183 protein-coding genes, 2 pseudogenes and 2 riboswitches are annotated in these 208,389 nt (G+C 72.0%); of the genes and pseudogenes, 76 read left to right on the top strand and 109 right to left on the bottom strand.

The window, feature by feature from the left end; all coding sequences use genetic code 11:
* Positions 1-119: 119 nt before the first annotated feature.
* From ACFYW7_RS04985 to hisI, 4 genes are all read right to left on the bottom strand, one after another.
* On the bottom strand, positions 120-365 hold the full coding sequence (locus tag ACFYW7_RS04985) for an HGxxPAAW family protein (protein ID WP_389497894.1): 246 nt from the start codon (positions 363-365) through the stop codon (positions 120-122).
* A gap of 184 nt (positions 366-549) precedes the next feature.
* Complete coding sequence (locus ACFYW7_RS04980) at positions 550-1,203, bottom strand: TIGR02234 family membrane protein (protein WP_389497892.1); 654 nt, start codon at positions 1,201-1,203, stop codon at positions 550-552.
* A gap of 103 nt (positions 1,204-1,306) precedes the next feature.
* A complete protein-coding gene (locus ACFYW7_RS04975; RefSeq protein ID WP_389497890.1) occupies positions 1,307-2,797 on the bottom strand; it encodes an anthranilate synthase component I in 1,491 nt (496 codons plus the stop codon).
* 11 nt (positions 2,798-2,808) lie between these two features.
* Positions 2,809-3,222: a phosphoribosyl-AMP cyclohydrolase gene (gene hisI / locus ACFYW7_RS04970; RefSeq protein WP_389497888.1), complete on the bottom strand. Its 414-nt coding sequence runs from the start codon at positions 3,220-3,222 to the stop codon at positions 2,809-2,811.
* A 235-nt stretch (positions 3,223-3,457) separates the two neighbouring features.
* On the opposite strand from hisI, the gene ACFYW7_RS04965 reads away from it, so the two are divergent.
* The gene (locus tag ACFYW7_RS04965; protein WP_389497886.1) at positions 3,458-4,093 is read left to right on the top strand and encodes a TIGR03085 family metal-binding protein; all 636 of its coding nucleotides are present in this window, start codon (positions 3,458-3,460) and stop codon (positions 4,091-4,093) included.
* A gap of 286 nt (positions 4,094-4,379) precedes the next feature.
* Here ACFYW7_RS04965 and ACFYW7_RS04960 read toward each other — a convergent pair whose 3' ends face one another.
* The 13 genes from ACFYW7_RS04960 to hisD all read right to left on the bottom strand — a co-directional run bounded on the left by ACFYW7_RS04960 (position 4,380) and on the right by hisD (position 18,010).
* Positions 4,380-5,534: an MFS transporter gene (locus tag ACFYW7_RS04960; protein ID WP_389498588.1), complete on the bottom strand. Its 1,155-nt coding sequence runs from the start codon at positions 5,532-5,534 to the stop codon at positions 4,380-4,382.
* A gap of 129 nt (positions 5,535-5,663) precedes the next feature.
* A complete protein-coding gene (locus ACFYW7_RS04955) occupies positions 5,664-6,266 on the bottom strand; it encodes an ArsR/SmtB family transcription factor (protein ID WP_389497884.1) in 603 nt (200 codons plus the stop codon).
* A 122-nt stretch (positions 6,267-6,388) separates the two neighbouring features.
* A complete protein-coding gene (locus ACFYW7_RS04950) occupies positions 6,389-7,855 on the bottom strand; it encodes a PucR family transcriptional regulator (protein WP_389497881.1) in 1,467 nt (488 codons plus the stop codon).
* A 115-nt stretch (positions 7,856-7,970) separates the two neighbouring features.
* Positions 7,971-10,142 carry a LuxR C-terminal-related transcriptional regulator gene (locus ACFYW7_RS04945; RefSeq protein ID WP_389497878.1) on the bottom strand — a complete coding sequence of 724 codons (2,172 nt, stop codon included), beginning with the start codon at positions 10,140-10,142 and terminating at the stop codon, positions 7,971-7,973.
* Positions 10,143-10,720: 578 nt separating this feature from the next.
* Complete coding sequence (locus tag ACFYW7_RS04940) at positions 10,721-11,698, bottom strand: alpha/beta hydrolase family protein (protein ID WP_389497876.1); 978 nt, start codon at positions 11,696-11,698, stop codon at positions 10,721-10,723.
* 544 nt (positions 11,699-12,242) lie between these two features.
* Positions 12,243-12,998 (bottom strand): imidazole glycerol phosphate synthase subunit HisF, encoded by a 756-nt coding sequence (hisF, locus tag ACFYW7_RS04935; RefSeq protein WP_389497874.1) that lies wholly within the window; start codon positions 12,996-12,998, stop codon positions 12,243-12,245.
* Complete coding sequence (locus ACFYW7_RS04930) at positions 12,995-13,417, bottom strand: RidA family protein (RefSeq protein ID WP_389497872.1); 423 nt, start codon at positions 13,415-13,417, stop codon at positions 12,995-12,997. The genes hisF and ACFYW7_RS04930 overlap by 4 nt, the downstream gene beginning before the upstream one ends.
* Positions 13,414-14,139 carry a bifunctional 1-(5-phosphoribosyl)-5-((5-phosphoribosylamino)methylideneamino)imidazole-4-carboxamide isomerase/phosphoribosylanthranilate isomerase PriA gene (gene priA, locus ACFYW7_RS04925; protein ID WP_389497870.1) on the bottom strand — a complete coding sequence of 242 codons (726 nt, stop codon included), beginning with the start codon at positions 14,137-14,139 and terminating at the stop codon, positions 13,414-13,416. The genes ACFYW7_RS04930 and priA overlap by 4 nt, the downstream gene beginning before the upstream one ends.
* Positions 14,136-14,786, bottom strand: a complete 651-nt coding sequence (gene hisH, locus ACFYW7_RS04920; RefSeq protein ID WP_389497868.1) for an imidazole glycerol phosphate synthase subunit HisH — start codon at positions 14,784-14,786, stop codon at positions 14,136-14,138. Before hisH ends, priA begins: the two co-directional genes overlap by 4 nt.
* Positions 14,777-14,941, bottom strand: coding sequence for a hypothetical protein (locus ACFYW7_RS04915; protein ID WP_326788335.1), 165 nt, complete (start codon positions 14,939-14,941; stop codon positions 14,777-14,779). The genes hisH and ACFYW7_RS04915 overlap by 10 nt, the downstream gene beginning before the upstream one ends.
* Positions 14,938-15,531 (bottom strand): imidazoleglycerol-phosphate dehydratase HisB, encoded by a 594-nt coding sequence (hisB, locus tag ACFYW7_RS04910; protein ID WP_266757720.1) that lies wholly within the window; start codon positions 15,529-15,531, stop codon positions 14,938-14,940. Before hisB ends, ACFYW7_RS04915 begins: the two co-directional genes overlap by 4 nt.
* Positions 15,528-16,664 carry a histidinol-phosphate transaminase gene (locus tag ACFYW7_RS04905; RefSeq protein WP_389497866.1) on the bottom strand — a complete coding sequence of 379 codons (1,137 nt, stop codon included), beginning with the start codon at positions 16,662-16,664 and terminating at the stop codon, positions 15,528-15,530. Before ACFYW7_RS04905 ends, hisB begins: the two co-directional genes overlap by 4 nt.
* Positions 16,661-18,010 carry a histidinol dehydrogenase gene (gene hisD, locus ACFYW7_RS04900; protein ID WP_389497864.1) on the bottom strand — a complete coding sequence of 450 codons (1,350 nt, stop codon included), beginning with the start codon at positions 18,008-18,010 and terminating at the stop codon, positions 16,661-16,663. Before hisD ends, ACFYW7_RS04905 begins: the two co-directional genes overlap by 4 nt.
* A gap of 174 nt (positions 18,011-18,184) precedes the next feature.
* Here hisD and ACFYW7_RS04895 point away from each other — a divergent pair, with 174 nt between their 5' ends.
* The 4 genes from ACFYW7_RS04895 to ybaK all read left to right on the top strand — a co-directional run bounded on the left by ACFYW7_RS04895 (position 18,185) and on the right by ybaK (position 22,348).
* Positions 18,185-19,765, top strand: a complete 1,581-nt coding sequence (locus tag ACFYW7_RS04895) for an oxidoreductase (RefSeq protein WP_389497862.1) — start codon at positions 18,185-18,187, stop codon at positions 19,763-19,765.
* A gap of 260 nt (positions 19,766-20,025) precedes the next feature.
* Positions 20,026-21,078 carry a hypothetical protein gene (locus ACFYW7_RS04890; RefSeq protein WP_389497860.1) on the top strand — a complete coding sequence of 351 codons (1,053 nt, stop codon included), beginning with the start codon at positions 20,026-20,028 and terminating at the stop codon, positions 21,076-21,078.
* 11 nt (positions 21,079-21,089) lie between these two features.
* A complete protein-coding gene (locus ACFYW7_RS04885) occupies positions 21,090-21,830 on the top strand; it encodes an LON peptidase substrate-binding domain-containing protein (protein ID WP_389497858.1) in 741 nt (246 codons plus the stop codon).
* Positions 21,831-21,847: 17 nt separating this feature from the next.
* Positions 21,848-22,348, top strand: coding sequence for a Cys-tRNA(Pro) deacylase (gene ybaK, locus ACFYW7_RS04880; protein ID WP_389497856.1), 501 nt, complete (start codon positions 21,848-21,850; stop codon positions 22,346-22,348).
* 175 nt (positions 22,349-22,523) lie between these two features.
* Here ybaK and ACFYW7_RS04875 read toward each other — a convergent pair whose 3' ends face one another.
* The 4 genes from ACFYW7_RS04875 to ACFYW7_RS04860 form a co-directional block, all read right to left on the bottom strand.
* Positions 22,524-23,231, bottom strand: coding sequence for an AAA family ATPase (locus tag ACFYW7_RS04875; RefSeq protein ID WP_389497854.1), 708 nt, complete (start codon positions 23,229-23,231; stop codon positions 22,524-22,526).
* A 34-nt stretch (positions 23,232-23,265) separates the two neighbouring features.
* Positions 23,266-24,114: an ABC transporter permease gene (locus tag ACFYW7_RS04870; RefSeq protein ID WP_389498586.1), complete on the bottom strand. Its 849-nt coding sequence runs from the start codon at positions 24,112-24,114 to the stop codon at positions 23,266-23,268.
* Positions 24,115-24,203: 89 nt separating this feature from the next.
* Positions 24,204-25,178 carry an ABC transporter ATP-binding protein gene (locus tag ACFYW7_RS04865; protein ID WP_389498584.1) on the bottom strand — a complete coding sequence of 325 codons (975 nt, stop codon included), beginning with the start codon at positions 25,176-25,178 and terminating at the stop codon, positions 24,204-24,206.
* Positions 25,179-25,327: 149 nt separating this feature from the next.
* Entirely contained in the window at positions 25,328-26,545 is a 1,218-nt protein-coding gene (locus tag ACFYW7_RS04860) for an NYN domain-containing protein (RefSeq protein WP_389497852.1), read from the bottom strand.
* A gap of 224 nt (positions 26,546-26,769) precedes the next feature.
* Between ACFYW7_RS04860 and ACFYW7_RS04855 the strand changes: the two genes are divergently transcribed.
* Positions 26,770-26,949 carry a hypothetical protein gene (locus tag ACFYW7_RS04855; RefSeq protein ID WP_389497850.1) on the top strand — a complete coding sequence of 60 codons (180 nt, stop codon included), beginning with the start codon at positions 26,770-26,772 and terminating at the stop codon, positions 26,947-26,949.
* A 147-nt stretch (positions 26,950-27,096) separates the two neighbouring features.
* On the opposite strand, the gene dnaE is transcribed toward ACFYW7_RS04855, so the two are convergent.
* Positions 27,097-30,636 (bottom strand): DNA polymerase III subunit alpha, encoded by a 3,540-nt coding sequence (gene dnaE, locus ACFYW7_RS04850; RefSeq protein WP_389497848.1) that lies wholly within the window; start codon positions 30,634-30,636, stop codon positions 27,097-27,099.
* 266 nt (positions 30,637-30,902) lie between these two features.
* Here dnaE and ACFYW7_RS04845 point away from each other — a divergent pair, with 266 nt between their 5' ends.
* The 4 genes from ACFYW7_RS04845 (at position 30,903) to ACFYW7_RS04830 (ending at position 35,818) form a co-directional block, all read left to right on the top strand.
* Positions 30,903-32,231 carry a DUF2252 domain-containing protein gene (locus tag ACFYW7_RS04845; protein ID WP_389497846.1) on the top strand — a complete coding sequence of 443 codons (1,329 nt, stop codon included), beginning with the start codon at positions 30,903-30,905 and terminating at the stop codon, positions 32,229-32,231.
* Between the two features lie 95 nt (positions 32,232-32,326).
* The gene (locus ACFYW7_RS04840; protein WP_389497844.1) at positions 32,327-33,010 is read left to right on the top strand and encodes a hypothetical protein; all 684 of its coding nucleotides are present in this window, start codon (positions 32,327-32,329) and stop codon (positions 33,008-33,010) included.
* 165 nt (positions 33,011-33,175) lie between these two features.
* Positions 33,176-33,991 (top strand): thioredoxin domain-containing protein, encoded by an 816-nt coding sequence (locus tag ACFYW7_RS04835; RefSeq protein WP_389497842.1) that lies wholly within the window; start codon positions 33,176-33,178, stop codon positions 33,989-33,991.
* Positions 33,992-34,150: 159 nt separating this feature from the next.
* Positions 34,151-35,818 (top strand): alkaline phosphatase D family protein, encoded by a 1,668-nt coding sequence (locus ACFYW7_RS04830; RefSeq protein WP_389497840.1) that lies wholly within the window; start codon positions 34,151-34,153, stop codon positions 35,816-35,818.
* Between the two features lie 43 nt (positions 35,819-35,861).
* Here ACFYW7_RS04830 and ACFYW7_RS04825 read toward each other — a convergent pair whose 3' ends face one another.
* Positions 35,862-36,437 carry a dienelactone hydrolase family protein gene (locus tag ACFYW7_RS04825; RefSeq protein ID WP_389497838.1) on the bottom strand — a complete coding sequence of 192 codons (576 nt, stop codon included), beginning with the start codon at positions 36,435-36,437 and terminating at the stop codon, positions 35,862-35,864.
* A gap of 131 nt (positions 36,438-36,568) precedes the next feature.
* Between ACFYW7_RS04825 and ACFYW7_RS04820 the strand changes: the two genes are divergently transcribed.
* Positions 36,569-37,720: a mechanosensitive ion channel family protein gene (locus tag ACFYW7_RS04820; protein ID WP_389497836.1), complete on the top strand. Its 1,152-nt coding sequence runs from the start codon at positions 36,569-36,571 to the stop codon at positions 37,718-37,720.
* Positions 37,721-37,885: 165 nt separating this feature from the next.
* On the opposite strand, the gene ACFYW7_RS04815 is transcribed toward ACFYW7_RS04820, so the two are convergent.
* The 5 genes from ACFYW7_RS04815 to ACFYW7_RS04795 form a co-directional block, all read right to left on the bottom strand.
* The gene (locus ACFYW7_RS04815) at positions 37,886-39,472 is read right to left on the bottom strand and encodes a Na+/H+ antiporter (protein WP_389497834.1); all 1,587 of its coding nucleotides are present in this window, start codon (positions 39,470-39,472) and stop codon (positions 37,886-37,888) included.
* Between the two features lie 78 nt (positions 39,473-39,550).
* The gene (locus ACFYW7_RS04810; RefSeq protein ID WP_389498582.1) at positions 39,551-40,024 is read right to left on the bottom strand and encodes a GNAT family N-acetyltransferase; all 474 of its coding nucleotides are present in this window, start codon (positions 40,022-40,024) and stop codon (positions 39,551-39,553) included.
* 38 nt (positions 40,025-40,062) lie between these two features.
* The gene (locus ACFYW7_RS04805) at positions 40,063-41,007 is read right to left on the bottom strand and encodes an RluA family pseudouridine synthase (protein WP_389497832.1); all 945 of its coding nucleotides are present in this window, start codon (positions 41,005-41,007) and stop codon (positions 40,063-40,065) included.
* A gap of 139 nt (positions 41,008-41,146) precedes the next feature.
* On the bottom strand, positions 41,147-41,773 hold the full coding sequence (lspA, locus tag ACFYW7_RS04800; protein ID WP_389497830.1) for a signal peptidase II: 627 nt from the start codon (positions 41,771-41,773) through the stop codon (positions 41,147-41,149).
* A 157-nt stretch (positions 41,774-41,930) separates the two neighbouring features.
* Complete coding sequence (locus ACFYW7_RS04795; RefSeq protein ID WP_389497828.1) at positions 41,931-42,980, bottom strand: TraR/DksA family transcriptional regulator; 1,050 nt, start codon at positions 42,978-42,980, stop codon at positions 41,931-41,933.
* A gap of 582 nt (positions 42,981-43,562) precedes the next feature.
* Between ACFYW7_RS04795 and ileS the strand changes: the two genes are divergently transcribed.
* Positions 43,563-46,706 carry an isoleucine--tRNA ligase gene (gene ileS, locus ACFYW7_RS04790; protein WP_389497826.1) on the top strand — a complete coding sequence of 1,048 codons (3,144 nt, stop codon included), beginning with the start codon at positions 43,563-43,565 and terminating at the stop codon, positions 46,704-46,706.
* A 189-nt stretch (positions 46,707-46,895) separates the two neighbouring features.
* Here ileS and ACFYW7_RS04785 read toward each other — a convergent pair whose 3' ends face one another.
* The 16 genes from ACFYW7_RS04785 to rsmH form a co-directional block, all read right to left on the bottom strand.
* Complete coding sequence (locus tag ACFYW7_RS04785; protein ID WP_389497824.1) at positions 46,896-48,185, bottom strand: DivIVA domain-containing protein; 1,290 nt, start codon at positions 48,183-48,185, stop codon at positions 46,896-46,898.
* A 55-nt stretch (positions 48,186-48,240) separates the two neighbouring features.
* Positions 48,241-48,528 (bottom strand): YggT family protein, encoded by a 288-nt coding sequence (locus tag ACFYW7_RS04780; protein ID WP_389497822.1) that lies wholly within the window; start codon positions 48,526-48,528, stop codon positions 48,241-48,243.
* Positions 48,529-48,581: 53 nt separating this feature from the next.
* Entirely contained in the window at positions 48,582-49,223 is a 642-nt protein-coding gene (locus tag ACFYW7_RS04775; protein WP_389497820.1) for a cell division protein SepF, read from the bottom strand.
* 129 nt (positions 49,224-49,352) lie between these two features.
* Entirely contained in the window at positions 49,353-50,072 is a 720-nt protein-coding gene (locus tag ACFYW7_RS04770) for a YggS family pyridoxal phosphate-dependent enzyme (protein ID WP_389497818.1), read from the bottom strand.
* Between the two features lie 6 nt (positions 50,073-50,078).
* Positions 50,079-50,816: a peptidoglycan editing factor PgeF gene (gene pgeF, locus ACFYW7_RS04765; protein WP_389497816.1), complete on the bottom strand. Its 738-nt coding sequence runs from the start codon at positions 50,814-50,816 to the stop codon at positions 50,079-50,081.
* Positions 50,813-52,006: a cell division protein FtsZ gene (gene ftsZ / locus ACFYW7_RS04760; RefSeq protein WP_389497814.1), complete on the bottom strand. Its 1,194-nt coding sequence runs from the start codon at positions 52,004-52,006 to the stop codon at positions 50,813-50,815. The genes pgeF and ftsZ overlap by 4 nt, the downstream gene beginning before the upstream one ends.
* A 275-nt stretch (positions 52,007-52,281) precedes the next feature.
* Positions 52,282-53,067, bottom strand: a complete 786-nt coding sequence (locus tag ACFYW7_RS04755) for a cell division protein FtsQ/DivIB (RefSeq protein ID WP_389497812.1) — start codon at positions 53,065-53,067, stop codon at positions 52,282-52,284.
* A 25-nt stretch (positions 53,068-53,092) separates the two neighbouring features.
* Positions 53,093-54,184 (bottom strand): undecaprenyldiphospho-muramoylpentapeptide beta-N-acetylglucosaminyltransferase, encoded by a 1,092-nt coding sequence (gene murG / locus ACFYW7_RS04750; RefSeq protein WP_389497810.1) that lies wholly within the window; start codon positions 54,182-54,184, stop codon positions 53,093-53,095.
* A gap of 6 nt (positions 54,185-54,190) precedes the next feature.
* Entirely contained in the window at positions 54,191-55,552 is a 1,362-nt protein-coding gene (gene ftsW, locus ACFYW7_RS04745; protein WP_389497808.1) for a putative lipid II flippase FtsW, read from the bottom strand.
* Positions 55,553-55,620: 68 nt separating this feature from the next.
* Entirely contained in the window at positions 55,621-57,048 is a 1,428-nt protein-coding gene (murD, locus tag ACFYW7_RS04740) for a UDP-N-acetylmuramoyl-L-alanine--D-glutamate ligase (protein WP_389497805.1), read from the bottom strand.
* Positions 57,030-58,103, bottom strand: coding sequence for a phospho-N-acetylmuramoyl-pentapeptide-transferase (mraY, locus tag ACFYW7_RS04735; protein WP_389497802.1), 1,074 nt, complete (start codon positions 58,101-58,103; stop codon positions 57,030-57,032). Before mraY ends, murD begins: the two co-directional genes overlap by 19 nt.
* Complete coding sequence (murF, locus tag ACFYW7_RS04730; protein WP_389497800.1) at positions 58,100-59,506, bottom strand: UDP-N-acetylmuramoyl-tripeptide--D-alanyl-D-alanine ligase; 1,407 nt, start codon at positions 59,504-59,506, stop codon at positions 58,100-58,102. Before murF ends, mraY begins: the two co-directional genes overlap by 4 nt.
* Before the next feature lie 4 nt (positions 59,507-59,510).
* A complete protein-coding gene (locus tag ACFYW7_RS04725) occupies positions 59,511-61,178 on the bottom strand; it encodes a UDP-N-acetylmuramoyl-L-alanyl-D-glutamate--2,6-diaminopimelate ligase (RefSeq protein WP_389497798.1) in 1,668 nt (555 codons plus the stop codon).
* 57 nt (positions 61,179-61,235) lie between these two features.
* Positions 61,236-63,188, bottom strand: a complete 1,953-nt coding sequence (locus tag ACFYW7_RS04720) for a peptidoglycan D,D-transpeptidase FtsI family protein (protein ID WP_389497796.1) — start codon at positions 63,186-63,188, stop codon at positions 61,236-61,238.
* A gap of 5 nt (positions 63,189-63,193) precedes the next feature.
* The gene (locus ACFYW7_RS04715; RefSeq protein ID WP_389497794.1) at positions 63,194-63,730 is read right to left on the bottom strand and encodes a septum formation initiator family protein; all 537 of its coding nucleotides are present in this window, start codon (positions 63,728-63,730) and stop codon (positions 63,194-63,196) included.
* Between the two features lie 22 nt (positions 63,731-63,752).
* Positions 63,753-64,760, bottom strand: a complete 1,008-nt coding sequence (rsmH, locus tag ACFYW7_RS04710) for a 16S rRNA (cytosine(1402)-N(4))-methyltransferase RsmH (protein ID WP_389497792.1) — start codon at positions 64,758-64,760, stop codon at positions 63,753-63,755.
* Between the two features lie 426 nt (positions 64,761-65,186).
* On the opposite strand from rsmH, the gene ACFYW7_RS04705 reads away from it, so the two are divergent.
* From ACFYW7_RS04705 to ACFYW7_RS04690, 4 genes are all read left to right on the top strand, one after another.
* On the top strand, positions 65,187-65,735 hold the full coding sequence (locus ACFYW7_RS04705) for a beta-class carbonic anhydrase (RefSeq protein ID WP_389497790.1): 549 nt from the start codon (positions 65,187-65,189) through the stop codon (positions 65,733-65,735).
* Positions 65,736-65,999: 264 nt separating this feature from the next.
* Positions 66,000-67,037 (top strand): AAA family ATPase, encoded by a 1,038-nt coding sequence (locus ACFYW7_RS04700; RefSeq protein ID WP_389497788.1) that lies wholly within the window; start codon positions 66,000-66,002, stop codon positions 67,035-67,037.
* On the top strand, positions 67,037-68,398 hold the full coding sequence (locus tag ACFYW7_RS04695) for a DUF58 domain-containing protein (RefSeq protein WP_389497785.1): 1,362 nt from the start codon (positions 67,037-67,039) through the stop codon (positions 68,396-68,398). The genes ACFYW7_RS04700 and ACFYW7_RS04695 overlap by 1 nt, the downstream gene beginning before the upstream one ends.
* Positions 68,395-70,791, top strand: coding sequence for a DUF3488 and DUF4129 domain-containing transglutaminase family protein (locus ACFYW7_RS04690; protein ID WP_389497783.1), 2,397 nt, complete (start codon positions 68,395-68,397; stop codon positions 70,789-70,791). Before ACFYW7_RS04695 ends, ACFYW7_RS04690 begins: the two co-directional genes overlap by 4 nt.
* A 441-nt stretch (positions 70,792-71,232) precedes the next feature.
* On the opposite strand, the gene ACFYW7_RS04685 is transcribed toward ACFYW7_RS04690, so the two are convergent.
* From ACFYW7_RS04685 to ACFYW7_RS04675, 3 genes are all read right to left on the bottom strand, one after another.
* Positions 71,233-71,634, bottom strand: a complete 402-nt coding sequence (locus ACFYW7_RS04685; protein WP_389497781.1) for a DUF3040 domain-containing protein — start codon at positions 71,632-71,634, stop codon at positions 71,233-71,235.
* A gap of 273 nt (positions 71,635-71,907) precedes the next feature.
* The gene (locus tag ACFYW7_RS04680; protein ID WP_389497779.1) at positions 71,908-72,678 is read right to left on the bottom strand and encodes a methyltransferase; all 771 of its coding nucleotides are present in this window, start codon (positions 72,676-72,678) and stop codon (positions 71,908-71,910) included.
* A 174-nt stretch (positions 72,679-72,852) separates the two neighbouring features.
* The gene (locus ACFYW7_RS04675) at positions 72,853-73,461 is read right to left on the bottom strand and encodes an SAV_6107 family HEPN domain-containing protein (RefSeq protein ID WP_389497777.1); all 609 of its coding nucleotides are present in this window, start codon (positions 73,459-73,461) and stop codon (positions 72,853-72,855) included.
* 150 nt (positions 73,462-73,611) lie between these two features.
* Here ACFYW7_RS04675 and ACFYW7_RS04670 point away from each other — a divergent pair.
* From ACFYW7_RS04670 to ACFYW7_RS04650, 5 genes and pseudogenes are all read left to right on the top strand, one after another.
* Positions 73,612-74,344 (top strand): annotated as a pseudogene (locus ACFYW7_RS04670) (ATP-binding cassette domain-containing protein); the annotation flags it as partial.
* Between the two features lie 378 nt (positions 74,345-74,722).
* Complete coding sequence (locus ACFYW7_RS04665; RefSeq protein ID WP_389497775.1) at positions 74,723-76,807, top strand: YhgE/Pip family protein; 2,085 nt, start codon at positions 74,723-74,725, stop codon at positions 76,805-76,807.
* A 35-nt stretch (positions 76,808-76,842) separates the two neighbouring features.
* Positions 76,843-77,466 carry a TetR/AcrR family transcriptional regulator gene (locus ACFYW7_RS04660; RefSeq protein WP_389497773.1) on the top strand — a complete coding sequence of 208 codons (624 nt, stop codon included), beginning with the start codon at positions 76,843-76,845 and terminating at the stop codon, positions 77,464-77,466.
* A 463-nt stretch (positions 77,467-77,929) separates the two neighbouring features.
* Positions 77,930-78,568, top strand: a complete 639-nt coding sequence (locus ACFYW7_RS04655; protein ID WP_389497771.1) for a DUF4126 domain-containing protein — start codon at positions 77,930-77,932, stop codon at positions 78,566-78,568.
* 106 nt (positions 78,569-78,674) lie between these two features.
* A complete protein-coding gene (locus ACFYW7_RS04650) occupies positions 78,675-80,198 on the top strand; it encodes a phytoene desaturase family protein (protein ID WP_389497769.1) in 1,524 nt (507 codons plus the stop codon).
* A 51-nt stretch (positions 80,199-80,249) separates the two neighbouring features.
* Here the strand turns inward: ACFYW7_RS04650 and ACFYW7_RS04645 are convergent, their stop codons facing one another.
* The 6 genes from ACFYW7_RS04645 to ACFYW7_RS04620 all read right to left on the bottom strand — a co-directional run bounded on the left by ACFYW7_RS04645 (position 80,250) and on the right by ACFYW7_RS04620 (position 85,204).
* Positions 80,250-81,281, bottom strand: coding sequence for a hypothetical protein (locus ACFYW7_RS04645; protein WP_389497767.1), 1,032 nt, complete (start codon positions 81,279-81,281; stop codon positions 80,250-80,252).
* A 56-nt stretch (positions 81,282-81,337) separates the two neighbouring features.
* Positions 81,338-82,261, bottom strand: a complete 924-nt coding sequence (metF, locus tag ACFYW7_RS04640) for a methylenetetrahydrofolate reductase [NAD(P)H] (protein ID WP_389497765.1) — start codon at positions 82,259-82,261, stop codon at positions 81,338-81,340.
* Between the two features lie 108 nt (positions 82,262-82,369).
* Positions 82,370-83,029: a thiamine phosphate synthase gene (gene thiE / locus ACFYW7_RS04635; protein WP_389497763.1), complete on the bottom strand. Its 660-nt coding sequence runs from the start codon at positions 83,027-83,029 to the stop codon at positions 82,370-82,372.
* Between the two features lie 91 nt (positions 83,030-83,120).
* Positions 83,121-83,492: an Rv2175c family DNA-binding protein gene (locus tag ACFYW7_RS04630; RefSeq protein WP_261706908.1), complete on the bottom strand. Its 372-nt coding sequence runs from the start codon at positions 83,490-83,492 to the stop codon at positions 83,121-83,123.
* A gap of 63 nt (positions 83,493-83,555) precedes the next feature.
* Positions 83,556-84,794 carry an NAD(P)/FAD-dependent oxidoreductase gene (locus ACFYW7_RS04625; protein ID WP_389497761.1) on the bottom strand — a complete coding sequence of 413 codons (1,239 nt, stop codon included), beginning with the start codon at positions 84,792-84,794 and terminating at the stop codon, positions 83,556-83,558.
* Between the two features lie 32 nt (positions 84,795-84,826).
* Positions 84,827-85,204, bottom strand: coding sequence for a hypothetical protein (locus ACFYW7_RS04620; protein WP_389497759.1), 378 nt, complete (start codon positions 85,202-85,204; stop codon positions 84,827-84,829).
* Positions 85,205-85,256: 52 nt separating this feature from the next.
* Positions 85,257-85,370: riboswitch (TPP riboswitch) on the top strand.
* Here ACFYW7_RS04620 and thiO point away from each other — a divergent pair.
* The 6 genes from thiO to ACFYW7_RS04590 all read left to right on the top strand — a co-directional run bounded on the left by thiO (position 85,368) and on the right by ACFYW7_RS04590 (position 91,270).
* On the top strand, positions 85,368-86,543 hold the full coding sequence (thiO, locus tag ACFYW7_RS04615) for a glycine oxidase ThiO (RefSeq protein WP_389497757.1): 1,176 nt from the start codon (positions 85,368-85,370) through the stop codon (positions 86,541-86,543). (Overlaps the previous riboswitch by 3 nt.)
* Positions 86,540-86,740: a sulfur carrier protein ThiS gene (thiS, locus tag ACFYW7_RS04610; protein ID WP_389497755.1), complete on the top strand. Its 201-nt coding sequence runs from the start codon at positions 86,540-86,542 to the stop codon at positions 86,738-86,740. The genes thiO and thiS overlap by 4 nt, the downstream gene beginning before the upstream one ends.
* Before the next feature lie 3 nt (positions 86,741-86,743).
* The gene (locus ACFYW7_RS04605) at positions 86,744-87,538 is read left to right on the top strand and encodes a thiazole synthase (RefSeq protein ID WP_389497753.1); all 795 of its coding nucleotides are present in this window, start codon (positions 86,744-86,746) and stop codon (positions 87,536-87,538) included.
* 221 nt (positions 87,539-87,759) lie between these two features.
* On the top strand, positions 87,760-89,703 hold the full coding sequence (gene pknB / locus ACFYW7_RS04600) for a Stk1 family PASTA domain-containing Ser/Thr kinase (RefSeq protein WP_389497751.1): 1,944 nt from the start codon (positions 87,760-87,762) through the stop codon (positions 89,701-89,703).
* Positions 89,704-89,817: 114 nt separating this feature from the next.
* Entirely contained in the window at positions 89,818-90,687 is an 870-nt protein-coding gene (locus ACFYW7_RS04595; RefSeq protein WP_389497749.1) for a deoxyribonuclease IV, read from the top strand.
* A gap of 94 nt (positions 90,688-90,781) precedes the next feature.
* The gene (locus ACFYW7_RS04590) at positions 90,782-91,270 is read left to right on the top strand and encodes a DUF4396 domain-containing protein (protein WP_389497747.1); all 489 of its coding nucleotides are present in this window, start codon (positions 90,782-90,784) and stop codon (positions 91,268-91,270) included.
* A gap of 24 nt (positions 91,271-91,294) precedes the next feature.
* Here the strand turns inward: ACFYW7_RS04590 and ACFYW7_RS04585 are convergent, their stop codons facing one another.
* Entirely contained in the window at positions 91,295-91,927 is a 633-nt protein-coding gene (locus ACFYW7_RS04585) for a sulfite oxidase-like oxidoreductase (RefSeq protein WP_389497745.1), read from the bottom strand.
* Positions 91,928-92,082: 155 nt separating this feature from the next.
* On the opposite strand from ACFYW7_RS04585, the gene bfr reads away from it, so the two are divergent.
* Positions 92,083-92,562, top strand: coding sequence for a bacterioferritin (gene bfr / locus ACFYW7_RS04580; protein ID WP_389497743.1), 480 nt, complete (start codon positions 92,083-92,085; stop codon positions 92,560-92,562).
* Here the strand turns inward: bfr and ACFYW7_RS04575 are convergent.
* The 3 genes from ACFYW7_RS04575 to ACFYW7_RS04565 form a co-directional block, all read right to left on the bottom strand.
* Positions 92,559-92,819 (bottom strand): bacterioferritin-associated ferredoxin, encoded by a 261-nt coding sequence (locus ACFYW7_RS04575; RefSeq protein ID WP_389497740.1) that lies wholly within the window; start codon positions 92,817-92,819, stop codon positions 92,559-92,561. The genes bfr and ACFYW7_RS04575 overlap by 4 nt on opposite strands.
* A gap of 170 nt (positions 92,820-92,989) precedes the next feature.
* A complete protein-coding gene (locus ACFYW7_RS04570) occupies positions 92,990-94,342 on the bottom strand; it encodes a class II 3-deoxy-7-phosphoheptulonate synthase (RefSeq protein ID WP_389497737.1) in 1,353 nt (450 codons plus the stop codon).
* Between the two features lie 142 nt (positions 94,343-94,484).
* Positions 94,485-95,717: a glycoside hydrolase domain-containing protein gene (locus ACFYW7_RS04565; RefSeq protein ID WP_389497735.1), complete on the bottom strand. Its 1,233-nt coding sequence runs from the start codon at positions 95,715-95,717 to the stop codon at positions 94,485-94,487.
* 125 nt (positions 95,718-95,842) lie between these two features.
* Between ACFYW7_RS04565 and ACFYW7_RS04560 the strand changes: the two genes are divergently transcribed.
* Both ACFYW7_RS04560 and ACFYW7_RS04555 read left to right on the top strand, forming a co-directional pair.
* The gene (locus ACFYW7_RS04560; protein WP_389498580.1) at positions 95,843-95,899 is read left to right on the top strand and encodes a trp operon leader peptide; all 57 of its coding nucleotides are present in this window, start codon (positions 95,843-95,845) and stop codon (positions 95,897-95,899) included.
* Between the two features lie 109 nt (positions 95,900-96,008).
* The gene (locus tag ACFYW7_RS04555; RefSeq protein ID WP_389497733.1) at positions 96,009-97,925 is read left to right on the top strand and encodes an anthranilate synthase family protein; all 1,917 of its coding nucleotides are present in this window, start codon (positions 96,009-96,011) and stop codon (positions 97,923-97,925) included.
* Here the strand turns inward: ACFYW7_RS04555 and ACFYW7_RS04550 are convergent.
* The 5 genes from ACFYW7_RS04550 to ACFYW7_RS04530 form a co-directional block, all read right to left on the bottom strand.
* Positions 97,877-98,872, bottom strand: a complete 996-nt coding sequence (locus ACFYW7_RS04550) for a 2-hydroxyacid dehydrogenase (protein WP_389497732.1) — start codon at positions 98,870-98,872, stop codon at positions 97,877-97,879. The two genes, ACFYW7_RS04555 and ACFYW7_RS04550, sit on opposite strands and share 49 nt — an antisense overlap.
* Before the next feature lie 72 nt (positions 98,873-98,944).
* On the bottom strand, positions 98,945-99,973 hold the full coding sequence (locus ACFYW7_RS04545) for a 6-phosphofructokinase (RefSeq protein WP_389497730.1): 1,029 nt from the start codon (positions 99,971-99,973) through the stop codon (positions 98,945-98,947).
* 142 nt (positions 99,974-100,115) lie between these two features.
* A complete protein-coding gene (locus ACFYW7_RS04540; RefSeq protein ID WP_389497728.1) occupies positions 100,116-100,823 on the bottom strand; it encodes a response regulator in 708 nt (235 codons plus the stop codon).
* Positions 100,824-100,842: 19 nt separating this feature from the next.
* Complete coding sequence (macS, locus tag ACFYW7_RS04535) at positions 100,843-102,066, bottom strand: MacS family sensor histidine kinase (RefSeq protein WP_389497726.1); 1,224 nt, start codon at positions 102,064-102,066, stop codon at positions 100,843-100,845.
* Between the two features lie 39 nt (positions 102,067-102,105).
* Positions 102,106-102,879 (bottom strand): lysophospholipid acyltransferase family protein, encoded by a 774-nt coding sequence (locus ACFYW7_RS04530; protein WP_389498578.1) that lies wholly within the window; start codon positions 102,877-102,879, stop codon positions 102,106-102,108.
* Positions 102,880-103,025: 146 nt separating this feature from the next.
* Here ACFYW7_RS04530 and ACFYW7_RS04525 point away from each other — a divergent pair, with 146 nt between their 5' ends.
* Both ACFYW7_RS04525 and ACFYW7_RS04520 read left to right on the top strand, forming a co-directional pair.
* On the top strand, positions 103,026-103,835 hold the full coding sequence (locus tag ACFYW7_RS04525; RefSeq protein ID WP_389497724.1) for an alpha/beta hydrolase: 810 nt from the start codon (positions 103,026-103,028) through the stop codon (positions 103,833-103,835).
* Entirely contained in the window at positions 103,828-104,595 is a 768-nt protein-coding gene (locus ACFYW7_RS04520) for a hypothetical protein (RefSeq protein WP_389497722.1), read from the top strand. The genes ACFYW7_RS04525 and ACFYW7_RS04520 overlap by 8 nt, the downstream gene beginning before the upstream one ends.
* Positions 104,596-104,806: 211 nt before the next feature.
* On the opposite strand, the gene ACFYW7_RS04515 is transcribed toward ACFYW7_RS04520, so the two are convergent.
* The 6 genes from ACFYW7_RS04515 to ACFYW7_RS04490 form a co-directional block, all read right to left on the bottom strand.
* Positions 104,807-105,571, bottom strand: a complete 765-nt coding sequence (locus ACFYW7_RS04515; protein ID WP_389497720.1) for an endonuclease/exonuclease/phosphatase family protein — start codon at positions 105,569-105,571, stop codon at positions 104,807-104,809.
* Between the two features lie 170 nt (positions 105,572-105,741).
* The gene (locus ACFYW7_RS04510) at positions 105,742-106,695 is read right to left on the bottom strand and encodes an ROK family glucokinase (protein WP_266757842.1); all 954 of its coding nucleotides are present in this window, start codon (positions 106,693-106,695) and stop codon (positions 105,742-105,744) included.
* Positions 106,696-106,749: 54 nt separating this feature from the next.
* Complete coding sequence (locus ACFYW7_RS04505; protein WP_389497718.1) at positions 106,750-107,235, bottom strand: DUF5304 domain-containing protein; 486 nt, start codon at positions 107,233-107,235, stop codon at positions 106,750-106,752.
* 91 nt (positions 107,236-107,326) lie between these two features.
* Positions 107,327-108,496, bottom strand: a complete 1,170-nt coding sequence (locus ACFYW7_RS04500) for an ArsA family ATPase (RefSeq protein ID WP_389498576.1) — start codon at positions 108,494-108,496, stop codon at positions 107,327-107,329.
* A gap of 561 nt (positions 108,497-109,057) precedes the next feature.
* Complete coding sequence (locus ACFYW7_RS04495) at positions 109,058-109,498, bottom strand: SRPBCC family protein (RefSeq protein WP_389497716.1); 441 nt, start codon at positions 109,496-109,498, stop codon at positions 109,058-109,060.
* 124 nt (positions 109,499-109,622) lie between these two features.
* The gene (locus ACFYW7_RS04490; protein ID WP_389497714.1) at positions 109,623-110,420 is read right to left on the bottom strand and encodes a metallophosphoesterase; all 798 of its coding nucleotides are present in this window, start codon (positions 110,418-110,420) and stop codon (positions 109,623-109,625) included.
* A 295-nt stretch (positions 110,421-110,715) separates the two neighbouring features.
* On the opposite strand from ACFYW7_RS04490, the gene ACFYW7_RS04485 reads away from it, so the two are divergent.
* Positions 110,716-112,512: an AMP-dependent synthetase/ligase gene (locus ACFYW7_RS04485; protein ID WP_389497712.1), complete on the top strand. Its 1,797-nt coding sequence runs from the start codon at positions 110,716-110,718 to the stop codon at positions 112,510-112,512.
* Between the two features lie 539 nt (positions 112,513-113,051).
* Here ACFYW7_RS04485 and ACFYW7_RS04480 read toward each other — a convergent pair.
* A complete protein-coding gene (locus ACFYW7_RS04480) occupies positions 113,052-114,194 on the bottom strand; it encodes a glycosyltransferase family 4 protein (protein WP_389498574.1) in 1,143 nt (380 codons plus the stop codon).
* A 142-nt stretch (positions 114,195-114,336) separates the two neighbouring features.
* Here ACFYW7_RS04480 and ACFYW7_RS04475 point away from each other — a divergent pair, with 142 nt between their 5' ends.
* Positions 114,337-115,578 (top strand): glycosyltransferase 87 family protein, encoded by a 1,242-nt coding sequence (locus ACFYW7_RS04475; protein ID WP_389497710.1) that lies wholly within the window; start codon positions 114,337-114,339, stop codon positions 115,576-115,578.
* On the opposite strand, the gene ACFYW7_RS04470 is transcribed toward ACFYW7_RS04475, so the two are convergent.
* Positions 115,539-116,858 carry an MATE family efflux transporter gene (locus tag ACFYW7_RS04470; RefSeq protein WP_389497708.1) on the bottom strand — a complete coding sequence of 440 codons (1,320 nt, stop codon included), beginning with the start codon at positions 116,856-116,858 and terminating at the stop codon, positions 115,539-115,541. The two genes, ACFYW7_RS04475 and ACFYW7_RS04470, sit on opposite strands and share 40 nt — an antisense overlap.
* A gap of 305 nt (positions 116,859-117,163) precedes the next feature.
* Between ACFYW7_RS04470 and ACFYW7_RS04465 the strand changes: the two genes are divergently transcribed.
* On the top strand, positions 117,164-117,688 hold the full coding sequence (locus tag ACFYW7_RS04465; RefSeq protein WP_389497706.1) for a PadR family transcriptional regulator: 525 nt from the start codon (positions 117,164-117,166) through the stop codon (positions 117,686-117,688).
* 13 nt (positions 117,689-117,701) lie between these two features.
* Here the strand turns inward: ACFYW7_RS04465 and ACFYW7_RS04460 are convergent, their stop codons facing one another.
* The 5 genes from ACFYW7_RS04460 to ACFYW7_RS04440 form a co-directional block, all read right to left on the bottom strand.
* Positions 117,702-118,937 carry a hypothetical protein gene (locus ACFYW7_RS04460; RefSeq protein WP_389497704.1) on the bottom strand — a complete coding sequence of 412 codons (1,236 nt, stop codon included), beginning with the start codon at positions 118,935-118,937 and terminating at the stop codon, positions 117,702-117,704.
* A gap of 70 nt (positions 118,938-119,007) precedes the next feature.
* Positions 119,008-120,030: an NlpC/P60 family protein gene (locus ACFYW7_RS04455; RefSeq protein ID WP_389497702.1), complete on the bottom strand. Its 1,023-nt coding sequence runs from the start codon at positions 120,028-120,030 to the stop codon at positions 119,008-119,010.
* 238 nt (positions 120,031-120,268) lie between these two features.
* Positions 120,269-121,303: an NlpC/P60 family protein gene (locus ACFYW7_RS04450; RefSeq protein WP_389497700.1), complete on the bottom strand. Its 1,035-nt coding sequence runs from the start codon at positions 121,301-121,303 to the stop codon at positions 120,269-120,271.
* A 477-nt stretch (positions 121,304-121,780) separates the two neighbouring features.
* Positions 121,781-123,130 carry an NYN domain-containing protein gene (locus ACFYW7_RS04445; protein ID WP_389497698.1) on the bottom strand — a complete coding sequence of 450 codons (1,350 nt, stop codon included), beginning with the start codon at positions 123,128-123,130 and terminating at the stop codon, positions 121,781-121,783.
* Positions 123,131-123,164: 34 nt separating this feature from the next.
* Positions 123,165-123,404, bottom strand: a complete 240-nt coding sequence (locus tag ACFYW7_RS04440) for a hypothetical protein (RefSeq protein ID WP_389497696.1) — start codon at positions 123,402-123,404, stop codon at positions 123,165-123,167.
* Positions 123,405-123,559: 155 nt separating this feature from the next.
* Here ACFYW7_RS04440 and ACFYW7_RS04435 point away from each other — a divergent pair.
* Both ACFYW7_RS04435 and ACFYW7_RS04430 read left to right on the top strand, forming a co-directional pair.
* Positions 123,560-124,361: pseudogene (locus ACFYW7_RS04435) on the top strand (rhomboid family intramembrane serine protease).
* Complete coding sequence (locus ACFYW7_RS04430) at positions 124,358-124,639, top strand: Lrp/AsnC family transcriptional regulator (RefSeq protein ID WP_389497694.1); 282 nt, start codon at positions 124,358-124,360, stop codon at positions 124,637-124,639. Before ACFYW7_RS04435 ends, ACFYW7_RS04430 begins: the two are co-directional and overlap by 4 nt.
* A gap of 39 nt (positions 124,640-124,678) precedes the next feature.
* On the opposite strand, the gene ACFYW7_RS04425 is transcribed toward ACFYW7_RS04430, so the two are convergent.
* The 6 genes from ACFYW7_RS04425 to ACFYW7_RS04400 form a co-directional block, all read right to left on the bottom strand.
* Positions 124,679-126,055 (bottom strand): aminotransferase class V-fold PLP-dependent enzyme, encoded by a 1,377-nt coding sequence (locus ACFYW7_RS04425; protein ID WP_389497692.1) that lies wholly within the window; start codon positions 126,053-126,055, stop codon positions 124,679-124,681.
* 189 nt (positions 126,056-126,244) lie between these two features.
* Positions 126,245-126,361, bottom strand: a riboswitch (SAM riboswitch).
* 84 nt (positions 126,362-126,445) lie between these two features.
* Positions 126,446-127,510, bottom strand: a complete 1,065-nt coding sequence (gene trpD / locus ACFYW7_RS04420) for an anthranilate phosphoribosyltransferase (RefSeq protein WP_389497690.1) — start codon at positions 127,508-127,510, stop codon at positions 126,446-126,448.
* Positions 127,511-127,653: 143 nt separating this feature from the next.
* Complete coding sequence (locus tag ACFYW7_RS04415) at positions 127,654-129,294, bottom strand: cytochrome bc complex cytochrome b subunit (protein ID WP_389497688.1); 1,641 nt, start codon at positions 129,292-129,294, stop codon at positions 127,654-127,656.
* Positions 129,291-130,367 carry a Rieske 2Fe-2S domain-containing protein gene (locus ACFYW7_RS04410; RefSeq protein ID WP_389497686.1) on the bottom strand — a complete coding sequence of 359 codons (1,077 nt, stop codon included), beginning with the start codon at positions 130,365-130,367 and terminating at the stop codon, positions 129,291-129,293. The genes ACFYW7_RS04415 and ACFYW7_RS04410 overlap by 4 nt, the downstream gene beginning before the upstream one ends.
* Positions 130,364-131,173 (bottom strand): c-type cytochrome, encoded by an 810-nt coding sequence (locus ACFYW7_RS04405; RefSeq protein WP_389497684.1) that lies wholly within the window; start codon positions 131,171-131,173, stop codon positions 130,364-130,366. Before ACFYW7_RS04405 ends, ACFYW7_RS04410 begins: the two co-directional genes overlap by 4 nt.
* Positions 131,174-131,236: 63 nt before the next feature.
* Positions 131,237-131,857 (bottom strand): heme-copper oxidase subunit III, encoded by a 621-nt coding sequence (locus ACFYW7_RS04400; RefSeq protein ID WP_389497681.1) that lies wholly within the window; start codon positions 131,855-131,857, stop codon positions 131,237-131,239.
* A gap of 202 nt (positions 131,858-132,059) precedes the next feature.
* Between ACFYW7_RS04400 and ACFYW7_RS04395 the strand changes: the two genes are divergently transcribed.
* Positions 132,060-132,461: a hypothetical protein gene (locus ACFYW7_RS04395; protein WP_389497679.1), complete on the top strand. Its 402-nt coding sequence runs from the start codon at positions 132,060-132,062 to the stop codon at positions 132,459-132,461.
* 28 nt (positions 132,462-132,489) lie between these two features.
* Here the strand turns inward: ACFYW7_RS04395 and ACFYW7_RS04390 are convergent, their stop codons facing one another.
* The 4 genes from ACFYW7_RS04390 to coxB all read right to left on the bottom strand — a co-directional run bounded on the left by ACFYW7_RS04390 (position 132,490) and on the right by coxB (position 136,982).
* The gene (locus tag ACFYW7_RS04390) at positions 132,490-133,761 is read right to left on the bottom strand and encodes an Ig-like domain-containing protein (protein ID WP_389497677.1); all 1,272 of its coding nucleotides are present in this window, start codon (positions 133,759-133,761) and stop codon (positions 132,490-132,492) included.
* A gap of 130 nt (positions 133,762-133,891) precedes the next feature.
* On the bottom strand, positions 133,892-134,290 hold the full coding sequence (locus ACFYW7_RS04385; RefSeq protein WP_389497675.1) for a cytochrome c oxidase subunit 4: 399 nt from the start codon (positions 134,288-134,290) through the stop codon (positions 133,892-133,894).
* On the bottom strand, positions 134,287-136,020 hold the full coding sequence (gene ctaD / locus ACFYW7_RS04380) for a cytochrome c oxidase subunit I (protein ID WP_389497673.1): 1,734 nt from the start codon (positions 136,018-136,020) through the stop codon (positions 134,287-134,289). The genes ACFYW7_RS04385 and ctaD overlap by 4 nt, the downstream gene beginning before the upstream one ends.
* Positions 136,017-136,982, bottom strand: a complete 966-nt coding sequence (gene coxB / locus ACFYW7_RS04375; protein ID WP_389497671.1) for a cytochrome c oxidase subunit II — start codon at positions 136,980-136,982, stop codon at positions 136,017-136,019. The genes ctaD and coxB overlap by 4 nt, the downstream gene beginning before the upstream one ends.
* Positions 136,983-137,251: 269 nt before the next feature.
* Here coxB and ACFYW7_RS04370 point away from each other — a divergent pair, with 269 nt between their 5' ends.
* Positions 137,252-138,634 carry a cysteine desulfurase/sulfurtransferase TusA family protein gene (locus ACFYW7_RS04370; protein ID WP_389497668.1) on the top strand — a complete coding sequence of 461 codons (1,383 nt, stop codon included), beginning with the start codon at positions 137,252-137,254 and terminating at the stop codon, positions 138,632-138,634.
* 111 nt (positions 138,635-138,745) lie between these two features.
* On the opposite strand, the gene ACFYW7_RS04365 is transcribed toward ACFYW7_RS04370, so the two are convergent.
* On the bottom strand, positions 138,746-139,720 hold the full coding sequence (locus tag ACFYW7_RS04365) for a carbohydrate kinase family protein (protein ID WP_389497666.1): 975 nt from the start codon (positions 139,718-139,720) through the stop codon (positions 138,746-138,748).
* A gap of 133 nt (positions 139,721-139,853) precedes the next feature.
* Between ACFYW7_RS04365 and ACFYW7_RS04360 the strand changes: the two genes are divergently transcribed.
* On the top strand, positions 139,854-140,075 hold the full coding sequence (locus ACFYW7_RS04360; protein WP_389497664.1) for a hypothetical protein: 222 nt from the start codon (positions 139,854-139,856) through the stop codon (positions 140,073-140,075).
* A gap of 211 nt (positions 140,076-140,286) precedes the next feature.
* On the top strand, positions 140,287-142,410 hold the full coding sequence (locus ACFYW7_RS04355; protein ID WP_389497662.1) for a hypothetical protein: 2,124 nt from the start codon (positions 140,287-140,289) through the stop codon (positions 142,408-142,410).
* Between the two features lie 244 nt (positions 142,411-142,654).
* On the opposite strand, the gene erpA is transcribed toward ACFYW7_RS04355, so the two are convergent.
* Positions 142,655-143,011, bottom strand: a complete 357-nt coding sequence (erpA, locus tag ACFYW7_RS04350) for an iron-sulfur cluster insertion protein ErpA (protein WP_389497660.1) — start codon at positions 143,009-143,011, stop codon at positions 142,655-142,657.
* Positions 143,012-143,346: 335 nt separating this feature from the next.
* Between erpA and nadA the strand changes: the two genes are divergently transcribed.
* Complete coding sequence (nadA, locus tag ACFYW7_RS04345; RefSeq protein ID WP_389497658.1) at positions 143,347-144,531, top strand: quinolinate synthase NadA; 1,185 nt, start codon at positions 143,347-143,349, stop codon at positions 144,529-144,531.
* 137 nt (positions 144,532-144,668) lie between these two features.
* Here the strand turns inward: nadA and ACFYW7_RS04340 are convergent, their stop codons facing one another.
* From ACFYW7_RS04340 to ACFYW7_RS04320, 5 genes are all read right to left on the bottom strand, one after another.
* Positions 144,669-147,827, bottom strand: coding sequence for an efflux RND transporter permease subunit (locus ACFYW7_RS04340; RefSeq protein ID WP_389497656.1), 3,159 nt, complete (start codon positions 147,825-147,827; stop codon positions 144,669-144,671).
* Positions 147,828-147,984: 157 nt separating this feature from the next.
* Complete coding sequence (locus ACFYW7_RS04335) at positions 147,985-148,668, bottom strand: response regulator (protein ID WP_389497654.1); 684 nt, start codon at positions 148,666-148,668, stop codon at positions 147,985-147,987.
* Entirely contained in the window at positions 148,665-149,903 is a 1,239-nt protein-coding gene (locus ACFYW7_RS04330; RefSeq protein WP_389497652.1) for a sensor histidine kinase, read from the bottom strand. The genes ACFYW7_RS04335 and ACFYW7_RS04330 overlap by 4 nt, the downstream gene beginning before the upstream one ends.
* A 325-nt stretch (positions 149,904-150,228) precedes the next feature.
* Positions 150,229-150,507, bottom strand: coding sequence for a hypothetical protein (locus ACFYW7_RS04325; protein ID WP_389497650.1), 279 nt, complete (start codon positions 150,505-150,507; stop codon positions 150,229-150,231).
* Between the two features lie 30 nt (positions 150,508-150,537).
* Positions 150,538-151,329, bottom strand: coding sequence for a PspA/IM30 family protein (locus ACFYW7_RS04320; protein ID WP_389498571.1), 792 nt, complete (start codon positions 151,327-151,329; stop codon positions 150,538-150,540).
* Between the two features lie 245 nt (positions 151,330-151,574).
* Between ACFYW7_RS04320 and ACFYW7_RS04315 the strand changes: the two genes are divergently transcribed.
* Positions 151,575-152,201 carry a DUF3043 domain-containing protein gene (locus ACFYW7_RS04315; protein ID WP_389497648.1) on the top strand — a complete coding sequence of 209 codons (627 nt, stop codon included), beginning with the start codon at positions 151,575-151,577 and terminating at the stop codon, positions 152,199-152,201.
* Positions 152,202-152,284: 83 nt separating this feature from the next.
* Positions 152,285-152,986, top strand: coding sequence for a class I SAM-dependent methyltransferase (locus ACFYW7_RS04310; protein ID WP_389497646.1), 702 nt, complete (start codon positions 152,285-152,287; stop codon positions 152,984-152,986).
* A 111-nt stretch (positions 152,987-153,097) separates the two neighbouring features.
* Here the strand turns inward: ACFYW7_RS04310 and ACFYW7_RS04305 are convergent, their stop codons facing one another.
* Positions 153,098-153,310: a hypothetical protein gene (locus ACFYW7_RS04305; protein ID WP_389497645.1), complete on the bottom strand. Its 213-nt coding sequence runs from the start codon at positions 153,308-153,310 to the stop codon at positions 153,098-153,100.
* Between the two features lie 112 nt (positions 153,311-153,422).
* On the opposite strand from ACFYW7_RS04305, the gene ACFYW7_RS04300 reads away from it, so the two are divergent.
* The gene (locus ACFYW7_RS04300) at positions 153,423-154,622 is read left to right on the top strand and encodes a bifunctional adenosylcobinamide kinase/adenosylcobinamide-phosphate guanylyltransferase (RefSeq protein WP_389497643.1); all 1,200 of its coding nucleotides are present in this window, start codon (positions 153,423-153,425) and stop codon (positions 154,620-154,622) included.
* A 176-nt stretch (positions 154,623-154,798) separates the two neighbouring features.
* Here the strand turns inward: ACFYW7_RS04300 and ACFYW7_RS04295 are convergent, their stop codons facing one another.
* Positions 154,799-155,866 (bottom strand): class I SAM-dependent methyltransferase, encoded by a 1,068-nt coding sequence (locus tag ACFYW7_RS04295; protein ID WP_389497641.1) that lies wholly within the window; start codon positions 155,864-155,866, stop codon positions 154,799-154,801.
* Positions 155,867-155,987: 121 nt separating this feature from the next.
* Here ACFYW7_RS04295 and cobT point away from each other — a divergent pair, with 121 nt between their 5' ends.
* The 3 genes from cobT to ACFYW7_RS04280 all read left to right on the top strand — a co-directional run bounded on the left by cobT (position 155,988) and on the right by ACFYW7_RS04280 (position 160,044).
* Positions 155,988-157,172, top strand: a complete 1,185-nt coding sequence (gene cobT, locus ACFYW7_RS04290; protein ID WP_389497639.1) for a nicotinate-nucleotide--dimethylbenzimidazole phosphoribosyltransferase — start codon at positions 155,988-155,990, stop codon at positions 157,170-157,172.
* Between the two features lie 276 nt (positions 157,173-157,448).
* Positions 157,449-159,263, top strand: coding sequence for a phosphatidylglycerol lysyltransferase domain-containing protein (locus ACFYW7_RS04285; RefSeq protein WP_389497637.1), 1,815 nt, complete (start codon positions 157,449-157,451; stop codon positions 159,261-159,263).
* Positions 159,264-159,342: 79 nt separating this feature from the next.
* A complete protein-coding gene (locus ACFYW7_RS04280) occupies positions 159,343-160,044 on the top strand; it encodes a hypothetical protein (RefSeq protein ID WP_389497635.1) in 702 nt (233 codons plus the stop codon).
* Here ACFYW7_RS04280 and ACFYW7_RS04275 read toward each other — a convergent pair.
* Positions 159,981-160,748, bottom strand: coding sequence for a hypothetical protein (locus ACFYW7_RS04275; RefSeq protein ID WP_389497633.1), 768 nt, complete (start codon positions 160,746-160,748; stop codon positions 159,981-159,983). The genes ACFYW7_RS04280 and ACFYW7_RS04275 overlap by 64 nt on opposite strands.
* Before the next feature lie 60 nt (positions 160,749-160,808).
* Between ACFYW7_RS04275 and ACFYW7_RS04270 the strand changes: the two genes are divergently transcribed.
* Positions 160,809-161,603, top strand: coding sequence for an adenosylcobinamide-GDP ribazoletransferase (locus ACFYW7_RS04270; RefSeq protein ID WP_389497631.1), 795 nt, complete (start codon positions 160,809-160,811; stop codon positions 161,601-161,603).
* 51 nt (positions 161,604-161,654) lie between these two features.
* On the opposite strand, the gene ACFYW7_RS04265 is transcribed toward ACFYW7_RS04270, so the two are convergent.
* The 4 genes from ACFYW7_RS04265 to ACFYW7_RS04250 form a co-directional block, all read right to left on the bottom strand.
* A complete protein-coding gene (locus tag ACFYW7_RS04265; protein WP_389497629.1) occupies positions 161,655-162,329 on the bottom strand; it encodes a spherulation-specific family 4 protein in 675 nt (224 codons plus the stop codon).
* Positions 162,326-163,954, bottom strand: coding sequence for a hypothetical protein (locus tag ACFYW7_RS04260; RefSeq protein ID WP_389497627.1), 1,629 nt, complete (start codon positions 163,952-163,954; stop codon positions 162,326-162,328). Before ACFYW7_RS04260 ends, ACFYW7_RS04265 begins: the two co-directional genes overlap by 4 nt.
* The gene (pelF, locus tag ACFYW7_RS04255) at positions 163,951-165,474 is read right to left on the bottom strand and encodes a GT4 family glycosyltransferase PelF (protein WP_389497625.1); all 1,524 of its coding nucleotides are present in this window, start codon (positions 165,472-165,474) and stop codon (positions 163,951-163,953) included. Before pelF ends, ACFYW7_RS04260 begins: the two co-directional genes overlap by 4 nt.
* Positions 165,475-165,593: 119 nt before the next feature.
* On the bottom strand, positions 165,594-167,621 hold the full coding sequence (locus ACFYW7_RS04250) for a hypothetical protein (protein WP_389497623.1): 2,028 nt from the start codon (positions 167,619-167,621) through the stop codon (positions 165,594-165,596).
* Between the two features lie 346 nt (positions 167,622-167,967).
* On the opposite strand from ACFYW7_RS04250, the gene ACFYW7_RS04245 reads away from it, so the two are divergent.
* The 7 genes from ACFYW7_RS04245 to ACFYW7_RS04215 all read left to right on the top strand — a co-directional run bounded on the left by ACFYW7_RS04245 (position 167,968) and on the right by ACFYW7_RS04215 (position 178,871).
* On the top strand, positions 167,968-169,494 hold the full coding sequence (locus ACFYW7_RS04245; RefSeq protein WP_389497621.1) for a leucyl aminopeptidase: 1,527 nt from the start codon (positions 167,968-167,970) through the stop codon (positions 169,492-169,494).
* Positions 169,495-169,809: 315 nt separating this feature from the next.
* Positions 169,810-171,198 (top strand): dihydrolipoyl dehydrogenase, encoded by a 1,389-nt coding sequence (gene lpdA / locus ACFYW7_RS04240; RefSeq protein ID WP_389497619.1) that lies wholly within the window; start codon positions 169,810-169,812, stop codon positions 171,196-171,198.
* A 148-nt stretch (positions 171,199-171,346) separates the two neighbouring features.
* The gene (gene sucB / locus ACFYW7_RS04235) at positions 171,347-173,155 is read left to right on the top strand and encodes a 2-oxoglutarate dehydrogenase, E2 component, dihydrolipoamide succinyltransferase (RefSeq protein ID WP_389497617.1); all 1,809 of its coding nucleotides are present in this window, start codon (positions 171,347-171,349) and stop codon (positions 173,153-173,155) included.
* A gap of 309 nt (positions 173,156-173,464) precedes the next feature.
* Positions 173,465-174,088, top strand: coding sequence for a GntR family transcriptional regulator (locus ACFYW7_RS04230; protein ID WP_389497615.1), 624 nt, complete (start codon positions 173,465-173,467; stop codon positions 174,086-174,088).
* Between the two features lie 294 nt (positions 174,089-174,382).
* Entirely contained in the window at positions 174,383-177,082 is a 2,700-nt protein-coding gene (gene aceE / locus ACFYW7_RS04225; RefSeq protein ID WP_389497613.1) for a pyruvate dehydrogenase (acetyl-transferring), homodimeric type, read from the top strand.
* A gap of 153 nt (positions 177,083-177,235) precedes the next feature.
* Entirely contained in the window at positions 177,236-178,207 is a 972-nt protein-coding gene (locus tag ACFYW7_RS04220; RefSeq protein ID WP_389497612.1) for a helix-turn-helix transcriptional regulator, read from the top strand.
* Between the two features lie 142 nt (positions 178,208-178,349).
* Complete coding sequence (locus tag ACFYW7_RS04215) at positions 178,350-178,871, top strand: DUF4240 domain-containing protein (protein ID WP_389498568.1); 522 nt, start codon at positions 178,350-178,352, stop codon at positions 178,869-178,871.
* 21 nt (positions 178,872-178,892) lie between these two features.
* Here the strand turns inward: ACFYW7_RS04215 and ACFYW7_RS04210 are convergent, their stop codons facing one another.
* Positions 178,893-179,249, bottom strand: coding sequence for a hypothetical protein (locus tag ACFYW7_RS04210; RefSeq protein WP_389497610.1), 357 nt, complete (start codon positions 179,247-179,249; stop codon positions 178,893-178,895).
* A gap of 104 nt (positions 179,250-179,353) precedes the next feature.
* Entirely contained in the window at positions 179,354-180,079 is a 726-nt protein-coding gene (locus ACFYW7_RS04205; RefSeq protein WP_389497608.1) for a peptidoglycan recognition protein, read from the bottom strand.
* Positions 180,080-180,465: 386 nt separating this feature from the next.
* Here ACFYW7_RS04205 and ACFYW7_RS04200 point away from each other — a divergent pair, with 386 nt between their 5' ends.
* Positions 180,466-181,650, top strand: a complete 1,185-nt coding sequence (locus ACFYW7_RS04200; protein ID WP_389497606.1) for a MarP family serine protease — start codon at positions 180,466-180,468, stop codon at positions 181,648-181,650.
* A gap of 91 nt (positions 181,651-181,741) precedes the next feature.
* Here the strand turns inward: ACFYW7_RS04200 and ACFYW7_RS04195 are convergent, their stop codons facing one another.
* The gene (locus ACFYW7_RS04195; protein ID WP_389497604.1) at positions 181,742-182,233 is read right to left on the bottom strand and encodes a GNAT family N-acetyltransferase; all 492 of its coding nucleotides are present in this window, start codon (positions 182,231-182,233) and stop codon (positions 181,742-181,744) included.
* Between the two features lie 74 nt (positions 182,234-182,307).
* Between ACFYW7_RS04195 and ACFYW7_RS04190 the strand changes: the two genes are divergently transcribed.
* Positions 182,308-183,225 (top strand): TIGR01777 family oxidoreductase, encoded by a 918-nt coding sequence (locus tag ACFYW7_RS04190; protein WP_389497602.1) that lies wholly within the window; start codon positions 182,308-182,310, stop codon positions 183,223-183,225.
* A 257-nt stretch (positions 183,226-183,482) separates the two neighbouring features.
* Positions 183,483-184,844, top strand: a complete 1,362-nt coding sequence (locus ACFYW7_RS04185) for an NAD(P)/FAD-dependent oxidoreductase (RefSeq protein ID WP_389498566.1) — start codon at positions 183,483-183,485, stop codon at positions 184,842-184,844.
* Positions 184,845-185,120: 276 nt separating this feature from the next.
* Here the strand turns inward: ACFYW7_RS04185 and ACFYW7_RS04180 are convergent, their stop codons facing one another.
* The gene (locus ACFYW7_RS04180; protein ID WP_389497600.1) at positions 185,121-186,596 is read right to left on the bottom strand and encodes a regulator; all 1,476 of its coding nucleotides are present in this window, start codon (positions 186,594-186,596) and stop codon (positions 185,121-185,123) included.
* A 329-nt stretch (positions 186,597-186,925) separates the two neighbouring features.
* Here ACFYW7_RS04180 and lipB point away from each other — a divergent pair, with 329 nt between their 5' ends.
* From lipB to ACFYW7_RS04160, 4 genes are all read left to right on the top strand, one after another.
* Positions 186,926-187,732 carry a lipoyl(octanoyl) transferase LipB gene (gene lipB, locus ACFYW7_RS04175; protein ID WP_389497597.1) on the top strand — a complete coding sequence of 269 codons (807 nt, stop codon included), beginning with the start codon at positions 186,926-186,928 and terminating at the stop codon, positions 187,730-187,732.
* Between the two features lie 130 nt (positions 187,733-187,862).
* On the top strand, positions 187,863-188,828 hold the full coding sequence (gene lipA / locus ACFYW7_RS04170; protein ID WP_389497594.1) for a lipoyl synthase: 966 nt from the start codon (positions 187,863-187,865) through the stop codon (positions 188,826-188,828).
* 308 nt (positions 188,829-189,136) lie between these two features.
* Entirely contained in the window at positions 189,137-189,334 is a 198-nt protein-coding gene (locus ACFYW7_RS04165; protein WP_389497592.1) for a hypothetical protein, read from the top strand.
* Between the two features lie 82 nt (positions 189,335-189,416).
* On the top strand, positions 189,417-190,115 hold the full coding sequence (locus ACFYW7_RS04160; RefSeq protein WP_389497590.1) for a DUF4191 domain-containing protein: 699 nt from the start codon (positions 189,417-189,419) through the stop codon (positions 190,113-190,115).
* A gap of 454 nt (positions 190,116-190,569) precedes the next feature.
* On the opposite strand, the gene ACFYW7_RS04155 is transcribed toward ACFYW7_RS04160, so the two are convergent.
* Positions 190,570-191,037: an RDD family protein gene (locus ACFYW7_RS04155; RefSeq protein ID WP_389497588.1), complete on the bottom strand. Its 468-nt coding sequence runs from the start codon at positions 191,035-191,037 to the stop codon at positions 190,570-190,572.
* Between the two features lie 199 nt (positions 191,038-191,236).
* Here ACFYW7_RS04155 and glnA point away from each other — a divergent pair, with 199 nt between their 5' ends.
* The 4 genes from glnA to ACFYW7_RS04135 all read left to right on the top strand — a co-directional run bounded on the left by glnA (position 191,237) and on the right by ACFYW7_RS04135 (position 195,675).
* Positions 191,237-192,646 (top strand): type I glutamate--ammonia ligase, encoded by a 1,410-nt coding sequence (glnA, locus tag ACFYW7_RS04150; protein WP_389497586.1) that lies wholly within the window; start codon positions 191,237-191,239, stop codon positions 192,644-192,646.
* A gap of 417 nt (positions 192,647-193,063) precedes the next feature.
* The gene (locus ACFYW7_RS04145) at positions 193,064-193,789 is read left to right on the top strand and encodes an SCO4225 family membrane protein (RefSeq protein ID WP_389497584.1); all 726 of its coding nucleotides are present in this window, start codon (positions 193,064-193,066) and stop codon (positions 193,787-193,789) included.
* A gap of 337 nt (positions 193,790-194,126) precedes the next feature.
* A complete protein-coding gene (gene htpX / locus ACFYW7_RS04140; protein ID WP_389497582.1) occupies positions 194,127-195,071 on the top strand; it encodes a zinc metalloprotease HtpX in 945 nt (314 codons plus the stop codon).
* A 4-nt stretch (positions 195,072-195,075) separates the two neighbouring features.
* Positions 195,076-195,675, top strand: coding sequence for a hypothetical protein (locus tag ACFYW7_RS04135; protein ID WP_389497580.1), 600 nt, complete (start codon positions 195,076-195,078; stop codon positions 195,673-195,675).
* A gap of 18 nt (positions 195,676-195,693) precedes the next feature.
* On the opposite strand, the gene ACFYW7_RS04130 is transcribed toward ACFYW7_RS04135, so the two are convergent.
* Positions 195,694-196,008 carry a hypothetical protein gene (locus ACFYW7_RS04130; RefSeq protein ID WP_389497578.1) on the bottom strand — a complete coding sequence of 105 codons (315 nt, stop codon included), beginning with the start codon at positions 196,006-196,008 and terminating at the stop codon, positions 195,694-195,696.
* 320 nt (positions 196,009-196,328) lie between these two features.
* Between ACFYW7_RS04130 and ACFYW7_RS04125 the strand changes: the two genes are divergently transcribed.
* Positions 196,329-197,144 carry an alpha/beta hydrolase gene (locus ACFYW7_RS04125; protein WP_389497576.1) on the top strand — a complete coding sequence of 272 codons (816 nt, stop codon included), beginning with the start codon at positions 196,329-196,331 and terminating at the stop codon, positions 197,142-197,144.
* A 137-nt stretch (positions 197,145-197,281) separates the two neighbouring features.
* Here ACFYW7_RS04125 and ACFYW7_RS04120 read toward each other — a convergent pair whose 3' ends face one another.
* Both ACFYW7_RS04120 and ACFYW7_RS04115 read right to left on the bottom strand, forming a co-directional pair.
* Entirely contained in the window at positions 197,282-198,640 is a 1,359-nt protein-coding gene (locus ACFYW7_RS04120; RefSeq protein ID WP_389497573.1) for a DUF2252 domain-containing protein, read from the bottom strand.
* Between the two features lie 5 nt (positions 198,641-198,645).
* Positions 198,646-199,155 carry a hypothetical protein gene (locus tag ACFYW7_RS04115; protein WP_389497571.1) on the bottom strand — a complete coding sequence of 170 codons (510 nt, stop codon included), beginning with the start codon at positions 199,153-199,155 and terminating at the stop codon, positions 198,646-198,648.
* Positions 199,156-199,335: 180 nt separating this feature from the next.
* On the opposite strand from ACFYW7_RS04115, the gene ACFYW7_RS04110 reads away from it, so the two are divergent.
* Positions 199,336-200,532 carry a winged helix DNA-binding domain-containing protein gene (locus ACFYW7_RS04110; protein WP_389497569.1) on the top strand — a complete coding sequence of 399 codons (1,197 nt, stop codon included), beginning with the start codon at positions 199,336-199,338 and terminating at the stop codon, positions 200,530-200,532.
* A gap of 409 nt (positions 200,533-200,941) precedes the next feature.
* Entirely contained in the window at positions 200,942-201,388 is a 447-nt protein-coding gene (locus tag ACFYW7_RS04105; protein WP_389497567.1) for a peptidoglycan-binding protein, read from the top strand.
* 175 nt (positions 201,389-201,563) lie between these two features.
* Here ACFYW7_RS04105 and ACFYW7_RS04100 read toward each other — a convergent pair whose 3' ends face one another.
* Positions 201,564-201,974 (bottom strand): peptidoglycan-binding protein, encoded by a 411-nt coding sequence (locus ACFYW7_RS04100; RefSeq protein WP_389497565.1) that lies wholly within the window; start codon positions 201,972-201,974, stop codon positions 201,564-201,566.
* A 336-nt stretch (positions 201,975-202,310) separates the two neighbouring features.
* On the opposite strand from ACFYW7_RS04100, the gene ACFYW7_RS04095 reads away from it, so the two are divergent.
* The 3 genes from ACFYW7_RS04095 (at position 202,311) to ACFYW7_RS04085 (ending at position 204,671) form a co-directional block, all read left to right on the top strand.
* A complete protein-coding gene (locus ACFYW7_RS04095; RefSeq protein ID WP_389497562.1) occupies positions 202,311-203,222 on the top strand; it encodes a peptidoglycan-binding protein in 912 nt (303 codons plus the stop codon).
* A 61-nt stretch (positions 203,223-203,283) separates the two neighbouring features.
* Positions 203,284-204,219 (top strand): DUF2690 domain-containing protein, encoded by a 936-nt coding sequence (locus ACFYW7_RS04090; RefSeq protein WP_389497559.1) that lies wholly within the window; start codon positions 203,284-203,286, stop codon positions 204,217-204,219.
* A 254-nt stretch (positions 204,220-204,473) separates the two neighbouring features.
* Positions 204,474-204,671, top strand: coding sequence for a hypothetical protein (locus ACFYW7_RS04085; protein WP_389497556.1), 198 nt, complete (start codon positions 204,474-204,476; stop codon positions 204,669-204,671).
* Between the two features lie 276 nt (positions 204,672-204,947).
* Here ACFYW7_RS04085 and ACFYW7_RS04080 read toward each other — a convergent pair whose 3' ends face one another.
* Positions 204,948-205,256, bottom strand: a complete 309-nt coding sequence (locus ACFYW7_RS04080) for a hypothetical protein (protein WP_389497554.1) — start codon at positions 205,254-205,256, stop codon at positions 204,948-204,950.
* A gap of 164 nt (positions 205,257-205,420) precedes the next feature.
* On the opposite strand from ACFYW7_RS04080, the gene ACFYW7_RS04075 reads away from it, so the two are divergent.
* The 3 genes from ACFYW7_RS04075 (at position 205,421) to glnII (ending at position 208,257) form a co-directional block, all read left to right on the top strand.
* Positions 205,421-205,780 carry an arsenate reductase family protein gene (locus ACFYW7_RS04075; RefSeq protein WP_389497552.1) on the top strand — a complete coding sequence of 120 codons (360 nt, stop codon included), beginning with the start codon at positions 205,421-205,423 and terminating at the stop codon, positions 205,778-205,780.
* A 206-nt stretch (positions 205,781-205,986) separates the two neighbouring features.
* The gene (locus tag ACFYW7_RS04070; protein ID WP_389497550.1) at positions 205,987-206,673 is read left to right on the top strand and encodes a hypothetical protein; all 687 of its coding nucleotides are present in this window, start codon (positions 205,987-205,989) and stop codon (positions 206,671-206,673) included.
* A gap of 555 nt (positions 206,674-207,228) precedes the next feature.
* Positions 207,229-208,257 (top strand): glutamine synthetase, encoded by a 1,029-nt coding sequence (glnII, locus tag ACFYW7_RS04065; RefSeq protein WP_389497548.1) that lies wholly within the window; start codon positions 207,229-207,231, stop codon positions 208,255-208,257.
* Positions 208,258-208,389: the final 132 nt, after the last annotated feature.

Below are 208,389 nucleotides of genomic sequence, written 5' to 3'. Positions count from 1 at the left end.
ACCCGGTCGCCCTCGATCTCGATCCGCACGCCGGTGAGCACGGGGAGCGTGTCGTGGGGGGCGGCCGCCCGGGCGCCCCGGGCGGGGGCGGGGCCCCCCTTCCGTGAAGCCCGGGTGGGTCAGGCGTCGGCGCCGACGGTCTCGCGCGTCGTGTGCGCGAGCGCGGGAGAGGTCTTCGGCTGGCCCAGTCCCATGCTCCGCATGACCATGCCCACGACGCCGCCGAGGACGACGACGACCATGCCGGCCCAGAAGCCCAGCGGTTCGGCCATCACCATGTAGGCGCCCGCGATGCAGAAACCGATGAAGGCGATTGTGACACCGGTCCAGGCGGCCGGGGTGTGACCGTGGCTGCTGCCCGCCATGACTTGCTCCTCGTTGCTGTATGCGTGTGTGAGTCGGACGCTCACCGTCCATTGTCCCGTACGCGCGGGCCCGCCGTGTGCGGGGGTCGGTCCTCGGGCGTCCGTCCGGCCCGGTGACGAGCACGGGCCCTGGGCGCGGCCCGAGGACGGCCCCCGGGGCACGACGGCGTGGGACCCGCGGGGCCTAGGTCCCCGCCGGGCCGGGACCCGTCGGGTCCTCGCCGCGGTCGAGTGCCTTCCAGATGTCCTCGGGGCGGTCCGGGTCGACCGGCTTGGCCTTGCGGGGCCGGGGCCTGCCGTCGCGTTCGTAGCGGCCGGACATGACGGGCCACAGCCGTCCGTAGCGCAGCGCGAGCAGTCCGGCGAGCAGGATGAGCGCCCCGCCCGCGGCGGCCACGTACGGCCAGCCGGTGTGACCGATCCCGGCCGCGGTGGCGGCGGTGTTGCCGGAGGCGGCGGCGGCCCGCTCGTCGAGGGCGGAGCTGTCGCTCGCGCCGAGGACGGCGGCGACGACCGCGCCGGCGCCGGAGAGCGCGAGCAGCGCGGAGACCAGCAGGCGGCCCGAGCGGCGTACGGCGAAGACGGCGACGAGGGCGGCGAGGCCCACTATCGCCAGTGCCGCGGGCACACCCGTGACATCGCTGCCCCGGGCGGTCAGCGGGAAGGCGCCGCCGGCCACGGTCGCGGTCCCCTCCATCCAGTTCTGCCGGGTGGACAGCAGGGTCACGGCCGCGCCGAGCGCGCCGCTCAGCAGGGTCACGGCGAGGGTGCGGCGGCCGGACCGGGCGGGTCCCGCGGCTTCGGATCGGGGGTGAGGTACGGCAGTCACGTCGTCCACTATCGCCTGAACCCCGGGCGAACCGTCACCCGGGGTTCACGTGAGCCTCGTCCTATCGGCCGGGTCACACCGCCCGGACGGGAGGACCGGACCGCCTGTCGTCCTACCGCCGCCCGAGCCGGTTCGCCGTGTGGACCGCGCGCAGGACCGCCGCGGCCTTGTTGCGGCATTCGTCGTCCTCCGCGGCGGGCACGGAGTCGGCGACGATGCCGGCGCCGGCCTGGACGTACGCCGTGCCGTCGCGCAGCAGGGCCGTACGGATGGCGATGGCGGTGTCGGAGTCGCCGGCGAAGTCGAGATAGCCGACGCAGCCGCCGTACAACCCGCGCCGGGAGGGCTCCAGTTCGTCGATGATCTGCATCGCGCGCGGCTTGGGCGCCCCGGAGAGGGTGCCGGCGGGGAAGCAGGCGGTGAGCACGTCGAAGGCCGTGCGGCCCGCGGCGACCCGTCCGGTCACCGTGGAGACGATGTGCATCACGTGCGAGTACCGCTCGATGGACATGAAGTCGACGACCTCGACGGAGCCGGGCTCGCAGACCCGTCCCAGGTCGTTGCGTCCCAGGTCGACGAGCATGAGGTGCTCGGCGCGCTCCTTGGGGTCGGCGAGCAGTTCGTCGGCGAGGGCCTGGTCGTCCTGGACGGTCGCGCCGCGCGGCCGGGTGCCCGCGATGGGGTGCACCATCGCCTGCCCGCCCTCGACCTTGACCAGGGCCTCCGGGGAGGATCCGACGACGTCGAAGCCGTCGAACCGGAACAGGTACATGTACGGCGAGGGGTTGGTCGCCCGCAGGACCCGGTAGACGTCCAACGCGCTGGCCGTGCAGGGGGTTTCGAAGCGCTGGGAGGGGACGACCTGGAAGGCCTCGCCGGCCCGGATGCGCTCCTTGATGTCCTCGACGGCGTCCTGGAAGTCGGGGCCGCCCCAGAGCGCGGTGTACTCGGGGAGTTCGGAGGGCGGGAGCGCCGCGGGCGGCTGGGACACCGGGCGCGAGAGGTCGGCCTCCATGGCGTCGAGGCGGGCGACGGCGTCCGCGTAGGCCTCGTCGACGCCGGTGTCGAGGTCGTTGTGGTTGATCGCGTTGGCGATCAGCTGGACCGAGCCGTCCCAGTGGTCGAGGACGGCGAGGTCGCTGGTGAGCAGCATGGTCAGCTCGGGCAGCTTCAGGTCGTCCCGCTCGCCGGGGCCGATCTTCTCCAGGCGGCGGACGATGTCGTAGCCCAGATAGCCGACCATGCCGCCGGTGAACGGGGGCAGACCCTCGCCCTGCGGGGTGTGCAGCGCCTCGATGGTGGCGCGCAGGGCCGCGAGGGGGTCGCCGTCCACGGGCACGCCGACCGGCGGGGTGCCGTGCCAGTGCGCCTGTCCGTCCCGCTCGGTGAGGGTCGCGGCGGAGCGGACGCCCACGAAGGAGTAGCGGGACCAGGACAGGGAGGTGCGGCCGTTCTCGGCGGATTCGAGCAGGAAGGTGCCGGGGCGTTCGGCGGCCAGCTTGCGGTAGAGCGCGACCGGCGTGTCGCCGTCCGCGAGCAGTTTGCGGCTGACGGGGATGACACGGCGGTCGGTGGCCAGCTTGCGGAACGTCTCGAGATCCATGGCTGCTGACCCTACTGATTCCGGGCCGGTGCGCCGGAATCGGCGTCCTCGGGGCGGTGGTCGGCGTCCTTCAGCAGGACGTCGGCGTCGAAGCAGGTGCGGTCCCCGGTGTGGCAGGCGGCGCCCACCTGGTCGACGCGCACCAGGAGCGTGTCGGCGTCGCAGTCCAGGGCCACGGACCTGACGTGCTGGAAGTGGCCGGAGGTGTCGCCCTTGACCCAGTACTCCTGGCGGCTGCGCGACCAGTAGGTGCAGCGGCCCGTGGTGAGCGTGCGGTGCAGGGCCTCGTCGTCCATCCAGCCGAGCATCAGCACCTCACCGGTGTCGTACTGCTGGGCGATGGCGGGGACGAGTCCGTCGGCGCCGCGCTTGAGGCGGGCGGCGATCGCGGGGTCCAGGCTGCTGGGCGACGGCGTGCTGGTCATGGTCGCCATTCTGCCGCCCCGGACCGTCACGTCCGGCCGTTGTCCACAGGCCGGACCCCACGGTCGTCCACGTTCCGGGTCCCGTGGTCGTCCCGGGGCGTGACCACGCGGTCACCCGGGGGCGTGGCCACGCGGCCGTCCACCTGCGGGCCGGACGGCCGTCCGGTCGGCGGACCCGCCGCGACCGGCCCGCGCTCCACTGGGCGCGGTGGCAGCCGGGTCGTAGGCTTGCCGCATGTCGACCCATGCGAAGCGTGAACGACTTCTCCTCGCCGATCTGTTGGAGGCCGTGGGCCCGGACGCCCCGACCCTGTGCGAGGGTTGGACCAGCCGGGACCTCGCCGCGCACGTGGTGGTCCGTGAGCGCCGCCCCGACGCGGCCGGGGGGCTCCTCGTCAAACAGCTGGGCCCCCGTCTGGAGCGGGTGATGACGGAGTTCGCCGGGAAGCCGTACGAGGAGCTGATCGAGCTGCTCCGGACCGGGCCGCCCCGCTTCTCGCCGTTCTCCCTGAAGCAGATCGACGAGGCGTCGAACGTGGTCGAGTTCTACGTCCACACCGAGGACGTGCGGCGCGCCGAGCCGGACTGGACGCCGCGCGAGCTGGACGCGGTGTTCCAGGAGGCCCTCTGGTCGCGCCTGGACCGCACGGCCAAGCTGATGGGCCGCCACGCCCCGACGGGTGTCGTCCTGCGCCGCCCGAACGGCCAGACGACGGTGCTGAACAAGGGCACGCCGGTCGTGACGGTGACCGGCGAGCCCTCGGAACTGCTGCTGTTCGCGTTCGGCCGCCAGGGCGTGGCGGACGTCGCTCTGGACGGCGACAAGGAAGCGGTCGCCAAGCTCCACGAGGCGAAACAACTGGGGCTCTGAGGGGACGCAGGGGCCTGGCGGGGGCACCGGAGCGGGGCACGAGGGGCCTCTGCGCGGGACACCGGAGCCGGGCACGCGAGGCTCCGGCACGGGCACCGGAGCGGGGCACGAAGGGCCCCGGCGCGGGACGCCGCAGCGCGGGGCCGCCGGACCACGCGGAGCGGCGCGCGCGGCGGGAGCGCCGGACCGTTGGAGCGGCGGCCTGGCCAGGGCGGACGGAGCGGACGGACGGCAGGACCGGGGCGACCGGATCGGCGGGCCTCCGCACCCCGCCGGCCGCTCCCCGTCAGCGGGGCAGTTCCGCGCGCCGCAGGTCCCGCACGCACAGGGCGAGGACGCCGCCGAGGCCGCACACCACGGCACTGGTGACGAAGACGGGCCCGGTGCCCCACCGGCCGATCGCGACGGCGGTCAGCGGCATGCTGAGCGGCGCGAGGCCGAGACTGACGATGCCGACGACGGCGGTGACCCGGCCCAGGTAGGCGGGGTCGGCCTGGGTCTGGAGCAGGGCACCGCACAGGGCGCCGCTGAGCCCGGCGAGCAGTCCGACGGCCAGAGCGGCGCCGACGGCCCCCGCGACGCTCGGCACGAAGGCGATCGCACCGATCGCGACGGAGCCGCCCAGGACGGCCACGGCGGCGACGCCGCCCGCGCGCGGCAGCCGTCCGCGCAGGGTCAGCAGCAGTGCGGCGGCTCCCGCGCCGAGCCCGAACCCGGCGATCACCCAGCCCATCCCGGAGGCGCCCCAGCCACGCCGGTCGGCGAGCAGGGTCAGTCCCACGTTCAGCGGTCCCACGAAGCCGAGGTCGCCGAGCGCGATGGCGGCGATGAGGGGGGCGAGGACGCGGTGGCCGCGGATGTAGCGCAGACCGTCGCCGAGGTCACGCCAGGCGGTGCGGTCCGCCGGGCCCGCCGCGTCGTCCGGCGGCAGGTCCCGCACGCGTACGCGGACCAGCAGCGGCACCGACACGGCTATGAGCGCGCCCGCCAGCGCGAACGCCGCCGCCGAACCGCCGAGGGCCACGCCCAGTCCGCCGAGCGGGGCGCCCACCACGTTGGCGAAACGGATCGCGAGACCCCGCATGCCCTGCACCCGGGCCAGCTGGTCCCGGCCGGTGATCCGGGCGGGGAGGGCCCCCACGGCCGGCATGAACACGGCGTCGACGATGCCGAAGACGACCGCGAGCAGTGCCAGCAGCCACAGTCCGGGAGAGGCCGCGAAGAGCAGTGCGGCGACCGTCAGTACCGCCACGCAGCGCACCGCGTCGCTGCCGATGACGACCTTCCTCGGCCCGTACCGGTCGGCGACCACCCCTCCGCCCAGCATCAGCAGGGCCCGCGGCACGGCGCTGACGGCCATCACCAGCCCCGCCTGGGAGGGCGTGCCGGCCTGGACGGCGGCCCAGGACAGAGCGAGGTAGAAGACGTTGTCGCCGATCATCGACGAGGTGTAGGCACCGAGCCAGCGCAGGACGTTGCCGTCGCGATGGGCGGGTGCGCCGGAGGCCCGGGCGGAGGCCTGACCGGGGGTCGGTACGACGGTCGCGGTCACGGAGCCGGTCCTCCCGGGTCAGACGCGGAACGGGAAGGCGTACAGGTGCAGCGCGACGTGCTCGCGCCCCTCGGTGTCGCCGGCCGCTTCGTCCGCGCGGCCCTTCTCGCCGTACTTCTCGATGACGGCGCGCAAGGCCTCCTGCAACTCGCCCAGTTGAGCCGCCGTCAGCCGCAGGACGTGCTCCTCGTCGGCCGCGCTGTCGTTCCACTCAGCCGGCCAGGTGGCCCGTTCGTCGAGGTAGCGCCGGTACAGCTCCGCGCGCTGGTCGTGGTGGAGCCGGGTGAAGGCGAGATGGGCGGCCTCCTTCTCCGGCGCGCCCCGGAAGTCGACGTCACGGACGCTGAGACCGCGCGACGTCGGCTGCCACCACCGCTCGCGGCCGTCCCCGCTGCGCGGCTCGGCCTCCTCGATCAGCCCGTGCTCGGCGAGCTTGCGCAGGTGGTAGCTGACCAGCGAAGGCGCCTCGTCGACCTGCTCGCCCAACTGCGAGGCGGTGGCGGCACCGGCGACGAACAAGGCCCGGTACAAGGCCATCCGCAACGGGTGCCCCAGGGCCTTGAGCGTGCCCACGTCCGTGATCCGGCGGTTCTCGTCGCCCGCCGTGTCTCGACTCACCATGACGCTCACGCTAGACGCGAAAGAAAAGTTGCGCAATAAAAATTGCGCAACTTCTCTTTCACGTATGGAGGCGTGAGGCCCGCCGGCACGACGGGCCGGGCCTCACGGCCGAAGGCTGACACTCACGGCGTGAGCAGGGAGTGGGCCGCCAGGGCGAGGGACAGTTCCACGACGTCCGCGGGACGGGTCAGGGAGCGGCCGGTGAGCTGTTCGCAGCGGCGCAGGCGGTTCAGGACCGTGTTGCGGTGGCAGTAGAGCCGGCCGGCGGCCCGCTGGGCGGAACCGTCGCAGGCGAGCCAGGCCGTCAGCGTGTCCAGCATGATGTCCCGGTCGGACAGGTCCAGCCGCAGCAGCGGCCCGAGCACCCGCTCGGAGAGCGCCGCCCCGAGCACCGGCGCGGAGACGACCAGCGCCGCGGGCAGGTGTTCCTCCAGGACGACGGTTCCCCCGGATCGCGGGCAGGCCCGCAGCGCCGTGTCCGCCAGGCGGCGGGCGTCGCCGACCGCGGCGAGACCGTCCACCACGGGGCTCACCCCGACCCGGGCCGTCGGCGGGGCGGTCAGCCGGCGGGCGATCTCCCCCGCGTCGAGGTCGAGCCCGTGCGTCCGCGGGCACTGGCCGCCACGGCCGTCCCCGCCGAAGCCCTCCCCTCCGCACGGACCGCCACCGCCCGGACCGCCGTCGGCGGCGGAGCCGGGCCGCGGCCCGGGCGCGGCGCCGAGGAGACCGCTGTCGTGGCCGTGGCCGGGCTCGTCGCCGTCGCAGGGGTGCTCGGCGCCGCAGGGGTGGTCGCCGAGCAGGACGATGCCGTAGCTGCCCCCGTCGTCGCGGCCCTGGTCGCGGTACCAGAGGACCCGCAGGCCCGAGAGGCGCACCTGGCTCCCGGCCTCCGCCGACGCCCGGCCGGCGGGCAGACGGGCCAGCACGACCGCGTAACGGCCCTGCTCGGGAAGCCCCAGGGCGGCCGCGGTGGCCGGCAGATCGGCGATCCGCGCGGTGCCGTCGAGCAGCGCGGCCGTCATCAGCCGCAGCCGGTTCTCCCTGCGCCACATCAGCTCGCGTTCCGTCTGACGGTAGGCGTCGGTGACGACGGCGCAGTGGTCGTCGACGAAGTTCCAGACGTCGGAGGCCACGTGGACGAGCAGTCGCGCGTCGGAGGGGCGGCGGCGAGTCGTCTCGTCGACCAGCTCCTGCCAGATCATGCCGCCGCCGAGCCGGAACGCGCGCAGCAGGGCGTCCAGCGGCAGGCCGCGTTCGGCGCGGGCCCTGCCGATGGCCCAGGAGCAGCGGTGGGCGGCCTCGCGCAGTTCGCCGGGCCGGATGAGGGATCCGACGTTGAGCCGCAGGGACCGCTGCACCTCGTCGCGCACGCTGTCGGCGTCGGCCTCCATGGCCGCGCGGTACGCGGGTTCGCGCTCCCGCAGCAGGACCATCAGGCGTTCCGTGAGTTCGGGCAGCCCCGCCATCAGCGCCCGGGCGGCGCGGTGCAGTACCGCGAGCGCCTCCGCGTCGACGACCGGACGGGCGGCCGCCACCGGGGGCCGCGGTCCGGGCAGGGCCCGGACATGGGCGGGTACGAGGTGCTGCATATCGCTGTCCTCCACCGGGGTCGGCTCGCTCCGGGGCGCCCGGTCGGCCGACGCGCGGCACACGGGTGCTCCGGACCTCCTGATCCCGCAGGATGGCATACCGCCCGGTCGGTACCTAGGGTTGTGCGGTGGTCTTCTCGGCCCGGTCCACCCATCGGGACAGCTCGACGCGGGAACGGACCCCCAGTGCGGCGAAGACATTGCGCAGGTGGTGGTCCACGGTGCGGGGGCTCACGGACAGCCGCAGCGCGACCTCCCGGTTGGTCGCCCCCTCGGCCACACAGCGGGCGATCCGCAGTTGCTGGGGTGTCAGGAGTCCGAGCGGACCGGCCGCCTCGCACGGTCCGGCGTCGCCGGTGGCCCGCAGTTCGGCCCTCGCCTGGGTGGCCCAGCCGAGGGCCCCGCCCCGCTCGAAGGACACCAGGGCGTCCCGCAGCCGGACCCGGGCCTCACCCGGTCTGCGCCGACGCCGCAGCCACGCGCCGTAGAGGAGTTGGGTCCGGCCGCGCTCGAAGTCCCCCGCCACGTCGTCGTGGTGGGCGAGCGCGGCGGTGAACAGCGCCTCGCACTCGTCGGGGCCGCTCAACAACGCACGGCAGCGGGCCAGTTGGGCCGGCGCCTGGGCGTCGGCGCCCTGCGCGGCCCAGCGGGTGAACTCGGCCGTCGCGACGCGGGCGGCGTCCGTCCGGCCGGTGCGGGCCGCCGCCTCCACGAAGCAGGGGACGGCGAGCATCCGTACCGCGAAGTGACCTCGGCGTGGGCCGGCGCCCACCAGGGGGCCGAGCCGCGCGGCGGCTTCGGGGAGCCGCCCGCGCGCGAGGTCGGCGCGGGCCCGCGCCCACTGGGACAGGGTGGCCGCCTGTGCGAGGCCGTGGGCGGCGGCGACGCGCTCGGCGGCCGCGGCGTGCTCCGCGACGGCCTCGGCGGACCCCTCGACCGACGCCACCAGCGCGAGGATCGCGTGGTGGTGCGCCGCGAGGTTGTCCTGACCGGCGCCGAGGGCCGTGCGCAGGCCGTCCTCGGCGTGCGCGCGGGCGCGGGCGTGCCGGCCGGCGCGCAGCTCTCCGTAGGCCAGGCGTTCCAGTGCCTGGGCGATCAGGGTGTACGGGCCCCGCGCCCTGGCGACGGCGAGCGCACGGGAGTGGACGCGGGCCGCGGCGGGGAGGTCACCGACGACGAGGGCGGCGCCCCCGGCCCGCAGGAGGACCTCCGGGCCGTCCAGGAACGCGGCCGCGCCCGCCCCGGCCATCGCCTCCCGCAACGGCGGCCGCCCGGTGTCCGGACGGCCGCGCAGCACGGCGGACAGCCCCGTCCGGTACGCCGCGAGCCGCCGGTCGGCCTCCGGGCGCGCCGGAACGATGTCCAGGGCTTCCCGGCACGCGGCCGCGTCGCCCATCGCCCAGGCCGCCTCCACGGCGGCGAACCGGGCGGTCAGGGCGCGGGGCCCGTCGGTGGGGGCCAGCAACTCGGCGGCCAGCAGCAGCGCTTCCCGCGCGTCGGCGACCGGACGGTCCTGGAGGGCCAGCTGTCCGCTCACCAGTTGGGCCGCGCCGCGCACGGCGTCGTGCGGGCTCTCGGCACCGACCTGCGCGAGCAACTCCCGTGCGCGGTGCGGAAGTCCCGCCAGCCGGGCCTGATCGGCGGCGTTGACCAGCCGTACGGCGCGCGGTCCCTCGTCGGCGGCGAGTTCGGCGGACCGGGCCCAGGCCGCCGACCGCTCCGCGTGAGCCGGTCCACCGTCCGGCTGTGCCGCCGCGGCGGCGAGCGCGTCGCCGAGGCCGGGCGCGGGCGCGGTGGCCGCCGCGGCCCGGTGGAAGAGGACGGGCAGGGCGCCCGGCCCTCCGGTGTGGGCGTCGGCCAGCAGCCGGTGGGCCGCGCGGCGGCGGGCGGGCGGGGCCGCCGCGTAGACGGTGCGGGCCAGGCCCGGATCGACGAGGTGGATACGGCCCCCGGCGAACTGGAGGAGTCCGGCGGCCTCGGCGGTGTCGAGCGCCGCCGCGCCGGCCCCGCCCGCCCCCGCCGCGCGGAGGACCACCGCCGCGTCCGCCCCGGCGGCCCGGGCGTCACGCTCCCGCTCGGCCGCCACCAGCAGCGGCAGCAGCCCCTCCGGGGCCCAGCCCGAGCCGCCCGGGCACGTGTCACCGCCCGAGCCGGCCGGGCACGTGTCACCGCCCGGCACTGCGGAAGCGGCGGGACCCGCTTGCCCGGTGCGTTCGGCGACCGACCGCCCGGAGGGACCGAGCGGTTCGACGGGCTCGGCGGTCCCGGCCTGCCCGGCAGGGTCCACGGCGAACCGCCCCGCGGGACCGGGGTGCGCCTGGCGTCGGGGCGTGGTGGGCGGTGGGGGCGGGAGATCCGGACCGGGGGGTGGTTCCGGCTCCCGCCCCGGAGCCGGAGGCCGGCCGGGACCGCGGACCCGGCCGGGCTCGTCCGGCACTCCCCGGACGCCCGGCGGTAACGTGCTCCGGCCCGCCGCCGCCCTTGGACTTCGCGCTGTCACGTTTCCCGTCACGACCAGCACGTTACTTCTGCGTAAACGAAGGCGGAAGACCCTCGTTCACTTGCCCCATCGGGCCCCGAAAACCCCTGTGAACTGGGCGGACAGGCTCTTCGCGGGACCGATGGCTGGGCGCGCTCCCAGGCTCGGCGGGCAAGGCTTGTGCACCCGCACAAGCGCCGAGGCCCTCCCCCGGGAGGCCCTCGGCGCCGCCGGGCGGCTCGTCGGCACGTCCCGCCGCGCCGGTGGGGCGGCGAGCGTCCGCGGGTGGTGCGGGGCCCCGGACACACGCGGGTGACGGCCACCGGAGGGGCGGCCGTCACCTGGGTACGGTCGGAGCGCGGAGCGTGATCGGACCGTACCGGGGGTCAGGAGGTGTGCGGGCAGTTGCCCCGGTACTCGGCGATCGTCAGCGAGGCGGCGGGCAGCGGGCAGAGGAACTGCTCGTAGCGGGTGTCATTGTCGATGAACCGCTTCAGCCACGAGATGCTGTACTTCGCGATCGTCGTGTTCGAGCTGTTGGGCGTGAAGTGGGTGGCTCCCCGGAGCTCCAGGTACGCCTTGTCGAGCGTGCTCGGAAGAGTCGCGTAGAAGGGCTTGGAGTGTGTGGCCACCGGCGCGATCGTGTCGCCGTCGGCGCCCACGATCAGGGTCGGCGTCTTGATCTCCGGCCAGGTGGTGTCCAGGTTCCAGCCGGTGAGGGGGATCGCCGCCTGGAGCGAGGGGCGGCTCTTCGCGGCCTCCAGGGTGCCGCCGCCGCCCATCGAGTGGCCCATGACACCGAGTCGGCTGCTGTCGATCCTGGTCCGCACGGAACTGCTCTGGGTCAGGTAGTCGAGCGCGGCCAGCAGTTGCCGGCCCCGGCTGTCGGGCTGGTCGAGGGTGGTGTTGGTGTCGATGGTGAACACCACGAAGCCCTGGGAGGCGAGCCGGGGCCCGAGCCAGGAGATGGACGACTGGTAGGCCGTGTACCCGGGTGAGATGACGACCGCGCCGAAGGTACCGTCCGCGGTCGAGCTCGGGTAGTAGACCGTGCCGCCGCCGAATCCGCTGACGGACAGCGAGGAGACGGTGGTCTGGGAGACGGCGTACGACCCGCGGGTGGCCTCGATGCTGGCGTTCGAGGGGGCGGGGCCACGCTCGTACGGGTTCGCGGCGGCCTGGACCGGGACGGCCTGCGTGCCGGCGGCCTGGGCTCCGCCGGCCTGCGCGGCGACGAGGCCGCCCGCGGCCAGGAGCACCGCGAGACCGGCCCGCGCGAGACGGCCCGTGAGCCGGTTCGGGCGGTGGGGGGACGGGTCGGGGCCGACGGGTGCGGCCGGGAAGGGGCGGTTCGGCTGCTGCACGGTGGGTGCGTCCTCTCGGTGAGGGAGGACGGACCCGCGCCGCGGTCGGAGCACCGCCCTGGCGTGGGTGACGAAGGCGCTCCGCGGAACGACGGGGTCCGTCTCGATGGTTGCGGTGGCAACTGTCCGCCCTGGATCCGGCCCGTACATCGGCAGAACCACCGGTCTCGGCCCGCCGGCGCCCCGCATGTGCCCCCGCCGTCCGCGCGCGACGGCCCGGCCCGGGCGCTCCGCGGGTCCTCGCGAGCGCACCGCGCCTCCGCCGGCGCGAGCGCGCCGCGGAGGCGCCCGACGCCCGCACGGACCCGGCCCCCGATGGCGTACGAACCTGCCCACGGCTCCGTGCGGACATGTCGGTGCCGTGCTGCCCCCGGGGACCCGCCCGCGTGCCGCCCACCCGTCGAGCGGCGTCCCGTCCGTCACGGTCCGCGGCGCCCGTCCCCGCCGCCCGGAGCGCCGAACCCGAACGCCCGGAACGCGGCACGGCCCGCGCCCGGCAGCGGATCGCCGCCCGGGTGCGGGCCGTGGACGGCGCGCGGGATCGTCAGCGGACGGGGTGTCCCGCCTCGCGCAGGGTCTCCTTGACCTCGCCGATCCGCAGGTCGCCGAAGTGGAAGACGGACGCGGCCAGCACCGCGTCGGCGCCCGCCCCGACGGCCGGCGGGAAGTGGTCGAGCCGGCCCGCGCCGCCGCTCGCGATCAGCGGAACGGTGACGTGCTTGCGGACGGCCTCGATCATCTCGAGGTCGTAGCCGTCCTTCGTGCCGTCCGCGTCCATCGAGTTGAGCAGGATCTCGCCCGCGCCCAGCTCGGCGGCCCGGTGGGCCCACTCGACGGCGTCGATGCCGGTGCCCTTGCGGCCGCCGTGGGTGGTCACCTCGAAGGAACCGCCCTCGGTCCTGCGCGCGTCCACCGACAGCACGAGCACCTGCCGGCCGAACCGCTCCGCGATCTCCCGGATGAGGTCCGGCCGGGCGATGGCGGCCGTGTTGACGCCGACCTTGTCGGCGCCTGCCCGCAGCAGCCTGTCGACGTCCTCGGCGGTGCGGACACCGCCGCCGACCGTCAGCGGGATGAAGACCTGCTCGGCCGTGCGCCGCACCACGTCGTACGTGGTCTCGCGGTTGCCCGAGGACGCGGTGATGTCCAGGAAGGTGAGCTCGTCGGCGCCCTCGGCGTCGTACACCTTGGCCATCTCGACGGGGTCGCCCGCGTCCCGCAGGTTCTGGAAGTTGACGCCCTTGACGACCCGGCCGTTGTCCACGTCCAGGCAGGGAATCACTCGGACCGCAAGGGTCATGACCGCTCCTCCACGGGTTCGGGGGTGTCCTCGCCGGAACGGAACGCCTCCACCTCGACCTCGACCACCAGCCGCGAGTCCACCAGACCCGCGACGATGATCATGGACGCGGCGGGACGGACGGCGTCGAACAGCATCTTGTGGGCGCGGCCGACGGCCTCCACGTCCCGGGCATGGGTGATGTACATCCGCGTGCGGACGACGTCGTCGCGGCCGAGGCCGAGCTGCTCCAGCGCGTCGAACGCGACGCGGAAGGAGTTGAGCGCCTGCTCGTAGGGGTCGCCCTCGGCGATCTGGCCGTCGACCACGGACGTGCAGCCGGACACCAGAACCAGGCCGTTCGGCAGTTCCACCGCGCGGGAGTAACCGAAGGTGTCCTCCCAGGGCGCGCCGGTCGAGACGCGGCGTACTGCGCTCACCGGGATACCGCCGCCAGCGCCTCTTCGAGGGTGAACGCCTTGGCGTACAGGGCCTTGCCGACGATGGAGCCCTCCACGCCGAGCGGCACGAGTTCGGCGATGGCGCGCAGGTCGTCCAGCGAGGACACCCCGCCGGAGGCGACCACCGGGCGGTCGGTCCGCGCGCACACGTCGCGCAGCAGCTCCAGGTTCGGGCCCTGGAGCGTGCCGTCCTTGGCGATGTCCGTCACCACGTAGCGCGCGCAGCCCTCGGAGTCGAGGCGTGCCAGCGTCTCGTAGAGGTCGCCGCCGTCGCGGGTCCAGCCGCGGCCGCGCAGGGTCGTGCCGCGGACGTCGAGACCGACCGCGATCTTGTCGCCGTGCTCAGTGATGACCTTGGCGACCCACTCGGGGGTCTCCAGGGCGGCGGTGCCGAGGTTCACCCGGGTGCAGCCGGTGGCGAGCGCGGCGGCGAGGGTGTCGTCGTCGCGGATGCCGCCGGACAGCTCGACCTTGATGTCCATCGCCCCGGTCACCTCGGCGATCAGCGCGCGGTTGTCGCCGGTGCCGAACGCGGCGTCCAGGTCGACGAGGTGCAGCCACTCGGCGCCCGCGCTCTGCCAGGCCAGGGCGGCCTCCAGCGGGGAGCCGTAGGAGGTCTCGGTCCCGGACTCGCCGTGCACGAGACGGACGGCCCGGCCGTCGCGGACATCGACGGCGGGGAGGAGTTCGAGCTTGCTCACAGTGTTCCGATCCAGTTGGTGAGGAGCTGGGCTCCGGCGTCGCCGGACTTCTCGGGGTGGAACTGGGTGGCCCACAGGGCGCCGTTCTCGACGGCCGCCACGAAGGGCTTGCCGTGCGTGGACCAGGTCACCAGGGGTGCGCGCAGCAGCGGGTTGCCGACTTCCAGCGACCAGTCGTGGACGGCGTAGGAGTGGACGAAGTAGAACCGCGCGTCGGCGTCGAGGCCGGCGAAGGCCTCGGAGCCAGCCGGGGTGTCGACGGTGTTCCAGCCCATGTGGGGGACGACGTCGGCCTCCAGCGGCCCGACCGTGCCGGGCCACTCGTCCAGGCCCTCCGTCTCCACACCGTGCTCGATGCCGCGGGTGAAGAGGATCTGCATGCCGACGCAGATGCCCATGACGGGGCGTCCGCCGGACAGCCGGCGGCCGATGATCCAGTCGCCGCGCGCCTCCTTGAGCCCGCGCATGCAGGCGGCGAAGGCACCGACGCCCGGAACCAGCAGCCCGTCCGCGTTCATCGCGGTGTCGAAGTCGCGGGTGATCTCGACCTCGGCGCCCGCGCGCGCGAGGGCGCGCTCGGCGGAGCGGACGTTCCCGAATCCGTAGTCGAAGACGACGACCTTCTTGGACGCGCCGCTCAACTCCACACCTCCAGCCGCATGACGCCCGCGACGAGACACATCGCGGCGCCGATGGAGAGCAGCACGACCAGACTCCTGGGCATGTCCTGCTTGACGAACGAGTAGATCCCGCCGGCGAGGAAGAGGCCGACGACGATCAGGATGCTGGAGAGGCCTGTCACAGCGCGCCCTTCGTGGAGGGGAGGATGCCGGCGGCGCGCGGGTCGCGCTCGGAGGCGTAACGCAGGGCACGGGCCAGCGCCTTGAACTGGCACTCCACGATGTGGTGCGCGTTGCGCCCGTAGGGGACGTGCACGTGCAGCGCGATCTGGGCCTGGGCGACGAAGGACTCCAGGATGTGCCGGGTCATCGTCGTGTCGTACTCGCCGATCATCGGCGCCATCTTCTCGGGCTCGGTGTGCACGAGGTAGGGGCGGCCGGACAGGTCGACGGTCACCTGGGCGAGCGACTCGTCCAGCGGGACGGTGCAGTTGCCGAAGCGGTAGATGCCGACCTTGTCGCCGAGCGCCTGCTTGAACGCCGCCCCGAGCGCGAGGGCGGTGTCCTCGATCGTGTGGTGCGAGTCGATGTGCAGGTCGCCCTCGGTCTTCACGGTCAGGTCGAACAGACCGTGCCGGCCGAGCTGGTCGAGCATGTGGTCGTAGAAGCCGACGCCGGTGGCCACGTCGACCTTGCCGGAGCCGTCGAGATCGATCTCGACGAGGACCGACGTCTCCTTCGTCACCCGCTCCACGCGTCCTACGCGGTTCATGCGCTCTGCTCCTTCGGGGGTGTGGGGAGGTCCCGCACACAGTTCGTCAGTTCACGTGCCGCGTCGAGGAACGCGTCGTTCTCCTTGGGGGTTCCGGCGGAGACCCGCAGCCACCCCGGTACGCCGTTGTCCCGGACCAGGACGCCCCGGTCGAGGATCTTCCGCCAGACGGCGTGGGCGTCGGCGAACCGCCCGAACTGCACGAAGTTCGCGTCCGAGTCGGTCACCTCGTAGCCGAGCGCGCGCAGTTCGGCGACCAGCCGGTCCCGTTCGGCCTTCAGCTGCTCCACGTACCCGAGGAGGGTGTCGGTGTGCTCCAGGGCGGCCAGCGCGGTCGCCTGGGTCACGGCCGACAGGTGGTACGGCAGTCGTACGAGCTGCACGGCGTCGACCACCGCGGGGTGCGCGGCGAGATAGCCGAGGCGCAGCCCCGCCGCGCCGAAGGCCTTCGACATCGTCCGGGAGACGACGAGATTCGGCCGTCCTTCCAGCAGCGGGAGCAGCGAGTCGCCGTGGCTGAACTCGACGTACGCCTCGTCGACGACGACCATCGACGGCTTCGCCGCCTGCGCGGCCTCGTAGAGCGCGAGGACCGTCTCGCGCGGAACCGCGTTGCCCGTGGGGTTGTTGGGGGTGGTGATGAAGACGACGTCCGGCCGGTTCTCGGCGACGGCCCGCTCGGCGGCGGCGAGGTCGATGGTGAAGTCCTCGCCCCGGGGGCCCGAGATCCAGCCCGTTCCCGTGCCGCGCGCGATGAGCGCGTGCATCGAGTACGACGGCTCGAAACCGATCGCGGTGCGGCCGGGTCCGCCGAAGGTCTGGAGCAGTTGCTGGATGACCTCGTTGGAGCCGTTGGCCGCCCACACGTTCTCGGTGGTGACCAGGTGCCTGCCGGTCTTCGTCAGGTAGGCGGCCAGCTCGGTGCGCAGCTCCACCGCGTCCCGGTCGGGGTAGCGGTTGAGCCCGCGGGCGGCCTCGCGGACCCGCTCGGCGATCCGCTCGACGAGCGGCTCGGGCAGCGGGTAGGGGTTCTCGTTGGTGTTCAGCCGTACGGGGACGTCCAGTTGGGGCGCCCCGTAAGGCGTCTTGCCGCGCAGTTCGTCCCGTACGGGGAGATCGTCGATGCCGGTCACTTGCCCTCAGGTACCTTCCAGCCGCGCGACACGTGTTCGTCTCCGACGAATCTGGCCTTGATGGCCGCGCCGTGCGCGGGCAGGTCCTCCGCCTCCGCCAGCGTCACCACGTGGTGGGCGACGTCGGCGAGCGCGTCCTTCGTGTAGTCGACGATGTGGACGCCGCGCAGGAAGGACTGGACGGACAGGCCCGAGGAGTGGCAGGCGCAGCCGCCGGTGGGCAGGACGTGGTTGGAGCCCGCCGCGTAGTCGCCGAGGGAGACCGGGGCCCAGGGGCCGACGAAGATCGCTCCGGCGTTCCTGACCCGGTCGGCGACCGCCGCCGCGTCCGCGGTCTGGATCTCCAGGTGCTCGGCGCCGTACGCGTCGACGACCCGCAGGCCCTCGTCGATGCCGTCGACGAGGACGATCGCGGACTGCCTGCCGCGCAGGGCGGGGACGATCCGGTCCTCGATGTGCTTGGTGGCCGCGATCTGCGGCTCCAGCTCCTTCTCCACGGCGTCCGCGAGGGCCGGCGAGTCGGTGACCAGGACGGCGGCGGCCAGCGGGTCGTGCTCGGCCTGGCTGATCAGGTCGGCGGCGACGTGCGCCGGGTCGGCGGTGTCGTCGGCGAGGACCGCGATCTCGGTCGGTCCGGCCTCGGCGTCGATGCCGATCCGGCCGGTGAAGTAGCGCTTGGCGGCGGCGACCCAGATGTTGCCGGGGCCGGTGACCATGTTCGCGGCCGGGCAGGACTCGGTGCCGTAGGCGAACATCGCGACCGCTGTGGCACCGCCGGCCGCGTACACCTCGTCGACGCCGAGCAGGGCGCAGGCGGCGAGGATCGTGGGGTGGGGCAGGCCGCCGAAGCCGGCCTGGGCCGGGGAGGCGAGCGCGATGGACCCGACCCCGGCCTCCTGGGCGGGGACCACGTTCATGATCACGGACGAGGGGTAGACGGACCGGCCGCCGGGCGCGTACAGCCCGACCCGGTCGACGGGCACCCACTTCTCGGTGACCGAGCCGCCGGGGACGACCTGGGTGGTGTGGGCGGTCCGGCGCTGTGCGCGGTGGACGAGACGGGCGCGGCGGATGGACTCCTCCAGGGCCGCGCGGACGGCCGGGTCGAGTCCCTCCAGGGCCTCGGCGACGGCCCCGGCCGGAACCCGTACGGACTCCAGCCGCACTCCGTCGAACTTCTCCGCGTAGTCGATCAGCGCCGCGTCGCCCCGATGATGCACTGCCTCGCAGATCGGTCGCACCTTCTCCAGGGCGGCCGAGACGTCGAATTCGGCTCGAGGCAGCAGGTCGCGCAGGGCGGGGCCCTCGGGGAGGGCGTCACCGCGCAGATCGATTCGGGAGATCACGGACTCAATTCTCTCAGACGGCGCAGGGGCGCCGGACGCCCGTATCAATGGCTGATACAAGACACCTTCGGTTCCGCGGAAGATCCTCGTCACCAGTAGCGTTCGGGCCGTCACTGAGCGGGCATTGCACGAATGTACGAAACCCGCGAGTAGCTGGGGAGGAAGGGACGTGACGTGACCGAGGGTGCCGGCCTCCGTACCGGGGACCTGCCGGACGAACTGACCGCCGCCGAGGCCGGGATGTGGCAGGCCTTCCGCAACGGCAGCGTGTACGACCTGCGCGGCGGGGACACCACCGTCGACGATCCGCACGGCGGCCATCCCTGGGGGCCCGAGCGGAGCGTCCGGGCCCGGATAGTGGCCTGGCTGCTGCTCGACGGGCCGCCCGCCCTCCAGGGCCGGGTCGCCTCCCTGAAACTGACCGGCGTACGGATCACCGATGTGCTCGATCTCTCGGGCGGCACGGTCGTGCCGTACGTGGAGCTGAAGGGGTGCCGCTTCGAGAAGGAGGTCCTGCTGCCGGAGGCGCGGTTCAAGACCGTGCGGCTGGTGGACTGCGCGGTGCCGCGTCTGGAGGCGGCCCGGCTGCACACCGAGGGCGATCTGCATCTGCCGCGCTGCCGCTTCCACAACGGGGTCCGGCTGACCGACGCGCACATCGGCACGGATCTGCTGCTCAACCAGGCCGTGGTCTACCGGGACCGGCGGGGGCGTTCGATCACCGGCGACGGCATGACCATCGGGCAGGACCTCCAGGCCGAGATGCTCGAGTCGCACGGTGAGCTGAGTCTGCGCGGCGCCACGGTGGGAGTCTCGCTGAGCCTGCGCGGCAGCAGGCTCAGCAACCCGTACACCCGGCTCGCCCTCAACGCCCCCCAGCTGACCGTCAACCGCACGCTGTACATGACCCCCGCGGGTCTCGGCAATCCGCTGACGACCGGCGGCACCACCCCGGCGCGCGGCACGCTGGTGCAACGGTTCGAGTGCCAGGGCGGCATCCGCCTGGACGACGGGCGGTTCGGTGACGCGGTCGACTTCGACCGGGCCCGCTTCACCTTCGACGACGACCAGGAGCTGTCGCTGCTCCGGGTCCAGACACCCGAGCTGCGCTTCCTCGGCGAGCGGCCCGAGCGCGGCAAGGTCGTGCTGTCCGGCGCGCGGATCGTCAACCTCGTCGACCGGGCGTCCAGCTGGCCCGCGCCCGGCAGCCTGCACATGGGCGGCTTCACGTACGAGAACCTGGTCCCGCAGGGCGCCTTCCCGCTGGCCCGGCGCGTGGAGTGGGTGGCGGCGGCGACCGCCGAGTACAACCCGGAGCCGTACGAGCGCCTCGCGACCGTGCTGCGCAACTCCGGTGAGGACGAGGACGCCCGTGAGGTGCTGCTCGCCAAGCAGCGCCGCCGCCGCGAGACCCTGCCGCCGGCCGCGAAGCTCTGGGGCTACGCGCAGGACCTGACGGTGGCCTACGGGTACCGGCCCGGCCGGGCCGCCCTCTGGATGGCCGTGCTGTGGGCGGCGACCACGATCGCCTTCTCGCACGCCGGCCACACCCCGGTCAACGGCGACGGGGATCCCCCGTGGAACGCCTCGCTCTTCGCCCTGGACCTGCTGCTGCCGGTCATCGACCTGGGCCAGGCCGGTGTCTGGCAGCTGCACGGCGGCTGGCAGTGGCTGGCCGCGGTGGTGGTCCTCCTGGGCTGGGTCCTGGCGACGACGGTGGCGGCGGGCGCCACCCGGCTGCTGCGGCGCGGCTGACCCGGGGCACCCGGAACGGCGGGCGCCGGGGAGCGCGGCGAGGGCGAGCGCCGGGAGCGGGACGGCGGGGTACGGCGCCCGGTGCGGCCGCCGCCCGGCCCGCCCGGCCCGCTCACCGCCGCCGCGAGCCGCAGCACGACCACCGCACACAGGATCTCCACGAGCACTTTACCTTTCCTTGACCGCGAGCCGCGCAACCAATCCATGGTTACGAAAGCGTCACCATGCGCCTCTGGTACTGCTCCGACCTGCGGTTTTCAATGGTCGACACCATGGCTTTGCTGCGCGCTCTCCTCCGTACGGCCCGGATGGCACGGAACACCTCACTGCTCGCCGCCGGACTGCCGGCCGACGACGAGATACTGCTCGACGCGCCCGACGGCCGACTGGGCCCCGCCCTCGTCGCGGCGGCCCGGGGCGAGTACGCCCCGGTGGCCGAGCTGCTGGCCGCCACGCGCGAGTCCGCCGAGTGGGAGAACCGCGACCGGTACGTCATGCGCCTCGCCGCCTTCGCGCGCCACCGCGACACCTGGCTCAAGGAGTGGCGGGCCGCCGACCCGCACGATCCCGACGGCCTGCTCGTCCGGGCCGAGCTGACGATCCGCCGCGGCTGGGAGTCGCCCGCCCGGATCGAACTGCTGCGCGAGGCCGGCCCGATGATCACGTCCGCCGCCGAGGGCGACCCGCGCGACCCGGTGCCGTGGCGGATCGCGCTCGACCACGCCCGCGGCACGAACGCCGGGCACACCTGGTTCGAACGGCTGTGGGCCCAGGCCGTCCGGCGCTCCCCGCACCACTACGGCTGCCACGTGGCCGCCCTCCAGTACCTCTCGGCCGCCTGGTACGGCTCGCACAGGGAGTGCTTCGACTTCGCCGAGCCGGCCGCGCAGGACGCGCTGCCCGGCTCCCTGGTGCAGGCCCTGCCGGTGCGCGCGGCCTTCGCCTACCTGACCGAGGGCGGCGGTCCCGGGGTGCCGCGCGAACGCCTGGACGCCGCGGCCGACCTCGCGATAGCGCTCTCCGCGTCGTACGCCGCCGCCGATCCGTGGCCCGCCGAGGTGCGCAACCTGCTGACGTACGTCCTGGTCCGGCTGGAGCGCTGGCAGGACGCCCTGGAGCAACTGCGCCTCATCGGCCCCTACGCGACCTCGTTCCCCTGGGACCGGGTCTCCGACGACCCGCTCGGCCAGTTCCTGGAACTGCGCGACGGCGTCCGTCTGGAGGTCGCCTCGGGGCTTCCGCTGGGAGCTCCGGGCGCCGGTCCGCATCCGCGGAGTGGGCACGGCGGACGCGCCCGCTCCGGCGACCATTAGGCTTTCGCGTCGTGACCACCGTCCGGCTCCCGCTCTTCCCCCTGAACTCGGTGTTGTTCCCCGGGCTCGTGCTTCCTCTGAACGTGTTCGAGGAGCGCTATCGCGCGATGATGCGCGATCTGCTCAAGACCCCCGAGGACGAACCGCGCCGCTTCGCCGTCGTGGCCATCCGCGACGGCCATGAGGTCTCGCCCACCGCGCCCGGCATGCCGGACCAGACGGCCGTGCCCGAGCGCGGGCCCGCCGCCGGCTTCGGCGACGATCCGCTCAAGGCCTTCCACGAGGTGGGCTGCGTCGCGGACGCGGCGACCGTCCGCGAGCGCGCCGACGGCAGCTTCGAGGTGCTGGCGACGGGCACGACCCGGGTCCGGCTCCTGTCGGTCGACACCTCCGGCGCCTTCCTGACGGCCGAGCTGGAGGAACTCCCGGAGGATCCCGGCGACGAGGCCGGCGCGCTCGCCGAGGGCGTCCTGCGCGCCTTCCGCCAGTACCAGAAGCGGCTCGCCGGGGCGCGGGAACGCTCGCTGTCGACCGGAGCGGACCTGCCGGACGAACCGGCGGTCGTGTCCTACCTGGTCGCGGCCGCCGTGATGCTGGACGTACCGGCCAGACAACGGCTGCTGCAGGCCTCCGACACGGCGACCCGGCTGCGCGAGGAGCTGAAACTGCTGCGCGCGGAGACGGCCATCATCCGTAATCTGCCGTCGTTGCCGGCGTCGGACCTGACGCGCGGCCCGACGAGCCTGAACTGACGCATGCGAGAAGGTCGATGGCCAAGAAGCCCAAGAAGCAGCAGTCCGGCGGCACCCCGGCGACGGTGGCGCTGACGGAGGCGGGCGTCCCGTACACCGTGCACGCCTACGAGCACGACCCGTCCCACCCCTCGTACGGCGAGGAGGCCGCCGAGGCGATGGGCGTGTCGCCGGAGCGGGTCTTCAAGACGCTGGTGGCGGACGTGGACGGCGCGCTCGTGGTCGCGGTCGTCCCGGTGGCGGGCTCCCTGGACCTCAAGGCCCTCGCCACGGCGGTGGGCGGCAAGCGCGCCGCGATGGCCGACCCGGCGGCGGCCGAGCGGACGACGGGGTACGTCCGCGGGGGCATCTCGCCGCTCGGCCAGCGCCGCAGGCTCCGCACGGTGCTGGACTCCTCGGCGGCCGGCCACGCCACGATCTGTGTCTCGGCGGGCCGCCGCGGCCTGGAGGTCGAACTCTCCCCCGCCGATCTGGCGAAGCTCACGGAGGCGGTGTCCGCTCCCGTCGGGCGCGCGTGACCACTCGACGGACGCCCCGTCCTCGGTTAAGTACGAGGGACATGTCGAAGAAAACGCGGAAACGCAAGTGGCGTGTCAGGAAGGGCCGCTCGAACCACGGTCGCCGTCCGGCGTGATCCACCCCGCCCCCGCGCAGGCCGGGCGGCCGCTCCCGCGGTGCCCGGCCGGTCAGGCCCTACGCGGCGGGCGGCTCCGGCGACTTGGCCGGGTAGGCGTACTGCTCGTACGGGTCGGGGTCCCGGGGGCCGAACAGCGCCATGAGGCCGAGGTGGACCACCAGGGCGCTCAAGGACCACGCGAGCAGCGCGCCCTTGGCCCCGAGCTTCAGCGGCGCGGAGAACGTGACGCCCTTGCCCACGGCCTTGGCGTGCGCGATCACGTCCTGTGTGGGCCCGAGCCATATCCCGAGGCGCCAGGCCAGGAGCGATCCCAGCAGGCCGCCGACGGCGAGCCCGATCACCAGGGGAACACCGCCGCGCCTGCGGACGAGGAACACGACGAGGGCGCTCAGCGCCCCGAAGCCCAGCGCGAGCAGAGTGAACGTTCCATCGACACCGATGGCCTGCTCCCCCTCGGTGTCCTTGAGGTACACGGCGCTGTCGTCCGCGATCAGCGGCACGTGCGGGGCCAGCCACCACCAGAGCACCCCGAGCAGCGCCCCCGCGAGCGCGACCGCGACCGTGATCACGGCGGCCTCCCGCAGTTCGGCCTTCATCCCGGGTCCGTCCTGTGCGTAGGAGGCCTCGTACGCGGCCGGGTACACGGGGTACCCCGGTTGCCCGGAGCCGGGAGCGGGCGGAGCCGGCCGGCCGGGGTGCGGTTCCCGCCGGTCCTGCGGGGACTGTTCGTGCGGCGGCGGAGGTGGAGTCAGCGGAGCGGTCACCCTGACATCGTGCCAGGCCCCGCCGTCGGCCGCGTCACCGGACGGCCGCCCGGCGGTAGGCCCAGGCCGCGAGGGCCAGGGAGGCCACCCCGACGCCGGCGCAGACGGCCAGATCACCGAGGACGGCCATCCAGTCGGGATGCGCGCCGAAGGTGCGCGCGAAGGCCTCGACACCGTAGGTCGACGGCAGCAGGTCCCGGGCGTACCGCACCACGGCCGGCATCCGGTCGGCCGGAAGGACGCCCAGCAGCAGGGCCGCGGACATGCCCAGCTGACCGAGCAGGGTGGCGAGCTCGGGCCGCGGCGCGAGCAGCCCGAAGGCCGCCCCGAGCCCGGCGAGCGCGACGCCCGCGAGCGGGACGACCGCCGCCAGCACCCACAGATGGGCCAGCGGCAGCCCGAAGAGCAGACACCCGAACACGGCGGTCACGACGGTGCCGGGCACGGTGAAGGACGCGTACGCCGCCGCCGCGCCGAGCACGACGGCCGCCGGCGGCACCGGCAGCGTCGCGTAGTGGTCGAGCCCGCCGCTCGCCCGCAGCTGCCCGAAGTACTGCGCGAGCAGGTTGAGGGCGACGAAGGCCACGACCAGGACGGTCGACCCGGCCACCACGGCCCGTGCCTCGGCGCCGCCGTCCACCACCCCGCGCATCATGATCATGATGCCGATGGACTGGAAGGTGGCCACGAACAGCAGCGGGATGCGCGCGACACGGGCCCGGGAGAGCTGGGCCCGGTACACGGCGGCCAGCGACGGCCACAGCCGCGCCCGCGGCCCCAGCTCCGCGGCACCGCCGGCGCTCTCGGGGCCTTCGAGGCCCTCGACGTGCTCGGCCGGCGGCAGCACGCTGCCCGCCAGCATCTCAGCGGGTACGACACTCACGTCGAACTGCTCCCCTTCGGTCCGGCAGCCGTCCTGATTCCGCACACGTACGACGCCCTTCTCCCGTACGGATTCCACGCCCCGGACGCTCACGCCTTCACCAGTCCCTGCGTCGCGTGGCCGCCGAGTGCCAGGTAGACGTCCTCCAGGCTCGGCGTGGCCAGCGTGAAGTCGTCGAGCGCGGCGAAGGCGGCCCCGCCGGTGACCGTGGCCACGGCCGCGCGGGCCTCCTCGGGCGCGAGCCGCAGCGTCCAGCGGCGGCCCGCCTCGACGGCCCGGTCCCGCAGCGCGGCCACCTCGGGGACGTGCAGCGGGGCGCTCTCGCGCCAGACGAGTTCGACCCGCACCTCGCCCGCGACGCGCTCCTTGAGCCCGGCCGGGGTGTCGCAGGCGATGACCCGTCCTCGATCGAGGACGGCGACCCGGTCCAGGACCGTCTCGGCCTCGATGACGTTGTGGGTGACGAGCAGCACCGTGGCGCCGTGCTGCGCGCGGCGCCGGTCGACCGCGGCCCAGACGGCACGCCGGGCCACGGGGTCCATGCCGGTGGTGGGCTCGTCGAGGACCAGCAGCGGGCGCCGGCCGACGAGCGCGGCGGCGAGGCAGGCGAGCCTGCGCTGCCCGCCGGAGAGCTTCTTCAGGGGCCGGGAGGCGAACTGGGCCAGACCCAGCTCGTCGAGGACGGCGTCCCGCTCGGCGCGCGCCGAGCGCAGGTCGAGCCCGCGCAGCCGCCCGGTCGTCTCGGCGGCGAGGGACACGGTCAGCTCGTCCAGCGCCGTGGACTCCTGCCCGAGGTAGGCGAGGATCCGGGCCGCCCGCTCGGGATGGCGGACGATGTCGTGCCCGAGGATCTCGACAGCGCCGCCGTCGGGCCGCATCAGCCCGGTCAGCTGGCGTACGAGGGTGGACTTGCCGGCGCCGTTCGGTCCGAGGAGGCCGAAGATCTCGCCCCGGCGGATGTCCAGATCCACCGCGTCGGTGGCCCTGACCTCGGGTGTCGCCGGGGTGCCCCGGCGGCCGCGGACCGCCGGATAGGTCTTGGTGAGACCTCGCACGGCGCACACGACATCGCCCCTGTGCCCGTTCGAGACTGCCTGTGCCGTGCGCGTACTCACGAAGGACGAGAGTACGGGGTCCGATGCCCCGTTATGCGCTCGGGGCGGCGGCGGGCCCCGGGCGAAGGTCTGTGCGCGCCTTCACCGACGGCCTCGGATCAGTCCCCCACGGGGGCGTGCTCCGCCGCCGTGCGCACATCGATCTCCCGCCAGAAACCGGCCCGGATCGCGTACCGGTCGTGCTCGTCGATCTGGTCGTCCTTGTGCGCGAGCAGGCCGAAACGGGCCGCGTAGCGGAGCAGTTCGCCGTCCACCCGGTGCGGGACCCGCGGGTACATCGCCGACAGCTTCTGGATGTGGCCCGGGTCGGTGAGGCGCCCCATCCAGCGGCGTGCGAAGACCTGCCCGACCTCGAAGGGATCACCCCCGACCGTGGTGATGTCCTCCTCGCGGTCCGCCCAGCGCTGCTCCGCGGAGGTGAGCTGGGCGAGGGTGGGCAGGGCGGCGGCCTCCGGGGACTCCATGGCGCCGCCGGGCCGGTCGACCCAGCCCTTGTCCGAGGACCAGCGCAGCGTCGCGTTAGCGGGGTGCTGGGCGGCGTGGGTGCCCGGTCCGCGCAGCGCGGCCAGGTCCTTGGGGGTCGGGACACCCTTGGCGGCGGGCAGCCGCTCCTGGGTGCCGTTCTGCGATTCCGCCGCCTGGTGGTGTTCGGCCTCCTGGGCGGAGCGTTCGGCGGCCGCCGCGAGCGCGGACTCGGGCAGCGGCGCGGAGAGGATGGCGGCGATCTCCGGGCGCGGCACCGGCGAGGGCGCGCAGATCCCGCCGAGGTCCTTGGCGCGGACCGCCTTGGTGATCCAGGTCCGGTCGAGCACCCGTCGCTCGTCGGCCTCGGCCACCAGGTCCTCGGACTGGTTGTAGTCACCGTCCGCGGCCTGCACCGCCCACAGGTGTACGGCGACGCCGTGCTCCTTGGCGGCCATCATGCCCGGCAGCAGATCACCGTCCCCGGTCACGAGGACCACGTCGGAGCAGGCCCGGTTGCGCGCCAGTTCGGTCAGCTCGGCGTGCATGGCGGCGTCCACGCCCTTCTGCGCCCACCGCCCGTCGCTGCGGGTCAGCGCGCCCAGGCGCACCGTCACCCGCGGCATCACGCGCAGCCTGCGGTGCTCGGGCTGCGGGACGCGGTCGGGGGCGCCGTCGAACCAGTAGATGCGCAGCAGGGGCTGTTCCGTGTCGGACTCGGCGCGCTCGCGCAGGCCCTGGATGAGGGCCGCGTGGTCGACGGTGATCCGGGATCGCGAGGGTTCCCCGGCGAGGAGGCTCGCGGCGGCCCCGAGCAGATACCCGGCGTCCACCAGGACGATGCAGCGGTCCACGCGATCCACCCTCTTTCCGGGAGGTTTGCTTCGGGCTTCCTTGGAGTCTGCCCGACCGCACGGAGGTTAACGGCCGGAACTCGATCTTCGGCGTGGCGGATCGGGGGAACACCTGCCGACAGGTCTTGTTACGCACGGTAATTCTACGAAATGCGCCGCTTGCCAGCCTATGTGAATCTGGTCGCGGCCCTGGCCCCTAGATCCCCCTCAGGAGGCAGATCACCATGGCCAAGAACAAGAATCGCAAGCAGGGCGGCCAGCAGGACCGCTCCTCGCAGGCCGAGCGTGCGCAGGAGCAGGCACAGCGGTCGTCGGCGCAGGCACAGCAGTCGACGATGTCGCAGGCCCAGGGCAGCCCCGCTGATGTTGCCCGTAAGCACCAGAAGCGCTTCGGCCACAACTGAGGTCACGGCGCGGGCTGTTGAGCCCTTGAGAAAACCGAGGGGCGCATCCGGTACCGGATGCGCCCCTCGGTGCTGTGTGCCGTCGCCCGGCCTTCGCGGGGCCGTGCCGGTGCTGCGGGTACTGCGGGTGTGCGGCTGCTGCGGGTGTCAGCCGGCCAGGCAGGACGGGCCGAGCAGCACCTTCAGGTCGCCGAAGAGCGCCGGGTCCGGCTTCACCCGGTGCCGGTCGAGCCGCAGCACGGTGGTCCGGCTCGGGCCCTGGAGCCGGATGCGGACCTCGCTCTCGCCCTTGTGGTGGCTGAGGATCTCGCCGAGCCGGCTGACCATGGGCGGGGTGACCTTCAGGGCCGGGATGGTGAGGATCACGGGCGCGTTGGTGCCCGCGTTCGACAGGTCCGGGACCTGGAGCTCCATCGCGACCAGCCGCGGCACGTCCTCGCGCTTGTCGAGGCGCCCCTTGACGAAGACGACCGCGTCCTCGACGAGCTGGGTCGACACCAGCTGGTACGTCGCCGGGAAGAACATGCACTCGATGGAGCCCGCGAGGTCCTCCACGGTGGCGATCGCCCAGGCGTTGCCCTGCTTGGTCATCTTGCGCTGCAGGCCCGAGATGATGCCGCCGATGGTCACGACCGCGCCGTCCGCGTGCTCGCCGCCGGTGAGCTGGGAGATGCCCGCGTCCGCCTTGTCGGACAGGACGTGCTCCAGTCCGAAGAGCGGGTGGTCGGAGACGTACAGGCCGAGCATCTCGCGCTCCTGGGCGAGCAGGTAGACCTTGTCCCACTCGTCGGTGGTGAACTCCACGTCGAGTCCGAAGCCGGGCTCGCTGGTGTCCTCGTCCCCCATGCCCCCGAAGAGGTCGAACTGGCCCTCGGCCTCCTTGCGCTTGACCGCCACCACGTTGTCGATCATCGGCTCGAAGTGCGCGGTGAGGCCCTTGCGGGTGTGCCCCATCGTGTCGAAGGCGCCCGCCTTGATCAGCGATTCCGTCGTGCGCTTGTTGCAGGCGACCGCCTCGACCTTGTCGAGGTAGTCGGGGAACGAGGCGTACTTCCCCTTGGCCTTGCGGCTGCGGATGATCGACTCCACGACGTTCGTACCGACGTTGCGGACGGCCGAGAGGCCGAAGAGGATCACGTCGTCGCCCTGGGCGGCGAAGTTCTGCTCGGACTCGTTCACGTTCGGCGGCAGCACCTTGATGCCCATGCGCCGGCACTCGTTCAGGTAGACGGCCGACTTGTCCTTGTCGTCCTTGACCGAGGTGAGCAGCGCGGCCATGTACTCGGCCGGGTAGTTCGCCTTCAGGTAGCCGGTCCAGTACGAGACCAGTCCGTACGCGGCGGAGTGGGCCTTGTTGAAGGCGTAGCCGGCGAAGGGGACCAGGACGTCCCACAGGGCCTTGATCGCCTCGTCGCTGTACCCGTTCTTCTTGGCTCCGGCCTGGAAGATGGTGAAGTTCTTCGCCAGTTCCTCGGGCTTCTTCTTGCCCATCACGCGGCGCAGGATGTCGGCCTCGCCGAGCGAGTACCCGGCGATGATCTGGGCGGCCTTCTGGACCTGCTCCTGGTAGACGATCAGGCCGTAGGTGACGGCCAGCACCTCTTCGAGCGGCTTCTCCAGCTCGGGGTGGATCGGCGTGATCTCCTGGCGCTTGTTCTTGCGCTCCGCGTAGTTGATGTGCGAGTTCATGCCCATCGGGCCCGGCCGGTAGAGGGCCGAGACGGCGGAGATGTCCTCGAAGTTGTCGGGCTGCATCTGGCGGAGCAGCGAGCGCATCGGCCCGCCGTCGAACTGGAAGACGCCGAGGGTTTCACCGCGGCAGAGGAGTTCGAAGGTCTTGGGGTCGTCCAGCGGGAGGGCGAGCATCTCCAGGTCGACGCCCTTGTTGGCCTTCACCATCTTGATGGCGTCGTCCATGATCGTGAGGTTGCGCAGGCCCAGGAAGTCCATCTTCAGCAGGCCCAGCGACTCGCACTGGGGGTAGTCCCACTGGGTGATGGTCACGCCGTCGGTGTGCCGCACCCAGATGGGAGCGTGGTCGACGATGGGCTCGCTGGACATGATCACGCCCGCGGCGTGGACGCCCATCTGCCGGACCAGGCCCTCGACGCCCTTGGCGGTGTCGATGACCTTCTTCACGTCCGGCTCGTTCTCGTACATCCCGCGGATCTCGCCCGCCTCGCCGTAGCGGGGGTGCTTGGGATCGGTGATGCCGTTCAGGTCGATGCCCTTGCCGAGGACGTCGGCGGGCATCGCCTTGGTGAGCCGGTCGCCCATCGCGTACGGGTAGCCCAGTACGCGCGCGGAGTCCTTGATGGCGTTCTTCGCCTTGATCTTGCCGTACGTGCCGATCATGGCGACCTTGTCGGCGCCGTACTTCTCGGTCACGTACCTGATCACCTCGACGCGCCGACGCTCGTCGAAGTCGATGTCGACGTCGGGCATGGAGACGCGCTCGGGGTTGAGGAACCGCTCGAAGATCAGACCGTGCGGGATCGGGTCGAGGTCGGTGATGCCCATGGCGTACGCGACGATCGAGCCGGCCGCCGAGCCGCGGCCCGGGCCCACCGCGATGCCCTGGTTCTTGGCCCACATGATGAAGTCGGCGACGACGAGGAAGTACCCCGGGAACCCCATCTGGATGATGACGTCCATCTCGTACTCGACCTGCTTCTGGCGGTCTTCGGGGACGCCGCCGGGGAAGCGGCGCTCCATGCCGAGCCGGACTTCCTCCTTGAACCAGGTGACCTCGGTGAAGCCGTCGGGGATGTCGAACTTCGGCATGAGGTTCTTCGCCTCGAACATGCCGGTCGTGTCGATCTGCTCGGCCACCAGGAGGGTGTTGGCGCAGCCCTCCTGCCAGGCGTCCGAGGAGTCGACCGCGTACATCTCGTCCGTCGACTTCAGGTAGTAGCCGGTGCCGTCGAAGCGGAAGCGGTCCGGGTCGGAGAGGTTCTTGCCGGTCTGGATGCACAGCAGGGCGTCGTGGGCCGTCGCCTCGTGCGCGTACGTGTAGTGCGAGTCGTTCGTCACCAGGGGCGGGATGCCGAGCTTCTTGCCGACCCGGAGCAGGTCCTCGCGGACCCGGCGCTCGATGTCGATGCCGTGGTCCATCAGCTCCAGGAAGTACCGGTCCTTGCCGAAGATGTCCTGGTACTCCGAGGCCGCCTTCACGGCTTCGTCGAACTGGCCGAGGCGCAGCCGGGTCTGGAGCTCGCCGGAGGGGCAGCCGGTGGAGGCGATGAGCCCCTCCGACCACTGGGAGATGGTCTCCTTGTCCATCCGGGGCCACTTCTGGAGCCAGCCCTCGGCGTAGGCGTCCGAGGAGAGCTTGAAGAGGTTGTGCAGGCCCGTCCGGTTCGCCGCCCAGATCGTCTTGTGCGTGTAGCCGCCCGAACCGGACACGTCGTCGCGCTTCTGGTGCGGCTGTCCCCAGCGGATCTTGCGCTTGTTGCGACGGGACTCCGGGGCGACGTACGCCTCGATGCCGATGATCGGGGTGACCCCCGCCTTCTTCGCCGTGTGGAAGAAGTCGTAGGCCCCGTGGAGGTTGCCGTGGTCGCTCATCGCGATGTGGGACATGCCCATCTCGTTGCACGCGTCGAACATGTCCTTGAGCCGCGCGGCACCGTCCAGCATCGAGTACTGGGTGTGGACGTGCAGGTGCGTGAACGGCGGCTTCGACACGGTTTCGGCCTCCAGGAAGAACCATCGGTGACAGGCTGCGGACAGTCTGGGGGGTCAGCGTCGAAGTCTATGACGAGGGACTGACACTCGGCGGAGGATCACCCGTACCTTCGTGTGGGGGCAGGGTCCCGGGGCGACGTCCGCCGCCGGAACCCGGGCACTCCCGCGTATCTTCGTCCGTTGGAAGTGGACGGACCCCTAAGTCCCGGGGCGGCGCGCCCGTCCCGTTCATGTCACGCACCACCTGCACCAGGAGGCACCCAGCGATGTCGGTCCCGCAGCTCAGCGCCGAGCAACGCGGCGAGCAGATCCTCGCCGTCTTCGACACCGCCTTCGGCGAGCTCCTGGCCGCCGACCCGGCCGCGTTCCGTGTGAAGTTCCGCAAGATGGCGGCCTCCGCCTTCGCGTTCTACCGCGGCACCGCGGCGCTCTTCTACCACGACCTCGCCCAGGAGAGGCGGGGCGGCCCGTACCTGGACGAGCGCACCTCGCGCGTGTGGATCCACGGCGACCTGCACGCCGAGAACTTCGGCACGTACATGGACGCCCAGGGCCGCCTGATCTTCAACGTGAACGACTTCGACGAGGCCTACGTCGGCCCCTTCACCTGGGACCTCAAGCGCTTCGCCGCCTCCGTGGCCCTCATCGGCTACGCGAAGGCGCTCAGCGACGAGCAGATCACCGAGCTGGTGCGGGTGTACGCGGCCGCCTACCGCGAGCGCATCCGCGCCCTGGCCACCGGCGCCAAGAGCGACGAGGTGCCGCCCTTCACCCTGGAGACCGCCGAGGGCCCGCTCCTGGACGCGCTGCGCGACGCCCGCTCGCTGACCCGCTTCGGGCTCCTCGACTCGATGACCGAGATCCGCGACTTCGAGCGCCGCTTCGCGCCGGGCGGCGGCTCCATCGAGCTGGACGCCGCCACCCGGTACAAGGTCCTCGCGGCCTTCGACGGCTACCTGGAGACACTCCCGGAGTCCTCGCTGAGCCGCCCGGACTCGTACCGCGTGAAGGACGTCGTGGGGCGCCGCGGCATCGGCATCGGCTCGGCCGGTCTGCCGTCGTACAACATCCTTCTGGAGGGCAACAGCGACGCCCTGGAGAACGATGTCGTGATCTACATCAAGCAGGCCCAGACCCCGGCCGTCTCCCGGCACGTCACGGACTCCGCGATCCGCGGGTACTTCCAGCACGAGGGCCACCGCACGGTGATCTCGCAGCGCGCCCTCCAGGCGCACGCCGACCCGTGGCTCGGCTGGACCGAGCTGGACGGCGCCGGCCAGCTGGTCGCCGAGGTCTCGCCGTACGCGGTGGACCTGGACTGGGGAGACATCGACGACCCCGAGGAGATCGCCTCGGTCGTCGCGGACCTCGGCCGGTCCACCGCCACCATGCACGCGGCGGCGGACGACGAGAGCGGCCACTCGGAGCTCGTGCCGTTCTCCACCGAGCGGGCCATCGACGCGGCCATCGCGGCCGACGAGGACGGCTTCGCCGACCTCCTGGTGGACTTCGCGCACGAGTACGGCACCCGAGCGCGCGGCGACCACCAGATCTTCGTGGACCTGTTCCGCAACGGCCGTATCCCGGGTCTGTAGGGCCCCGCGCGACCACGCTCCTCACGACGCTCCCGTACCGCACAGGAACCCTTTAGGGGACGCTTACGGGAGCGCGTGGGAGACTCGCCTCCGCCATGGACATATCCGGGACCCAGCTCAGAGCCGTTCGCGCGGCGGTGTTCACGGCTGTCGTCGTGACCCTCTCCGCCGCGTCGCACGTGCTGCTGTCCCGGGTGCCCCTGCCGCTCTCCACGGTGGCCGCGATCGCCGCCGCCGTCTTCGCCCTCGCCTTCGCGCTGGCGGGCCGCGAGCGGGGCTTCGGCCGGATCGCGGCCCTGCTGATCCCGCTGGAACTGGCCGCCGACACCGTGTTCACCACGGGCCAGCAGGTCTGTTACGGCCGGGCCGGCGGCCCGGTCGCGGGCCCGCTGCACTCGGTCGGCCTCGACGTGCTGTGCGGCGGCGGTGTGGGCACCCCGCTGTCCCGGGTGACCGGCGGCACGCCCGACCGCGCGGCCGCCCTGCTCGCGCACGCCGGTCCGGGCGCCGCCTGGCTGCTGCTCGGCGCGCACGTCGCCGTCGGCCTGCTCGCCGCCTTCTGGCTGCGCCGCGGGGAGCGCGCCCTGGACCAGCTGCTGCGCGCCGTGGCCGCCTCGACCTTCCGGCCGCTGCTGCTCGCGGTCGCCTCGGTGACGGTGCGGCTCGCCCCGGCCCGTCCGCTGCCGCGCACCGCGCGCCGGTCGGCCGCCGCCCGCACCCACCTGTTCGTGCACTCCCTGGGACGACGCGGACCGCCCCGCCCGGCCGTTACGGCCTGAGCCGCCGCTCCCGGACCGGCTCCCGGGCGAGGACCCAGGAGCCGCGGGCGACCGGGCGCGGACACCGCGCTCGGACACGGTCCTGGGCCCAGCGCTGAGCACCGACAGTCCCCCATACGTATTCCGCGTACGACCACGTGCGCGTCCCTGATGGAGATCACCACCATGAGCAAGCGGAACAGCCAGTCGTCGAAGACGGCGGCGCGCGAGAGGCTGCGCGTCGAGCGCGAGCGGCAGGCCAAGCGCGACAAGATCAGGCGCCAGGCGATCGTGGCCGGTTCCCTCGTCGCGGTCCTCGCGATAGCGGGCGGCATCGGCTACGCCGTCGTGCAGAACAACAAGCCCACCTACTGGGAGGGCATGAAGGACGCCAAGGTCGTCGCCCCGGCGAACACCACGGGCACGAAGGGCACCACGGTCGTCATCGGCAAGGACACCGCCAAGAAGACCCTGAAGCTCTACGAGGACCCGCGCTGCCCGGTCTGCGCCCAGTTCGAGCAGACCGTCGGCCCGACCGTCAAGAAGGACCTCGACGCCGGCAAGTTCAAGATCCAGTACATCGGCGCCACGTTCATCGACAACAACGGCAGCGGCGAGGGCTCCAAGAACGCGCTCAGCGCCCTCGGCGCCGCGCTGAACGTCAGCCCGGAGGCCTTCCTCGAGTACAAGACCGCCCTGTACTCGGCGAAGTGGCACCCGGAGGAGACGAAGGACACGTTCAAGGACGACGCCTACCTGATCAAGGTCGCGAACACCGTCTCCGCCCTGAAGAGCAACGCGAAGTTCCAGGACGCGGTCAAGAAGGGCACCTACGACGCCTGGGCCATGGCCATGTCGAAGACCTTCGACGACAACAAGGACGAGGTCACCGGCACGCCGAGCCTGGTGATGGACGGCAAGAAGCTCACCGGCCCGGACGGCAACGTGACGATGACGGTCGCCGACTTCACCACGGCGATCGACGCGGCCGTCAAGGCCTGACCGGCGTCGCGGGCGCTCTCCCGGCCGTCCGGCGCGACGGTCGAGGGACCTGAGCGACCCGAGTGGTCCGAGTGACCCGAGCGGCGAAAAGCCGAAGAGCGGGCGAACTTTTCCAGTTCGCCCGCTCTTGGCTTGTACTGCTCGGTAACCTCATCGCCCGTGACCAGTCGACAGAGATCAACCGATTCCACGGGAACCCTCAACTCCCGTGCCCCCCGCCGCCGTACGGTCGTCAAGGCCGCGGCCGCCACCGTCGCCCTCGCCGGTCCGCTGACGGCCGCCCTGCCCGCCCGCGCCGCCGAGGCCCCCGCCTTCCTGCACGGCGTCGCCTCCGGCGACCCGCTGCCCGACGGCATTCTGCTGTGGACCCGGGTGACCCCCGACTCCCGGGCGATACCGGGCTCCGGGCTCGGCCCGGACACCGAGGTGAGCTGGACCGTCGCCAGGGACAAGGCGTTCACCACGATCGTCGCCAAGGGCTCCACCGTCGCGACGGCCGCCTCCGACCACACCGTCAAGGCCGACATCCGCGGCCTCCAGCCGGCCACCGACTACTGGTTCCGCTTCTCCGCCGGCGGTACCGACTCGCCCGTCGCCCGCACCCGCACCACCCCGGCCGCCGACGCCTCCGTGGCCGGCCTGCGCTTCGGCGTGGTCTCCTGCGCCAACTGGGAGGCCGGCTACTTCTCCGCGTACCGCCACCTCGCCGCGCGGAACGACCTGGACGCCTGGCTGCACCTCGGCGACTACATCTACGAGTACAAGTCCGGCGAGTACGGCACCCGCGGCACGGTCGTCCGGCCGCACGCCCCCGCGAACGAGATCCTCACCCTGGCCGACTACCGCACCCGGCACGGCCGTTACAAGACCGACCCCGACCTCCAGGCCCTGCACCACAAGGCGCCGGTCGTCGCGATCTGGGACGACCACGAGTTCGCCGACAACTCCTGGTCGGGCGGCGCGGTCAACCACACCGAGGGTGCCGAGGGCGCCTGGCCGGACCGTCAGACCGCCGCGAAGCAGGCCTACTTCGAGTGGATGCCGGTCCGCCCGGCGATCGCCGGCACCACGTACCGCAGGCTGCGCTTCGGCAGGCTCGCCGACCTCTCGCTGCTCGACCTGCGCTCCTTCAGGTCGCAGCAGGCGTCCACGGCCAGCGGCTCGGTCGACGACCCGGACCGTACGCTCACCGGCCGCGCCCAGCTCGACTGGCTCAAGTCCGGGCTCGCGTCCTCGGACACCACCTGGCGTCTGGTCGGCAACTCGGTGATGATCTCGCCGTTCGCGGTGGGCTCCCTCTCCGCCGACCTGCTCAAGCCGCTCGCCAAACTGCTCGGCCTGCCGCAGGAGGGCATCGCCCTCAACACCGACCAGTGGGACGGCTACACCGACGACCGCCGCGAACTGCTGGCGCACCTGCGCTCCAACGCCATCGGCAACACGGTGTTCCTGACCGGTGACATCCACATGGCCTGGGCCAACGACGTGCCGGTGGACGCCGGGACGTACCCGTTGTCCGCGTCCGCCGCCACGGAGTTCGTGGTCACCTCGATGACCTCCGACAACCTCGACGACATCGTCAAGGTTCCCGAGGGCGTCGTATCGGCCGTCGCCGCCCCGGTCATCCGCGCGGCCAACCGCCATGTCCACTGGGTCGACACGGACCGGCACGGCTACGGCGTCCTGGACATCACCGCCGGCCGCGCGCAGATGGACTACTACGTCCTGTCCGACCGCGCGGACGCGAACGCGACGTCGTCCTGGGCGCGTTCGTACCGCACCCGCAGCGGCACCCAGAAGGTCGAGCGGACCTACGACCCGGTGTAGCCACGAGCCCCCAGGACCCTGACCACGGGCTACGGGCTACGGGCTACGGCTGAAGACTGTCGAGGAAGCCGAGTGCCACCTTCCAGGTGGCCTCGGCCGCCTCCGCGTCGTAGTCGGGCAGGTCGGGGTCCGTGTAGACGTGCCCCGCGCCCCCGTACCGGTAGATCTCCACCTCGGCCCCGGTTCTGCGCATCTGGAGGTACCAGGCGCTCAGCCAGTCGTCCGTCTCGAACGGGTCGGGCTCGGCGACGTGCAGCTGGACCGGCAGTTCGTCCACCGACGCGCTCTCGGCGATGTCCGACGTACCGTGCAGCAGGAGCAGGCCGACGGCCTTCTCGTCGCCGAGGGCCAGGGTCTGCGCGACCGAGGCGCCGAGGGAGAATCCCGCGTAGACCAGACCGCGCTCGGAATAGGGCGCCGCCGCCAGGACCGCCCTCTTGAGCAGCTCGTCCTTGCCGATCTCGTCGTTGAAGGCCATGCCCTCCTCGACGGTCTCGAAGGTGCGCCCCTCGAAGAGGTCGGGCGTCCACACCTCGTGTCCCGCGGACCGCAGCCGGTCCGCGGCCGCGCGCACCGCCGGCCGGAGACCGTAGGTCGAGTGAAAGAGCATGATGTTCATGGATCCCATGGTGCCAGCCGGCACCGACAGCGCCGGGCCGCGACCCCACCCCGTGCAGGGCGCCAGGGATACCCAGTTCGCTCCGGAGAACACATGTTCATGACCGCCCATGGCCGGTTACGTTCTCAGGCATGGAGAACGTACTGCGTCCGGTGATCGTCGTCGGCGGCTCGGTCGTGCTCACGCTGCTCATCGAGTGGTTCGTGGACCGCCTGTTGCGGCGGGCCGCCGACCGGCACACGGAGACCTCCCTGTGGGGACTGCTCCGCCGCGGCCGCGTCCCCTTCCAGCTGGTCCTGTTCGCGGCTCTGCTCAGAGGCTCGTACGACCAGGCGGAGCTGCTGGTGGAACACCGGACCGGCATCGGCCGGACCCTGACCCTGATCCTCATCGGGGCCGCCGCGTGGCTCGTGGTGAGCATCGCGACGGCGGTCGTCGAGACCTCGTACAGCCGCTATGCGAACGCCCACCGCGATCCGGCACGGGTCCGCCGGGTCCGTACCCAGGTCACGCTGATCCAGCGGGTGGTCACCGCGGTCGTCGGGGTGGTCGCGATCGCCGCGATGCTGCTCACCTTCCCGGCGATGCGCGCGGCCGGCGCGTCACTGCTGGCCTCGGCCGGAATCCTCGGCATCGTCGCCGGTGTCGCCGCCCAGTCGACGCTCGCGAACCTCTTCGCCGGACTGCAGATCGCCTTCGGCGACATGGTGCGGCTCGGCGACACCGTGGTGGTCGACGGCGAGTGGGGCACGGTCGAGGAGATCACCCTGACGTTCCTGACCGTACGGACGTGGGACGAGCGCCGGATCACCATGCCGGTCTCGTACTTCACGTCCAAGCCGTTCGAGAACTGGTCGCGCGGCACCCCCCAGATGACCGGCATCGTCTTCCTGCACGTCGACCACTCCGCTCCGGTGGAGGCGATGCGCGAGAAACTGCGCGACATCCTGCGCGAGTGCCCCGCCTGGGACGGCCGCGACTACGGCCTCGCCGTCACCGACTCCACACCGAACACCATGCAGGTGCGCGCCCTGGTCACGGCGAAGGACGCGGACGACATCTGGACGGTACGGGTCACGGTCCGCGAGCAGCTGATCCGCTGGCTGACGGAGCGGCACCCCTACGCGCTCCCCCGCGTCAACACCGCCGAGGCCGTCCTGCCTCCCGGACGGACACGGCTCCCGGGGCAGGCGGACCCGGACGGCGCGGACGGGGTGGCGGCCCACGCGCACCACCGCCACCACCTCCACGAACCGCCCCGGACGGGCCCCGGCCGGGGCTGATCCCCGGCTGCCCCGGCCTCCTGCGCTCGCTGGCCCCCACCCTCCCCAGGCCCCGGCGGCCCCGCCTCACGGAACACCCCGAGCCGCGCGAGTCACCCGAGGCCGTCGGGACCGGGCGGGACGGCCGAGGCGGGACGACCGGGGCGAGACGGTCCGGACGGGGGATCAGCGCAGGCTGCGTACGTCGAGGTGTCTGAGGACCCGGTCCACGATCTCCGGATCGGCCCCGGGCTCGCTCCGCGCGGCCAGCACCTCGTGCCGGGCCGCGCTCATCATCTCCGCCTGGATCCGCCGCATCCGCCGGAGCCGTCGCACCCGCTGCTCGTGCGCCTCGCGCCGCTCCTCGTCCCCCATGTCGGGGCTGATCCTCACCCCGATCTCGAAGGCCCGGCGCAGCAACTGCTCGGAGAGCTCCTCCGGCAGCTCCTCCACGTCCTCGATCTCCCGCAGGCGCCGCTTCGCGGCCTTCGCGGCCCGCACCGCCAGCTCCTTCTCGAAGGCCTTCTCGACGTCCTCGTCGGCCCGTACCCCGAGCCGTCTGACCAGCCACGGCAGGGTGAGTCCCTGGAGCACCAGGGTCGCCATGATCACTCCGAAGGCGATGAACACGATCTCGTCCCGGTCCGGGAACGGCGACCCGTCGTCCATCTCCAGCGGGATCGCGAGCGCCAGGGCCACCGAGGCGACCCCGCGCATCCCGGCCCACCACATGACCACGGTCTCCCGCCACGACGTCGGGATCTCCTCGTCGTAGTCCCGCTTGGCGTGCAGCCGCTTGGTCAGCCAGGTCGCGGGCAGCAGCCACGCCAGGCGTACGAACACGACCACGACCACGATCGTGGCGGCCCAGCCGAGCATCTCGCCCCACCGCCCCTCCGCCGTACGGATCGCGTTGTGGAGTTCCAGTCCGATGAGCCCGAAGGCGACACCGGTCACGAGGGTGTCCACCACGTCCCAGACGGTCGACCCGGCGAGACGGGTCATCACGTCGTCGGCGTCGGTGGCGTACTCCGCGAGGAACAGGGCGGCGACGAGCACGGCGAGCACCCCCGAGCCGTGCAGTTCCTCGGCCATCACGTACGCGGCGTACGGCACGAGCAGGGTCAGCCCGATCTGGAGCGTGGTGTCGCCGAGCATCGTCATCAGCTTGTTCGCGGCCCAGCCGAGGGCGACGCCGACGACGAGGGCGACGACGGCGGAGAGCACGAGGTCGAGTCCGGCCCGCCAGGGCGAGAAGCTCCCGCTGACGGCGGCGGCGATCGCGACGTGGTACAGCACGATGGCCGTCACGTCGTTGAAGAGCCCCTCCCCCTCCAGGATCGAGACCAGCCGGCGCGGCAGCCCGAGCTGTCCGGCGACGGCGGTCGCCGCGACCGGGTCGGGGGGTGCCACCAGCGCGCCGAGCGCCAGGGCGGCCGCGAGCGGCAGGCCGGGCACGATCGAACTCGCGACGGCCGCCACGGCCAGGGTGGTGACGAACACCAGGGCCACCGCGAGCAGGAAGATCGGCCGTTTGTTGGCGGTGAACTGTCTCCACGAGGTGCGCCGTACCGCCGCGTAGAGCAGCGGCGGCAGCAGCGCGGGCAGGATCAGATCCGGTGGGATGTCCACGTTGGGGACGAACCGCAGCACGGCCAGCACCATGCCGAGCAAGGTCATCAGGACCGGTGCGGGAAGCCCGAACCGCTCTCCCACCGGGACACTGATCACGGCCCCGAGCAACAACACGAACAGCAGGGCCAACTGATCCACGGTCAGCGCTCCGGCGGGGTCTAGACGATCAGGGCGATCCAGACCTCAAGCGTGCCACGCCGCTGTGACGATCCCCGCTCACAGGGCCTTGCGCATCGCGCGGTGCGGCATTCCGGCGTCCGGGAACTCCGGCCCGTACGGCACGTATCCGAGCCGTTCGTAGAACCCCAGCGCGTGGGTCTGCGCGTGCAGGTCCACGGCGGCCAGACCACGTGTGCGTGCCGCGTCCTCGATGGCGCGGACGAGCGCGGCGCCGACGCCGAGCCCGCGGGCCGCGCGCGTCACGGCGAGCCGCCCGAGCGAGCCCACGGCCGGATCCCCGCCGACCTTCGCCGCGGCCGCCTCGCCCTCCAGGAGGCGTCCGGTGCCGAGCGGCACGCCGTCCTCGCGGACGGCGAGCACGTGCAGGGCACCGGGGTCGTACGCGTCGTACTCGATGTCCTCCGGGACACCCTGCTCGGCGACGAAGACGTCCTTGCGCACCGAGAAGCAGGCCTCACGGTCCGCGGTGTCCTCCGCGATCCGGACCTCGTAGGCGACGTCCCGCGCCACCGGGGAGGTGTTCGCCGCCCCGTCGCCCGGGCCGCCGCTCACGCGTTGCTCTCCTCACGGACCTTGTCGAGCGCCCGCTGGAGGTCCTCGGGGTAGTCGCTCGCCAGTTCAACCCAGCGCCCGTCCGCGGGGTGCTCGAAACCGAGCCGCACGGCGTGCAGCCACTGACGGGTGAGACCGAGGCGCTTGGAGAGCGTGGGGTCGGCACCGTAGGTCAGGTCACCGACGCAGGGGTGGCGGTGGGCGGCCATGTGGACGCGGATCTGGTGGGTGCGCCCGGTCTCCAGCTTGATGTCGAGCAGGGAGGCGGCGCGGAACGCCTCGATCAGGTCGTAGTGCGTGACGGAGGGCTTGCCCTCGGCCGTGACCGCCCACTTGTAGTCGTGGTTCGGGTGGCGTCCGATGGGCGCGTCGATGGTGCCGCTGGTCGGGTCCGGGTGGCCCTGCACGAGCGCGTGGTAGCGCTTGTCGACCGTGCGCTCCTTGAACTGGCGCTTGAGCGAGGTGTACGCGTGCTCGGACTTGGCGACCGCCATCAGACCCGAGGTGCCCACGTCGAGGCGGTGCACGATGCCCTGGCGCTCGGCGGCGCCGGAGGTCGAGATCCGGTAGCCGGCGGCCGCGAGACCGCCGATGACGGTCGGGCCGGACCAGCCGGGGCTGGGGTGCGCGGCCACGCCGACGGGCTTGACGATCACGAGCACGTCGTCGTCGTCGTACACGATCTCCATGCCCTCGACGGGCTCGGCGACGATCTGCACGGGCGCGGGGGCCTGCGGCATCTCGACCTCGAGCCAGGCGCCGCCGTGCACGCGCTCGGACTTGCCGACCACCGAGCCGTCGACCGTGACCTTCCCCGCCGCGGCGAGCTCTGCGGCCTTGGTGCGGGAGAAGCCCAACATGCGGGAGATGGCGGCGTCGACGCGCTCGCCCTCCAGGCCGTCGGGTACGGGCAGGGTGCGGATCTCGGGAACGGTGCTCACCCGTCGAGTATGCCGGACGGCTCGGACACCGCCGGACCACCGCCCGAACGCCCGTGCCCGTGGAGGGCCTCCCGGCGGGCTCCCGCACGGGTCCTGGCCGCCCGTGGGGCGACCCGCGCTACGGCCCCGAGGGCCGTCCTCAGTCCTTGTGGATCGTGCCGTCCGGGTCGAGGCCCCGGAAGGACAGCAGCACGATCAGGATGCCGCCGCAGACGATCGCCGAGTCGGCGAGGTTGAAGACGGCGAAGTGCTTGGGCGCGATGAAGTCCACGACCGCGCCCTCGAAGACGCCGGGCGAGCGGAAGATCCGGTCGGTGAGGTTGCCGAGCGCGCCACCCAGCAGCAGGCCCAGGGCGATGGCCCACGGCACGCTGTAGAGCTTGCGGGCGAGCCGGGCGATGACGACGATCACAGCAGCCGCGATCACCGTGAAGATGATCGTGAACGCCTCGCCGAATCCGAAGGCGGCGCCCGCGTTGCGGATCGCCTCGAACTTCAGCCAGTCCCCGACGATCTCGATCGAGTCGTGGTGCTCCAGCTTCGCCACCACGATCATCTTGCTGACGAGATCGAGGGCGTACGCCAGCACGGCCACCGTGAAGAGCACGGCGATCCTGCGCCTGCCCCTGGGCCGCTCGGCCCGGTCCGGCCCGTCGGCGCCGGACCGGTCGCCCGGCACCGCCGCGTTCCCGTCGGACTGCTCCGGTTCGGCCCCCGCCGCCCCCGGGATGTCCGGCGTACCGATGATGCGCTCCGCCTCTGCCACGTGAGTGAGTCCCTCGACCTAGGTTCCTGACTGAGGACGAGGGTACGGCACGCCCTCCCGGGCCCCGGTGCTCAGGAGCGCTCCGGCACCGCGGGGCGGCGCCGCTCCCGCCCCGCGCCCGCCCCCGGTGTCCGCGCTCCCGCCCGCCGCCCTCGGCTCAGTGCCTGCGTTCCTGCTTCTGCTTGCACTCGACGCACAGGGTGGCGCGGGGGAAGGCCTGCATACGTGCCTTGCCGATGGGGTCTCCGCAGTTCTCGCAGAGCCCGTAGGTGCCCGTTCCCAGGCCGTCCAGGGCGCGCTCGGTCTGCTCCAGCATCTCGCGCGCGTTGGAGTTGAGCGCCATCTCGTGCTCGCGCGTGATGTTCTTCGTGCCGGTGTCCGCCTCGTCGTCGCCGGCCCCGTCGCCGGAGTCCCGCATCAGGCCCGCGAGGGCCTCCTCGGACGACGAGATCTCGGCGCGCAGCCGCAACGCCTCGGACTGGAGTTCGGCCCGCGCCTCCCCGACCTCTTCCGGGGTCCAGGGGGCCTCTCCCGGGCGCACGGCGAGCTCACCCGGCTCCAGCGCCGCGAGCCTCGCCTTGGGGACCGCGGTGGCCTTCTTCGCGGCCGTGGCCGTGCCAGGAGTCTTCTTCGCAACCACCGTCGTGGCTCCCGTCGTCTTCGCGGCCTCGGCCGCTCCCTGGGCCGCGGAGGCGGCCGCCTTCTTGGCCGCGCCGGTGCTCTTCCCCGACGCCGACCTCCCGGACGCCGCCTTCCTGGCCGTCGCCGACTTCCCGGCGGTGGCCTTCTTGGCGGTGGTCTTCTTGGCAGCCGCCTTCGTGGCCGCCGTCCTCGTGGCCGCGGATTTCGCGGACGGGGTGCTCTCGGACGTCGTTCTCGCCGCGGCCGTCTTCGAGGACTCCGCCTCCGAAGCGGTGCCCTCCGCCGGGGCGTCCTCCGAGGCGGTGTCCTCGGCCCTCAGGGCCTTCGCGGCCTTCGAGCCGGCCGAGGTCCCGTCGGCGGTCCCCTGCGCCGCCTTCTTGTCCGCCGCCTTGGCCGGCGGTGACTTCCCGGCCGGCGCCGCGGTCCTGGACGCCGTCCTCACCGGCTTGGCCTCGCCCGTCGCGGGGGCTGCCTGCGCGTTCTTCTTCCCACCCACGTCCTTGGCCGCCGCGCTCGTGGATCTGCCGGACACCGACTGCTGTACGGCGGTCTTCTTCGCCACCATGGCCGCGGCCCCTTCACATATTGTGATCTCGCTCGCGAATCGTGCTGGGACGATAAATCGACTTCTGACCCGCGGCAACGGGGCACGCCCACGATTCGCCCGCCGCGCCGGCCCCGCGCGGCCGGTCTGCATGCGTTGTGCCCAACTCCCCGCCGGGTAATCCGCCGGGCCGGGCGTCCCGGGATCCGGACGCGCGCCCCTCGCCATTCGGGTCACCGCGCGGGCCGCGCCGGAGCCCGGGAAAACCGGTCGGCCGGCGTCCCCGTGCCGCCGTACACTGGGCGGAGCGAGAAGCGTGGATGGGGACGAGTAGCGGCGTACGCGGCCAGGAGCGACCCGGGGACGGTGGAAGCCCGGGGGCGAGCGCGACGCGAAGATCACCCCGGAGCCGCCGGCAGAACACCCCTCTGGGGCCAGTAGACCCGGTATCGCGACCCCAATGAGGGGGCTCACTGATGCGAACGGCGCATCGGGGGGCCAAGGAGGGTGGTACCGCGGGAGCGCGCCGCACATGGCGTCCGTAGCAACGAGGCTCTCGTCCCTCCGACGGAAGGCAGAAAGTCCGTTGGAGGAAGCTCGCCGATGACAGCGCCGTCGTACCGCCAGGTACCCGCCCAGGTCGACCTGCCCGCCCTCGAGCACGCCGTGCTCGACTTCTGGGACGAGCAGAAGATCTTCGCCAAGAGCCTCGAGCAGTCCGAGGGCCGCCCGGAGTGGGTGTTCTACGAGGGCCCGCCCACCGCCAATGGCATGCCGGGCGCCCACCACATCGAGGCGCGCGTCTTCAAGGACGTCTTCCCGCGCTTTCGCACCATGCGCGGCTATCACGTGGCCCGCAAGGCCGGCTGGGACTGCCACGGCCTCCCGGTGGAGCTGGCGGTCGAGAAGGAGCTCGGCTTCACCGGCAAGCAGGACATCGAGGCGTTCGGCATCGCCGAGTTCAACGACCGGTGCCGCGAGTCCGTGACCCGCCACACCGACGCGTTCACCGAGCTGACGAACCGCATGGGCTACTGGGTCGACCTCGACGACGCCTACCGGACCATGGACCCCGAGTACATCGAGTCCGTGTGGTGGTCGCTCAAGCAGATCTTCGACAAGGGCCTGCTGGTCCAGGACTACCGCGTGGCGCCCTGGTGCCCACGCGACGAGACGGGCCTGTCGGACCACGAGCTGGCCCAGGGCTACGAGACGATCGTCGACCCCTCCGTGTACGTCCGTTTCCCTCTCACCTCCGGTCCGCTGGCCGGCCGGGCCTCGCTCCTGGTGTGGACGACCACGCCGTGGACGCTGGTCTCCAACACCGCGGTCGCCGCCCACCCGGACGTCACCTACGTCGTCGTGACGAACGGCGAGGAGCAGCTCGTCGTCGCGCGGCCGCTCGTCGAGAAGTCGCTCGGCGAGGGCTGGGAGGCCACCGGCGAGTCCTTCACGGGTGCCGAGATGGAGCGCTGGACGTATCAACGTCCGTTCGAGCTCGTCGAGTTCCCGGAGGCCGCCCATTTCGTGGTCAACGCCGAGTACGTGACGACCGAGGACGGTACGGGTCTGGTCCACCAGTCCCCCGCCTTCGGCGAGGACGACCTCAAGGTCTGCCGCGCGTACGGCCTCCCGGTCGTGAACCCGGTCCGCACCGACGGCACCTTCCAGGAGGACGTCCCGCTGGTGGGCGGTGTCTTCTTCAAGAAGGCGGACGAAAAGCTCACCGAGGACCTCCAGGAACGCGGCCTGCTCTTCAAGCACGTGCCGTACGAGCACAGTTACCCGCACTGCTGGCGCTGCCACACCGCGCTCCTGTACTACGCGCAGCCGTCCTGGTACATCCGTACGACCGCCGTCAAGGACCGCCTCCTGGAGGAGAACGAGGGGACCAACTGGTTCCCCGAGTCGGTCAAGCACGGCCGCTTCGGCGACTGGCTGAACAACAACATCGACTGGGCGCTCTCGCGCAGCCGCTACTGGGGCACCCCGCTCCCGCTGTGGACCTGCGAGGAGGGCCACCTCACCTGTGTCGGCTCGCGCGCGGAACTGTCCGAGCTGACCGGCACCGACCAGTCCGAACTCGACCCGCACCGCCCGTACATCGACGCGGTCACCTTCGCGTGCCCGCAGGACGGCTGCGGCCTGAAGGCGACCCGCGTCCCCGAGGTCATCGACGCCTGGTACGACTCGGGCTCGATGCCGTTCGCGCAGTGGGGCTACCCGTACAAGAACAAGGAGATCTTCGAGAGCCGCTACCCGGCGCAGTTCATCTCCGAGGCCATCGACCAGACCCGCGGCTGGTTCTACACGCTGATGGCCGTCGGCACCCTGGTCTTCGACAAGTCCTCGTACGAGAACGTCGTGTGCCTCGGCCACATCCTCGCCGAGGACGGCCGCAAGATGTCCAAGCACCTGGGCAACATCCTCCAGCCGATCCCGCTGATGGACCAGCACGGTGCCGACGCGGTGCGGTGGTTCATGGCGGCCGGCGGTTCCCCGTGGTCGGCCCGGCGCGTGGGCCACGGCACGATCCAGGAGGTCGTCCGCAAGACGCTCCTCACCTACTGGAACACCGTCGCCTTCCAGGCGCTGTACGCCCGCACCACCAACTGGGCGCCGAGCGAGGCCGATCCGGCCCCGGCGGAGCGCCCGGTCCTGGACCGCTGGCTGCTCTCCGAACTCCACGCGCTCACCGACCAGGTGACGCAGGCTCTGGAGGCGTACGACACCCAGCGCGCCGGAAAGCTCCTGTCGGCGTTCGTCGACGACCTGTCCAACTGGTACGTCCGGCGCTCCCGCCGCCGCTTCTGGCAGGGCGACAAGGCCGCGCTGCGCACCCTGCACGAGGTCGTGGAGACGGTCACCCGGCTGATGGCCCCGCTGACCCCGTTCATCACCGAGCGGGTCTGGCAGGACCTGGTCGTCCCGGTCTCCCCGGACGCCCCCGAGTCCGTGCACCTGTCGACCTGGCCGGAGGCCGACCTCTCGGCCATCGACCCGGAGCTGTCGAAGCAGATGGTGCTCGTACGACGTCTCGTCGAGCTCGGCCGGGCCACGCGCGCGGAGTCGGGCGTCAAGACCCGTCAGCCGCTGTCCCGCGCGCTGATCGCCGCGACCGGCTTCGCGACGCTCGACCCCGAGCTGTACGCGCAGATCACCGAGGAGCTGAATGTGAGCTCGCTCGCCTCACTCTCCGAGGTCGGCGGCTCACTGGTCGACACGACGGCGAAGGCGAACTTCCGCGCGCTGGGCAAGCGCTTCGGCAAGGGCGTCCAGAGTGTGGCGAAGGCCATTGCCGAGACCGACGCCGCAGCGCTGTCCCTCGCCCTGCGCGAGGGCACCGCGTCGGTCGAGGTGGACGGCGAGACCGTGACCCTGGCCCCGGACGAGGTCATCATCACAGAGACCCCGCGCGAGGGCTGGTCGGTGGCCTCCGACTCCGGCGCGACGGTCGCCCTCGACCTGGAGATCACCGAGGAGCTGCGCCGCGCGGGCCTCGCCCGTGACGCGATCCGGCTGATCCAGGAGGCCCGCAAGAACAGCGGCCTCGACGTCGCCGACCGCATCGCGCTCCGCTGGACGTCCACCGACCCGGCGGTCGTCTCGGCGCTGGCGGAGCACGCGGCCCTCATCGCCGACGAGGTCCTCGCCACCGACTTCGCCCAGGGCGAGGCCGACGGCACCTACAGGGAGCCCTTCACCGACGAGGGCCTGTCCCTCGTGTTCCGCCTCCGCAAGGCGTAACGAGGAGCAGGAACCCGCACCGAAGGCCCGTGGCCACCAGGAGATCCTGGTGGCCACGGGCCTTCGTCGTCGGGTGGCGCGCCACCCGCCGTGCGCCGGACCCGCATGGACGACGCAAAAGGGCGGGGCCCCCGGAATCCGGGGGCCCCGCCCTGAACGCTGCCGACGCCTAAGGCGTTCCAGCGGCCGTCAGTTGTCGTCCTCGTCGATGAGGAACCCGCGCATCGGCGAGGGCGCCTGCTGCATCGGCGACGGGCCCTGGGGCCGCACCGGAGCCATCGGCTGGGTCATCGCGGGCGACATCTGCTGCTGCCCGCCGTAGGACGGCGGCGCCTGCGTCGGGCCGCCCATGCCCTGGTTTCCGTAGGACGGCGCACCGGCACCCGCGGGTGCCATGGAGGGCGCCGAGGACGACGGCAGGGACGCGGCGGCCGGGGTGCGCGGCGGGGCGAGCGAGTCGTCCGCCTGCGTCTCCAGCTGGCGCAGCTGCGACTCCAGGTAGGACTTCAGACGCGTGCGGTACTCGCGCTCGAAGCCGCGCAGGTCCTCGACCTTGCGCTCCAGCGTGGCGCGGGCGGACTCCAGGGAGCCCATCGCGACGCGGTGCTTCTCCTGCGCGTCCCGCTCCAGGGCGTCGGCCTTGGCACGGGCGTCGCGCTCCAGACCCTCGGCGCGGCTCCGGGCCTCGCCCACGATCTTGTTGGCCTCGGAGCGTGCCTCGGCGATCGCCTGGTCAGCGGTCTGCTGGGCCAGCGAGAGAACACGAGCGGCGCTGTCGCCGCCGGGACCCTGCTGGGGCATCTGCTGGCCGTGACCCATGGGACCGCCCATCGGGCCACCCATGGGACCGCCCATCGGGCCGCCCATCTGCTGCATCTGCTGCATCTGACCGCCGGGACCCTGGCCCATCGGACCCTGACCCATGGGGCCCTGGCCCATCGGACCCTGACCCATCGGGCCCTGACCCATGGGGCCGCCCTGGCCCATCGGACCCTGGCCCATGGGGCCGCCCTGGCCCATCGGACCCTGGCCCATCGGGCCGCCCTGGCCCATCGGACCCTGACCCATCGGACCGCCCTGGCCCATCTGACCCTGCGGGCCGCCCTGGCCACTGGGGCCCGCGGGCAGCGCGGGAGCACCGCTGGGCAGCTGGGGCGGACCACCCATGGGGCCACCCATGCCCTGCGGCGGACCCGATATGCCGGCGGGCACGGGAGCGCCGGGCCCACGCATACCCTGCGGCGGGCCCTGCTGGTCCTGCTCCGGCGGCTTGCGCATGCCCTGCTGCTGCTGGTTCTGCGCGGCCGCGCGCGTGGCAGCGGCCAGCTTGGCGCGCAGGTCCTCGTTCTCGCGCAGCAGGCGAGTCAGTTCGGCTTCGACCTCGTCGAGGAAGGCATCGACCTCGTCCTCGTCATAGCCTTCTCGGAGGCGGACGGTCGTGAACTGTTTGTTCCGCACGTCCTCGGGGGTCAACGGCATCTCTTCACCTCAACGTAGTCGTCGGCATTCGGCAAGACCGCATCTCTCACATCGCTCACATCATCTTCTGCGAAAGTGTGATCAAGATGTAGACGATGATCATCAGCACGAAGAAGGACAGGTCAAGCGCCACGCCCCCGAGACGCAGCGGCGGAATGAACCGCCGCAGAAGCTTGAGCGGTGGATCGGTGACAGTGTAGGTGGCCTCCAGAACGACCACCATCGGCTTGCCGGGTTGCCATGAGCGGGCGAACTGGAAGACGTAGTCCATGACCAACCGGAAAATCAGCACGATGAGGAAGCACATCAGCGCGATGTAGAAGACCTGCCCGACCACGCTCATGATCCGTGCGTCCCTCTCCCCTGTTTCCCATGCGGTGTTCCCGGTCCTGCGTCTCAGCTCTGGTTGAAGAACCCGCCCTCTGCGATGCGGGCCTTGTCCTCCGCCGTGACATCGACGTTAGCAGGCGACAACAGGAACACCTTCTGCGTCACCCGCTCGATGCTGCCGTGCAGACCGAACACCAAACCCGCCGCGAAGTCGACAAGTCGCTTCGCGTCGGTGTCATCCATCTCCGTCAGGTTCATGATCACCGGAGTGCCCTCACGGAAGTGTTCCCCGATGGTACGGGCCTCATTGTAGGTGCGGGGGTGCAGCGTGGTGATCCGGTACGGCTCTCGTTCCGACACGACCTTGGGCATGATCACCGGGGCGTTCTTCTCCATGCTTTGACGTTCTTGTGTGATGGACGCCACGGGGGCGATGCGCGCCGGACGGCCGGACTCCGCGGCGAGCGAAGCGGAATGCGGCACGGGATCGCGCGGCGCGGAGGGCTGCACCACTCGCACCGATTCGTCCCGTTGAGGCTGGTGCGTCTGATGTGCCTGGTGGGACGGCTCGTGCCGTCGCCGGTCCCGCTCGGGCTCAGGGTCGAGTTCGGGCTCGAAGTCGTCATCGGGGTCGAATCCCCTGCCGTCGTACCCATCGTCCTCCACGAGGCCGAGGTAGACCGCCATCTTGCGCATCGCGCCGGCCATGCTCTGAGTCCTCCGCTCTGTGGTGGATCGGCTGACGAACTGCCAAGTGCCCGCGATCCACGAGGTCGTTATGCCCGCCTTTGGCGGAAATGACCATATTTTCTGCTGTGGTCCGACTTCTTGGCGACGTTACCCGAGGCCGGGTCGGACTCCGAGTACCGCAGTACCGACGCGTACATGTGTCGCCCCGGCCGCCACAGCCTGTTCGAGGTCCGAGCTCATCCCTGCCGAGACCATGTTCGCAGCCGGATGAGCCCGGCGCACGGCAGTCGACAAATCCATCAGCCGCTCGAACGCGTCCCGTTGGCGCCCGGCGTACTCACCCGTGAGCGGGGCGACGGTCATCAGTCCGTCGAGCCTGAGACCCGGGGCCCCCGCGACGAGGTCGGCCAACTCCTCGATTCCGCCTACCCCCACACCGCCCCGCTCACCCCGGCCGTCCTCCTGCGCGTCCAGCGCGACCTGGACGAGGCACCCCACCTCGCGCTCCACGCGCACCGCCTCCTTCGAGAGGGCGGTGACGAGCCGGGAACGGTCGACGGACTGCACGACATCCGCGTAACCGACGACGGAGCGCACCTTATTGGTCTGCAACTGTCCGACGAAGTGCCACGACAGGGGCAGATCCGAACACTCCGCCGCCTTGGGCGCCGCGTCCTGGTCCCGGTTCTCGGCGACATGGCGCACACCGAGTTCCGACAGGATCCTCACATCGCCCGCCGGATAGGTCTTGGTGACCACGATCAAGGTCACCTCTTCGCGCTTGCGTCCGGCGGCCGCACAGGCCGCCGCGATGCGCTGTTCCACATTCGCCAGATTTGCGGCGATTTGAGCCTTATGGTCCGTCATGCCCCATCAGTCCAGCCAGACATAGCCCGCGAGCCGCCCGGTGGTGCGGTCCCGTCGGTACGAGAAGTGGTCCCCCGACTCGATCGTGCACACCGGCGACTGCTCCCGGTCCCGCACTCCGAGCCGTTCCAACTGCGCGTGCACCCCGGCGGTCACATCGACCGCGGGCGTCCCCCACCTGGTCTCGGCGTGGGCGGCGGGCTCGACGGCGGCCACTTCGGCGCGCATCGCGTCCGGCACCTCGTAGCAGCGTCCGCAGACCGCCGGCCCGGTGCGGGCGACGATCCTCGCCGGATCGGCGCCGAGCTCCACCATGGCCCGTACGGTCGCGGGCACCACCCCGGCGACCATGCCGGGCCGGCCCGCGTGGGCTGCGGCCACCACACCGGCGACGGGGTCGGCCAGCAGGACCGGCGTGCAGTCGGCGGTGAGCACGGCCAGCGCGAGTCCCCGCCGTACCGTGACGACGGCGTCGACGGACGGGGGCTCCGAGGCGCCCCACGGCCCCTCGACGACCGCCACGTCCGGCCCGTGCACCTGGTTCATCCAGACGACCCGGGCCGGGTCGAGCCCGAGCGACTTGGCGGCCAGTTCCCGGTTCGCGCGGACGGCGTCGGGGTCGTCGCCGACCGCTCCGCCGAGATTGAGCTCCTCGTACGGAACGGCGCTCACCCCGCCCCACCTGTCGGTGAAGGCGAAGTGGGCGCCGCCCGCGGTGCTCGTTTCGGAGCGCTGTCCTATCACTTCAGGAAGTCCGGCACGTCCAGTTCCTCGGCCGCGCTGTCCGAGTAGGAGCGGGACGGCGGGACCGGCGGGGAGACCGGCAGTTCGCTGACCGGTTCCGGAGCGGGCTCCGGGGCGGCCTCCTTCGGCGTGACGCTGCCGAGCGAACCGAAGGACGGACGGCTCTCGGCGGGGCGCGCCGGAGCGGGCTCCTCGCGGCGGGCCGAGGCCGAACCGAGGACGTTGTCCCGCTTGGCCGGCGGCTGGCCGCCGTCGAACCCGGCGGCGATGACGGTGACCCGCACCTCGTCGCCGAGGGCGTCGTCGATGACCGCGCCGAAGATGATGTTGGCCTCGGGGTGCGCGGCCTCGCTGACCAGCTGGGCGGCTTCGTTGATCTCGAACAGGCCGAGGTCGGAACCGCCGGAGATGGAGAGCAGGACGCCTCGGGCGCCGTCGATGGAGGCCTCGAGGAGCGGCGAGGAGATCGCCATCTCGGCCGCCGCCACCGCGCGGTCGTCGCCGCGGGCCGAACCGATGCCCATGAGCGCCGAACCGGCCTCGGACATCACGGACTTGACGTCGGCGAAGTCGAGGTTGATCAGACCGGGCGTGGTGATGAGGTCGGTGATGCCCTGGACACCGGAGAGCAGGACCTGGTCCGCCGACTTGAAGGCGTCGAGGACCGAGACCTGGCGGTCCGAGATGGACAGCAGCCGGTCGTTCGGGATGACGATGAGGGTGTCGACCTCTTCGCGGAGTTCCGCGATGCCGTCCTCGGCCTGGTTGGCGCGGCGCCGGCCCTCGAAGGTGAACGGGCGGGTGACCACGCCGATGGTGAGGGCGCCCAGCGAGCGGGCGATGTTGGCCACGACGGGCGCGCCGCCGGTGCCGGTGCCGCCTCCCTCTCCGGCCGTCACGAAGACCATGTCGGCCCCCTTGAGGACCTCCTCGATCTCCTCTCGGTGATCCTCGGCGGCCTTGCGGCCGACTGCCGGGTTGGCTCCGGCCCCGAGGCCGCGCGTGAGTTCCCGGCCGACGTCGAGCTTGACGTCGGCGTCGCTCATCAACAGCGCCTGAGCGTCGGTGTTGATGGCGATGAACTCGACGCCCTTGAGACCGACCTCGATCATCCGGTTGATGGCATTGACACCACCGCCGCCGACACCGATGACTTTGATGACTGCGAGGTAGTTCTGCGGTGCTGCCACGTCGAAGGCCTCTCGCCTCGAGTTACGTGTCGTCGCCTCGCAGGTTCGCGATCCGACGACTGATGCCGAATGGGACGGTCCGAACGCCGACCCGAACCCTAACGCTGAAGTTTAGGGTTACCAGTGTGTCTGTTCCTTGGACTCTTCCGAACAGGACACTAAGTCGACAAGTGGCGCGCGTTCAACGAACACGCCGAACCTCCCGTTTTTCTTTTCACCCTATGTGATCAGGCGCGACACTGCCCAACCAGGGTGCTGGCCTGCGCCGATACGGGTCAACTCCTCGATGAGGCGGGCGCCGTGGGGGCACTTACGTCGAAGTGCCGGGCCCCGGGATCGGCTTTCATGAGAGCAAGGAGCGTCCTGGCCTTCGCCCGGCCCTTCTCGTCGCTGCCCCACGCGACGGTCCGGCCGCCCCTCAACTCCAGTGAGACGTCGTCGTAGGAACGGACCTTGACGGTACGGGTGTCGCGGGCGACGGCGTCCGGGATGTCCCGGGCGATCCGTACCGCCTCGCGCACCAGCCGGTCGGCCGGGAAGCGGCGCAGTACGGCGGGTCGCGACACCGCCAGTTCCAGTGCGGGCACGCCTTTCGGGGCTTTCGGGACGGTGGCGAACCGTACGCCGTGGGCGTCCACTTCGATGAAGTTCGCACCCTTTTCGACAACCAGGACCGGAGTTCGTTCGGTCACCTCGAGACCGATTCCGTCCGGCCAGGACCGGACGGCCTCGACCGAGTCGATCCGGGGCAGTTCACGGCGCAGTCGCGCCGCGATCACGTCCGTGTCGACGGACACCAGCGGGGATCCGACCGGGACATCGGCCGCCTCCCGCACCTGCGCGGCCGTCAGTACGCGCGTCCCGGACACCGACACCCGCTCGACGCGCAGCCACGAGGAGCCGTAGAGGACCCACACCGCGGCGGCCCCGGCCAACACCGCGACGGCCAGGAGGACCACGAGCCCGCGAGGGCGGCGGAGCCGCCCCAGCAGGGGCGGCCGGGGCGGGCCGGACTCCAGCTTCTGCCGTTCACCGCGCTCGGCGGTCGTCGGTCCGGCCACGCTCCCTGCCTTCCCTCGTGCGGTCCTAGTGGTGGCGCGAGGCGATCGCCTCGTACACCATCCCGACGAGCAGGTCGTCGGCGTCCCGGCGGCCGAATTCACTGGCGGCACGCGACATCTCGTACAACCGGTGCGGGTCGGCGAGCACGGGCAGCACATTCTGCTGCACCCACTGCGGGGTCAGCTCCGCGTCGTCGACCAGCAGTCCGCCGCCGGCCTTGACCAGCGGCTGGGCGTTCAGCCGCTGTTCGCCGTTGCCGATGGGCAGCGGGACGTAGGCGGCGGGCAGTCCGACGGCGGAGAGTTCTGCGACGGTCATCGCGCCCGCGCGGCAGAGCATCATGTCGGCCGCGGCGTACGCGAGATCCATCCGGTCCACGTACGGTACCGGGATGTACGGGGGCATCCCCGGCATCTGGTGCACCTGCGGCAGTTCGTTCTTCGGGCCGACCGCGTGCAGGATCTGGATCCCGGCCTGCTGGAGGTACGGAGCGGCCTGCTGGACCACCTCGTTGAGGCGGCGGGCACCCTGCGAGCCGCCCGACACCAGGAGGGTCGGCAGGTTCGGGTCGAGCCCGAACGCGGCGCGCGCCTCGGGCCGTACGGCGGCCCGGTCGAGGGTGGCGATGGAGCGGCGCAGCGGGATACCGATGTAACGGGCCCCGCGGAGCTTGCTGTCGGGCGTGGAGACGGCGACCTGGGCCGCGTACCGCGATCCGATCTTGTTGGCCAGGCCCGGGCGGGCGTTGGCCTCGTGGACGATGATCGGCACGCCGAGGCGCTTGGCGGCCAGGTAGCCGGGCAGGGCCACGTAGCCGCCGAAGCCGACGACCGCGTCCGCCTTGGTGCGCTCCATGATCTGCTCGACGGCCTTGATCGTGCCGCGCAGCCGTCCCGGGACGGTGATCAGCTCGGGCGTGGGCTTGCGCGGCAGCGGAACCGCGGGGATCAGCGCGAGTTCGTAGCCGCGCTCGGGTACGAGCCGGGTCTCGAGTCCGCGTTCCGTGCCCAGGGCCGTGATTCCCACGGTCGGGTCCTGCCTGCGCAGGGCATCCGCGAGGGCGAGCGCGGGCTCGATGTGGCCGGCGGTCCCCCCGCCGGCGAGTACGACATGCACCGAAATTCACCGCTCTCCGGACGAACGCGCCGCCGAGGCACGCCGTCGCATCGTGTTCCATCTCCGGGGCCCCGCGGCCCTTGCGGACTCTCTCACCGCACCCCGCTTCTTGCCAAAGCGGGGTTGCCGCATCGCGAGTGCCGCCCGCGCAGCGGGGTCGTCACGCGCGAAGGCGATCAGCAACCCGATGGCGAACATGGCAGGCAGCAGGGCGGAACCCCCGTAGGAGAACAGCGGGAGCGGGACACCGGCGATCGGCAGCAGACCGAGCACCGCACCGATGTTGATCACGGCCTGGGCCGTGATCCAGGTGGTCACGCCTCCCGCGGCATACCTCACGAAGGGGTCCTCCGTACGTCCGGCCACGCGGATACCCGCATAGCCTAGAGCCGCGAAGAGGGCGAGCACCGACAGCGTCCCCGCGAGGCCCAGTTCCTCCCCGGTGATGGCGAAGATGAAGTCGGTGTGCGCTTCGGGCAGTTGACCCCATTTCTCCACACTCGCGCCGAGGCCCGAACCGAACAGCCCACCGGAGGCCAGGGCGTAGATGCCGTGCACGGCCTGCCAGCAGGTGTCGTGCGGTCCCGGCTCGGTGGCGCCGATGCAGGCGAGCCTGGACATCCGGTTGGGGCTCGTCTTGATGAGGGTGAAGCCGATCGCCAGGGCGACGGACAGGACGCCCACGAACAGCCGTGTGGGCGCTCCCGCCAGCCACAGCAGCCCGAACAGGATCGCCGTGAGGATGATGGCCGTGCCCATGTCGCCGCCGAGCATGATCAGGCCGAGCAGCATGAACGCGACGGGCACGAGCGGCACCAGCATGTGCTTCCACTGGGTCAGCAGCCGCTTGTCCTGTTTGCGGGCCATCAGATCGGCGCCCCACAGCACGAGGGCCAGCTTGCCGAACTCGCTGGGCTGGATCTGGAACGAGCCGCCCAGCGGGATCCAGTTCTGGTTGCCGTTGACCGCGACCCCTATCCCGGGCACCTGGACCAGGGCCATCAGGAAGACGGCGCCCGCCAGCATCGGGTAGGCCAGCGCCCGGTGCAGCTTCACCGGCATCCGGGAGGCGACCAGCATCAGCACACCGCCGATCACGGCGGCGAGGAACTGCTTGCGGAAGAAGTACGAGCCGGGCAGCGACAGCTGGAGGGCCGTGATCTGCGAGGCCGAGTAGACCATCACGAGGCCCAGCACGGTGATCAGCAGGCTGCCGCCCAGGATCAGGTAGTAGGCGGTCAGCGGCCGGTCCCAGGCCTTGCGGGCACGGGTGAGGAGGTGGCGCACGGGATTGTCGCGCGACACCCGGGCGGCGGGCCGTCGGCCGGCCCGTTGCACGGCCGGCCGGCCGGTACGGCTAGGGGGCATCGGCGTCTCCGGGCCACAGCGATGTCACGCGTCCGTCCCTCCCAGGGTCGCCCGGCCAGGCAACCGGGTCAGGCGCCGAGTTCGCGAACCGCCTCCGCGAACGCGTCACCGCGCTTGTTGTAGTTGGCGAACATGTCCATGGACGCGCAGGCCGGGGCCAACAGCACCGTGTCCCCGGGCTCCGCGAGCCGCTCGGCCTCCCGGACGGCCGCGAGCATCGCCCCAGTGTCGGTCCGGTCGAGGTCGACGACCGGTACCTCCGGGGCGTGTCGCGCCAGGGCTTCGCGGATCAGCGCGCGGTCCGCGCCGATCAGGACGACGCCCCTGAGCCTCTTCGCGGACTTGGCGACCAGCTCGTCGAAGGTCGCGCCCTTGGCGAGCCCGCCCGCGATCCACACGATGGACTCGTAGGCGGCCAAGGACGCTTCCGCGGCATGCGTGTTGGTGGCCTTGGAGTCGTCGACGTAGGCGACCCGGTCCACATCGGCGACGTGCGCGATGCGGTGCGCGTCGGGGGTGAAGTCCCGCAGCCCGTCGCGTACGGCCCGCGCGGGTACGCCGAAGGCGCGCGCCAGGGCCGCCGCGGCAAGGGCGTTGGCGATGTTGTGCGGGGCGGGCGGGCGGACGTCGGAGACCTCCGCCAGCTCCTGGGCGTTCTTCTGCCGGTTCTCGACGAAGGCGCGGTCGACCAGGATGCCGTCCACGACGCCGAGTTGGGACGGGCCGGGAGCCCCGAGGGTGAAGCCGACCGCCCGGCAGCCCTCCTCGACGTCCGCCGCGCGCACCAGGTCCTCGGTGGCGCCGTCGGCCACGTTGTAGACGCAGGCGACCCGATTGCCTTCGTAGATACGGCCCTTGTCGGCGGCGTACGCCTCCATGGAGCCGTGCCAGTCGAGGTGGTCGGGCGCGAGGTTCAGCACGGCGGCGGAGTGGGCGCGCAGCGAGGGCGCCCAGTGCAGCTGGTAGCTGGAGAGTTCGACCGCGAGGACGTCGTACTCCTCCTCGCCGAGGACCGCGTCGAGCAGGGAGACGCCGATGTTGCCGACGGCCGCCGTGCGCAGGCCCGCCGCCCTCAGGATGGAGGCGAGCATCTGGACGGTCGTGGTCTTGCCGTTGGTGCCGGTGACCGCGAGCCAGGGCGCGGCCTTCCTGCCGTCCAGTTCCCGCAGCCGCCAGGCGAGTTCGACGTCGCCCCAGACCGGGACGCCCGCCGCGGCGGCCGCGGCGAACAGCGGCTTGTCCGGCTGCCAGCCGGGCGCGGTCACGATGAGTTCGGTGCCCTCGGGCAGGGTCGCGCCGTCGCCGAGGCGCACGGTGACACCGAGCGCCTCCAGATCCGCGGCCTGCGCACGGGACCGTTCGTCGTCGCCGTCGTTGACGACCGTGACGAGCGCGCCGAGGCCGTGCAGGACCTTGGCCGCCGGAATTCCCGAGACGCCGAGACCGGCGACGGTGACGTGCTTCCCCTGCCAGTCGGTCACTTCTTGGCTGCCCATCCTGCGTAGAAGAGGCCGAGTCCGACGATCACGCAGATGCCCTGGATGATCCAGAATCGGACCACCACGAGGACCTCGGACCAGCCCTTGAGTTCGAAGTGGTGCTGCAGCGGGGCCATTCGGAAGACGCGCTTCCCGGTCAGCTTGAAGGAGCCGACCTGGATGACCACCGACATGGTGATGAGGACGAACAGGCCGCCCATGATGGCCACCAGCAGCTCCGTGCGGGAGAGGATGGCCAGGCCGGTGAGGACACCGCCGAGGGCGAGCGAACCGGTGTCGCCCATGAAGATCTTCGCGGGCGAGGTGTTCCACCACAGGAAGCCGAGGCAGGCGCCCATCAGGGCGGAGGCCACCACGGCCAGGTCGAGCGGATCGCGCACCTCGTAGCAGGCGCCCGGGTTGGTCAGGGTCGTCGCGTTGGCGCAGGACTCCTGGAACTGCCAGACGCCGATGAACGTGTAGGCGCCGAAGACGAGGACGGAGGCGCCGGTGGCGAGGCCGTCCAGACCGTCGGTCAGGTTCACGCCGTTCGACATCGCGAGGATCATGAACAGCGCCCAGAGCACGAAGAGCACCGGGCCGATCTTCCAGCCGAAGTCGGTGATGAACGACAGCTTCGTGGAGGCCGGGGTGTTGCCCCGGTTGTCGGGGAACATCAGGGCCAGCACCGCGAAGCCGATGCCGACGATCAGCTGGCCGGCCATCTTCGCCTTGGCCCGCAGACCGAGCGAACGCCTCTTGACGATCTTGATGTAGTCGTCGAGGAAGCCGACCACGCCCATGCCGAACATGAGGCCGAGGACCAGCAGACCCGAGTAGGTCGGCGGGTAGCCGGTGATGAGCTTGCTCAGGAAGTACGCGGCGATCGTCGCCAGGATGAAGGCGATACCACCCATGGTGGGCGTACCGCGCTTGCTGGCGTGCTCCCGCGGGCCGTCGTCGCGGATGTACTGGCCGTAGCCCTTGCGGGCCAGCAGCTTGATCAGCAGCGGAGTGCCGGCCAGGGTCAGGAACAGACCGAGGACTCCCGAGAAGAGGATCTGCTTCATCATCGGCCGGAAACCTCACCCTCGGTACCGTCGGCGAGCAGCGCGAGCGCCACCCGTTCCAGCCCGACGGACCTGGACGCCTTCACGAGCACGACGTCCCCTGGGCGCAGCTCACTGCGCAACAGGTCGACAGCCGCCTGTGCGTCGGACACGTGCACCGACTCCTCACCCCACGAACCCTCGTTATATGCGCCCAGTTGCAGCCAGGACGCTTCCCTGCCCCCGACCGCGACGAGCTTGCCGACATTGAGCCGGACGGCAAGCCGTCCGACCGCGTCGTGCTCGGCGAGCGCCTCGTCCCCGAGCTCGGCCATCTGACCGAGCACCGCCCACGTACGACGCCCCTTGCCCATCGACACGAGCGCGCGCAGAGCGGCTCGCATGGACTCGGGGTTCGCGTTGTAGGCGTCGTTGACGACCGTCACGCCGTCCGGACGCTCGGTGACCTCCATGCGCCAGCGGGAGAGGGTGCCCGCCTCGGAGAGCGCGCGGGCGATCTCGTCTGCGGACATGCCCAGCTCATGGGCGACGGCGGCCGCGGCGAGCGCGTTCGACACGTGGTGCTCACCGTACAGGCGCATGGTCACATCGCTGCACCCGGAGGGTGTGCGAAGGCTGAAGGCGGGCTGTCCGCCGTCCGTGAGCCGGACGTTCTCGGCCCGTACGTCCGCTTCGTCGGACTCTCCGAAGAGGATCACGCGTGCCTTGGTACGGGACGCCATCGCGCGTACGAGGGGATCGTCGGCGTTGAGGATCGCGGCGCCGTCCTCGGGGAGACTCTCCACGAGCTCGCCCTTTGCTTGCGCGATCTGCTCGCGGCCGCCGAACTCGCCGATGTGGGCGGTGCCGACGTTGAGGACGAGACCGATCCTCGGCGGGGTGAGGCCGGTGAGGTAGCGGATGTGGCCGACGCCGCGGGCGCCCATCTCCAGCACGAGGAACTTCGTCTCCTCGGTGGCGCTGAGCGCGGTGAGCGGCAGCCCGATCTCGTTGTTGAGGGAGCCGGGTGTGAAGACGGTCGGCGCCTTGCTCCGCAGCACCTGGGCGATCAGGTCCTTGGTGCTGGTCTTGCCGGCGGAACCGGTGAGCGCCACCAGGGTCGCGCCGAGCCGTTCGACGACGTGGCGGGCGAGGGCGCCGAGAGCGGTCTGCACGTCGTCGACGACGATGGCGGGCACGCCGACGGGGCGGGACGCCAGGAGGGCGGCCGCACCGGCCTCGATCACCGCCTCGGCGTAGTCGTGGCCGTCCACGCGTTCGCCGACGAAGGCGACGAAGAGGCTGCCGGGCTCCACTTCACGGGAGTCCCTGACGACCGGTCCGGTGACCTGCGCCGCCGGATCCGGTATGTCGTACGTCTGCCCGCCGACGACTGCTGCGATCTCGGCGAGGGAGAGGGCGATCACAAGTTCATCCCTGGGTCTGCTGGATAGCTTCGCGAAGCACTTGGCGGTCGTCGAAGGGACGCACCACCCCGGCGATGTCCTGCCCCTGCTCGTGGCCCTTGCCCGCGACCAGCACGGTGTCGCCCGGCTTTGCGCGAGCGACGGCGGCGGCGATCGCGGCGGCCCGGTCCTCGAAGACCTGGACCTCACCGCGCTCGTGCGCCGGCACCTCGGCGGCGCCCGCGAGCATGGTGGCGAGGATCGCCAGCGGGTCCTCGGAACGGGGGTTGTCGGAGGTGAGGACGGCGGTGTCGGCGAGCCGGGCCGCGGCCGCGCCCATCGGCATCCGCTTGGTCCTGTCACGGTCGCCGCCGCAGCCGAGCACCACGTGCAGCCGGCCCTCCGTCACCTTGCGCAGGGCGCGCAGGACGGATTCGACGGCGTCCGTCTTGTGGGCGTAGTCGACGACGGCGAGGTACGGCTGGCCCTCGTCGACCCGCTCCAGCCGGCCCGGGACCCCGGGGACGGCGGCGATACCGTCCGCGGCGGCCTGGGGGTCGATCCCGGCGACCGCGAGGGCGACGATCGCGGCGAGGGTGTTCGCCACGTTGAAGGGGCCCGCGAGCGGCGAGCGGGCGGTGATCCGCTCGCCCTTGGGACCGACCGCGGTGAACGTCGAGTCCATCGGGCCGACTTCGACGTCCGTGGCGCGCCAGTCCGCGTCCGGGTGACCCTCGGCGGAGAAGGTGACGACCGGGACGGTGGCCTCCGCCGCGAGCCGACGGCCGTACTCGTCGTCGAGGTTGACGACGCCGAGCCGGCTGCGCCTGGCCGTGAACAGCTGCGCCTTGGCCTGGAAGTAGTCCTCCATGCCGGTGTGGAACTCCATGTGTTCCGGGCTGAGGTTGTTGAAGACGGCGACGTCGAAGACGCAGCCGTCGACGCGGCCGAGGACCAGCGCGTGGCTGGAGACCTCCATCGCGACGGAGTCGACCCCGCGTTCGCGCATGACGGCGAACAGGGCCTGGAGGTCGGTGGCCTCGGGCGTGGTGCGCTCCGACTTGATGCGCTCGTCGCCGATGCGCATCTCGACCGTGCCGATCAGGCCGGTGGAGCGGATCGTTCTCAGACCGCCCTCGACGAGGTAGGCCGTCGTGGTCTTGCCGGAGGTGCCCGTGATGCCGATCTGGAGGAGATCGCGCCCCGGGTGGCCGTAGATGGTGGCCGCCAGCTCGCCCATCGATCCGCGCGGGTCCTCGACGACGAGGACCGGCAGACCGGTGGCCGCGGCGCGCTCGGCGCCGGTCGGGTCGGTGAGCACGGCGACGGCACCGAGGCCGGCCGCCTGGGTCACGAAGTCGGCGCCGTGCAGACGGGCGCCGGGCAGGGCGGCGTACACGTCACCGGGTCGCACGGCGCGGGAGTCATGGGTGATGCCCGTGACCCCGGCGTCGCCCGCCGGACTCTCGGCGCCCAGCTGATCGGCCAGCTCCGCGAGCGGGGTGGCGGAGACGTGAACCGGACGCGGCGGCCCCGGATATGTCACAGGAGCGCCCTTCTGGGTGGTTTGGGACTGATCAGCTTGTGGCACGGCGGTGAGCGTACCGGGCGCACCCCCGCCGGGGCGAAGCGAGGGCGCGGGCGGGGTGTGCGAGGAGGGACGGTTCCCGGGGTCCGGGGGGATCGTTGTCACGAGTGGTTCCTGGTCCGTTGTGCGTGGGGGCTGATCAGGGCGTACGGTCGGCGGCGGTCACGGCTTGTACTCGACGGGAAGCCGGGCGGCGCCGGCGCCGGTGGGCGGGACCTGGAGGGTCTTCAGGGCGAACTCCATCACCTGTTTGTAGACGGGTCCGCAGATCTGGCCGCCGAAGTAGTTGCCCTTCGTGGCGTTCTGGATCGCGCAGTAGACGGTGATCCGCGGTTTGTCGGCGGGGGCGAACCCGGCGAACGACGAGGTGTAGCCGTGGTACTTGCCGGTGGCCGGATCCACGCGGTTGGCCGTACCCGTCTTGCCCGCGACCCGGTAGCCGGGGATGCGCGCCTTGGCGCCGGTGCCCTGCTCGTCGTCCACCACGGACTCCAGCATCTGGGCGAGCGTCTTCGCCGTCTTCGCGCTCACGACCCGGGTCTTCCGTGGTTCGGCGGCGGGGGTGAAGCGGCCGTCGGGCCCCTTCGTGCCGCGCACCAGGGTCGGCTCGATCCGGACGCCCCCGTTGGCGATCGTCGAGTAGACGGAGGCCGCCTGCATCGCGTTGATGGACACGCCCTGGCCGAAGGGAATCGTGTACTGCTGCGAGGTCGACCATTTGTCCGGGGGCGCGAGGATGCCCGCGGTCTCCCCGGGGAAGCCCAGCCCGGTGTGACTGCCGATGCCGAACTTGCGCAGGTACGAGTAGAGGACCCGGTTCGCCTGCTTCTGGGTCTTGCCGAGCTGGCCGGTCGCCAGGATGGTGCCGATGTTGCTGGACTTGGCGAGCACCCCGTTGAGGGTGAGGTACCAGGTCTTGTGGTCGATGTCGTCCTGGAAGAGCCGGTCGCCGCGGTGCAGCCGGTTCGGCACGACGACGTGGGTGCCGGCCGTGGCCACGTTCTCCTGGAGCACCGCGGCCATGGACATCAGCTTGGCGGTGGAGCCGGGCTCGTACGCGTCCTGGAGGGCCGCGTTGCCCATGGCCGCCGCGTTGGCCTGGGTGAGGTCGTTGGGGTCGAAGCCGGGCGAGTTGGCCATGGCGAGGACCTGGCCGGTCCGGGTGTCCTGCACTATCACGTAGCCGCGGTCGGCCCTGGACTTCTCCACCTGCTCGGTGATGGCGTCCTGGGCGGCCCACTGGATGTCCCGGTCGATGGTCAGCTCGACGTCGGAGCCGGGCACGGCCGGGGTCTCGGTGGAGCCCACGGTCGGCACCTGACGGCCGCCGGACTGGGCGTAGCGGATCTTGCCGTCCTTGCCGGTGAGCTGCTTGTCCAGCTGCTGCTCGACGCCGCCGCCGCCCTTGCCGTCGGCGTTGACCCAGCCCAGTATCCCGGCGGCGAGATCGCCGTTCGGATACACGCGTTTGCTGGCCGGGACGGCGAGGACGCCCGCGAGGACGTTGACCGTGCCGCTGTCGGTCTCCGACTTGGTCGCGAGCGTGCGCTTCAGGTCCTTGATCTGCTGCCAGACCTGGGGGGTGCGGCGGTGCGCGAGGAGCGTGTAGCGGGTGCCCTCGGTCCGCAGCTTCTTGGCGACGGTGTCCACGTCCTGGCCGATGATCGGGCCGAGGAGCGCCGCGGCCTGTTCGGGAGCGTCCCCCACCTCGGTGGCCTTGCGCGTGAACATCGTCGGGTCCGCGGTGATGTCGTACGCGTCCACGCTCGTCGCGAGTTCGACGCCGTCGCGGTCGGTGATCCCGCCGCGCTCGGCGGCCAGGGTGCGTCCGACGTACCGGTTCTGCTCGGCCTTCGCCGCGTAGGTGCTCGCGTCCACGGCCTGCACCTGGAGCAGCCGTACGACGAACGCGAGCATCACCAGCGTCAGCGCGAGGCTGACCATGCGCAGGCGGGGGCGCGGACTGCCGAGCCGGATGACGCGCGGGCCCTGGGAGCGGGCGGCGGCCGGGCGGCGCACGGGCCGGCCGCCCGGGCCCGGGCGGGGCCCGCCTCCGGGGCGTGCGGGCCGGGCGGGGCCGGGCACCCTGCGGCGCGGCGGTTCCCTGTCGGACACTTCCGTCACCTGCCGGGAGTCGTGGAGGGCTGCGTGGAGGGGGCCGGGGTCCCGGTGGCGGGCGTGCCACCGGACGGCTGCCGCAGGGTCGCGGCCGCTGTCGGGGTCGCGGCCGGGGACCTGGGCGGGGCCGGGGCGAGGACTTCCGGCGGGCGGATCGCCGGGGTCCGCGCGGCGGTCCGCCCGGCGGTTCCGGGGACGCCCTTGACCGTGCCGTCGGGATCGAGGAAGGCCGGGTCGCCGCCGGGGACCATGCCGAGTTCACGGGCGCGGCGCTGGAGGGCGTCGGGCGCGGAGTAGGCGTCCACGTCCCGCTGGAGCGCCTGTTCCTCGTCGGTCAGGCTCTTGGTGTCCTTCTGGAGGTCGTCGAGGCGGAACGCCCCTTCGCTGAGCGCCGAGTTCAGCACGAGGAGCCCGATGAGGCCGCCGCCGAGGAGGAGGACGACCAGGAGGACGAAGGGGGTGCGGGCGGCCTGTCCGGCCCCGGGAAGGAGCCGCGCGAGCCGGGCGGCCCGCCCGCTGAGTTCGGGTCGGCGGCTCACGCGCCCTCCTCCTCCCCGCGCCTCACTCGGCGACGTCCTCACGGATGCGCTGCGCCCCCCGCAGCCGGGCGGGGGCCGCTCGCCGGTTCTCGGCGACCTCTTCCTCCGTGGGAAGTTCGGCACCACGGGTGAGGAGCTTGAGCCGGGGCTGGTAGCGCTCGGGCACGACCGGCAGTCCGGGGGGCGCGGTGGTGGCGGCGCCGGCCGCGAACACCTGCTTGACCAGCCGGTCCTCCAGCGAGTGATAGGACAGCACGGCGACACGGCCGCCGACGGCGAGGGTCTTCACCGCCGCGGGTACCGCCCGTTCCAGGACGCTCAGTTCACCGTTGACCTCGATGCGCAGCGCCTGGAAGGTGCGCTTGGCGGGGTTGCCGCCGGTGCGCTTGGCCGCCTGGGGCAGCGCGTCGCGGATGAGTTCGACGAGCCGCGCGCTGTTGGTGAAGGGTTCCCTGTCCCGCTCGCGCACGACCGCGGAGACGATGCGCTTGGCCTGCTTCTCCTCGCCGTACGCCCGCAGGATCCGCACCAGTTCGCCCGGCGGGTAGGTGTTGAGCACCTCGGCCGCGCTCATGCCGGTGCTCTGGTCCATGCGCATGTCGAGGGGGGCGTCCTGCGCGTACGCGAACCCCCGGTCCGCCTCGTCGAGCTGCATGGAGGAGACGCCGAGGTCGAACAGGACGCCCTGGACGCGCGGGATGTCCAGGCGGTCGAGCACGTCGGGGAGTTCGTCGTAGACGGCGTGCACGAGGGTGGCGCGGTCGCCGAAGGGGGCGAGCCGCTCCCCGGAGAGGCGCAGCGCCTCCTTGTCCCGGTCCAGGGCGACAAGGCGTGCTTCGGGGAACCGGGTGAGCAGTGCCTCGCTGTGACCGCCGAGCCCGAGCGTGCAGTCGACGACGACGGCTCCCGGCTCGGCGAGGGCGGGGGCGAGCATGTCCAGGCACCGGTGGAGCATGACGGGGACGTGCCGGTCCCGGCCTTCCGGTCGCCCGCTGCCGGCCTCGTCAGGAAGCGCTTCGCGCCCTTGCATTCCGGGCCCTCTCAGGTCCGGCGCGGCCGAACGCACCGCCGGGTCCCCACCCGCTCGGGAAGGGGAGGCCTGCTGGCGCCGGATGAGTGGCGTCAGCCGACCGGGAGCGGGAGGAGGCCGAGCCGTACGTACGCGCCGCGCACGCGGGGAAACTCCGGAAAGTCGCCGGGGCTCCAGGTGGAAAAAATTCAGCGGGGGGAGCCTCGCCTCCCGCTTCGCGTCACTTTAGTCCACGGTGTCTCGCGGTCAATCAACCGGCATGCGCGTCGCGGACACCGCTCGGAGCGAAGCCGCGGATCCGAAAGAATCACCCGAAGGGGCACGTCGTCACCGCCCGTGTGGATTAGCTCACAACAAGCCGCGATGCCGTTTTTTGTCCCTTCTCACAGCAGGACCACTTGATACGTGACCAGTAACGTCATGGCTATGACGACTTCCGCATCCGTTCCCACCGAACCCGAAGGCGCCATAGCGGCGGAGCAGACGGTCACGGACCGTCTCGTCGACGCGAACCGGAAATACGCCGCCGTCTTCGCCGACCCCGGGATGGACGCCCGCCCCGTGCTCCAGGTCGCGGTGGTCGCGTGCATGGACGCCCGGCTCGACCTGCACGCCGCGCTCGGCCTCGAACTGGGTGACTGCCACACCATCCGCAACGCGGGCGGCGTCGTCACCGACGACGTGATCCGTTCCCTCACCATCAGCCAGCGGGCGCTCGGCACCCGCAGCGTGGTCCTCATCCACCACACCGGCTGCGGCCTGGAGTCCCTCACCGAGGACTTCCGGCACGACCTGGAGATGGAGGTCGGCCAGCGCCCGGCCTGGGCGGTCGAGGCCTTCCGGGACGTCGAACAGGACGTACGGCAGTCGATGCAGCGCGTGCGCACCTCCCCCTTCCTGGTGCACACCGACGACATCCGCGGCTTCGTCTTCGACGTCACGACCGGCCTGCTGCGGGAGATCGACCCCTCCTGACCGGCGGCTCCGAACCCCCCGGTCGCCGAGCCTCGCGGGCTCGTGGGACGCTCTCCTCACCAAAAAGCCCCGGCCGCCCGCTGCCCAAAAGGCCGTAAAACCTGACATGTCGCGGCCAGTTATCCACAGGCGAGTGACACGAACCGGTAACGGCAACAAGAATGCGGGGGTGGCGTCACGCGGAACCTTTCGCGCGTGGTGCCCGTGTTTCGGGGTGGGCCGGTCCGCACAGGGCGTCGGCCCGAACGGGCCGAGGAGGGCCGGGTGACGACCTATGACGATCGAGCGAGCCTTACAGATCTGACCGCCACTGCGGAGCGTGTCCGCAGTTCGGTGGAAGGAGTGATCGAGGGCAAGCCTGAGGTCGTACGGCTTTCGCTGACCGTGCTGCTCGCCGAGGGGCATCTTCTGATCGAGGATGTCCCGGGCGTCGGCAAGACCATGCTGGCCAAGGCGCTGGCACGGTCCATCGACTGTTCGGTGCGGCGTATCCAGTTCACGCCCGACCTGCTGCCCTCGGACATCACCGGTGTCTCCATCTGGGACCAGCAGCGCCGGGACTTCGAGTTCAAGCCGGGCGCGATCTTCGCGCAGATCGTGATCGGCGACGAGATCAACCGCGCCTCGCCGAAGACGCAGTCCGCGCTCCTGGAGTCGATGGAGGAGCGGCAGGTCACCATCGACGGGCAGACCTACGAGCTGCCCAGCCCGTTCATGGTGGTGGCCACCCAGAACCCGGTCGAGATGGAGGGCACCTACCCGCTGCCGGAGGCCCAGCGCGACCGGTTCATGGCCCGCGTCTCCATCGGCTACCCCAGCGCGGAGGCCGAACTGCAGATGCTGGACGTCCACGGCGGGGTGAACCCGCTGGACGACCTCCAGCCGGTCGCCCACGCCCACGACATCGTGAAGCTGATCGACGCGGTCCGCACGGTCCACGTCGCCGACCCGGTACGGCGTTACGCGGTGGAACTGGTGGCGGCCACGCGCACCCACCCCGACCTCAGACTCGGCGCCTCGCCGCGTGCCACGCTGCACCTGCTGCGCGCGGCGAAGGCGTCCGCCGCTCTCAGCGGCCGGGACTTCGCGCTGCCGGACGACGTGCAGGAGCTCGCCGTCGCGGTCCTGGCCCACCGCCTGCTGCCCACCGCCCAGGCCCAGTTGAACCGCCGCACGGCCGAGCAGGTCGTCCAGGAGATCCTCCAGCGCACCCCGGTGCCGGCCGCTCCCCAGCAGCAGCCCGGCTTCTCCATGGGCCGGGGCGCGCCCGCGTACGGTCAGCAGCCGCCCCGGAGGCTGTGATGACGCAAGCGGGCACGGAGCACACCGCCGAGCAGGACAAGGGCGGGCTGCGCACCGCGCTCGCCGGGCTCACCACGCGCGGCCGCTCCTTCCTGGCCGCCGGGGTGGCCGCCACGATCTGCGCGTACGTCCTGGGGCAGAGCGATCTGCGCCGGGTCGGACTGCTCCTCGCGGTCCTGCCCCTGGTCTGCGCGACCGTGCTGTACCGCACCCGCTACCGGGTCGCGGGCAGCCGCCGGCTCTCCCCGGGGCGCGTGCCGGCCGGCTCCGAGGCCCGCGTCCATCTGCGCATGGACAACATCTCGCGGCTGCCCACCGGTCTGCTGATGCTCCAGGACCGGGTGCCGTACGTGCTCGGCCCGCGCCCCCGGTTCGTCCTGAACCGGGTCGAGGCGGGCGGGCGCCGCGAGGTGTCCTACCGGGTGCGTTCGGACCTGCGCGGCCGTTACCCGCTGGGCCCCCTCCAGCTGCGGCTGACCGACCCGTTCGGCATGTGCGAGCTGACCCGGTCCTTCTCCACGTACGACACCCTGACGGTCATCCCGCGTGTGGAGGCCCTGCCTCCGGTGCGGCTGACCGGCGAGGCGAAGGGGTACGGCGACGGGCGGCACCGCTCGCTGGCCCTGGCCGGCGAGGACGACATCATTCCGCGCGGCTACCGCCACGGCGACGACCTGCGGCGCGTGCACTGGCGGCTGACCGCCCGCTACGGCGAGCTGATGGTCCGCCGCGAGGAGCAGCCGCAGCGTTCCCGCTGCACGGTGCTGCTGGACACCCGGGGCGTCGCGTTCCAGGGCGCCGGCCCCGACTCGGCCTTCGAGTGGGCCGTCTCGGGCACGGCGTCGGTCCTGGTGCACATGCTCGAACGGGGCTTCTCGGTCCGCCTCCTGACGGACACCGGCAACTCGGTGCCCGGCGAGGGCGCCGACGGGTTCGCGGGCGCCAGCCAGGAGTCGGCGGACGCCGCCGGGATGATGATGGACACGCTCGCCGTCATCGACCACTCGGACGGCACGGGCCTGTCCCCGGCGTACGACGTGCTCCGCGGCGGCAACGAAGGACTGCTGATCGCCTTCCTCGGCGATCTCGACGAGGAGCAGGCGACGGTGCTCGGCAAGATGCGCCAGCGCAGCGGCGGGGCCATCGCCTTTCTGCTGGACAGCGAGTCCTGGGTGCGGGAACCGACCGAGGTCCCCGGCCCGTTGGACAGGAGCACGGACCGGCTGCGGATGCTGCGCGAGGCGGGCTGGACGGCCGTGACGGTGCCGCGGGGGGCGTCGGTCGCCGAGCTGTGGCGTGAGGCCGACCGTCAGCGCACGCACGTGGCGTCGACAGGAACCACCGCGGGGGGCGGCGTATGAGCGGGCGGGCCCGACTGACACTGTGCGCGACGGCGGCCACGCTGCTCACGTCCTTCGCCATGTTCTCACTGGTGAGCCCGGCGACCTGGATCCTCCAGTCGACGCTCCTGCTGGCCGTGCAGGCCGGTGTGGGCGCGCTGACCCGGCGGGTTCCGCTGGCCCGGCCGCTGACCGTGGCATCACAGGCGCTGGTGACGCTGATGCTGCTGACGCTGCTCTTCGCCCGGCAGCAGGCCGTCGCCGGAATCGTCCCCGGCCCGGAGGCCTTCCAGCACTTCGCGACACTGCTCCAGGCGGGCGCCGACGACGTCGGCAGGTACTCGATCCCGGCCCCGCTGTCGGACGGGATCCGGCTGATGATGGTCGGCGGCGTCCTGGTGATCGGACTCGCGGTGGACGCGCTCGCGGTGACCTACCGCAACGCCGCCCCCGCCGGCCTTCCGCTGCTCGCGCTGTACTCGGTCGCCGCGGGACTCTCCGAGGACGCGGTGACCTGGCCGTGGTTCCTGCTCGCGGCCGTCGGCTATCTGGGGCTGCTGCTGGCCGAGGGCCGGGACCGGCTCTCCCAGTGGGGCCGCGTCTTCGGCGGGGCACCCCGTCCGAGCGGCTCCGATCTCACGGGCGGCAACGCCACGTCCATCCGGACCGGCCCCACCATCGGCGCGATCGTGCTGAGCGTCGCCGTGCTGGTCCCGTACGTCCTGCCCGCGCTCGACGGCGGCCTGCTGGACAGCGCGGGACGAGGCGTGGGCAACGGCTCCGGGGACGGCGGCACGATCGCCGCGATCAATCCGGTGGTCGCCCTCCGTTCGAGTCTGAACGTGGACGAGGACCGCACGGTCATCACGTACCGCACCAACACCGCCCAGACGCAGGACCTGTATCTGCGGATCGTCTCGCTGGACAACTTCGACGGCACGGCCTGGACGCCGGCCCAGCGCCGCATCGAGGACGTCCCGCCGTCGTTCCCGGCGCCGATCGGTCTCGGAGCCCAGGTCAAGCGCGCCTCGATCCAGACCCGCATCTCGGCCGCCGACTGGTACAAGCAGAACTGGCTGCCGATGCCGTACCCGGCCAGCGAGGTCGACGTCAACGGCAACTGGCGGTACGAGCCCGTGGGGCGCAGCCTCGTCGGGGACCACGGCCAGACCACCCGCGGGGTGCGGTACCAGGTCACGAGCCTGATGCTGCAGCCGACGGCGGAACAGCTGGCGGAGGCCCCGGAGGCCTCGCCCGCGATGAAGCGGGAGTTCACCAGGATTCCGGACTCGCTGCCCGCGCTGGTGGAGAACACGGCCCGCAAGGTCACCGCGGGCGCGGCCAACCACTACGAGCAGGCCGTCAAGCTCCAGGACTACTTCGCCACCAGCGGCAGATTCCGCTACGACACCCAGGTGCAGACCGGCAGCGGCTCGGCGGCGATCGCGAACTTCCTGAGGGAGAAGGAGGGCTTCTGCGTCCACTTCGCCTTCGCGATGGCCTCGATGGCGCGGACGCTGGGCATACCGGCCCGCGTGGCGGTCGGTTTCACGCCCGGGACGCTGCGGGCGGACGGTTCGATGGCGGTGGGGCTGCGGGACGCGCACGCCTGGCCCGAGCTGTACTTCGAGGGCGTGGGCTGGACCCGCTTCGAGCCCACCCCGAGCCGGGGCACGGCGCCGGCCTACACCCGGACGGTCACGCCGGGCGACGCCGTCCCCGCCGTACCGAAGCCGACGGTCTCGACGTCCACGGCGCCCTCCGCCGAGCCGTCCGCGAGCACGAGCTGCACGCCGCAGATGCGGAAGCTGGAGGCGTGCCCGAGCGAGTCCTCGGAGATCGCCGCCGGCGGGGGCGGCGGGCCCGGGTTCTGGGACTTCTTCCTCGGGTTCTGGCTGGTGCTGGCCGGGCTCCTGCTCCTGCTCCTGCCGCTGACGCCCATGCTGTGGCGGCTACGGACGCGAAAGGTCCGGCTCGGTGGCCACGGCCGCACCGAGGCGGATGTGGCGGCGTACACGCTGGGGGCCTGGCAGGAGGTGACCGACTCGGCGTGGGACTTCGGGATCACGCCGGAGAAGTCCCAGACACCGCGGAAGGCCGCCGAGCGGATCGTGAGGATCGGGGAGCTCGGTCCGGAGGCCACGGCCTCCGTGCACCGGCTGGCGGCAGCCGTGGAGCAGGTTCTCTACGCTCCGCGCCCCCTGCCGATGGCGGGCCTCGCGAACGACGCGCGCCGGATCGAGGAGGCGCTCCGGGCCTCCGCGAGCCGTCCCGCCCGACTGCGTGCGCTCCTCGCCCCCCGTTCGGCCGTCCGGGTGATGTGGGCGGCCTCGGCGGCCTGGACCACCCTCGGCACGCGTGTTTCGGCCCGCTGGGAGATCCTGCTCCACCGCCCGTCGAACCAGAACAGCTGACCGACACCGGCCGCCTCGCCGGACCGCGGAACGGTACGACCGCCGCGGTCCGGGGGCGGCCGGGGCGGGGACGAGGTCCACCCGCCCACGGCAGGCGCCCCGCCGACAGTCGCCGACGGGGGCTACGGCGGACTGAGGCCGGCGGCTGGTTCACGGCCGTCCAATGCCGACGGCGGGTCTACGGCCGTCCGATCCCAGAGCGGCAGCGGCAGCGGCAGCGGCAGCGGGGCCACGGTCGACGAGGGTGGGTCTGTCGGCGGCGGCCGAGAATTCCCCGGCGCTGATCACGTCTCCGGGCGGGCACCCCGTCGGTGTCCTTCCAGGGCCCGGGCCCACGACGGGAATCGTCGGCCGCCCGTACGTACATACGCGTGAGGGGCGTCCACCCGGACCCGGGTGGACGCCCCTCACGCGTATGTCTGCGGCTGCGACGCCGGAGGCTCAGTTGCCGCCTTGTTCGTCGCGGCGACGCTGCCAGCGCTGTTCGATCCGGTCCATCACGGAACGGTGTTGTCGGCCCTGCTGCCTGCGGCCGGCGGGTGAGCCGGAAGCGGCCGGCTGTTCACCCGGCTTGGGAGCCTTGCGCCAACCGGTCACGGCGAGCACCGCACAGCTCAGCATGACCAGGAAGCCCACCACGCTCAGCCAGATCTGAACTGCGACCATTCCAGCCATGAGGAGCGCGATACCCACCAGGAAGCCCGCGACCGCCTGGTAAACCCGTCGCCGGGTGTACGTACGCAGCCCGCTTCCCTCAAGCGCTGTCGCGAACTTGGGATCTTCGGCGTACAGCGCTCGCTCCATCTGCTCGAGCATTCGCTGCTCGTGCTCCGAGAGCGGCACGGAGTCCTCCTCATCGTGCAGTCGCCGGGGCGACCGGGGGTCCCTTCAGGATAGGCAGGGAATCGCCCCCGTGAAACCCGCCCCTCTACGCCAATTCGCCAACCGGAACCCGCCATGGCACCCCGATGCGCTGAGGCGTGCATTCCCCAGCGAACGGTCCGTCATGCCGGACGGTCTGCATCGATCATACGGCGCCGAGCACTCGATCGGGTGGTCTGTGGCGTACTCCATCCGCCGCCAAGCCCCTGATCAGCGCCGCACCGCAGGGGCAGCTCAGCTCTCGGCGGCCCCCGGAGCCTCACCCAGCACATGGAGCTGCGTGGCCACGGAGTGGAACGCGGCGAGTTCGGCCACCGCCGCCTCCAGCTTCAGCAGGGCGTCCAGGGCGCCCGGCTCGGTGTCGACCAGGACCCCCGGCACCAGGTCCGCGAAGACCCGCACTCCGTGCACCGCGCCGACACTCAGGCCCGCTCCCGCGACCAGGGAGGTGAGCTGCTCCGCAGTGAACCGGTGCGGAACGGGATCACCCTCACCCCAGCGTCCGTCCGGGTCGTCGAGCGCGTGCCGGGCCTCCGTGAAGTGCCCGGCCAGCGCGCGGGCCAGCACGGCTCCGCCCAGCCCGGCCGCGAGGAGGCTGAGCACCCCCTCGGGGCGCAGCGCGTCCACCACGTTGCGGACGCCCTCGGCCGGGTCGTCGACGTACTCCAGGACGCCGTGGCACAGCACGGCGTCGTAGCCGCCGCGCTCGACCACGTCGAAGAGACCGTGCGCGTCACCCTGGACACCCTGCACGCGGTCGGCGACGCCGGCCTCGGCGGCGCGACGCTCCAGCGCGAACAGCGCGTTCGGGCTGGGGTCGACGACGGTGACCCGGTGGCCGAGGCGGGCGACGGGCACGGCGAAGTTGCCGCTGCCGCCACCCGTGTCCAGTACGTCGAGCGACTCCCGGCCGGCGGCCTTGACCCGGCGGTCCAGGGCGTCCTTGAGGACCTCCCAGACCACGGCGGTACGGAGAGAAGCGCGGGGGCGCATCGGGTCCGACACGGCAGTTGACTCCTCGGCGCGGCACCGCCTCTGGTACGGCGGAGCGATCTTCGCCGCCTTCCGGCGGGGAGGCGGCGGGCGCTTCCACCCTATTGCCTCCACCGCCGTGGACGATCCCCCGTCTCACGTGCGCCGGGCGGGACGGGACCCCGGCCCGGACACGGACCGCCGTGGTCACCCCGCGTCCGGAATCCCCCTGTCCGTCAGGTCGCGGTCACCGCCCCGGTCGCGGTCAGCGCTCCGGTCCCGCGCCTCGTCCCGGCCGCCGCCGTCGTCCTGGTGCGGCTGAGGAAGCACGGGTTGGAGCACCAGCATCCGCTCGACGAGGCGCAGGAACATGGCGACGTCGCGGATGAGGTCGTCGGCGTCGCGGATGGTGGCCGCACCCTGGATGCCCGCCTCCGCGCGGGCACGCCGGGTGGCCCCGGAGGCGAACAACGCGCTCCACTCGGTCAGTTCGGGCGCTATCTCCGGCAGCACCTCCCAGGCGCTGCGGATGCGGGCCCGGCGTCGGGTGGTGGGCTCCGGGCGGCCGCGTGCGGCGAGGACGGCGGCGGCGGTGCGCAGTGCGGCCAAGTGGGCCGTCGCGTAACGCTCGTTGGAGGTTTCCAGCACCGTCGCCTCGTCGAGTCCGGCGCGGGCCTGGGAGAGCAGGTCGAGGGCGGCGGGTGGGGCCGTGGCGCGACGGAGCACGGGGTGGACGTCGCCCGCCGGGCCGGTCAGTGAGGGGGCAGGGCCGGTGGCGCGGCGCCGACGGGCGGCGGCTGCGGACGAGTTGGCCATGACGAACCTCCTGTCGTCGTGTGACGGCACTGTGGCCGTATGTGCCCATCGTGCGGTATGCCACTGACAATCCGTTCCGACCTGGGCTTTTGCTTCAAACGAAGGTTCGAGATAGTTTTTGCACTGACCAGTCAGTTCAAAAACAGTGCGATGTCATGCGATGTGTCAGGGGATGGGGAATCAGTGGACGGTCCACACGGACTGGGCGTCACGGCCGAGGACTTCGGGCTCAGGGGGCCCCGTGGCTGGGCGTTCCGGGGGATCAGCCTCGACGCGGAGCCCGGATCGCTCATCGCGATCGAGGGGCCTTCGGGGTCGGGCCGCACCTGCCTGCTGCTCGCGCTCACGGGCCGGATGAAGGCCACCGAGGGGACGGCGGCCGTGGGTCCGTCGAGGCTGCCGAAGCGGATGGCCGCGGTGCGCCGGGTGAGCGCTCTCGCCCACGTGCCCGGCGTCACGGACCTCGACCCCGCCCTGACCGTCGGGGAGCACCTGCGGGAACGGGCGCTGCTGCAGCGGCGGTTCGGTGGTTCGCTGCGCGAGCTGCTGCGACCGCGAGGCGAACGGACGAGCGCGACCGAGGCGCGGATCGGCTCCGCGCTGGCGGCCGCCGGGCTCGACCCGAAGACGCTGCCCAAGGGGCTGCGGACCTCCGTACGCGATCTGGAGCGGCTCGAAGCGCTGCGGCTGTCCCTCGCGCTGGCCCTGACCGGGCGTCCGAAGCTGCTCGGCGTCGACGACACCGACCTCAAGCTGTCGGACGTCGAACGGGCCGACGTATGGGCGCTGTTGGCCTCTCTCGCCGAATCCGGCACCACCGTCTTGGCGGTGTGCGGCGACGCTCCCGAGGGCGCCGTCGTCGTATCGACGGCGCCGGGCGACACCACGGGGACCGCCGAGGGACAGGACACCGACGACGCGCGGACCGGTACCTCCGGTCCCGGGTCCGAGACCCGAGCCGAGTCCGGGGCCGAGATCGGGACCGAGATCAGGGCCGGGCAGGCAACCGCCACGGACACCGGCACCGACGCGGACACCGCCCCGGGGACAGCCCCCGTCACCGTGCACGTAGCCGCCGGAGCCGACCCCGACACCACGGCCACCGCAGCCGCCACCACCGCGGCGTCGGTGGCCGGGACGGCCCTCGACGCGGACTCCGACCCGGACGCGGACGCGGACCCGGACGCGGACGCGGACCCGGACGCGGACGCGGACACCGCCCCCGACACCGACACCGACACCGACGACAAGGAGACGGCTGATGCGCTCGCCTGAATTGGCCGCCCTCGAACTCCGCCGCTTCGCCCGGGGCCGGCTCCCGCGCGCCGCGCTGGTGGCGCTCCTGCTGCTGCCGCTGCTGTACGGCGCCCTCTACCTGTGGTCGTTCTGGGACCCGTACGGCCGTCTCGACCGGATCCCGGTGGCGCTGGTGAACGAGGACGCGGGGGCGACGGCCGGCGGCAAGAAGGTCGACGTGGGGGACGACATCACCGAGGGGCTGCGCGACAGCGACACCTTCGAGTGGCACGAGGTGACCTCCGCCGAGGCCCGCCGGGGCGTGGAGGACGGCACCTACTACCTGTCGCTGACCATGCCGGGCGACTTCAGCAAGCGGATCGCGTCCAGTTCCGGGGGCTCCCCCGAGACGAGCGCGCTCCAGGTGCGGACCAACGACGCGAACAACTACATCGTCGGGCAGATCTCCCGCACGGTGTTCAGCGAGGTGCGGACGGCCGCGTCCACGAAGGCCTCGCGTTCCTTCCTCGACAAGATCTTCATCTCCTTCTCGGACATCCACGGGGCGACCGTGCGCGCGGCCGAGGGTGCCGACCGGCTCAACGGCGGCATCGGCAGGGCGAAGAAGGGCTCCAAGAACCTCGCGAACGGCCTCCAGAAGGCCAAGAAGGGCAGTGGAGACCTCTCCGGGGGCCTGAAGAAGCTCGACAAGGGCGCCGGTGACGTGGAGGACGGGTCGCGCCGGGTCGCGGACGGCACCCAGGCGCTGGCCGACAAGGTCAACGGGATCGCGGGCAAGGTGGGCCCCTTCTTCAAGGACAACGAGAAGTCGATCGGCGACACGGCCCGGCTGGTCGCCGACTCGGCCGCCGGGATCCGCCACAACCTCGACACCCTGGTGGAGACGGCGCCGGGCGCCGCCGAGGGCGCGCGCACGGCGTCCGGCGCGCTGGACACGCTCTACGGCGCGCGGTGCGAGACCCCGCCGGTCCCCGACACCGCGTGCCCCGAGCTGAAGAAGGCGAAGGAGGCGGCCGCGGACGTCGTCGAGGTCGCCGACGACGTGAACACCCTGATCGACGACCAGGACGGCGATCTCGACAGGCTCGACAAGAACCTCGCGACGCTGGAGAAGCAGGCACAGGCCCTCGCCGAACGCTCACCGCGTCTCTCCGAGGACCTCGACGACAGCGTCTCCAGGATCAACGCGCTCAACGACGGAGCCTCCGCGGTCGCCAAGGGGGCGAAGCGGCTGCACTCCGGTCTCGGCACGGCCAGGACCGGCGCGGCGGACCTCGACACGGGTGTCGGCCTCCTGAAGACGGGCGCCAGCGACCTCGACGGCGGCCTGTACAAGCTCGTCGGCGGCTCCGGGAAGCTGGCCGGCGGACTGCACGACGGTGCCGGCCAGATCCCCGACTACGACAAGCCCGACCGCGACCAGCGCACCGAGGTCATGGCCGACCCGGTGCAACTGGCCTCCAGGGACCTGCACAAGGCACCCAACTACGGCACGGGCTTCGCCCCGTACTTCATCCCGCTGTCCCTGTGGGTCGGCGCGATGGTGGCGTACATGCTGATCCAGCCGCTGAACCGGCGCGCGCTCGCCGCGGGTGCCTCGGCCTGGCGCATCGCACTGGCGGGCTGGCTGCCGGTCGCCGCCGTGGGCGTGCTCCAGACGGCCGCGCTGATGGCGGTGCTCCACTGGGCGATCGGACTCCAGATGGTGCGGGCGGCCGGGACGGTGGGCTTCCTGTTCCTGGTGTCGGCCTGCTTCGCAGCGATCGTGCAGTGGCTGAACGCGCGCTTCGGAGCGGCGGGGCGGATCCTCGTCCTCGCGTTCCTGATGCTCCAGCTCACTTCGGCGGGCGGAACCTACCCCGTCCAGACCAGCCCGGGCTTCTTCAACGCGATCCACCCGTTCCTGCCGATGAGTTACGTCGTCGACGCCCTCCGCAGGCTCATCAGCGGCGGCGGCCTCGAACCGGTCAGGACGGCGTGCCTGGTCCTGGTGGCGTTCACCGTGGGCGCCCTCGCGCTCACCGCCCTGTCGGCGCGCCGCAAGCAGGTGTGGACCCTCGACCGGCTGCACCCGGAGCTGAGCCTGTGACGAAGCCGCAGGGCCCGCCTGTGACAATCATGACCATGGACAGCAGCAGCACGGCCGGCGGCGGCCGACGCGAGGCGACCCGGCAGAAGCTCTACGAGGCGGCCGTCACCCTGATCGCCGAGCAGGGCTTCTCCGCCACCACGGTGGACGAGATCGCCGAGCGCGCCGGGGTCGCGAAGGGCACGGTCTACTACAACTTCGCGAGCAAGTCGGTCCTCTTCGAAGAGCTGCTGCGGCACGGGGTGGGACTCCTCACCGCCTCGCTGCGGGAGGCCGCGGAGCGGACCGCCCAGGAGGGCGGCAGCAAGGTCGACGCGCTGGACGCGATGATCCGGGCGGGACTCGTCTTCATCAACCGCTATCCGGCCTTCACCCAGTTGTACGTGGCGGAGCTCTGGCGCACCAACCGCGCCTGGCAGTCCACCCTGATGGTGGTGCGGCAGCAGGCGGTCGCGGTCGTCGAGGACGTCCTGCGCGACGCGGTGGCGGGCGGGGAGCTCAGCGACGAGATCGACATCCCGCTGACGGCGGCGGCCCTGGTCGGGATGGTCCTGGTGGCCGCCCTGGACTGGCAGGCCTTCCAGTCCGAGCGCTCCCTGGACGACGTCCACGCGGCGCTGTCCCGGCTCCTCCAGGGGCGGGTGAGCGGCCACCGCTGAGCCCGGCCGTTCCCACCGCCGGCCGGGCACCCACCGGGGTGCGGGTCCGGCAGGGGACGGAGTTCCGCGGAGCGCGCGCACGCACCCGCGCGGTCACCCCGTGCGAAGGCGCCGGTCCGGACGGCCGCGTCCCCCGCGGGCCGTCCGGACCGGCGCCTTCGTCGTACTCCCCCGTGCGTTCCCCCGTACCCCGTCGGGCCACCGTTCGGTCGTCCCCCGGGTTCCCCCGTGCCTCGCTCCCGCCGAACGGGCCGGCGGAAGGAGCGGCAAAGGGCGCGAGTTCCGTTCCGCCGCCCCGTGTCGGCGGTGCCGGAGCCGCGCCCCTCTCCGTGGCCCCACTCTGCCGTTCGCGCAGGTGGCGCCCCATCCGTGCGCCTACTCATCTCATGTCGTAGGTACGGATACTCAGGCCTGCGCGCTCATGCCCAGGACGCGCCGTCGCCGACTGGCTACGATCGCGTCCGTGTCCGTACTCCCCCTGGTCTTCACCAGCGGCTGGGCCAGCGGCGTCAACGCCTACGCGGTGGTGCTGCTCCTCGGTCTCTTCGGCGCGACCGGGCTGAGCGACGACGTCCCCGAGTCCCTGCAGCGTCCTGAGATCCTGATCACAGCCGGGGTGCTCTTCCTCTGCGAGGCGGTCGCCGACAAGATCCCGTACGTGGACTCCCTGTGGGACTCCGCGCACACCGTGATCCGGCCGGCGGCGGGCGCGTGGGTCGGGGCGCTGCTCGCCGGGCAGAGCGGCTCAATCCCGGATCTGACGGCGGGTCTGATCGGCGGTTCGACGGCGCTGGCGAGCCACACGGTCAAGGCCGGGACGCGGATGGCTGTCAACACCTCGCCGGAGCCGTTCAGCAACTTCGCGATGAGCGCCGCCGAGGACCTCGGGGTCGCGGGCCTCCTCACCTTCGCGATGTTCCATCCGGGGGCCGCCGCGGTCATCGCCGGTGTCCTGCTGGCCGCCGGGCTCGTGGTGCTCTGCTTCCTGGTGTCGCGGATCAGACGCTTCCTGCGCCGCAGGGCGCAACGCCGCGAGGAGCGGCGGACGGCCGGGCGCGTGGGGCGGCCGCCCGACCGGGTGTCACGGGCGGACCGCGACTGACGGCGGCGGAGCTACGGGCGCGCGGGATACGGGCGCGGCGGGGCCGAGGCCGGGCCGGACGGCCTCCGGGACGGGACTGTCGGCGGGGGCCGATAAAGTCGCCGGCATGGGACGGATCGCGGTGATCGGCGCCGGCATGGGCGCGATGGCGGCCGCCGCCCGGCTGGCCGTGGCGGGCCACCGGGTGGTGGTGTACGAGCGGACGCAGACGTACGGCGGAGCGGTGCGCCGCTTCGAGCGGGACGGCTTCGTCTTCGACACCGGACCGGGACTGCTTCCGGTGCCCGCCGTCTACCGCGACCTGTTCGTCAAGACCGGCAAGCGGCCCCTGGAGGAGTGCGTCGAGCTGGTGCAGGTCGACCCGTCGGCCTGCCACGTCTTCGCCGACGGCACCCGGGTGTCCCTGCCGAACGCGTCCCGCGCGGGCGTGCTCACCGCGCTGGACGAGGCGCTCGGGGCGGGCGCGGGGGCGCGGTGGGGAGATTTCCTGGTGCGGGCCCGCGAGGCGTGGGACCGGGCGCGCAGACCGCTCCTGGAGGAGCCGCTGTGGCCCAACTGGCCGATGCTGGCGGAGCGCGACCCCTACCCCTCGATGCCGCACAAGAGGCTGCTGCGCACCCGCCGGGCGGGCACCCTCGCCGAGGTCGCCGCCTGGGAGCTGCGCGACGCGCGCCTCACGGCCCTCCTGGAGAGCCACGCCCTGGCGTACGGACTCGATCCGCGCGTCACTCCGGCGAGCGCCGCCGTACTGCCGTACGTGGAGCACGCCTTCGGCACCTGGTACGTGCGCGGCGGTGTCCGGGAGCTGGCCCGCGCGGTGTACGAGCGGTGTCTGGACCGCAGGGTCGAGTTCCGTCTCGGGACGTCCGTCGAGCGGATCGTCGAGAAGGACGGCCGGGTCGTCGGCGTGGAGCTCGCCGGGGGCGCCTCCCGGCCTTCCGACTCCGCGGCGGACACGTTCGAGGAGGCCGACTTCGTGGTCGCGGGCGTGGCGCCCGGCATCCTGGAGGGCCTGCTTCCCGGAGCCGCGGTCCGGGGTGGTGACGAGGTTCCGCCGCAGCCCGGCGCGGCCAGCCGGCTGACCGTGCTGCTCGCGCTGCGCGGTGGGCGGCCCGCCGGGGCGGCGCATCGGACGGTGGTCCACACGACCGACCGCGAGGGCGAGCTGGACCGGCTCTTCGGCGAGCGTCCCGGACTGCCCGAGGCGCCCACCGTCGTGGTGTCCCGCCCCGACGACCCCGCGCTCGTACCGGACCCGGAGCACGAGGCCGTCACGCTGACCGTCACGGTGCCGTCGGGCGCCGAGGTGTCCGGGGCGGACGTGGAACGGGTCCTGGACGCCGCCGGGCGGGCCCTGCCCGGTCTGCGCGACCGGCTCCTGTGGCACGAGGTCCGCACCCCGGCCGACATCGCGGAGGCGACCGGCGCCGAGGGGGGCGCGGTGCCCGCCCCCGCGCTCGCGGCGGGGGGCGGCAGGCTGCTGCACCCGTCGAACAGCACGCGGGTGGCCGGACTCTTCGCGGCCGGTGGCTGGGCGCACCCCGGCGGCGGTCTGCCGCACGCGGGCATGTCGGGCGCGCTGGTGGCCGGGCTGATCGTGGAGGGACCGGAGTTCCGGGGCTCGCAGTGAGCCGGCCGTCGGACAGGGGCGGCGGGAGACCGCCGGCCGCTGTCCGGACGGTCAGTAGCGGTACTGCTCGTCGAACCCGGCGTTGTCGGTGCCGTTGCCCTGGTACGGGTACTGCTGCTGCTCGGGCGGGAGTTCCCCGCCGTACTGCTGTTCGTCGGTGCGCTGCTGCGGCACCCAGACACCGCCGGCCGGGGTCTCCCCGCCGTACGTTCCGGTGGCGTACTGGTCCTGGCCGTAGCCCTGCTGCTGTTGCTGCGCGTACTGCTGGTCGCCGCCGTTGTAGGCGCTCTGGTCGTACGTGGCGCCCGTGTAGGTCTGCTGGCCGGTGTACGGGTCCGTGTAGGTGGCGTACTGCTGCTGGTCGTAGCCGTACTGCTGCTGTTGCTGTTGCTGTTGCTGCTGGTCGTAGCCCGTGTAGCCGTCGTACGCGTAGGCCTGCTGGTTCTGGCCCGTGTCGTACGCCTGCTGGTTCTGGCCCGTCGCGTAGGCCTGCTGGTCCTGGGAGGCGGACGCGCCGGCGTAGGACTGGTCGGTGGCGGCGGCGTACGCGCCGGAGTCGTACACACCGTAGGACCCGGTGTCCTCGGGCAGCGGCTGCGGCTCGTACACCGAGGTGGACTCGGCGGCCGTGGGCTCGGCCGGCGCCGGGGGCGTGAACCGGTCGGACGGGGCGGGCGTGAAGACGTCGTCCTCGTCCGCGTACTGGTCCTCGCGCCGGTAGGCGGCGACCTCGACCTCTTCGAGGTCGGCGTTCTCCTCCGGCGGATCCGCGTCGTCCGGCTCGCCACGGCGGCGCTTGCTGGGCTTGCCGGGCTTCTCCTCCGCGCCGGGGCCCTTGATGGCCCAGCCCTGCGCGAAGCCCTGGCGGAACGACAGCGTCACGTAGGTCTGACCGACGGTGAAGGCCGCCGCGCCCAGGCCGATGACCACGACCGAGTGCATCAGGACGCCGAGGACCACGCCGAGGAAGCCGACGAACGCGAGCAGCCGGAACCGCAGTCGCGCCTTGTACTGCAACAGCACTTCGCCGAGCAGCCACAGCGCGACGATGCCGAATGCCAGATAGAGGACCGTCAAGCCCATGTACGCCCCTCTCCCAGTGGCCGCTACGCAGTGTGTCGTACGTGGGTGCGACCGGTCTAGGCCTGCTGCGGGTGATGCAGGCCCAGATTCTCGTAGATTTCCAGCGTCGCCGTGGAGTTGTTCAGCGTGATGAAGTGCAGCCCGGGGACTCCCTCGGCCAACAGCCTCGCGCAGAACTCCGTCGCGAACTCGATCCCCATGGAGCGTACAGCCGCCGGATCGTCTTCGACTGTGAGGATCCGCTCTTTCAGGACGTCCGGGAACGAAGCGTTCGAGAGTTTGGGCAGCCGTTCCAACATCTTCACACTTGTCACAGGCATGACCTCCGGGATGACCGGCGTCGCGCAGCCCGCCGCTTCGACACGGTCGCGCAGGCGGAGGTAGGACTCCGGCTGGAAGAACATCTGCGTGATCGCGTAGTCGGCGCCGGCCCGGCACTTGTCCACGAAGTGAGACACGTCCTGGTCCCAGGTGGTGGATCGCGGATGCATCTCGGGGAAGGCCGCGACCCCGACGCAGAAGTCGCCCGACTCCTTGATGAGGCGCACGAGTTCGGCCGCGTAGGTCAGGCCCTTGGGGTGCGGGACCCACTCGCCCATGGGGTCGCCGGGCGGGTCGCCGCGCACGGCGAGCATGTTCCGGATGCCCGCGTCCGCGTACTGCCCGATGATGTTGCGCAGTTCCGCGACGGAGTGGTCGACGGCGGTGAGGTGCGCGACCGGCGTGAGGGTGGTGTCGAGGACGATCTGCTCGGTCTCCTTGACCGTGCCGGCCCGGGTGGAGCCGCCGGCCCCGTAGGTCACCGAGACGAAATCGGGCGCGACGGCCTCGACCCGCCGCAGGGCGTTCCACAGGTTCCGCTCGCCCTTGGGGGTCTTCGGCGCCGAGAACTCGAACGAACAGGTCTGTTTGCCGGTCGCGAGCATGTCGCGCACGGTGCGTGCGCGATCAGTCCTGGTGGAAGCAGATCCGAGGGCCATGTCCGCAGGTTAGCCAGCGGGCGGCGGTCCCCCAACCGAACCGCTGGGATTTGTCCCATCTGTCGATTTCTTGTCCACCCCTCGGACAGCGGCCTCGCCGGCGGGCGCTCAGGCGTCGCGCAGCCGCTTGGCGAACTCCGCCGCCGCCGCGCCCGGATCGTCCGCCTCGGTGATGGCCCGGACGACGACGACCCGGCGGGCGCCCGCTTCGAGCACCTCGTCGAGCCGGCCGAGGTCGATGCCGCCGATCGCGAACCAGGGACGGTCGGTGCCGAGGGCGGCCGTGGCGCGGACCAGGTCGAGGCCGGGGGCGTGGCGGCCGGGCTTGGTGGGGGTGGGCCAGCAGGGGCCGGTGCAGAAGTAGTCCACGCCCTCCTGGACCGCCGCGGCGGCGGCCTCGGGTCCGGAGTGCGTGGAGCGGCCGATGATCACCTGGTCCCCGAGGATCGCCCGGGCCGCGGGAACCGGGAGGTCCCCCTGGCCCAGGTGCAGGACGTCGGCCCGGGCGGCGTGGGCCACGTCCGCCCGGTCGTTGACCGCGAGGAGCTTGCCGTGGCGGGCGCAGGCGTCCGCGAGGACCTGGAGGTGTTCCAGTTCCTCGCCCGCCTCCATGCCCTTGTCCCGCAGTTGCACGATGTCGACGCCGCCCGCCAGGACCGCGTCGAGGAACTCGGCGAGGTCGCCCTGACGCCTGCGGGCGTCCGTGCACAGGTAGACGCGGGCGTCGGCGAGCCGGGCCCTCGCGGTGGCGGCGGCGTTCTCAGGCATGCGGGTGTCCCCCCTTGTCGGTGCGCGGGGAGCGCGGCGGGCGGGATGGTCCCGCCCGCCGCGCTCCCCGCGCCGGACGGTCTCGTTCAGGTCAGACGGCGAGCGCCTGGGCGCGGCGCTTCACCTCCGTGCCGCGATTCTCGCTCAGCGCCTGCGCGGGGGTGCCGGGCAGGCTCGGGTCGGGGGTGAAGAGCCACTCGAGGGCCTCTTCGTCGGAGAAGCCGTCGTCCCTCAGGAGCGTCAGGGTGCCGGCCAGGCCCTTGACGACCTTCTGTTCGTCCGCGTCGATGAAGTCGGCGGGGACGTGCAGCGCGCGGTTCTCACCACGGCGTACGGCGATCAGCTGGCCGTCCTTGACCAGCTGCCGGACGCGCGTCACCTCGACGCCGAACTGTTCGGCGATGTCGGGGAGGGTGAGCCAGGCGGGGACGAGAGCATCGATCTTTGCGTCAATCTCGGTCACGGGACAAGCCTGCCATCCCGGACCGACAGTCGGAAGCCGAGGGCGTCCGACCAGGGTGACGGATCAGGCGGTGGCGGCCTTGAGCGGCCTCGACGGGTCCTCGAGAAGCTCCGGATCCATCGGCGCACCCGCCTCGATGAGCCGGCGGCCCTGGGCGAGATCCCTGGGCCGGCCGACCGCCAGGAGGGCGACCAGACGTGTCTCGCGGAGCCAGCACACCGACCAGGAGGCGCCCGAGGGGTCACCGCGCCACACCAGGGAGTCGGCGGGCGCGTGGTGGCCGACGTACTGCACGAAGCGGCCGAACTGCTCGGACCAGAAGTACGGCACCGGGTCGTAGGCGGCGGGCGACTCTCCGATGATGTTCGCGGCGACCGTGCGCGGGCCCTGGAGGGCGTTGTCCCAGTGGTGGACGAGGAGACGGTCCTCGTAGCGTCCCGACGGGAAGGAGGCGCAGTCGCCGACCGCGTACACGTCGGGCAGGGAGGTGCGCAGGTGCTCGTCGGCGACGATCTCGCGGTGGGCGCCGAGCTCGATGCCCGAACCGGCGATCCAGGCGGTCGCGGGCCGCGCCCCGATCCCGACCACGACGGCGCCCGCGGGCAGCCGGGAGCCGTCGTCCAGGACCACCGCGCCGGGCTCGACGCGCTCCACGCGCGCGTGGGTGCGCAGCAAGGCCCCGCTGTCCGCGTACCAGGCGGTCATCGGCGCGGCCACCTCGGCGGGCAGGGCGTCGGCGAGCGGCCGGTCGGCGGCCTCCACGACGGTGACCTCGCACCCCGCCTCACGCGCGGCCGTGGCGAACTCGGCGCCGATCCAGCCCGCGCCGACGACCACGATGTCGTGCTGCCGGGCGAGGACGGGACGCAGCCGGTCGGCGTCGTCCAGGGTGCGCAGGAGATGCACTCCGGGCACGCCCTCCGCGCCGGGCAGCTGGATCGGTTCCGCGCCGGTGGCCACGACCAGGACGTCGTACGGGACGGGCCCGCCCGCCGTGTCCAGCTCGTGGTCCGCGGGGCGCACGCCGAGCGCCTCGCGGCCCAGCCTGAGATCGATGTCCAGGGCCTCGAAGTCGATGTCGAAGGCGGAGCCCTCGGCCTTGCCCAGCAGGACCGCCTTGGACAGCGGCGGCCGGTCGTACGGCTGGTGAGGCTCCGCGCCGATCAGCGTGACGGTGCCCGTGAAGCCCTGCTCGCGCAGGGCGACCGCGGTCTGCACCCCGGCCATGCCCGCGCCCACCACGACGACCCGCCGTGCCGTGGACCCCCGCGCCGGGGACTGTGCCTGCGTCTGCTCGCTCACCTGATCACCTTAGACACCTGACAGTTCATCAGTCAGCGGACGTGCTCAGTGACCTGTTCCACACGGCCGGTCCCGCGCACCTCTTCCACCACGCTCGTCCCTGTGCCCTCCCGCGACTCCCACTCCCAGGTCTCCTCCAGCCGCACCCGGCCGTCGGGCAGTTCCACCACGAGGGACACGCAGTGGCCCGACGCGGTGGTCCCGTCGTGCTTCAGCTGCACGTACCGGAAGTCGAGGCGGTCACCCTCACGGGTACCCACAAGATGGCCGCGGACCACGTCGCCGCCCGCGTAGCCGGCCCAGACCACGCCGTTCTCCTCGCGGTACGCGAACCGGGTGCGGGTCCCCACCTGCCCGGGAGCCTGGTCGGCTACGGGGGCGAGGACGAGGCCGTCGAGCGATCGGGCCATGGGCGGAGGCTCCCTTACTGGGGCGGGCGGCGGCGGGCTAGGCTGGCCAACGTAAAGCACTCGCGGGAGCCCGGACGCACCGGGCTGAGAGGGAGGCTGGAGCGGCCTCCGACCGTACGAACCTGATCCGGATCATGCCGGCGAAGGGAGGGGCTGGACGCCCATGTCGCCTGCACGTTCGTCAGACGTCCTCGTCATCGGGGGCGGAATCATCGGTCTCGTGACGGCCTGGCGGTCCGCGCAGCGCGGGTTCACCACCGCGCTCGTGGACCCCGAGCCGGGTGGCGGGGCCGCGCAGGTGGCGGCCGGGATGCTGGCCGCCGTGACCGAGCTGCACTACGGCGAGGAGACCCTGCTGGGTCTCAACCTCGCCTCCGCGCGCCGCTATCCGGACTTCGCCGCCGAGCTCACCGAGGCGACCGGCCAGGACCTCGGCTACCTCCGGTCCGGCACGCTGGCCGTCGCGCTGGACGCCGACGACCGCGCCCACCTGCGGGAACTGCACGCCCTGCAGATCCGGTCGGGGCTGGAGTCGCAGTGGCTGAGCGGCCGGGAGTGCCGCCGTCTCGAACCGATGCTGGCGCCCGGCGTACGCGGCGGCCTGCGGGTCGACGGCGACCACCAGATCGACCCGCGGCGCCTGGCGGCAGCCCTGGTCACGGCCTGCGAGCGGGCCGGGGTCGTCCTGCACCGGACGTGGGCGCAGCGGCTGACGGTCGTACGGGAGCGGGCCGCCGGGGTCGTCACCACGGACGGCACCGAGCTCGCCGCGGGCCGGGTGGTCCTCGCCGGGGGCAGCCTCAGCGGGCGCCTGGAGGGCGTCCCCGAGGACGTCCTGCCGCCCGTGCGCCCGGTGAAGGGCCAGGTGCTGAGGCTCTCCGTGCCCCAGCGGTGCGCGCCCTTCCTGAACCGCACCGTGCGCGCCGTGGTGCGTGGCAGCCACGTCTATCTGGTGCCGCGCGAGAACGGCGAGCTCGTGGTGGGCGCGACCAGCGAGGAGCTGGGCTGGGACACCACGGTGACGGCGGGAGGTGTCTACGAACTGCTGCGGGACGCCCACGAGTTGGTGCCCGGCATCACCGAACTGCCGCTGGTCGAGACCCGCGCGGGGCTGCGTCCGGGTTCGCCCGACAACGCGCCGCTGCTCGGCCCGACCGCGCTGGACGGACTGCTGCTGGCCACCGGGCACTTCCGCAACGGCGTGCTCCTGACGCCTGTCACCGGCGACGCCATGGCCCACGTCCTGACCACCGGCGAACTCCCCGCCGAGGCCCGCCCCTTCACTCCCCTGCGTTTCGGCGCCGACGCCCTCCCCACTCTCACGGAGCTGCCCGTATGAACATCGTCGTCAACGGGGAGCGGCGGCGGATCGCCGCGGGCACCGCGCTCGACACGCTCGTCGCGACCCTCACCCCCGCGCCGTCCGGAGTGGCCGCCGCCCTGAACGAGACCGTCGTCCCGCGCGCGCAGTGGCCGTCCACCTCCCTCACCGACGGCGACCGCGTGGAAGTCCTCACCGCCGTCCAGGGAGGCTGACCCATGGCCGACGACCCCTTCGTCCTCGGCGGTACGACCTACGGGTCCCGGCTGATCATGGGCACGGGCGGCGCGCCCAGCCTCGACGTCCTGGAGCGCTCCCTGGTGGCGTCCGGCACGGAGCTGACGACGGTCGCGATGCGCCGGGTGGACGCCTCCGTGCACGGTTCGGTCCTGTCGGTGCTCGACCGGCTGGGCATCCGGGTCCTGCCGAACACGGCCGGCTGCTACACCGCCGGCGAGGCCGTGCTGACCGCCCGTCTGGCGCGCGAGGCGCTGGGCACCGATCTGGTCAAGCTGGAGGTCATCGCCGACGAGCGGACCCTGCTGCCCGATCCGATCGAGCTGCTCGACGCGGCGGAGACGCTGGTGGACGACGGCTTCACCGTGCTGCCGTACACGAACGACGATCCGGTGCTGGCGCGGAAGCTGGAGGACGTCGGCTGCGCGGCGGTCATGCCGCTCGGCTCGCCCATCGGGTCCGGGCTCGGGATCCGCAACCCGCACAACTTCCAGCTGATCGTCGAGCAGGCGCGGGTGCCGGTGATCCTGGACGCGGGGGCGGGGACGGCCTCGGACGCCGCGCTCGCGATGGAACTGGGCTGCGCCGGCGTGATGCTCGCCTCGGCGGTGACCCGGGCGCAGGAGCCGGTGCTGATGGCGGAGGCCATGCGGCACGCGGTGGAGGCGGGACGCCTGGCGCGGCGGGCGGGGCGCATTCCCCGGCGGCACTTCGCCACGGCGTCCTCCCCGGCCGGGGGCATGGCGGCGCTCGACCCGGAGCGCCCGGCGTTCTGATCGACCGTCCGCGCCGTGCGTCGCCGGTCCGCCCAGCGGACGTTTCCGGCCACGCAGGTTGTCGCGTTGCGGTCTTGCGGCGACGGGACGACGCCCGATCGGACATTTGTACGAGGTCAGCGCTTTCCCGCCCCCGGTGTGCGTCACAGGTCGGCTGCAGTCGGACCCGGGAATGGGCCGAACGGGGCGGCGTGACGGTGACGGATCGTAGACTCACCTGCGTGGATACGACCCTTCAGGACCCGCTTGTCGGACACGTGCTCGACGGCCGCTACCGCGTCGAGGCACGGATCGCGGTCGGCGGCATGGCCACGGTCTACCGGGCCGTGGACACCCGCCTCGACCGCGTGCTCGCCCTCAAGGTGATGCACCCGACGCTGGCCGCCGACAGTTCGTTCGTCGAGCGGTTCATCCGCGAGGCCAAGTCGGTGGCCCGGCTCGCGCACCCCAATGTGGTGCAGGTCTTCGACCAGGGCGCGGACGGGTCGTACGTCTACCTGGCCATGGAGTACATCGCCGGGTGCACCCTGCGTGACGTGCTCCGCGAGCGCGGCGCCCTCCAGCCGCGCGCCGCGCTCGACATCCTGGAGCCGGTGCTCGCCGCCCTCGGCGCCGCGCACCGCGCCGGGTTCGTGCACCGCGACATGAAGCCGGAGAACGTCCTGATAGGGGACGACGGCCGGGTCAAGGTGGCGGATTTCGGGCTCGTCCGCGCGGTGGACACGGTGACGAGCACGACGGGCGCCGTCCTCGGCACGGTGTCGTACCTCGCCCCCGAGCAGATCGAGCACGGCACCGCCGACACCCGGGTCGACGTGTACGCCTGCGGGGTCGTCCTCTACGAGATGCTCACCGGCGCCAAGCCGTACACCGGGGACTCCCCCGCGCAGGTCCTCTACCAGCACCTCCACGAGGACGTGCCGCCTCCGTCGGCCGCCGTGCCGGGCATGGCGTACCCGCTGGACGAGCTGGTCACCACGGCCACCGCGCGCAATCCCGAGATCCGCCCGGCCGACGCGGTGGCGCTGCTCGGCCAGGTGCTCGAGGCCCGGGCCGGTCTCACCGCGGAGCAGCTCGACGCCGTCCCGCCGGGAGCCCTCTCCGTCGGCCACGACAACGCCGACGACCGTACGAGCGTGATCCCGCGGTCGCTGTCCGTCCCCCGCCCACTGCCCGTGAACGAGGACGAGGGGGACGGCCTGAACCGGACCAGCCGGTTCGAGCAGGCCAGCCCCTTCGGCGCCGTCGCGGACCCGGCGGTACGGCACCCGGGCACGCGTCCGCGGCGCGGGATGCTCATGGTCGTCGCCGCGATCGTGCTGGCGTTCGGCCTCGGCGCCGGTGTCTGGTACATCAACTCCGGCCAGTTCACCAAGGTCCCACCGGTCCTGCAGAAGACCGAGGCGCAGGCCAAGGACCGGCTCCAGGACGCCGGGCTCGAGGTCAAGCAGGTGAAGCACGCCTACAGCGACACCGTGAAGCGCGGCGCGGTCATCAGCACCGATCCCGGTGTCGGCGAGCGGATCCGCGACAACGACTCCGTGACGCTGACCGTCTCGAACGGCCCGCGGACGGTGAAGGTGCCCGACCTGGAGGGCTTCGCGCTGTTCAAGGCGAAGGACGCCCTCAAGGGCGACGGCCTCGCCCCGGGCATGGTCACCCGGGAGTACAGCGACGACGTGGCCAAGGGCTTCGTGATCGGTACCGACCCGGAGGCGGGTACACCCCGGCGCTCGGGTTCGGCGATCGCGATCATCGTCAGCAAGGGCAGCCGGGTGGAGGTTCCCGAGGTGACGGGCTCGTCCGTCGAGGACGCCACCTCGGAACTGGAGGACGCCGGCCTGAAGGTGAAGATCGCCACGACCCGGGTCACCTCGGACTTCGACAAGGGCCAGGTGGCCGAGCAGACGCCGATCGCGGGCCGTGACGCCGCGAAGGGCGACACGGTGACGCTGACGGTCTCCAAGGGCCCCCCGCTGGTCGAGGTCCCGGACGTCGTGGGCGACAGCGTGGACGACGCCAAGCAGGCTCTCGAGGGCGCCGGGTTCGAGGTCGACGAGGACCGCGGACTGCTCGGGCTGTTCGGCGACACGGTCAAGAAGCAGTCGGTGAAGGGCGGCGACACCGCGCCCAAGGGCTCGACGATCACGATCCAGATCCGCTGAGCCGGGAGGACGCACGGCCCCCGCGGAGCGACCGCCGGGGGCCACCGCCCTCCCGGGGCCGGCTCACGAGGACCGCTCTCGGGGGAGCCGGCGCCGCGTGACACCCTGACGGGTGTGACCAGCAAGCAGCTCCGCAACCCCGTCGGCGGCCATGTCCCCGTGGCCGGCGGCCTCAACTCCGTCGGCCTGGCCTACGCCCGCGACCTCGCGGCCGAGACCGTCCAGGTCTTCGTCGCCAACCCGCGCGGCTGGGCGACTCCCGCCGGCAACCCGAAGCAGGACGAGGACTTCCGCGCCGCCTGCGCCGACGCGTCGATCCCCGCGTACGTCCATGCCCCGTATCTGATCAACTTCGGTTCGCACACCGAGGCGACGGTCGAGAGATCGGTGGAGTCGCTGCGGCACTCGCTGCGGCGCGGGCGGGAGATCGGCGCCCTGGGGGTGGTCGTGCACACCGGGAGCGCGACGGGCGGACGGGACCGGTCCGTCGCCCTGAAGCAGGTGCGCGATCACCTGCTGCCACTGCTGGACGAACTGACCCATGACGACGACCCGTTCCTCCTCCTGGAGTCGACGGCCGGCCAGGGCTCCTCCCTCTGCTCCCGCACCTGGGACTTCGGCCCGTACTTCGAGGCCCTCGACGCCCACCCCAGACTGGGCGTCTGCCTCGACACCTGCCACATCTTCGCGGCGGGCCACGACCTGACCGGGCCGAGCGGCATGCACCAGACCCTCGATCTGCTGGTCGGCACCGTCGGCGAGGGGCGGCTCAAGCTGATCCACGCCAACGACTCCAAGGACGTCGTCGGCGCGCACAAGGACCGTCACGAGAACATCGGCTCCGGGCACATCGGCGAGGACCCCTTCCGCGCCCTGATGACGCATCCGGCCACCGAGGGCGTCCCCCTGATCATCGAGACGCCCGGCGGGAAGGAGGGGCACTCCGCCGACGTGGAGCGGCTGAAGAAGCTCCGCGACGCCTGAGACCGGCAACCGCCCGACCCGCCGAGGAATACCCCCGTGGGGTATATGGTTCCCGCTACGCGAAGGAACCGTCACCTGTCATCGGGGGCAACTCATGGAGCACGAGGCACACACGCACCACGGGGCACACACGGCCGCGCCGGCCGGGGCGACCTGGCCGACGGCCGCCCGGGCGACCCTGCACTGCCTCACCGGCTGCGCCATCGGCGAGGTGCTCGGCATGGTGATCGGCACGGCGCTCGGCTGGGGGAACGTGCCGACGACGGTCCTCGCGATCGCGCTGGCCTTCTTCTTCGGCTACTCGCTCACGCTGCGCGGCGTACTGAAGGCGGGGCTCGGGCTCCGGGCGGCGATCCGCGTGGCACTGGCCGCGGACACCCTGTCGATCGCCGTGATGGAACTGATCGACAACGGGGTGATCGTGCTGTGGCCGGACGCGATGGACGCCGAACTGGCCGACGCGCTGTTCTGGGTCTCGCTGGCCATCTCGCTGGTGATCGCCTTCGTGGTCACGACGCCCGTCAACAAGTGGATGATCGGCCGCGGCAAGGGGCACGCGGTGGTCCACCGGTATCACCACTGACGCGTCCGCACGACGGCGCCGGGATCAGAGCTCGGGACCGTCCCCGGGCTCCTCCTGGTAGGAGTAGCGCTGCTCCCGCCAGGGGTCACCGACGTTGTGGTAGCCGCGCTCCTCCCAGAAGCCGCGGCGGTCGGTGGTCATGTACTCGATGCCGCGCACCCACTTGGGCCCCTTCCACGCGTACAGGTGCGGGACGACCAGGCGCAGCGGGAAGCCGTGCTCCGCCGTCAGCAGCTCGCCGTCCTTGTGGGTGGCGAAGACGGTGCGCTCGGAGGCGAAGTCCGCGAGGCGCAGGTTCGAGCTGAAGCCGTACTCCGCCCAGACCATCACGTGGGTCACGGAGGGTGCGGGCGGGGCCAGCTCCAGGATCGTACGAGCCCGGACCCCGCCCCATTCGGCCCCGAGCATGCTGAACTTCGTGACGCAGTGCAGGTCGGCGACGACGGAGGCGTACGGCAGCGCGGTGAACTCCTCGTGGGCCCAGCACCGCTTCTCGCCGTCGGCGGTGGCGCCGAAGACCCTGAACTCCCAGCGTTCCGGGCGGAACTTGGGTACGGGTCCGTAGTGCGTGACGGGCCAGCCACGCTGGAGTCGCTGTCCCGGCGGAAGCTCCGGCTGTGCCGTTTCTCCAGATTCCCGCTCCACCGGCTGACCCATGACTCCATCCTGACAGACCCGGAACAGTGCCCATGACCAGCCTGGACGCGATTCGGGCAACTCCTACTAAGCATGCACTTACTGGACGGTCCCCGGTGCCGGTGCAAAGATGCGGCGCAACCTGCCCAGTCCCCCGCTTGGAAGGAGCCTCTGCGATGCAGGGCGACCCCGAGGTCATCGAATTCCTCAACGAGCAGCTGACCGGTGAGCTGACCGCGATCAACCAGTACTTCCTGCACGCGAAGATGCAGGAGAACTTCGGCTGGACGAAGCTCGCGAAGTACACCCGGCACGAGTCGTTCGACGAGATGAAGCACGCGGAGGTGCTCACCGACCGGATCCTCTTCCTGGACGGGCTGCCGAACTACCAACGGCTCTTCCACGTCCGGATCGGACAGACGGTCACCGAGATGTTCCAGGCGGACCGGCAGGTGGAGGTCGAGGCTATCGACCGCCTCAAGCGTGGGATCGAGGTGATGCGGGCGAAGGGCGACATCACGTCCGCGAACATCTTCGAGTCGATCCTCGAGGACGAGGAACACCACATCGACTACCTGGACACCCAGCTCGAACTGGTGGAGAAGCTCGGCGAGCCGCTCTACCTGGCGCAGCTCATCGAGCAGCCCGAGAGCTAGGCGGCCTCGCGCCGGACGGCGGCCTCGGCGGGTCCACCGATTCCGGAGAGCACCGGTTCACCCTGGTCGGCCGGCTCACGGCGTGGACACGAGCCCCTGCCCAGCAGTGCCTGGATGCTGCGGACGCACGAACCGCAGTCCGTGCCAGCCTTGGAGGCGGAGGCTATCTGCCGAGGAGTGCAGGCCCCGTCCGCCGCGTGCTTCTTCACCTGCTGTTCGGTGATCCCGAAGCAACTGCAGACGTACACGCGGTTCACCTCCCGCCGGAATGATGGTCGTGCCGTCCCGTTAATCGGTGAGGCTAACCTAACCTTACCCGCCGTTCAGGAACCACAAAAGTGGCGGGGGCGCGGATCGTATGTGATCCGCGCCCCACGCCACTCTGCGGCGGACACGGCCGGTGACGGCCGCGGCACCTGTCGGTCTCCTACTGGTCGCGGTACATCTCGGCGACGAGGAACGCCAGGTCGAGGGACTGGCTGCGGTTCAGACGGGGGTCGCAGGCCGTCTCGTAGCGCTGGTGCAGGTCGTCGACGAAGATCTCGTCGCCGCCGCCCACGCACTCGGTGACGTCGTCACCGGTGAGCTCGACGTGGATGCCGCCGGGGTGGGTGCCGAGACCCTTGTGGACCTCGAAGAAGCCCTTGACCTCGTCGAGCACGTCGTCGAAGCGGCGGGTCTTGTGGCCCGAGGCCGCCTCGAAGGTGTTGCCGTGCATCGGGTCGGTCACCCAGGCCACGGTCGCGCCGGAGGCGGTGACCTTCTCGACCAGCTCGGGCAGCTTGTCGCGGACCTTGTCCGCGCCCATCCGCACGATGAAGGTGAGACGGCCCGGCTCGCGGTCCGGGTCCAGGCGCTCGATGTACTGCAGCGCCTCCTCGGCCGTCGTCGTCGGACCCAGCTTGATCCCGATCGGGTTGCGGATCTTCGAGGCGAACTCGATGTGCGCGCCGTCCAGCTGACGGGTGCGCTCACCGATCCACACCATGTGGCCCGAGACGTCGTACAGGTGGCCCGTGCGCGAGTCGACGCGGGTCAGCGCCGACTCGTAGTCGAGGAGCAGCGCCTCGTGGGAGGCGTAGAACTCGACGGTCTTGAACTCCTCGGGGTCGGTCCCGCAGGCCCGCATGAAGTTCATCGCGTTGTCGATCTCGCGCGCCAGCTGCTCGTAGCGCTGGCCGGACGGGGACGACTTCACGAAGTCCTGGTTCCAGGCGTGCACCTGGCGCAGGTCGGCGTACCCGCCGGTGGCGAAGGCGCGCACCAGGTTGAGCGTGGAGGCGGAGGCGTTGTACATCCGCTTCAGGCGCTCGGGGTCCGGGACGCGGGACTTCTCGTCGAAGGCGAAGCCGTTGACCGAGTCGCCCCGGTACGTCGGCAGGGTCACGCCGTCGCGGGTCTCGGTGCCCTTGGAGCGCGGCTTCGAGTACTGGCCGGCGATCCGGCCGACCTTCACCACCGGCACCGAGGCGGCGTACGTGAGGACGGCGCCCATCTGGAGCAGGGTCTTGAGCTTGTTGCGGATCTGGTCGGCCGACACGGCATCGAAGGCCTCGGCGCAGTCGCCGCCCTGGAGAAGGAACGCCTCTCCCTTGGCGACGGACGCCATCCGGGCGCGCAGCTGGTCGCACTCGCCCGCGAAGACGAGCGGCGGATACGACGCGAGCTCCGCGACCACATCGCGCAGAGCCTCGGCATCGGGGTACTCGGGCTGCTGCGCCGCGGGAAGGTCTCGCCAGGTGTTGCCAGCGCTCGCGCTGGACTTAGCGTTCACGGTCACCTCCCCCACATTACGGGGTCGTGTCGGACGTCCCTTCACATGCTCATCAATTGAGACGAACCCCGCTCGATCGGCACCGCTCCGGGCGGCCGTACGGCACGGCGCCCGGCCGTCCGGAGCGGAGAAGGGGCCGGGACCCGCCCTAGTCCACGTCGAGCCGGTCGCGGTCGATGGAGATCTTCACGCCGCCGTGCGTCTCGGTCGTGTCGCCCACGTACTGGTGGATGCGCTTGTGCTTGGACCACATCGTCGAGGGGATCGACGCGTCGGACGTGCTCGACACCCGGTTCCAGCGGGCGAAGTGGAGCACGTCGGGCAGGGTGACCTCGTTCCGGTTGGCGACCAGGTCGGCGACCAGGGACGAGGTGTTGCCGTACGCGCCGGAGCGGTAGCCCAGCGCGTGCAGGCGCTCGGTGTAGGCGTCGACGTAGGTGAGGACCTGGTCGGTGACCTTTCCGCCGGACTCGTAGTGCTCCAGGTCGTCGTAGATGACCGTGCCCTTGCCGAAGCCGAGCGCGGCGGCCTGCTTGACGGCGTCGTCGGCGGCCGCGATGCCCTGCGAGACCGGGCTGGTGATCGCCGCGCAGCCGCCTCCGCAGCTGCCCCCGTCGGAGGACGGCTGCCGGCCGACGTAGAGCGGGAAGAACCGCCAGCCGCGCGCGTACTGGGTGCGGACCCAGCCGGCGGTGAGGTGCTGCTGGGCGCAGGCGCGGTTGATCCCGCCGATGTAGACACCGATGGCGCCGTAGACGGAGTGGTCGCGCCAGGCGTCCATCGCCGACTGGCTCGGGGCGGTGCAGGCGTCGAAGCCCTCCCCGCGGTAGGAGGTCGCGTCGGCGGGCAGCATGGCCGCCGCGGGCCGTTTCACGGGAGCCTCGACCCGTGCGGTGGCGACGGGCAGCCCGGCGCTGCGCAGGACGTCCTGGATGCGGCTCCGGTCGTATCCGTAGGCGGCGGTGACGACGATGCGGTCGCCGGTGGCCCGGTAGGTGCGGGCCGTCGGGTTCTCGGTGACGGCTTTGGGAGCGGTGGGAGCGGGCTGGATCAGGAGGGCCTCGGTCCGTCCGCTGGCGCGGGCCGGGCAGTTCTGGTGGACGCCCGGGCTGCCGAGGTAGACGGCGTGCCGGTCGAAGCGGACACAGGTGTCGGGATGTTTCTTGAGGTCGACGATCGGCCAGGAGTCGGGGACGGTGAAGACGTGGCCGCGGTAGTCGATGCGGGTCAGGTCCTCGGAGTCGGTGGTGAGGGGGGCGGAGCTCGCGGAGCCGAGCGGCCCCGCGGCGAGGGCGGCGGTCGTGAGGGCCGCGGTCGTGAGGAACGTGGTCAGGGCGCGGCCGGCGGTCCGGCGGGGCTGGGGCGAACGAACTGTGCGCATGGTTCTCGCTTCTCGGTGGGTTCGGTCCGTCTGGCCATCCATGGCCGGTGGCCGTGCGCTCGGAACGCCACGCGGGAACGGTTCACGCTGTTGCCCGCCCTTCGCCGTCGGGTAGGGTGCGGCGCATGCTCGCGCATTCGAACCAGAACTGTTGGTGGACCGCTCATCCGGCGGCCCACTGACTGCGCGTAGCCACGACTTCGCGAAGGCCGCCCGAGGGGCGGCCTTCGGTGTTCGCGGACCCGGGTCGTTCCTCTCCGAACTGCACGATTCGAGAGAAGGACCGCACCGATGAATCTGCTCGACCTGCTGGACGATCCCCGTCCCTTCGCCCTGCTGCGCCGCCGCACTCCGGGCCGCGACCACGAGGTGGTGGAGCTGCTGCGGGGGCCGGTGCGCGAGGTGGAACGCCTCGCCGACATCCCCGACGAGGCCCTCGCGCTGATCCCGTTCCGGCAGATCCGTGAGCGCGGTTTCGACGTCCGCGACGACGGCACCCCACTCTCGGTGCTCATCCCCGAGGAGCGTCACGAACTGCCGCTGGACCAGGCGCTGGCCCAGCTGCCGTCGCACGCGGTGCGGGTCGAGGGCGGCGGCTTCGACGTCGGCGACGAGGAGTACGCCGAGATCGTCGGGCGGGTGCTGCGCGAGGAGATCGGGCGCGGCGAGGGCGCCAACTTCGTGATCCGGCGGACGTACGAGGGCCGGATCCCGGGGTTCGGGCGGGCCGACGCGCTGGCGCTGTTCCGACGGCTGCTGACCGGCGAGCGGGGCGCGTACTGGACGTTCGTCGTGCACACCGGGGAGCGGACGCTGGTCGGGGCGAGTCCGGAGGTGCACGTCCGGATGTCCGCCGGGACGGTCGTCATGAACCCGATCAGCGGGACGTACCGCTATCCGGCCGGGGGGCCGACGCCGGAGGACCTGCTCGCGTTCCTCGCCGACGGCAAGGAGATCGAGGAGCTGTCGATGGTCGTCGACGAGGAGCTCAAGATGATGTGCACGGTCGGTGACATGGGCGGGGTGGTGATCGGGCCGCGGCTCAAGGAGATGGCCCATCTCGCGCACACCGAGTACGAGTTGCGGGGCCGCTCCTCGCTGGACGTGCGGGACGTGCTGCGGGAGACCATGTTCGCGGCGACCGTCACCGGCTCGCCCGTGCAGAACGCCTGCCGGGTCATCGAGCGCTACGAGCCCCTCGGGCGGGACGGCGTCGGGCGCGGCTATTACGCGGGTGCGCTGGCGCTGGTCGGGCGGCAGCGGGCGGACGGGCCGGACGGCGGGCCGGGGGCGCAGACACTCGACTCCCCGATCCTCATCCGTACCGCCGACATCGACGCGGACGGACGGCTGCGGGTGCCGGTCGGCGCCACCCTCGTGCGGGGATCGGATCCGGCGGGTGAGGTCGCCGAGACCCACGCCAAGGCGGCGGGTGTGCTGGCGGCGCTGGGGGCGCTTCCGGGTGCGCCGCGCCCGGACGGCGCCCGGCCCGGGCTGGGCGACGATCCGCGGGTGCGGGCGGCGCTGGACGGGCGGCGGGCCTCGCTGGCGCCGTTCTGGCTGCGGATGCAGGAGCGGTCCCCGGAGCTCACGGGCCACGCGCTGGTCGTGGACGCCGAGGACACCTTCACCGCGATGCTGGCGCACCTGCTGCGCTCGTCCGGGCTCGAGGTGAGCGTGCGCCGCTACGACGAGCCGGGGCTGCGGGAGGCGGTCCTCGCGCACGAGGGGCCGGTGGTCCTCGGCCCCGGTCCCGGTGACCCCTCCGATCCGGCGGACCCCAAGATGCGTTTCCTGCGGGCGCTGACCGGCGAGGTGCTCCGGGGACACCGGCACGGCGTCCTCGGTGTCTGCCTGGGGCACGAGCTGATCGCGGCCGAACTGGGGCTGGAGATCGTCCGCAAGGACGTGCCGTACCAGGGCGCGCAGACCCGGATCGACCTCTTCGGGCGGGCCGAGACCGTCGGGTTCTACAACAGCTTCGTGGCGCGCTGCGGCGAGGAGGAGCGGGTGGAGCTGTCGGCGCACGGCGTCGAGGTCAGCCGCTCGGCGGACGGCGAGGTGCACGCGCTGCGCGGTCCCGGTTTCGCGGGCGTGCAGTTCCACCCGGAGTCGGTGCTGACGCTGAACGGCACGGCGGTCGTGCGGGAGCTGACCGCTCAGCTGCGGGGCACGAGCACGTTCTCCGAGCGGCGGCCCTCGGTGTAGTCGAGGACGTTCCGGACCGTGGCGTCGACGATCTGGCCGACGGCGTCGGTCGTGTAGTACGCCTGGTGCGAGGTGACGAGGACGTTCGGGAAGGTGACCAGGCGGGCCAGGGTGTCGTCCTCGACGGTCTCCAGGGACTTGTCGAGGAAGAACAGCCCGGCCTCCGCCTCGTACACGTCGAGGCCCACGCCCGTGAAGCGGCCCTCGCGCAGCTGGTCGACGAGGGCCCGGCTGTCGATGAGGCCGCCGCGGCTGGAGTTCACCAGGATCGCGTCGTTCTTCATCGTGCGCAGGGCTTCGGCGTCGACGAGGTGCCGGGTCTCCGGCATCAGCGGGACGTGCAGGGTGACCAGGTCGGACTCGGCGAGGAGACGCTCCTTGGAGACGTACTCCATGCCGAGTTCGACGCAGGCGGGGTTCTCGGCGACGTCCCAGCCGAGCAGCCTCATGCCGAAGCCGTGGGCGATCCGGGTGAAGGCCTCACCGATCTTCCCGGTGCCGAGGACGCCCGCGGTGCGGCCGTGCATGTCGCGGCCCATCAGCCCGTCGAGGCGGAAGTCGAAGTCGCGGGTGCGGTTGGCGGCGCGCACGATACGGCGGTTGACGGCCATGCCGAGGGTCCAGGCGAACTCGGCGACCGAGTGGGGCGAGTAGGACGACACCCGGGCGACGGTCATGCCGAGGCGCTCGGCCACCTCGAGGTCGATGTTGTTGAACCCGGTGGAGCGCTGGACGACGAGCTGGGTTCCGCCGGCCGCCAGGGTCTGCAGGACGCGGTGTCCCAGTCCGCAGTTGACGCTGGTGGAGACGGCCTCGTGGCCGGCCGCGATGGCGGCGGTGTCCTCGGTGAGGAAGACGTCGAGGCAGCGGACCTCGTGCCGTCCGGCGAAGGCCTTCTCGATCAGGGGCTTCTCGTCGGACTGGACGCCGAACGCCAGGATCTCCACCGGTTTCTCCCGCTGTGGGGGGTACAGACCGCATCTTACGGCCCGTACCCCCGGGTCGCAGGGACGCCGCCGTCAGCCGAAGAAGACGCCGACCTCCTCGTAGAGCGACGGGTCGACCGTCTTCAGCCTGGCGGTGGCCTCGGAGATCGGGACGCGGACGATGTCCGTGCCGCGCAGGGCCACCATCTTCCCGAAGTCGCCGTCGCGGACGGCCTCGATGGCGTGCAGGCCGAAACGGGTGGCGAGCCAGCGGTCGAAGGCGCTGGGCGTGCCGCCGCGCTGGACGTGTCCGAGGACGGTGGTGCGCGCCTCCTTGCCGGTGCGCCGCTCGATCTCCTTGGCCAGCCACTCGCCGACACCGGAGAGCCGGACATGTCCGAAGGAGTCCAGCGTGCCGTCCTTGAGGACCATGTCGCCGTCCTTGGGCATGGCGCCCTCGGCGACGACCACGATCGGCGCGTACGACGCCTTGAAGCGCGAGGTCACCCAGGCGCAGACCTGGTCGACGTCGAAACGCTGCTCGGGGATGAGGATGACGTTCGCGCCGCCGGCCAGGCCCGAGTGGAGGGCGATCCAGCCCGCGTGGCGGCCCATCACCTCACAGACGAGGACGCGCATGTGGGACTCGGCGGTGGTGTGGAGGCGGTCGATCGCCTCGGTCGCGATGCCGACCGCCGTGTCGAATCCGAAGGTGTAGTCGGTGGCGGAGAGGTCGTTGTCGATGGTCTTCGGTACGCCGATGATGCTGATGCCGTACTCGTCGCCGAGCCGCGCGGCGACGCCCAGGGTGTCCTCGCCGCCGATCGCGATGAGCGCGTCGACCTCCTGCTTGGCGAGGTTCTCCTTGATCCGGCGGATGCCGTTCTCCTGCTTGAGGGGGTTGGTGCGCGAGGAACCGAGGATGGTGCCGCCGCGCGGCAGGATGCCGCGCACGGCGGGGATGTCGAGCCGGACGGTGTCGCCTTCCAGCGGACCCCGCCAGCCGTCCTTGTAACCGACGAAGTCATAGCCGTACTCCTGCACGCCCTTGCGGACGATGCCCCGGATGACGGCGTTGAGCCCGGGGCAGTCGCCGCCTCCGGTCAGTACTCCGACCCGCATGGAAAGTCCCTTCGCCACGGTTGGCTGTCGGACTCACGCTAATAGTGATCCAGGTCACTTCGGCATGGCGCGGAAGGTCTATTCCGGTGAATTGTCAGGCGGTTGACCGAACCGGTCACCCGAAGGGCGGCATCCGCGCCGGTCAGCCCTCGTCCAGTCCGCGCTCGATGGCGTAGCGGACCAGCTCGACCCGGTTGTGCAGCTGGAGTTTGCCCAGGGTGTTCTGCACGTGGTTCTGGACCGTGCGGTGGGAGATGACCAGACGCTCGGCGATCTGCTTGTAGCTGAGCCCCTTGGCGACCAGGCGGAGCACCTCGGTCTCGCGGTCGGTCAGCTGCGGGGCCCGCTGCTCGCCGGCGCCCGTGGCGGTGCCCGGCTCGGAGGCCAGCCGGCGGTACTCGCCGAGGACCAGGCCCGCGAGGCCCGGGGTGAACACCGGGTCGCCGACGGCCGTCCGGCGCACCGCGTCGGTCAGTTCCTCCGCGGACGCCGACTTCAGGAGGTAGCCGGTCGCGCCGGACTTCACCGCCTCCAGCACGTCGGCGTGCTCACCGCTGGCCGACAGGACCAGGACACGCGGGGCCCGGTCGGCGCCGACCAGCTCCTTGCAGACCTGGACACCGGGCTTGGCGGGCAGGTTCAGGTCGAGGACGAGGACGTCGGGCGACACCGCCAGGGCGCGGCGCACGGCCTGCTCGCCGTCGCCCGCGGTGGCGACCACGTCGAACCCGGCGGCCGCCAGGTCACGGGCCACGGCGTCGCGCCACATGGGGTGGTCGTCCACCACCATGACCCTGATGGGGCCCTCGCCCCTCCGGGGCTCCGCCACTGTCGTCCCGCCGTCCGTCATCGCCGTACCGTCTCCTTCGTCATCGCGCCTTCGCCTTCCCCCGTGCGTCCTTCGGCACCTTCAGCTCGACCTCCGTGCCCTGCCCGGGGACCGAGATCAGCTCGGCCGTGCCGCCCAGTTCGCGCAGCCTGCCACGGATCGACAGGGCGACTCCCAGCCGCCCCTCGCCCTCGGCCTGCGCCAGCCGCCCCTCGGGGATGCCGGGGCCGTCGTCGCGCACCGTCACGATCACCGCGTCCGGTTCGTCCTCCACGAGGATCCACGCGCGCGCGTCCGCGCCCACGTGCCTGCGGACATTGTCCAGGGCGGCGCCCACGGCCGCGGCCAGTTCCCGTGCCGCGGCCGGGGCCAGCGGCACCGGAGCGCCCGGCTCGGAGAGGGTCACCCGCGCGGTGGCGTACGGAGCGACCAGGGCGCGCAGATCGACGGCCTCGGCCGGGTCCTCGTCGTCGGGTTCGTCGACGGCCCGGACGAGGGCGCCCAGCGCGGCGTCCTCCGACACCCGCGAGACGGGTACGAGACCGCCCGACACCAGGCTGCGCAGCGCGACCTCCTGCTCTCCGGCGAGGCGGCCCAGCTCGGCCGCCTCGCCGCCGAGCGCGCTGCCGCGCCGCTGCACCATGGCGAGGACCTGGAGCACGCCGTCGTGGATGTCGCGGGCGAGCCGCTCGCGCTCACGGGTGGCGGCCTCGATCTCCAGGGCACGGGCGAGGGTGCGCTCGGAGGCGCGGGCCACCTCGACGACGTAGCCGATCGCGATGGAGGCGACCCAGACGAGGATCACGTTGTGCACGGTGTCGCGGGTCGGGGCGCCGCGCTCGACGAGGTTCGCCGCGGCGACGAGCGTGGAGGCGAAGGCCGCCCACCGCCAGCCTCCCTTGATGGCGAAGGCGAGGACGGCGCCCGCGGTCCATATCGACGGCAGCGTCGGACCGCCCGACTCGATGCGCGAACTCGCGTCGGCGACGCGGGTCAGCAGGATGCCGACCAGCGCCACGGTGAGGTCCGCGGCCAGGAACCGCTTGGTGCAGTGGACCGCTCCGGCGACCCGCGGGAGGGTCGCCAGCGTCCAGACGAACAGGAACGCGAAGTAGGCGACGGCCACCCACGGGCGCACGAACTCGTCGTACGTGGTGGCGAAGAGCCCGATCGCGTACAGCACGGTCAGGACGCGGTACCCGGACAGCGCGCGCCACAGCGGCTGCTCGACCGACATCCTCATGACTCTCTCGCGCCTGGCCATGTCCCCCACCCCAACCCTGCCGACGTCCTGAGGACGCTTCTAGGAGCCGGAACGTTCCCCGTCGGCCGGTGCTTCCCCGGCCGCCGCCCGCGCCGCCCGCGCCGCTTCCCGCTCGGCCTTCTCCGCCTTCGCCGCGTCCGCGATCTGCCGCTTGGCGGCCGTCGCGTAGATGTCGACGTACTCCTGGCCGGAGAGCTTCATGATCTCGTACATGACCTCGTCGGTCACCGCGCGGAGCACGAACCGGTCGTGGTCCATCCCGCTGTAGCGGCTGAAGTCCAGCGGCTTGCCGATCCGGATGCCCGGACGCAGCAGCTTGGGCATCACCTTGCCCGGCGGCTGGATCTTCTCGGTGTCGATCATCGCCACGGGGATGACGGGCGCGCCGGTGGCGAGGGCCACGCGCGCGAGGCCACCGGGCTTGCCCCGGTACAGCCGGCCGTCGGGCGAACGGGTGCCCTCCGGGTAGATGCCGAACAGCTCACCGCGCTCGATCACGTCGATGCCGCTCTTGATGGCCGCCTCGCCCGCGCCGCGCGCGCCGGAACGGTCCACCGGGAGCTGCCCGACGCCCTTGAAGAAGGCGGCGGTCATCCGGCCCTTGACGCCGGGCGTCGTGAAGTACTCGGCCTTCGCGATGAAGGTCACCTTGCGGTCGAGCATCGTGGGAAGGAAGAACGAGTCCGAGAACGAGAGGTGATTGCTCGCCAGAATGGCCGGGCCCTCGGCGGGGATGTTCTCGAGGCCTTCCACCCAGGGCCTGAAGGCGAGCTTCAGTGGCCCTCCGATGGAAAACTTCATTGCGCCGTAGATCACCCGAGTGCCTCCTGAGTCGTGAATCAGACCTTAACCCGGAGCGCCGTCGAAGGAGCCGACGACCCTGGTCGGTGTCAGTACCGTCGCGTACGGTGAAAGACACCCGGAGTCGCTTCCGCCCATCTCATGAACAGGAGACCGAGGTGCCGGTCCTTCCTGGAGCCGAGCCGTTCCGCCACGAGGGCGGAGACGTCGGCGTCCTCCTCTGCCACGGTTTCACCGGCTCCCCGCAGTCGCTGCGCCCCTGGGCGGAGTACCTCGCCGAGCGCGGTCTCACCGTCGCGCTGCCCCTGCTACCGGGGCACGGCACCCGCTGGCAGGACATGCAGCTCACCGGCTGGCAGGACTGGTACGCGGAACTGGACCGCGAACTGCGCGCCCTGCGCGAGCGGTGTTCGCGGGTCTTCGTCCTCGGGCTCTCCATGGGCGGTGCGCTGGCCCTGCGGCTGGCCGCCAGGCACGGCGACGAGATCAGCGGCCTCGTGGTCGTCAATCCGCTGAACAAGGTGCACGGCCTCGCCGCGCACGCACTGCCGGTGCTCCGCCACCTCGTTCCGTCGACGAAGGGCATCGCGAGCGACATCGCGAAGGAGGGCTCCGAGGAGCTCGGCTACGCCCGGGTGCCCCTGCACGCCGCGCACTCGATGCGGAAGCTGTGCGGGGTCGTCGACGCGGAGCTGCCGCAGGTCACCCAGCCGCTCCTGCTGCTGCACAGCCTTCAGGACCATGTGGTCTCCCCCGCCGACTCGGCGCGCGTCCTCGCCCGGGTGTCGTCCACGGACGTGACGGAGATCGTGCTGGAACAGAGCTACCACGTCGCGACGTTGGACCACGACGCGGACCGGATCTTCGAGGAGAGCTACTCCTTCGTCACCCGGCTCGCGCCCGGCGCCGGCAAGGAGGCCGACGCGGGTCGGGTGGGTCGGCAGGAAGGGACGGCAGCCGGTGGCTGAGCACGACGCGGAACGCGGCGATTCCGAGGAGAAGGGCGTGCCCGTGGGCGAGCCGCTCGACGGGAGCCTCGGCAAGGGGCTCGGGGAGTCCCGTGCGGAGTCGCCGGCCGATGCCCGCGGGGAGCCGCTCGGCGACGAGCAGAGCGTGCCCTTCGACGAGGACGCCGCCTGGCAGTCGATCGTCGAGGGCTACGGCCAGGAACCGCCGGACCCGCCCGGCGCGAGGCCGTATCGGCCGGTGGAGGACCTGGAGCTCCCGGAGCCCGGGAGCGACGCGGGCCCCGGAACCGGTGGCAGGACCTCCGAGGACACCCGGAGCGTCCAGGAGGACGGCACGGACGGAGCGGGTGACGCCCCGGCTGCGACGGGCACCGTGCCCGACCCGGAGACCGCCGTCGACCGGCCCGCCGCCAAGCCCCTCGGCAGCTCGATCTCCTTCGCACCGGGTGTCGGCGGCCCGCGCGACTACCGGACGCCCGAGCCCGGGGACGACGACTTCGACGGGGACGACGAGGGCCACTTCGTCCCCCCGGAGCCTCCTCCGCTGCCCGCCGCGGACACGACCGCCAAGTTCGCCTGGCTCGGCGTTCTGGGCGGCCCCGCCCTGCTGCTGCTCGCCGTGCTGCTCGGCTGGGACATGACGTGGTGGCTCACCACCCTCGGCATCGGCGGCTTCCTCGGCGGCTTCGCCACCCTGGTGTCGCGCATGAAGGACGACGACGAGGACCTGGACGACCCGGGACGCGGCGCGGTGGTCTGACCGCCCGGCGCGCCAGGCCGCCGACGGCTGGGCCGTGCCGGGCGGCCCCGCCCCCGGGCCGCGGCCCCGGGCCGGAGGCGAGCACGCGCCGGTCCTCCCCCGGCCTCGCCGGTCCCGCCGTAGGGCCCGTCGGGCGCCCGCGGCGGCGCTGGGTCCTGTCGTCACCCTCCCGTCGTCGCCCGGAGGGCAGGCGGGAAGGTGACCACAGGGCCTAGGACGCGGGGACTCTGAGGGCCGCGAGCACGGGCAGGTGGTCCGTGGCCGCGCCCAGGTCCCCGTCGGTGACGCCGGGCAGGCCGAGCGGCACCCCGCAGCCCAGCACCTCGATGCCGGGCGTGGCGAAGATCGCGTCGATCCGCCGGGCGGGGCCCGTCCGCGTCCAGGTGTGCTCCGCGCCCCAGGGGCGGGTCGCCCAGCCGTCCTGGAGCGGGTCCGCGAGGCGTCGGAAGGTCGGTCCGGTCGGGTGTTCGTTGAGGTCGCCGCCCGCGACGGCGTACGGGGTGCCCATGCCGGCGAGCCGGTCGAGGAGCATGCCGCCCTGCTCGTAGCGCTCGTCCTTGTGGAGCGACAGATGGCAGCTCAGCACACCGAGCCGGGCACCCCCGAAGCGGACGACCGCCGTGGCGAAGCCGCGTCGGTGCCGGCCGGGGGTGAGCGGGAGCAGCACGTCCTCGGTGCGCTCCACGGTGGCCCGCAGGGTGCACAGCAGGGCGGGGCCGGAGGCGGTGGCGCCACCGGACAGGATCACCTGGCCGGAGGCGGCCGCGAGGCGCGCGAGCTTCTTGCGCCAGCGGAAGAAGCGCGGCGCCTCCTGGACGAGGACGAGGTCCGGTGCGCAGGCGCTGATGACCCGGGCGAGCGCGGTGGTGTCGTCGCGCATCGAGCGGATGTTGTAGCTCAGCACGCGGACGACGGCCGAACCGTCGGATTCGGTACGGGACGCGGGCAGCGGACTGGCGGAAGGGCTGGTCGGCATGGCGGTCAAGATACGCGTCGGCGGCCCCCGGGGCGGGGCAAAGACGCCCACGCGCTGAAGCCGGGTGGCCCGTGGGCCGGCGGCCACTCGATCGGGTGAGGCGGGATACGGCGGCGCCCGCCGTCCCCGTGGGGGTGCGGCGGGCGCTGCCGTGCGACAGGGCGCGTGCGCTACATGATCGGGTCGGGCTCCCTGGCGAGGTCCGCCGCTCCGACGAGACCCGCCTTGTTGCCCAGCTGCGCGGCGATCACATCGGCGACCGGACGCCAGTTGCCGCCCACCAGCCAGCGCTTGTACGACTTGCGGATCGGGTCGAGGACCAGCTCCCCCTCGTCCGAGAGACCGCCGCCGACGATGAAGGCGGACGGGTCGAAGAGCGAGGCGAGGTCGGCCAGACCCGCGCCGGCCCAGCGGGCCAGCTCGCGGTAGGAGTCCACCGCGACGTGGTCGCCCTGACGGGCGGCCATGGAGATGTGCTTGCCCTCGATGCCGTCCGGGGTGCCGTCACCGAGGCCCAGCAGGACCTCCGCGGCTTCCGGGGTCGCGTTGGCCCGCTGCTTGGCGTAGCGGACGAGGGCGCGCCCGGAGGCGTACTGCTCCCAGCAGCCCTGCGAGCCGCAGCCGCACAGCAGCCCGTCCGGCACCATCCGGATGTGGCCGAACTCGGCGGCCACGCCGAAGTGGCCGCGGCGCAGCTTGTTGCCGATGATGATGCCGCCGCCGAGGCCCGTGCCCAGGGTGATGCAGATGACGTTGCGGTGACCCTTGCCCGCGCCGAACTTGTATTCGCCCCAGGCGGCCGCGTTGGCGTCGTTCTCCACGACGACCGGCAGGCCGACACGCTGCTCGACCTCGGCCTTGAGCGGTTCGTTGCGCCAGTCGATGTTCGGCGCGAAGTAGACCGTCGAGCGCTGGCGGTTCACGTATCCGGCGGCACCGATGCCGACGCCCACGATGTCGTGACCGGCGCGCGCGCCCTCCACGGCCGAGGCGATGGCGTCGATGATCGCCTGCGACGTGGTCGGGGTCGGCACCTTGTGGGTCGAGAGGATGTTGCCTTCCTCGTCGACCACACCGGCCGCGATCTTCGTGCCGCCGATATCGACGCCGATGGTGAGTCCCATGAATCCCTCAGTTTCGGTGTAGCCCCGCTACGGCCAACCGTACCCGAGGGGCGATTAGTCCAAGTCGATGTGTTCGCCCGGACCGGATTCCTGTTCCGGGGAACCGGAGCCCCGCGCGGTCCAGCGGCTCTCCTGGTTCTCGACGGCCGAGCGGTAGGCGGCGAGCAGTTCGGAGCCCGCGGCCGCGAGGTGGTCGAAGACCTCCGGGTTGCGCTCCAGCACCGGCTCCACGGCGGCCTTGGCCTGCTGCACGACCTGGCTGACCACCTGCTGGGCGGCGCCGCCCGCGACCGCGCCGAACAGGGGCGACTGGAGGCCGGAGAGCTTGTCGGCGACGGCGTCGACGAGTTTGCGCAGTTCCTCGGCGGCCGAGCCCGGCGGCGGGGCGTTCCGGGAGCGGCGGCGGGCCTTCTCCTCCGCGAGGTCCTCCGCGCAGGCGGTCGCCCAGGCGTCGTCGTCGGTGGCGCGCTTCTCCTCGACGGGCACCTCGTCGGCCGTCTCCTCCTGAGCGGCGTCGGATGTGGGGCGCTCTTCGCTCATGGCGGACTCCTGCCTACGTTTTCGTGCCTTCGACGTTACCCGAACGGGGGAATGCTCTTCACCCCGTCAGGCGCCCCGAATCGTGACCCCGTCACCTGTCGCGCGGCCACAGGCCGGGGTCGGGCACGAAGCGGACGCGCAGTTCGCCCTCGCGCAGTGCGGCGCCCGCCACCGTGCAGCGGCGCAGCGCGGAGGGGAGCGGGACGATCCTGCGGAACTGCCCCACGGTGACGACGAGTTCGTCGCCGCGCCGGATGAGGTCGAGCTCGTCGCGTATCGCGCCGGGCAGCGGAATGTGCCAGACGAGCACACCGTCGTCGGCGAGGTGGTCGGTGACGGGCCACTCGACGGGGGTGGGCGCGGTGTTGACGCCGGGTACCGGGAGGGCTGCGAGGTCGTCGGTGCCGCGCGGGTCGTGGCCGCGGTGCGGGACCTCGTGCAGGTCGAACGATCCCTGCCATTCCTCCAGTGCCTTGCGCTGCTGGGCCGCGAGTCCCGCCAGCCAGGTGTCGTCGCCGGCGGCGGGCAGCACCCGGCTCGCGATCAGGCCGTCGACGGTCAGTCCGTGCAGGGCGAGGGCGAGTGCGGCGGTGCGGACGGCGTCGGTGCCGGCCGGTCCGGGCTCGGCGACCAGCCGTACGGTCGTGGCGCGGTCCTCGACGACGGCCTGCACGGCGGCGAGTTCCAGGTCCCAGCGCCCGGCCGTCTCGTACAGCCACTCCGCGGGCATGGGCACGCCCGCGAGCCGGCCGAGGACGGGGCGCAGGGCGCGGGCGGCCTGGCGTTCCGGCGGAAGCAGGCGGCGCAGGTAGCGGCGGAGCTCCTCGGGCAGGGCGAGCAGGGCCAGCGCCTGGGGCGCCGGCGGAAGGTCCACGACCAGCAGGCCGTACTTCTCGGAGAGCGCGGCGTCGCGCAGGGCTCGCAGCAGGGCGAGTTCCTCGGCGCCGGGCAGCGGGGTCACTTCCTCGGCGTCCAGACGGGAGGCGCCGAGCAGGTCGAGGGCGGTGGTGGCGCGCCGCTGGAACGCGGTGAGGTCGTCGCGGAAGCGGGCGGCCGCGTCGGGGCGCCAGGCGGTGAGGCCGGGGGCGGCCTCGACGGGGTCCGGGCCGGTGCGGACGCCGAGGACGGCGCCGAGGGTGTCCGTGCGGTCGGCGGTGAGCACCAGCGTGCGGGTGCCCTCGCGGGCCGCCTTCAGCGCGGTGGCCGCGGCGACGGTGGTACGGCCTGTGCCGCCTTGGCCGGTGATCAGGATGGTGCGCATGGGGGTGAACGCTACCGGTGCGGTGGCCTCGACGGTTTTCGGGTTCTGGTCCGGCTCGGGGTCGGCTCGGGGCTGGTGCGGGTCCGGCTCGGGGTCGGTGGGTGGGGAGGGGAGGTGCCGGTACATCCGCCCGTCGCCGTTGGCCGAGACGTGGCCGTCGGTGGCGACGGGCATGTGATGTACCGGCACCTCCCCTCCCGTGCGCCGCCGACCGCGGGTGTGATTCGGCTTTCGGCCTTCGCCCTGGGCAGGATTCAGCCCCTCCGGCGTTTGAGGAGCGGGGTCCGGGTCGGAGGGGCGGCGGGGGCGAGAAGGTGTTGTGCCCTGCGAGGAGTGGGAGGGGCTCCGGGGGCTCGACGGGGCGGGGCGCGCGCCCCCGGGGAGTGGTCGGGCCACGGGGTGAGGGGTGGGCGGCGCGGTGGAGGGGGCGAGGCCCGGGGTGCGGGGTGGGCTCCGGGGCTCGGTGGGGTGAGGTGGTACCCGGGTGCGGGATCGGCGGGGTGGGCCGGGGTCCGGGGAACGGCCGCGCCCCGGGGTGCGGGGGCGGGCGTCCGGGGGTGGCTAGACCGTTTCCTCGACGCGCTTCTTCAGGCCGGCCAGGGCCCGGTCGATGATGACCTTCTCGGCCTTGCGCTTGATCATGCCGAGCATGGGGATCTTGACGTCGACGGTCAGCCGGTAGGTGACCTCGGTGCCGCCGTCGCCCGCGGGCTCCAGGATGTAGGAGCCGTCCAGGGAGCGGAGCATCTGGGACTTGACCAGCGTCCAGGAGACCTCGAGGTCTCCGGTCCAGGTGTACCCGAGGGTCTGGTCGTCCTTGATGGCGCCGGCGTCCATGACGAGACGGACCTGCTCGGCACGGCCGAGCTCGTCCGCCTTCAGGACCTCGGCCTCCTTCACCTCACCCGTCCAGTCCGGGTAGCGGGCGAAGTCGGCGATCACCGCCATGACGTCAGCCGGTGCCGCCTCGATCGTGATGCTCGAACTGGTGTGTTCCGCCATCGCGGTGGCTCCTCCAGATGCGGTCCGGTGAGGGAGGTCGGTGCGCACGTGTGTGCAGCGTGAAGGCTACCGCGCACGACCGTGGGCGCTGTCACCCCACCTGGCGTCCGTCACCGCGACCCGTTCACCACTCCAGCACCCAGGGCCGGCCCGAGCTCGCGAAATGGCCCACGTTCACGCATTCCGTGGCCCCGACGCGCATCCGGCCGACGAGGGGCTGGTGAACGTGACCGAAAAGCGCGTACCGGGGGCGCGTGCGCCGGATCGCGTCCAGCAGCGCGCGCGAACCGCGCTCGAAGCGGCGCGCCACGGTGTCGTAGACCAGCTCCGGCACCTCCGGCGGAATGTGCGTGCACAGGACGTCGACCTCACCGACCGCCTCGATCTTGGCCGCGTACTCCTCGTCGCTGATCTCGTACGGCGTCCGCATCGGTGTGCGCAGTCCCCCGCCGACGAAGCCGAAGACGCGGCCGCCGATCTCGACCCGCTCGCCGTCCAGAACGGTGGTGCCGGGTCCGGCGTACTCCGGCCACAGGGCCGGCATGTCGACATTGCCGTAGGTCGCGTACGTCGGTGCGGGGAACGCGGCGAACATCTCGGCGTACTGCTTGCGCACCGCCTTCTCGATGGCGGCGGCCCGGTCGGTGCCGATGCCCGCCCACAGCCGGGCGCCGAACGCGCGCGCCTCCTCGAAGCGGCGGGCGGTGCGCAACTCGACGATGCGGTCGGCGTTCTCCACGCCGAACAGGTCCGGGAAGATGCCGCGCGCGTGGTCGGCGTAGTCGAGGAAGAGGACCAGGTCACCGAGGCAGACCAGCGCGTCGGCGCCGTCGCCGGCCCGGGCCAGGTCGCGCGCGTTGCCGTGCACGTCACTGACCACATGAACGCGCGTCCTCGGATGACCGACCGGTGTGGATGCCATGACGATCAAGCGTAGGCCTGTGCGCCAGACGTGAACAGAGGCGGCCGGACCTGCGGATACTGGCTAGTGCGGAAAGGCGTGGACTACTGTGCGCGAAGGAACGCCAACACGTGTGACGCATAGAACATCTCGCCGGGACCCCCTGTCGAAGAAGCCATACCGACGGGTAACGTCCGGGCAGTCCAGTCGTACTCATGATTTCAACAAGTGATCACTTGAGTACTGCCCGAGCCTTGGACCGCACCGTCGCATCACACAGAGTCGTGGCGCCGGCGCCCTATGAGGAGCAGCAGTCTTGCGCGAGTTCAGCCTTCCGGCTTTGTACGAGGTCCCTGCGGACGGAAATCTCACGGATATCGTCCGGAGAAACGCCGCGCAGCATCCCGACGTGGCCGTCATCGCTCGCAAGGTGGGCGGCACGTGGACGGACGTCAGCGCCACCACCTTCCTCGCCGAAGTGCGGTCGGCGGCCAAGGGCCTGATCGCCTCGGGCGTGCGGCCCGGTGACCGGGTCGCCCTGATGTCCCGTACCCGCTACGAGTGGACGCTGCTCGACTTCGCGATCTGGAGCGCCGGCGCCGTCACCGTGCCGGTGTACGAGACCAGCTCGCCCGAGCAGGTGCAGTGGATCCTCGGCGACTCCGGCGCGACCGCCTGCATCGTGGAACTGCCCGCGCACGCGGCCTCCGTCGAGTCGGTGCGCGACCGGCTGCCCGCTCTCGAGCACGTCTGGCAGATCGAGGCCGGCGGCGTCGAGGAACTGGGACGCCTGGGCCAGGACGTCAGCGACGCCGCCGTCGACGAGCGCAGCTCGCTCGCCAAGGCGGACGACCCGGCGACCATCGTCTACACGTCCGGGACGACGGGCCGCCCCAAGGGCTGTGTCCTGACCCACCGCGCCTTCTTCGCGGAGTGCGGCAACATCGTGGAGCGGCTGCGCCCGCTGTTCCGTACCGGCGAGTGTTCCGTCCTGCTGTTCCTCCCCCTCGCGCACGTCTTCGGGCGGCTCGTGCAGGTCGCGCCGATGATGGCGCCGATCAAGCTGGGCTGTGTCCCGGACATCAAGAACCTCACCGACGAGCTGGCCTCGTTCCGGCCGACGCTGATCCTCGGTGTGCCGCGCGTCTTCGAGAAGGTCTACAACTCGGCGCGTGCCAAGGCGCAGGCGGACGGCAAGGGCAAGATCTTCGACAAGGCCGCGGACACGGCGATCGCGTACAGCCGCGCGCTGGACACGCCCTCGGGCCCCTCGCTCGGCCTGAAGATCAAGTACAAGACGTTCGACAAGCTCGTCTACAGCAAGCTGCGCGCGGTACTCGGCGGTCGCGGCGAGTACGCGATCTCGGGCGGCGCCCCGCTGGGCGAACGGCTCGGCCACTTCTTCCGCGGCATCGGCTTCACGGTGCTGGAGGGCTACGGCCTCACCGAGTCCTGCGCGGCCACGGCCTTCAACCCGTGGGACCGGACGAAGATCGGCACGGTCGGCCAGCCGCTGCCCGGCTCCGTGATCCGCATCGCGGACGACGGCGAGGTGCTGCTGCACGGCGAGCACCTGTTCAAGGAGTACTGGAACAACGAGGCCGCGACCGCCGAGGCGCTGGCCGACGGCTGGTTCCACACCGGTGACATCGGCACCCTCGACGAGGACGGCTACCTCCGCATCACCGGCCGCAAGAAGGAGATCATCGTCACCGCGGGCGGCAAGAACGTCGCCCCGGCCGTGATCGAGGACCGCATCCGCGCGCACGCGCTGGTCGCGGAGTGCATGGTGGTCGGCGACGGGCGCCCCTTCGTCGGCGCGCTGGTCACCGTCGACGAGGAGTTCCTGGGCCGCTGGGCGGCGGAGCACGGGAAGCCGGCCGGCTCGACCGCGGTGTCGCTGCGCGAGGACGCCGACCTGCTCGCCGCCATCCAGGACGCGATCGACGACGGCAACGCGGCGGTGTCCAAGGCCGAGTCGGTGCGTAAGTTCCGCGTCCTCTCGCACCAGTTCACCGAGGAGTCGGGGCATCTCACGCCGTCCCTGAAGCTCAAGCGGAACGTGGTCGCGAAGGACTACGCCGACGAGATCGAGGCGCTTTATCGGGGCTGATGCCCGAGCGACCGGGTTCCACCCCGGCCGGGAACAACGGCTCGGCCCCCTCCGGTGGAGGGGGCCGAGCCGTTTCCGTCCCTGGGGACCGTCGCCCCGTTCCCGGGGTGGGGTTCCCGGCGCCCGCCCGGACCGGGCTCCGGTCCGGGCGGGCAGGCCCCGCCCCAGCGGCAGGCCCGGCTCCCGCCGTGGGAACCAGGCTTCGTCCCGGGCGGCAGACCCCGTCCCCGGTGGCAGGCCCGGCTCCCACCGTGGGAACCCGGCTTCGTCCCGGGCGGCAGACCCCGTCCCCGGTGGCAGGCCCGGCTTCCGCCGTGGGGGTGGGGGATCGTCCCGGGCGGGAGGTTCGTCGTGGTTGCTCGCGCCGTTCCCCGCGCCCGCCAGGGCGCGCCCTGGCGGGCGCGTCCGCCGAGCGCGGCGGACGGGCGGGCGTCGGGCGCGTCCGTCCGCGGGACGTGGGGAACCGGGCGGCCGGGCTCGGGCCGCGCGCAGGCGTCCGGGGACAGCGGGTGGCACCTCCGTGGGCGAACCCGGGGACGCTAGAGCAGCTCGCGCAGGCGTTCCGCGAGGAGGTCCCAGCGCCATTTCTGCTCGACCCAGGCCCGGCCCCGGTCGCCCATCCGTCGGCGCAGCTCGGGGTCGCCGAGCAGGGTGACGATGCGGTCGGCGGCGTCCTCGGGTGAGCCGCCGCGTACGACCCAGCCCGTCTCGCCGTCGAGCACCGCGTCGGGCGCGCCGCCCGAGTCGCCGGCCACCACCGGAAGGCCCGTCGCCGACGCCTCCAGGTACACGATGCCGAGCCCCTCGACGTCCAGCCCGCCCCTGCGGGTCCGGCAGGGCATGGCGAAGACGTCCCCGGCGCCGTAGTGCGCGGGCAGCTCCGACCAGGGCACCGCCCCGGTGAAGCGGACCGATCCTGCGACCCCGGTGTCGTGCGCGAGTCTCCGCAGCTCCTTCTCGTACGGGCCGCCGCCGACGATCAGCAGCACCGCCTCCGGCTCCTTGGCCAGGATCCGCGGCATCGCGAGCACGAGGGTGTCCTGGCCCTTGCGCGGCACCAGCCGGGACACGCAGACGACGACCGGCCGGTCGCTGAGACCGAGCCGGGCCCGGACCTCGGCGCCGCCCGAGCCCGGGTGGAAGGTGCCCTCGTCGACGCCGGGCGGCAGCTGGACCATGCGCGCGGCCGCCTCCGGGGTCAGCGCGGAGGCGATGCGCGAGCGCGTGTACTCCCCGAGATGGGTGATCGTGTCGGTGGACTCGCCGATCCTGCGCAAGAGCGTGCGGGCCGCGGGCAGTTGGGCCCAGCCGGCCTCGTGGCCGTGCGTGGTCGCCACGATGCGTCGCGCGCCCGCCCTGCGCAGCGCCGGTGCCATCAGGCCGAGCGGCGCCGCCGCCCCGAACCACACCGACGTACAGCCGTGTTCGCGCAGCAGCGCGACTGCCCGCCGGGTCGCGCCCGGGGTCGGCAGCAGCATCGTCGTGCGGTCCCGTACGACGGTGAAGGGCTGCTCGGCGTCGAACGCCGCGGTCGCCTCGGCGCCTTCTGCGCCGCGCTTCCACGTAGAGGCGTAGACGACGAGTTCCCCGGGGTCCAGGCGCAGCGCCATGTTGTGCAGAAAGGCCTGGATACCGCCGGGGCGGGGCGGGAAGTCGTTCGTCACGATCAGGGTCTTGTGCATCGTGTTCGACACTATCGAATCTATACTCACAGCTCCGCACGGCCGCGCTTGACGGCTCGCACACAGACCGGCGCGCCACCATGACTCCGCGAACAGCGCGGCGGCGACGCGCAGACATCCGGACGAAGAGGGCCAGGTGGGCATGACGGGGGCACGGAGTTCGAGGTTCCCGTTCGGCACGGTCGCACTGCTGGGGGTCTGGGGCCTGACCAGACTGGCACTGCTGCTCTTCGTGGCCAAGGTGTACGTCTTCCCCGGTCCGGACGTCACCAGTGACGTCGCCGTGATCTACCACGGCTGGTACGAGACCCTGCGGCACGGCAGCTTCCCGCAGAACGACGTGACCTGGCAGTATCCGCCGGCCGCGGCCCTCGCGATCCTCTCCCCCGGCCTGCTGCCGTTCCTCGACTACCCGCACGCCTTCTTCGTGTTGGCGTTCGTCGCCGACCTGGTGGTGCTGGCCCTGTTCCTGTACGCGGGCTCACGCTCCGGCATGACACGGCGGGGCACCTGGATGTGGGTGGTCGGGGTCCCGCTGCTGGGGCCGACCGTGTACGCCCGCTACGACCTGATGGTGACGGCCGTGGCGGTGGCCGCGCTGTTCGCCGGGGCCCGGCACCCCCGGGTGATGGGGGCGCTGGTGGGCTTCGGCGCGATGGTGAAGGTGTGGCCGGCGCTGCTGCTGGTCGCCGCCGTCCGGCGCCGCGCCTGGGTCTGGGCCTCGGTGGCGGCGGGCGGGATCGCGCTGCTGTTCTGGGTGACGATGCCGGGCGCGTTCACGTTCCTGACGGCGCAGCGCGACCGCGGCACCGAGGTGGAGTCGCTCGGCGCCCTCGTCTTCCACGTGGCCCGGCACCACGGCTGGAACGGGCGGGTGCTGCTCAACTACGGCTCGGTGGAGTTCCTCGGCCCGTACGTCGACGTGGTGAGCACGGTGGCCCTGGTGCTGACCGGGCTCGCCTTCGGCTGGCTGCTGCTGTGGCGGTTGTGCGCCAAGCGGTTCCTGACCCACACGCTCGCCGACGCCGCGTTCGTCGCCACCCTGATGTTCACGGCCACCAGCCGGGTCATCAGCCCGCAGTACCTGGTGTGGCTGGTCGGCCTCGCCGCGGTCTGCGTGTGCTTTCGCGCGAGCCGGATGACCGTGCCCGCCGGCCTGGTGCTGGTCGCGTGCTTCGTGACGGTGCTGGAGTTCCCGGTCTACTTCGGCAATGTGGTGGGCAGCGACTGGCTCGGCATCACCCTCCTGGCCGTCCGCAACGGTCTGCTGGTGATCGCCTCGCTGCTGGCCGCCCGGCAGCTGTGGCGGGGCACGGTGTCCGACCCGGCGCGGACCCTCCCGGCTCAGGCGGCCCGTGCCAAGGAGACCCTGGCCTCCTCCTGACGCGCGGCCCGCCCGGCCCACAGCCGCAGGGCGGCGCACTGCACCGTCATGGAGAGCGCCAGGGCGAGGCAGATCCCGGGCAGCCCGAGTCCGGACAGGACGTGGGCGAGCGGGAGCTGGACCGCCGTGCCGACCAGCGTCACCCGCAGCAGCACGGGCGCTCCGCCGCTGCCCTCGAAGGCTCCGCCGAGCGCGATGAAGCACGCCGCCAGCAGCAGGTGGGGACCGACGCAGCGCAGGAAGAGCACGCCCTCGTGACCGACCGCGGGACCGGCGCCGAAGGCCCGCATGATCCAGGGGGCCAGGGCGCCCAGGAGCACCGCGGCGAGCAGGCCGACGGTCCCCGAGACGAGGACGGCCTGCCGTCCGATCGCGCCGCGTTCGTCACGGCCCGCGCCCCGGGTGTGCGCGGTGTGGATCGCGGCCGCCTGCCGGACCGCGTAGAAGGCCATGGTGGCGACGTACATGACCTTGTAGGCGATCGCGTACGCGGCCACGGCCGTCGTGCCCAGCCGGGCCACGATCGCGACCAGGACCAGCGCGCCGCCCTGCCTCACCGTGAAGTCGGCGGACATGGGCAGACCGGTCGTGAGGGTGCGGCGCAGCGCGGCGCCGGTGCCGCGCGCGGGGACCGCGCCGGACGCCTCGGACAGCAGGGCGTTCCGTCCCAGGGCGCGCAGACCCGCGACGAGCGCCACCGACCGGCACAGCACGGTGGATACGGCGGCCCCCCGGACTCCGTACGCGTGGATCAGGAACGGGTCGAGGCCGAGGATCAGTCCGTTGGCCAGCAGGGCGAGGCGCATCGGGGTGCGGGTGTCGCCGGCGCCCTTCAGGATGCCGTCGACGAGGTTCTGCGCGAAGAAGACGGCGATGCCCGGCAGGGAGATCGCGAAGTACTGGACCGCGAGGGCCGGCGCGCGCCCGTCGCCGCCGAGCACCAGCCGGGCCAGCGGCTCGCGCAGCAGGTAGCCGCCGAGCGCGGTCACCGGGGCGACCACGGCGAACAGCGCCCACCCGCCGCGTACGGCCGCCCGGACCGCGCCCGGATCGCGGGCTCCTCGGGCGTGCGAGACGAGGACCGTCGTGCCGGAGGCGAAGACCAGGGCGACGCCGAGCAGCACGTTCTCGGTGTTGGTCGCGACGGCGACGGCCGCCACCGCGTCGCCGCCGAGCCGGGAGACCCAGAGCGTGTTGATGATTCCGGCGGCGACGGAGGCGAGGAGCGAGAGGTAGACGGGTCGGGCGAGCGCTATGAGCTGCCGGCGATGGGCGTTCACATGGGCTCCCTCTTATCGAGTTACCTCGTTTAGAGGTAACTCGATAAGAGGTACCATGGGTGAGCGGGGCCCGCAAGGACGAACCACGGGGATCAGTCGTGCGGACGATGCGCAGGGGACCGGCGGGCCCTGGGCGCACCCGAGGCCCACGGGCACCCGCGGGCGGCCGCGGGCAGGAAGGTTCGGAGTACCTGGAGCCCGGCGGCACGGAGCACGCGGACACGACGGACGGGAGGGCGGGCGGCGGTACGGCGGGCGCGCCGTACGGTGAGGTCCGCGAGGACCACGAGCTAGGAGCGGGCCGGATGCTGGAACTGTCGATCCTGGGCTTCCTGTACGAGGAGCCCCTGCACGGCTACGAACTGAAGGAGCGCATCACGGCCCTCAGCGGTCATGTGCGCCCGGTCAGCGACGGCGCCCTCTACCCGGCGATCACCCGCCTGACCACCGCGGGTCTGCTCGACCAGCACACCGAGCCCGGCAGCGGCGCGGCCCCGCGGCGCGTCCTGTCGCTCACCGGGAAGGGCCGCGAGGACCTCCTGGAGCGGCTGCGCCACCCCAAGCAGGCCGAGATCACCGATCAGGCGCGCTTCAACACCCTGCTGGCCTTCCTGCGCCACCTGGCCGACCCCCGCGAACAGGCGGCGGTGCTGCGCCGCCGCCTGGAGTTCCTGCGGACTCCGGCGAGCTTCTTCTACCGGGACGGCAGGCCCGTGCGCGCGGAGGAGGCGGGCGATCTGTTCCGGCAGGGCATGCTGCGGGTCGCGCGGGCGACGGGTGAGGCGGAGCGGACCTGGCTCGCGGAGGCCGTCGACCGGCTCGAAGGGTGAACGGCCCGGCGCGTCAGCCGAGTTGACCCTCGAGGTACTGCCGCCACAGCTCGGTGAACTCCTGGGGCGTGGTGTGCAGCACGTCCCGCAGCGCGCCCTCGACCGCCCCCGCGCGCTCCCGGTGCTCGCCCACCGCCCGGTAGAAGTCGTTCAGGCGGACCTCGCCCCAGTGGTCGGCGATCAGCCGGCAGGCCATCCAGCCTCCCTCGTAGGCCCGGGCCAGCCGGGCCGCGTCCGCCGAGAAGCCGAAGTCCGCGTCGTCGGGCAGCGCGGCCGGGACGTGCCCCCCGGACACGGCGCGCTCCAGTTCCGGCGCCACCCGGCGCGGCGCCCGCCCGCCGCTCCGGTAGCCGACCCAGTCCGCGTACCCCTCGGAGAGCCACAGCGGGGTGGCGCCCGTGGTGCGGGCACGGGTGGCGACGTGCGTGGTCTCGTGGGTGAGCACGACCTGCTTGCCGAAGTCCCCGAGGACGCCGTACGCGTCGGGGTTGACGATGATCCGGTCCGCGGGCGCCTTCGCGGACCCGCCGCCCGTCTCCGGCCGGGGGGACCCCGGGTTCGCCTCCCCCACCTCGCCGATGGTCACGGCCGCGATCCCCCGGTAGCCGGACGCCGGAGCCCCGAGCAGCCCGGCCATCGCCTCCAGCGACTTCGGTACGAGGACGACGACGTGCCGCGCCCAGCCCGTGTCCCAGGCGTCCGACACGGCGGGCACGGCGTGGTCGGCGAGATCGGCGAAGGAACGCAGCCGCTCGCGGGGCTGCCCGACCCCGAGGACGAGGCTGTGCTCGCCCCGTACGGCCGTCACGGGCCCCTGGTCCCACAGCTGGTCGGCCGCCTTGCCCGCGGGTTCGTCGGAGGCGATGTGCCAGGCCCCGGCGGCGCGGGTCAGCCGCAGGGCGCGGTCGGCCGAGACCGGCGCGGCGTCGTAGCCCTCGATGCGGTAGCGCAGTTCGGCGGTGGCGGTGGCGCTGTCGCCGGAGCGGTGCAGCCCGGTCAGGCGGTAGGACCAGGACGCCAGCGGCACGTCCCGCAGGTTCGCGAAGCCGGTCACGGCGGCGGCCGCGTCCCCGGTGGCCCTGAACCCCGCCTCGTCACGGTCGAGGACCGCGGTCGCGCGCCGCTGGAGCAGCTGCCGCACATCGGCGTCCGCGGTGTCCGGCGCCGCCCGGCCGCCGCAGCCGACGAGCGCGGCGAGCAGCAGCACCAGGGAGAGCCCCGCTCGCGACGCACTCCTTCGACCGGCCATCCTCCCGATCGTACGGGGCCCGTGGCCCTCCGCGATCCGGGTGTGGGCCGCCGCCGCGCCCGGCGGACCGTCAGACCCGGGTGACGGAGGAGATCGGCATCATCCCGACCGGGTCGTAGCGCACCGGGGCGCCCGGGTAGGGGGCGTGGATCACCTGGCCGTTGCCCACGTACATCCCGACATGGCTGGCGTCGGAGCGGTAGGTGACCAGGTCGCCGGGGCGGGCCTGGGACAGCGGCACCTGGTGTCCGGCGAACCGCTGGGCCTGCGAGGTGCGCGGCAGACCGACCCCGGCCCGCGCGTACGACCACTGCATGAGGCCCGAGCAGTCGAAGCCGCCCGGCCCGTTGGCGCCCCACACGTAGGGGCGGCCCAGCGCCGAGCGGGCCGCGGCGACGGCCGCGGCCGCGCGTCCGGAGGCCGGGAGGGCGCCGTCGAGGTCGGGCAGGCCGGGGCGCGCCGAGCGCGAGGCGCGGTCGTAGGCGGCGCGGTCGGCGTACGGCAGCTCGCCGAGCAGCTGCCGGGCCTTGGCCAGTTTGCCCTCGACGACGCGCTTGTTGCGGGCGACGGCCTTGCGGCTGCGCTCCAGCTCGGCGAGCTTCCCGTCGGCCGCCTCGCGCTTCTGGGCGATCTCCCGCACGGCGGCCTGGAGGTCCTTGAGTTCGCCGGCCTGCCGGACGGAGATGCGGTCGAGGGTCGCGGCCCTGTCCAGGTACTGGTCCGGGTCCTCGGAGAAGAGCAGCGCCAGCGAGGGGTCGAGGCCGCCGGAGCGGTACTGCGCCCCGGCCATCGAGCCGAGCGCGTCCCGCATCGTGTTGACGCGGTCCTGCTGCCGGGCGATCTCGTCCTGCGCGGTGCGGACCTGCTCGCGCAGCGCGTCGGCGCGCTCGTCGGCCTTGTTGTACGCCTCGGTGGCCTTCTCCGCCTGGGCGTAGAGGCGGTCCACCTCTGCCCGGGTGTCGTCCTGCGGTGCCGCGGAGGCGGGCAGGGTGCCGAGTGCGGCGGCGGCCGCGGACATCACGCAGGCGGCGATGCCGAAGGCGCCGGCGCCCCGGTCGAAGCCGGTCGGTTCAAGGCGGCGATGAGACCCCACGAGTAGCCGCACTCCCTTCCGCTGACGGTCCCCCGGTGTGGGGGAAACGCGCCAGACAGTAACCGCGCGACCACACCCCGGCCAAAGACCTCTGCGGGCACGCACAGTGACGCCCCGCCGGAGACGCAGGTCACCGACGGGGCGTGGGGTCAGCGGGAGTTGTCGCAATTCGCCCGTTTGGGCGGCGCGGCCAGGGGTCCCTGCGGGCGGCGGACGTCGCGTCCGCCCGCCCTCCGGATCAGATCCGGACGCCGAACTGGAAGGGCATGTTGCCGATCGCCTCGTAGCGGACGACCGTGCCGGTGCGCGGGGCGTGCAGCACCTGGCCGTTGCCCGCGTAGAAGCCGACGTGGTGCTGGTCGCTGTAGAAGATGACCAGGTCGCCGACCTGCAGATCGCTCTGCGAGTAGATGCGGGTGCCCGCGTTGGCCTGGGCCTGCGAGGTGCGGGGTATGGCCTGGCCGGCCTGGGCGTACGCCCACGAGGTCAGACCGGAGCAGTCGAAGGAGCTGGGGCCGGAGGCGCCGTAGACGTACGGCGATCCGATGACGCTCTGCGCCGCGGCGAACGCGGAGCTGGCGCGGCCGGAGGCCGGCTTGGCGGTGCCGAGGTCGACGCGCTCGCTGGCGCGGGTCGCCCGCTCCTTCTCCTTGGCGTCGAGTTCGGCCTTCTCCTGCGCCGTCAGGGTGTTCAGGATCTTCTGGGCGTCGCCCAGCTTGTCCTGGACTTCCTTCTTCTTCTTGGCGAGCTCGGTGCGGGTGTCGGCGAGGTCCTCGAGCTTCTCGGAGGCCTCGGAGCGCTGCTGGGCGAGCGCCCGCTGCTTCTCCTGGACCTTCTTGAGCGACTCGACCTGCTGGGCGCTCAGCGCGTCCATGGCGGACGCCTTGTCCAGGAAGTCGTCGGGGTCCGAGGAGAGGAAGAGCGCGACGGAGGGGTCGATGCCGCCCGTGCGGTACTGCGCGCTGGCCATCGAACCGAGGCCGTCACGGAGCTCGTTGAGCTCCTCCTGGCCGCGGGCGACGTTGTCCTGCAGGGAGCTGATCTCCTTCTGGAGCTTCTCCTGCTTCTCCTTGGCGCCGTTGAGCTTCTCCGTGGCCTGCTCGGCCTCGTCGTAGAGCTTGTCGACCTTGGACTTGACCTCGTCCTTGCTGAGCTTCTCGGACGGCGCGGCGTTGGCCGCGTTGGCGCTGAGCGCAACGGCGGCAGCGGCGGCTGCGGTGAGCACGGTCACACGGGTGCGGCTCGGCTGCTTGGGTCGACGGTGGGACGCCACGAAGGCGAGCTCCTTCTTCCTCCAGCCGCCTGCCGAACAATCCGACGGGCGGTGCCCCTCCACCGTCACTCCTCATGAGTGATCACCCTAGTTGGAGGTTCAGAGCATGACCTTAGTGACCCGCTTGTGATCAGTTCAAATCCAAACCTGAAAATTCTTTGTCACGGAGCGCATTCTTTGCCATCAACTCACGTGCAGTGATGTCCGCTTGACACTACGTCGCGTAACGACCCCATCAATTCGGGCATCAGGCCCAGAAGTTACGCAAGGGACGTAGGTGGCTCACGCGACTTAGGCCACGGATCGCCACCCGCCCCGGATCCGGCGCTCCGAGCGGGATCGAGCTCGCGAAGAAGTGGCAACAAGGAGACAGCGGAGGCGAAATGGGAAAGAGGAGGAAAGAGGCGGGCAAAAGGGAAGACGCACGGCAAAGCGCGGGCCCGGAGGCCCGCGGGGGAAACGTGCGGAGGAAGTCGCTCAGCCGCGCGAGAAGCGCTTGAGGAGCACCACGGACGCCACGGGCCGGGCGCCCGCCTTGGCGATGCCGTCGGCCACCTCACGGTCGGTCGACACGACGATGACCGGCCGCCCGGGCGGCTCGGCCCGCACCAGCTGACGGATCAGCTCGTCCGCCGTGACGCCGGGCTTGGAGAAGAGCACCCGTACCCCGCGCGGCGGCGCGAGCAGCACCGGCGCGGCCAGCTCGGCCCCGTCGAAGACACAGGTGACCTCGGCGCCGGTCTGCGCGGCCAGCTGCGAGAGCTGCCCGAGCAGCCGCAGCCGCTGCTTCTCCAGCGGCATCTGGGGATAGCCGGTCTTGGTGACGTTGTAGCCGTCCACGACCAGGTGCGCCTGGGGCAGCGCGAGCAACTGGTCCAGGATCGCGGGGTCGTTCTCGGACAGCGCGCGGGTGGCGATGTCCTTCGGCGTCATGCGTCCCGGTTCGACCGCTTCCACGGTCTCGGCGGGCCGGACCGAGACCGGGGGCAGCGCCAGTTCCCGGCGCAGTCCCTGGGCCGCGTCCAGCACGGTGTCGAGCAGCAGCCGCACCCGCATGTCCTCGACGCTGCGTCCCTCGCGCGCCGCCTTGCGCGTGGCCTCCAGGGCGGCCTCGGACTCGGCGAGGCGCGCCTTGAGGCGCCGCGTCTCGCTCTCCGCGGCGGACAGCTGGGTCTGGCCCTCCGCCTTCGCCGCGTCCGTCTCGACCTGGAGCTTGCGCAGGGCCGCCTCACCGCGCTTGACGTCGCTGAGGGCCCCGCGCAGCTTGCGGTGAAGCGATTCCGCTTCCTTCCTGGCCGATTCCAGGTCCCCACGCAGCCGTTCCGTCTCGGCCCTCGTCTGCCCGCGGGCCTGCGCGAGTTCCTCGCGCAGCCGCTCCAGCTCCGCGCGGTTCTCCTCGTCGACGCGCTCGGCGTCCGCCCGCAGGGCTTCCTCGCCCGCGGCGGTCACCAGCTTCACCCAGCCGGCGGGACGCACGACGTAGGCCGCGGCCGCCACGTCCAGCGGATCCGCGGCCGGGGGCGGCGCGCCCGAGTCGAGAGCGCCGACGAGCTCGGGCTGGGCGTCTCTCAGCTTCTCGGCGATGCGCTGTCTGAACAGCGGGTCCGTCTCCAGCGCGGCGGCCATGGCGTTGCCGGCGAACTTGGCCCGCCGGTTCGGGGCGAAGCGGGCGTACTGCCTCAGCTGGGCGGGCAGTTCGGCAACCGTCAGGCCGCCGAAACCGTCCGAGACGATCTGCACGACGCGTCGGCGCACGCCGTCGGGCAGCGGACGGTCGAGCACTTCGGCGGTGCCGTCGTCCGGCTCACCGCCTGTGGTCTCCACCATCCCTCACTCCAATATCCGTGCGGGGCCCGCTCCGTCAGGAGCCTGCGCCCGGCCTGTCCACGAGTTCGACCTGATCCACCGCGTTGCACCAACGACACCGCACCGACTCGATGGTCTCACTGACCACCTCGCGCTCCTCCACCTTGGGCTCACCGGCCAGGTCGAGGTGCACGTACTCAACGACCTTCGAGGACCGGGTCACGTCGAAACGCGTGAGGTTGCCGCAGAGGGCGCAGCGCCAGCGGGTCTTGGTGTCGGGCAGGGGAACCGTCATAGGGCAGTCGCTCTTTCCTTCTCGTGTCCGTCCAACGCCGGTCTCCCGGTGCATGTGGCTCGTAACCCTACGGCCTGGCGGGTACTCGACGCTCGGCCGTCCACGGCGGCGAGGCGGTATGGGCGTACCCGTCCGGTTGCGTCATGCTCTGTACCATGATCGGCAATTGGAGTACGGCGGTCGGCAGGGCGCTGCGGAGTCCGTCGGCGCCGGTGACGTACGGGCTGATCGCCCTGTGCTGTCTGATCTTCGTGATCGGTCCCGCCTCGGGTCTGAATCCGTCGTACGGCACCGGGGACGAACTGCTGGTCGCCCAGCGGGCGTACTTCCGCCGCTGGGGCGTGGTGCCGGCCGACCTGTTCGGCGGGGCACCGTCCGAGGCGCTCACTCCCGCCACGGCGCTGTTCATCCACGGCAGCTGGCTCCACCTCCTCGGCAACATGCTCTTCTTCTACGTCTTCGGGGCGATGACCGAGGAGCGCATGGGCCGTGTGGAGTTCGCCCTGTTCTATCTGGGCTGTGGATACCTGGCCCTGCTCGGCTACGCCGCCGCCAACGCCGAGTCGCAGCAGTCCCTGGTCGGGGCCTCCGGGGCCATCTCCGCGGTGCTCGGCGCGTTCCTGTACCTGTTCCCCAAGGCCCGGGTCACCAGTCTCTTCCCCTTCCTGTTCTTCCTGCCGCTGCGCTTCCCGGCCTGGGTGGTGCTGCCGTTCTGGTTCGCGTTGCAGTGGCTGGCGGCCGGACGCAGCGACTCGGGCCCCGGAGTCGCCTATCTGGCCCACCTCGTGGGCTTCTCGCTGGGTTTCGGCTACGCGTGGGCCCGCTTCCGCCGCCGTACCCGCGCCACGCCCTCCCCTGGGGTGCTGCCGGGGCCCCAGGCGGAACAGCCGGGCCGGGTGGACCGCGAGTAGGGTGAGATCCCCAGCAGAGGCCCCCGAGGGAGAGAACCAGCCGTGATCACCGCGATCGTCCTCATCAAGACCAGCGTGGACCGGATCCCCGAGATCGCCGAGTCGATCGCGTCACTGGAGAGCGTCAGCGAGGTCTTCTCCGTCACCGGCACCTACGACCTGATCGCCATGGTCCGGGTCGCGGCCCATGATGACCTGGCCGACGTCATCCCCGGCAAGATCAGCAAGATCCCGGGCGTCGAGGCGACGGACACGCACGTGGCGTTCCGCACGTACTCCCAGCACGACCTGGAGGCGGCGTTCGCGATCGGTCTCGACTCCTGACCGACGCGGCACCGCCCCCGGGCGCCGCCGGCGCGGGCGTCAGACCGCCGGGACGCAGCGGCCGCCCTCGGTGCGGTACCGCCACCGCGCTCCGTCCCTGACCAGCTCGCGCACCGCGCGGACGAAACGCTCGACGTGCTCGTCGGGGGTGCCCGCGCCGAAGCTGACGCGGATGGCGTTGAGGGACTTCTCGCCGGGCGCCGCCTCGGGGGCGCCGCACTCCCCCTGGGTCCGAGGTTCGCTGCCGAGCAGGGTGCGGACCAGCGGGTGGGCGCAGAAGAGGCCGTCGCGGACCCCGATGCCGTACTCGGCGGAGAGCGCGGCCGCGAAGTGCGAACTGTTCCAGCCCTCGACGACGAAGGAGATGACGCCGACCCGCGGGGCGTCGTCGCCGAAGAGGGAGAGGACCCGGACCTCGGGAACCTCGGCGAGGCCCGCGCGGACGACGGCGATCAGATGCTGTTCACGGGCGACGAGGTTGTCGAAACCCTCCTCGGTGAGCGCCTTGCAGGCCGACGCGATCGAGTAGGCGCCGATGACGTTCGGGGAGCCCGCCTCGTGCCGGGCGGCGCTGTCGTGCCACTCCACGTCCAGGCCGCCGTCCGCGCGCCGGGAGACCTTGCGGCTGGCCCCGCCGCCCGCGAGGTACGGGTCGGCCGCGCGCAGCCAGTCGGAGCGGCCCGCGAGGACACCGGAGCCGAACGGCGCGTACAGCTTGTGTCCGGAGAAGGCGACCCAGTCGACGTCGAGGTCCTTCACCGACACCGGGTGGTGCGGGGCGAGCTGCGCGGCGTCGAGGACGATGCGGGCGCCGTGGGCGTGCGCGGCGGCGGTCAGCTCACGCACCGGCCACAGCTCCCCGGTGACGTTCGAGGCGCCGGTGACGCAGACCAGGGCCGGTCCGTGGCCCCCTTCGACGGACACGGGGCGGGCGGCGAGGGCGCGCTCCAGGGTGGTGACGGCCTCGGCCGGGGTGCGCGGGGCGTCCAGGTAGGTCACGTGGGCGTCGCGCCAGGGCAGCAGGGAGGCGTGGTGCTCGGTCTCGAAGACGAAGACCTCGCAGCCGGCCGGGAGCGCGGCGGCGAGCAGGTTGAGCGAGTCGGTGGTGGAGCGGGTGAAGACCAGCTGGTCGTCGGCGCGGCAGTCGAGGAACTCCTCCACCGTCCTGCGGGCGTTCTCGAAGAGGTCGGTGGACAGCTGCGAGAGGTAGCCGGCGCCCCGGTGGACGCTGCCGTAGTAGGGCGCGTACGCGGCCACGTCGTCCCACACGCGCTGGAGGGCGGGCGCGCTGGCGGCGTAGTCGAGGGCGGCGTAGGTGACCTCGCCCCCGGTGACGAGCGGGACGGTGACATCCCGCCCCAGAACGGCCAGAGGCGCACAAATGGTCGGGGCGGCGGCAGCGGTGGGGACAGACATGGCGAGCTCCTGTGAGAGGCAGGCGGGATCACCGCGCGAGCCGGCGGCCCGGAGGCAGCGCTCGGCGCGGGAAAGGGTGAAAGGGGTGTGCGGAGGTGGGGCTCGGCGCCCTAGCGCATTCGCTTGCTCACAGAAGGCTCCCTCGAACGACCAGGACCCCTGGTTGCATCCACCCGAAAGGGTGGGAGGGGTCCGCGCTTGCCGTAGACCTCGCTGCCTACGACCTGGTCTTCACCCGGGGCACCCCGCCACGGACGGAGGGTTGCCGGACAGCCGGCCGGGGCCTGATGGCTGTCACTCATGACCTGGTCAATCATCCTGCCAGAAGATCCCCGACGCGCAAGACGCAGTCCGGATCCTGGACTGCGCCTCGCGCCGGAGCGCTGGCGGTCAGGCGTTGCTGGCCGCCACCCAGCGGTCCAGGGTGCGCTTCGCGGCCCCGGAGTCGATCGCCTCGGCCGCCTTCTCCATGCCGGCGCGGAGCTGGTCCGCGAGCGGCGCGCCGGTCGGCGACAGGGCCACCAGGGCCGCCGCCGAGTTCAGCAGGACCGCGTCCCGCACGGGCCCCCGCTCGCCGTCCAGCAGACGCCGGGCGACCTCCGCGTTGTACGAGGCGTCGGCGCCGCGCAGGGCCTCCACCGGGACGAGGTCGAGCCCGACGTCGCGCGGGTCGAAGCGCTCCTCGGTGACCGAGCCGTCGCGGACCACCCAGACGTGGGAGCCCGCGGTGGTGGTCAGCTCGTCGAGACCGTCGTCGCCGCGGAAGACCAGCGAGGAGTTGCCCCGTTCGGCGAACACGCCCGCGACGATCGGCGCCATCCGCGGGTCGGCGACGCCGACCGCCTGGGCCTTGACCCGCGCCGGGTTGGTCAGCGGACCGAGCACGTTGAAGGTCGTCCGGATGCCCAACTGCCCGCGCGCCGCCGCCACATGACGCAGTGCCGGGTGGAACTTCACCGCGAAGCAGAAGGTGATCCCGGCCTCCTCGGCGACCTCGGCCACCCGCTTCACCGTCAGCTGGAGATTGACGCCGAGCTTCTCCAGGACGTCCGAGGAACCGGACGCGGAGGACGCGGCCCGGTTGCCGTGCTTGACGACCTTGGCGCCGGTGCCGGCCACGACGATCGAGGACATCGTGGAGATGTTGACGGTCTTCGCTCCGTCGCCGCCGGTACCGACGATGTCGACGGTGTGCCCGGGCACCTCGATGACGTTGGCGTGCTCGTACATCGCCCGGACGAGTCCGGAGATCTCCTGGACGGTCTCGCCCTTGGCCCGCAGGGCCACCACGAAGCCGGCGATCTGCGCGTCCGTCGCCTCGCCGCGCATGATGCGGTCCATCGCCCAGGCCGTGTCGTCCGCGCTCTGGTCGCGGCCCTCGAGCAGGCCGTTCAGTACCTGGGGCCAGGAACGGCCCGCCGCGGTGTCGCCTCCAGCGGGGTTCACAGCGCTCATGGTCGCTCCTGGTTCGTCGGTGACGCGAAGGGAGTCACCCGCACTCGGTGCGGGGTCGGGTCCACCCTATCCAGCCCGGGGAGACGGCAAAGAGCCCCGTCCATTGCCTGGACGGGGCTCCTGCCGTGGCGAACTGCCGGGGATCAGTGGTGGCCGTGGCCGCTCGCGATCTCCTTGTACTCCTCGACGGTGGGCTTGGGGATCTGGCCCTCTTCGCCGTAGAAGCCCTCGCTCATCTTGGCGCGCAGCTTCTGCGCGCCCGAGACCTTGCGCTCGACACCGTTCTCGTCGACCGTCGGGCCGATCTCGGCCGGCTTGTACTGCTCGTGCGCGGTGAGCGTGTGCAGCGCGTCCTGGCTGAGCGGCTCGTGCACCTCGATGAACTCACCGTGCGGCAGGCGCTTGATGATGCCCGACTCGCGGCCGTGCAGCACCTTGTCCCGGTCCCGGCGCTGGAGGCCGAGGCAGATCCGCTTGGTGGCCATGAAGGTGAGCACCGGCACGACGAAGAAGGCGATCCGCACGAACCAGGTGATCGAGTTGATCGCCAGGTGGAAGTGCGTGGCCCAGATGTCGTTGCCGCCGCCGATGAGCAGGACGAAGTACCAGCTGATCCAGGCGACACCGAACGCGGTCCGGGTCGGGACGTTGCGCGGGCGGTCCAGGATGTGGTGCTCGCGCTTGTCGCCGGTGACCCAGGACTCGATGAACGGGTAGACCGCGATCGCGACCAGGACCAACGGGAAGATCACCAGCGGGATGAACACGCCCAGGACGAGCGTGTGGCCCCAGAGGTTGATCTCCCAGCCCGGCATGACACGGATCAGGCCCTCGGAGAAGCCCATGTACCAGTCGGGCTGCGCACCGGTGGACACCTGGTCCGGACGGTAGGGGCCCATCGACCAGATCGGGTTGATCGAGGCGATCGCCGCGATGGCCGCGATGACACCGAAGACCAGGAAGAAGAAGCCTCCGGCCTTGGCCATGTAGACCGGCAGCAGCGGCATGCCGACGACGTTGTTGTTCGTCTTGCCGGGACCCGCGAACTGCGTGTGCTTGTGGTAGAAGACCAGGATCAGGTGGCCGACGACCAGGCCGAGCATGATGCCCGGGAGCAGCAGCACGTGCACCGAGTAGAAGCGGGCCACGAAGTCGCCGCCCGGGAACTCGCCGCCGAACAGGAAGAACGACAGGTACGTGCCCACGATCGGCACGGACAGGACCGCGCCCTCCATGAAGCGGACGCCGGTGCCGGAGAGCAGGTCGTCCGGGAGCGAGTAACCGGTGAAGCCGGTGAACATGCCGAGGACGAACAGCAGGAATCCGAAGACCCAGTTGACCTCACGGGGCTTGCGGAACGCACCCGTGAAGAACACGCGCATCATGTGCACGAACATGCCGGCGAGGAAGATCAGCGCCGCCCAGTGGTGGATCTGCCGGATCAGCAGGCCACCGCGCACATCGAAGGAGATGTGCATGGTCGAGTTGAACGCCTCGGACATCAGCTGTCCCTGCAGCGGGACGTAACTGCCGTGGTACTCCACCTCGTTCATCGACGGGTGGAAGAACAGGGTCAGGTACACACCCGTGAGGATGATGATGATGAAGCTGTACAGGCAGATCTCACCCAGCATGAACGACCAGTGGTCGGGGAAGATCTTGCGCATGTTGGACTTGGCCAGGGAGTAGATCCCCAGACGGCCGTCGGCCCAGTCGGCGACCCGCTCACCGGCGGGCGCCTTCTCGCGCGAGGGGCGCGAGTCGGAGGTGGTGGTAGTGCTCATCCGCGCTCCCAGAATGCAGGACCGACGGGCTCTTCGAAGTCGCTGAGCGCCTCGAGGTAGCCCTCGTCGTTCACACCGATGCGCAGCTGCGGCAGGGCGTGACCGGCCGGGCCGAAGATGACTCGGGCACCGTCGGAGAGGTCGAAGGTGGACTGGTGGCACGGGCACAGCGCGTGGTGCGTCTGCTGCTCGTACAGGGAGATCGGGCAGCCGACGTGGGTGCAGATCTTCGAGTACGCCACGATGCCCTGGTAGGACCACTCGAGTTCCTGCTTGTCCTTGATGTTCTCCGGCTGGAGCCGGATGATCATCAGGGCCGCCTTGGCGATCTCCTTCTGGAAGTCCTCGTCGTGCTCCTCCAGGCCCTCGGGCTTGGCGAAGGTGAGCGAACCGACGGCCACGTCCGAGGGGCGCAGCGGCTCGTTCGTGTTCATGTTGACGAGGAGCTTGCCCTTGGACCACAGGGTGTGGCGGAGCTTCGTGCCGGGCAGCGGACCGAGGTCGCGCAGCAGGATGACACCGGAGAGCGGGAACAGGGCCAGCGCGCCGAACATCGTGTTGCGGATCAGCTTGCGGCGGCCGAGCGCGGACTCCTTGGCGCCGTCCTTGAAGTCGGCCATGACCTTGGCCTTGACCTCGGGCGATGCCTCGATCGGGTGACGCTCGTCGGCGATCTCCACGTCGGACATCAGGGTGCGGGCCCAGTGGACCGCGCCCGCGCCGATCGCGAACAGCGCCACGCCGAGCGACATGCCCAGCGCGAAGTTCAGCGCGCTGATGTGCCCGATCGGGAAGACGAAGATCGACTTGTCGCTCGGGACCGCCACGTACGAGGCGATGAAGCCGACGGTGGCCAGCATCGACAGCGTGAACAGCATGGCGACCGTACGCTCGGACCGCCGGGCGGCCCGCTCGTCGATGTCCTGGATGCGGTGCTCGTGGGGCGGGAGCCCCGGGTCCGCGAACGGGTTCTGCTCGTCCGCGACGGCTACCGAGCCGTGACCGTGCTCGGCGTGCGCGTCGGTGGCCCGCTCTGCGGGCACGTTCTCTTCTGGAATGTCTTGGCTACTCATGACTTCTTGGCCTTTGCGGTCCGAGCGGCGACCCAGACGGCGACGGCGACCAGGGTTCCGAGACCGAAGACCCAGCCGAACAGGCCCTCGCTGACCGGCCCGAGGCCGCCCAGGTCGAGACCGCCGGGGCTCTCGGTGTCGTCACCGTTGACCGCGTCGAGGTACGCGATGATGTCCTGCTTGTTCTTCTCCGTCAGCGTGGTGTCGGGGAAGGACGGCATGTTCTGCGGGCCCGTCTGCATGGCCTCGTAGATGTGCTTGGGGTCGACACCCTCCAGGCTCGGCGCGTACTTGCCGTGTGTCAGCGCGCCGCCCTTGCCGGTGAAGTTGTGGCACTGGGCGCAGTTGGTGCGGAAGAGCTCGCCACCCTTGGCGATGTCCGCACCCTCGGGGCTGACCTGGCTCTTCGTGGGGATCGTGGGACCCGCGCCGAGCGAGGCGATGAAGGCCGCGAGCTGGTCGATCTCGGCCTGCGAGTAGATGACCTTCTTCTTCGGGATCTGGGCGCCCGGCTGCTGGGCCGGCATCCGGCCGGTGCCGACCTGGAAGTCGACCGCCGCGGCGCCCACACCCACCAGGCTCGGTCCGTCGGTGGTGCCCTGACCGCCGGTTCCGTGGCAGCTTGCGCAGCCCACGGAGTACAGCTTCTGGCCCTCGGTGATACCGAGGGACTGGGCGGTTTCGTCGGCCTGCGCCTTGCCCGCGGGTGCGAACGCGGCGTACAGCCCCCCGGTGGCCGCCAGCGCGAGGAGTAGGACGACGACCGCCGCCAGCGGATGGCGTCGTCGTGCGGAGAGCTTTTTCACGGATTACCCCGGTGTCAGGATCTTCTGCGTCGGTGCTTCTGGATGTTCGGGCGGTGCGCCCGATTACTTGATCAGGTAGATCGTGGCGAAAAGGCCGATCCAGACGACATCGACGAAGTGCCAGTAGTAGGACACGACGATGGCGGCGGTCGCCTGCTCGTGAGTGAACCGCCGAGCCGCATAGGTGCGACCCAGGACCAGCAGGAAGGCGATGAGTCCGCCCGTCACATGCAGTCCGTGGAAGCCGGTGGTCAGGTAGAACACCGAGCCGTACGGGTCGGAGGAGAGCGAGAGCCCGTCCTTCTTGACCAGTTCGGTGTACTCGAAGACCTGACCGCCGATGAAGATCGCACCCATGACGAAGGTGACGATGAACCACATCCGGAGCTTCTTCACGTCCCCGCGCTCGGCGGCGAACACGCCGAGCTGACAGGTCAGGGAGGAGAGCACCAGGATCGTGGTGTTCGTCGCCGAGAACGGAAGGTTCAGGCTGGACGCCATTTCCTTCCAGTGATCCGGCCCGGTCACCGATCGCAGGGTGAAGTACATCGCGAAGAGGGCCGCGAAGAACATCAGCTCGGAACTCAACCAGATGATGGTTCCGACGCTGACGAGGTTCGGCCGATTGACCGAGGGGTGCGCGTGCCCTGTTTCTACTGTCGTTGCTGTCGCCACGACCGACATTATGTCGGTCGCTTATCCCGCCCTCACGCCGGGGGGTGCCGTTCGGGGTGTTGATGGGGTGTGTCCAGCCCGTATGGCCCATCGAAGCCCTGTCCGAACCGGTACTGACGAGGCGTTCGAGGGAGTAGCATCCGCGCATCGGGCCGGGTTCGATCAGCCCGACGGCATGATGTCCGTACGACGCTGACGTCTCGGAGGAAGAATGCAGCCGACCGCCACGGTGCTGGTCTACAGCGACGACTCCAACACCCGCGCACAGGTGCGGCTCGCCACCGGGCGCAGGCCCGCCCCCGACGTCCCGCTCGTCGAGTTCGTCGAGTGCGCGACGCCGGCCGCCGTCATCAAGGAGCTCGACAAGGGCGGCATCGACGTCTGCGTCCTGGACGGCGAGGCGGCGCCCCTGGGCGGCATGGGCGTGTGCCGGCAGATCAAGGACGAGATCTTCGGCTGCCCGCCCGCGCTGGTCCTCATCGCCCGCCCGCAGGACGCCTGGCTGGCCACCTGGAGCCGCGCGGACGCCGCGGTGACCCTGCCGGTCGACCCGGTGGAGTTCGCCGCCTCGCTGGCCGCTCTGCTGCGTCGCAAGAACCTTCTGAGCGCCTGAGGACCCGCGCCCCGTGAGGGGCGCGGTCTCACACACTCTGGGGGCGCAGCCTCGCGCGCTGGGCCGGGCTCGGGGCGTCCGGGGAACCGGCCACCAGGGCACTGCCGGCGCGCCAGTTCTTCCAGCCCAGGTTCCAGTCTCCGAAGCCGTTGCCGAACGCGTCCATCGTCTTGCCGTCGGAGTTGACGACCTTGACGATGTCGCCCTCGTTGAAGGTGTCGAAGAACCACTCGGCGTTGCCCGTGCTCATGCCCGTGCAGCCGTGGCTGACGTTCGCGTACCCCTGGGAGCCGGTCGACCAGGGCGCGGCGTGCACGTACTCACCGCTCCAGGTGACCCTCGTCGCGTAGTACACGGGCAGGTCGTAGGAGTCCGAACTGCCTTCCGCGATACCGATGCTGGTGCCGCGCATCTGTACGAAGTACTCCTTGCCCAGCACGACCTTGACACCGTTGCGCGTGTCGAAGCCCGGTTTGCCGGTGGTGACCGGGATCTTCTTGATCTCCTGGCCGTTGCGGTAGACCGTCATGGAGTGCGTGGCGGCGTCGGTCAGCGCGATCAGGCGGTCGCCCGTGGTGATCTTCACCGTCTTGGCGTTGCCGCCCCACAGCCGCTCGCCGATCCTGACGCCGGCGAGGTTGCTGTGCGCCGTGATGGTGGCGTGGGTGGGCCAGTACTCCTTGGGGCGGTAGTGCAGCGTCTTGTCGTCGACCCAGTGCCACGTGCCGTCCACCGCGGGGGTGGAGTCGACCCTGAGGGAACGCTCGACGACCGCGCGGGCCGCCTTGTCCTTGACGGGAACGCTCAGTTCGGCGGTTATCGGCTGGCCGACTCCGTACTTGCCCGCTTTGGGGCCGAACTCGACGCTCAGCAGCTTCTTGGTCTTCGGCGTGCTGGTGTCGAAGCTGATGACCTTGCGGCCGGGCGTGCCGTCCTCGTCCTCGGTGCTCACGCGCACCGTGTAGTGGGCGCCCGCGGCGAGCGGCGACGTGCTGTGCCACCGGCTGCCGTCGGCGGCCAGTTCGCCCGCGACGTAGCGTCCTGAGGCGTCCGTGGCGGTCACGTCGGTGATGCGCCCGTCGTCACTCTCGGAGGTGATTTCCAGGGGCTTGTCGGGGTCGGCCTTGGCGGACTTCCCGCTGCCCTCGGCGGGACCCTTGAACGAGATCTGTCCCGCCGCGTCGTACGGCTTCGCCGAGAGCGGGTGGCCGTCGGAGCCACAGGCGGTGGCGCCCGCACCGAGGGCGACCACCAGCGTGGTGCAGCTGACGACCGTGCGGATTCGCGGTGAGTGGTTCATGAGTCCACGCTATGAAGGCTCGTCAAGCACGGCGCGCCGGGTGAGCCGACCGAGGGACAGAAGTCGCGGCGAACGAGGGAGCCCGGACACTCCTGACGGAGTGTCCGGGCTCCCTGGCGGTCAGCGCGTGCTACTGGGTGCGGTTCTCACCGTGGTAGTACTCGAAGACCCAGCCCCACAGGCCGAGCATGATGAGCGGGGCCGAGAAGTACAGCAGCCACCAGCCGAAGACGACCGCCGTGAAGGCGAGCGCGCCACCGACGCCGAGCGCGAGCGGCTGCCAGCTGTGCGGGCTGAAGAAGCCCACTTCGCCGGCCTCGTCCGCGACGTCGGCCTCCTTGTCGTCCTGCGCGAGCTGGTCGACCCGCCGGGCCGTGAAGGCCAGGTAGTAGCCGATCATCATGCTGAGGCCGAAGCCCATGAAGAGGGCCGTGGTACCGGCCGGCTCCTTGGACCACACGCCGTAGACGATCCCCATGACGAGGATGAAGACGGCCAGCCAGATGAACATCTTGCCTTGGACCTTCACTTGCCGGCCTCCTTGCCACCAGCCAGGGACGCCGACCCGTGACCGGCGGCCTCGAGCTGGTCGAGAGCTGCGATCTCCGGGTGGTGCAGGTCGAACGCCGGGGATTCACTGCGGATCCGCGGCAGCGTGAGGAAGTTGTGCCGCGGCGGCGGGCACGAGGTGGCCCACTCCAGCGAACGGCCGTAACCCCACGGGTCGTCGACCTCGACCTTCTTGCCGTACTTGGCCGTCTTCCACACGTTGTAGAGGAACGGCAGGATCGACAGGCCGAGCAGGAACGAGCTGATCGTCGAGATCGTGTTCAGCGCGGTGAAGCCGTCGGCGGCGAGGTAGTCCGCGTAGCGACGCGGCATGCCCTCGGCACCCAGCCAGTGCTGCACCAGGAACGTGCCGTGGAAGCCCACGAACAGCGTCCAGAAGGTGATCTTGCCGAGACGCTCGTCGAGCATCTTGCCGGTCATCTTCGGCCACCAGAAGTGGAAGCCGGAGAACATCGCGAACACCACGGTGCCGAACACCACGTAGTGGAAGTGCGCCACCACGAAGTACGAGTCGGACACGTGGAAGTCCATCGGCGGCGAGGCCAGGATGACGCCGGTCAGACCACCGAAGGTGAAGGTGATGAGGAAGCCGACGGCCCAGAGCATCGGTGTCTCGAAGGACAGCGAGCCCTTCCACATCGTTCCGATCCAGTTGAAGAACTTCACGCCGGTCGGTACGGCGATGAGGAACGTCATGAAGGAGAAGAACGGGAGCAGAACGCCACCGGTGACGTACATGTGGTGCGCCCACACGGTCACGGACAGACCGGCGATCGCGATGGTCGCGCCGATCAGGCCCATGTAGCCGAACATCGGCTTACGCGAGAACACCGGGATGACCTCGGAGATGATTCCGAAGAACGGCAGCGCGATGATGTACACCTCTGGATGGCCGAAGAACCAGAAGAGGTGTTGCCACAGCAGGGCCCCGCCGTTGGCTGGGTCGAACACGTGCGCACCGAATTTACGGTCCGCCTCCAGGGCGAACAGCGCCGCCGCGAGGACGGGGAAGGCCAGCAGCACCAGGACCGCGGTGAGCAGGACGTTCCAGACGAAGATCGGCATGCGGAACATCGTCATGCCGGGAGCGCGCATGCAGATGATCGTGGTGATGAAGTTGACCGCGCCGAGGATGGTGCCGAAGCCGGAGAAGGCCAGACCCATGATCCACATGTCGGCGCCGATGCCCGGCGAGCGGACCGCGTCCGACAGCGGGCTGTAGGCGAACCAGCCGAAGTCGGCCGCACCCTGCGGGGTGAGGAAGCCGCCGACGGCGAGCGTCGAGCCGAACAGGTAGAGCCAGTAGGCGAACATGTTCAGCCGCGGGAACGCCACGTCGGGCGCGCCGATCTGCAGCGGCATGATCCAGTTCGTGAAACCGGCGAACAGCGGCGTCGCGAACATCAGCAGCATGATCGTGCCGTGCATCGTGAACGCCTGGTTGAACTGCTCGTTCGACATGATCTGCAGCCCGGGACGCGCCAGCTCGGCGCGCATGAGCAGCGCCATGACGCCACCGATGCAGAAGAACGCGAACGACGTCACCAGATACAGCGTGCCGATCGTCTTGTGGTCCGTGGTGGTGAGCCACTTGATCACGACGCTGCCGGGCTGCTTGCGCCGGACCGGCAGCTCGTTCTCGTACGAGTCTTCGGCGGCGGCACCCTGGGGTTCGTTGAGGATGCTCACAGGTTGTTCGTCTCCCGGTTCTTCTCGTGGCCCGTCTGCTCAATGCCGGCCGGGACGTAACCGGTCTGCCCCTTCGCCGCGAGCTCCTTGAGGTGGGCCTCGTAGCGCTCGGGGGAGACGACCTTCACGTTGAAGAGCATCCGGGAGTGGTCGACGCCGCACAGCTCGGCGCACTTGCCCATGAAGGTGCCCTCGCGGTTCGGGGTCACCTGGAACGAGTTGGTGTGCCCCGGGATGACGTCCTGCTTCATGAGGAACGGCACCACCCAGAAGGAGTGGATGACGTCACGCGAAGTGAGGACGAAGCGGACCGTCTTGCCCTTGGGGAGCCAGAGGGTCGGACCGGGGTTGCCCGTCTGCGGGTTCTTCGTACCGGGGGTACCGACGTCGTAGACACCGCCGGCGTTCGCCGGGAAGTCGGCCTTGAACCGGTCCGGAATGGCGGCCAGGTTCGGGTCCGTCTTGGCGTTCCCGGAGGAACCGGGGACGTCCGCGACGTAGTTGAAGCCCCAGCTCCACTGGAAGCCCACCACGTTGACCGTGACGTCGGGCTTCGGCTTGAGGCTGAGGAGCTTCGTCTCGTCACGGGCGGTGAAGTAGAACAGCACCGAGACGATGATGAGCGGGACCACCGTGTACAGCGCCTCGATGGGCATGTTGTACCGGGTCTGCGGAGGAACTTCGACCTTGGTCTTGCTGCGCCGGTGGAAGAAGACGCTCCACAGGATCAGGCCCCAGACCAGCACGCCCGTGGCGAGCGCGGCCGCCCACGAGCCCTGCCAGAGGGAGAGGATCCGCGGAGCCTCCTCCGTGACCGGGGTGGGCATACCAAGGCGGGGGAAGTCTTCCCAGTTGTACGAGCAACCAGTGGCTGTCGCCAGGACCAGGCCCGCAGTCATTGCCTGCAGCAGCTTCCGCCGCATCGGGCGCCGCGGCGAGCGGTCGGAGCCGTTGGGACTCACGTAGCGCCTTCCCGAGAGTCTCGCCCGCGCTGTTGGCTGCGGCCTTCTCGCTGGTCGGTCGCCGCCCTGCGTCGGGCAGGGGTTTGGATGTTTATGCGGACCAAACCCTACTGGACGCTATTTGGGGTCGCGCGGGGAGGGTGCCCAACGCGCCGCCCTACTCCCCGAAGGAGTGCCGTTTCGCCTGGAAGGCACCCTAGGGACTCCTGGAATGCCCCGGTCCGGATGGCTTCTGACGCCCCCTTGGGAGCACGGACTAGCGTGGTGGCGTGTCCTACTTCGACGCCGCGTCCGCGGCTCCGCTGCACCCCGTCGCCCGACAGGCCCTCCAGGCCTCGCTCGATGAGGGGTGGGCCGATCCCGCCCGCCTCTACCGGGAGGGCCGGCGGGCCCGGTTGCTCCTCGACGCGGCGCGCGAGGCCGCGGCCGACGCGGTCGGCTGCCGCCCCGACGAGCTGGCCTTCACCACCTCCGGAACCCGCGCCGTCCACGCCGGGATCGAGGGCGCCCTGGCGGGCCGACGGCGCGTCGGACGCCACCTGATCGTGTCATCCGTCGAACACTCGTCGGTGCTCCATTCGGCGGACGCCCACGAGGCGGCGGGCGGCTCGGTGACCCTGATCGAGGTCGACCGCGGGGGCCGGGTGTCCCCTTCCTCTTACGCCGAGGCCCTGCGCCCCGACACCGCGCTGGCCTGCCTCCAGTCCGCCAACCACGAGGTGGGCACGGAACAGCCGGTGGCCGAGGTGGCACAGATGTGCCAGGAGTCGGAGGTTCCCCTCCTGGTGGACGCGGCGCAGTCGCTGGCCTGGGGGCGAGTGCCGGGCGGCTGGTCCCTGTTGACCGCAAGTGCCCACAAATGGGGCGGCCCTTCGGGCGTCGGGCTCCTCGCCGTACGCAAGGGGGTGCGGTTCGCTCCCCAAGGACCCGCGGACGAGCGGGAGTCGGGGCGCGCGCCGGGGTTCGAGAACATCCCGGCGATCGTGGCGGCGGCGGCGTCGCTGCGGGCCGTCCGCGCGGAGGCCGAGGAGGAGGCGGTACGGCTGCGCGGACTGACGGAGCGGATCCGCGCGCGGGTGCCCGCGATCGTGCCGGACGTCGAGGTGGTCGGCGACGCGGTCCACCGGCTTCCGGGGATCGTCACCTTCTCCTGTCTCTATGTCGACGGAGAGACCCTGCTGCACGAACTGGACCGGGCGGACTTCTCGGTCTCCTCGGGCTCGTCCTGCACGAGCAGCACCCTCACCCCCAGTCATGTCCTGAAGGCCATGGGCGTGCTGAGCGAGGGCAATGTGCGGGTGTCGCTGCCGCCCGGCACCGCGGCGGAGGACGTCGACCGCTTCCTGTCGGTCCTCCCGGGTGTGGTCTCCGGGGTCCGCGAGCGGCTGGGCGCGCCGGGCGCCGCGACGAGGGCGCCCGCCTCCGCCGACTCGCTGGTGGTCGACGCGCTGGGCAGGCGCTGCCCGATCCCGGTCATCGAGCTGGCCAAGGTCATCGGGGACGTGCCGGTCGGCGGCACCGTCCGGGTCCTGTCCGACGACGAGGCCGCCCGCCTCGACATCCCCGCGTGGTGCGAGATGCGGGGCCAGGAGTTCGTCGGTGAGGAACCGGCCGACCAGGGCTCGGCCTACGTGGTGCGCCGACTGTCCTAGAACCCGGCCGGGGATCCTGCCGGGGACCTGACCCGGTCCGACGGGCCCGGCTTCGGCTCGCGCCCGGGCGGAGGCGGGAGTCCGCCTCCGCCCGGGCGCGCCGGAGGGGTGTCAGGAGAGGTGGGCCCTGACCTCGGCGGCGGCGTCGTGGCCGTACGCCTTGGTGAAGCGGTCCATGAAGTGGGCGCGGCGCAACTGGTACTCCTGGGTGCCGACCGTCTCGATCACCAGGGTGGCGAGCATGCAGCCGACCTGGGCGGCGCGCTCGTGGGAGACGCCCCAGGCGAGACCGGAGAGGAAGCCGGCGCGGAACGCGTCGCCGACGCCCGTCGGGTCCGCCTTGAGCTCCTCCTCCGGGCAGCCGACCTCGATCGGGTCCTCGCCGGCCCGCTCGATGCGGACACCGCGCGAGCCGAGGGTGGTCACCCGGTGGCCGACCTTGGAGAGGATCTCCTCGTCGCTCCAGCCCGTCTTGGACTCGATGAGCCCCTTCTCGTACTCGTTGGAGAAGAGGTACGTCGCGCCGTCCAGCAGTATCCGGATCTCGTCGCCGTTCATGCGGGCGATCTGCTGGGAGAAGTCGGCGGCGAAGGGGATCGCCCGGGAGCGGCACTCCTCGGTGTGGCGGAGCATCCCCTCGGGGTCGTCCGCGCCGATGAGCACGAGGTCGAGGCCGCCGACCCGGTCGGCGACGGCCTTGAGCTCGATGAGGCGGGCCTCGCTCATCGCTCCCGTGTAGAAGGAGCCGATCTGGTTGTGGTCGGCGTCCGTGGTGCACACGAAACGCGCGGTGTGCAGCACCTCGGAGATGCGGACGGAGTGGGTGTCGACACCGTGCCGGTCGAGCCAGGCGCGGTAGTCCTCGAAGTCGGAGCCGGCGGCTCCGACCAGGATCGGACCGGTGCCGAGCTGGCCCATGCCGAACGCGATGTTCGCGCCGACCCCACCCCGGCGGACGTCGAGGTTGTCGACCAGGAAGGAGAGGGAGACCGTGTGCAGCTGATCGGCGACCAGCTGGTCGGCGAAACGGCCGGGGAAGGTCATGAGGTGGTCGGTGGCGATGGAGCCGGTGACTGCGATACGCACGGCTGGGACACGCTCCTGCGGGCGAGGGGGATTGACAGTTAACGCTACCGGGTCGGCCCCCGGCTCTGAAGCGCCCAAAACTACCCGATAGTAGATCTTTCTTCGTGGAGGCAACGGTGCATACGGTTCCGGTATGACGAACCTCAAGGTCCACGGCACCGCTCCGCTCGGCCCGGTCGGCGACCTGGAAGGCGACCTGGCGTCGCTGCGCGGCGACTGCGCCCGGATGTCCGGCCACTGGTCGGCTCCCGCACCGGTCTCCCCTCTCTCCGTCTCCCCCTCGCTCATCCACGGGGTGACCGTTCCGCCCGCCTCCGCGCGACTGCTGGACGCGATGTCCGACTACGGCGACTGACGGACCCCGGTCAGAGCGGTGCCGCCGTACGGGTGAGGGTCCGGCGGCGCCGAACGGGTGAGGAGGAAAGAGCGCCCGCGGGGAACCGTGCGCTCCCCCGCTGCGTCCCATCGCTGTCCCCCGTACAGGGGAGGCGCCGTACGACCCTGGAGGACCTGTTTATTGACAGGGCCGGGTCATGGGACAGCAGTGGAGCCGAAGGAGCGATGCGGTGAGCACCGAGCGACCCGACAACGACGCGCCCGAACCCGTCGAGGGTCATGCCGAGGGCCCCGTCGAGGGCGCGGCCGAGCGCGCCGGGGACGGCCCCGCCGGGGGTCCCGTCCCGGGTCCCGCCGAGGACGCGGGCGACGGGCGGGACGAGACCGCCGCCCCGGAGCGGTCCGAGGAGCCCGGTCCCGTCGGGAACGCGGCCGACGATCCCGCCCCAAGCCCGGGGCAGGAAACCGCCGAGGCGTCGGCCGGGATTCGGGCCGACGAGACGGCCGAGGCCGTTGCCGGAGGCGACGCCGAGGAATCCCCGGACGGCGCGGACGGGACCCGGTCCGAGGGTCCGGTCGATGCGGGGTCCGGGGGCTCGGCCGGGGAGACGGCCGCGGGCGAGGCCGCGGAACCCCTGGAAACAGCGGCCGGGACGCCGTCCGAAGGACCGTCCGAGGGGCCGCGCGGGGCACGGTCCGAGGGTCCGGGCGAGAGCCGGTCCCAGGATCCCGCCGGAACGCGGTCCGAGGGTCGCGCAACGGAACCCGTCGCGGCCACCGACGCGGTCACCGTCGACGAGCCCTTCGTGGAGCCCGACGCGGTCACCGTCCACGAGCCCGTCGTGGACTCCGCTCCCGGTGGGGTACGGCGGCGGGGTACCCCGGCGGTCGTCGCCTCGGTGGTCGCCGCGGTGCTGCTCGTCGGAGGCGGCGGGGCGTTCGTCGCGACGAACGCGTCCGGCGGCGGCCGTTCCGGTACGCCCGGCGCCGAAGGCACTCCCCCGGTGCTCGCCCTCGACGGCTACTCCGAGAGCACCGCGGGCGCGGGGTCCACCGGTGGCGCGGTCGGCATCGCGCCCGGCGAACCCGACCCCTACGGCACGACCTACCGGGCGGACGGCGAACTCCCCGCGGGACCGGACTCGGCGCACGTCCAGTGGGCCGAGGGCAGGGTGACCCGGGCCGAGGTGGCCCGGCTGGCGAAGGCCCTGCACCTGGCGGGCACCCCCCGACTGACCGGGGACGCCTGGACGGTCGGCGCCGTCAAGGACGGCTCCGAGCCCAACCTGCGGGTGAACGCGGACGCACCGGGGACCTGGACGTTCAGTGCCTCGGTCCCGGGGTCCGACAACTGCGTCAAGGGCAAGGCGTGCGGGGCGTCCGGCTTCAGCTTCTCGGGCGGGACACTCGCGGACCCGGTGAGCGAGGCGGCGGCCAGGAAGGCGGCGGCACCCGTGCTGAAGGCCGCCGGCCAGGACGACGCCAAGGTGGACGCGAGTCAGCTCATGAACGACGTGCGGGTGGTGAACGCCGACCCGGTGGTGGACGGACTGCCCACCTACGGGTGGACGACCGGCCTGCGGATCGGCGCCGACGGTCGTCTCCTGGGCGGCAGCGGGCAGTTGAAGGTCCCGGTGCGGGGGGAGACGTACCCCGTGATCGGCGCGCGGCAGACGCTGGACCGGATGAACGGGTCGGCGTCCGTCTCCGACGGCGGGCGCATGGGCATCGGCGGCTGCGCCAGCCCCGTACCGCTGAAGGACCGGGACGAGGCGCCGTGCGAGCACCCGACCACGGCGCCCGGACCCAAGGAGCCGTCGACCGTCGAGAAGGCCACCTTCGGCCTGGTGGCGCACCGCGCGGACGGGCGGCAGGCGCTCGTGCCGTCCTGGCTGTTCGAGGTACGGGAGCCGGGCGCGGACGACACCTACACCGTGACGCATCCCGCGGTCGACCCGAAGTTCCTGGCCTCGACGGCCCCTTCGGCGCAGCCGACCCCGACGCCGACCGCACCCGCGGTCGAGCCCTCCGGGTCCGGCGCCACCAAGGGCGTCCAGGTGATGACCTACACCGCCGACGGGAAGGACCTGAAGGTCTCCTTCGTCGGCGGGGTGTGCGCGGACTACTCGGCCTCGGCGAGCGAGAGCGCCGGGAAGGTGACCGTGACCATCACGACAAAGCCCTGGAAGCAGAAGGTCTGCATCCTGATGGCCAAGCTCTACGAGAGGACCGTGCACCTGGACCGTCCGCTCGACGGCCGGAAGGTCGTGGGGCAGGACGGTGAGGCGATCCAGGAGGGCCTGAGCGCCCTGACCGAGCTGACACCCGACGCGACGCCGGACGGGTCCCGCTAGGCCCTGTCGTCACCCTCCCGCCGTCGCCGCCCGCAGGAGGTGGCGGGGGGAAGGTGCCGTGACGACCGTGACGGCGCCCCCGGTCGCGGACACGCGAAGGCGGCGCCCCCTTCACAGGGGGCGCCGCCTTCGTGCGTACTCGGCGTGCGCGTTCAGCCGGAGCCGTGAGCCGCGGGCTCGGCTCAGTGGCAGTCGGGGCCGGCCGAAGCGGACCGGGCAGCGCCCGGCCCCGCCGGTCCCGGATCTAGCTGAAGGAGTCGCCGCAGGCGCAGGAGCCCGTCGCGTTCGGGTTGTCGATCGTGAAGCCCTGCTTCTCGATCGTGTCCACGAAGTCGATCGAGGCGCCGCCCAGGTACGGGGCGCTCATGCGGTCGGTGACAACCTTCACACCGTCGAAGTCCTTGACGACGTCGCCGTCGAGCGAACGCTCGTCGAAGAAGAGCTGGTAACGCAGGCCTGAGCAGCCGCCGGGCTGAACGGCGACGCGCAGCGCCAGGTCCTCGCGGCCTTCCTGGTCGAGCAGGGCCTTGACCTTGGCCGCGGCGGAGTCGGACAGCTGGATGCCGTCGTTCACGGTGGTGGTCTCGTCCGATACGGACATCTGCTTCTCTCCCGGGTTGTACGGAGACTGCTTGCCGACGGTTGCAACCGGCGGGGCCGCGGATTCATTCCGGGCCGAGCTCATGTCTTTGGCTTCTCTCTTCATGCTCGCACATGCGCCCGCGCACGAACACCGGCCTGTGGACAACCCCACGGTCACCCGGGTGTCACCTGCCGCAGAGGCGACCGGGATTCACGTCACATGGACGCTATGGCCATCGTCAACATGACGTGAAGCGGTTATGATAGATAACGTCAATTCGACGAAAAGGCATCGTTCCGCCGGACCCGTTACCCAGGGGTCCGGCGAGCCGCGGAACAGAAAGGGTGCGTGTCGTGACCACCGCCCAGACCCAGGAGCTCGACGTACAGCCGACGCCCCTCGCCCTCCTGCTGCTCGGCCGCCAGGCCGACCCGAGGAGCGAGCGGGGCGTCGAGTGCCCCGGCGACCTGCCCTCGCCGTCCGACCCGGACCTGGTCGAGCGCGCACGCGCGGCCAAGGAGAAGCTCGGCGACAAGGTCTTCGTGCTCGGCCACCACTACCAGCGCGACGAGGTCATCCAGTTCGCGGACGTCACGGGCGACTCCTTCAAGCTGGCCCGCGACGCGGCGGCCCGTCCGGAGGCCGAGTACATCGTCTTCTGCGGTGTGCACTTCATGGCGGAGTCCGCGGACATCCTCACCGGCGACGCCCAGAAGGTCGTCCTGCCGGACCTCGCCGCGGGCTGCTCGATGGCCGACATGGCCACCGCCGAGCAGGTCGCCGAGTGCTGGGACGTGCTGACCGAGGCCGGCGTGGCCGACCGGGTCGTGCCCGTCTCGTACATGAACTCCTCCGCCGACATCAAGGCGTTCACCGGCAAGCACGGCGGCACGATCTGCACGTCGTCGAACGCCCAGCGCGCCCTGGAGTGGGCCTTCGAGCAGGGCTCCCAGGTGCTGTTCCTGCCCGACCAGCACCTCGGCCGCAACACCGCCGTCCGCGACCTGGGCATGTCCCTGGACGACTGCGTGCTCTACAACCCGCACAAGCCCAACGGCGGGCTGACCGTGGAGGAGCTGCGCAACGCCAAGATGATCCTGTGGCGCGGCCACTGCTCGGTGCACGGCCGTTTCAGCGTGGACTCGGTGAACGACGTGCGCGAGCGCATCCCGGGCGTCAACGTCCTCGTGCACCCCGAGTGCAAGCACGAGGTCGTCGCCGCGGCGGACTACGTCGGCTCCACCGAGTACATCATCAAGGCCCTGGAGGCCGCCCCGGCCGGCTCCAAGTGGGCGATCGGCACGGAGCTGAACCTCGTACGGCGTCTCGCGAACCGCTTCGCGCCCGAGGGCAAGGAGATCGTCTTCCTCGACAAGACGGTCTGCTTCTGCTCGACGATGAACCGCATCGACCTGCCGCACCTGGTCTGGACCCTGGAGTCCCTGGCCGAGGGCAACCTCGTCAACCGCATCGAGGTCGACAAGGAGACCGAGGCGTTCGCCAAGCTCGCGCTGGAGCGGATGCTGGCGCTGCCGTAGCGCCCGGGTCCGGCCGTGGCTCCGGACCCCGGAGCCACGGACTCCGGAGCCACGGCCGGGACTTCGAGCCCGAGAACGAAGGGGCCCCCGTCCCGGCGTGTGAACGCCGGGACGGGGGCCCCTTTTCCGGAACCGGATCAGACTCCGGCCGGCTCCGGGGACTTGTCGCCGTCGTCCACGGCGCTCTCGCCGGATTCGGCCTCCCGCGCCGACCGCACCGCGTCCTGCTTCGCCGTGCGCTTCGCGGCCCGCTTCTTCGCCCGGCGCTCCTTGCCCAGCTCGACCATCGCGTAGAGCGTCGGAACGAGCAGCAGCGTGAGCAGCGTCGACGTGATGAGACCGCCGATCACGACCACCGCGAGCGGCTGCGCGATGAAGCCGCCCTCGCCGGTCACGCCCAGGGCCATCGGCAGCAGGGCGAAGATCGTCGCCAGTGCCGTCATCAGGATCGGGCGGAGCCGGTGACGGCCGCCCTCGACCACGGCCTCGACCACGCCGTAACCCTGCGCGCGGTACTGGTTGACGAGGTCGATCAGCACGATCGCGTTCGTCACCACGATGCCGATGAGCATCAGCATGCCGATCATCGCGGGGACACCCATCGGGGTGCCCGTGGCGACGAGCAGACCGATCGCGCCGGTCGCCGCGAACGGGATCGACACGAGCAGGATCAGCGGCTGGACCAGCGAACGGAAGGTCGCCACCAGCAGCAGGAAGACGATCGCGATCGCCGCCAGCATCGCGAGGGCCAGCGAGGAGTTCGCGTCGTCCTGGTCCTGCGAGACACCACCGATCGACGCCGTGGCGCCGGCCGGCAGCTTCAGCTCCTTGAGCTTCGCCGTGAGGGCGTTGCTGACCGCGCCGGTGTTGTCGCCGGTCGGCTTGGCCGTGATCGTGGCCGCCCGCTGGCCGTCGATCCGGGTCATCGCGACCGGACCGTCGACGACCTTCACGTCGGCGATGTCACCGAGCTTCACCGCGCCGAGCCGCAGCCCGCGCAGTTCCGCCAGCGTGGTGGCCGGCTCGGCGGACCTGATGACGATGTCCCGCTCGGTGTCACCCAGGATCGCCTTGCCGCTGGTCGTACCGCGTACCGCCTGGGCGACGGCCGCGCCGAGCGTGGCGTCGTTGAAACCGGCCGCCGCCGCCTTGGAGTTGGCCTTGACCGAGACGCGCGGAACGCTCTGGGACAGGTCGCTCGTGACGTCGGTGACGTCGTCGAGCTTCGCGACCTCCTCGCGGACCTCGCCCGCCGCCTTGCGCAGCACGTCCTCGTCGGCCGCCTTCACGACGACCTTGAGGTCCTGGCTGCCGAAGCCGTCTCCGGCCGCGACCGTGACGGTGCCGGCACCGGAGAGCTCGCCGAGCCCCTTCGCGATGCGGTCCTGGACGTCCTTGGAGGACGCGGAGTCCTCCAGCATGACCTGGTACGACGCCTGGTTGGTGTCCGTACCGCCGCCGAAGGCGGCCAGGAAACCGGAGGAGCCGATGGTGACCTGGTAGTCCTTGACGCCCTTGACGCCGTCGAGGAGCTTCTCGATCTTCTTCGCCTGCTCGTCGGTCGCCGCCAGGCTGGCGCCCGGCTTCAACGCCTGCTTGACGGTGAGGACTTCCTGCTCGCCCTGGTCGAAGAAGTTCGTCTTCAGCAGCGGGGCCATGCCGAACGTGCCGAAGAGCACCGCGACGGCGATCAGCACGCTGGTGAGCCGGCGACGGGTCGCGAAGCGCAGGACGGGAACGTAGAAGCGCTGAAGGCGGCTGTTCTCCTCCTTCTCCTCGGCCAGGCGGCGGGCCTCGGCGGCGTCCGCCGGGGTGCCCTTGGGGGCACGCAGGAACCAGAACGAGAGCACCGGGACGACCGTCAGCGAGACGAGCAGGGACGCGAGGAGCGCCGCCGTGACCGTCAGGCTGAAGGAGCCGAAGAGTTCGCCGACCATGCCGCCGGTCAGACCGATCGGCAGGAAGACGGCGACCGTGGTGAGGGTCGAGGAGGTGACCGCGCCGGCCACCTCGCGGACCGCGGTGAGGATCGCCTCCTCGCGCTCCTCGCCGTACCCGAGGTGCCGCTTGATGTTCTCCAGGACGACGATCGAGTCGTCGACGACCCGGCCGATCGCGATGGTGAGCGCGCCGAGGGTCAGCATGTTCAGCGACAGGTCGCGGGTCCAGAGCACGACCAGGGCCAGCACCACGGACAGCGGGATGGACACCGCGGTGACCAGCGTCGAACGGACCGACGCAAGGAAGACCAGGATGACCAGGACCGCGAAGAGCAGACCGAGGGCGCCTTCGACGGTCAGTCCGTGGATGGACTTCGAGACCGCCGGGCCCTGGTCGCTGACGACCGTGATCTCCGCGCCCGCGCCCAGGTCCTTGCGGAGCCCGGGCAGCTTGTCCTTGACGTCGTCGGAGATGGCGACGGCGCTGCCGTCGTGGTCCATGGTGACGGCCACGGCGAGGCTCGGGCGGCCGTCGGTGCGCGTGATCGAGTCGGCCTTGGCCTGCTGCTGCTCGACCGTGGCGACGGACGCGAGGCGCACCGGCTTCTTGCCGGGCTGCCCCGTGACCATGAGGTCCTTGATCTGGTCCAGCGAGGTGAAGCCGCCACCGACGCGGACGGTGCGGTTGCTGCCGTTCTCGTCGAAGGAGCCGGCCGGGACGGTCGCCCCGCCCGCCTGGAGCGCCTGGCCGAGGGCGGCCGTGGTGAGGCCGGCCTTCGCCAGCTTCTTGTCGTCGGGCGTGACGGTGACCTGGAGGTCCCGCACACCGGTGACCGTGACCCGGCCGACGCCGTCGACACTCTCGAGGGCGGGGACGACCGTGCGGTCGAGCCGGTCGGCCAGGGCCTGCTGGTCCTCACCGGAGGTGACGGCGAGCACCACGGTCGGGATGTCGTCGGTCGAACCGGCGATGACCTGCGGGTCGACGTCGTCCGGAAGCTGGGCACGGGCCCGGTTGACGGCCTGCTGGACGTCGGCGACGAGCTGCTTGGTGTCGTTGCCGTACTCGAAGGACGCCATGATCACGGCGTTGCCCTCGCTGGCGGTGGAGGTGACACCGGTGATGCCGTCGACGGCTTCGAGGTTGTCCTCGAGGGGCTCGACGACCTGCTTCTCGACCACATCGGGAGACGCACCCTGGTACGGCGCGAGCACGGACACCAAGGGAAGTTCGATGCTGGGCAGCAGCTGCTGCTTGAGCTGCGGAATCGCTATCGCCCCGAAGACGAGCGCGATGATCGACATCAGCCCTATGAGGGCCCGCTGCGCGAGGCTGAATTTTGACAGCCAGGACATGGGTGTGGGTTCTCTCTTCTGTGGTTCGAGCGGAAGGCCGGGGACCATGGGGACGCCCCACGTCACACCTTGGGCCATGAACGGGCACCGATCGGTAGCCCCTGGGTCCATTTCCCCACCGGGAACCTACTCCAGGCGCAGTACGCGCAAGTGACGCTCAGTCCACCCTCGGACGTACCAGGCCGGTCTCGTACGCGATGACCACCAGCTGGGCCCGGTCGCGGGCGCCGAGTTTGGCCATGGCCCGATTGACATGGGTCTTCACCGTGAGCGGGCTCACTTCGAGGCGTTCGGCGATATCGTCGTTGGAGTGGCCTCCGGCGACCTGGACGAGTACCTCGCGCTCGCGCCCGGTGAGCGCGCCCAGCCGGTCGGACCCTACGGGACCGGGCCCGCCGTCCGGGCCGTCGCCCTGGGCGAGGAACCTGGCGATCAGTCCCTTGGTCGCGGCCGGGGACAGCAGTGCCTCCCCGCCGGCGGCGATCCGGATGGCGCTCAGCAGTTCGTCGGGTTCGGCGCCCTTGCCGAGGAACCCGGAGGCGCCGGCCCGCAGCGACTGCACCACGTACTCGTCGACCTCGAAGGTCGTCAGCATCACGACCCGTACGTGCGCGAGGCCGGGGTCTGCGGTGATCAGCCGGGTGGCGGCGAGGCCGTCGGTCCCGGGCATCCGGATGTCCATGAGCACCACGTCGGCCCGCTCGTCCCGGGCGACGGCCACCGCCTCCGCGCCGTTGGACGCCTCCCCCACGACCTCCATGTCCGGCTCCGAGTCGACCAGCACACGGAACGCGCTGCGCAGCAGGGCCTGGTCGTCCGCGAGCACGACACGGATGGTCATACGGGGTCCCCCAGGGCAGGCGCGTGGTTCTTCGCCGGAAGGCGGTTCTTGACCGGAAGGATGGCATGGACGCGGAAGCCGCCTCCGTATCGGGGACCGGCCGTGCAGCTCCCGCCGATCGCGGTGACCCGCTCGCGCATGCCGAGCAGCCCGTGCCCGCCGCCCTCCTGGTGGACCGCTTCCTGGCCGGGCCCGCTGTCGAGGACGGTCACCTCCACGTTCGGCCCGACGCGGACCACGCTGACCTCGGCCTTGGCCCCGGCACCGGCGTGCTTGCGCACATTGGTGAGGGCCTCCTGGATCACGCGGTACGCGGCGAGGTCGACGGCCGCGGGCAGGACCGTACCGTGGTCGGAGCGGGCCACCTCCACGGGGAGTCCCGCGTTGCGGAAGGTGTCGGCGAGCTCGTCGAGCCTGGCCAGTCCGGGGGCCGGTTCGGTCGGGGCCTCGGGGTCGCCGGACTGGCGCAGCAGCCCCACGGTGGCGCGCAGTTCGTTCAGCGCGGACCGGCTGGCCTCCCGTACGTGGGCGAGCGCCTCCTTGGCCTGGTCGGGGCGCTTGTCCATCACGTGGGAGGCGACTCCGGCCTGGACGTTGACGAGGGCGATGTGGTGGGCGACGACGTCATGCAGGTCGCGGGCGATACGCAGCCGCTCCTCGGCGACCCGGCGGCGGGCCTCCTCCTCGCGGGTGCGTTCGGCCCGTTCCGCGCGTTCCCTGATCGCGTCCACGAAGGCCCGCCGACTGCGGACGGCGTCGCCCGCCGCCGCGGCCATGCCGGTCCAGGCGAAGACGCCGAGGTTCTCCTGGGCGTACCAGGGCAGCGGCCCGGCGAGCATCGCGACCGCCGTCAGGACGGTCATGGTGACGAGGCCGACCCGCCAGGTCGTGGGGCGGTCGGTGGACGAGGCCACGGTGTAGAGGGCGACGACGGCGGACATCGACACGGGGGCCCGGGGGTCGCCGGTCACCAGTTCCACCAGGGAGACGGCGACGGTCGCCGCGAGGACCGTCATCGGGGCGCGGCGGCGGAAGACCAGGGCCGTGGCGGCGAGGACCATCAGCGCGAGGCCGAGGACGTCCGGGGTGCGGACGCCCCAGGTCGTGCCGTCGGCGCCGTGCGGGTCGACGAAGGAGCCGGCCACCATGCAGACGAGGACGCCTGCGGCGAGGGCGGCGTCCAGGGCGAGGGGGTGGGCCCGCAGCCAGTCCCTCGTGCGCTCCAGGGTGCTCACCCGCACAACGGTACGGGTCCCTGCCGGGGGGAGACCCGCACGGTACGGGTCCGGGTACGGCTCGCCGCCGGGGCGGGAGCGACGAGGCCGGGGCCCGGCGGAGGCCGGGGCCGCGTACGCCGAGGTGGGGAGTGTGGGGCCCTGCGGTCCGGGCGGGCGGGGGTGTCGCCCTCGCCCGGTCGTGGGCCGGAGCCCGCGCCGGGGCGGGAGACCGTGGGCCGGGACGGAAGCCGTGGGCTGGGACGAAATCCTGGACCGGACCGGACCGGACCGGACACTGTGGGCCGGGTCGGAGAGTCGCGGATCCGCCGGGCGGGAGGTGGGCTCAGCCGGGGATCAGGCCGTCGTCGCTCAGCATCTCCCTGACCTCTTCGAGCGTGGCGTCCGGGGAGGGGAGGATGAGCTCGGACGGCTCCAGGGAGTCGTCCGGGAGAGGGGTCCCGGCGCGGCGCACCGCGTCCAGGAGGCCTCCCAGCGTGCGCCGGAAGCCGGACTCGTCGCCGCGTTCCATCTCGGCGAGCAGCTCGGCGTCCAGCTTGTTCAGCTCGGTGAGGTGGCCGTCGTCCAGCCTCACCTGTCCCTCCCCCATGATCCGTACGATCATGTCGCCCTCCTCAGGCGTGGACCCGGTCGATCACTGCTTGTCGAAGCGCGGTGTGTCCTGGGACTGCGTCCGGGACTGACCCGCGCCGCCCTCGAGCGCCTGCTGCTGCGACGAGGAGCCGCCGGCCAGCTCCGCCTTCATGCGCTGCAGCTCCAGCTCCACATCCGTACCACCGGAGAGCCGGTCCAGCTCGCTCTGGATGTCGTCCTTGGCCAGCCCGGACTGGTCGTCGAGCGCTCCGGAGGCGAGCAGCTCGTCGATCGCGCCGGCCCGTGCCTGGAGCTGCGCGGTCTTGTCCTCGGCACGCTGGATGGCAAGCCCCACATCGCCCATCTCCTCGGAGATGCCCGAGAAGGCCTCCCCGATCCGGGTCTGTGCCTGGGCCGCCGTGTAGGTCGCCTTGATCGTCTCCTTCTTCGTACGGAAGGCGTCGACCTTGGCCTGGAGGCGCTGCGCCGCGAGGGTGAGCTTCTCCTCCTCGCCCTGGAGGGTCCTGTGCTGCGTCTCCAGGTCGGTGACCTGCTGCTGGAGTGCCGCGCGGCGCGACAGCGCCTCACGGGCCAGGTCCTCACGGCCGAGCGCGAGGGCCTTGCGGCCCTGGTCCTCCAGCTTGGAGGACTGGTTCTGGAGCTGGTTCAGCTGCAGCTCGAGGCGCTTGCGGCTGGTCGCCACGTCGGCGACACCGCGGCGGACCTTCTGGAGCAGCTCCAGCTGCTTCTGGTACGAGTAATCGAGGGTTTCGCGCGGGTCCTCGGCCCGGTCAAGGGCCTTGTTCGCCTTCGCGCGGAAGATCATCCCCATACGCTTCATGACACCGCTCATGGGCTTCGCGCGCCCCCTTCTGACGGACTCCAGCTCCAGGTACTGCAACAGGACCCACAGTACGGGCCCCGCATCCATTACCGCACTGTTCGGGGACGGATGCGCTCATCCCCAAGGACGACTGCTGTCGTCACCGCTCCGGCGTAGGGAGTAGGTGACACCCGGGGTCCACCCGGCAGCCGAACCCCTGTGTCCCACTACAGACGCGCGGTGTTGCCGGATCGTTCCCCACTCGGCCGACGTCCATGCCCGCCGACCCCGTACCCTTGGGCTTTGTGTTCCGAAGCCGTGCGAAGGAAGAGAAGGCCCCCGCCGACAAGGCGCAGGTGACCCTCTCCAAAGAGACCCGTGATCCGCAGGCCCCCAAGGGCCGCCCCACGCCCAAGCGCAGTGAGGCCCAGAGCCAGCGTCGCAGCGTCGCCCAGACGCCGACGACGCGCAAGGAGGCGGCCAAGCGGCAGCGCGACGACCGCCGTGCCCAGATGGAGAAGCAGCGCCAGGCGCTGGCCAGCGGGGACGAGCGCTATCTGCCCGCCCGCGACAAGGGCCAGGTCCGCCGGTTCGCCCGCGACTTCGTCGACTCGCGATTCTGCGTCGCCGAGTTCTTCCTGCCCATGGCCGTGGTCATCCTCGTCCTGAGCATGGTGCGGGTCGGCTCGCTCCAGAACATCGCGCTGCTGCTGTGGCTGGTCGTCATCGTGATGATCGTGATCGACTCGATCCTCATCGCGATCCGCCTGAGGAAGCAGTTCGCCACCCGCTTCCCCGACCTGCCCAAGAAGGGCGCGGTCGCCTACGCACTGATGCGTACCCTCCAGATGCGTCGCCTCCGGCTGCCCAAGCCGCAGGTCAAGCGCGGAGAGCGGCCCTGAGCACGACATCTTTCTCCGGGGGCGCGGCGGATGCCTGGCTGAGCAAGGTCGGCGGGCTGCGTGATGTCGTACGACAGGAACTGGTGGCCCGGCAGCTCGACGAGCAGATAGTCGGCCGGTATCCGGTCGGGCAGCGCCTGCGGGTGCTGGACGTCGGGATGGGGCAGGGCACGCAGGCCCTGCGGCTGGCCCGGGCCGGGCATCAGGTGACCGGGCTCGAGCAGGACGAGACGATGCTGTCGGTGGCCCGCCGGGCGCTGGCCGCCGAGCCCGAGGGCATCCGCGGCCGGGTGCGCATCGTCGAGGGCGACGGGCGCGAGACCGGCGTGCACTTCCTGCCGGGCAGTTTCGACGTGGTGCTGTGCCACGGCGTGCTGATGTACGTCGAGGAGCCGGACGCACTGCTGGCGGGACTGGCGCGGATGCTGGCCCCGGGCGGGCTGCTCTCGCTGCTGGTGCGCAACGCGGACGCGCTGGCCATGCGGCCGGGGCTCGGCGGGGACTGGGCGACGACGCTGGCCTCGTTCGACACGACCGCCTACACGAACCGGCTCGGTCTCGACGTCCGCGCCGACCGGCTCACCACGCTGACCGACGCGCTCGCCGGTATCGGGGCTCCGCTGCACGCCTGGTACGGGGTGCGGGTCTTCACGGACACGGCCGGCGACGGGGCGCCGCTGCCCGCGGACGCGGAGACGATGCTGGCCGCCGAGGAGCGGGCCGGGCGTACGGATCCGTACCGCCAGGTGGCGGCGCTGCTGCACCTGTGCGGCGTGCGCGGCTGAGAACGACGTACCCGGCGTCCTGAGGCCGGGTGTCCTCACGCGGTGGTTCGACCCGCGTGAGGAGGACGGCGGACGGGTTGCCGGGGTGCGCCCCCGGCAACCCCGACCGGCCTACTCCGGCTCGGCGTGCAGGCTCATCGGGCCGTAGATCTGCGTGCTGTCCTCGAAGAGGAACACCTGGTCGGCGCCGCCCGCCACCAGGTCCTTCCACACCTCGCCGATCCAGGACTCGGCATCGCCCTGGGTGGTGAACTCCTCGGGCTGCACCGCGGGTTGGACCTCTGCCCCGTCGGACTTCTCGAACCGCCACGTCCATGCCGCCATGTACGCCTCCAAGGTGTGAGCTCACTGCACAGCGGGAGCCGGACAAGATCCGATCCCGTCCGAAGCCTAGCCGGACGCGCAAGACTTACGGGGACACGGAAAAATCGACGACGTGGAACTGACTCTGCTCGGCACCGGTGCCCCCGCGGGCCTGCCCCGCCCCGACTGTCCCTGCGCCGCCTGTGCGACGGCGCTCGGCGAGATGGCGCGGGCCGCCACCGCGCTGCTCGTGGACGGCACACTGCTCCTCGACCTCACCCCGGGCGCCGCCTTCGCGGCCGCCCGCTCCGGACACTCGCTGGGCGGCGTACGGCAGGTGCTGCTCTCGCATCCGCACGACGGGCCCGCCGTGGAGGTGGCGGCCGGGCTGCCGGCGCCCGGACGGGTGCCCGACGGACGGGAGTTGGCGCTGCTGACGGGACACCGGGTACGGGCGGTGCCGATGGACGCGCCGGGCACGGGGTACGCGGTGACCGGCCCGGACGGACGGCGGCTGCTGTACCTGCCGCCGGGCGCGGCGCCGGCCGGCCTGGACCAGAACGGCGACGCCTACCACATGGTGCTCCTCGACGTGGTGGGCCGTCCCGACGCCCTGGCGAAGCTGCGCGCGGTCGGCGCCGTCGACCCGACGACGGACGTGGTCGCGGTGCACCTCGACCACGACGTCCCCCCGGGCCCCGAACTGCGGCGGCGGCTCGCCGCGGCCGGCGCGCGGGCGGTGCCCGACGGAACGACGCTCGACGTGGGCGTCTACGAGGACGTGCCCGACGTGCCGCGCAGGACGCTGGTGCTCGGCGGAGCGCGTTCGGGCAAGTCCGTGGAGGCGGAACGCCGGCTGGAGGCGTTCCCCGACGTCCTGTACGTCGCCACCGGGGGGTCGCGCGACGGCGACCGCGAATGGGCCGCGCGGGTCGGCCTCCACCGTGAGCGGCGGCCCGGCTCCTGGCGGACGGTCGAGACCTGCGACCTGGTCCCGCTGCTCGCCGAGGACGGCCCTCCCCTGCTCGTCGACTGCCTCTCGCTGTGGCTGACGGACGCCATGGACGCGGTGAACGCCTGGGACGACGCCGAGTGGTCCGGCGGCGGCGAACGAGCCCTGCGCGCCCGTGCGGAGGAGCTCGTGGGCGCGGTCCGCGACACCCGCCGCACGATCGTCGCCGTCTCCAACGAGGTCGGCTCCGGCATCGTCCCCGCCACGGCCTCCGGCCGCCGCTACCGCGACGAACTCGGGCGCCTGAACGCGGGGTTCGCCGGGGAGTGCGAGCACGTGCTGCTGGTCGTGGCGGGGCAGGCGCTGAAGCTGCGGGGCTGATCGCGGCCGAAGTCCGTTCCGGCGGAGGCGAGTTCCCGGGCCTCCGCCGGACATCCGCCCGCCCCCGATCACCCCGGGCGGCGCGGTCCCGCCCTTCGCGCCCCTCGCCCCGGCGCGCCTTCCGCCTGCCCCGCCGGACCTCGCTCCCGCCTCCCTCGGACCCGTTCAGAGCGCCCTCAGGCGTCCCGGCGGGCGATGACGCGGTACGCGTTCGAGAAGCGGGTGCGGCTGAGCAGCGGGGCCATCAGCCGGTCCAGGGCCGCGGTCGAGGCGAGGAGCGGGACGGACGCCCGGGTCAGGGCCTGCCGGACCGTGCGCTGGACGGGGGTCGGGGGCGCCGGCCGCCAAGGGGCGTCGAGGCCGGGGAGCGCGCGGCCGAGCGCCAGGGCGAGGGCTCCGGAGAGGTCGTGGGGGATGTGCGGTTCCCGGCGGTCCGTCGCGACGATCAGGCAGCCGAGGGATTCGAGCTCGCCGAGCAGATTGGGCAGCGGCATGAGGTGCAGGTGGCTCGGCTGGCCGTGCGCCACCCACCACTTGCCGAGCAGTGCCCCGAACACGCAGTCGGGGTCCGGGACTTCGACGAGGAGATGTCCGCCGGGGCGCAACAGCGCCAGCGCGGCGCGCAGTTCCTCGCGCGGGTCGGGCGTGTGCTCCAGATGGTGGAACATGCTCACGACGTCGTAGCGGGCGCGCAGCCGCTCGATGACCGGCGGGTCGGTGAGCCGCCCCACGTGTGCCTCCTCCACCCGCCCCGCCGCCCGCGCCCGCTCGACGCGGCGCGTCGGGTCGAGTCCGTCGAAGGACGTGTAGGGGTGGACCTCCTTGGCCGCCTCCGGGAAGTGGCCGTGTCCGGTGCCGACGTCCAGCCAGCTCTCCGGCTCCGGGAAGGGCAGCATGGCGCGGGCCGCGGCGAGGTGGCGCCCGGTGGCGGCGCGGGCGCCGAGCAGCCGTTCGGCGAGGCTCTCGTGGGCGTTCTCGCCCAGGTCCCGGTGGTAGAAGGCCAGCCCCTCGGCGGTGAGCCGGGGGTTCTGGAAGGCGTGGGCACAGTCCCCGCACTCGTCGACGACGAACGTCCCCGGCCGGCGCCGGCGCAGGTCCGACGTCCGCAGCCGGGTGCGCAGGCGCTCCGAGCCGCACCAGGGGCAGTCGGAGCGGCGCGGTTCGTGGAACCGGTCGGTGCCCTGGGCGAGTTCCGCCGCGTAGGCGGCACGGCGTTCGGCGGTCGGCTGCGCGGTGGGTGACATGGACGCTCCTGTCGGGACGAGCCGTATGACAATCCGACACAAACCGTACGTATGCGATAGCCATCCGGAGCGCAACGACGTGGCGCGGACGTGTTCGATCGCTGCCGGTACTGTTCGGCGAATGAGCTCGCTTAATCTCGACGACTTCACCGATCTGATCGAGCGTCCCGACGGAGGCGTACGCCGTGACGCCGAGGCGTACCGGGAGCGCCGGATCGTGCCGCCCGGGGCACTGGGCCGCCTCGACGACCTCGGTGAGTGGCTGGCCGCGGCGCAGTCCGCGGTGCCGGTGCGGCCGATCGAGCACCCGCGTGCCGTGCTGTTCGCGGGTGACCACGGGATCGCCGCGCTCGGCGTGTCCGCGCGCCCGGCGGGCGGCGCCCATCACCTGGTGCGGGCGGTCCTGGAGGGCGCGAGCCCCGCGTCGGTGCTGGCCCGTCGGCTCGGGGTGCCGGTGCGCGTGATCGACATGTCGCTGGAGGCCGGTCCCGAGGGGCTGCCGGACGAGGTCGTACGGCATCGGATCCGGCGCGGTTCGGGCCGGATCGACGTCGAGGACGCGATGACCCTGGAGGAGGCGGAGGCCGCGTTCCGTGCCGGGGTCGCCATCGCGGACGAGGAGGCGGACTCCGGTACGGATCTGGTGGTGCTCGGCGACATCAGCGTGGGCGGGACCACGGCGGCGGCCGTACTGATCGCGGCGCTGTGCGGGACCGACGCGTCCGTCGTCACCGGGCGCGGCGGACAGGCCATCGACGACCTCGCGTGGATGCGCAAGTGCGCCGCGGTGCGCGACTCCCTGCGGCGGGCGCGGCCCGTGCTCGGGGATCAGCTGCAGTTGCTCGCGACGGTGGGCGGGGCCGACCTGGCGGCGATGACCGGGTTCCTGCTGCAGAGCGCGGTGCGCAAGGTGCCGGTGATCCTCGACGGGGTCGTGTCGGCGGCGTGCGCGCTCGTCGGGCAGCGGGTCGCCTTCCGGGCGCCGGACTGGTGGCTGGCCGGGCAGCTCAGCGGGGAACCGGCGCAGGCCAAGGCGCTGGACCGGATGGCTCTCGAGCCGCTGCTCGACCACGGGGTGACGGTCGGTGAGGGAGCGGGGGCGCTGCTCGCGCTGCCGCTGGTCCAGGCGGCGGCCGGCCTCGCGGCGGAGCTGGCGGAGGCGCCTTCTCCGGACGCGGACACGGAACCGGAGTCCGAGCCCGACCCGGAGCCGGTCCTCGACTCCGACTCCGACTCCGACTCCGGAGCCCCGTCCGGCTCCGGGGCCGAGCCTCAGCCTCAGTCCGCCTCCGGGGGCGAGGCCTAGCCCGGTCCAGGTACCGGCCGGAGCCCGAACCGGGATCGGGCTCCGGTCGGCATCACCACAACCTTCCCTCGCCACCTCCACCCCGGTCGGGCGGACCGCACCTGGGGCTCCACCCCAGACCCCGCTCCCCAAACGCCGGAGGGGCTGAATTCCGCCCCGCGTCACGACTCGATTGTCGGCTCGGACAGGGATGGACCTCGCCGCGTGGCCGACTGGCGGGCGGCGGGGGGTGCGCTTTCGCCGCGGTGAGCCGCTTGGGCCATATCATCCCGATTCATGGGAGATGCCCGTATTGCCGCTGCCGTTGCCGTTGTCCCCGGGCAGGGACGGGCGTCGGTCCGTCGGAGTGACGGGGGCCGGCGGTCCACGGCCGCCTCGCGGCGGTCCGCCGCCTTCGCCGTCTGGTATCTGCGCGCGGTCTCGTTCGTCAATTTCCTGAGCGCCGTGTGGGTGTCGCTCGGACAGGACGTACGACGGCACAACACCGAGAACTACTTCACGCCGTACCTGCTGACCGCGGGGTTCGCCTCCGGTGTGTTCACGATGTTCCTGGCCATCACGATGCGGCGGCGCAAGCGGGCCGCCTGGATCCTCAACTCCGTGCTCGGCGGGCTGTTCCTGCTGCTGTTCGCCGTCGCGATGGCGTTCCCCGAGATCCGCCGGTACGGGCAGAACTGGGTGTCGCTCGCGCTGACCGCGGGTTTCGTGGGCTCGCTGGCCGTCGGCCGCCGGGAGTTCTACGCCAAGGGCGACCGGTCGAACCCGAGGCTCGCCGCGGCCGTCGCGATCGGCGGGCTGCTGGTCGCCTCGCTGCTCGCCGCTCTGTTGGTCACGGTCACCAACACCGCGCACGACGCCCACCGTTCGACCTTCCTGGACCGCTGGCGCTACGGCACCCTGCGACTGGTCTCGGTCGCCGCCGACGACTCCCACTATCCCGGGATCACGACGCCCAACTGGGCCGACGTGGGCGTCAACGTGCTCAGCACCGTGCTGGTCCTCTCCGTCCTGTACGCGGCCTTCCGTTCCCGGCGCGCCGTCGACCCGCTCACCGAGGACGACGAGAAGCGGATGCGCGAGCTGCTCGACCGCAACGGCGACCGTGACTCGCTGGGCTATTTCGCGCTGCGCCGGGAGAAGAGCGTGGTCTGGTCGCCGACCGGCAAGGCGGCGGTGGCGTACCGCGTGGTGGGCGGGGTCTCCCTGGCCAGCGGCGATCCCATCGGCGACCCCGAGGCGTGGCCCGGCGCCATCGAGCCCTGGCTCGCCGAGGCCCGGCGGCACGGCTGGATCCCGGCGGTGATGGGAGCGAGCGAGGAGGCGGGCACCATCTACTCCCGGCACGGCCTGGACGCCCTGGAGCTGGGCGACGAAGCCCTCGTCGAGACCGCCGAGTTCACCCTGGAGGGACGGGCCATGCGGACCGTCCGGCAGGCCCACAACCGGGTCGCGCGGGCCGGGTACCGGGTGCGCATCCGACGGCACGAGGACATCCCGGCCGCCGAGATGGCGTATCTGCTCCAGCGGGCGGACGACTGGCGCGACGGCGCGACCGAGCGCGGTTTCAGCATGGCGCTCGGCCGGCTGGGCGACCCCGGGGACGGGCGCTGCGTGATGCTCGAATGCACGGATTCCGAGGGCGGGTTGAGGGCGGTGCTGTCCTTCGTGCCGTGGGGGCCGCAGGGGCTGTCCCTCGACCTGATGCGGCGCGACCGCGACGCGGAGAACGGGCTGATGGAGTTCATGGTCATCGAACTCCTGCGGCGCGCCGGGGAGATCGGGATCAGCCAGGTCTCGCTCAACTTCGCCATGTTCCGTTCCGTGTTCGAACGTGGCGCGCGCCTCGGCGCGGGACCCGTGCTGCGGCTCTGGCGGTCACTGCTCAGCTTCTTCTCCCGCTGGTGGCAGATCGAGTCGCTGTACCGGGCCAACGCCAAGTACCGGCCCATCTGGGAGCCGCGGTTCCTGCTCTTCGAGAAGAGCGCCGACCTGCTGCGCATCGGTGTCGCGTCCGCGCGCGCCGAGGGGTTCCTGGAGGCGCCGGGCCTGCCGAAGTGGCTGCACCGCAAGCACCTGGAGTCGCACCGATGAAGCCGACGGGCCCGGCACCACCGGCCAGGCCCGGGAGACCCGCGGGCGACGGCGTGAGGAGAGTCGTGGGGCCCGCCGGATGAACCGGCTCGTCCGCCGGGTCCGCGCCGAGTGGGGCCCGCTGTACGTCACGGTGCGCCGGGGCCTGGCGGCGAGAAGGTGGCGGGCGGTCCCGATGACCCTCGGCGCGGTGTGCCTGACGGCCGGTCTCCAGTTCGCCCAGAACCAGTCCTGGGGCTACCGGCCGGTGCAGGACACCGGCGCCGTCCGGGCCGGGGACCCGCTCCCGCTCGCCCTGCTGCGCACGCCGCTGTCCCTGTTCGTACCGGCCCTGGACCTGCCCGTGTGGGGCGCGCTCGCACAGATCCTGCTCGTCTTCGGGATCGCCGAGATCTGCCTGGGCTGGTGGCGCACGCTCGTCATCGCGTACGTCGCCACGCTGGCCGGGACGTTGTACGCCCGCGTCGGCATCGCGCTCGGCCCGCACCATCCGCTGGGGCTGCCCGGGACGGACGCGCAGGTCGTCGACACCGGCCCCTCGGCGGCCGTGGTGGGCCTCGCCGTGTTCCTCGGCTGGCGCTACCGGGCGTACGGGACGGCGGGCGTGGTGATCGCGGCCATGGTGGCCGAGGTGCTCGTCAAGGACAACCTCGCGGGCAAGGAGCACCTGGCGGCCATCGCGGCCGTGCTGGTGCTGTGCTGCGTCTCCGCGGCGCGTCACCGCTGGTCGGGCAGGGAGCGGGCGGGCTCGGGGTCGGGTTTGCCGCCGATCCACTCCTGAACCCTGCGGCTGGGGCCCGCCCAGCGGCGGTCGTGCCGGTAGGCGCGCAGCCGGGACTTGGCGCGGGCGCGCGGCCTGCGCCGGTAGAAGCGCTTGGCCCACGGCGAACCGGGCTTGGCCAGCCGGATCGTGCCGATCAGGGCGACGAAGGGAATGACCACGCCGAAGATCGCCGTGCGCGCCTTGCCCTTGCTCAGGGCGATCAGCGCGAAGGTGAAGTTCAGGACGACGGTCACGATCACGCTGGCGCGGTCCTGCAGCTCCTGGTCGGTGGTGTCGTTGACGCCGAGCGGAGAGAAGCCGCTGAGCATCAGCCCGACGAGGGCCGCCGTGACCACCACGACCTCGACGCTCTTGCGCCCGTCCTCGGTCCAGTAGACGTCGTCGAGGTGCAGGATCAGCGCGAACTCGTCGAGCACGAGGCCCGTTCCGATGCCGAACACCACGGCGCTGACACCCGCCCAGAACCCCCACCGGCTGCTGGCCACCGCGCCGAAGCCGCCGATCACCGTGAGCACGACACCGGGTACCACGTGGTGGATGTGCAGATCACCGGCCTTGACGTTGCCGAAGGGCCCTTTGCCTGCGCGGATGAGACGCACGATGACGCGGGTGACGACGAAGGTCACGACGAACGAGGCCAGCGCCAGCAACAGCGGGAGCTTCCCGGGCTCGACGACGTTCCGCTGCAACCAATGACCCATATGTGAACTTTATCCATGCCCGCTGTTTCCGCCCTCCGGGCGTCCGGGTAGCCTGCGCCGATGCCCAAGACCGCCTCCGGGGTCTCCCTCCCCGACAGCCTCCGCTTCGCCTTCGGCACACTCACCGTGCTCCCCGTGGAGGTGACCCGCTGGGACCGCGACGCGGCGCGCGGCGGCATGCTGTGCGCCCCCCTGGCCGGACTGGTGGTCGGGGCGGGCGCGGCCCTGGTGGGCGTGACCCTGCTGGCCATGGGCTCCGGACCCCTGCTCGCGGCCGTGGCCACCGCCGCCGTACCGGCCGCTCTCACCCGGGGCCTGCATCTCGACGGCCTGGCCGACACGGCGGACGGGCTGGGCAGCGGCAAGCCCGCCGAGGACGCGCTGCAGATCATGAAGCAGTCGGACATCGGCCCGTTCGGCGTGATCACCCTCCTGTTCGTCCTGCTCGCCCAGGTGGCCGCACTCGCCCAGGCGTACGACTCCTCGTGGGCCCGGGGCGTCCTGGCCGCCGTCGTGTCGGCGACCGCGGCCCGCCTCGCCCTGACCCTCGCCGCCCGCACCGGGGTGCCCGCGGCCCGCCCCGAGGGTCTGGGCGCGGCGGTCGCGGGCGCCGTGCCCCGGCGCGGCGCCCTCCTGGTGGCGGCGGCCGTGGCCGGCGCCGCGGCGGGCGGCGGCGCGCTCGTCGGCACGTACGACCTGGTGCGCGCCGCGGTGGCCGTCGCCGCCTCCTGCCTGACCGCCGAACTGCTGCTGCGGCACTGCGTCCGCCGCTTCGGCGGCGTCACCGGCGATGTGTTCGGGGGCCTCGCGGAGACGGCTGCGACGACCGCGCTCGTGGTTCTGTCGCTGGGCTGACCGGCGTCGCGCCCCCGCCCCCGGGACGATCGCCCCTGGGGCCCCCGCGGTTCACGGCGCGGGCTCCACGGTGTGCGGCAACGTGCCCCAGGGGTGATCGCCCGATCCGGGGACCGCGCAGTACAGGGCGGCCCCCCGCTCCCGCGCCAGCGCCTCGGCGTCGACACCGGCCGGCACCCCGTGGACGAGGTGGCACAGGTTCGTCCCCGGACCCGTCCACGGCGGCGGCGGTCTCCTGCGGTAGCCGGTCCAGGTGCCCTCGAAGGTGACGAGCACGTCGGCGATCCCGGCGTACGAGGGGTGCGGAGCGGTGCCGTGGTTGAGGACGAGACCACCGCCGCCGAGCTCCCGGGCCTCCGCCGCCAGCCGCCGGTAGTACCCCAGCCCGCCCTCCACCGCGGCGGCCTGGTCGAGGAACGCGCCGTCGGTGCCGTACCAGTCGCGATGCCGGGTCAGATCGACCACGACGTCCGCGACGGGTCTGCGTCCGTAGTCCGTGTCGGCGTACCCGAGCACCCGGACGCCCGCCGCGCGCAGCCGCCCGGCGATCGCGGCGAACCCCCGGTCGAGGTGGTCGCCGGGTCCGCTGGCCGGGTTCAGCACGACGGCGTACAGCCGGGGCGCGGCGGCGAGGAGCGCGTCCCACTCGGCCGGCCGGACGAAGGGGTGTTCGTAGTAGGGGACGAGCAGGTTCTTCGGCGTGCCCGCCGGGCCGGGAGCGGTCATCGGTGGGCCGTCGCCTTTCCCAGCAGGACGCGGACGAGCGCGGTCTGGGCGCCGGCCGCCGTGCCGTACACGATCAGACCGACCCAGTGGGAGTCGCCGGTGCGGGTCGCGAGCGCCGCGGTCTGGGCGAGCGCGGCGACGCAGACGACGGTGGAGGTGCCGGTGACGGCGCCGAAGGACTGGAGCAGCAGCCCGGTCCACATCACCACGCCCAGCAGCAGCAGTCCGGCGAGCCGGACCCCGTCCGCGACAGCGGGCGCGTGCGGCCACAGCGCGGAGGTGCCGAGGCCGAGCACGAGCAGCGCGGCGAGGTAGCCGGTGAGGCACCGGACGAGCGCTCCGGCGGTCGCCCGCCGGAAGCTCCTGGCCGTGGTGCTGGAGCGCTGCCCGGCGAGACTGCCGCTGCGGAACCGGAACAGCAGCCACTCGGCGGGACCCATGCTGAGCGTCAGCGCGACCGCGGCGGGTGCGGCGACCGCCGTGCGGGCTCCGGTCAGGACGTCCCCGAGCGCCGCGTAGAGCACGAGGACACCGCTGCCGAGGCCGAAGAGGGCGTACGGGAGGGTTCCGGCGTGCCCGCGCGGGGCGGACCGGCGGGCGCGCAACCGCGCGAGGACATTCGCGAGGCGGGCCGGGACGGCCTCGGGCGTCCCGGCGGGGGTCCGGCCGGTGGAGGCCGTCCGCGGTTCCCCGGTCCGTCCGGACGGCTCCGCGCCACCCTTCGAACTCCGGTACGGGAACAGCGCGAGCAGTCCCGCGCCCCAGCTCCCCTCCCCCAGGTCCCGCACGGCGGGGGCCACTTCGAGCAGACCGAGCAGGGCGACCGCCGCCAGCGAGCCCAGCAGCAGGACGACCCGCGCGAGGTCGGGGACCGGGTGGAACACGGTGAGGACCGCGCCCGCCGTCATCGGGGTCAGCGCGGCCAGCAGCGTACGCTCCCGGCCCATCACCAGCAGCACGGTGGCGGCGCCGAGGTAGCCGGACTGCCCGGCGGCGAAGGCTACGGCGCCCCCGCCGGCCGACCCGGCCGCCGCGAAGGCCACCAGGGAGCCGAGCAGGACCCCGACGGGCGTCCCGACGAGCAGCGCGCGACGCGCCGCCGTGCGGTCGCCGAGCCCCATCCAGGTGTACGCGCGGTGCGCGAGCCCCTGGTTCCAGGTCCAGCCGCACAGCGCCCCGGCGAGCATCGGAACGGTGCCGGCGGGAAGCCCGAACGCGCCCTCGGGGGCCGCGAGAAGCGGTGCGGCGAGGACGTAGCCGAGGCCGGGCAGGGCGAAGACGATGCCCCGCAGGAGGCAGCCGAGGAGACCGATCCGCCACGGGTCGTGGGCCGGTCCCTCCGGTTCGGGCCAGGCCCTGCCCACCCGGCCGTACAGCTCCTCCGCGAGGGCGAAGGAGTTCTTGACTCCGTAGCGTTCGCGGATCTGGTCGTCCGACAGGCCGTCGGACTCCAGGTGCGCGGCCACCTCGTCGGGGTGGACGGCGGCGGCCACGAACTCCCCGATTTCCTCGGCGAGTTCGTCGATCGGGTCGGGCCGCGCCCAGCTCGTGGAGCCGCGCTGGACCGGTACCTGGGCCCGGGTGCCCTCGTGCGCCCCGGACGGCGTGCGCAGGGAGCCGCTCACCAGCCGGTCCCGTCCGTGGCGACGGCCTGGTACCAGGGGTCGCGCAGTTCGGCGGTCCAGTCGTCGACGGTCTCCACGGCCGGCCGGTACACCTCGGGCCGCCCCGCCAGTTCCTGGTAGACCGTCCTGAAGGCGTCGACCGAACGGCGCAGCGTGAACCGGTCGATGACCCGCTGCCGGGACAACTCCCCCAGGTCCAGCCGCCGTTCGTCGTCACGCAGCAGGGTCAGGGCGGCGGCCGCCATCTTCTCCGGCTCGCGCGGCGGGACGACGATGCCGGTGTCGCCGACCGCCTCACGGACCCCGCCCACGTCCGTGGAGACCGTCGTGCGGCCGCAGGACATCGCCTCGATGATCGAGAACGGGAAGCCCTCGGAGATGGAGGACAGCATGACGACATGGCCGGCCGCGTAGGCGCGCCACACCTCGGTGATCCGGCCCTCGAAGGTCAGCCCGTCGGTGACGCCCAGTTCGGCGGCGAGCTTCTCCAGGCGGGTCCGGTACGCCTCCCCGCCCGGCGGCACGGGACCGAACAACCGCAGCCGGGTGTCGGGGAGTTCGGCGCGCACCATGGCGTAGGCGCGCAGCAGGGTCTCCAGGTCCTTGATGGGGTCGACCCGGCCGCACCAGGTGAGGGTGGGCACGGCGGGCTCGGGGCCCGCGTGCGGGAACGCGTGCGGGTCGACGCCGTTGTAGACCGTGCGGATCCGGTCGCCGTCGGCGCCGCCGCGCTCCTCCCAGCGCCGGTTGTACTGGTTGCAGGGGGTGATGAGGTCGGCGGCGCGGTAGCCCAGGGAGTTCAGTTCCCGGTAGAAGCCGAGCATGAACGCCTTGACGGGCCAGCGCTGTTGGAACGACCGGTACCCGAGGTAGCGCTCGCGCAGATAGATGCCGTGCTCGGTGAGCAGGAACGGGACCCCGTCCAGGTGGTGCGCGACGAGGGCGGGCAGCGTGGCGAGACCGCTGCTGACGGCGTGGGCGACGGAGTCCTCGGGGATGCGGACGCCGAGCGGTCGCAGCGCGTGCTCCAGCAGGTCCGTCGCCGTGAGCGCGTCGTGCACGGTGGGCCGGGCGGCGGCCGTCGGCAGATGCGGCATCGTCCAGATCCACATCAGTGAGCGCAGCGCCGACTCGCCGCGCAGGGCGGCCGAGAGGCGTCCGTCCCGGGCGAGTCCGGCGAGTTCGTACAGGGCGTCACCGAAGTCCTCGGACGTGTCGGGGTCGAGGAAGGCGGACAGGAAGCGCTCGTAGGTCTCGGTGAAGCGGCGCAGGGCGCGGCCCAGCGGCGGCCGCGCGCGGCCGGGCCGTGGCCCCCAGGTCGGCACGGCGGTGTGCCGGTAGACGTTGGGCGGCAGCTCCCAGGTCACGGGTTCGCGGCCGCTCCCGGTGAGTGAGACGACGTGGAAGTCGACCTCCGGCATGCCCTTGACCAGTTGGTCGCACCAGGTGCTGACCCCGCCGTGGACGTGTGGGTAGGTGCCTTCGGTGAGCATGGTGACATGACGGCCGGTGCGCATCATGTGGTGGTTCCCCCCTGGGACTGTTTTTCCGGAGAGCCCCCCGGCTCTCGGTGCACGGCTTCGACGCGCACCCCGGCCGGTCGGGCCGGGGTGCGCGTCGAACCGTGGAACTGCCCTGCTCAGGCAGGCAGGTTCAGCTTGAGCGCGGACTGAAGGAGCTCCGGCTTGGTCCAGTCGTTGAGCTGTCCGGCGTAGGCCGTTCCGAACGCGGCGGTGCCGATCACGAGTTGCTTCCTGGTCCCGGTGGGCACGGTCACCGGGATCTGGGTGCCCGACGGGGCGGTGACGGTGACGGTGTTGCCGACGCGGTAGCCGGTGACCTTGCCGTTCGCCACGGCCGCCTGCCACGCGGTGCGGCGCTGCATCTCGGTGCCGATGGCGCTCTGCCGCGGGTTCTGCAGCGGGGTGTTGTCGGCGTAGATGGCCTTGTAGTCGGCGAGCACCTTGTCCAGGACCGGGTAGAGGATGCGGTCCTCGGCCAGGTTCGCCTGGTGGACGTAGTGCGGGCGCGGGTCGTTGCCGATGGCGTGCCCGAGCGCGGTGCGCGCCTCCATCGGGACGATGTAGTCCGCGTAGCCGGTGGCCGTGTCCAGCGGGGCCGACAGGCAGGTGGACGTCGCGTTGCCCTCGCAGACGCCGCTGCCGCCGTCGGCCTTCGAGGTGTAGATCCAGTTGTACTCGTCGGCCATCTCCTCGTCCTTGGCCGCGTTGTAGTAGATGTTCATCGGGTAGCGGGGCACGGTCAGGGCGCTGCCGACCGCGCGCTGCTCGGGCTCACGGGAGTTGTCGGAGCCGGTCCACTTGACGCCGTTCGCGGACAGCGCGCCCGCGAGGTTCGGGTTGTCGACGGGCTGCTGGGGCAGCGTCTTGAGACCCGAGTGCTCGCCGGTCACCAGCTCGGTGCGGTCGATGGACAGGCCGTGGGAGGACGCCCAGTTGTTGTTCTTCGAGATCTCCGCGGAGATGTCGGCGCGGCTCATGTACTTCGTCGAGCCGTCGGCGTTCTTCGAGCAGGTCCAGGGCACGGTCGTGGTGTCCTGGACGCAGCCGAGGAACGGGTGCATGTACGTGTGGTTCATCCAGCGGAACTTGGCCTTGTCGGCGAGCAGCCGCGCGGTGAGGGCGTCGGTGCCTCCGTTCTCGGCCTTCCACTCCTCGCCGGCGCCCGCGTTGAAGACCATGTCGAGCGTGAACCCGTGGTCGGCCTCCCACTGGGCGGCGTAGGCGGCGTCGTCCGCGGTCATCCGGATCGGCGTGGTGGTGTCCTCGCCGTTGCCGCCCGCGCAGTCGATGTCGCCGGGCGTGCAGTTGCGGTCGGCGTCCCAGCGGGCGTCGGGCGCGAAGACGTCGTCGACGTGGACGGCGAAGTAGTTCCTGCTCTGTCCGAGGTGCACGCCCTGCGTGAGCCACTCGACGATGCCGCGCGCGAGGACCTTGAACTGCTTCTGGTACTGGTTGTACGCGAAGGTCAGCACGAGCTCGCGGCGCCCGTCGTGCTCGTACTGACCGAGCATCGAACCGCCCGAGGGCGCGTTCAGGTAGCTGGTGAACCCCTCCCTCGGGTGGGCCGCGTAGCCGTAGCTCTCCTGGACCGCCGGGTCGATGTCCTCGAAGGTCAGCGGTCCGTCGAGGTAGCGGAACGGGCCGGTCGTGCCCGCCGCGGTGATCTGTGTCTGCGCGCCGTCCAGAACGCCGGACCAGCCGCCGTTCGAGTCGGTGTAGTCGAGCCCGACCTCGGGGTGCGCCCAGGTGTAGGCGTCGACCTGCGGGATGCCGAACGTCTTCTCGTACGCCTCCAACGCGGCCTGTTCGGCCGAACCCGCGCCGAACGGCGCCTCGTTCGGCAGGACGACACCCTGGTACTTGGCGCGCGGAGCGCCGTTCACGGTGTCGCTCAGGAACGTCGCGTTGATGGTCGGGCGGCCCGCGTCACCGAGGTTGACGGTGGTGTACGGGATGCCGGAGTTCTTCAGCTCCGCGGTGATGGCCCCGACCTGTCCCGCGCCGTTGTCGACGACCAGGACCTTCAGGTCGATCCGCGACGCGGTGGCCGCGGATGCGCCGGGTGCCCCCACTCCCAGCGCGAGGAGTCCGGCCGCCCCCAGGACGGCGGCCGTTCCTCTCCATCGGTGCAGACTCTGTGCCATATGTAGCGCCTCCCCCTCGAAGACCCCCCACGGGTCGAAACTGTGGGGAATCTGTGGAAATCGTGCAAAGCAGTGAGCGCCGTGCCCACTGGAACACGACGAGTGTGTCTTAGGTCACCGGGAGTGAGGGGCGAGAATTCGACAGGCCGCCACTTGTGGGTGAACGCCCGGAGAAATGAGCGAAACCCGGCCCCGAGCGTAGGCTCGTCCCGGGTACTTCGCCCGCCCCGCCAGGGCCCCGGCAAGGACCGCCCCCGAGGACGGATCTAGGGTCAGCCGTCGGGCCCGGTCGACCCACCCCACTCGGCCACACCACATTTCACATGGAAGCGGAGATCTCACCACCGTGACTGCTCTCACTCTCAGCACCGCCGCAGCGTCCGGTCTGCGGGCCGACGCGATCGTCGTCGGTGTCGCGAAGGGCCCCAAGGGCCCGGTCGTCGCACCGGGCGCCGAGGCCGTGGACAAGGCGTACGACGGCGGACTCGCCGGAATCCTGGAGACCCTCGGCGCCTCCGGGTCCGAGGGCGAGGTGACCAAGCTGCCCGCCCCGTCCGGGTTCAAGGCCCCCGTCGTGGTGGCCGTCGGCCTGGGAGCGGTTCCCGAGCAGGACGCCGGCTTCGACGCCGAGGCGCTGCGCCGCGCGGCCGGAGTCGCCGCCCGCGCGCTCGCCGGTGCCAAGAAGGCCGCGTTCGCGCTGCCGATCACCGACGCCGCCGACGCCGGTGCCGTGGCCGAGGGCGCCCGCCTGGGCGCGTACGGCTTCGACGCCTACAAGGAGACCGGCCGGGGCGACGCCGCCAAGAACGGCAAGGGCCCGCTCGGCGAGGCCGCGCTGCTCGGCGGCAAGCCCCGGGACGCGGCGTACAAGGCGGCGATCGCGCGCGCCACCGCCGTGACCGAGGAGCTCAACCGCGCCCGCGACCTCGTCAACACCCCGCCGAACGACCTCAACCCGGAGTCCTTCGCCGCCGTCGCCACCGCGGCCGGCAAGGAGCACGGCGTCAAGGTGCAGGTGCTCGACGAGAAGGCCCTGGTCAAGGGCGGCTTCGGCGGCATCCTCGGCGTCGGCGCCGGTTCGGCCGCCGGTCCCCGCCTGGTGAAGCTGTCGTACACCTCCTCCAAGGCGACCAAGCACCTCGCGTTCGTCGGCAAGGGCATCACCTACGACTCGGGCGGCATCTCCCTCAAGCCCGCCGGGCACAACGAGACGATGAAGTGCGACATGGCGGGCGCCGCCGCGGTCTTCGCCGCCGTGGTCACCGCCGCGCGTCTCGGCCTGGAGGTCAACGTCACCGGCTGGCTCGCGCTGGCCGAGAACATGCCCTCGGGCTCCGCCACCCGCCCGGGTGACGTCCTGCGCATGTACAGCGGCAAGACCGTCGAGGTCCTCAACACCGACGCCGAGGGCCGGCTGGTCCTCGCGGACGCGCTGTGGAAGGCGTCCGAGGAGAAGCCGGACGCGATCGTCGACGTGGCGACGCTGACCGGCGCGATGGTCCTGGCGCTGGGCAACCGCACCTTCGGCGTGATGGCCAACGACGACTCCTTCCGCGCCTCGATCGTCGAGGCCGCCGAGGAGGTCGGCGAGGAGTCCTGGCCGATGCCGCTGCCCGAGCACCTGCGCAAGGGCATGGACTCCCCCACCGCCGACCTCGCCAACATGGGCGAGCGCATGGGCGGCGGCCTGGTGGCCGGTCTGTTCCTGCGCGAGTTCGTGGGCGAGGGCATCACCTGGGCGCACCTGGACATCGCGGGCCCCGCGTTCAACGAGGCCGGCCCGTTCGGCTACACCCCCAAGGGCGGCACCGGTTCCGCGGTCCGCACCCTGGTCCGCCTCGCCGAGCTGACGGCGGCCGGCGACCTGGGCTGAGCCTTCGTACGGCGGACGGCCCCGGGCGTTCTCCCGCCCGGGGCCGTCCGTATGGCCGTACGGAGGTTTCGCCCTCGACGAAATCCGCGGGTTCACCCGGCTCCGCACCCCGTCGACGTGATGGATCAGACGTCCCACACACCGGCCCGGCGTCTCGCTCGCCCTCGACAAGTGCGAAGATGGGTTCTCGGCAGGACAGGGCCCCCACCACAGGGCCGTAGAAAGAGCGGCCGGACACCAGCCGACCGACCGGTCAACCACCCGCGAGGGACAACGGTGCCCGGCGTTACGGCGCACATGCATGGAGGACGTGACGTGGCGAACGACGCCAGCACCGTTTTCGACCTAGTGATCCTCGGCGGCGGTAGCGGCGGTTACGCCGCGGCGCTGCGCGGAGCGCAGTTGGGCCTGGACGTCGCCCTGATCGAGAAGGACAAGGTCGGCGGTACCTGCCTGCACCGTGGGTGCATCCCCACGAAGGCCCTGCTGCACGCGGGCGAGATCGCCGACCAGGCCCGCGAGAGCGCGCAGTTCGGCGTCAAGGCCACCTTCGAGGGCATCGACGTACCCGCCGTCCACAAGTACAAGGACGGGGTCATCTCGGGCCTGTACAAGGGTCTGCAGGGTCTCATCGCGTCCCGCAAGGTGACGTACATCGAGGGTGAGGGCCGCCTGTCCTCCCCGACCTCCGTCGACGTGAACGGCTCGCGGATCCAGGGCCGTCACGTGCTCCTCGCGACCGGCTCCGTGCCGAAGTCGCTGCCGGGCCTGGAGATCGACGGCGACCGCATCATCTCGTCCGACCACGCGCTCGTCCTGGACCGCGTACCGCGGTCCGCGATCGTGCTCGGCGGCGGCGTGATCGGCGTCGAGTTCGCCTCGGCGTGGAAGTCCTTCGGCACCGAGGTGACGGTCATCGAGGGGCTCAAGCACCTCGTCCCCGTCGAGGACGAGAACTCCTCCAAGCTTCTTGAGCGCGCGTTCCGCAAGCGCGGCATCAAGTTCAACCTGGGCACCTTCTTCTCGAAGGCCGAGTACACCGACACCGGTGTCAAGGTCACCCTCGCCGACGGCAAGGAGTTCGAGGCCGAGGTCCTGCTCGTCGCCGTCGGCCGCGGACCGGTCTCCGCCGGTCTCGGCTACGAGGAGCAGGGCGTCGCGATGGACCGCGGTTACGTCCTGGTCGACGAGTACATGCGCACCAACGTCCCGACCATCTCCGCGGTCGGCGACCTCGTCCCGACGCTCCAGCTCGCGCACGTCGGCTTCGCCGAGGGCATGCTGGTCGCTGAGCGTCTGGCCGGCCAGAAGGTCGTCCCGATCGACTACGACGGTGTCCCCCGGGTGACGTACTGCCACCCCGAGGTCGCCTCCGTGGGCATCTCCGAGGCCAAGGCCAAGGAGATCTACGGTGCGGACAAGGTCGTCGCTCTCAAGTACAGCCTGGCGGGCAACGGCAAGAGCAAGATCCTGAACACCTCGGGCGAGATCAAGCTCGTCCAGGTGAAGGACGGTGCCGTGGTCGGCGTCCACATGGTCGGCGACCGCATGGGCGAGCAGGTCGGCGAGGCCCAGCTGATCTACAACTGGGAGGCGCTGCCCTCCGAGGTCGCTCAGCTCATCCACGCCCACCCGACGCAGAACGAGGCGCTCGGCGAGGCCCACCTCGCCCTCGCGGGCAAGCCGCTGCACGCGCACGACTGATCGGCTCCGGCCGGGGGACTCCCCCGGCCGCCGGCTGTCCCCAGTCACCGCGTCGAGCAGGGCGCGACGACGACCACAGACTTCCGCACCTTCCCCGGCTCTCGATCCCGATCGAGCCGGGGAGACCCGATAAGGAGCAACAGAAACCATGCCGGTTTCCGTAACCCTTCCGGCACTCGGTGAGAGCGTCACCGAGGGCACTGTCACCCGCTGGCTGAAGGCCGAGGGCGAGCGCGTCGAGGCCGACGAGCCGCTGCTGGAGGTGTCGACGGACAAGGTCGACACCGAGATCCCCTCTCCCGCCGCCGGCATCCTGGCGTCCATCAAGGTCGCCGAGGACGAGACCGTCGAGGTCGGCGCCGAGCTGGCCGTCATCGACGACGGCACGGGCGCGCCCGCCGCCGCTGCCGAGGCTCCCGCCGCCGAGGCCCCGGCCCCGGCCGCCGCTCCGGCCGCTCCCGCCCCGGTCGCCGAGGCTCCCGAAGCCCCGGCCCCGGAGGCGCCCGCCGCCGCCCCCGCCGCTCCGGCCGGTGGCGCCTCCGGTACCGACGTCGTGCTGCCCGCGCTGGGCGAGTCGGTCACCGAGGGCACCGTCACCCGCTGGCTGAAGGAGGTCGGCGAGGAGGTCGCGGAGGACGAGCCGCTGCTCGAGGTCTCCACGGACAAGGTCGACACCGAGATCCCCGCGCCGGTCGCCGGCGTGCTGCTGGAGATCGTGGTCGGCGAGGACGAGACCGCCGAGGTCGGCGCCAAGCTCGCCGTCATCGGCGCTCCGGGTGCCGCTCCGGCCGCCCCCGCGCCCGCCGCTCCGGCCGCCCCCGCGCCCGCCGCTCCGGCGGCCCCCGCCTCGGCTCCCGCGGCTCCTACGGCCCCCGCCGCTCCGGCTCCGGCCCCCGCGGCCCCGGCTCCGGCCGCTCCGGCCGCCGCCCCGGCCCCGGTCCAGCCCGCCGCGCCGGCTCCCGCGCCGGTGGCCGCTCCCGCCCCCGTCACCCCGGCCCCGACGCCCGCCGCGACCGCCGGTGACGACGGCGCGTACGTGACCCCGCTGGTGCGCAAGCTCGCCGCCGAGAACGGCGTCGACCTGGCCGCGGTCAAGGGCACCGGCGTCGGCGGCCGTATCCGCAAGCAGGACGTCATCGCCGCCGCCGAGGCCGCGAAGGCCGCCGCCAAGGCTCCGGCTCCGGTCGCCGCCCCGGCCGCCGCCGCGAAGAAGGCCCCGGTCCTGGAGGTCTCGCCGCTGCGCGGCCAGACCGTCAAGATGCCCCGCATCCGCAAGGTCATCGGCGACAACATGGTGAAGGCCCTGCGCGAGCAGGCGCAGCTGTCCTCGGTCGTCGAGGTCGACATCACCAAGCTGATGAGGCTCCGCGCGCAGGCGAAGGACTCCTTCGCGGCCCGTGAGGGCGTCAAGCTCTCCCCGATGCCGTTCTTCGTGAAGGCGGCGGCCCAGGCGCTGAAGGCCCACCCGGTCATCAACGCCCGGATCAACGAGGCCGAGGGCACGATCAGCTACTTCGACACCGAGAACATCGGTATCGCGGTGGACTCGGAGAAGGGCCTGATGACCCCGGTCATCAAGGGCGCGGGCGACCTGAACATCGCCGGCATCGCCAAGGCCACCGCCGACCTGGCGGGCAAGGTCCGGTCGAACAAGATCACCCCGGACGAGCTGTCCGGCGGTACCTTCACCATCTCCAACACCGGCTCGCGCGGCGCGCTCTTCGACACGATCATCGTGCCGCCGAACCAGGTCGCGATCCTCGGCATCGGTGCCACGGTCAAGCGTCCGGCCGTCATCGAGACGGAGGAGGGCACCGTGATCGGTGTCCGCGACATGACCTACCTGACGCTCTCCTACGACCACCGCCTGGTGGACGGCGCCGACGCGGCCCGTTACCTGAGCGCGGTCAAGGCGATCCTGGAGGCGGGCGAGTTCGAGGTCGAGCTCGGCCTGTAACCCGCACCGCTCGCACAGCGACTCGGCACCCCCGTCCGGACTTCCGGGCGGGGGTGCCGTGTTTCCCCGGGCCGGGTGCCCGCGGCCGCCGTTCTTCCGCCGCAGCCCGCGTCCGACGATCACAACGACGGCACGAATCCCGACTTCACCCGGTACGAGCCCGTACGGCCGGGAACACTCTGACTGCGTGTAAGTCTCGTCTCACCTGCGGGAAAGCGCCGCCATGCGCCTCTCACCGGCCGGGGCGCGGCCTTATTGTCTAAAGGTCAAACGCCCTCGGGGTCCCGCACCCCTGTCAAAGGAGCCTTCATGACCGCGCCCGTCGTCCACTCGCTGCGCGAACAGATCCGCGAGCACATCGTGGAGGGGATCGTCAGCGGGCGCTGGAAGCCGGGCGAGCGGATCGTGGAGCGGCGGATCGCCACCGAGCTGGAGGTCAGCCAGACCCCGGTGCGGGAGGCGCTGCGCGAGCTGGAGTCGCTGCGGCTGATCGAGTCGGCGCCGAACAAGGGCGTGCGCGTGCGGAACCTGACCGCCGCCGACCTGGAGGAGAGCTACCCCGTGCGGGCCGGTCTGGAGGCCATCGCCGCGGAGCTGGCGGCCGAACGGCTCGCCGTGGACTGCTCGGCCCTGGAACCGCACGTGACCGCGCTGTACGAGGCCGACCGGCTGGCCGACGGCACCGGTCAGGTGCGGCACACGGTGGGGTTCCACCGCGAGCTGGTCCGGGCGGCCGGGAACTCCGTGCTGCTGCACACCTGGGAGGGCCTGGGCATCGAGGTCTTCACCGCCCTGTCCATCCGGTGGCTGGGAACGGTGCAGCAGTCGTACGCGGAGGAGCACGAGGCCCTCGTGGACGCGTTCCGGCGGCGTGATCCGCTGATCGCCGACCTCGTGAAGGGCCATGTCCTCGGATGCGCCCCGCGCCCGTGAGGGCGTCCGGACAACGGCGGCGCAGGGGAGCACACGCGCGCTCAGACGTGCTCCCACCTGCGAGAATCGCCGTTTTCCACGGCACCCCGTGCCTGACTTCCAGGCACCCCGTGCCGACTTTTCCGATCTGAAGAGGTTTTCCCTCAGAACCTTTGATCGATCATCGATCAGGGAGTTACAGTCACCGACGGGCTCCTACAAGGGCCCTCCGCCCTGTCCTGCCATAGACCAAGGGCACCCCCGAACACCCCTTGCCGATGAGGGAACCCCCCTCCGCATCCGGAAGGCGGCGCAATGACCGACCCCACCGCAATCCAGCCGAGCGAGCTCGACCAGCTCCCGGACCGCGACCCCGAGGAGACCGCCGAATGGCAGGCCTCCCTGGACGCCGTCACCCAGGCGGCCGGGCCGCACCGTGCCGCGTACCTGATGCGCCGCACGCTGGAGCGCGCCGAGGGCAACGGTCTCGCGCTGCCCAAGCTGCTCGAGACCGACTACGTCAACACCATCCCCACCGCCGCCGAGCCCGTCGTCGACGGTGACGAGGCGATGGAGGCCAGGATCACCGCGTGGAACCGCTGGAACGCGGCCGCGATGGTGACCCGGGGCGCGAAGCACGGCGTCGGCGGCCACATCGCCACCTTCGCCTCCGCGGCCTGGCTCTACGAGACCGGCTTCAACCACTTCTTCAAGGGCAAGGAGGGTGACGGGTCCGGCGACCAGCTCTACATCCAGGGCCACGCCTCCCCCGGCATCTACGCCCGCGCGTTCCTCGACGGACGCCTGAACGAGGGGCACCTGGACAACTTCCGCCAGGAGTCGGCCGGCAACGGCCTCCCGTCGTACCCGCACCCGCGCCGGCTGCCCTGGCTCTGGGAGTTCCCGACCGTCTCCATGGGCCTCGGCCCGCTGTCGGCGATCTACCAGGCCCGCTTCAACCGCTACCTGACGAACCGCAACATCAAGGACGTCTCCGCGTCCCACGTGTGGGCGTTCCTCGGTGACGGCGAGATGGACGAGCCCGAGTCGACGGCCGCCCTCGCGCTCGCCGCCCGCGAGGGTCTCGACAACCTGACCTTCGTCATCAACTGCAACCTGCAGCGCCTCGACGGTCCGGTCCGCGCGAACTTCAAGATCGTGCAGGAGCTGGAGGCGCAGTTCCGCGGCGCCGGCTGGAACGTCGTGAAGTCGCTGTGGGGCAACGCCTGGGACGAGCTGTTCCAGCTCGACACCACGGGCGCGCTCGTCCGCCGCCTGCGCCAGGTTCCCGACGCGCAGGTGCAGACGTACCAGACCCGCGACGCGGCCTACATCCGCCAGGACTTCTTCGGCTCCGACCCGGCGCTCGTCGAGATGGCGAAGCTGCTGAGCGACGACAAGATCTTCGAGTGCTTCCACCTCTCCCGCGGCGGCCACGAGTCGCGCAAGGTGTACGCGGCCTACCGCGCCGCCCTCGCCCACAAGGGCGCGCCGACGGTGATCCTGGCCCAGACGGTCAAGGGCCACACCCTCGGTGCGGGCTTCGCGTCGAAGAACGCCAACCACCAGATGAAGAAGCTGTCGACGGACGAGTTCAAGCAGATGCGTGATCTGCTCGAACTGCCCATCTCCGAAAGCCAGTTCGTCGACGGCGTGGTCCCCTACGGCCACCCGGGCGCCGACTCCCCCGAGGTCCGTTACCTCCAGGAGCGCCGCGCGGCCCTCGGCGGTCCGGCCCCGGCCCGCCGCACGCACGCCCTGGCCCCGCTGCCGGCCCCCGCCGACAAGACGTTCGCGTCCTTCGACAAGGGCTCCGGCACGCAGAACCTGGCGACGACGATGGCGTTCGTCCGGCTGGTCAAGGACCTGGTCCGCGACAAGCAGACCGGCCGCCGCTGGGTACCGATCGTCCCGGACGAGGCCCGTACCTTCGGTATGGAGTCGCTCTTCCCGTCGCTGGGCATCTACTCGCCCAAGGGCCAGACGTACGAGCCGGTCGACCGCGACCAGCTGATGTACTACAAGGAGGCCAAGGACGGCCAGATCCTCAACGAGGGGATCACCGAGGCCGGTTCCATGGCGGACTTCATCGCCGCGTCCAGCGCGTACTCCACGCACGGCGAAGCGATGATCCCCTTCTACATCTTCTACTCGATGTTCGGCTGGCAGCGCACGGCCGACCAGATGTGGCAGCTCGGCGACCAGCTCGGCCGCGGCTTCCTGGTCGGCGCCACCGCGGGCCGTACGACCCTCACCGGTGAGGGCCTGCAGCACGCCGACGGCCACTCCCCGGTCATCGCGGCGACCAACCCCGCGGCGCTCTCCTACGACCCGGCGTTCGCGTACGAGATCGCGGCGATCGTCAAGGACGGTCTGCGCCGGATGTACGGCGAGGCGGCCCCGGGCGAGGACCAGGACGTCTTCTACTACCTGACCGTCTACAACGAGCCGATGCCGCAGCCCGCCAAGCCGGCCGGGGTCGACGAGGGCATCCTCAAGGGCCTGTACCGCTTCAACACGGTGGAGTCCGCCGGGCTGAACGTGGCCGCGGCGAACGCTCCGCGCATCCAGCTGATCGGCTCCGGCACGGCGATCCACTGGACGCTGGAGGCCCAGAAGCTGCTCGCCGAGGAGTGGGGCGTGGCCGCCGACGTGTGGTCCGCGACCTCCTGGACCGAGCTGCGCCGCGACGCGCTGGAGGCCGACGCGGCCCTGCTGCGCGGCGAGGAGCGGGTGCCGTTCGTCCGCCGCGCGCTCCAGGGCGCCGAGGGCCCGGTGCTCGCGGTCTCCGACTACATGCGCCAGGTCCCGGACCAGATCGCGCAGTGGGTCGAGCAGGACTGGTCCTCGCTCGGCGCCGACGGCTTCGGCCTCTCGGACACGCGTGCCGCGGCCCGCCGTCACTTCGGCGTGGACGCCCAGTCGATCGTCGTCGCGGCGCTGGCGCAGCTCGCCCGCCGCGGTGAGGTCAAGGCGTCCGCGGTGAAGGAGGCCCGGGAGCGCTACGGCCTGTAGCGCACGGGTGTGAGTCCTGAGAAGGGGTACGGCGACCGCCGTACCCCTTCTCGTTTCCCCGCCCCCTCCCCTCTCTCGCCTCCTCCCCTCTCCCTCTCCCTCTCCCTCTCCCTCTCCCTCCGTACTGTCGGTGGTGCCCGGCATGATGAAGGCATGCGTGCCGCTCGTCTGATCAAGATGGTGCTGCTGCTCCAGACCCGTGCGTCGATGACCGCCGCCGAGCTGGCGCGGGAGCTGGAGGTGTCCGAGCGCACGGTCGCGCGGGACGCACAGGCGCTGTCGGAGGCGGGCGTCCCGGTGTACGCGGACCGGGGACGGACCGGCGGTTACCGCCTGATCGGCGGGTACCGCACCCGGCTCACGGGCCTGGCGCGGAACGAGGCGGAGGCGCTGTTCCTCAGCGGGGTGCCGGGGGCGCTGCGCGAGATGGGTCTCCAGGACACGGCCTCGGCGGCCCGGCTGAAGGTGTCGGCGGCGCTGCTGCCCTCCGTGCGGGACGCGTCGCACACGGCGGCGCAGCGATTCCACCTGGACGCGCCCGCCTGGTTCAGCGAGCCGCGGACTCCGGAGCTGCTGCCCTCGGTCGCGGACGCGGTCTGGGACGACCGCCCGATCGCCGCGCGCTACCGGCGGGACGACTCCGAGGTGGAGCGGGCGCTCGAGCCGTACGGGCTCGTCCTCAAGGCGGGCGTCTGGTACCTGTGCGCCCGGGTGGCGGACACGGAGGACTTCCGGGTGTACCGGATCGACCGGTTCACCGCTGTCGGCCTCGGCTCCGCGCGGTTCCGGCGCGACGAGGGGTTCGACCTGCCGGCGTTCTGGCGGGAGCGGGCCGCGGAGTTCGCCCGGTCCGTCCTGCGGTCCGAGGTCGTGGTGCGGCTCTCCCCCGAAGGCGTACGACGCCTGCCGCACGTCCTCGATCCGGCCACCGCGAAGGAGGCGCTCGGCACGTCCGGCGCCCCCGACGGGCGGGGCTGGGTGACGCTCACGCTGCCGGTCGAGTCCGAGGACGTCGCCCACGAGCGGTTGTGGGGGCTCGGGCCCGAGGTGGAGGTGCTCGCTCCGGCGAGCCTGCGGGAGCGCTGCGCCCGGGACGCGGCGAGATCGGCGTCCCTCTACCGGTGATCCCGGGCCCGGCGGCGGCACTCCGCGCCGACCCCTTGAAATCCGTACGAACCCGGCGGTTTTACCTTCGGCATGTGCATGCATAACAATCTGCGCCACTCCGCGTGCGTCCCTCCCGCCCAGGCCCGATGCTGGAGCCGTGATGGACGAGACGGAGTTCTGGCAGCTGGTGGACGCGACCCGCGAGGCCGCCGAGGGCGACCCCGAGGAACAGGCGGACCTGCTCGTCGAGCGGCTCGTCCAGCTGGACCCGGTCTCGGTCCTGGACTTCGCCCGGCACTTCGAGTCCCGCTACAACCGCGCCTACCGCTGGGATCTGTGGGGCGCCGCCTGGGTGCTGCTCGACGGGGTCAGCGACGACGCCTTCGACTTCTTCCGGTGCTGGCTGATCGGCCAGGGCCGGGACGTCTTCGAGGGCGCGATGCACGACCCCGACACGCTCGCCGAACTCCTGGACGACTTCGACGAGGAGATCGACGGCGACGGCGAGGAGCTGGGGTACGCGGCGGACGAGGCCTACGAGCAGCTGACCGGCGCGGTGGCGCCCGCCCTGGGCATCCCGGCCGCGGCCGCCGAGCCCGAGGGCACCCCGCTCGACTTCGAGAACGAGCCCGTCGTCGCGGAGCGCTACCCGAAGCTGTGGGAGCGGTTCAGGGAGGACTGACGGAGCGGGCGTCCGGCCCGCTCAGGCAGCCGTCCCCCGGCGCGTGAGGCCCGGGGGCCCGTACACCCGTCCCGGTTCCGCCCGTCCCGGTTCCGCCCGCACCGGTTCCGCCCGTACGGTGCGGTGCGCCGGTTCCGCCCGTACGGTGCGGTGCGCCGGTGTGTGGCGCATCGGGGCCGCGTTGGCCCGGTCCAGCGCGGACGCCGTGACCGCGGCCGGGCCGAGCACGACCGTCACCACCGCGCCGATCACCGCCCACGGGCCCCGCGCGGCCGTCATCCGGCCGCCCGCCCGCCTGCCCGCCCGCCCCGCGGACTCCTTCCCGGTGCCTTCCCCGCTCGCGGTGTGCCCAGCGGTCTCCGTCCGGCCCGTCCTCATGTTCCCCACCTCCGGTCAGTGCGTACGGCGAAGGTAGGGCGCGCGGCTCCGAGGAGTCTGTGAGCGACCCCGGGCGTACCTGTGAGCCCGGGGTCGGCCGGTCCTCAGCGGCTCTGGTAGCGGGCGGCCAGCGCGCGGATCTCGGGGAGGCGGGCGCTGAGGGCCGCGCCGGGACAGCTGGTCATGAAGCCGTCGTTGTGGCCGGAGATGGTGGAGAACACGGCGGAGGTCCCCGACCGGTAGCGGCTGAGGCTGTTGCTGGAGACGAGACGGACCGTGCCCCGGGGGTCGGCCCCGGCGAGCCCGAGCTTCCAGGCGGCGAGGCGGGCGATCGCGTCGGTCATCGCCGTCGGCACCGCGGTTCCCGCCGTGAAGGTGCCGATCGCGGCGATCCCGGCGGTGCGGTGGTTGAAGCCCTGGGCGTGCGCCCCGGTGACGGGCCGGTCGATGCCGCCCGCGCGGCCCTCGTAGATCGTGCCGCAGCGGTCGACGAGGAAGTTGTAGCCGATGTCGTCCCAGTCCTTGGCTCCGGTCTGGCCCGCGTAGAGGTCGCGGATGATGCCGGGTACGTCGGCGCAGTCGTAGCCGTTCGGCGAGTCGGTGTGGTGGACGAAGACCGCGACGACACGGTCGTCGTAGCGGGGCGGCGGCTGCTCGCGCGTGCTCGCGGCGTCGAGCCACGTCGACCGGGGCACGATGGACGGCTGGACGGCCGAGTGGTCCACGACGGGCCTCGCCGCCACCGGGGGCGGCGTCGCGGCGCGGGCCGCGGTGCGGTCCACCCCGGCCGCGCACAGCACCAGCGCCAGGGCGGCGAGCAGGCCGGGCACGCATCCGAGGACGACGAGGAACCCTGCCGGCAGCCGCTCGGGCCCCGGCCACCCCGCACCGGGCGGGCCGGATGCCCAGGGCGCGCGCGGGTCGCGGGCCCGGTGTGCGGGACGTCCGTGACGTCCTTGGTGCGGGGAGCGGTGTACCCGCTCCCCGCTCCGTATTCGGGGCCCCCGCGTCTTCCGGAAGACACGCATGGAGCCACCCTGACCCGGATCCGAGCGGGCCGCGATGTGTGGTGTGCCACCTGGTGGAACCATCGGGCGTATCCGGGACGTTTCTACTGGTCCAGGGGTGTGTGACCGTTTCGGCGGCACCGAACGCGCGTGGCTGATCACTGGGCCTGCCCGACGCGTACTAAGGGGCCCTAGAGAAAGGCGGCTCCGTGGACGTGCTCGACCTCCTGCTCATGCTGGTGATCCTGGTCTACGCGGCGTCCGGATACCGCCGCGGCCTGGTCGCCGGCTGTGTCTCGCTGGCCGGTTTCGTGGGCGGCGCCGTGATCGGCGTATGGGTGCTGCCCTGGATGATGGAACTGGCCACGGCGGGGACACCCGCGGCGACGGTGACGGCGGTGCTCACGGTGCTGGTGCCCGCCGTGGTGGGGCACGAGCTGGCCGGGCGCCTCGCGCTCAAACTGCGTCGCGAGCTGGACCAGGGGCCGCTGCGGGTGGCCGACGGGATCGGCGGGGCCGCGGCGAACACGCTGGCCGTGCTGCTGGTGGCCTGGGTGGCGGCGAGCGTCCTCGGCGCGTCCTCCTCGACGGTGGTCACGCAGTCGATCCGCAACTCCGCGCTGCTGGGCGCCGTGCAGAAGACGATGCCGGAGACCACGCCGGCCTGGTTCTCGCGCGCGACCTCGGCGCTCACGGAGGCGGGCTTCCCCCAGGTCTTCAACCCGTTCGAGAACGAACCGACGGCCGGTGTCGCCAAGCCGTCCGGGGACAGCGTGACGCAGTCGGCGACGAACGCCGCCAAGCGGAGCACCGTGAAGGTCGAGGGCGTCTCGGGCAACCAGGGGCGCGAGGGCAGCGGCTTCGTCTACTCCCCCCGGCGCGTGATGACCAACGCGCACGTGGTGGCGGGCATCGACCGGCCGACCGTCCGGGTGGGCGGGGTCGGACGTCCCTACCCGGCGCGGGTGGTGCTCTTCGACCCGCAGAAGGACGTCGCCGTCCTGTACGTGCCGGGTCTGCGGGCCCCCGTGCTCCCGTTCGACGGCGTCGCCTCGCGCGGTGACTCCGCGGTGGTGGCGGGCTACCCGCAGGACGGCGGCCTCGACCTCCAGGCGGCCACGGTCGCGAACCGCATCAACGCGACGGGCCAGAACATCTACAACTCCGGCACGGTGACCCGGGAGATCTACTCGATCCGCTCGACCGTCCGCCCGGGCAACTCCGGCGGCCCGCTGCTGACCACCGAAGGCAAGGTGTACGGGGTGGTCTTCGCCCGGTCGACGTCGGACAGCGAGACGGGCTACGTCCTGACGGCGCACGAGGTCGCGCCCGACGCCCGGAAGGCGGCGCACGCCACGGCGCGCGTGGAGACGGGCGAGCTCGTCACCTCCTGATCCCGGTTCCGGGGACCCGGGCGGCCACGAGGGCCACGGCGGTGGCCGCCGGAGCCCCGGCACGCTCCCCGCCGGGCCGGCCGTCGGCCGGTCAGAGCGTCCGGCCCATGAGGACGTCGTCCACGTACTCGCCGTCGAGCAGGAACTCCCCGGGCATGATCCCCTCGACGACGAACCCCTCGGACTCGTACAGCCCGCGTGCCGGGGCGTTGTGGCCCAGCACCCGCAGCGTGATGCGCCGGGCTCCCTGGCGGACGGCCTCCTCCCGCGCCGCCCGCAGCAGCGCGCGGCCCACCCCCGCGCCGCGCGCCTCCTCGGCGACGACGAAGCCGAGGATCTGCCGGACGTGCGCGTTGCAGGCGAGCGGGGTCGGGAAGCCCAGCCGGAGGTATCCCACCAGCCGGCCGTCGAGTTCGGCGACGAGGTGGTCCCGGGGACCGAACCGCTCGCTGTAGAAGGGTTCGTACGGTGGCTGGGGGCGGGGCGCCACGGCGTGCAGCGTGGACCAGGTGTCGCGGTCGAGCCGACCGAGCGCGTCCTCGTCGGCGAGTGTGGCGGTGCGTATGCGCGGAGCGGCTGACATGCCGATCACTGTACGGCCGCCGCGCCATCCTGCCCGTTCCGTGAAGTCCGCCACGGCACGGGCAGGATGGACCCATGAGTGATTCACCGCTGCCCCCGGGTTCCCGCATCGTGATCGCCGGCGCGTCCGGCCTGATCGGCTCCGCGCTGGCGCGCTCCCTGAGCGCGGACGGACACCGGGTGGTCCGGCTCGTGCGCCGTGAGCCGCGCTCGCGGGACGAGGTCCGCTGGGATCCGCAGCGGCAGCGGATCGACGCGGTGGGGCTCCTCGGCTGTGCCGCGGTGGTCAATCTGGCGGGGGCGCCGGTGGCCGGGCGGCCCTGGACGGAGACGTACAAGCGAAAGATCCGCGACAGCCGGGTGCTCGGGACGGCGACGCTCGCGGAGGCGGTGGCCTCCCTGGAAGAACCGCCGCGGGTCTTCGTCAACGGGAGCGCGATCGGCTTCTACGGCGACACGGGCGACCGGGCGGTGGACGAGTCGGCGCCGCCCGGTGACGGGTTCCTGCCCTCCGTCTGCGTGGAGTGGGAGGAGGCGACCGCTCCCGCGCGGGAGGCGGGGGTGCGCACGGTGCTGCCCCGCACCGGACTGGTGGTGTCCCGCGAGGGCGGGGCCTGGGCCAGGCTGTTCCCGCTGTTCCGGGCGGGCGTCGGGGGACGGATGGGGGACGGGCGTCAGTACTGGAGCTATGTCGCCCTGCACGACGAGGTGGCCGCGATCCGGCATCTGATCGACACGGAGTCCCTCTCCGGGCCGGTGAACCTGACCGCGCCCGACCCGCTCACCAACCGCGAGATCACCGAGGCCATGGGCCGGGTCCTGCGCCGCCCGACCCTGCTCACCGCCCCCGCCCCGCTGCTGCGCCTCGCCCTCGGCGACATGGCCGAGGACATCCTGGGCAGTCAGCGCGTCCTGCCCACCCGGCTCCTCGCGTCGGGTTTCACGTTCGCGTTCCCCTCGATCGAGGGGACGCTGCGGGCGGCCCTGGGCTGAGACGGGGCGCGCACGGCGGGGTCTCCCGCCCCGCCGGGTGTGCGCCCCCACGGCGCCCACCGGGTGCGCCGGAGCGGACACATGCACCCCCCATGCCCCCGTGCACGGCCGCCGCGCGACTTCCCCCGTACGCCCGAACCTCGCACCCTCGATCCGAACTCGGGTATCCCAGAAGCGTGTTGGGGGCATGACGTCCCCACCGGCCGCGCAACCTCGAGGAGGGGCACGTGCTAGAGCCCGCACGCCAAGCCACGCACATGGCGGAGATCGCGGAAGACGTGGACGTCGTCGTCGTGGGAGCCGGTGTCGCCGGTCTCGCGGCCGCACGGCACCTGACCGGGGCGGGGCTGAGGACCGCCGTCCTGGAGGCCGCCCCGGACGTGGGCGGCCGTATGTCCACGGAGAAAGTCGACGGTTTCCGGCTGGACCGGCTCGGCCGGCTCCTGTCCACCGCGTACCCGGAACTGCGCCTCACCCCGGGCCTGGACGCCCTGGCGCTGCGCCCGTTCGCCCCGGGCGTCCTGCTGCACAGCGACGGACGGCACCACCACGTGGGCGCGCCCGGCACTCCCCGGAGCGCAAGGGGCGCACTCACTACGGCACGCGCCCTCGCGAGCGCCCCCCGGCTCCAGTTGGCCCGCCCCGCGCGCGGCGTCACGCGTCCCGGACCGCTCGGTGGCCCCCTCGACCAGTCCCGCCTCACCACGGCCCTCGCGCGTCTCGCGGCCACTCCCCCGGAGCGCCTTCTCGCCCGCCCGGACCTTCCGGCGGATCGGGCGCTGGCCTCCCGGGGTCTCCCGGCCCGTACGGTCGACGCCTTTCTGCGCCCCCTCCTCGCGGCCCTGCTGGGCGACCCGGAGCTGCGGACGTCGAGCCGCGTCGCCGATCTCGCGCTGCACTCGTTCGCGACGGGCCGGCTGTGCCTTCCGGAGGGCGGCGCGGACGCGCTCCCCGAACTGCTCGCGGCCGCCCTCCCGCCGGGCACCGTGCACACGGGCGTCGACGTCACCGCCGTCTCCACGACCCGGGTGACGACGAAGGACCACGGCGAACTCCGCTGCCGGGCCATCCTGTTGGCGACCGGGGCCCGGGAGGCCGCGCGGTTCCTGCCCGGACTGCACGTGCCCGCCTTCCATCCGGTGACCGTCCTGCACCACACCACGGACGAACCGCCGCTCACCGAGGCCGCGCTGCTCCTGGACGCCGACCGCGGCGGCCCGGTGGCGCACACGGCGGTCGTCAGCCAGGTCGACCCGGCGCGGGCCCCCGCGGGCCGCGCCCTGATCTCCTCGACCGTGCTCGGCACCCCGCCCGCCGCGACCCACCTGGACGCGATGGTCCGCGCCCAGCTGGCCCGTCTCTACGGCACGTCGACGGCCCGCTGGGAACTGCTGGCGGTCCATCACGAACCCGAGGCGGTACCGGCGATGCCGCCGCCGCACGACCCGCGGCGCCCGGTACGGCTGCTCGCGGGCCTGTACGTGTGCGGCGACCACCGGGACACCAGCACCGTGCAGGGCGCGCTGCACTCGGCCCGGCGGGCCGCCCACGCCCTCCTGGCGGACCTGGACGTCCGTCCGGCCCCGTCGGCGGAGCACCTGGAGTCCGCCGCCGCCTGACCCCGGTCCCCGGCCACGGGGACCCCACCCGGGCCGGAGACGAACCGGGCCTCGGGACGAACGGGCCGGACCCCGAGGACGCACCGAGCCTCCCGACGGGTTGGTCCTCCCGGCGGGCGGGCCGGCCCCTCGGGGACCGACCGGCCCCCGGAAGGGACCGGGGCCAGGTCTCCCGGTGGGTCGGGGACAGGCCCTGAGACGGGCTCGGCCGGGCCGCAATGGCTTCCCGGTCTTCGGCACCCCAGGCCGGAGACCGGGGACGGCCCCGGCCGCCGCTCAGTTCAGCGCGGCCACCTTGTCCCGGTAGCCCCGTACGGGCGCCGCGTCCCTGTACGGCTCCAGCCGCTTCTCGAAGTCCCGTACGTACTCCACGGCCCGCGCCGACCGCATCTCCGCCGCCTGGCCCGCGGCCTCCGCGCCCAGCAGGCAGGCCTGGTCCAGCTCACCGAGCCCGAGCCGCGCCGAGGCGAGCACCACCCGGCAGAACAGCCGGCTGCGCGCGTACCCGGGCGGCCGCAGCTGCAGCGAGCGTTCGGCGTGCTGCGCGGCGGCCCGGAACTGCTGGAGGTCCCGGTGGCAGTGCCCGAACTCGTCGGCGAGCTGCGCCTCGTCGAAGAACCGCGCCCAGTGCGGAACCTCGTCGCCGGTCCTGGAGGTCTCCAGCGCGCGCTCGGCCCGGACCAGGGAGGCCGTGCAGGCCCGTACCTCGCCGAGCACCCCGTGGCCGCGCGCCTCGACGGCGTGCAGCAGCGCCTGCACGACGTGCGGGCCCCCCGAGCCGAGGCCCTGCTGGGCGACCCGCGCGAGTTGCACGGCCTCGCGGCCGTGTCCGAGGTAGACGGCCTGCCTGCTCATCGTGATGAGCACGTAGGAGCCGTAGACCCGGTCGCCCGCGGCCTGCGCGAGGCGCAGCGCCTGGACGAAGTACCGCTGCGCGAGTCCGTGCGCGCCGATGTCGTACGACGTCCAGCCGGCGAGCCGGGTGAGGTCGGCGGCGGCGGCGAACAGGTGCCGGCCGGTCTGCTCGCCGTACGCGCCGCGCAGCATCGGCTCGGCCTCGTGCTCCAGGTAGCGGACCAGCGCCTGACGGGCGTGACCGCCGCCGTAGGCGTGGTCGAGCGCGCGGAAGAGTTCGCCGACCGAGCGGAGCGCGGCGATGTCCCCGCCGGTGACCCGCTGGCCGGGGCCGCGTTCCGTCCTCGGACGCTGCCGCGAGCCGGGTCCGCCCTGCTCGGGCGGTGCCGTGAGCTTGGGCGGCGCCGGGCGGCCCTGGGCGGGGATCCGGGAGGGCTGGTCACCGCGGGCGACCCGGTCGTCGGCCCGGCCGATCAGCCAGTCCCGGCTGGGCACGACGAGCCCGGCGGGGGTGAAGGCGATCTTGCGGAGTTCGGCGTGGCTCCCGGAGTCCTTGCGCCACAGGCCGCTGACGATGTCCACGGCCTCCTCGGGGGTCGCGGCGAACTCCAGCCCCGCGTACACGGGGGCGCAGGCGTCGAGCCCGAGGTCCTGCGCGCTCAGGCGCCTGCCGAGGCGGCGGGTGAAGACCTCGGCGATCAGCGCCGGAGTGGTCCCGCGGGGCTGCTGGCCCCGCAGCCACCGGGTCACGGACGTCTTGTCGTATCTCAGGTCCAGTCCGTGTTCCAGTCCGAGCTGGTCCACGCGGCGGGCGAGACCTGCGTTGGAGAACCCCGCTTCTGCGATGAGCGCGGCGAGCTGTCGATTGGGCGTGCGCTGCGCGGGTCGTTCCGTCATCTGCGGTGCGGTCTCCTGCCTTTCGGGTCACCGAGGGCCTCGGGGCAGCGTGGAACGTGCTTTCGCCTCCCCCAGGTCCCCTGGTGCCCGGATTGCCTGTGAGCAGCCCTTATGGCCTAGTGAACGGCGCGAATGTAGCGGAGCGTGAGCACGTCATCGCACACTTCGACCTTCATTCATCCGATCGTGTGAGGATTAGCCGTCGGGCTGACGTGGATCGGGCGGACGTACAGTTGCGTGGGCGCGTTACGGACCTGGCGAAAGGATCCTTCGCGTGCCCCGCACGGGGACCACCACGTGCCCGAGGTACTTCCAGGGAGGCGCTTGCCGTGAGTGAGCTGCAGTTCGTCCGCATGGGATTCGGCGCCGAGGCCGTCGAGTACCAGGAGGCGTGGGACGAGCAACGTCGCGTGCACGCGGCCCGGTTCCTGGACGAGGTCCCCGACACCTGCCTGCTCCTCGAGCACCCGCCGGTCTACACCGCGGGCCGGCGCACGGCGGACAGCGAGCGGCCCCTGGACGGCACGCCCGTGATCGACGTGGACCGCGGCGGCAAGATCACCTGGCACGGCCCGGGCCAGCTGGTCGGCTACCCCATCCAGAAGCTCCCGCGTCCGGTGGACGTCGTAGCACACGTACGCCGCCTGGAAGAGGCTCTTATCCGTACGTGTGCGGACTTCGGCCTGACGACGAGCCGTGTCGAGGGCCGCAGCGGTGTCTGGATCCTCGGGGACGCCAAGGACCCCGCCGAACAGCGGTCCGCGCTGGGCGGCCTCTCCCTCGACTTCGACCCGCGGCTGACGGACGAGGAGTTCGACCCGCGGCTCGACGGCCCGGAGTACGCCCCGTCCAACGCGGGCCAGCGCCGCGAGGACCGCAAGATCGCCGCGATCGGCATCCGCGTCGCCAAGGGCGTCACCATGCACGGCTTCGCGCTGAACGTGAACCCGGACAACGCCTGGTTCGACCGGATCATCCCCTGCGGCATCCGCGACGCGGGGGTCGCCTCCATCGCGGGCGAGCTGGGCCGTGACGTAACCATCGCCGAGGTCCTCCCGGTGGCCGAGAAGCACCTCGGGGACATCCTCGCGAACGCGGACCTGAAGCCGCGGGTCGTGGAACGCGCGCCGGCGTAGGACCCGCTCCCCCCGATCGGCGGCCCACGGGAATGCACCCCCGCTCCCGAAGGTTGCCCACATCGGGGACCGAGTACCGTACGGGCGTACTCTGGTGTACGCCGAAGAATCGAAGTTACAGGGAGCCGATGTGTCCGCAGTCGCACCCGACGGACGCAAGATGCTGCGCCTGGAGGTCCGGAACGCTCAGACCCCCATCGAGCGCAAGCCCGAGTGGATCAAGACCCGGGCGAAAATGGGTCCCGAGTACACGAAGATGCAGAGTCTCGTGAAGAGCGAGGGACTGCACACGGTCTGCCAGGAGGCGGGCTGTCCGAACATCTACGAGTGCTGGGAAGACCGCGAGGCCACCTTCCTCATCGGCGGTGACCAGTGCACGCGGCGCTGCGACTTCTGCCAGATCGACACCGGCAAGCCCGAGGCGCTGGACCGTGACGAGCCGCGCCGTGTCGGTGAGTCCGTCGTCACGATGGACCTGAACTACGCCACCATCACCGGCGTCGCCCGCGACGACCTGGAGGACGGCGGCGCCTGGCTGTACGCCGAGACGGTCCGCCAGATCCACGCCCAGACGGCGGGCCGCGAGGCCGGCCGCACCAAGGTCGAACTGCTCGCCCCGGACTTCAACGCCGAGCCCGAGCAGCTCGCCGAGGTGTTCTCCTCGCGCCCCGAGGTCTTCGCGCACAACGTCGAGACCGTCCCGCGGATCTTCAAGCGCATCCGCCCCGGCTTCCGCTACGAGCGCTCGCTCAAGGTCATCACCGAGGCCCGCGACTACGGTCTGGTCACGAAGTCGAACCTGATCCTCGGCATGGGCGAGACCCGCGAGGAGGTCAGCGAGGCGCTCCAGCAGCTGCACGACGCGGGTTGCGAGCTCATCACGATCACGCAGTACCTGCGCCCCTCCGTGCGCCACCACCCCGTGGAGCGCTGGGTCAAGCCGCACGAGTTCGTGGAGCTGAAGGAGGAGGCCGAGGAGATCGGCTTCTCCGGCGTCATGTCGGGCCCGCTGGTCCGCTCCTCGTACCGGGCCGGGCGGCTCTACCAGATGGCCGTGGAGAAGCGGGGGGCGTACGTCGCCTCCCAGGCGGTCTGATCGGCCCGACCGGTCGGATACGCCGAACGGCGCACGTTGCGAACGGAAAGCGGTGGCACCCGGTGCCACCGCTTTCGTGTGAATCGGGGCACAAGCGACTCGTCTTCACAACAGGCCGTTCACACCCCTCGCGCCATCCGTGCAGCTGAACGCGCCGTCAGAAGCGCGTCAAGGGCAGGACCCGCGGTATCAAGGCTTCATTGGTGTTTGACCGGTCGGTCACGCACTGGTAACACCAATCAGTGACCCTGGTTGCACGTCACCCACCACTCCGTCAGAGCCGCCGATCCCGAGGGGGGATCCTCATCATGCAGGCCGCGCCCGTACGCGCCACCGCGATTCCGTCGTTCACCGATGCACTCCGTGCCGTCGAGTCTTTGCTCATGAGCAGCGGGCAGCGCACCGCTCGCCGCAACGCCTGGACCTCCGTCCTGGAGGACCGCCGTCGCGCCAAGGACCGGGTCGAGGCGCAGCTCGTGCTGGAATCCGTCCCGACCCGCTCCTGAACCACCGGCCCCCCGGCAGCGCGTCCCAGATCACGCCGTACTGCCGTCGTCCGCGCTTCCCGGGCCACGTAGACTCGTGGGCATGGCGAGGAAGGAACCCGCAGCGGACGCTGCGAACCCCGGGCGACTCAAGCAGATCGCTCTGACGTACAAAATGACCCGCAAGGCCGATCCAAAGATCGGTCTTGTACTCGCGGCTGTCGGAATTCTCACCCTCGGTGTCTTCCTCGCGATCGGCTACTTGACCGGCCTCACGATCTATCTCGGGATTCTCGGGCTTCTGCTCGCCTTCCTCGCGACGGCGATCGTCTTCGGACGCAGGGCCGAGCGGGCCGCCTTCGGCCAGATGGAGGGTCAGCCCGGCGCGGCCGCGGCGGTGCTCGACAACATCGGCCGAGGCTGGACCACGACCCCGGCGGTGGCGATGAACCGCAGCCAGGACGTGGTGCACCGCGCGGTCGGCAAGGCCGGCATCGTGCTGGTGGCCGAGGGCAACCCGAACCGGGTGAAGACCCTGCTGGCCGCCGAGAAGAAGAAGATGGCGCGGATCGTCGCGGACGTCCCGGTGCACGACATTCTCGTCGGCACCGGCGAGGGCCAGGTGGAGCTGAAGAAGGTCCGCACGACGATGCTGAAGCTGCCGCGCGTGCTCGCCGGCCCTCAGGTCACCGCGACCAACGACCGGCTGCGCGCGATGGGCGACCTGATGAGCAACATGCCGCTGCCGAAGGGGCCGATGCCCAAGGGGATGCGGATGCCTCGGGGCGGCCCGAAGCGATGACGCTCGCGCTGGCTTGACCAGTTGCACGACGTGGGGCGGGCCGGAGATCTCCGGCCCGCCCCACGTCTTTGGCCTTCGCCCGCGGGCCGCGACGAGCCCGTGCCGGGCCTCCGCCCATGGCCGCCACGAGCCGTGCGCCTCGGCGCGGCCGACCGCCTTCGACCCGGCGGGCCGCCCCTGCCGGGCGCCGCGGCTCGCCTTCGGCATGGCCGCTCGCTCCCTCGGCTTCGCCGGGGCGGGGCGCCCGCGGGGTTGCCCCCGCACCGGCGCAGGTCACCTCCGGTGACGAATCGTCCCTTCGCCGGGACGGAACAGCGGAGCGGCCTCGCCTCAACGGGCCGGTACTGCTCCCCTGCGGCCCCGAGGGTCGCCTGGGGCCGGGGGTCCGGCGGGCCGGGGGTCCGGGGTCGGCCTGGCGGGGGTGGGGCGCTCGTTCGGCGGGGACCCGTGTGGGTCAGATGCGGACTTCGATCGTGCGGGCCAGGCGGTCGTGGAGGCCGCGGCCGTCGCGGTCCCAGATCAGCGCCGGGACGGCCACGCACAGCAGCGCGGTGCGCACCAGGGTGCGCAGCGGGTTCAGCCGGCCGCCGCCCTCGGGGACGATCCGCAGGCCGAGGAGCCGCTTACCCGGAGTGGATCCGACCGTACCGACCGTCAGCAGACCGAGGACGAAGAAGACGAGCAGGGCCCAGTTGCCCGTCGCCGCGTCGTAGCCGTCGGTGAGCAGGCCGTATGCGATCAGGAGGCACAGGCCCCAGTCGACCGCGACGGCGGCCAGCCGGCGTCCGGGGCGGGCGATCGAACCCGGTCCGTGCTCCGGGAGACCGAGCTGTTCCCCCCGGTATCCGAAGTCGACACCGGCCTCCTCCGCCGCCGCGCGGGGGCCGGAGAGCCACGATCCGATTGCTTGCCTGTTGTCCACCCGTCCAAGGTACTGCGCCCCTTTCGCCATACGGACAGGAGGGGCCTGGCGCGACAGGGTCGGTTAACTTGGGTGAAACAAACGGGTCACGCTGGAGAAATCCCCCATCCCTATGGTCGGCTCCAGCGTGTGCCACCGCACTGGCCGCACGAACGAACTACCACCCCGGTCCACAGTGGGCGGGAGTAGGAGGAGCTGGATGTTCCAGAACGCCGACGAGGCCAAGAAGTACATCGCGGACGAGGACGTCAAGTTCGTCGATGTCCGTTTCTGCGACCTGCCGGGTGTGATGCAGCACTTCACGATCCCGGCCGAGGCCTTCGACCCGGCCGAGGAGCTCGCGTTCGACGGCTCCTCCATCCGCGGCTTCCAGGCCATCCACGAGTCCGACATGGCGCTCCGCGCCGACCTGTCCACCGCGCGCGTCGACCCCTTCCGCCGCGACAAGACGGTCAACATCAACTTCTTCATCCACGACCCGATCACGGGCGAGCAGTACTCCCGTGACCCGCGCAACGTGGCCAAGAAGGCCGAGGCCTACCTCGCGTCGACCGGTATCGCCGACACCGCGTACTTCGGTCCCGAGGCGGAGTTCTACGTCTTCGACAGCGTGCGCTTCAAGACGGCCGAGAACGAGTCCTTCTACCACATCGACTCCGAGGCCGGCGCCTGGAACACCGGTGCGCTCGAGGACAACCGCGGCTACAAGGTCCGCTACAAGGGCGGCTACTTCCCGACCCCGCCGGTCGACCACTTCGCCGACCTGCGTGCGGAGATCTCCCTGGAGCTGGCCAAGTCCGGCCTCCAGGTCGAGCGCCAGCACCACGAGGTGGGCACCGCCGGCCAGGCCGAGATCAACTACAAGTTCAACACGCTGCTCGCCGCGGCCGACGACCTCCAGCTCTTCAAGTACATCGTGAAGAACGTCGCCTGGCGCAACGGCAAGACCGCGACCTTCATGCCGAAGCCGATCTTCGGCGACAACGGCTCGGGCATGCACGTCCACCAGTCGCTGTGGAGCAACGGCTCCCCGCTGTTCTACGACGAGGCCGGTTACGCGGGCCTGTCGGACATGGCCCGCTACTACATCGGCGGCATCCTCAAGCACGCCCCGTCGCTGCTGGCCTTCACCAACCCGACGGTGAACTCGTACCACCGTCTGGTCCCCGGCTTCGAGGCCCCGGTCAACCTGGTGTACTCGCAGCGCAACCGCTCCGCGGCCATGCGCATCCCGATCACCGGCTCCAACCCGAAGGCCAAGCGCGTCGAGTTCCGCGCGCCCGACTCCTCCGGCAACCCGTACCTGGCGTTCGCGGCCCTGCTGATGGCCGGCCTGGACGGCGTGAAGAACAAGATCGAGCCGGCCGAGCCGATCGACAAGGACCTGTACGAGCTGGCTCCCGAGGAGCACGCGGGCGTCGCCCAGGTCCCGACCTCGCTCCCGGCGGTCCTCGACCGCCTCGAGGCCGACCACGAGTTCCTGCTCGCGGGTGACGTCTTCACGTCCGACCTGATCGAGACGTGGATCGACTACAAGCGCACGAACGAGATCGCCCCGCTCCAGCTGCGCCCGCACCCGCACGAGTTCGAGCTGTACTTCGACGTGTGACATCGCCCCGGGTCGGAGCGGGTCTCCCGCTCCCCCGGGCCGTCTGTGGGTCGTAGGCCGTGCTCCCCCTCGCGGGGAGCACGGCCTACGGCCTTTTTCCGGCCCCGCACCGCAAAGCCTGGCCGGCGACGGACCTCAGAGGAGCAGGGACAGGACCGCGGCCGTGAACAGCGAGCCGATCCCGGCCCGGATGAAGTCGGCACCGTGTCGCAGCCGCCGGAACTTGTCCCTCACCAGGCGGGCCAGACCACGACTCTCTTGGCCGCGCCGAGGAAGGGCCAGCGGTTTCCCCGACTCGCAGTCGCTCCGCTACCTACGTCTGCTCCCGTGCGGAGATGAGTACTTGTGCTCATCTCCCGGCGCTCCCGCCGGGCCAGGGTTGGGCACACAGACCCGGAACCACTCGAAGGAACGCCGATGCCGAACACTTCCCGCCCGCGCCGCATCCTGGAACTCGCCACCGGCAACCAGGTCGCCCGGGGCTATCTGGCCGTTGTCGCCGCGTCCGTCCTGGTCATGGTCCTCTTTCCGGAGAGCGCGTTCGCCGCGGGTCCCTTTCTGCTCACGGCGCCCCTCTCCTTCCTCGGCATTCTCCTCCCCTTCGGTCCGGGCACCGAGGGCGGCGGGCCGGCGCAGGTGTCGGCCACCGGCTTCTGGATCGCCTGGCTCCTTCTGTGCGTCTTCCTGAACGCCGCCGTGCTCGGCGCGCTGGCCACGAGGTCCGCGCCGGCCGCGACGGAGCCCGCGCCGCGCAGCCCCGCCCCCTCCGCTCCGGAGGACACCGACGCGGCCCGTCCCCTGGGCGGCCGAGGGCGACGGCTCCGGACCCTGCTGACGCCCGCGGTGGACAACTGGCTCGCGCGCGGGTATCTCGCCCTGGTCGCGGCGGCGTTGGCGATCTTCCTGTGCGCCGATTACGTACTGCGGGATCCGGGGTTCGCCGCGATCTGGCCGCTCATCACGACCGCCCCGTTCGGCATCCTCGCCTTCGTGGTGACGATCCCCACGGAGTACTCGGCCCTCGACTGGCTGAACCCCCTGCTCTTCTCCGCCGGTACGGCTCTGGCCGGGCTGTTCAACGCCGTGCTGATCGGTCGGTTCGCCCACGCGGTACGGGCCCGGGAACAGCACCGGACCGCCTGAGGGTCCGTCGCCCACCCGTCGCCGACGGCATGATCACACCAGGTGCGATGAGCGTCGTCCTCGCGGGTTCTTCATGGAACCCCACAAGTCCGATGTCGCGAAGCCTCTGGGTCGGTGATCGAGCGGAGGGTGTGCGAACCGCCATAAGAGTGCGTCGTCGGTGGGGGTGGGTGCGGTCGCCGCGACTCCGGCGTGCGCGCTGTCGGCCCCGCGTGAGCAGGTGACTCTCCGCGGGGGAGTTCTTTGCCCGTCGTGGGGCCGATCGACACCTGTTCATGGGGAGGCCCGGGCGCACAATGGAGAGCGGGACGAGTGCCCGACTGCGGGGTGATGTCAGATGCAGAGCCGATTCCGGAGCGATCGACGCCTGACCGTGCGCATGGCGGTCACGCTGTTCCTGCTCGGATTGCTGTACGTGGCCTTCGTCGCCGCGTTGATCGTCCTGCTGAAGTCGTGGGTGCTGGTCGTGGTGATCGCGGCCGGGCTGCTCGTGGCGCAGTACTGGTTCTCGGACCGGATCGCGCTGTACGCCATGCACGGACGGATCGTGGAACGCGAGGAGTATCCCCAGCTGCACGGCGTCGTCGACCGGCTGTGTGCCGTGGCCGACCTGCCCAAGCCGCTGGTCGCGGTCTCCGACATCGACATGCCGAACGCGTTCGCCACGGGTCGCAACGCCGATCACGCGGTGCTGTGCGTGACCACCGGGCTGCTGCGCCGCCTGGAACCCGACGAACTCGAAGGCGTCCTCGCGCACGAACTGTCGCACGTCGCGCACAAGGACGTCGCCGTGATCACCGTGGCGTCGTTCCTCGGGGTCCTCGCCGGGCTGATCGTGCGGTTCGCGTTCTACTCGCAGCTGTTCGGCGGGCGGGGCCGCAAGGACCAGAACACCCTCGCGATCTTCATGGCGGTGATGGCCGTGTCCGCGGCCGTGTACGCCCTCAGCTTCCTGCTCATCAGGGCGCTCTCCCGGTACCGCGAACTGGCCGCCGACCGCGCCGCGGCGCTGCTCACCGGCCGCCCCTCGGCCCTGGCCTCCGCACTGACCAAGGTGACCGGGGACATCGGCCGCATCCCGACGAAGGACCTGCGGACCGCCCAGGCCTTCAACGCCTTCTACTTCACGCCCGCGCTCGGTGCCCAGCCGGGCCTCGCCAACCTCTTCTCCACCCACCCGAGCCTGGAGCAGCGGCTCGAACAACTGGCCCGCATCTCCGTCGAGCTGGGCGAGCCCGCGGTACCGGGAGCGATCGCCCCGTCCCCCGGAGAGGCCGGCTGACCGCATGGGGCTCCTGGACATCCTGCTCGGCCGCAGCAGGCCCGCGGTGCCGGACCTCGACCAGCTCTTCGGGCTTCCCTCGGCGGCCGTGACCCTCCAGGCGGCGGCCGGGTTCACCCCGACCGGCACGGGCACGGTGTGCTTCGCGTCCGTCGAGGGCGCGGCCTTCGCCGAGGCGCGCCGGGAGGCGCAGGCCCTGCTCGACGCGGACTCCGGGCGGACGGGCCCCCCGGTGGAGTCCAGCCGGGACGAGTACGGCTACTCATGGCTCGTCTCCCGCCGCGCCCCCGACGACCTGCCAGCGCTGGTGAGCGATCTGCACGCGGTCAACAGCGCCTTGGAGGGCACCGGCTTCGGGCCCCAGCTGCTCTGTTCCGTCGTGGGTTTCCGGGACGACGGGGGCAGCGAGGACGACGGGGGGCGCCGGCTCGGCCTGGTCTACCTCTACAAGCGCGGGACCTTCTATCCGCTGTGCCCGCGCCCCGGCCGGCACAGCCGCGACAACGCGCTGGAGCTGCAGGTGGCCGCGCTGCTGGAGAACGACCTGCGCGTCGAGAAGGACAAGACGCGCTGGTTCCCGCTCTGGGACGCGCCGGGGCTGTGACGCCCCGGCGCGTCGGGACTACTTGGCGCGCTCCTGGCGGCGCGACTCCAGCGGGCGTTCGCGCCGGTAGCGGCGTTCCCACTTCGCCTGACGGTCACGACGGTCCCGGTACGCCCGGTAGCTGGTGTCCGGACGGCCCGCGGATCCGCCGGCGGCCTGCGGGGCGGAGCCCTGCGGCGCGGAGCCCGGGGACCCCGCGGTGAACGCGCCTCCCTGGGCGCGGCCGTAGCGGACGTACAGGAAGAGGACGGCGATCGCCGCGAGCCAGAGTGTGTGGTTGGAGAATCCCATGACGACCAGGATCACGGTCGCGGAGAAGATCAAGGTGCCCATGACGGGACTCCTTGTGTGCGTGAGTGAAAAGGCCTTGACGGCTTCTGGATGAACCGGCGGGGCGCTGGGGGTGGCGGCCGTGCGTCGGTGCGTAGAGAGTAGCCCCGAGACCGCCAACTGATGCCTGTCCGGCGGAAAGCGGTGCTCTGCTGCTCCGGAACGCGCTTCCAGCGTAGAGAGTTCGCCGACCGGCACGCATCCGGTTTTCTCCCGGACCGCGTCCCTCCGGAGCGACGGTTTCCCGTCAAGTGCGCCTTCCTGTCACGGGAGTTCCGCGAGTTCGCGGTTGACCGGCGTGATCGGCATGAGTCAATGGGGGGATGCTCTCGCCCTTCACCCACGACCACGACGGAGAACGACTGAGCTGCGTCGGCAGCGGCGTCCGGGACGGGAGCGGGGGCGGCTCGGCCACCGCCGTCCTGCTGCACGGCGCGGGATCCGGCAGCAAGGAGCGACTGCTCCCGCTGCTCGACGACTTCGCCGCCCGAGGCCTCGCGGGGCTCGCCTTCGACTTCTCCGGACACGGCGGGAGCACCGGTGAACTGGGCGAGTCGAGCCTCCAACGGCGTTTCGAGCAGGCGGTGTCGGTCATCGACGCGACGGTCGCGCCGGGCGGCCCGCTGATCCTCGTCGGGTTCAGCATGAGCGGCCAGACGGTGGCCGATCTCGCGCGGCACTACGGGGAGCGCGTGGCGGCGCTCGTCCTGTGCGCGCCCGCGGTGTACGCGGCCGAGGCCTGGCCGGTTCCGTTCGACGACAGGACCGGAGGAGAGCCCGGGAAAGGGGCCGGGGAGACCGGTCCCGGACAGGCGGCGGGGGCGACGGAGAGTCGCTTCAGCCGGATCATCCGTACTCCGGACAGCTGGCGGCGGGCTCCCGCGCTCGACGTACTGCGGGCGTACGCGGGCCGGGCGGTGCTCGCCGTACCCGGCACAGACACCGTCATCCCGCCCGCCGTGACGGAGGCCGTCGCGGACGCGCTCGGCGCCCGTGCCCGCCTCACCCGCTTCGACCTGCCCGACGCGGAGCACATGCTGGGCCTCTGGTTCCGCGACCACGCCGAGGACCGGCGGCGGCTCGTGGACCTCGCCCTCACCGGGCCCGGCGATCAGGTGCCCACGGCCGCCGAAGCCTGACGCTCCGCACGGCTCCGCACCGGCTTCGGGGACTCCGTGCCCCGAGCCCCGGCCACCGGGCCGTCGTACCTCCGTACCTCCGTACCTCCGTATCTCCGTATCTCCGGGCCACCGGGGAGATCCTGGTCGAGCGGCTGTCACCCGCCCGGGGCCGCGGGGACCACGCCCGCGATCACGGCCGCGCCCAGCGCCGCGTGGTCCGCGGCGTTGCGGTCCGCGTAGCGCAGCGCGAAGTCCGCGACGGCGCGGTCGAAGGTGTCGGCTCCGCCGAGGTAGGCGGCGATCGCGATGCGGTCGCCGGAGCGGGCGTGGGCGCGGGCCAGGGCGGTGCCGCACAGCCGTGCGTAGGCGCGCAGTTCGCCCGGGGCCATGCCGGCGATGTCCGCGGCGCCCTTCATGTCGTGCAGCTGGCGCCAGTAGAACGACCGTCCCTCGGGACCGGTCGTCCAGCCGAGGAAGACGTCCCCGACGGACTGCATCAGCCGCTGACCGGCGACCACCCGGCGCCCGGGATGGGCGTACGGGCCGTTGGGCAGATGTTCTTCGAGAACGGACTGTCCCGCCTGCTTGATCTGCAGGAACAGCGGGTCGTCGGCGTCCCGGCCGGCGAGGAGCACGATGAAGCAGCGGGTGCCGACGCTGCCCACGCCCACGGTCTTGCGGGCCGCGTCGACGAACCGGTAGCGGTCGAGGAGCAGCCGGCGTTCCTCGGGGAGCGTGGAGCGGTAGTCGCTGAAGATCTTGCGCAGCGAGGCCGTGTCGAGGGGTCCGGCCGGCTCCAGCAGGGGCGGGTCGTGGACGATGCGGTGGCGTCCTTCGACGGTCTCGGTGAGTTTGCCGAGCGCTTGGAGGCTGGTGCGGCGGCGGGCCCTGGTGAGGGTCGCCTCGACCCGTCGGCGCCGGCGGCCGGAGCGGACCAGCGGCAGCAGCAGATCGGCGTCGATGTGCTGGTACCAGACGGCCAGTTCGCCCTGTCGGGCCAGCCGTCGTATCGACTCGCGGTACTGCCCGGCCGCGGCCCGGGCCGCGGCGAGGACGTGTTCCTCCTTGTGCCCGTTCTCACGGGCGGCGACGGCGACGCTGGCCGCGAGCCGTTTGACGTCCCACTCGAAGGGGCCGGGGAAGGTCTCGTCGAAGTCGTTGAGACCGAAGATCAGGGAGCGCCCGGGGGGCGCGTACAGGCCGAAGTTCAGCAGGTGCGCGTCGCCGCACAGCTGGACGGTGAGCCCGGTGTGCGGCTGGGCGGCCAGGTCGGCGGCCATCACGGTGGCGGCCCCGCGCAGGAACGCGAGCGGTGACGCCGTCATCCGCGCGTACCGGATCGGCAGCAGTTCCGGAAGCCGGTCCCTGCCCTGGCGTTGCAGCAGGCCGACCGGGTCGGGGCGGTCGGCCGCGGGGATCCAGGTGCCGTGCGCGGAACGGCGGACGCGCTTGCGGGCCGCGCGGCCCCGGGCGGCCCGGTCCTCGGAGGTGGCCGTGACGCTGTTGCGGAGCACGGCCGTCAGTACCTCACCGCGCGGGCGACGACGGTCTTGACGTCGCCGGTGAGAGCGCGGTTGCTGTCGGCGGTGGCGTCCTTGGAGGCGCCCCCGGCGACGTCGTCCACCGTCACGACGGTCGTGTCGAGGCGGTTGCCGCTCTGGTCGTTGAAGTCGATCTGGACGACGTAGGACTTCGTCGAGGAGGTGGGGTTGGTGGCGGTCAGCTTGACGGTGGCGTGCCCGTCGGAGCCGGTGCTCGTGGTGCCGTCGAGTTTCACGTCGCCCTTGGCGTCCACCCCGTTCTTGAGCTCGTCGAACTTCCGGCCGGCCTCGGCGGTCGCGGAGGCGAGGGCGTCACCCGCCTCGGAGACGGCGGACGCGGCCTTCGAAGCGGCGGACGCGGCTTTGGAGGCGGTGTCGGAGGGACTGCTGTCGTCCGAGCAGGCGGTCAGCTGGGTGGCCAGCGCCGTCGCCGCGACCATGGCCAGGATCAGGCGGACCGGTCCTCGTGCGCCGTTCCTCTGCTGCATCGTCTCTCCCCACGTGGTCCAGTCGGCCTCCGGATCCGCTTCCTCGCGGTGGCCCCAGTCAAGGCGGCGGGCAGGGCCGCCGCATGCCCGGCTACGGCGAACGGGTGAGTCCCGCGCGGCGACGGGCCAAGTCCGAGAGGATGGGCGGCTCGGAGGGCGGGGCGACCGGACGGAGGCGGCGTGACGGGGAGAGCACGGCACATCGGGGTGGCGGAACGACGGGACCGGCTCGGGCTGCGGCAGCGGCTCGTGGGCTCCGCGCGGGCGCAGGGGGCGGAGGAGGTCGCGGATTCCCTGGTCGCGCTGCACGGCACCGACCCGGCGACGGTGTACCTGGCGGTGGGCGCGCGTCTCGCGGACGCCGGGGAGACGGTGGCGCTGGTCGACCGGGCCCTGTACGAGGACCGGACGCTCGTACGGATGCACGGCATGCGGCACACCGTGTTCGTGTTCCCCACCGGGCTGGCCGCCGTCGTGCACGCCTCGACCGGGCTCGACATCGCCGCGAAGGCCCGGACCGGGCTGGTCAAGGACCTGGCCACCGGAAGCGACGGGCGGCTGACCGAGGAGTGGCTCGCCGAGGTCGAGGCGTCCGCGCTCGCCGCGCTGGCCCGGCGCGGACAGGCCACGGTGAACGAACTCACGCAGGACGAGCCGCGGTTGAGGGAGCAGTTCGTCTACGGAGCCGGGAAGAGCTACGAGAGTCCGCAGACCGTGTCGTCCCGGCTGATGCGGGTGCTGGGTGTCGAGGGCCGGGTGATACGCGGACGCCCGCTCGGTTCCTGGACGTCGAGCCAGTTCCGCTGGGCCGTCGCGCCGCCCCACCCGTCGCTGCCGCCCGCCGAGGCCCGGTCCGAGCTGCTCGGCCGTTGGCTCCGGGCGTGCGGGCCCGCCACCGAGGCCGACCTGAAGTGGTGGACGGGGTGGAAGGTCACCGACGTACGGCGGACGCTGGCCGCGATCGGGGCGGTGGCCGTCTCGCTCGACGACGGCGTCACGGGGTACGTGGCGGCGGGCGACGAGGGTCCGGTCGCCGGGCCGGCGGCGCCCTGGGCCGCCCTGCTGCCCGGCCTCGATCCGACGCCCATGAGCCGGCAGGAGCGGGACTGGTATCTCGACCCGGAGTTGCGGCCCGCCCTCTTCGACCGCAGCGGCAACGTCGGGCCGACGGTGTGGTGGGACGGCAGGGTGGTCGGGGGGTGGGCACAGCGGCCCGACGGCGAGGTGGTCTGGCGACTGCTGGACACCGCGGGGGTCGGCCGTGAGGCGCGGGACGCGATCGCGGCGGAGGCCGGGCGTCTGCAGGCGTGGGTTGGGAGCACCAGGGTCACCCCTCGTTTCCGGACGCCCCTGGAGCGGGAGTTGTCGGCGGGCTGAGACCGTCCCCGCGGTTCGCCGACGGCCGCGTGCCCGCCGCGCGGCCGGCTGTCGCGGGCTCGGCCCGCCATGCTCCTTCAGCCGGCGCGACCGCTCCGGCGACCGCTCCGCGTGCGGTTCCGTTTCGGCGGCCGGTGCCGTGCGGCGCGTTCCCCCGGGCGCGGTCATGGCCATGATCGACCGCCCCACGCTGCGTCGCCTACGGCACGAGCGGGACGACCGCTGCCCCGGCCGTCCCGCCGAAGCGTCCCGGTGAACGGTGTTCATGCAGGTCAGCGCGTGCCGTGTCCCAGATGGCCGTCACCTGGGCGGAGGCGGTGGCGGCCGTCACCGACCGCCCCGCACTCTCGAGTCGTCGCCTGTTCGTCCGACGGACCAGGTGTTCACCCACGATTCGAAAGAGGACCCCATGCGATCGCACGTCCTGGGCAGGACCATCGTCAGCCTCACCGCCGTCGCCGGCATCGCCGCCGGGAGTCTGGCGGCCGCGGGCACCTGCTACGCGGCGCCCGCGCCGGCCGCCCAGCCCGTGGTGGGCGCCCCCGCCGCCGCGCAGGCGACGCAGAACTTCGGCCTGAGCACCGCCGGCGCCGTGAACGTCCAGAGGTTCCTGAAGAGCGACTGGGGCTACACCGGCAGGCTCGACGGGCTGCTGGGCACCGAGAGCTGGGAGGCGTTCCAGCGCTACCTCAAGAGGTACTGGGGCTACACCGACGCCATCGACGGTGACCCCGGCGCCAACACGATCAAGGCACTCCAGCGGCTCCTCAAGGAGCACTACGGCTACACCGGCAAGATCGACGGCGATGCCGGGACCGAGACCCGCGCGGCCTTCAAGCGGTTCGCCGGCGGCTGACGCACCACCCCCGTGACCGCGGCCCGCCCTCCCCGGAACCTGGAGCCGGAAGGAGGGCGGGCCGCGGCGTGCCGGCGAGACCGGGGCGCCCGGTGGGGGACGAACGCGGCAGTCGTCGGATCGGACGGCGGGCGCGTGCGGCTCCCCGGATCCGGGGAGCCGCACGTCACGCGGATCAGCAGTAGAGGCGGCGCAGGTGGGGCCAGCTCTCCTTGCCGATCATTCCGTCGACGTCCAGGTGGGTCTTACAGACGCGGTTGACGTTGCTCTGGAAACTCCTCGCCGCCGCCTGGGACTTGGAGCCGAAGACGCCGTCGACGGTGCCGGGGTTGTAGTCCTGGTACTGGAGGAGGCACTGGGCCTCCTTACCCGCGGCGGTCACCGAGGAGGTGGAGGGATTGACCGTGTTGCCGCTGTAGTAGCCGGCGGAGAGAATGCCGCTCGAGGTCATGGTGACGTCGCACGGGAAGGCGGTGAGCGCCTGGGCGCCCGTTCCGGCGGCGACCGCCCCGGTCGCCGTGCCACCCACGAGTGCGGCGGCTGCGAGCAGGAGTGCGGCATGCCTGCGAGTTACGGAGAAAGACATCGATTCCCTTGCGTGAGAACGGAGTTGTCGCGAAACCGATCAGTGGTCGCTGTTCGACCCGGAGCCGGGCCGGCCGTGCCACCGGTTCGAACGACGGCCATGCTGGTCCGTCCTCCGCCGTGGGGCCAGCCCCGTCGGAAGGTTGGGACATCCCGGGACGCACACCTCGCTGAGCTGCGGTGATGCCACACCGGACGAGACGGTGGCGGGACTTGGGACGGCCCCGCGGACCGTGGCCACCGGACCCCGAGATGAAGAACACGTGTACGGGCAGCGGGATTTCCGTACGCTTACCCCGCGCGCACCGCACAGTGCGGGCGCGCGAAGGGGATGGGCATGCCGCGTTGGAGGCCGTTGCCCGAGTCGCTGGCGCTGCCCGTCAGGCGACTCGTGGTGCAGATGCGGCAGTCGAAGGATCACAGCGGGTTGAGCCTGAGCGCCTTGGCGAACAGGACCGGATACAGCCGCTCTTCCTGGGAGCGCTGCCTCAACGGCCGGGCGCTGCCGCCTCTGTGGGCGTTGGAAGCCCTGGCGGACGTCTGTGAGGGCGACCGGGCGAAGCTGACCGCGCTGTGGGAGGTGGCGACGTCCACGGAGGCACCGGAAGCACCGGAAGCGGAGCGTTCGCGCGGGCCGGCGGAGGGACGTGCGGCCGCCGTTCGACTGGGCGCTTCCGTCGACGAGTTCGGGCGACGGCCCGCCGAGAGACCTCTCCTCTCCCCTGAACCGTCCGAGGTGCCCACGCCGGCGGACGTGGACGGCGAGCACCCTGATGTCACGCCGGAAGCGGTGGGGCCGGAAGCCTCCGGCCGGGCGGGCCGGCGTGGTGCGGTGGCCATGGTGTCGGCGGCGACTCTCGCCCTGCTGGTCACAGCGGGGCTGCTGGCGGCGGTCCCGTGGCGCGAACCGTCCGGGCAGGCGCGCGGGACGGCGGAACAGTCGGCCGTGCCCGTCTCGACGTACTCCGCGCGGACCTTCCCCTGCCACTTCACCGAACACGACGGCCTGATGTACGCCGGGCACAGCACGACCCTGACCGATCCGTACAGCGCCGGGACCACGGTCGAGGCGGTCGCCGAAGTGCAGTGCCTGGTCCGGCGGCACGGTTTCGACCCCCAGGGTGTCGACGGGTCCTTCGGGCCCAACACCAAGGCCGCCGTCCAGCGTTTCCAGCGCTCGCGCGGCCTCGACGACGACGGCGTCGTCGGCCCCGGGACCTGGCGGGCGCTCAGGGAACGGCGTGACTGAGCACGGACATTCACGCCCGGGCGGCGCGGCCCCCCTGTCGTCCCCGGAAGTCCGCCGGCTCGTGGAACGGTTGAAGGAGGCCAAGGAGGCCACCGGGCTGAGTTTCGCCGCGCTGGCCGCCTCGACCGCGTACAGCAAGTCGTCCTGGGAGCGCTACCTCAACGGCAAGGCGTGCCCGCCCCGAGACGCCGTGGAGACCCTCGCGCGGCTGAGCGGCGCCGACCCCGCCCGGCTGCTGGCGCTGTGGCAACTCGCCGAGAGCGCGTGGAGCGGACGCGACGCGCGGCGCCCCGCGGCGGGGCCGGACACGGGGGCGGACGCCACGCCGGGCTCCGAACCGCGCCGCGGGGCCGACCCGGCGGCAGGCATCGACACGAAGGCCCGTGCCGGCACCGGACACGGCAACACCGAGCACGCCGGCACCGGACCCGCCGGCACCGGACACAGCAGCGTCGGGCGCCAGGGCGCCGGGCACGAGGGCGCTGGGGCGAGCGGCGGCGCGGAGCCCGCGGGCGTGGCCCGCAGGCCGGAGCGCCATGCCCTGGTCGTCGCCGTCGTGGCGACCGCCACGGTGACGGCCGCCGTGTTCGGTGTGGCGGCACAGGTGTGGGCGCCCACCACCGACGCTCCTGAGCCGGCCACCGCGCGCTCCGCGATGCCGTGCCGGGGGGAGACCTGCACGGACCAGGACTCCGAGCAGGGCAGGACGGACTGCTGGGCGGATGCGACCACGCACGCGGTGCGTACGGTGCGGGGCCGGACGGTGGAGCTTCGCCACAGCCCGAGGTGCGAGGCGGTCTGGGGGCGCATTCGCAACCCGCGTTCGGCGGACCGCGTATGGGTCGAGACCTCCGACGGCCGCCGCCAGACCCGGCAGGTGTCCGTCCCCAGTCGTTCCCTCTACACCCTCATGGTCGGTGTCGAGCGGCCCGCCGACGCGCGGACCTGCTTCGACCTGGGCGTCGACGGCTCCGGCTGTACGCGGCAGGAGCGGTAGCGGGACGGGCGACCGCAGGCCGGGACGGGGGCTCCGGCGGTTCCGGCCGCGCGGCGCCCCGCCGAGGGGCGACTCGGGGACTGCGGCGGCGGCTCGGCAGGGAGGGCGCCGCGAAGGGCGACCCGACGAGGGAGCCGAGGGAGCCACACTCTCCGGAGGCACTCGGGAAGATCGCCCGCCTCCCCCTGCAACTTTTGGTCTCGGTGTCCCGTCCTACCGGGCAGATCGAAGCGCGAACCATCAAGGGGAGATCCGTGGCCGTCATCGTCCTGCTCGGCGTTCTACTGCTCGTCGTCCTGGGATGCGTCTGCGTGTTCCGGGACGCCCGGGGTGATGTCCCCCGGTGGGTCCACGTCATGGCGGTCGTGACGCTCGCGGCCGGCGAGGCGGTGAGCCACTCCGGCAAACGCGGTCGCCGTGGCAGCGGTGACGGCGGCGGCGGTGACGACTGAGCAACCCGGACCGCGTACCGTCGAGGGCTTCTGCGCTCCCGGACCCCGGGCGGCGATGTCTCGGGCTGCGGTCTCCCGGCCGGTCTCGTCCCATGGGCCGGTCTCGCTCCATGAGCCGGTCTCCCCCGCCGACAAGCCTCGCCCCTGAGGTGCCGAACGCCTGCCACCGTCCCCGGTCCCGGCGTCCGTGCCGGAAGGCCGCCGCGCATGCCGGTGCCGGGTGACCCCGCGGGGGCGGGGTCACCCGGCACCGGCCGGATCAACGCGCTCTTCCTCTCAGCGCGCGTACCTCATCAGCGCACGCACCATGTGGCACGTGGTGTCCGACGGCGGGTGGACGCCGATGAGTCGCGCGGTGCTGCGGATCTTCTCGTCGCGGGCCTGGTCCGGCACGAACACGCCGGAGTCGAGCAGGGCGATGGCGAGTCGCATCGCCTTGAGCCGGCGGTTGTGCGTGACGTACCAGTCGCGGGGGCGCCCCGGCGGCAGCGGGCGCTTCTGCACGGGCTCGTACGGCAGATCCAGCGGGACGGCCCTCGTGGATGTGGACTGAGTGGGCGGCGGCTTCAGTGCGGCAGCGGGCACAGGCATCCTCCTGTCGCGGTCAGGGCGCCGTCCGGACCCCCCGGCGACACCCTCGAACACTGCTTCTATTCTACCGCCGGGCACTGACAAAAGCCGCTGGCCACAGCGTCCTGGAGGGGGCCGTGACCCCGGAAGACCTATGGGTCTCCCGTAGCCTGTGCGGCATGGAGATCTGGATCAATCCGGCCTGTTCGAAGTGCCGCGGCGCGATCAGCCTGCTCGACGCGGAGGGCGCCGAGTACACCGTCCGCCGCTACCTGGAGGACGTGCCGAACGAGGACGAGATCCGCGGCGTCCTCGACCGCCTCGGGCTCGAACCGTGGGACATCACCCGGATCCAGGAGGCAGAGGCCGCGGAGCTGGGCCTCAAGGAGTGGGCGCGGGACGCCGGTTCACGGGACCGATGGATCAAGGCACTGTCCGAGCACCCGAAACTCATCCAGCGGCCCATCATCACCGCCCAGGACGGCACGGCCGTGGTCGGCCGCACGGACGAGGCGGTGCGCGACGCCCTGTCCCGGTAGCCGACGGTCCGGAGCGGACCGAGACGGAGCGGCGGGGTGACGCGGAGTGCGGTCGGCGGGTGCGTGGTCGACATTCCGGTGCCATTCACTCCGCCCAACTCCCGTGTGATCCAGGTTACTTAAGTGATTGCCGAAACCGTTGAGCAACTCCGTTCGGTATCTCGTACATAGCGGCGTAACCCTCCCCCCCCGCTCTGGAGGCGCGCATGTCGCGTAGGAGAACCCTCAGCACGAAGAAGAAGATCGCTCTGCTCGTCAGCGCGGTGACCGTGGCCGGCGGTGGGGCATTCGCCCTGGCCGCCACGTCGAACGCGGCGTCGGTGCAGAACGCGCAGACCTCACAGGTGTGCGCGGGCCTGGCCACCGCGATCGGGAACAACCAGAAGTTCATCGCGGACCAGCGAGCCGCCCCCGACGCGCAGTCGGAGGCCAGGATCGCCAACCGCGAGGCTGTCATCGCGCAGATCAAGGTGCAGCAGGAAGCGTCCAACTGCGCGGTCGGGGAATCGGCTCAGGGCTCCCAGACCGCACCGCAGCCGCCGCAGTCCGCACCGGCCCAGTCCGCTCCGGCGCAGGCCGCTCCCGCCCCCTCGGCTCCGGCGCAGTCCGCCCCCGCGAACAACGCCGGCGGTGGCGCCGCCACCGGCCAGCAGGTCTGTGTCGGCTCGACCGTCACGCTCTCCGGCGAGGGCGGCGCACCGGCCGCGTCCAGCAACCAGTTCCCGGCCGGGACGAAGCTGAAGGTGACCAACCTGGACAACAACAAGTCCACGACCGTCGAGGTCACCTCGGTCTCCGGAAGCTGTGCGCTGCTGAACAACGCCGCGTTCGAGCAGGTCCGGGAGCCGGGCAAGTTCCTGATCCGCAAGGCCCGCATCGAGAAGGTCGGATAACGGGCTGAACGGATCGAGAGCCCCGCCGTCACCGATTCCCAGGGATCGGAGACGGCGGGGCTCTCGCGTGGGCGGACGACCGGGACACCACCGACCCGCCCCCTCCCGCGTCCCGTACACCCCTCCCCCACGCCCCCGTCCCCCTCCGGGCGCCCCGCGCCGCGTCCCCGCACGCCCCGCGCCCCTTTGCGCGCATCGCATACGAGCCGTCGCCGGCGGTCGTTCCGGCGGCCCTCCCCGCGGGACCCGCGGAACCCCCGGACCCGCGGGACCCGGGCGGTCCAAGGGGTCCGAGGCACCCACGGGGCCCGTGCGGGCGACCGCCCGATCGACCTCGGTCACGAACGATCACACACGGTCACGCATGGGCAGCGGCGGCGGAGCGGACGGTGTGAGACCGGGCACATACGGCCCAGGTAACACGGGGTTCACATTCGGGCAATGATCGGGAAATCGCCGGTTGACAGGCTGCGCGGCATCCCCGGCGGCGCCCCAGTGCCGCAGCGCCGCAGCACCCGCACGTGCGAACAAGACCCACCCCGAAGGATGTGGCCCGTGAGCTTCAAGGCTGAGTACATCTGGATCGACGGCACCGAGCCGACGGCCAAGCTCCGCTCGAAGACGAAGATCTTCGACGACAGCGCCAAGGGCGCCGAGCTGCCGATCTGGGGCTTCGACGGTTCCTCGACGAACCAGGCCAAGGGGCACGCCTCGGACCGCGTACTCAAGCCCGTCGCCAGCTTCCCGGACCCGATCCGCGGCGGCGACGACATCCTCGTCATGTGCGAGGTCCTGAACATCGACATGACGCCGCACGAGACCAACACGCGTGCCGCGCTGGCCGAGGTCGCGGAGAGGTTCGCCGCGCAGGAGTCGATCTTCGGCATCGAGCAGGAGTACACCTTCTTCAAGGGCGCGCGCCCGCTCGGCTTCCCCGAGGGCGGCTTCCCGGCCGCCCAGGGCGGCTACTACTGCGGTGTCGGCGCGGACGAGATCTTCGGCCGTGACGTCGTCGAGGCGCACCTGGACAACTGCCTCAAGGCGGGCCTCGGCATCTCCGGCATCAACGCCGAGGTCATGCCCGGCCAGTGGGAGTTCCAGGTCGGCCCGCTGGCGCCGCTGGAGGTCTCGGACCAGCTGTGGGTCGCCCGCTGGCTGCTCTACCGCACCGCCGAGGACTTCGGCGTCTCCGCGACGCTGGACCCGAAGCCGGTGAAGGGTGACTGGAACGGCGCGGGCGCGCACACCAACTTCTCCACCAAGGCGATGCGCGAGGGCTACGACGCGATCATCACCGCGTGCGAGTCGCTCGGCGAGGGCTCCAAGCCGATGGACCACGTCAAGAACTACGGCGCCGGCATCGACGACCGTCTGACGGGCCTGCACGAGACCGCCCCGTGGAACGAGTACAGCTACGGCGTCTCCGACCGCGGCGCCTCGGTCCGCATCCCGTGGCAGGTCGAGAAGGACGGCAAGGGCTACATCGAGGACCGCCGCCCGAACGCGAACGTCGACCCGTACGTCGTGACGCGGCTCATCGTCGACACCTGCTGCACCGCCCTGGAGAAGGCCGGCCAGGTCTGATCCCGCCCAGCTGTCCCGAGGGGGCGCCCCCCCGCACCGGGGGGGCCCCCCCGCGGTGTGGGGGGGGGGTGTGACACTGGGGGGCTGGGGATCGACCACAGCCGGGCCCGCAGGTAAGCGACGGAGAAACGG

The organism is Streptomyces sp. NPDC002580 (assembly GCF_042889485.1).
In the GTDB taxonomy this organism is placed as follows: Bacteria; Actinomycetota; Actinomycetes; order Streptomycetales; family Streptomycetaceae; genus Streptomyces.
The sequence above is the reverse complement of the archived record's forward strand: the minus strand, read 5'-3'. Positions and strand labels throughout refer to the sequence as shown.

Excerpts from the sequence above, each read along its gene's own strand:
- ACFYW7_RS04135 (WP_389497580.1), top strand. The coding sequence starts at position 195,076 with ATGGGGCTCCTGGACATCCTGCTCGGCCGCAGCAGGCCCGCGGTGCCG.
- ftsW (WP_389497808.1), bottom strand. The coding sequence starts at position 55,552 with ATGCCCCCTAGCCGTACCGGCCGGCCGGCCGTGCAACGGGCCGGCCGA.
- erpA (WP_389497660.1), bottom strand. The coding sequence starts at position 143,011 with ATGTCCGTATCGGACGAGACCACCACCGTGAACGACGGCATCCAGCTG.
- ACFYW7_RS04315 (WP_389497648.1), top strand. The coding sequence starts at position 151,575 with ATGCCCGCCGACCCCGTACCCTTGGGCTTTGTGTTCCGAAGCCGTGCG.
- ACFYW7_RS04705 (WP_389497790.1), top strand. The coding sequence starts at position 65,187 with ATGACGACTTCCGCATCCGTTCCCACCGAACCCGAAGGCGCCATAGCG.
- ACFYW7_RS04265 (WP_389497629.1), bottom strand. The coding sequence starts at position 162,329 with ATGACCGCTCCCGGCCCGGCGGGCACGCCGAAGAACCTGCTCGTCCCC.
- ACFYW7_RS04280 (WP_389497635.1), top strand. The coding sequence starts at position 159,343 with ATGAACCGGCTCGTCCGCCGGGTCCGCGCCGAGTGGGGCCCGCTGTAC.
- htpX (WP_389497582.1), top strand. The coding sequence starts at position 194,127 with ATGCAGAGCCGATTCCGGAGCGATCGACGCCTGACCGTGCGCATGGCG.
- ACFYW7_RS04955 (WP_389497884.1), bottom strand. The coding sequence starts at position 6,266 with ATGGTGAGTCGAGACACGGCGGGCGACGAGAACCGCCGGATCACGGAC.
- ACFYW7_RS04190 (WP_389497602.1), top strand. The coding sequence starts at position 182,308 with ATGAGTGATTCACCGCTGCCCCCGGGTTCCCGCATCGTGATCGCCGGC.
- ACFYW7_RS04115 (WP_389497571.1), bottom strand. The coding sequence starts at position 199,155 with ATGCAGCAGAGGAACGGCGCACGAGGACCGGTCCGCCTGATCCTGGCC.
- ACFYW7_RS04565 (WP_389497735.1), bottom strand. The coding sequence starts at position 95,717 with ATGCGCACAGTTCGTTCGCCCCAGCCCCGCCGGACCGCCGGCCGCGCC.
- ACFYW7_RS04410 (WP_389497686.1), bottom strand. The coding sequence starts at position 130,367 with ATGAGTAGCCAAGACATTCCAGAAGAGAACGTGCCCGCAGAGCGGGCC.
- ACFYW7_RS04100 (WP_389497565.1), bottom strand. The coding sequence starts at position 201,974 with ATGTCTTTCTCCGTAACTCGCAGGCATGCCGCACTCCTGCTCGCAGCC.
- thiE (WP_389497763.1), bottom strand. The coding sequence starts at position 83,029 with ATGCCTGAGAACGCCGCCGCCACCGCGAGGGCCCGGCTCGCCGACGCC.
- ACFYW7_RS04195 (WP_389497604.1), bottom strand. The coding sequence starts at position 182,233 with ATGTCAGCCGCTCCGCGCATACGCACCGCCACACTCGCCGACGAGGAC.
- aceE (WP_389497613.1), top strand. The coding sequence starts at position 174,383 with ATGACCGACCCCACCGCAATCCAGCCGAGCGAGCTCGACCAGCTCCCG.
- ACFYW7_RS04105 (WP_389497567.1), top strand. The coding sequence starts at position 200,942 with ATGCGATCGCACGTCCTGGGCAGGACCATCGTCAGCCTCACCGCCGTC.
- ACFYW7_RS04130 (WP_389497578.1), bottom strand. The coding sequence starts at position 196,008 with ATGGGCACCTTGATCTTCTCCGCGACCGTGATCCTGGTCGTCATGGGA.
- ACFYW7_RS04440 (WP_389497696.1), bottom strand. The coding sequence starts at position 123,404 with ATGACGGTTCCCCTGCCCGACACCAAGACCCGCTGGCGCTGCGCCCTC.
- ACFYW7_RS04545 (WP_389497730.1), bottom strand. The coding sequence starts at position 99,973 with ATGCGGGTCGGAGTACTGACCGGAGGCGGCGACTGCCCCGGGCTCAAC.
- ACFYW7_RS04160 (WP_389497590.1), top strand. The coding sequence starts at position 189,417 with ATGGCGAGGAAGGAACCCGCAGCGGACGCTGCGAACCCCGGGCGACTC.
- ACFYW7_RS04490 (WP_389497714.1), bottom strand. The coding sequence starts at position 110,420 with ATGGCATCCACACCGGTCGGTCATCCGAGGACGCGCGTTCATGTGGTC.
- ACFYW7_RS04360 (WP_389497664.1), top strand. The coding sequence starts at position 139,854 with ATGACGAACCTCAAGGTCCACGGCACCGCTCCGCTCGGCCCGGTCGGC.
- ACFYW7_RS04250 (WP_389497623.1), bottom strand. The coding sequence starts at position 167,621 with ATGGCACAGAGTCTGCACCGATGGAGAGGAACGGCCGCCGTCCTGGGG.
- ACFYW7_RS04965 (WP_389497886.1), top strand. The coding sequence starts at position 3,458 with ATGTCGACCCATGCGAAGCGTGAACGACTTCTCCTCGCCGATCTGTTG.
- ybaK (WP_389497856.1), top strand. The coding sequence starts at position 21,848 with ATGGCCAAGAAGCCCAAGAAGCAGCAGTCCGGCGGCACCCCGGCGACG.
- sucB (WP_389497617.1), top strand. The coding sequence starts at position 171,347 with ATGCCGGTTTCCGTAACCCTTCCGGCACTCGGTGAGAGCGTCACCGAG.
- ACFYW7_RS04500 (WP_389498576.1), bottom strand. The coding sequence starts at position 108,496 with ATGCGCACCATCCTGATCACCGGCCAAGGCGGCACAGGCCGTACCACC.
- ACFYW7_RS04185 (WP_389498566.1), top strand. The coding sequence starts at position 183,483 with ATGGCGGAGATCGCGGAAGACGTGGACGTCGTCGTCGTGGGAGCCGGT.
- ACFYW7_RS04795 (WP_389497828.1), bottom strand. The coding sequence starts at position 42,980 with ATGGTGGCGAAGAAGACCGCCGTACAGCAGTCGGTGTCCGGCAGATCC.
- ACFYW7_RS04585 (WP_389497745.1), bottom strand. The coding sequence starts at position 91,927 with ATGGGTCAGCCGGTGGAGCGGGAATCTGGAGAAACGGCACAGCCGGAG.
- pelF (WP_389497625.1), bottom strand. The coding sequence starts at position 165,474 with ATGATGCGCACCGGCCGTCATGTCACCATGCTCACCGAAGGCACCTAC.
- ACFYW7_RS04270 (WP_389497631.1), top strand. The coding sequence starts at position 160,809 with ATGCCCAAGACCGCCTCCGGGGTCTCCCTCCCCGACAGCCTCCGCTTC.
- cobT (WP_389497639.1), top strand. The coding sequence starts at position 155,988 with ATGAGCTCGCTTAATCTCGACGACTTCACCGATCTGATCGAGCGTCCC.
- ACFYW7_RS04230 (WP_389497615.1), top strand. The coding sequence starts at position 173,465 with ATGACCGCGCCCGTCGTCCACTCGCTGCGCGAACAGATCCGCGAGCAC.
- ACFYW7_RS04840 (WP_389497844.1), top strand. The coding sequence starts at position 32,327 with ATGGACATATCCGGGACCCAGCTCAGAGCCGTTCGCGCGGCGGTGTTC.
- trpD (WP_389497690.1), bottom strand. The coding sequence starts at position 127,510 with ATGAGCGCTGTGAACCCCGCTGGAGGCGACACCGCGGCGGGCCGTTCC.
- ACFYW7_RS04650 (WP_389497769.1), top strand. The coding sequence starts at position 78,675 with ATGGGACGGATCGCGGTGATCGGCGCCGGCATGGGCGCGATGGCGGCC.
- thiO (WP_389497757.1), top strand. The coding sequence starts at position 85,368 with ATGTCGCCTGCACGTTCGTCAGACGTCCTCGTCATCGGGGGCGGAATC.
- ACFYW7_RS04950 (WP_389497881.1), bottom strand. The coding sequence starts at position 7,855 with ATGCAGCACCTCGTACCCGCCCATGTCCGGGCCCTGCCCGGACCGCGG.
- ACFYW7_RS04605 (WP_389497753.1), top strand. The coding sequence starts at position 86,744 with ATGGCCGACGACCCCTTCGTCCTCGGCGGTACGACCTACGGGTCCCGG.
- ACFYW7_RS04515 (WP_389497720.1), bottom strand. The coding sequence starts at position 105,571 with ATGCCGACCAGCCCTTCCGCCAGTCCGCTGCCCGCGTCCCGTACCGAA.
- ACFYW7_RS04785 (WP_389497824.1), bottom strand. The coding sequence starts at position 48,185 with ATGCCGTTGACCCCCGAGGACGTGCGGAACAAACAGTTCACGACCGTC.
- murD (WP_389497805.1), bottom strand. The coding sequence starts at position 57,048 with ATGGGCAGCCAAGAAGTGACCGACTGGCAGGGGAAGCACGTCACCGTC.
- ACFYW7_RS04425 (WP_389497692.1), bottom strand. The coding sequence starts at position 126,055 with ATGTCTGTCCCCACCGCTGCCGCCGCCCCGACCATTTGTGCGCCTCTG.
- ACFYW7_RS04305 (WP_389497645.1), bottom strand. The coding sequence starts at position 153,310 with ATGGCGGCATGGACGTGGCGGTTCGAGAAGTCCGACGGGGCAGAGGTC.
- ACFYW7_RS04075 (WP_389497552.1), top strand. The coding sequence starts at position 205,421 with ATGGAGATCTGGATCAATCCGGCCTGTTCGAAGTGCCGCGGCGCGATC.
- ACFYW7_RS04825 (WP_389497838.1), bottom strand. The coding sequence starts at position 36,437 with ATGAACATCATGCTCTTTCACTCGACCTACGGTCTCCGGCCGGCGGTG.
- ACFYW7_RS04855 (WP_389497850.1), top strand. The coding sequence starts at position 26,770 with ATGGCCAAGAACAAGAATCGCAAGCAGGGCGGCCAGCAGGACCGCTCC.
- thiS (WP_389497755.1), top strand. The coding sequence starts at position 86,540 with ATGAACATCGTCGTCAACGGGGAGCGGCGGCGGATCGCCGCGGGCACC.
- hisI (WP_389497888.1), bottom strand. The coding sequence starts at position 3,222 with ATGACCAGCACGCCGTCGCCCAGCAGCCTGGACCCCGCGATCGCCGCC.
- ACFYW7_RS04820 (WP_389497836.1), top strand. The coding sequence starts at position 36,569 with ATGGAGAACGTACTGCGTCCGGTGATCGTCGTCGGCGGCTCGGTCGTG.
- mraY (WP_389497802.1), bottom strand. The coding sequence starts at position 58,103 with ATGATGAAGCAGATCCTCTTCTCGGGAGTCCTCGGTCTGTTCCTGACC.
- ACFYW7_RS04890 (WP_389497860.1), top strand. The coding sequence starts at position 20,026 with ATGGTCGACACCATGGCTTTGCTGCGCGCTCTCCTCCGTACGGCCCGG.
- ACFYW7_RS04480 (WP_389498574.1), bottom strand. The coding sequence starts at position 114,194 with ATGCACAAGACCCTGATCGTGACGAACGACTTCCCGCCCCGCCCCGGC.
- ACFYW7_RS04445 (WP_389497698.1), bottom strand. The coding sequence starts at position 123,130 with ATGGTGGAGACCACAGGCGGTGAGCCGGACGACGGCACCGCCGAAGTG.
- ACFYW7_RS04070 (WP_389497550.1), top strand. The coding sequence starts at position 205,987 with ATGTCGCGTAGGAGAACCCTCAGCACGAAGAAGAAGATCGCTCTGCTC.
- ileS (WP_389497826.1), top strand. The coding sequence starts at position 43,563 with ATGACAGCGCCGTCGTACCGCCAGGTACCCGCCCAGGTCGACCTGCCC.
- ACFYW7_RS04985 (WP_389497894.1), bottom strand. The coding sequence starts at position 365 with ATGGCGGGCAGCAGCCACGGTCACACCCCGGCCGCCTGGACCGGTGTC.
- ACFYW7_RS04285 (WP_389497637.1), top strand. The coding sequence starts at position 157,449 with ATGGGAGATGCCCGTATTGCCGCTGCCGTTGCCGTTGTCCCCGGGCAG.
- ACFYW7_RS04690 (WP_389497783.1), top strand. The coding sequence starts at position 68,395 with ATGAGCGGGCGGGCCCGACTGACACTGTGCGCGACGGCGGCCACGCTG.
- ACFYW7_RS04775 (WP_389497820.1), bottom strand. The coding sequence starts at position 49,223 with ATGGCCGGCGCGATGCGCAAGATGGCGGTCTACCTCGGCCTCGTGGAG.
- ACFYW7_RS04780 (WP_389497822.1), bottom strand. The coding sequence starts at position 48,528 with ATGAGCGTGGTCGGGCAGGTCTTCTACATCGCGCTGATGTGCTTCCTC.
- ACFYW7_RS04125 (WP_389497576.1), top strand. The coding sequence starts at position 196,329 with ATGCTCTCGCCCTTCACCCACGACCACGACGGAGAACGACTGAGCTGC.
- ACFYW7_RS04960 (WP_389498588.1), bottom strand. The coding sequence starts at position 5,534 with ATGATCGGCGACAACGTCTTCTACCTCGCTCTGTCCTGGGCCGCCGTC.
- ACFYW7_RS04665 (WP_389497775.1), top strand. The coding sequence starts at position 74,723 with ATGCGCTCGCCTGAATTGGCCGCCCTCGAACTCCGCCGCTTCGCCCGG.
- ACFYW7_RS04145 (WP_389497584.1), top strand. The coding sequence starts at position 193,064 with ATGCCGAACACTTCCCGCCCGCGCCGCATCCTGGAACTCGCCACCGGC.
- ACFYW7_RS04620 (WP_389497759.1), bottom strand. The coding sequence starts at position 85,204 with ATGGCCCGATCGCTCGACGGCCTCGTCCTCGCCCCCGTAGCCGACCAG.
- ACFYW7_RS04510 (WP_266757842.1), bottom strand. The coding sequence starts at position 106,695 with ATGGGACTCACCATCGGCGTCGATATCGGCGGCACGAAGATCGCGGCC.
- macS (WP_389497726.1), bottom strand. The coding sequence starts at position 102,066 with ATGGCCAGGCGCGAGAGAGTCATGAGGATGTCGGTCGAGCAGCCGCTG.
- ACFYW7_RS04320 (WP_389498571.1), bottom strand. The coding sequence starts at position 151,329 with ATGAGCGGTGTCATGAAGCGTATGGGGATGATCTTCCGCGCGAAGGCG.
- ACFYW7_RS04660 (WP_389497773.1), top strand. The coding sequence starts at position 76,843 with ATGGACAGCAGCAGCACGGCCGGCGGCGGCCGACGCGAGGCGACCCGG.
- ACFYW7_RS04675 (WP_389497777.1), bottom strand. The coding sequence starts at position 73,461 with ATGGCCAACTCGTCCGCAGCCGCCGCCCGTCGGCGCCGCGCCACCGGC.
- ACFYW7_RS04215 (WP_389498568.1), top strand. The coding sequence starts at position 178,350 with ATGGACGAGACGGAGTTCTGGCAGCTGGTGGACGCGACCCGCGAGGCC.
- ACFYW7_RS04390 (WP_389497677.1), bottom strand. The coding sequence starts at position 133,761 with ATGAACCACTCACCGCGAATCCGCACGGTCGTCAGCTGCACCACGCTG.
- bfr (WP_389497743.1), top strand. The coding sequence starts at position 92,083 with ATGCAGGGCGACCCCGAGGTCATCGAATTCCTCAACGAGCAGCTGACC.
- ACFYW7_RS04975 (WP_389497890.1), bottom strand. The coding sequence starts at position 2,797 with ATGGATCTCGAGACGTTCCGCAAGCTGGCCACCGACCGCCGTGTCATC.
- ACFYW7_RS04340 (WP_389497656.1), bottom strand. The coding sequence starts at position 147,827 with ATGTCCTGGCTGTCAAAATTCAGCCTCGCGCAGCGGGCCCTCATAGGG.
- ACFYW7_RS04555 (WP_389497733.1), top strand. The coding sequence starts at position 96,009 with ATGAATCTGCTCGACCTGCTGGACGATCCCCGTCCCTTCGCCCTGCTG.
- ACFYW7_RS04400 (WP_389497681.1), bottom strand. The coding sequence starts at position 131,857 with ATGTCGGTCGTGGCGACAGCAACGACAGTAGAAACAGGGCACGCGCAC.
- hisB (WP_266757720.1), bottom strand. The coding sequence starts at position 15,531 with ATGAACCGCGTAGGACGCGTGGAGCGGGTGACGAAGGAGACGTCGGTC.
- metF (WP_389497765.1), bottom strand. The coding sequence starts at position 82,261 with ATGGCCCTCGGATCTGCTTCCACCAGGACTGATCGCGCACGCACCGTG.
- ACFYW7_RS04095 (WP_389497562.1), top strand. The coding sequence starts at position 202,311 with ATGCCGCGTTGGAGGCCGTTGCCCGAGTCGCTGGCGCTGCCCGTCAGG.
- ACFYW7_RS04395 (WP_389497679.1), top strand. The coding sequence starts at position 132,060 with ATGCAGCCGACCGCCACGGTGCTGGTCTACAGCGACGACTCCAACACC.
- ACFYW7_RS04505 (WP_389497718.1), bottom strand. The coding sequence starts at position 107,235 with ATGAGCGAAGAGCGCCCCACATCCGACGCCGCTCAGGAGGAGACGGCC.
- rsmH (WP_389497792.1), bottom strand. The coding sequence starts at position 64,760 with ATGCAAGGGCGCGAAGCGCTTCCTGACGAGGCCGGCAGCGGGCGACCG.
- ACFYW7_RS04220 (WP_389497612.1), top strand. The coding sequence starts at position 177,236 with ATGCGTGCCGCTCGTCTGATCAAGATGGTGCTGCTGCTCCAGACCCGT.
- ACFYW7_RS04770 (WP_389497818.1), bottom strand. The coding sequence starts at position 50,072 with ATGACGGACCATAAGGCTCAAATCGCCGCAAATCTGGCGAATGTGGAA.
- ACFYW7_RS04180 (WP_389497600.1), bottom strand. The coding sequence starts at position 186,596 with ATGACGGAACGACCCGCGCAGCGCACGCCCAATCGACAGCTCGCCGCG.
- ACFYW7_RS04335 (WP_389497654.1), bottom strand. The coding sequence starts at position 148,668 with ATGACCATCCGTGTCGTGCTCGCGGACGACCAGGCCCTGCTGCGCAGC.
- ACFYW7_RS04210 (WP_389497610.1), bottom strand. The coding sequence starts at position 179,249 with ATGAGGACGGGCCGGACGGAGACCGCTGGGCACACCGCGAGCGGGGAA.
- ACFYW7_RS04275 (WP_389497633.1), bottom strand. The coding sequence starts at position 160,748 with ATGGGTCATTGGTTGCAGCGGAACGTCGTCGAGCCCGGGAAGCTCCCG.
- ACFYW7_RS04495 (WP_389497716.1), bottom strand. The coding sequence starts at position 109,498 with ATGGCGGAACACACCAGTTCGAGCATCACGATCGAGGCGGCACCGGCT.
- ACFYW7_RS04295 (WP_389497641.1), bottom strand. The coding sequence starts at position 155,866 with ATGTCACCCACCGCGCAGCCGACCGCCGAACGCCGTGCCGCCTACGCG.
- hisF (WP_389497874.1), bottom strand. The coding sequence starts at position 12,998 with ATGACCCTTGCGGTCCGAGTGATTCCCTGCCTGGACGTGGACAACGGC.
- ACFYW7_RS04475 (WP_389497710.1), top strand. The coding sequence starts at position 114,337 with ATGACGGGGGCACGGAGTTCGAGGTTCCCGTTCGGCACGGTCGCACTG.
- ACFYW7_RS04835 (WP_389497842.1), top strand. The coding sequence starts at position 33,176 with ATGAGCAAGCGGAACAGCCAGTCGTCGAAGACGGCGGCGCGCGAGAGG.
- ACFYW7_RS04540 (WP_389497728.1), bottom strand. The coding sequence starts at position 100,823 with ATGACGGACGGCGGGACGACAGTGGCGGAGCCCCGGAGGGGCGAGGGC.
- ACFYW7_RS04695 (WP_389497785.1), top strand. The coding sequence starts at position 67,037 with ATGACGCAAGCGGGCACGGAGCACACCGCCGAGCAGGACAAGGGCGGG.
- ACFYW7_RS04165 (WP_389497592.1), top strand. The coding sequence starts at position 189,137 with ATGCAGGCCGCGCCCGTACGCGCCACCGCGATTCCGTCGTTCACCGAT.
- ACFYW7_RS04645 (WP_389497767.1), bottom strand. The coding sequence starts at position 81,281 with ATGGGCTTGACGGTCCTCTATCTGGCATTCGGCATCGTCGCGCTGTGG.
- ACFYW7_RS04325 (WP_389497650.1), bottom strand. The coding sequence starts at position 150,507 with ATGATCGTACGGATCATGGGGGAGGGACAGGTGAGGCTGGACGACGGC.
- ACFYW7_RS04465 (WP_389497706.1), top strand. The coding sequence starts at position 117,164 with ATGCTGGAACTGTCGATCCTGGGCTTCCTGTACGAGGAGCCCCTGCAC.
- ACFYW7_RS04590 (WP_389497747.1), top strand. The coding sequence starts at position 90,782 with ATGGAGCACGAGGCACACACGCACCACGGGGCACACACGGCCGCGCCG.
- ACFYW7_RS04460 (WP_389497704.1), bottom strand. The coding sequence starts at position 118,937 with ATGGCCGGTCGAAGGAGTGCGTCGCGAGCGGGGCTCTCCCTGGTGCTG.
- ACFYW7_RS04415 (WP_389497688.1), bottom strand. The coding sequence starts at position 129,294 with ATGAGCACTACCACCACCTCCGACTCGCGCCCCTCGCGCGAGAAGGCG.
- glnA (WP_389497586.1), top strand. The coding sequence starts at position 191,237 with ATGTTCCAGAACGCCGACGAGGCCAAGAAGTACATCGCGGACGAGGAC.
- ACFYW7_RS04845 (WP_389497846.1), top strand. The coding sequence starts at position 30,903 with ATGTCGGTCCCGCAGCTCAGCGCCGAGCAACGCGGCGAGCAGATCCTC.